The sequence below is a fragment of the Aeromonas ichthyocola genome (assembly GCF_046087985.1).
GTDB classification, from domain to species: Bacteria; Pseudomonadota; Gammaproteobacteria; order Enterobacterales; family Aeromonadaceae; genus Aeromonas; species Aeromonas rivipollensis.
On sequence record NZ_JBJSWH010000004.1, the window covers coordinates 137,387 to 363,905 of the forward strand.

At 61.9% G+C, this 226,519-nt stretch carries 191 protein-coding genes, 10 tRNA genes, 39 pseudogenes and 1 riboswitch (2 of these 241 cut by a window edge); of the genes and pseudogenes, 141 read left to right on the forward strand and 99 right to left on the reverse strand.

Translation table 11 applies throughout. From position 1 onward, the window contains the following. Window positions 1-580: pseudogene (gene lfiI / locus ACF2JD_RS13050) on the forward strand (lateral flagellar FliI-like assembly ATPase LfiI) (it extends 757 nt beyond the left edge of the window). 9 nt (window positions 581-589) lie between these two features. Continuing rightward, window positions 590-1,006, forward strand: a pseudogene (lfiJ, locus tag ACF2JD_RS13055) (lateral flagellar protein LfiJ). Between the two features lie 115 nt (window positions 1,007-1,121). Here lfiJ and ACF2JD_RS13060 read toward each other — a convergent pair. From ACF2JD_RS13060 to ACF2JD_RS13080, 5 genes and pseudogenes are all read right to left on the reverse strand, one after another. Continuing rightward, a pseudogene (locus ACF2JD_RS13060) lies at window positions 1,122-1,292 on the reverse strand (flagellar protein FlgN); the annotation flags it as partial. Window positions 1,293-1,313: 21 nt separating this feature from the next. Continuing rightward, on the reverse strand, window positions 1,314-1,457 hold the full coding sequence (locus ACF2JD_RS13065) for a hypothetical protein (RefSeq protein ID WP_440987573.1): 144 nt from the start codon (window positions 1,455-1,457) through the stop codon (window positions 1,314-1,316). Then, window positions 1,454-1,594: a flagellar biosynthesis anti-sigma factor FlgM gene (gene flgM / locus ACF2JD_RS13070; protein ID WP_440987574.1), complete on the reverse strand. Its 141-nt coding sequence runs from the start codon at window positions 1,592-1,594 to the stop codon at window positions 1,454-1,456. The genes ACF2JD_RS13065 and flgM overlap by 4 nt, the downstream gene beginning before the upstream one ends. Before the next feature lie 212 nt (window positions 1,595-1,806). Beyond that, complete coding sequence (locus ACF2JD_RS13075) at window positions 1,807-1,962, reverse strand: flagella basal body P-ring formation protein FlgA (protein ID WP_440987695.1); 156 nt, start codon at window positions 1,960-1,962, stop codon at window positions 1,807-1,809. Between the two features lie 67 nt (window positions 1,963-2,029). Further along, complete coding sequence (locus tag ACF2JD_RS13080) at window positions 2,030-2,188, reverse strand: SAF domain-containing protein (RefSeq protein ID WP_440987575.1); 159 nt, start codon at window positions 2,186-2,188, stop codon at window positions 2,030-2,032. A 469-nt stretch (window positions 2,189-2,657) separates the two neighbouring features. On the opposite strand from ACF2JD_RS13080, the gene lfgB reads away from it, so the two are divergent. From lfgB to ACF2JD_RS13140, 12 genes and pseudogenes are all read left to right on the forward strand, one after another. Further along, entirely contained in the window at window positions 2,658-3,047 is a 390-nt protein-coding gene (gene lfgB, locus ACF2JD_RS13085) for a lateral flagellar basal body rod protein LfgB (RefSeq protein WP_101529985.1), read from the forward strand. Between the two features lie 2 nt (window positions 3,048-3,049). Then, a pseudogene (gene flgCL / locus ACF2JD_RS13090) lies at window positions 3,050-3,476 on the forward strand (lateral flagellar basal body rod protein FlgCL). 3 nt (window positions 3,477-3,479) lie between these two features. Then, window positions 3,480-4,187 (forward strand): flagellar hook capping FlgD N-terminal domain-containing protein, encoded by a 708-nt coding sequence (locus tag ACF2JD_RS13095; RefSeq protein ID WP_440987576.1) that lies wholly within the window; start codon window positions 3,480-3,482, stop codon window positions 4,185-4,187. An 18-nt stretch (window positions 4,188-4,205) separates the two neighbouring features. Further along, window positions 4,206-5,399 (forward strand): lateral flagellar hook protein FlgEL, encoded by a 1,194-nt coding sequence (flgEL, locus tag ACF2JD_RS13100; protein WP_139745581.1) that lies wholly within the window; start codon window positions 4,206-4,208, stop codon window positions 5,397-5,399. 10 nt (window positions 5,400-5,409) lie between these two features. Continuing rightward, window positions 5,410-6,144: a lateral flagellar basal-body rod protein LfgF gene (gene lfgF, locus ACF2JD_RS13105; RefSeq protein ID WP_025328486.1), complete on the forward strand. Its 735-nt coding sequence runs from the start codon at window positions 5,410-5,412 to the stop codon at window positions 6,142-6,144. A gap of 89 nt (window positions 6,145-6,233) precedes the next feature. Then, window positions 6,234-7,019 carry a lateral flagellar basal-body rod protein LfgG gene (lfgG, locus tag ACF2JD_RS13110; RefSeq protein WP_139745583.1) on the forward strand — a complete coding sequence of 262 codons (786 nt, stop codon included), beginning with the start codon at window positions 6,234-6,236 and terminating at the stop codon, window positions 7,017-7,019. Beyond that, the gene (gene flgH, locus ACF2JD_RS13115; protein WP_303807020.1) at window positions 7,019-7,690 is read left to right on the forward strand and encodes a flagellar basal body L-ring protein FlgH; all 672 of its coding nucleotides are present in this window, start codon (window positions 7,019-7,021) and stop codon (window positions 7,688-7,690) included. Before lfgG ends, flgH begins: the two co-directional genes overlap by 1 nt. Before the next feature lie 8 nt (window positions 7,691-7,698). Further along, the gene (gene fgIL, locus ACF2JD_RS13120; protein WP_440987577.1) at window positions 7,699-8,805 is read left to right on the forward strand and encodes a lateral flagellar basal body P-ring FlgIL; all 1,107 of its coding nucleotides are present in this window, start codon (window positions 7,699-7,701) and stop codon (window positions 8,803-8,805) included. 8 nt (window positions 8,806-8,813) lie between these two features. Continuing rightward, a complete protein-coding gene (locus ACF2JD_RS13125; protein ID WP_025328482.1) occupies window positions 8,814-9,212 on the forward strand; it encodes a rod-binding protein in 399 nt (132 codons plus the stop codon). Beyond that, window positions 9,212-10,531 carry a lateral flagellar hook-associated protein LfgK gene (gene lfgK, locus ACF2JD_RS13130; protein ID WP_163155608.1) on the forward strand — a complete coding sequence of 440 codons (1,320 nt, stop codon included), beginning with the start codon at window positions 9,212-9,214 and terminating at the stop codon, window positions 10,529-10,531. The genes ACF2JD_RS13125 and lfgK overlap by 1 nt, the downstream gene beginning before the upstream one ends. A gap of 10 nt (window positions 10,532-10,541) precedes the next feature. Then, the gene (gene lfgL, locus ACF2JD_RS13135) at window positions 10,542-11,441 is read left to right on the forward strand and encodes a lateral flagellar hook-associated protein LfgL (RefSeq protein WP_440987578.1); all 900 of its coding nucleotides are present in this window, start codon (window positions 10,542-10,544) and stop codon (window positions 11,439-11,441) included. Between the two features lie 19 nt (window positions 11,442-11,460). Next, window positions 11,461-12,462 (forward strand): hypothetical protein, encoded by a 1,002-nt coding sequence (locus tag ACF2JD_RS13140; RefSeq protein WP_440987579.1) that lies wholly within the window; start codon window positions 11,461-11,463, stop codon window positions 12,460-12,462. A 61-nt stretch (window positions 12,463-12,523) separates the two neighbouring features. On the opposite strand, the gene fliB is transcribed toward ACF2JD_RS13140, so the two are convergent. Then, window positions 12,524-13,687, reverse strand: a complete 1,164-nt coding sequence (gene fliB / locus ACF2JD_RS13145; RefSeq protein WP_440987580.1) for a flagellin lysine-N-methylase — start codon at window positions 13,685-13,687, stop codon at window positions 12,524-12,526. 187 nt (window positions 13,688-13,874) lie between these two features. Between fliB and lafA (ACF2JD_RS13150) the strand changes: the two genes are divergently transcribed. From lafA (ACF2JD_RS13150) to ACF2JD_RS13200, 11 genes and pseudogenes are all read left to right on the forward strand, one after another. Then, window positions 13,875-14,738, forward strand: a complete 864-nt coding sequence (gene lafA, locus ACF2JD_RS13150; protein ID WP_440987581.1) for a lateral flagellin LafA — start codon at window positions 13,875-13,877, stop codon at window positions 14,736-14,738. A gap of 170 nt (window positions 14,739-14,908) precedes the next feature. Beyond that, complete coding sequence (gene lafA, locus ACF2JD_RS13155; protein WP_025328476.1) at window positions 14,909-15,775, forward strand: lateral flagellin LafA; 867 nt, start codon at window positions 14,909-14,911, stop codon at window positions 15,773-15,775. Between the two features lie 113 nt (window positions 15,776-15,888). Continuing rightward, window positions 15,889-17,172 carry a lateral flagellar capping protein LafB gene (gene lafB / locus ACF2JD_RS13160; protein ID WP_440987582.1) on the forward strand — a complete coding sequence of 428 codons (1,284 nt, stop codon included), beginning with the start codon at window positions 15,889-15,891 and terminating at the stop codon, window positions 17,170-17,172. Window positions 17,173-17,210: 38 nt separating this feature from the next. After that, window positions 17,211-17,603, forward strand: a complete 393-nt coding sequence (lafC, locus tag ACF2JD_RS13165) for a lateral flagellar export chaperone LafC (RefSeq protein WP_163155614.1) — start codon at window positions 17,211-17,213, stop codon at window positions 17,601-17,603. Window positions 17,604-17,723: 120 nt separating this feature from the next. Then, the gene (locus tag ACF2JD_RS13170) at window positions 17,724-18,062 is read left to right on the forward strand and encodes a LafX (RefSeq protein ID WP_392414857.1); all 339 of its coding nucleotides are present in this window, start codon (window positions 17,724-17,726) and stop codon (window positions 18,060-18,062) included. After that, complete coding sequence (locus tag ACF2JD_RS13175) at window positions 18,053-19,129, forward strand: flagellar hook-length control protein FliK (protein WP_440987583.1); 1,077 nt, start codon at window positions 18,053-18,055, stop codon at window positions 19,127-19,129. Before ACF2JD_RS13170 ends, ACF2JD_RS13175 begins: the two co-directional genes overlap by 10 nt. A 40-nt stretch (window positions 19,130-19,169) precedes the next feature. Further along, window positions 19,170-19,628 (forward strand): lateral flagellar basal body-associated protein LafF, encoded by a 459-nt coding sequence (gene lafF, locus ACF2JD_RS13180; protein ID WP_139745595.1) that lies wholly within the window; start codon window positions 19,170-19,172, stop codon window positions 19,626-19,628. A gap of 5 nt (window positions 19,629-19,633) precedes the next feature. After that, complete coding sequence (gene lafS, locus ACF2JD_RS13185) at window positions 19,634-20,347, forward strand: lateral flagellar system RNA polymerase sigma factor LafS (protein ID WP_025328470.1); 714 nt, start codon at window positions 19,634-19,636, stop codon at window positions 20,345-20,347. A 46-nt stretch (window positions 20,348-20,393) separates the two neighbouring features. Continuing rightward, on the forward strand, window positions 20,394-21,251 hold the full coding sequence (lafT, locus tag ACF2JD_RS13190; RefSeq protein WP_139745597.1) for a lateral flagellar motor stator protein LafT: 858 nt from the start codon (window positions 20,394-20,396) through the stop codon (window positions 21,249-21,251). After that, a pseudogene (lafU, locus tag ACF2JD_RS13195) lies at window positions 21,251-22,200 on the forward strand (lateral flagellar motor protein LafU). Before lafT ends, lafU begins: the two are co-directional and overlap by 1 nt. Next, window positions 22,187-22,717, forward strand: coding sequence for a hypothetical protein (locus tag ACF2JD_RS13200; RefSeq protein WP_440987584.1), 531 nt, complete (start codon window positions 22,187-22,189; stop codon window positions 22,715-22,717). The pseudogene lafU and the gene ACF2JD_RS13200 overlap by 14 nt, the downstream one beginning before the upstream one ends. A 137-nt stretch (window positions 22,718-22,854) precedes the next feature. Here ACF2JD_RS13200 and ACF2JD_RS13205 read toward each other — a convergent pair whose 3' ends face one another. Beyond that, a complete protein-coding gene (locus tag ACF2JD_RS13205) occupies window positions 22,855-23,121 on the reverse strand; it encodes a hypothetical protein (RefSeq protein WP_440987706.1) in 267 nt (88 codons plus the stop codon). Further along, complete coding sequence (locus ACF2JD_RS13210) at window positions 23,051-23,296, reverse strand: transglycosylase SLT domain-containing protein (RefSeq protein ID WP_440987696.1); 246 nt, start codon at window positions 23,294-23,296, stop codon at window positions 23,051-23,053. The genes ACF2JD_RS13205 and ACF2JD_RS13210 overlap by 71 nt, the downstream gene beginning before the upstream one ends. 932 nt (window positions 23,297-24,228) lie before the next feature. Between ACF2JD_RS13210 and mraZ the strand changes: the two genes are divergently transcribed. From mraZ to mutT, 18 genes are all read left to right on the forward strand, one after another. After that, window positions 24,229-24,687: a division/cell wall cluster transcriptional repressor MraZ gene (mraZ, locus tag ACF2JD_RS13215; RefSeq protein ID WP_005332092.1), complete on the forward strand. Its 459-nt coding sequence runs from the start codon at window positions 24,229-24,231 to the stop codon at window positions 24,685-24,687. Beyond that, window positions 24,688-25,626, forward strand: coding sequence for a 16S rRNA (cytosine(1402)-N(4))-methyltransferase RsmH (gene rsmH, locus ACF2JD_RS13220; protein WP_171276954.1), 939 nt, complete (start codon window positions 24,688-24,690; stop codon window positions 25,624-25,626). A 3-nt stretch (window positions 25,627-25,629) separates the two neighbouring features. Then, the gene (gene ftsL, locus ACF2JD_RS13225; protein WP_440987585.1) at window positions 25,630-25,944 is read left to right on the forward strand and encodes a cell division protein FtsL; all 315 of its coding nucleotides are present in this window, start codon (window positions 25,630-25,632) and stop codon (window positions 25,942-25,944) included. Further along, on the forward strand, window positions 25,941-27,707 hold the full coding sequence (locus ACF2JD_RS13230) for a penicillin-binding transpeptidase domain-containing protein (protein ID WP_427253690.1): 1,767 nt from the start codon (window positions 25,941-25,943) through the stop codon (window positions 27,705-27,707). Before ftsL ends, ACF2JD_RS13230 begins: the two co-directional genes overlap by 4 nt. A gap of 101 nt (window positions 27,708-27,808) precedes the next feature. Further along, window positions 27,809-29,296 carry a UDP-N-acetylmuramoyl-L-alanyl-D-glutamate--2,6-diaminopimelate ligase gene (gene murE, locus ACF2JD_RS13235; protein WP_440987586.1) on the forward strand — a complete coding sequence of 496 codons (1,488 nt, stop codon included), beginning with the start codon at window positions 27,809-27,811 and terminating at the stop codon, window positions 29,294-29,296. Further along, window positions 29,293-30,648 carry a UDP-N-acetylmuramoyl-tripeptide--D-alanyl-D-alanine ligase gene (murF, locus tag ACF2JD_RS13240; RefSeq protein ID WP_440987587.1) on the forward strand — a complete coding sequence of 452 codons (1,356 nt, stop codon included), beginning with the start codon at window positions 29,293-29,295 and terminating at the stop codon, window positions 30,646-30,648. The genes murE and murF overlap by 4 nt, the downstream gene beginning before the upstream one ends. After that, window positions 30,642-31,724, forward strand: coding sequence for a phospho-N-acetylmuramoyl-pentapeptide-transferase (mraY, locus tag ACF2JD_RS13245; protein ID WP_005332102.1), 1,083 nt, complete (start codon window positions 30,642-30,644; stop codon window positions 31,722-31,724). The genes murF and mraY overlap by 7 nt, the downstream gene beginning before the upstream one ends. 3 nt (window positions 31,725-31,727) lie before the next feature. Beyond that, window positions 31,728-33,011, forward strand: coding sequence for a UDP-N-acetylmuramoyl-L-alanine--D-glutamate ligase (gene murD / locus ACF2JD_RS13250; RefSeq protein ID WP_440987588.1), 1,284 nt, complete (start codon window positions 31,728-31,730; stop codon window positions 33,009-33,011). Beyond that, window positions 33,008-34,192, forward strand: coding sequence for a cell division protein FtsW (ftsW, locus tag ACF2JD_RS13255; RefSeq protein ID WP_162627267.1), 1,185 nt, complete (start codon window positions 33,008-33,010; stop codon window positions 34,190-34,192). Before murD ends, ftsW begins: the two co-directional genes overlap by 4 nt. Beyond that, complete coding sequence (murG, locus tag ACF2JD_RS13260) at window positions 34,189-35,274, forward strand: undecaprenyldiphospho-muramoylpentapeptide beta-N-acetylglucosaminyltransferase (protein WP_440987589.1); 1,086 nt, start codon at window positions 34,189-34,191, stop codon at window positions 35,272-35,274. Before ftsW ends, murG begins: the two co-directional genes overlap by 4 nt. Window positions 35,275-35,369: 95 nt before the next feature. After that, window positions 35,370-36,824, forward strand: a complete 1,455-nt coding sequence (gene murC / locus ACF2JD_RS13265) for a UDP-N-acetylmuramate--L-alanine ligase (protein WP_171276948.1) — start codon at window positions 35,370-35,372, stop codon at window positions 36,822-36,824. Between the two features lie 97 nt (window positions 36,825-36,921). Then, a complete protein-coding gene (locus ACF2JD_RS13270; RefSeq protein ID WP_025328455.1) occupies window positions 36,922-37,674 on the forward strand; it encodes a cell division protein FtsQ/DivIB in 753 nt (250 codons plus the stop codon). Further along, window positions 37,655-38,914, forward strand: a complete 1,260-nt coding sequence (gene ftsA / locus ACF2JD_RS13275; protein ID WP_025328454.1) for a cell division protein FtsA — start codon at window positions 37,655-37,657, stop codon at window positions 38,912-38,914. The genes ACF2JD_RS13270 and ftsA overlap by 20 nt, the downstream gene beginning before the upstream one ends. 39 nt (window positions 38,915-38,953) lie before the next feature. Continuing rightward, on the forward strand, window positions 38,954-40,105 hold the full coding sequence (gene ftsZ, locus ACF2JD_RS13280) for a cell division protein FtsZ (RefSeq protein WP_005305686.1): 1,152 nt from the start codon (window positions 38,954-38,956) through the stop codon (window positions 40,103-40,105). A 101-nt stretch (window positions 40,106-40,206) separates the two neighbouring features. Further along, complete coding sequence (lpxC, locus tag ACF2JD_RS13285; protein WP_042649033.1) at window positions 40,207-41,130, forward strand: UDP-3-O-acyl-N-acetylglucosamine deacetylase; 924 nt, start codon at window positions 40,207-40,209, stop codon at window positions 41,128-41,130. 140 nt (window positions 41,131-41,270) lie between these two features. Next, window positions 41,271-42,176 (forward strand): peptidoglycan DD-metalloendopeptidase family protein, encoded by a 906-nt coding sequence (locus ACF2JD_RS13290; RefSeq protein WP_440987590.1) that lies wholly within the window; start codon window positions 41,271-41,273, stop codon window positions 42,174-42,176. 57 nt (window positions 42,177-42,233) lie between these two features. Continuing rightward, complete coding sequence (gene secA / locus ACF2JD_RS13295) at window positions 42,234-44,954, forward strand: preprotein translocase subunit SecA (protein ID WP_111911128.1); 2,721 nt, start codon at window positions 42,234-42,236, stop codon at window positions 44,952-44,954. A gap of 155 nt (window positions 44,955-45,109) precedes the next feature. Further along, on the forward strand, window positions 45,110-45,514 hold the full coding sequence (gene mutT, locus ACF2JD_RS13300; protein WP_111911126.1) for an 8-oxo-dGTP diphosphatase MutT: 405 nt from the start codon (window positions 45,110-45,112) through the stop codon (window positions 45,512-45,514). A 74-nt stretch (window positions 45,515-45,588) separates the two neighbouring features. On the opposite strand, the gene yacG is transcribed toward mutT, so the two are convergent. The 9 genes and pseudogenes from yacG to ACF2JD_RS13345 form a co-directional block, all read right to left on the reverse strand. Then, a complete protein-coding gene (yacG, locus tag ACF2JD_RS13305; protein WP_025328449.1) occupies window positions 45,589-45,783 on the reverse strand; it encodes a DNA gyrase inhibitor YacG in 195 nt (64 codons plus the stop codon). Window positions 45,784-45,792: 9 nt separating this feature from the next. Continuing rightward, window positions 45,793-46,515 carry a cell division protein ZapD gene (gene zapD, locus ACF2JD_RS13310; protein ID WP_162520171.1) on the reverse strand — a complete coding sequence of 241 codons (723 nt, stop codon included), beginning with the start codon at window positions 46,513-46,515 and terminating at the stop codon, window positions 45,793-45,795. Between the two features lie 37 nt (window positions 46,516-46,552). Further along, complete coding sequence (gene coaE / locus ACF2JD_RS13315) at window positions 46,553-47,167, reverse strand: dephospho-CoA kinase (protein WP_440987591.1); 615 nt, start codon at window positions 47,165-47,167, stop codon at window positions 46,553-46,555. Window positions 47,168-47,185: 18 nt separating this feature from the next. Beyond that, window positions 47,186-48,058: a prepilin peptidase gene (locus tag ACF2JD_RS13320; RefSeq protein WP_440987592.1), complete on the reverse strand. Its 873-nt coding sequence runs from the start codon at window positions 48,056-48,058 to the stop codon at window positions 47,186-47,188. 80 nt (window positions 48,059-48,138) lie between these two features. Beyond that, on the reverse strand, window positions 48,139-49,380 hold the full coding sequence (locus ACF2JD_RS13325; protein ID WP_440987593.1) for a type II secretion system F family protein: 1,242 nt from the start codon (window positions 49,378-49,380) through the stop codon (window positions 48,139-48,141). Window positions 49,381-49,510: 130 nt separating this feature from the next. Beyond that, window positions 49,511-51,217 (reverse strand): PilB family type IVa pilus assembly ATPase TapB, encoded by a 1,707-nt coding sequence (tapB, locus tag ACF2JD_RS13330; protein ID WP_440987594.1) that lies wholly within the window; start codon window positions 51,215-51,217, stop codon window positions 49,511-49,513. A 110-nt stretch (window positions 51,218-51,327) separates the two neighbouring features. Next, window positions 51,328-51,660, reverse strand: a complete 333-nt coding sequence (locus tag ACF2JD_RS13335) for a prepilin-type N-terminal cleavage/methylation domain-containing protein (protein WP_440987595.1) — start codon at window positions 51,658-51,660, stop codon at window positions 51,328-51,330. Between the two features lie 306 nt (window positions 51,661-51,966). Continuing rightward, window positions 51,967-52,831, reverse strand: a pseudogene (gene nadC / locus ACF2JD_RS13340) (carboxylating nicotinate-nucleotide diphosphorylase). A gap of 3 nt (window positions 52,832-52,834) precedes the next feature. After that, window positions 52,835-53,312 (reverse strand): annotated as a pseudogene (locus ACF2JD_RS13345) (retropepsin-like aspartic protease family protein). Window positions 53,313-53,556: 244 nt separating this feature from the next. On the opposite strand from ACF2JD_RS13345, the pseudogene ACF2JD_RS13350 reads away from it, so the two are divergent. The 6 genes and pseudogenes from ACF2JD_RS13350 to lpdA all read left to right on the forward strand — a co-directional run. Continuing rightward, window positions 53,557-53,847: pseudogene (locus ACF2JD_RS13350) on the forward strand (N-acetylmuramoyl-L-alanine amidase); the annotation flags it as partial. Further along, complete coding sequence (locus ACF2JD_RS13355; RefSeq protein WP_440987697.1) at window positions 53,808-54,038, forward strand: hypothetical protein; 231 nt, start codon at window positions 53,808-53,810, stop codon at window positions 54,036-54,038. The pseudogene ACF2JD_RS13350 and the gene ACF2JD_RS13355, both read left to right, overlap by 40 nt. A 244-nt stretch (window positions 54,039-54,282) precedes the next feature. Continuing rightward, a complete protein-coding gene (gene pdhR, locus ACF2JD_RS13360; RefSeq protein ID WP_106885661.1) occupies window positions 54,283-55,047 on the forward strand; it encodes a pyruvate dehydrogenase complex transcriptional repressor PdhR in 765 nt (254 codons plus the stop codon). Window positions 55,048-55,126: 79 nt separating this feature from the next. Beyond that, on the forward strand, window positions 55,127-57,787 hold the full coding sequence (aceE, locus tag ACF2JD_RS13365; protein ID WP_163138001.1) for a pyruvate dehydrogenase (acetyl-transferring), homodimeric type: 2,661 nt from the start codon (window positions 55,127-55,129) through the stop codon (window positions 57,785-57,787). A 165-nt stretch (window positions 57,788-57,952) separates the two neighbouring features. Next, window positions 57,953-59,839, forward strand: a complete 1,887-nt coding sequence (aceF, locus tag ACF2JD_RS13370) for a pyruvate dehydrogenase complex dihydrolipoyllysine-residue acetyltransferase (protein WP_440987596.1) — start codon at window positions 57,953-57,955, stop codon at window positions 59,837-59,839. Between the two features lie 153 nt (window positions 59,840-59,992). Further along, window positions 59,993-61,420 (forward strand): dihydrolipoyl dehydrogenase, encoded by a 1,428-nt coding sequence (gene lpdA / locus ACF2JD_RS13375; protein WP_106885664.1) that lies wholly within the window; start codon window positions 59,993-59,995, stop codon window positions 61,418-61,420. A gap of 74 nt (window positions 61,421-61,494) precedes the next feature. On the opposite strand, the gene ACF2JD_RS13380 is transcribed toward lpdA, so the two are convergent. Continuing rightward, on the reverse strand, window positions 61,495-61,677 hold the full coding sequence (locus ACF2JD_RS13380; RefSeq protein WP_234691565.1) for a hypothetical protein: 183 nt from the start codon (window positions 61,675-61,677) through the stop codon (window positions 61,495-61,497). Window positions 61,678-61,820: 143 nt separating this feature from the next. Next, window positions 61,821-63,731, reverse strand: a complete 1,911-nt coding sequence (locus ACF2JD_RS13385) for a methyl-accepting chemotaxis protein (protein WP_440987597.1) — start codon at window positions 63,729-63,731, stop codon at window positions 61,821-61,823. Window positions 63,732-64,006: 275 nt separating this feature from the next. On the opposite strand from ACF2JD_RS13385, the gene ACF2JD_RS13390 reads away from it, so the two are divergent. From ACF2JD_RS13390 to ACF2JD_RS13405, 4 genes are all read left to right on the forward strand, one after another. Then, window positions 64,007-66,313, forward strand: a complete 2,307-nt coding sequence (locus ACF2JD_RS13390; protein ID WP_111911098.1) for a patatin-like phospholipase family protein — start codon at window positions 64,007-64,009, stop codon at window positions 66,311-66,313. 229 nt (window positions 66,314-66,542) lie between these two features. Then, the gene (gene acnB / locus ACF2JD_RS13395; protein ID WP_168235901.1) at window positions 66,543-69,140 is read left to right on the forward strand and encodes a bifunctional aconitate hydratase 2/2-methylisocitrate dehydratase; all 2,598 of its coding nucleotides are present in this window, start codon (window positions 66,543-66,545) and stop codon (window positions 69,138-69,140) included. 238 nt (window positions 69,141-69,378) lie between these two features. Further along, a complete protein-coding gene (locus tag ACF2JD_RS13400) occupies window positions 69,379-70,956 on the forward strand; it encodes an EAL domain-containing protein (RefSeq protein WP_440987698.1) in 1,578 nt (525 codons plus the stop codon). 92 nt (window positions 70,957-71,048) lie between these two features. Then, on the forward strand, window positions 71,049-72,632 hold the full coding sequence (locus ACF2JD_RS13405; RefSeq protein WP_440987598.1) for an EAL domain-containing protein: 1,584 nt from the start codon (window positions 71,049-71,051) through the stop codon (window positions 72,630-72,632). A 107-nt stretch (window positions 72,633-72,739) separates the two neighbouring features. Here the strand turns inward: ACF2JD_RS13405 and ACF2JD_RS13410 are convergent, their stop codons facing one another. Then, window positions 72,740-73,489, reverse strand: a complete 750-nt coding sequence (locus ACF2JD_RS13410; protein ID WP_106885670.1) for a 3-oxoacyl-ACP reductase family protein — start codon at window positions 73,487-73,489, stop codon at window positions 72,740-72,742. A 176-nt stretch (window positions 73,490-73,665) separates the two neighbouring features. Here ACF2JD_RS13410 and ACF2JD_RS13415 point away from each other — a divergent pair, with 176 nt between their 5' ends. Continuing rightward, on the forward strand, window positions 73,666-74,589 hold the full coding sequence (locus tag ACF2JD_RS13415) for a LysR family transcriptional regulator (protein WP_163148431.1): 924 nt from the start codon (window positions 73,666-73,668) through the stop codon (window positions 74,587-74,589). Between the two features lie 69 nt (window positions 74,590-74,658). On the opposite strand, the gene ACF2JD_RS13420 is transcribed toward ACF2JD_RS13415, so the two are convergent. After that, window positions 74,659-75,567, reverse strand: a complete 909-nt coding sequence (locus tag ACF2JD_RS13420) for a LysR family transcriptional regulator (protein ID WP_234677358.1) — start codon at window positions 75,565-75,567, stop codon at window positions 74,659-74,661. 76 nt (window positions 75,568-75,643) lie between these two features. Between ACF2JD_RS13420 and ACF2JD_RS13425 the strand changes: the two genes are divergently transcribed. From ACF2JD_RS13425 to mdtD, 4 genes are all read left to right on the forward strand, one after another. Then, on the forward strand, window positions 75,644-76,261 hold the full coding sequence (locus ACF2JD_RS13425; RefSeq protein ID WP_168235896.1) for a LysE family transporter: 618 nt from the start codon (window positions 75,644-75,646) through the stop codon (window positions 76,259-76,261). Window positions 76,262-76,377: 116 nt separating this feature from the next. Beyond that, window positions 76,378-77,784: a D-arabinono-1,4-lactone oxidase gene (locus ACF2JD_RS13430; RefSeq protein ID WP_440987599.1), complete on the forward strand. Its 1,407-nt coding sequence runs from the start codon at window positions 76,378-76,380 to the stop codon at window positions 77,782-77,784. A gap of 123 nt (window positions 77,785-77,907) precedes the next feature. Beyond that, window positions 77,908-79,035 (forward strand): GTP-binding protein, encoded by a 1,128-nt coding sequence (locus ACF2JD_RS13435; RefSeq protein ID WP_440987600.1) that lies wholly within the window; start codon window positions 77,908-77,910, stop codon window positions 79,033-79,035. Window positions 79,036-79,096: 61 nt separating this feature from the next. Then, entirely contained in the window at window positions 79,097-80,515 is a 1,419-nt protein-coding gene (mdtD, locus tag ACF2JD_RS13440; protein ID WP_163137558.1) for a multidrug transporter subunit MdtD, read from the forward strand. 233 nt (window positions 80,516-80,748) lie between these two features. Here mdtD and ACF2JD_RS13445 read toward each other — a convergent pair whose 3' ends face one another. The 3 genes and pseudogenes from ACF2JD_RS13445 to folB all read right to left on the reverse strand — a co-directional run bounded on the left by ACF2JD_RS13445 (window position 80,749) and on the right by folB (window position 83,715). After that, window positions 80,749-82,470: a methyl-accepting chemotaxis protein gene (locus ACF2JD_RS13445; protein ID WP_440987601.1), complete on the reverse strand. Its 1,722-nt coding sequence runs from the start codon at window positions 82,468-82,470 to the stop codon at window positions 80,749-80,751. A 356-nt stretch (window positions 82,471-82,826) separates the two neighbouring features. After that, window positions 82,827-83,344 (reverse strand): annotated as a pseudogene (gene folK / locus ACF2JD_RS13450) (2-amino-4-hydroxy-6-hydroxymethyldihydropteridine diphosphokinase). Continuing rightward, window positions 83,344-83,715, reverse strand: coding sequence for a dihydroneopterin aldolase (gene folB / locus ACF2JD_RS13455; protein WP_106885677.1), 372 nt, complete (start codon window positions 83,713-83,715; stop codon window positions 83,344-83,346). The pseudogene folK and the gene folB overlap by 1 nt, the downstream one beginning before the upstream one ends. A gap of 171 nt (window positions 83,716-83,886) precedes the next feature. Here folB and plsY point away from each other — a divergent pair, with 171 nt between their 5' ends. The 8 genes and pseudogenes from plsY (at window position 83,887) to ACF2JD_RS13495 (ending at window position 88,450) form a co-directional block, all read left to right on the forward strand. Next, a complete protein-coding gene (plsY, locus tag ACF2JD_RS13460) occupies window positions 83,887-84,549 on the forward strand; it encodes a glycerol-3-phosphate 1-O-acyltransferase PlsY (protein WP_159392282.1) in 663 nt (220 codons plus the stop codon). A 47-nt stretch (window positions 84,550-84,596) separates the two neighbouring features. Next, window positions 84,597-84,672 (forward strand) — tRNA-Phe (locus tag ACF2JD_RS13465). 50 nt (window positions 84,673-84,722) lie between these two features. Beyond that, window positions 84,723-84,798: transfer RNA gene (locus ACF2JD_RS13470), tRNA-Thr, on the forward strand. Window positions 84,799-84,801: 3 nt separating this feature from the next. Further along, window positions 84,802-84,877: transfer RNA gene (locus ACF2JD_RS13475), tRNA-Phe, on the forward strand. 8 nt (window positions 84,878-84,885) lie between these two features. Then, a tRNA-Asn gene (locus ACF2JD_RS13480) sits at window positions 84,886-84,961 on the forward strand. Between the two features lie 30 nt (window positions 84,962-84,991). Continuing rightward, window positions 84,992-85,951, forward strand: a pseudogene (locus ACF2JD_RS13485) (OmpA family protein); the annotation flags it as partial. Window positions 85,952-86,278: 327 nt separating this feature from the next. Further along, on the forward strand, window positions 86,279-87,622 hold the full coding sequence (locus ACF2JD_RS13490; protein WP_106885680.1) for a potassium channel family protein: 1,344 nt from the start codon (window positions 86,279-86,281) through the stop codon (window positions 87,620-87,622). Window positions 87,623-87,850: 228 nt separating this feature from the next. Then, window positions 87,851-88,450, forward strand: coding sequence for a Yip1 family protein (locus ACF2JD_RS13495; RefSeq protein ID WP_106885681.1), 600 nt, complete (start codon window positions 87,851-87,853; stop codon window positions 88,448-88,450). A 125-nt stretch (window positions 88,451-88,575) separates the two neighbouring features. Here ACF2JD_RS13495 and ACF2JD_RS13500 read toward each other — a convergent pair whose 3' ends face one another. Then, a complete protein-coding gene (locus ACF2JD_RS13500) occupies window positions 88,576-88,908 on the reverse strand; it encodes a hypothetical protein (RefSeq protein ID WP_111911074.1) in 333 nt (110 codons plus the stop codon). Between the two features lie 357 nt (window positions 88,909-89,265). Beyond that, window positions 89,266-90,132: an EamA family transporter gene (locus ACF2JD_RS13505; protein ID WP_171276923.1), complete on the reverse strand. Its 867-nt coding sequence runs from the start codon at window positions 90,130-90,132 to the stop codon at window positions 89,266-89,268. A 106-nt stretch (window positions 90,133-90,238) separates the two neighbouring features. Here ACF2JD_RS13505 and ACF2JD_RS13510 point away from each other — a divergent pair, with 106 nt between their 5' ends. Continuing rightward, window positions 90,239-90,697, forward strand: coding sequence for an Lrp/AsnC family transcriptional regulator (locus tag ACF2JD_RS13510; RefSeq protein WP_163137562.1), 459 nt, complete (start codon window positions 90,239-90,241; stop codon window positions 90,695-90,697). A gap of 127 nt (window positions 90,698-90,824) precedes the next feature. Here the strand turns inward: ACF2JD_RS13510 and ACF2JD_RS13515 are convergent, their stop codons facing one another. The 4 genes from ACF2JD_RS13515 to treR form a co-directional block, all read right to left on the reverse strand. Then, on the reverse strand, window positions 90,825-91,436 hold the full coding sequence (locus ACF2JD_RS13515; protein WP_139745631.1) for a sugar O-acetyltransferase: 612 nt from the start codon (window positions 91,434-91,436) through the stop codon (window positions 90,825-90,827). Continuing rightward, window positions 91,436-93,100 (reverse strand): alpha,alpha-phosphotrehalase, encoded by a 1,665-nt coding sequence (gene treC / locus ACF2JD_RS13520; RefSeq protein WP_440987602.1) that lies wholly within the window; start codon window positions 93,098-93,100, stop codon window positions 91,436-91,438. Before treC ends, ACF2JD_RS13515 begins: the two co-directional genes overlap by 1 nt. 82 nt (window positions 93,101-93,182) lie before the next feature. Continuing rightward, window positions 93,183-94,613, reverse strand: a complete 1,431-nt coding sequence (gene treB, locus ACF2JD_RS13525; protein ID WP_005323487.1) for a PTS trehalose transporter subunit IIBC — start codon at window positions 94,611-94,613, stop codon at window positions 93,183-93,185. Window positions 94,614-94,800: 187 nt separating this feature from the next. Continuing rightward, window positions 94,801-95,748, reverse strand: coding sequence for a trehalose operon repressor TreR (gene treR / locus ACF2JD_RS13530; protein WP_440987603.1), 948 nt, complete (start codon window positions 95,746-95,748; stop codon window positions 94,801-94,803). Window positions 95,749-95,884: 136 nt separating this feature from the next. Here treR and ACF2JD_RS13535 point away from each other — a divergent pair, with 136 nt between their 5' ends. Then, window positions 95,885-96,835 carry an AEC family transporter gene (locus ACF2JD_RS13535; protein WP_440987604.1) on the forward strand — a complete coding sequence of 317 codons (951 nt, stop codon included), beginning with the start codon at window positions 95,885-95,887 and terminating at the stop codon, window positions 96,833-96,835. Window positions 96,836-96,967: 132 nt separating this feature from the next. Here ACF2JD_RS13535 and ACF2JD_RS13540 read toward each other — a convergent pair whose 3' ends face one another. Both ACF2JD_RS13540 and ACF2JD_RS13545 read right to left on the reverse strand, forming a co-directional pair. After that, entirely contained in the window at window positions 96,968-97,285 is a 318-nt protein-coding gene (locus ACF2JD_RS13540; RefSeq protein WP_440987605.1) for a hypothetical protein, read from the reverse strand. Next, entirely contained in the window at window positions 97,237-98,328 is a 1,092-nt protein-coding gene (locus tag ACF2JD_RS13545; protein ID WP_440987606.1) for a PTS transporter subunit EIIC, read from the reverse strand. The genes ACF2JD_RS13540 and ACF2JD_RS13545 overlap by 49 nt, the downstream gene beginning before the upstream one ends. 203 nt (window positions 98,329-98,531) lie before the next feature. On the opposite strand from ACF2JD_RS13545, the gene ACF2JD_RS13550 reads away from it, so the two are divergent. The 9 genes from ACF2JD_RS13550 to ansB all read left to right on the forward strand — a co-directional run bounded on the left by ACF2JD_RS13550 (window position 98,532) and on the right by ansB (window position 106,866). Continuing rightward, window positions 98,532-98,837 (forward strand): PTS sugar transporter subunit IIB, encoded by a 306-nt coding sequence (locus ACF2JD_RS13550; RefSeq protein WP_041204936.1) that lies wholly within the window; start codon window positions 98,532-98,534, stop codon window positions 98,835-98,837. Between the two features lie 40 nt (window positions 98,838-98,877). Next, window positions 98,878-100,203, forward strand: coding sequence for a PTS sugar transporter subunit IIC (locus tag ACF2JD_RS13555; RefSeq protein ID WP_163137568.1), 1,326 nt, complete (start codon window positions 98,878-98,880; stop codon window positions 100,201-100,203). A gap of 54 nt (window positions 100,204-100,257) precedes the next feature. Next, a complete protein-coding gene (locus ACF2JD_RS13560) occupies window positions 100,258-101,643 on the forward strand; it encodes a family 1 glycosylhydrolase (protein WP_440987607.1) in 1,386 nt (461 codons plus the stop codon). A 69-nt stretch (window positions 101,644-101,712) separates the two neighbouring features. Continuing rightward, window positions 101,713-102,024 (forward strand): PTS N,N'-diacetylchitobiose transporter subunit IIA, encoded by a 312-nt coding sequence (gene chbA, locus ACF2JD_RS13565; protein ID WP_106885692.1) that lies wholly within the window; start codon window positions 101,713-101,715, stop codon window positions 102,022-102,024. 11 nt (window positions 102,025-102,035) lie between these two features. Next, complete coding sequence (locus ACF2JD_RS13570; RefSeq protein WP_440987608.1) at window positions 102,036-102,965, forward strand: ROK family protein; 930 nt, start codon at window positions 102,036-102,038, stop codon at window positions 102,963-102,965. A 226-nt stretch (window positions 102,966-103,191) separates the two neighbouring features. Beyond that, window positions 103,192-104,331, forward strand: coding sequence for a carbohydrate porin (locus ACF2JD_RS13575; protein WP_440987609.1), 1,140 nt, complete (start codon window positions 103,192-103,194; stop codon window positions 104,329-104,331). A 127-nt stretch (window positions 104,332-104,458) separates the two neighbouring features. Then, on the forward strand, window positions 104,459-105,421 hold the full coding sequence (locus ACF2JD_RS13580) for a LacI family DNA-binding transcriptional regulator (RefSeq protein ID WP_106885695.1): 963 nt from the start codon (window positions 104,459-104,461) through the stop codon (window positions 105,419-105,421). A gap of 62 nt (window positions 105,422-105,483) precedes the next feature. Further along, window positions 105,484-105,678, forward strand: coding sequence for a heavy-metal-associated domain-containing protein (locus tag ACF2JD_RS13585; RefSeq protein ID WP_234570078.1), 195 nt, complete (start codon window positions 105,484-105,486; stop codon window positions 105,676-105,678). Window positions 105,679-105,807: 129 nt separating this feature from the next. Beyond that, window positions 105,808-106,866: an L-asparaginase 2 gene (gene ansB, locus ACF2JD_RS13590; RefSeq protein ID WP_025328398.1), complete on the forward strand. Its 1,059-nt coding sequence runs from the start codon at window positions 105,808-105,810 to the stop codon at window positions 106,864-106,866. Between the two features lie 95 nt (window positions 106,867-106,961). Here ansB and ACF2JD_RS13595 read toward each other — a convergent pair whose 3' ends face one another. After that, window positions 106,962-107,948 (reverse strand): sodium:calcium antiporter, encoded by a 987-nt coding sequence (locus tag ACF2JD_RS13595; protein WP_440987610.1) that lies wholly within the window; start codon window positions 107,946-107,948, stop codon window positions 106,962-106,964. Between the two features lie 88 nt (window positions 107,949-108,036). Next, a riboswitch (yybP-ykoY riboswitch) is annotated at window positions 108,037-108,144 on the reverse strand. A gap of 204 nt (window positions 108,145-108,348) precedes the next feature. Here ACF2JD_RS13595 and ACF2JD_RS13600 point away from each other — a divergent pair. Beyond that, window positions 108,349-108,936: a superinfection exclusion B family protein gene (locus ACF2JD_RS13600; protein ID WP_025328396.1), complete on the forward strand. Its 588-nt coding sequence runs from the start codon at window positions 108,349-108,351 to the stop codon at window positions 108,934-108,936. A 63-nt stretch (window positions 108,937-108,999) separates the two neighbouring features. On the opposite strand, the gene ACF2JD_RS13605 is transcribed toward ACF2JD_RS13600, so the two are convergent. From ACF2JD_RS13605 to ACF2JD_RS13615, 3 genes are all read right to left on the reverse strand, one after another. After that, complete coding sequence (locus tag ACF2JD_RS13605) at window positions 109,000-109,458, reverse strand: methylglyoxal synthase (protein WP_162520173.1); 459 nt, start codon at window positions 109,456-109,458, stop codon at window positions 109,000-109,002. Window positions 109,459-109,773: 315 nt separating this feature from the next. Further along, entirely contained in the window at window positions 109,774-110,253 is a 480-nt protein-coding gene (gene bfr, locus ACF2JD_RS13610; RefSeq protein ID WP_205642540.1) for a bacterioferritin, read from the reverse strand. A 140-nt stretch (window positions 110,254-110,393) separates the two neighbouring features. Beyond that, on the reverse strand, window positions 110,394-110,600 hold the full coding sequence (locus tag ACF2JD_RS13615) for a bacterioferritin-associated ferredoxin (RefSeq protein ID WP_440987611.1): 207 nt from the start codon (window positions 110,598-110,600) through the stop codon (window positions 110,394-110,396). 139 nt (window positions 110,601-110,739) lie between these two features. Here ACF2JD_RS13615 and ACF2JD_RS13620 point away from each other — a divergent pair, with 139 nt between their 5' ends. The 6 genes from ACF2JD_RS13620 to ACF2JD_RS13645 all read left to right on the forward strand — a co-directional run bounded on the left by ACF2JD_RS13620 (window position 110,740) and on the right by ACF2JD_RS13645 (window position 117,696). After that, window positions 110,740-111,054, forward strand: a complete 315-nt coding sequence (locus ACF2JD_RS13620; protein ID WP_408837118.1) for an HlyU family transcriptional regulator — start codon at window positions 110,740-110,742, stop codon at window positions 111,052-111,054. Beyond that, window positions 111,051-113,123 carry a tRNA(Met) cytidine acetyltransferase TmcA gene (locus ACF2JD_RS13625; RefSeq protein ID WP_440987612.1) on the forward strand — a complete coding sequence of 691 codons (2,073 nt, stop codon included), beginning with the start codon at window positions 111,051-111,053 and terminating at the stop codon, window positions 113,121-113,123. The genes ACF2JD_RS13620 and ACF2JD_RS13625 overlap by 4 nt, the downstream gene beginning before the upstream one ends. A gap of 368 nt (window positions 113,124-113,491) precedes the next feature. Then, window positions 113,492-114,652, forward strand: a complete 1,161-nt coding sequence (gene coxB, locus ACF2JD_RS13630) for a cytochrome c oxidase subunit II (RefSeq protein ID WP_440987613.1) — start codon at window positions 113,492-113,494, stop codon at window positions 114,650-114,652. 9 nt (window positions 114,653-114,661) lie between these two features. Next, window positions 114,662-116,248, forward strand: a complete 1,587-nt coding sequence (gene ctaD, locus ACF2JD_RS13635) for a cytochrome c oxidase subunit I (protein ID WP_440987614.1) — start codon at window positions 114,662-114,664, stop codon at window positions 116,246-116,248. A gap of 9 nt (window positions 116,249-116,257) precedes the next feature. Beyond that, window positions 116,258-116,812, forward strand: a complete 555-nt coding sequence (locus tag ACF2JD_RS13640; RefSeq protein WP_025328389.1) for a cytochrome c oxidase assembly protein — start codon at window positions 116,258-116,260, stop codon at window positions 116,810-116,812. Between the two features lie 2 nt (window positions 116,813-116,814). Next, on the forward strand, window positions 116,815-117,696 hold the full coding sequence (locus tag ACF2JD_RS13645; protein WP_408863623.1) for a cytochrome c oxidase subunit 3: 882 nt from the start codon (window positions 116,815-116,817) through the stop codon (window positions 117,694-117,696). An 8-nt stretch (window positions 117,697-117,704) separates the two neighbouring features. Here the strand turns inward: ACF2JD_RS13645 and ACF2JD_RS13650 are convergent, their stop codons facing one another. Continuing rightward, complete coding sequence (locus ACF2JD_RS13650; RefSeq protein WP_111911044.1) at window positions 117,705-117,911, reverse strand: DUF2909 family protein; 207 nt, start codon at window positions 117,909-117,911, stop codon at window positions 117,705-117,707. An 81-nt stretch (window positions 117,912-117,992) separates the two neighbouring features. On the opposite strand from ACF2JD_RS13650, the gene ACF2JD_RS13655 reads away from it, so the two are divergent. From ACF2JD_RS13655 to cyoE, 4 genes are all read left to right on the forward strand, one after another. Further along, on the forward strand, window positions 117,993-118,655 hold the full coding sequence (locus ACF2JD_RS13655; protein WP_440987615.1) for an SURF1 family cytochrome oxidase biogenesis protein: 663 nt from the start codon (window positions 117,993-117,995) through the stop codon (window positions 118,653-118,655). Then, on the forward strand, window positions 118,652-119,140 hold the full coding sequence (locus ACF2JD_RS13660) for a hypothetical protein (RefSeq protein WP_393937974.1): 489 nt from the start codon (window positions 118,652-118,654) through the stop codon (window positions 119,138-119,140). The genes ACF2JD_RS13655 and ACF2JD_RS13660 overlap by 4 nt, the downstream gene beginning before the upstream one ends. Before the next feature lie 70 nt (window positions 119,141-119,210). Next, window positions 119,211-120,227, forward strand: coding sequence for a COX15/CtaA family protein (locus ACF2JD_RS13665; protein ID WP_163148454.1), 1,017 nt, complete (start codon window positions 119,211-119,213; stop codon window positions 120,225-120,227). Beyond that, complete coding sequence (cyoE, locus tag ACF2JD_RS13670; protein WP_163148455.1) at window positions 120,224-121,129, forward strand: heme o synthase; 906 nt, start codon at window positions 120,224-120,226, stop codon at window positions 121,127-121,129. The genes ACF2JD_RS13665 and cyoE overlap by 4 nt, the downstream gene beginning before the upstream one ends. A gap of 75 nt (window positions 121,130-121,204) precedes the next feature. On the opposite strand, the gene ACF2JD_RS13675 is transcribed toward cyoE, so the two are convergent. From ACF2JD_RS13675 to nhaC, 7 genes are all read right to left on the reverse strand, one after another. Next, window positions 121,205-122,635: a gamma-aminobutyraldehyde dehydrogenase gene (locus ACF2JD_RS13675; protein WP_163148456.1), complete on the reverse strand. Its 1,431-nt coding sequence runs from the start codon at window positions 122,633-122,635 to the stop codon at window positions 121,205-121,207. A 29-nt stretch (window positions 122,636-122,664) separates the two neighbouring features. Further along, window positions 122,665-123,483, reverse strand: coding sequence for an ABC transporter permease (locus ACF2JD_RS13680; RefSeq protein ID WP_106885710.1), 819 nt, complete (start codon window positions 123,481-123,483; stop codon window positions 122,665-122,667). Then, window positions 123,473-124,441 (reverse strand): ABC transporter permease, encoded by a 969-nt coding sequence (locus ACF2JD_RS13685; RefSeq protein WP_111911032.1) that lies wholly within the window; start codon window positions 124,439-124,441, stop codon window positions 123,473-123,475. The genes ACF2JD_RS13680 and ACF2JD_RS13685 overlap by 11 nt, the downstream gene beginning before the upstream one ends. Further along, entirely contained in the window at window positions 124,438-125,451 is a 1,014-nt protein-coding gene (locus ACF2JD_RS13690; protein WP_440987616.1) for an ATP-binding cassette domain-containing protein, read from the reverse strand. Before ACF2JD_RS13690 ends, ACF2JD_RS13685 begins: the two co-directional genes overlap by 4 nt. Before the next feature lie 80 nt (window positions 125,452-125,531). After that, window positions 125,532-126,677, reverse strand: a complete 1,146-nt coding sequence (locus ACF2JD_RS13695) for an ABC transporter substrate-binding protein (RefSeq protein ID WP_440987617.1) — start codon at window positions 126,675-126,677, stop codon at window positions 125,532-125,534. A gap of 198 nt (window positions 126,678-126,875) precedes the next feature. Next, window positions 126,876-127,799, reverse strand: a complete 924-nt coding sequence (locus ACF2JD_RS13700; RefSeq protein WP_106885714.1) for a LysR family transcriptional regulator — start codon at window positions 127,797-127,799, stop codon at window positions 126,876-126,878. A 105-nt stretch (window positions 127,800-127,904) separates the two neighbouring features. After that, on the reverse strand, window positions 127,905-129,314 hold the full coding sequence (nhaC, locus tag ACF2JD_RS13705) for a Na+/H+ antiporter NhaC (RefSeq protein WP_139745654.1): 1,410 nt from the start codon (window positions 129,312-129,314) through the stop codon (window positions 127,905-127,907). A 302-nt stretch (window positions 129,315-129,616) separates the two neighbouring features. Between nhaC and ACF2JD_RS13710 the strand changes: the two are divergent. Further along, a pseudogene (locus ACF2JD_RS13710) lies at window positions 129,617-129,825 on the forward strand (hypothetical protein). On the opposite strand, the pseudogene ACF2JD_RS13715 reads toward ACF2JD_RS13710, so the two are convergent. From ACF2JD_RS13715 to rsmC, 10 genes and pseudogenes are all read right to left on the reverse strand, one after another. Next, window positions 129,820-130,089, reverse strand: a pseudogene (locus ACF2JD_RS13715) (late competence development ComFB family protein). The pseudogenes ACF2JD_RS13710 and ACF2JD_RS13715 sit on opposite strands and share 6 nt — an antisense overlap. A 106-nt stretch (window positions 130,090-130,195) precedes the next feature. Further along, a tRNA-Leu gene (locus ACF2JD_RS13720) sits at window positions 130,196-130,281 on the reverse strand. A gap of 70 nt (window positions 130,282-130,351) precedes the next feature. Beyond that, a tRNA-Leu gene (locus ACF2JD_RS13725) sits at window positions 130,352-130,437 on the reverse strand. Between the two features lie 46 nt (window positions 130,438-130,483). After that, a tRNA-Leu gene (locus tag ACF2JD_RS13730) sits at window positions 130,484-130,569 on the reverse strand. A 46-nt stretch (window positions 130,570-130,615) separates the two neighbouring features. After that, window positions 130,616-130,701 (reverse strand) — tRNA-Leu (locus ACF2JD_RS13735). Between the two features lie 31 nt (window positions 130,702-130,732). Then, window positions 130,733-130,810, reverse strand: a tRNA-Leu gene (locus ACF2JD_RS13740). Window positions 130,811-130,861: 51 nt separating this feature from the next. After that, window positions 130,862-130,947: transfer RNA gene (locus ACF2JD_RS13745), tRNA-Leu, on the reverse strand. A 128-nt stretch (window positions 130,948-131,075) separates the two neighbouring features. Continuing rightward, window positions 131,076-132,534, reverse strand: a pseudogene (gene glgA / locus ACF2JD_RS13750) (glycogen synthase GlgA). Continuing rightward, window positions 132,524-133,783: a glucose-1-phosphate adenylyltransferase gene (gene glgC, locus ACF2JD_RS13755; protein WP_289985492.1), complete on the reverse strand. Its 1,260-nt coding sequence runs from the start codon at window positions 133,781-133,783 to the stop codon at window positions 132,524-132,526. Before glgC ends, glgA begins: the two are co-directional and overlap by 11 nt. A 106-nt stretch (window positions 133,784-133,889) precedes the next feature. Further along, window positions 133,890-134,919, reverse strand: a pseudogene (gene rsmC, locus ACF2JD_RS13760) (16S rRNA (guanine(1207)-N(2))-methyltransferase RsmC). A 278-nt stretch (window positions 134,920-135,197) separates the two neighbouring features. Here rsmC and dapA point away from each other — a divergent pair. From dapA to ACF2JD_RS13775, 3 genes and pseudogenes are all read left to right on the forward strand, one after another. Further along, complete coding sequence (gene dapA, locus ACF2JD_RS13765; protein ID WP_440987618.1) at window positions 135,198-136,070, forward strand: 4-hydroxy-tetrahydrodipicolinate synthase; 873 nt, start codon at window positions 135,198-135,200, stop codon at window positions 136,068-136,070. Between the two features lie 95 nt (window positions 136,071-136,165). Continuing rightward, window positions 136,166-137,806 (forward strand): diguanylate cyclase domain-containing protein, encoded by a 1,641-nt coding sequence (locus ACF2JD_RS13770; RefSeq protein ID WP_440987619.1) that lies wholly within the window; start codon window positions 136,166-136,168, stop codon window positions 137,804-137,806. A 158-nt stretch (window positions 137,807-137,964) separates the two neighbouring features. Beyond that, a pseudogene (locus tag ACF2JD_RS13775) lies at window positions 137,965-138,553 on the forward strand (HAD family hydrolase). Between the two features lie 135 nt (window positions 138,554-138,688). Here the strand turns inward: ACF2JD_RS13775 and hfq are convergent. Then, window positions 138,689-139,048 carry an RNA chaperone Hfq gene (gene hfq, locus ACF2JD_RS13780; RefSeq protein WP_106885723.1) on the reverse strand — a complete coding sequence of 120 codons (360 nt, stop codon included), beginning with the start codon at window positions 139,046-139,048 and terminating at the stop codon, window positions 138,689-138,691. 323 nt (window positions 139,049-139,371) lie between these two features. On the opposite strand from hfq, the gene ACF2JD_RS13785 reads away from it, so the two are divergent. The 3 genes from ACF2JD_RS13785 to ACF2JD_RS13795 all read left to right on the forward strand — a co-directional run bounded on the left by ACF2JD_RS13785 (window position 139,372) and on the right by ACF2JD_RS13795 (window position 142,952). Beyond that, window positions 139,372-140,643 (forward strand): PqiA/YebS family transporter subunit, encoded by a 1,272-nt coding sequence (locus ACF2JD_RS13785; protein ID WP_440987620.1) that lies wholly within the window; start codon window positions 139,372-139,374, stop codon window positions 140,641-140,643. After that, window positions 140,636-142,282 carry an intermembrane transport protein PqiB gene (gene pqiB, locus ACF2JD_RS13790; protein ID WP_163154617.1) on the forward strand — a complete coding sequence of 549 codons (1,647 nt, stop codon included), beginning with the start codon at window positions 140,636-140,638 and terminating at the stop codon, window positions 142,280-142,282. Before ACF2JD_RS13785 ends, pqiB begins: the two co-directional genes overlap by 8 nt. Window positions 142,283-142,382: 100 nt before the next feature. Next, window positions 142,383-142,952: an ABC-type transport auxiliary lipoprotein family protein gene (locus tag ACF2JD_RS13795; protein ID WP_440987621.1), complete on the forward strand. Its 570-nt coding sequence runs from the start codon at window positions 142,383-142,385 to the stop codon at window positions 142,950-142,952. Window positions 142,953-143,009: 57 nt separating this feature from the next. Here the strand turns inward: ACF2JD_RS13795 and ompA are convergent, their stop codons facing one another. After that, entirely contained in the window at window positions 143,010-144,041 is a 1,032-nt protein-coding gene (gene ompA, locus ACF2JD_RS13800; RefSeq protein ID WP_163137597.1) for a porin OmpA, read from the reverse strand. A gap of 299 nt (window positions 144,042-144,340) precedes the next feature. Next, window positions 144,341-145,348: an SGNH/GDSL hydrolase family protein gene (locus ACF2JD_RS13805; RefSeq protein ID WP_171276895.1), complete on the reverse strand. Its 1,008-nt coding sequence runs from the start codon at window positions 145,346-145,348 to the stop codon at window positions 144,341-144,343. 238 nt (window positions 145,349-145,586) lie between these two features. Between ACF2JD_RS13805 and ACF2JD_RS13810 the strand changes: the two genes are divergently transcribed. Further along, window positions 145,587-145,967 (forward strand): YgiW/YdeI family stress tolerance OB fold protein, encoded by a 381-nt coding sequence (locus tag ACF2JD_RS13810; RefSeq protein WP_440987622.1) that lies wholly within the window; start codon window positions 145,587-145,589, stop codon window positions 145,965-145,967. 64 nt (window positions 145,968-146,031) lie between these two features. Here ACF2JD_RS13810 and mltC read toward each other — a convergent pair. The 5 genes and pseudogenes from mltC to ACF2JD_RS13835 form a co-directional block, all read right to left on the reverse strand. Then, window positions 146,032-147,133: pseudogene (gene mltC, locus ACF2JD_RS13815) on the reverse strand (membrane-bound lytic murein transglycosylase MltC). Between the two features lie 179 nt (window positions 147,134-147,312). Continuing rightward, window positions 147,313-147,585, reverse strand: coding sequence for an oxidative damage protection protein (locus tag ACF2JD_RS13820; protein WP_025328361.1), 273 nt, complete (start codon window positions 147,583-147,585; stop codon window positions 147,313-147,315). Continuing rightward, window positions 147,582-148,655, reverse strand: coding sequence for an A/G-specific adenine glycosylase (gene mutY / locus ACF2JD_RS13825; protein WP_440987623.1), 1,074 nt, complete (start codon window positions 148,653-148,655; stop codon window positions 147,582-147,584). Before mutY ends, ACF2JD_RS13820 begins: the two co-directional genes overlap by 4 nt. A gap of 202 nt (window positions 148,656-148,857) precedes the next feature. Then, window positions 148,858-149,526: pseudogene (gene exeB, locus ACF2JD_RS13830) on the reverse strand (GspB family T2SS assembly factor variant ExeB); the annotation flags it as partial. 7 nt (window positions 149,527-149,533) lie between these two features. Beyond that, window positions 149,534-151,162 (reverse strand): annotated as a pseudogene (locus ACF2JD_RS13835) (ExeA family protein); the annotation flags it as partial. A 250-nt stretch (window positions 151,163-151,412) separates the two neighbouring features. Here ACF2JD_RS13835 and ACF2JD_RS13840 point away from each other — a divergent pair. Then, on the forward strand, window positions 151,413-152,651 hold the full coding sequence (locus tag ACF2JD_RS13840; RefSeq protein ID WP_106885733.1) for a multifunctional CCA addition/repair protein: 1,239 nt from the start codon (window positions 151,413-151,415) through the stop codon (window positions 152,649-152,651). A gap of 106 nt (window positions 152,652-152,757) precedes the next feature. Here ACF2JD_RS13840 and ACF2JD_RS13845 read toward each other — a convergent pair. The 4 genes and pseudogenes from ACF2JD_RS13845 to ACF2JD_RS13860 all read right to left on the reverse strand — a co-directional run bounded on the left by ACF2JD_RS13845 (window position 152,758) and on the right by ACF2JD_RS13860 (window position 155,789). After that, window positions 152,758-153,634: pseudogene (locus tag ACF2JD_RS13845) on the reverse strand (hypothetical protein). Window positions 153,635-153,709: 75 nt separating this feature from the next. Beyond that, window positions 153,710-154,605: pseudogene (locus ACF2JD_RS13850) on the reverse strand (hypothetical protein). Window positions 154,606-154,761: 156 nt separating this feature from the next. Beyond that, the gene (locus ACF2JD_RS13855) at window positions 154,762-155,400 is read right to left on the reverse strand and encodes an LrgB family protein (protein ID WP_440987624.1); all 639 of its coding nucleotides are present in this window, start codon (window positions 155,398-155,400) and stop codon (window positions 154,762-154,764) included. After that, window positions 155,394-155,789: pseudogene (locus ACF2JD_RS13860) on the reverse strand (CidA/LrgA family protein). Before ACF2JD_RS13860 ends, ACF2JD_RS13855 begins: the two are co-directional and overlap by 7 nt. Window positions 155,790-155,915: 126 nt before the next feature. On the opposite strand from ACF2JD_RS13860, the pseudogene ACF2JD_RS13865 reads away from it, so the two are divergent. Then, window positions 155,916-156,777, forward strand: a pseudogene (locus ACF2JD_RS13865) (LysR substrate-binding domain-containing protein); the annotation flags it as partial. 32 nt (window positions 156,778-156,809) lie between these two features. Here the strand turns inward: ACF2JD_RS13865 and pdxR (ACF2JD_RS13870) are convergent. Further along, window positions 156,810-158,220 (reverse strand): annotated as a pseudogene (gene pdxR / locus ACF2JD_RS13870) (MocR-like pyridoxine biosynthesis transcription factor PdxR); the annotation flags it as partial. Between the two features lie 122 nt (window positions 158,221-158,342). Between pdxR (ACF2JD_RS13870) and ACF2JD_RS13875 the strand changes: the two are divergent. The 5 genes and pseudogenes from ACF2JD_RS13875 (at window position 158,343) to ACF2JD_RS13895 (ending at window position 161,150) form a co-directional block, all read left to right on the forward strand. After that, a pseudogene (locus ACF2JD_RS13875) lies at window positions 158,343-158,802 on the forward strand (OsmC family protein). Window positions 158,803-158,819: 17 nt separating this feature from the next. After that, window positions 158,820-159,253: pseudogene (locus tag ACF2JD_RS13880) on the forward strand (rhodanese-like domain-containing protein). Beyond that, a pseudogene (locus tag ACF2JD_RS13885) lies at window positions 159,243-159,915 on the forward strand (GNAT family N-acetyltransferase); the annotation flags it as partial. The pseudogenes ACF2JD_RS13880 and ACF2JD_RS13885, both read left to right, overlap by 11 nt. Window positions 159,916-160,094: 179 nt before the next feature. Then, a complete protein-coding gene (locus tag ACF2JD_RS13890) occupies window positions 160,095-160,694 on the forward strand; it encodes a YbiU family protein (RefSeq protein WP_440987625.1) in 600 nt (199 codons plus the stop codon). 288 nt (window positions 160,695-160,982) lie between these two features. Continuing rightward, entirely contained in the window at window positions 160,983-161,150 is a 168-nt protein-coding gene (locus ACF2JD_RS13895; protein WP_440987626.1) for a hypothetical protein, read from the forward strand. A 382-nt stretch (window positions 161,151-161,532) separates the two neighbouring features. On the opposite strand, the pseudogene ACF2JD_RS13900 reads toward ACF2JD_RS13895, so the two are convergent. From ACF2JD_RS13900 to ACF2JD_RS13910, 3 genes and pseudogenes are all read right to left on the reverse strand, one after another. Further along, window positions 161,533-161,655, reverse strand: a pseudogene (locus ACF2JD_RS13900) (YbaK/EbsC family protein); the annotation flags it as partial. A 113-nt stretch (window positions 161,656-161,768) separates the two neighbouring features. Next, a complete protein-coding gene (locus tag ACF2JD_RS13905) occupies window positions 161,769-163,034 on the reverse strand; it encodes an inorganic phosphate transporter (RefSeq protein WP_106885734.1) in 1,266 nt (421 codons plus the stop codon). A 25-nt stretch (window positions 163,035-163,059) separates the two neighbouring features. Next, on the reverse strand, window positions 163,060-163,740 hold the full coding sequence (locus ACF2JD_RS13910; RefSeq protein WP_025328355.1) for a TIGR00153 family protein: 681 nt from the start codon (window positions 163,738-163,740) through the stop codon (window positions 163,060-163,062). Window positions 163,741-163,909: 169 nt separating this feature from the next. On the opposite strand from ACF2JD_RS13910, the gene ACF2JD_RS13915 reads away from it, so the two are divergent. Beyond that, on the forward strand, window positions 163,910-164,854 hold the full coding sequence (locus ACF2JD_RS13915; RefSeq protein WP_440987627.1) for a CYTH domain-containing protein: 945 nt from the start codon (window positions 163,910-163,912) through the stop codon (window positions 164,852-164,854). 80 nt (window positions 164,855-164,934) lie between these two features. Here ACF2JD_RS13915 and ACF2JD_RS13920 read toward each other — a convergent pair whose 3' ends face one another. The 7 genes from ACF2JD_RS13920 to hslR all read right to left on the reverse strand — a co-directional run bounded on the left by ACF2JD_RS13920 (window position 164,935) and on the right by hslR (window position 172,038). Next, entirely contained in the window at window positions 164,935-165,405 is a 471-nt protein-coding gene (locus tag ACF2JD_RS13920) for an outer membrane lipoprotein (protein WP_106885736.1), read from the reverse strand. A 130-nt stretch (window positions 165,406-165,535) separates the two neighbouring features. Beyond that, window positions 165,536-165,988 carry a GNAT family N-acetyltransferase gene (locus ACF2JD_RS13925; RefSeq protein WP_289985470.1) on the reverse strand — a complete coding sequence of 151 codons (453 nt, stop codon included), beginning with the start codon at window positions 165,986-165,988 and terminating at the stop codon, window positions 165,536-165,538. Window positions 165,989-166,199: 211 nt separating this feature from the next. Beyond that, window positions 166,200-168,002 (reverse strand): M24 family metallopeptidase, encoded by a 1,803-nt coding sequence (locus ACF2JD_RS13930; protein WP_440987628.1) that lies wholly within the window; start codon window positions 168,000-168,002, stop codon window positions 166,200-166,202. 33 nt (window positions 168,003-168,035) lie between these two features. Then, the gene (locus ACF2JD_RS13935) at window positions 168,036-168,701 is read right to left on the reverse strand and encodes a GntR family transcriptional regulator (RefSeq protein ID WP_106885739.1); all 666 of its coding nucleotides are present in this window, start codon (window positions 168,699-168,701) and stop codon (window positions 168,036-168,038) included. Between the two features lie 173 nt (window positions 168,702-168,874). After that, window positions 168,875-170,500 (reverse strand): phosphoenolpyruvate carboxykinase (ATP), encoded by a 1,626-nt coding sequence (gene pckA / locus ACF2JD_RS13940; protein WP_106885740.1) that lies wholly within the window; start codon window positions 170,498-170,500, stop codon window positions 168,875-168,877. A gap of 149 nt (window positions 170,501-170,649) precedes the next feature. Continuing rightward, on the reverse strand, window positions 170,650-171,534 hold the full coding sequence (gene hslO, locus ACF2JD_RS13945; RefSeq protein WP_163147136.1) for an Hsp33 family molecular chaperone HslO: 885 nt from the start codon (window positions 171,532-171,534) through the stop codon (window positions 170,650-170,652). Window positions 171,535-171,639: 105 nt separating this feature from the next. Then, entirely contained in the window at window positions 171,640-172,038 is a 399-nt protein-coding gene (hslR, locus tag ACF2JD_RS13950; protein WP_139745297.1) for a ribosome-associated heat shock protein Hsp15, read from the reverse strand. A gap of 217 nt (window positions 172,039-172,255) precedes the next feature. Between hslR and exeC the strand changes: the two genes are divergently transcribed. From exeC to ACF2JD_RS14020, 14 genes and pseudogenes are all read left to right on the forward strand, one after another. Further along, window positions 172,256-173,107 carry a GspC family type II secretion system variant ExeC gene (gene exeC / locus ACF2JD_RS13955; RefSeq protein WP_440987629.1) on the forward strand — a complete coding sequence of 284 codons (852 nt, stop codon included), beginning with the start codon at window positions 172,256-172,258 and terminating at the stop codon, window positions 173,105-173,107. Window positions 173,108-173,128: 21 nt separating this feature from the next. Then, window positions 173,129-175,141, forward strand: a pseudogene (gene gspD, locus ACF2JD_RS13960) (type II secretion system secretin GspD); the annotation flags it as partial. Window positions 175,142-175,189: 48 nt separating this feature from the next. Next, window positions 175,190-176,695 (forward strand): GspE family T2SS ATPase variant ExeE, encoded by a 1,506-nt coding sequence (exeE, locus tag ACF2JD_RS13965; RefSeq protein ID WP_025328344.1) that lies wholly within the window; start codon window positions 175,190-175,192, stop codon window positions 176,693-176,695. Window position 176,696: 1 nt separating this feature from the next. Then, window positions 176,697-177,917 (forward strand): GspF family T2SS innner membrane protein variant ExeF, encoded by a 1,221-nt coding sequence (gene exeF, locus ACF2JD_RS13970; protein ID WP_106885746.1) that lies wholly within the window; start codon window positions 176,697-176,699, stop codon window positions 177,915-177,917. Window positions 177,918-177,998: 81 nt separating this feature from the next. Beyond that, window positions 177,999-178,430, forward strand: coding sequence for a GspG family T2SS major pseudopilin variant ExeG (gene exeG, locus ACF2JD_RS13975; RefSeq protein WP_106885747.1), 432 nt, complete (start codon window positions 177,999-178,001; stop codon window positions 178,428-178,430). 106 nt (window positions 178,431-178,536) lie between these two features. Beyond that, window positions 178,537-179,079, forward strand: a pseudogene (gspH, locus tag ACF2JD_RS13980) (type II secretion system minor pseudopilin GspH); the annotation flags it as partial. Window positions 179,080-179,148: 69 nt separating this feature from the next. Further along, a pseudogene (gene exeI / locus ACF2JD_RS13985) lies at window positions 179,149-179,507 on the forward strand (GspI family T2SS minor pseudopilin variant ExeI). Then, window positions 179,494-180,168: a GspJ family T2SS minor pseudopilin variant ExeJ gene (gene exeJ, locus ACF2JD_RS13990; protein WP_440987699.1), complete on the forward strand. Its 675-nt coding sequence runs from the start codon at window positions 179,494-179,496 to the stop codon at window positions 180,166-180,168. Before exeI ends, exeJ begins: the two are co-directional and overlap by 14 nt. Window positions 180,169-180,260: 92 nt before the next feature. Then, the gene (locus ACF2JD_RS13995) at window positions 180,261-180,530 is read left to right on the forward strand and encodes a hypothetical protein (protein WP_440987630.1); all 270 of its coding nucleotides are present in this window, start codon (window positions 180,261-180,263) and stop codon (window positions 180,528-180,530) included. Then, window positions 180,527-180,900 (forward strand): annotated as a pseudogene (locus ACF2JD_RS14000) (hypothetical protein). Before ACF2JD_RS13995 ends, ACF2JD_RS14000 begins: the two are co-directional and overlap by 4 nt. Beyond that, window positions 180,869-181,024: a type II secretion system protein GspK gene (locus ACF2JD_RS14005; RefSeq protein WP_440987631.1), complete on the forward strand. Its 156-nt coding sequence runs from the start codon at window positions 180,869-180,871 to the stop codon at window positions 181,022-181,024. Before ACF2JD_RS14000 ends, ACF2JD_RS14005 begins: the two are co-directional and overlap by 32 nt. A 335-nt stretch (window positions 181,025-181,359) precedes the next feature. Next, a complete protein-coding gene (gene exeL / locus ACF2JD_RS14010; RefSeq protein WP_440987632.1) occupies window positions 181,360-182,511 on the forward strand; it encodes a GspL family type II secretion system protein ExeL in 1,152 nt (383 codons plus the stop codon). Further along, window positions 182,508-182,998: pseudogene (gene exeM, locus ACF2JD_RS14015) on the forward strand (GspM family type II secretion system protein ExeM). Before exeL ends, exeM begins: the two are co-directional and overlap by 4 nt. A gap of 134 nt (window positions 182,999-183,132) precedes the next feature. Continuing rightward, a pseudogene (locus tag ACF2JD_RS14020) lies at window positions 183,133-183,761 on the forward strand (type II secretion system protein N). A gap of 72 nt (window positions 183,762-183,833) precedes the next feature. Here the strand turns inward: ACF2JD_RS14020 and ACF2JD_RS14025 are convergent. Then, window positions 183,834-184,642, reverse strand: a pseudogene (locus ACF2JD_RS14025) (helix-turn-helix transcriptional regulator); the annotation flags it as partial. 145 nt (window positions 184,643-184,787) lie between these two features. On the opposite strand from ACF2JD_RS14025, the gene tyrS reads away from it, so the two are divergent. After that, window positions 184,788-186,056 (forward strand): tyrosine--tRNA ligase, encoded by a 1,269-nt coding sequence (gene tyrS / locus ACF2JD_RS14030; protein ID WP_440987633.1) that lies wholly within the window; start codon window positions 184,788-184,790, stop codon window positions 186,054-186,056. Between the two features lie 216 nt (window positions 186,057-186,272). Here tyrS and yrfG read toward each other — a convergent pair. Further along, window positions 186,273-186,940: pseudogene (gene yrfG, locus ACF2JD_RS14035) on the reverse strand (GMP/IMP nucleotidase). Between the two features lie 146 nt (window positions 186,941-187,086). Here yrfG and nudE point away from each other — a divergent pair. From nudE to ACF2JD_RS14050, 3 genes are all read left to right on the forward strand, one after another. Next, a complete protein-coding gene (nudE, locus tag ACF2JD_RS14040; protein WP_162520147.1) occupies window positions 187,087-187,695 on the forward strand; it encodes an ADP compounds hydrolase NudE in 609 nt (202 codons plus the stop codon). Between the two features lie 41 nt (window positions 187,696-187,736). Continuing rightward, entirely contained in the window at window positions 187,737-188,549 is an 813-nt protein-coding gene (cysQ, locus tag ACF2JD_RS14045) for a 3'(2'),5'-bisphosphate nucleotidase CysQ (RefSeq protein ID WP_106885762.1), read from the forward strand. 412 nt (window positions 188,550-188,961) lie between these two features. Beyond that, window positions 188,962-190,230, forward strand: a complete 1,269-nt coding sequence (locus ACF2JD_RS14050) for an aromatic amino acid transport family protein (RefSeq protein ID WP_440987634.1) — start codon at window positions 188,962-188,964, stop codon at window positions 190,228-190,230. A gap of 73 nt (window positions 190,231-190,303) precedes the next feature. Here the strand turns inward: ACF2JD_RS14050 and ACF2JD_RS14055 are convergent, their stop codons facing one another. From ACF2JD_RS14055 to metJ, 3 genes and pseudogenes are all read right to left on the reverse strand, one after another. After that, window positions 190,304-190,642, reverse strand: coding sequence for a tRNA-binding protein (locus tag ACF2JD_RS14055; protein ID WP_440987700.1), 339 nt, complete (start codon window positions 190,640-190,642; stop codon window positions 190,304-190,306). Between the two features lie 87 nt (window positions 190,643-190,729). Then, window positions 190,730-191,454, reverse strand: a pseudogene (locus tag ACF2JD_RS14060) (helix-turn-helix domain-containing protein); the annotation flags it as partial. Window positions 191,455-191,489: 35 nt separating this feature from the next. Continuing rightward, complete coding sequence (gene metJ / locus ACF2JD_RS14065) at window positions 191,490-191,843, reverse strand: met regulon transcriptional regulator MetJ (protein ID WP_440987635.1); 354 nt, start codon at window positions 191,841-191,843, stop codon at window positions 191,490-191,492. A 294-nt stretch (window positions 191,844-192,137) separates the two neighbouring features. Between metJ and metB the strand changes: the two genes are divergently transcribed. After that, the gene (metB, locus tag ACF2JD_RS14070; protein WP_111910522.1) at window positions 192,138-193,316 is read left to right on the forward strand and encodes a cystathionine gamma-synthase; all 1,179 of its coding nucleotides are present in this window, start codon (window positions 192,138-192,140) and stop codon (window positions 193,314-193,316) included. Further along, window positions 193,316-195,781 (forward strand): annotated as a pseudogene (locus ACF2JD_RS14075) (bifunctional aspartate kinase/homoserine dehydrogenase II); the annotation flags it as partial. The gene metB and the pseudogene ACF2JD_RS14075, both read left to right, overlap by 1 nt. Here the strand turns inward: ACF2JD_RS14075 and ACF2JD_RS14080 are convergent. Both ACF2JD_RS14080 and ACF2JD_RS14085 read right to left on the reverse strand, forming a co-directional pair. Beyond that, window positions 195,781-196,281, reverse strand: a pseudogene (locus tag ACF2JD_RS14080) (LrgB family protein); the annotation flags it as partial. The pseudogenes ACF2JD_RS14075 and ACF2JD_RS14080 overlap by 1 nt on opposite strands. 6 nt (window positions 196,282-196,287) lie before the next feature. Continuing rightward, window positions 196,288-196,641: pseudogene (locus tag ACF2JD_RS14085) on the reverse strand (CidA/LrgA family protein); the annotation flags it as partial. Window positions 196,642-196,766: 125 nt separating this feature from the next. On the opposite strand from ACF2JD_RS14085, the gene ACF2JD_RS14090 reads away from it, so the two are divergent. Continuing rightward, window positions 196,767-197,651 carry a LysR family transcriptional regulator gene (locus tag ACF2JD_RS14090; protein ID WP_408865425.1) on the forward strand — a complete coding sequence of 295 codons (885 nt, stop codon included), beginning with the start codon at window positions 196,767-196,769 and terminating at the stop codon, window positions 197,649-197,651. Between the two features lie 3 nt (window positions 197,652-197,654). Here ACF2JD_RS14090 and ACF2JD_RS14095 read toward each other — a convergent pair whose 3' ends face one another. The 5 genes from ACF2JD_RS14095 to ACF2JD_RS14115 form a co-directional block, all read right to left on the reverse strand. After that, window positions 197,655-198,554, reverse strand: coding sequence for a hypothetical protein (locus ACF2JD_RS14095; protein WP_440987636.1), 900 nt, complete (start codon window positions 198,552-198,554; stop codon window positions 197,655-197,657). A 176-nt stretch (window positions 198,555-198,730) separates the two neighbouring features. Then, window positions 198,731-200,116, reverse strand: a complete 1,386-nt coding sequence (gene pdxR, locus ACF2JD_RS14100) for a MocR-like pyridoxine biosynthesis transcription factor PdxR (RefSeq protein ID WP_440987637.1) — start codon at window positions 200,114-200,116, stop codon at window positions 198,731-198,733. Further along, window positions 200,113-200,250, reverse strand: coding sequence for a hypothetical protein (locus tag ACF2JD_RS14105; protein WP_163137619.1), 138 nt, complete (start codon window positions 200,248-200,250; stop codon window positions 200,113-200,115). Before ACF2JD_RS14105 ends, pdxR (ACF2JD_RS14100) begins: the two co-directional genes overlap by 4 nt. Continuing rightward, the gene (locus ACF2JD_RS14110; RefSeq protein WP_163137619.1) at window positions 200,247-200,384 is read right to left on the reverse strand and encodes a hypothetical protein; all 138 of its coding nucleotides are present in this window, start codon (window positions 200,382-200,384) and stop codon (window positions 200,247-200,249) included. The genes ACF2JD_RS14105 and ACF2JD_RS14110 overlap by 4 nt, the downstream gene beginning before the upstream one ends. Beyond that, entirely contained in the window at window positions 200,381-200,518 is a 138-nt protein-coding gene (locus ACF2JD_RS14115; protein ID WP_368170540.1) for a hypothetical protein, read from the reverse strand. Before ACF2JD_RS14115 ends, ACF2JD_RS14110 begins: the two co-directional genes overlap by 4 nt. A gap of 142 nt (window positions 200,519-200,660) precedes the next feature. On the opposite strand from ACF2JD_RS14115, the gene ACF2JD_RS14120 reads away from it, so the two are divergent. Genes ACF2JD_RS14120 through ACF2JD_RS14130 form a run of 3 tightly spaced genes read left to right on the forward strand, consistent with a single transcriptional unit; the run spans window position 200,661 to window position 202,310 of the window. Further along, on the forward strand, window positions 200,661-201,128 hold the full coding sequence (locus ACF2JD_RS14120; RefSeq protein WP_234690730.1) for an OsmC family protein: 468 nt from the start codon (window positions 200,661-200,663) through the stop codon (window positions 201,126-201,128). Window positions 201,129-201,145: 17 nt separating this feature from the next. After that, window positions 201,146-201,595, forward strand: coding sequence for a rhodanese-like domain-containing protein (locus ACF2JD_RS14125; protein WP_440987638.1), 450 nt, complete (start codon window positions 201,146-201,148; stop codon window positions 201,593-201,595). Next, the gene (locus tag ACF2JD_RS14130; RefSeq protein ID WP_234566978.1) at window positions 201,585-202,310 is read left to right on the forward strand and encodes a GNAT family N-acetyltransferase; all 726 of its coding nucleotides are present in this window, start codon (window positions 201,585-201,587) and stop codon (window positions 202,308-202,310) included. The genes ACF2JD_RS14125 and ACF2JD_RS14130 overlap by 11 nt, the downstream gene beginning before the upstream one ends. Before the next feature lie 109 nt (window positions 202,311-202,419). On the opposite strand, the gene ybaK is transcribed toward ACF2JD_RS14130, so the two are convergent. Beyond that, window positions 202,420-202,884, reverse strand: coding sequence for a Cys-tRNA(Pro) deacylase (gene ybaK, locus ACF2JD_RS14135; RefSeq protein WP_163147155.1), 465 nt, complete (start codon window positions 202,882-202,884; stop codon window positions 202,420-202,422). A 200-nt stretch (window positions 202,885-203,084) separates the two neighbouring features. On the opposite strand from ybaK, the gene ACF2JD_RS14140 reads away from it, so the two are divergent. Further along, window positions 203,085-204,566: a diguanylate cyclase gene (locus tag ACF2JD_RS14140; protein ID WP_440987639.1), complete on the forward strand. Its 1,482-nt coding sequence runs from the start codon at window positions 203,085-203,087 to the stop codon at window positions 204,564-204,566. 78 nt (window positions 204,567-204,644) lie between these two features. Here ACF2JD_RS14140 and ppc read toward each other — a convergent pair whose 3' ends face one another. Together ppc and argE are read right to left on the reverse strand one after the other, a co-directional pair. After that, window positions 204,645-207,278 carry a phosphoenolpyruvate carboxylase gene (gene ppc / locus ACF2JD_RS14145; protein WP_408776776.1) on the reverse strand — a complete coding sequence of 878 codons (2,634 nt, stop codon included), beginning with the start codon at window positions 207,276-207,278 and terminating at the stop codon, window positions 204,645-204,647. 216 nt (window positions 207,279-207,494) lie between these two features. Next, window positions 207,495-208,640 (reverse strand): acetylornithine deacetylase, encoded by a 1,146-nt coding sequence (gene argE / locus ACF2JD_RS14150; RefSeq protein WP_234566979.1) that lies wholly within the window; start codon window positions 208,638-208,640, stop codon window positions 207,495-207,497. 261 nt (window positions 208,641-208,901) lie between these two features. Between argE and argC the strand changes: the two genes are divergently transcribed. From argC to argH, 5 genes are all read left to right on the forward strand, one after another. Beyond that, the gene (argC, locus tag ACF2JD_RS14155) at window positions 208,902-209,909 is read left to right on the forward strand and encodes an N-acetyl-gamma-glutamyl-phosphate reductase (protein ID WP_234676745.1); all 1,008 of its coding nucleotides are present in this window, start codon (window positions 208,902-208,904) and stop codon (window positions 209,907-209,909) included. A gap of 23 nt (window positions 209,910-209,932) precedes the next feature. Beyond that, window positions 209,933-210,712, forward strand: coding sequence for an acetylglutamate kinase (gene argB, locus ACF2JD_RS14160; RefSeq protein WP_106885778.1), 780 nt, complete (start codon window positions 209,933-209,935; stop codon window positions 210,710-210,712). A gap of 25 nt (window positions 210,713-210,737) precedes the next feature. Further along, window positions 210,738-211,649, forward strand: coding sequence for an ornithine carbamoyltransferase (locus ACF2JD_RS14165; protein ID WP_171273212.1), 912 nt, complete (start codon window positions 210,738-210,740; stop codon window positions 211,647-211,649). Between the two features lie 54 nt (window positions 211,650-211,703). Further along, on the forward strand, window positions 211,704-212,939 hold the full coding sequence (locus tag ACF2JD_RS14170) for an argininosuccinate synthase (RefSeq protein WP_005324853.1): 1,236 nt from the start codon (window positions 211,704-211,706) through the stop codon (window positions 212,937-212,939). A gap of 591 nt (window positions 212,940-213,530) precedes the next feature. Beyond that, entirely contained in the window at window positions 213,531-214,916 is a 1,386-nt protein-coding gene (gene argH, locus ACF2JD_RS14175) for an argininosuccinate lyase (protein ID WP_440987640.1), read from the forward strand. Between the two features lie 107 nt (window positions 214,917-215,023). Here argH and ACF2JD_RS14180 read toward each other — a convergent pair whose 3' ends face one another. After that, on the reverse strand, window positions 215,024-215,914 hold the full coding sequence (locus ACF2JD_RS14180; protein ID WP_440987641.1) for a LysR substrate-binding domain-containing protein: 891 nt from the start codon (window positions 215,912-215,914) through the stop codon (window positions 215,024-215,026). 96 nt (window positions 215,915-216,010) lie between these two features. Between ACF2JD_RS14180 and ACF2JD_RS14185 the strand changes: the two genes are divergently transcribed. The 4 genes from ACF2JD_RS14185 to ACF2JD_RS14200 all read left to right on the forward strand — a co-directional run bounded on the left by ACF2JD_RS14185 (window position 216,011) and on the right by ACF2JD_RS14200 (window position 218,024). Continuing rightward, window positions 216,011-216,337, forward strand: coding sequence for a carboxymuconolactone decarboxylase family protein (locus ACF2JD_RS14185; RefSeq protein WP_163137629.1), 327 nt, complete (start codon window positions 216,011-216,013; stop codon window positions 216,335-216,337). Beyond that, a complete protein-coding gene (locus tag ACF2JD_RS14190) occupies window positions 216,328-216,720 on the forward strand; it encodes a tautomerase family protein (protein WP_440987642.1) in 393 nt (130 codons plus the stop codon). Before ACF2JD_RS14185 ends, ACF2JD_RS14190 begins: the two co-directional genes overlap by 10 nt. Then, entirely contained in the window at window positions 216,717-217,244 is a 528-nt protein-coding gene (locus ACF2JD_RS14195) for a DUF4865 family protein (protein ID WP_440987643.1), read from the forward strand. The genes ACF2JD_RS14190 and ACF2JD_RS14195 overlap by 4 nt, the downstream gene beginning before the upstream one ends. A gap of 141 nt (window positions 217,245-217,385) precedes the next feature. Further along, a complete protein-coding gene (locus tag ACF2JD_RS14200; protein ID WP_440987644.1) occupies window positions 217,386-218,024 on the forward strand; it encodes an FMN-binding negative transcriptional regulator in 639 nt (212 codons plus the stop codon). Between the two features lie 154 nt (window positions 218,025-218,178). On the opposite strand, the gene ACF2JD_RS14205 is transcribed toward ACF2JD_RS14200, so the two are convergent. The 3 genes from ACF2JD_RS14205 to ACF2JD_RS14215 form a co-directional block, all read right to left on the reverse strand. Next, on the reverse strand, window positions 218,179-218,391 hold the full coding sequence (locus ACF2JD_RS14205) for a hypothetical protein (RefSeq protein WP_111910502.1): 213 nt from the start codon (window positions 218,389-218,391) through the stop codon (window positions 218,179-218,181). Window positions 218,392-218,611: 220 nt separating this feature from the next. Continuing rightward, the gene (locus ACF2JD_RS14210; RefSeq protein WP_234566987.1) at window positions 218,612-219,070 is read right to left on the reverse strand and encodes a hypothetical protein; all 459 of its coding nucleotides are present in this window, start codon (window positions 219,068-219,070) and stop codon (window positions 218,612-218,614) included. 1 nt (window position 219,071) lies between these two features. After that, a complete protein-coding gene (locus ACF2JD_RS14215) occupies window positions 219,072-219,761 on the reverse strand; it encodes a winged helix-turn-helix domain-containing protein (protein ID WP_440987645.1) in 690 nt (229 codons plus the stop codon). Between the two features lie 403 nt (window positions 219,762-220,164). On the opposite strand from ACF2JD_RS14215, the gene ACF2JD_RS14220 reads away from it, so the two are divergent. Genes ACF2JD_RS14220 through ACF2JD_RS14230 form a run of 3 tightly spaced genes read left to right on the forward strand, consistent with a single transcriptional unit; the run spans window position 220,165 to window position 224,753 of the window. Next, window positions 220,165-221,817, forward strand: coding sequence for a response regulator (locus ACF2JD_RS14220; RefSeq protein ID WP_440987646.1), 1,653 nt, complete (start codon window positions 220,165-220,167; stop codon window positions 221,815-221,817). 3 nt (window positions 221,818-221,820) lie between these two features. Then, complete coding sequence (locus ACF2JD_RS14225) at window positions 221,821-223,272, forward strand: EAL domain-containing protein (RefSeq protein WP_440987647.1); 1,452 nt, start codon at window positions 221,821-221,823, stop codon at window positions 223,270-223,272. Beyond that, on the forward strand, window positions 223,269-224,753 hold the full coding sequence (locus ACF2JD_RS14230; protein ID WP_440987648.1) for a diguanylate cyclase: 1,485 nt from the start codon (window positions 223,269-223,271) through the stop codon (window positions 224,751-224,753). The genes ACF2JD_RS14225 and ACF2JD_RS14230 overlap by 4 nt, the downstream gene beginning before the upstream one ends. Before the next feature lie 100 nt (window positions 224,754-224,853). Here ACF2JD_RS14230 and ACF2JD_RS14235 read toward each other — a convergent pair whose 3' ends face one another. The 3 genes from ACF2JD_RS14235 to ACF2JD_RS14245 all read right to left on the reverse strand — a co-directional run. Then, window positions 224,854-225,195, reverse strand: a complete 342-nt coding sequence (locus ACF2JD_RS14235) for a DUF1294 domain-containing protein (RefSeq protein ID WP_440987649.1) — start codon at window positions 225,193-225,195, stop codon at window positions 224,854-224,856. Then, window positions 225,192-225,782: a sugar O-acetyltransferase gene (locus ACF2JD_RS14240; RefSeq protein ID WP_111910500.1), complete on the reverse strand. Its 591-nt coding sequence runs from the start codon at window positions 225,780-225,782 to the stop codon at window positions 225,192-225,194. Before ACF2JD_RS14240 ends, ACF2JD_RS14235 begins: the two co-directional genes overlap by 4 nt. A gap of 79 nt (window positions 225,783-225,861) precedes the next feature. Beyond that, window positions 225,862-226,519, reverse strand: the 3' portion of a protein-coding gene (locus ACF2JD_RS14245) for an MgtC/SapB family protein (RefSeq protein ID WP_139745260.1). Its footprint extends 602 nt past the window's final position; 658 of the gene's 1,260 nt are visible here — the last part of the coding sequence; its start codon lies beyond the right edge, outside the window; its stop codon occupies window positions 225,862-225,864.

Sequence of the window (226,519 nt, forward strand, 5' to 3'; positions counted from 1 at the left end):
GCAGGATGTGTTGCTGCTGATGGATTCACTGACCCGCTATGCCCAGGCACAGCGTGAAATTGCATTGGCTATCGGTGAGCCTCCTGCCACCAGGGGCTATCCACCCTCGGTATTCAGCATGCTGACCCAGCTGGTGGAGCGAGCCGGCAACGGCACACACCCGGATGGTAGTCTGAGTGCTTTCTATACCGTGCTGGCGGAAGGGGATGACCAGCAGGATCCGGTGGTCGACTCGGCCCGCGCCATTCTCGATGGTCATATCGTGCTGACCCGTCGTCTTGCGGAAGAGGGGCACTACCCTGCCATCGATATTGGTGCCTCGGTGAGTCGGGTCATGCCACAAGTCGTGCCTGCCGAATGGCAAAAGCTGGCGGTAACCTTGCGTCAGCTATGGGGGCGCTATCAGCAGGTGCGTGAGCTGCTGCCACTGGGCGGTTATCAACCCGGGGCGGATCCGCAGATGGATGAAGCCGTTCAGCGTTATCCGGGGATTGCGGCATTTCTGCAGCAAGGCCTGCAGGAAGAGATGGCTTTTGAACAGGTGATGGTCGGTCTCAAGCAGGTGCTGGGGCAGGGATAAGGATTCGTTATGCTGAAGTCTTATCTGGGGTTGCAACAGGAAGAGCTGGAAAATCTTGGCGCAAGGAGCGTCAGCGCTTGCGGGAGCTGGCGTTGCGGGAAGAGCAGCGAGCACACAAATTGCAGGAAGTGATCTCCTCGCTGCGGCCAGGTTCCGACAAGTTTCACCCTTTGCTATGGCAAAACAAGCAACAGATGGATAGTCAGTTGCGCCGTTTGCTGGCCCATCAGGTGCAGCAATCTGCGCTGGCCAGACTGGATCTGGAGCGCCACGAAGGGAACTGGTGTCCGGCAGTTCGGGCGGGTCAAGGGGCTGGAGCTATTGCTGGCACGACGTGATGATGTTGCTCGCCAGCAGCAGGAGAGGCTGGGTCAGCTACAGCTGGATGAGCTGGCGAGTTTGCGTCACCTGACTCGCAAAGAGTAAGGAGGAGGGTTAATCCGTGATGCTGTCCTGGGTCGCGATAACCTGGTTCTTGTCCCAACAGCGAATGAATCGTCTCCATCTGGCCTGCCAGCAGGCGGCCGTTGAGATCATTCTGGCGCAGACACTGGTGCAGCAGCTGTTCAAGCTGTTGCCATTGATTGGCTACCGTGGTGCGCAGGGGAAGTGGCAGCTTGGCTATCAGGGTGGCCATCCCCTTCTCATCGGGTTTGAGGCCCAATGTCTGCAGCTGCTGGCAGCGTTTTGCCTGTTGTGTCACCTTGGCCATCAGCGTGTCTGCTGCTGATCGTTATGGCTTGCAGCCATCGACATCATGGCTTGCCAGCAGTGCATGCTGGCGCAGCAACAAGGCTGTAAGCTCGGTGTAGTGGCCGTAATCCTGCTGGATCCCGAGGATCAATGCCTTGACGGTGGCCTTGGTATCCACGCTCATCGGCGATGCATATCCAGAATGGCCTGACCCAGCGCATCCAGATCGATCTCCAGCTTGCCTTCACTGATGGCTTTGCGGATCTCGTTGACCTTGTCCATGTCGACGTCGGATGTGGTGGCCAGCTGGCTGCGGCGCATTGGCTACTGACTGCGCTGTGCTGCTGATCCGGGCATCGGGTGACTGTGCGGATTTGGTTTCCGGCTTGGTCGTGACATCCGGTTTGCGGCCAGGCTGGTTTTGAATATAGAGCGAGTCAGTACGGGTAATTTTCATAACGTAAATTCCTGATGGTCTGTCTATGACAAGCGACCCAAGGCTTGTCGAACTTGAATCAAATTGCGATCTTGGTTCAAAAACGGGTTTCAACTTCCCCTATATCAGTCACCCATGCCTGTATTTCCTTGCCAGAGCTAAGATTTTTCACTCTGATCCCTCGCCTATCCGCCATTTTCGAGGGCCTCCCTCTGGTTGTGGCGGAGAATTCATCCTGTCCTGCGCGGATCAGTACCCCTTCCCCCTGTTTGACCGCCCAACTTTTTGTAAGTCCAGCTCACCGATGAGCTGTCCGCTTCTCAGATGCCGGTTGCTTTTATGGCCCAGCAGAGAGTGATTGCTGGGGTAAACCCGCGTTGTATGCGGCTGACATCCAACTCTTTCTCCACCAGATCGCTGGCGCTGATGGCCTGGCCTTTTGCGATATCCCGTGCCGCACCCAGACCGGCAATCAGCAACGAGACCTCTACCCGTCCGCGCACCTGCCAGGCGGGATCGGTGCATTCGATGAGATAGGGGCGTCGTCCCCAGGGTTGCCGATACTGACCGCCTGCTTGTAGCGAGAGTGAGTGTGAGGGGCAGGGAGGAAGGTGCTCGGCGGAAGGGGGAGAGCCAGACCCGAAACTCCGCCTGAGGTTGCAGGCCATCCCTGCTGGGTGATGTAGGCATGCAGGACCTGGCGGGCATCTTGCTCAAGCAACTGCTCAAGCATGGCGCTTTGCGCCTGCGGGGCGGCCCAGTGAGCCAATGCGCTCAGCAGTAGCCAGCAGGCCGCTCCATTTCCACACGGGAAGTCGCACTTCCTCATTTCTCATCTGCTTGCAGTGGATGGTGCATGGTAACCGCTTGAAACTAAAGGTATCTTCATGGTTGGCATGAGTCTTGATAAGGGTAACCCCGGTCTGAGTGAACGATAAAGGATGAAGCATGAGTATCTCATTTGACAGCGCCCTTGGCGTACACCCTTATGCCCTCGATGTCAGGGCGGAGCGGGCGCGTATTCTGGCGGGAAATCTGGCCAACGTGGATACACCGGGCTATCTGGCTCGGGATGTCGATTATAAGACGATTCTGGGCCGTGTCGCGCAGCAAGTTGCTGCGGGCGAGGAGAGTCAGGCCATCAGCCAGGGCGCCATGCGTGACGATATGCATCACCCCCTCTATCGCATTCCTTATCAGGTCTCCATGGATGGCAATACCGCCGAATTGGGGGTTGAGCAGGGCAAATTTGCCAACAATGCCACCGATTTTCAGACCAGTCTCACTTTCCTCAATATGAAGATTACCGGGATCGCCAAGGCGATCGAGGGCCGTTAACCATGTCGTTCAACAAGATTTATGACATCGCCGGCAGTGCCATGCGCGCCCAGACCGTGCGGCTGGATACTGTCGCCTCCAACCTGGCGAACGTGGATAGCGCGGCCGCCAGTGAAGACGCCGCGTTTCGTGCCATCAAGCCGGTTTTTTCCACTCTCTATCAGAAGATTCAGGATGCCGATGGCCTCGGGGCTGCGTCGGTGCAAGTGGCGGGTATAGTGCAGTCGGACCGTCAGGTCGAGAAACGGCTGGAGCCGACCAACCCGATGGCCGATCAGGATGGCTTTGTTCTACTACTCCAACGTCAACGTGGTGGAAGAGATGGCCGACATGATGAGCGCCTCTCGCGGTTTTGAAACCTCGGTGGAGGTGATCAACCGGATCAACAGTATGCAGCAAGGTTTGCTGCGTCTTGGTCAGGGAGCCTAAGCCATGAGTCTGCCACAGATAAGCAGTCTGGATACGGCGCGTGGTACGGGTCAGGCTGTTGCTGACCCCAAGATCGCCAGCAATGGCGCCGGTGCTGCTCAGGAAACGCAAGCCAACCAGAATAGCGGGATGCAGCTGCGCAACGAATTCCTGCAGATGATGGTGGCCCAGATCCAGAACCAGGATCCGACCAACCCGCTGGACGGGGCCCAGTACGTCACCCAGCTGGCGCAGTTCAGCATGGTGGAGGGGGTGGAAGGGCTCAAGGTGCTGCAACAGAAGTCCATCAACATGATGGATACCCAGCAGGTGCTGCAGAGCACTAACTTGATCGGCCAGGAAGTGATGGTACCGAGCAAGACCCTGAACCAGCAGAAAGAGGGTGTCATCCGCGGTCAGCTTGAGCTGGCCGGTGCGGCCGATACGGTCGAGCTGAAGGTGTATGACAAGCACGGCACCCTGGTCGCGACCAAGGGCTGGGGCGAGAGCAAGGCGGGGGCGCTGGATTATGCGCTGCCGACCCTGCCCGCCGGCGAATACAGCTTCGAGGTGAAGGCCTCCCTCGCCGGGGTTGCCACCACCACCAAGAATTATGTGGCCAGCGAGGTTGAACGGGTCAACCTGCCGGGCACGGGCGAGATCATGTTGCAAGTGGCAGGCGTGGGGGATGTTCCCCTGTTCAGTGCCGTCCAGTTCGGCAAGTCGGCGTAATCAGATAGGAGCGAAACTGTGTCTTTTAGTATCGGACTGAGCGGCCTGCGCGCCGTCAACCAGGAATTGAGTGTCATCAGCAACAACGTGGCCAACGCCAGCACTGCGGGCTTCAAGTCCAGCCGTGCCGAGTTTGCCGCCATCTACGGCGGCGGCCAGGCCGGTGGCGTGGAGATGAACAACGTCTCCCAGAACTTCGATCGCAACGGCGACGTGACCCGGACCGGGCGCGGGCTGGACTTGGCGATCTCCGGCAATGGCTTCTTCGTGCTCAAGGATGGCAACGGCCAGACCTCCTACACCCGGGCTGGCATGTTCCAGCGGGATGCCAGCAATTATCTGACCACCGCCAGCGGCACCCGTCTGCAAGGCTACACCACCAACGAGGCCGGTGAGTTGCAATCTGGCGTGGTGGGGGACATCCAGGTCAAGACCGGCAGCCTGCCCGCCAAGCCGTCCGACAGCCTGGAGTTCGTGGCCAACCTCAAGGCGGACGCCAGCGTCATCGATCAGGCCGTGCATCCCTTCGATCCCGCCAAGTCCGACAGCTTCAGCTACTCCCAGTCCAGCAAGGTCTATGACTCCCTCGGGGTCGAGCACACTGTCACCCAGTATTTCGTGAAGACGGGTGACAACAGCTGGCAGGTCAACTACGCCTTCAACGGCACCCAGACCGGCACCCCGGTGGCCATGGAGTTCAACACCAACGGCACCCTGAAGACGCCGACCACGGCCCCGGTGCTGAACCTGGCCCCCGCCGGCGCCGAGCCCATCAGCCTCACGGCGGATCTGGCCAAGGTCAGCCAGTATGCCTCCGACTTCAACGCCACCCGCAACCAGTCCAACGGTTATACCTCCGGGGATCTGACCGGGGTGCGGGTAGATGCGGATGGCGGTGTCTACGCCACCTTCACCAACGGCCAGAGCCTGCTCCAGGGCCAGGTGGTGATGGCGAACTTCACCAACCCCAACGGCCTGTTGCAGACCAACAACACCACCTGGCAGCAGTCGTTCAGCTCGGGCCAGCCGGTGCTGGGCGCGCCGGGCACCGGGACCCTGGGCGGTCTGACGGCAGGGGCCTATGAGGCATCCAACGTCGATCTGACGGGTGAACTGGTGAGCCTGATGACCTCCCAGCGCAACTATCAGGCCAACGCCAAGACCATCAGCTCGGCTGACAAGATGACTCAGGTACTCTTCAACTCCTTCTAAGGCGTGATGCGTGGAAAAGCTTATCTATACCGCCATGTCGGGGGCGCAACACACCCTGATGGCCCAGCAAATCCGGGCCAACAACCTGGCCAACGTCAATACCGCCGGTTTTCGGGCCGACTTCGAGCGGGCCTCCGCCTATGCCCTGGCCGGCGACGGCTATCAGAGCCGGGTCATGGCCCGGGAAGAGCAGGCGGGGACCGACTTTCGGGCGGGCGCCCTGATGCAGACCGGCCGCAAGCTGGATGTGGCGGTACGAGGTGAAGGCTTCATCACTGTGCAGACGGCTGATGGCAAGGAGGCCTACACCCGTGCCGGCAATCTGGAGGTAGACGGGGAGGGGCTCTTGACCCTCAATGGCCGCCCCGTGCTCGGGGACGGCGGCGAGATGGTGCTGCCGGCCTACCGTGACCTGAGCTTTGGCAAGGATGGCTCCCTCAGCATCACCCCGCCTGGCGGTGGCGCCCGGCTGGATGTGGGTCGCCTCAAGCTGGTCAATCCGGACCCGGCCGATCTGGTCAAGGGGCCGGATGGCCTGTTCCGTCAGCGCCAGGGCGGGGATGCGGAGATCAGTGAACAGGTGGTGCTGGCCTCGGGCTTCCTCGAGGGGGCGAACGTGAACGCGGTGGATGAGCTTATCAGCAGCATGTCCCTGACCCGCAACTTCGAATTGCAGGTCAAGTTGATGAAGACGGCGGACGATCAGGCCAGGCAGGGCGCCCGGCTGATCTCGGGCCAGGGCTGACGGCATTGAAGGCGGTGGCCCCGGCCGACCGTGAACAAGAGTTGATGGGGCGCGTGAGCGCTCCCGAATGAATCGGTGGAGAGACGAAAATGCATGCAGCGCTTTGGGTGAGTAAAACGGGTCTGTCGGCACAAGATGCCAAGATGGCCAGCATTTCCAACAACCTGGCCAACGTCAACACGGTCGGTTTCAAGCGCGATCGGGTGGCGTTCGAAGATCTGTTCTATCAGGTGCAGCGTCAGCCAGGGGCCCAGCAGGATCAGCAGAACCTGTCCCCCATCGGCATCCAGATGGGTAACGGTGTGCGGGTGGTCGGTACCCAGAAGGTGTTCACCCCGGGCCAGTTCCAGAACACCAATCAGGAGCTGGACATGGCGGTGGTCGGTGCCGGCTTCTTCGGGGTCGAGCGCCCGGATGGCGAGACGGCCTACACCCGCAATGGTCAGTGGCACCGCAACGCGGAAGGCTTGCTGGTCAACGCCGATGGCCTGCCCATGCTGCCGCAGATCCAGATCCCGGACAACGCCACCAAGATCGCCATCGGCACCGACGGCACTGTGAGCGCCACCCTGCCAGGCCAGCAGGAGAACGTCGAGCTGGGGCGCATCACCCTGACCAACTTCTCCAACCCGGCCGGTCTGGAAGCCCTGGGTGGCAACCTCTATCGGGCGACCGGCGCCTCCGGTGAGGCCATCGAAGGGGTGCCGGGGGAAGAGGCCATGGGGGCCATCAAGCAGTTCACCCTGGAGAGCTCCAACGTCAACGTGGTGGAGGAGATGGTGGACATGATCACCACCCAGCGCGCCTACGAGATGAATGCCAAGGTGGTCTCTTCCGCGGATCAGATGCTCAAGTTCGTGACCCAGGCGCTGTGATGATGAAGCAGGTGTGGTATTGCATCGTGCTCGCCCTGCTGCTGGGGGGCTGCTCCACCTATGAACTGCAGGCTCCCGAGCCCGGTGACGAGAAGTGGGCACCCTCCCGCTCCCAGATGACGAAGTCAGGGGTGGGGGAGGATGGCAGCCTCTACCGTGGTGACTACATGATGACCCTGTTTCAGGATCGTCGCGCCTATCGCATCGGCGACATCCTGACCGTGATGCTGGAAGAGCGGACCCAGTCCAGCAAGAAAGCCAACACCAGCATGAACAAGAACAGCAGCCTCAATGTACCGGCCCCCTCCATCGGCGGCGTGTCGCGGCCGGACTGGGGCGCCTCTGTCACGGCGGATCGGGACTTCGATGGCGGTGCCACCTCCAGTCAGCAGAACACACTGGCGGGGGCCATCACTGTCACTGTGGCCGAGGTGATGCCCAATGGCGTGCTAGGGATCCGGGGAGAGAAGTGGATCCGCCTCAATCAGGGGGATGAGTACATTCGTCTGGGGGGCATGGTGCGGGTCGAGGACATCGATCAGAGCAACCGCATCTCTTCCCAGCGCATCGCCGATGCCCGCATCACCTATGCGGGACGCGGTGCCCTCGCCGACAGCAACCAGATGGGCTGGCTGTCGCGCTTCTTCAGCTCCGCCTTCGCCCCCTTGTGAGGATTTCGATGAACAGATGGTATATCGCCTTGCTCTGCCTCTCCCTGTCTGGGGTGGCCGAGGCGGCCGCGCCCGCCAAGCGGGCGCTGCTGGACATCGCCGACGTGCAGGGGATGAGAACCAACCAGCTGGTGGGCTATGGCCTGGTGGTCGGCCTCTCCGGCACCGGGGATCGCAGCCAGGTCAAGTTCACCGGTCAGTCCATGGCCAACATGCTCAAGCAGTTTGGCGTGCAACTGCCCGATGACATAGATCCCAAGCTCAAGAACGTGGCCGCGGTCTCGGTGCAGGCGACCCTGCCTGCCCTGGCGGGCAAGGGGCAGCTGGTGGACGTGACTGTGACCTCCATCGGCGATGCCAAGAGCCTGCGGGGCGGCTCCTTGCTGCTGACCCCCATGCGCGGCATCGACGGCGAGGTCTATGCGGTTGCCCAGGGCAACCTGGTGGTGGCCGGGGTCAAGGCGGAGGGCCAGTCCGGCTCCTCCGTCACCATCAATGTGCCGACGGCGGGCATCATCCCCAACGGGGCCATCATAGAGCGGGAGGCGGTCAGCAACTTCTCGGACAAGCCCGAGGTCACCCTCAACCTGCATCAGCCGAATTTCAAGACGGCCCGCAACGTAGAGCGGGAGATCAACCGTCAGCTCGGCCCCGTGGCCAAGGCGGTCAGCGCCGGGCGCATCCAGATTGCGGCGCCCCGCGACGAGAGCCAGCGCATCTCCTTCATGGCCCTGTTGCAGGACATCCAGGTGGACATGGGCAAGGAGCGACCCAGGGTGGTATTCAACAGCCGCACCGGCACTGTGGTGATGGGGCAGGGCGTCAAGGTGCGCAAGGCTGCGGTCAGCCACGGCAGCCTGACGGTGACCATAGGCGAGAGCCAGACGGTCAGTCAGCCCAATGCCTTCTCCAACGGCCGGACCACCACCACGCCCAACTCTCAGGTTCAGGTTGACCGGGAGCGCAACAACATGTTTGTCTGGCCGGATGGCACCTCCCTGGAGGTGATCGTCAAGGCAGTGAATTCCCTGGGGGCGACCCCGGACGATGTCATGGCCATTCTGCAAGCCCTCGACGAGGCGGGAGCCCTCGAAGGCGAGCTGGTGGTCATCTAAGGATCTCTATGACCAGAATTACCTCTGAGCCTGGTTTCTATCAGGATCTCAATGAACTGCAGCAGATAAAGAGCAACCCGGATCAGCGTGCAGCCCTGGAGGCGGCGGCCGGCCAGTTCGAGGTGAGCTTCCTGCAGACGGTGCTCAAGCACATGCGATCGGCCTCCGACGCCATGCAGGATGACGATGACAAGCTCATCAAGGGAGAGGCGCTCTACCGCGACATGTATGACAGCCAGTTGGCGATGAGCATGGTCAAGCGTGGCGGCATGGGGCTCAAGGAGCAGATGGTCAATCAACTGGCCCCCACATTAAAGAATGCCGAGCCGGTGGTCGCTTCAGAACCCCAGACCCTGGCTGCCTTCAGTCAGCCTCTGAATTCGGCAAAAATGAGGAAAGTTGACTGATGTCGCTGCTCAATATCGGTTTTAGCGGACTCAACGCGGCGCAGATCGCGTTAAACGTCACCGCCCAGAATATCGCCAACGTCAACACCGTCGGTTACAGCCGCCAGGAAGCCATGATGGGCAGCCTGTCCGGCTTTGGCCGACTGGATAACGGCATGGGGGTCGAGGTGACCGGGGTCCGCAGGATCACCGATGACTATCTGGTGTCCCAGCACTGGCGCAGCCGCTCTTCGACCGGCTCCTCCTATGCGTTTCATCAGTACATCAACACCACAGAGCAGTTGCTTGGCAGCGAATCGATGAACATCACCAAGGGGCTGGACAGCTTCTTCGCCTCCCTCAGCGCCGCCCTCGACAGCCCGGAGACGCCGGCGCAGCGCAGCCAGATCGTCAGCTCTGCCGGGGCGCTGGCCAACCGCTTCGGCCAGTTGAACGAGAGCCTGCTGACCCAGGAGAAGCAGATCGACGATCAGCTCGGCAGCACCATCACCCAGGTCAACAGCTATCTGAAACAGGTGGCCGAGCTCAACACCCAGATCGGCGAGCAGGCCTCCAAGGGGGTCAACACCTCGGCTCTGGAAGACAGCCGCGAGCAGATAGTACGTGAGCTGTCGACCTTCATGGAGGTGCGGGTCAACCGCCAGAGCGACGGCTCCTTCTCCCTGAGCCTGCCTCAGGGCCAGCCCCTGGTGCTGGCGGGCAGCAGCAGTACCCTCTCCCTCACCGGCGATACCCTGAGTCTGAGCTTCGGGCCGCAATCCTTCGAGGTGCCCAAGCTGCAGGGAGGCACCCTGGCCGGGGTGCTGGAGTATCGCACCACAGTGCTGCGCCCCCTGCGCGACGAACTGAACCAGATAGCGAAGAAGCTGGCGGATGACTTCAACGCCAAGCAGGCGGGGGGCATCGACCTGAACGGTGACCCGGGCAAACCCCTGTTCAGCTACGATCCCCTCAACCCTTCCGGCACCCTCAAGGTGGCCGACGGCTTTACCGGTGACCATCTGGCCTTCGCCAAGGCGGGCGGCGGCAACGGTGACAACCGCAACTTGCAGGAGCTGCTGACCATCAAGGACAGCCAGTATGAGGCCTACAGCGCCCTGCTCGGCAAGATGGCGGTGCAGAGCGGCCAGGCCAAGGCGACCATGGAAGCCGATGCCAACATGGAGAAACAGCTGGCGACCAAGCTCAGCAGCGTCAGCGGGGTCAACACCGACGAGGAGGGGGTCAAGATCATGGCCTATACCAAGGCCTATCAGGCCAATGCCAAGGTGATCAGCACCTCGGATCAACTCTTCAATTCCATTCTGAACATGTTCTGACGGAGTCCGCATGCGCATCAGCACCAACCAGATCCAGCTCAGCATGCTCGACAACCTGCAGCAGGGTTTCGGCGAATATGCCCGCCTCGATCGCCAGATCTCCTCCAACAAGCGGATCCTGCAGCCCTCGGACGATCCCGTGGGCAGCGTGCAACTGCTCGGGCTGAAGAAGGAGCAGGCGGCGATGGCGCAGTACCAGAAGAACATCGCCAACGCCAAGAGCCAGCTCTCCCAGGGGGAGATCCAGCTCGAGACCATGACCAACATGCTGAGCCGTCTGCGGGATCTGACCCAGACTGCCGCCACCGGTTCCCTCTCCGAGGACGATCGCCGGGCCGTCTCCAGCGAGCTGGCGATCATCAAGGACGGCTTGCTGGATCTGGCCAATGCCCGCAACGAGAGTGGATCCAGCCTGTTCAGCGGCAGCCAGGTGGACAAGGCACCCATCGTCAAGGGACCGGGCGGCGACTATCTCTATCAGGGGGATGCCCTGGTGCGTGAGGTCGGCATCGCCAGAGGGGTCACGGTGGAACTCAATCACACCGCGGACAAGCTGTTCATCCAGAACGGGGACTTCTTCAAGCAGCTCGACGACATGGTGGCGGCCTTCGACAGCGGTGCCGTGGATGCGGCCGATCAGGCCAGAGCCATGCTGGATCGCAGTCTGACCCTGCAAGATGACATCAGCCAGATGGTGAGCACCATAGGGGCACGTATCAATCTGCTGGATCAGGTGGACGAAGGGCACGCCGAGAAGAGCACCTATAGCAAGGAAGTGAGCAATCAGATAGAGTCCCTCGATTACGCAGGGGCCGTGACCCAGCAGGCCCATGTGCTGATGGCGCTGCAGGTGCAGCAGCAGGCCTTCGCCAAGGTGAATGGCCTGAGCCTGTTCAACTACATGCCCTAAGTCTGTCTAAGGAGCCAGGATGCAGATTCAACAAACCCGTCCGGGCGGCGTGGCCGAGACGCCAGCCCAGCCCAGGCTGCAAGGACGTTCGACTGCCCAGGCCACTTCCCAGCAGACTCCCCGCAACGAGCGCCAGCCCAACGTCATCCGGCTGGATCGCTGGGCCCTGATCGGCACGGCGCAGCAGCGCATCGCCCATGCCCAGGGGGGCGAACAGGCCCTAAGCCAGGTGTGGGGCGAGCTGAAGCGCCTCGAGCAACAGCTGGGCCAGCATAAGACGGCGAGCGGGGATCTGGTCTCCCGCCTCAAGCTGCTGGAAGAGAAGCTGACCCAGCCGAAGGCCCCCCTGACCTCGGAGCTCAAGCCCCGCCTGCTGGCGTCGGCGACGGATAGCCGGGTGCACTACGGCGCGGAGCGGCTCGATCTGCTGAGCCCCAGGGCGAGCGCCGAGCGGCTGGTCTTCTCCTTCCCGCAGACCAGCAGCGCCGTCGAGGTGCTGCTGCCCGCCGATGCCAGCGAGTCGGAGGCGGCCTCCCGTCTGGACAGGGCGCTGCGCAAGGAGCACATCCAGGCCAGGTTGAACGAGCTGGGCAAGCTGGAGCTGAGCGTGCCGGATCAGCACAGGCGCAAGCTGGACGAACCCGTGTTGCTGAGCGGAGAAGGTATCCGCATTCCTGCAGGTAATCCGGTTCCTGTGCAGTTCAAGCAAAGGGCCGGGCAGCTGACCCAGCTAGGCGAAGGGCTCGACAAGGGGGAGCTCAAGCAGGAGCAGCAGCGCCTGAAGCGGCTGCTCGGCGAGATAGAGCAGTCGGTGCGCGAGTTGAAGCAGTTCCGCCAGAAGATGGTCAAGCAGCTCGATCGGGTGAAGTCACGCAGCCAGAGCATGCCGCAGGAGGAGCTGGCACAGTTGCAAGGCAAGCTCAGCCTGCAACTCAAGGAGGGGGGCTTCATGGGGACAATGTCAGGCCTCTTGGCCCAGGCCAATGTGTCGCGCCAGAACGTGGTGGCACTGCTGACCTAGGGACGGAGCGCCCGACCCGAAAAAGAAACCGCCACGTGACTTCCCTGGCGGTTTCTTGTTTTCAGGGTTTCAGCAGGGCGTAGAGGCTGAGATCCGAGGCAAAGCCTGACTCACTCAGTCCTTGTTCTATGGTCTTGAGAAAACTCGCGTTGTGCTGGCGTATGGTGTGATAGCTGTAGAAGAGGTTGACCACATCCTGCTCTTCCAGCTCCTTGTCCATGGCCAGCAGACACAGATAGTTGCGCAGCAGGAAGTAATCTATCACCAGCAACTGATAGGCCTGGAAGCGGCCGCTCTGCAGTAGCGGGAAGTTGTGGTGATAGACGTAGTAGAGCAGGTAGTTGTCCATGATATGGGGGCGCTCGGCCAGGAAGGGGGCGACCCTGTCATGCCAGGCCTGCTGCAGCCGCGCCAGCTTGCCCTCATCATAGACCCCCTCCAGCACCAGATTGATCTTGTCGAGGCAGTGCTGCATCGTCTGCCGTCCCCGGCGCCCCTGTGAATACGCCAGCAACTGGTGGGTGATGGTCCTCAGTCCCCACCACTGCAACTGCGGCATGGCGGGCAATTGCTCGAACATGGTATTGAGCTCCCCCCGCTCTGCCAGCGCCGCCACCTGATCGAGGAAGGACTCGTGGGACAGGGCCGAGGGATCCCGGTGGATCAGCATGCCGATCAGCCACAGCCGTATCTCGACGGGAACATCGGTGGCCGCCAGCACGTGGATGCTCAGGCTGTGCAGGGTCGCCATGGCGGTGGAGGGGGGCGTGGCGAAGGGCAGGGGCTGGGCGAGTTCGGTCACCTCTGTCTGCATCGCCAGGGGATCCAGCAGCAACTGACGGCACGCCTCGGGGCAGGAGAGCATCAGGGATTTCTTGAGCTGGTTGCCGATGCGGGTCTGGGCTCTGGGGTAGGTCTTGCAGGTGTGGCTCAGCGCCTCAGGCCCCGCCTTGCTGTGGATCTGGCACAGACGGTTCTCATCGAGGAAGGGGCAGGCACCCTGCTCATCGAGCTTGATCTCCCCCCAGCGTTCATTGCTCTCCTTCACCTTGCGAATGTGCAGCTTGCTCAGGGACTTGACCGCGGGATCCGGGTGCCGCTCGTAGTTGCGGAAGGTCTGCTTGTCGATGGTGATGGTCCAGCTATGACAGCAGTTGTCTTCACAGCGATCGCCGATGCACTGGAAATGTTGAACGAAATGAGGAGTGTAGAGCGAGGTTGCCATGTCGCAGTCCGGTAATGAGAGAGGACATTTTAAAAGCAATAAGCATGCCGGATGAGTCAGTGTCAGGATGGTGGTCTCTGACAAAAAATATGCGGGGGCAGGACTACATTTTCGCGGGAAAGGGGTCGCCTATCTCTGATGTCAACCTAACAGGCTGCAACGCAGCGATTACATCGAGGAATACATCATGGGCTTGTCCATTCATACCAACTTCGCCTCCCTGACCACTCAGAACCAGCTGAACTCCACCAACAAGATGCTGGGCACCGCCATGCAGCGTCTGGGCACCGGCCTTCGCATCAACTCCGCCGCCGATGACGCCGCCGGTCTGCAGATGGCTACCCGTCTACAAGCCCAGTCCAACGGCCAGAAAGTGGGCATGCGCAACGCCCAGGATGCCGTCTCCATGATGCAGACCGGCGAAGGCGCCCTGGATGAGATGACCAATATCGTTCAGCGCATGAAGGATCTGGCAACTCAGGGCGCGAACGGCACCACCAGTGCGGAAGACTACACTGCCCTGAACGCCGAGTTCGGCGAACTGGCGAAAGAGCTGACCAACATCACCGACAACACCACCTTCGGCGGCCAGTCTCTGCTGAAGAAAGCTGCCGGCAACTTCGAGAAGGGCGCGGTCAAGTTCCAGATCGGTGGCACCGCTGCCGAGACCCTGAGCGTGGACATATCCACCGACCTGAAGAAGATCACTGGCAGCACCGGTGGCTCCGGTCTGGATGGCGCCGCCCTGAAGGCCGGTATCGGTGATCAGACCAAGGCCTCTGCCGCCATCACCGAGATGGAAACCTTCCTGAAAGACATCGGCAGCGCCCGTTCTTCCTTCGGTGCCAACATCAACCGTCTGGAGCACACCGTCAACAACCTCTCCAACATGAAAGAGAACACCGACATGGCGAACGGTCGCATCATGGATGCCGACTTCGCCCAGGAGAGCACCAACATGACCAAGAACCAGATGCTGATGCAGGCTGGCATGTCAGTGCTGTCCAACTCCAACCAGATGACCGGCATGGTGACTTCCCTGCTGCGTTGATATCTGTGGCACCCATCCGCTGGATGGGTGCCTTTTTTCCCCTCCTAATCTTTTCTTCCTCGCCTTTTTCACCCTCATTTTCATTTGCCACTCAAGTCCTGAGCCTCCCCTGTCGCTTCTCCTTGTCGTAGAGTTCCCCGCTGCCTTGCAGCCTATTTGAGGAGTAGATCATGGGTTTGTCCATTCACACTAATTTCGCCTCTCTGACCACCCAGAACCAGCTGAATTCCACCAACAAGATGCTGGGCACCGCCATGCAGCGCCTGGGTACCGGTCTGCGCATCAACTCCGCCGCCGATGACGCCGCCGGCCTGCAGATGGCCACCCGTCTGCAAGCCCAGTCCAACGGTCAGAAGGTCGGCATGCGCAACGCCCAGGATGCCGTCTCCATGATGCAGACCGCCGAAGGCGCCATGGACGAGATGACCAATATCGTCCAGCGCATGAAGGATCTGGCCACCCAGGGCGCCAACGGTACCGCTAGCGCGGAAGACCGTCTGGCCATGGGTACCGAGATGAAGGAGCTGACCGCCGAGCTGAAGAACATCAGCGACAACACCAAGTTTGGTGGCGAGACGCTGATCAGCGATGCTGGCAAGTTCGGTGCCGGAACCGTGACCTTCCAGATCGGTGGCACCGCCGCCGAGAAGCTGGACGTGAAGGCCGACACCAACGTCCAGGCCGTGAATGCCGCCATCACCACTGCGACCACGGATCTGGCCACCGCCGATGTGGCTGCGACTGCCCTGGCGTCCACTGACTTCAATGCGCAGATCACCAAGATGGAAGATGCCCTGGATCTGATCGGTACCGCCCGCTCCCAGTTCGGTGCCAACATCAACCGTCTGGAGCACACCGTCAACAACCTCTCCAACATGAAAGAGAACACCGACATGGCGAACGGCCGCATCATGGATGCCGACTTCGCCCAGGAGAGCACCAACATGACCAAGAACCAGATGCTGATGCAGGCTGGCATGTCCGTGCTGTCCAACTCCAACCAGATGACCGGCATGGTAACTTCCCTGCTGCGTTGATGGGTTGCATGGCCGCTCCGAAAGGGGCGGCCCTTGTCTGACAATCGCTTGTCGGTTGGAAAGGACCGAGCCGGTGTTTTCCAACAGGCATGCCACTGAATAAGGGGATAAAGATGCAAATAGATCCGGCCAGCACGGCGATGCAACTGGTAGCCATCGAGCGCCAGAACATGGACAAGCTGCTGAAGAAGCAGCTGGACAGCGTCAAGGGACAGCAGAGCGCCATCAGCAGCCTCACCACCAAGCTGTCGAGCTTCCAGACCCTGCTCAAGGACTTGAACAAGGCGACCAGCTTGCAGGCGCAGAAGGCCACCATGTCCCAGGAGGGGATCATGACGGTGACGAGCAATGGCAAAGCCAGCTCGGGCCAGTACAACTTCTTCGTGGAGCAGCTTGCCCAGTCCCATCAGGTCGGCCTGCAGCTCGATAGCGACACTGCGCCGCTGCCCGCCGACGGCGTCTTCTCCCTGACCGTCAAGGGCAAGACCATGAACATCGATCTGGCGACCCTGCCGGCCGGTGCCACCGCCAAGGATCTGGTCTCCCAGATCAACAACGCCAAGGACAACCCGGGTGTGAAGGCGACCCTGGTGCGCACCGACGGCAAGGTCAGCATGGTGCTGACCAGCAAGGATAGCGGGGTGGAGAACGCCATCACCCTGGGCTACAGCGGCGATGCCGCCAATGCCCTCGGCACGGCCGTCACCGGCAAGACGGACATCACCCAGGCGCAGGACGCCAAGTTGCGGATGGGGGGCGACAACCCCCTCACCATCACCTCCGCCAGCAACAAGATAGAGAACGTGGTGGACGGCCTGACCTTCCAGCTGACCAAGGCGCAGAAGGTCGATGATGCGCCGCTGCTGGTGACGGTGGATCAGGACAAGGAGGCGGTCACCGGTTCCCTCAAGAAATTCGTCGACAGCTACAACGAGCTGGTGGATGAGCTGGCCAAGATGACCTCCAGCGATCCCAAGGCGCCGGGGGCACTCTCCTCCGACAGCGGGGTGCGCAGTCTCAAGAGCATGCTGGCCCGCAGCGTGCGGGATCTGCCCGGTGATCTGACCCTGGGCAGCCTGGGGATCAAGACCGACAAGGCTGGCAAGCTCTCCTTCAGCGAGACCGACTTCAACAAGGCGCTGGAGAAGGATCCCGAGCTGCTCGGCAAGGCCTTGATGGGGGATGACGGCCTGCTCAAGCGGATGAGCAACGCACTCGATCCCTACACCAAGCGGGACGGTGCGCTCAAGGGGCGCAAGACAGGTCTGGAGGCGAACGAGAAGCGGGTCAACGAGCGCATGGAGGCACTGGATCGTCGTATGGATTCCGCGTATAAGCGCTACCTCAATCAGTTCACCACCATGAACCAGATGCTGCAAACCATGGGCGCGTTGTGAGTCGGTGATCCCGTATTTCCTGAATAAGTGAGTCTTTCATGTTTGAACCCCAAGAAGGCTACGACGCCTATCAGTTCGCCGCCACCCAGGCCAAGGCGGCGAGCGCCGACCCGCACCAGCTGGTGCTGATGCTGATGGATGGGCTGCTCGACGAGATAGCCAGGGCCGAGGGCCACATCCTGGCCAGGCAGTATGAGCGCAAGGGGCAGTCCATCAACAAGTGTCTGCAGATCCTGGGAGGGCTCGACAGTGCCCTCGACATGGACAAAGGGGGTGAGTTGGCCGCCAACCTGCACCGCCTGTACGACTATTGCGGGCAGCGGTTGTTCGAGATCAGCGTGGGCAACGACGTCGCAGGTTTTGCCGAGGTGCGTCGCATCCTGCAGGAGCTGAAAGAGGGTTGGGAAGCCATGGCCCGCCATCCTCGCTGATGCGGAAGCCCCCCTTCCTCATCCGCCAGATGCCGCGGCTAACGCATTGAAATACCACAACTACATATCTGGCCTGCTCCTTGCTTACTGGCAAGGTCGTCTTATTTTGGGGCCATCATCATGTCCATGACCGGGGCCGTGCCGCCCAGCACGGAACGCGAGACTCGCCAGCGCCAGCTCTTGGGGCTGGGACGTCTGATATTACAGCAGGCCCGTGCCGGGCAGTGGGATGCGGTGCGTCTGGCGGATCATCGCCTGGCCCAGCTCATCGACCATCTGCGCCAGCAACCGGCATTGTGGCAATCCCTGGTACCGGCCCGGGATCAGGTGCGTCACTGGCATCAGGAAGCCTTCGCGCTTTGCCAGCAGGAGACCGCCCAGCGCAAGCAGGAGTGGGACGCCCTCTCCCTCAAGCGGGAAGGGCTGCAAGCCTATGATGAGGCGCAAGCATGGGCATGATCCCCTTCGTCGGCTCAGACCCGGCCCCCAATCTCGATACCACAGGCTTCACGCGCCTCGCTCGTCAACCCGAGGGGCAGGGAGGGCAGTATCAGCCTCTGGAGTTCCAGCAGGAAGCCCCTGTCATCTTGCCGCTCGATGAAGCTCCTTCCCAGGAATCCGAGGTCGAGGAGGCGGACTTGTCCGAGCAGGATGCGACTGAGCAACTGCACGCCTTTACCCATATGCAGCCTGTGTTTGTCCGCCCTGACGAGGGGGGCCGTCTGCCGCCACTGCGTCAGAACCCGGAGATGTCTGCCTCCTCGGCGCAGGATGCCGGAGGCGTTCAGGATGACGCCCCCGCCGTCTCGCCCGCCTTGCGTGCCCTGGTGCGCCACGAGCGGCTGGAAACGGATCGAAGCCTGCCGATGGATCTGGTGTCGGGACGCCGGGAGATGAGCGCCTCGCTCACCGGGGAGTTTGCCCGTCAGCTGATGCAACCGGCCGCTCAGGTCGACTCGTCACTGCTGCACGGCAAATCGATGGCGGGCTTGCCCCCCCTCCCTGGTGCGGATGGCTCGTCAGAGCGGGAGTCCCTTGTCTCGGATCTCAGAGGCATGTCGGCTCTGGCGCCCTCGCCACTGACCAGGACGGCCGACTATCAGTGGGCCCCGGCCCGTCTGAGCGACAACCAGACCCAATGGGGGCAGCAACTGGTGGACGTCTTGAAGGACAAGCTCGAGCTGCAGGTGAATCAGGGCATCAAGCAGGCGCACATTCGCCTCGATCCCCCTGAGCTGGGGCGCCTCGAATTGACGGTCAGGGTCGAGGGGGATCGGCTCAGCGTGCAACTCAACGTGACCAACCCTGCGGTGCGTGAGGCCATGATCCAGTCGATGGAGCGGCTGCGGATGAGCCTGGCCCCTCACCATGCTGGCGGCGTCGAAGTGAACGTCGGCCAGGGGGGTGAGCAGGAGCGGGGCGATCGCTGGCAGCAGGAGAAGATCCTGGCGGGCCGAAGACAGTGGCAGGAAGAACAGGAGACATCGGGCGGTGCTGGCCAGGATTGGCTCAATACCCTGGTGTGACATTTTTACAATCTGGCAATAGCGAGAGTGATTTCAAATTATGCGGCGTGTCATGAAGTGGATGATGTTGATGGTGATGGCACTGTGCCTGCTGGCGGCGCTGGCCTATGGCGCCTATCTCAAGCGAGACACGGTTGCCGTCTGGCTGGGTCTGGCGGAGGCTAAGCCCGAGCTGAGCAAGACGCCGCTGTTCAAGCCGATGGAGCGCTTCGTCATCAGCCTGGAGGGGGACTCTGAGCCTCACTATCTGGTGCTGGAGCTGGCGCTGGTGACCCACAATCCCCAGCAGCTGGAGACGCTCAACGAGCTGACCCCCCTGATCCGCAATGCCATGGTGCAATATTTCAGCCATCGCTCCCACGATGCGGTGAAGCTGGAGCTGCAAAACATCTCCGCCCTGCAGACCTCTCTGCTCGGCAAGCTGGTAGCGACACTGCAAGGGTATGGCTACAAGCCCTATCTGGATGAAGTGCTGGTCACCAAGGTATTGGTGCAGTAGCGGACATGATGGACGCTGGCTGGGACACTCCCTGCGACCTGACCCCCTCGCCCCCCCGTACCGGCGAGCAGGCGATCCTGACCCGCTATCTGCCGCTGGTGAAGCGGGCGGCCACTCACCTGCGCAGCCAGGTCAGCGCCTGTTTCGATCAGGAGGACATGGAGCAGGTGGGCATGATGGGCTTGCTGGAGGCCTGGCGCCGTTATGGCAGCGAGCCGGATGCCCAGTTCGAGAGTTATGCATTCAAGCGGGTCCGTGGCGCCATGCTGGACGAGCTGCGCCGGCTGGACTGGCGTCCCCGTCAGCTGCGCCAGCAGGTACACGGACACAACCAGGTGCAGCGGGAGCTGTTCAACCGGCTGGGTCGCAATCCGACCGAGCAGGAGATGGCGCAGGCGCTGGGCTGCTCAGTGGAAGAGGTGCGCCAACTGGCCTATGCCGGCCAGGCGGAAGCCTTGCAGAGTCTGGAAGAGTGGCTGGAGAACGGCGGCAGGGCACCGGCCTCGGAGTCCGACGATGTGGACCTGGCCATGACCCTCAGCAAGGTGCTCGGCTCCCTGGACAAGCGGGAGCAGCTGCTGCTCTCCCTCTATTACCAGCAGGAGCTGAACATGAAGGAGATAGCGCTGGTACTCGGCCTGACCGAATCGCGGGTGTGCCAGTTGCACAAGCAGTGCGTCCTTCAGCTCAAGCAGCGTTTGGTCGACTCCATATATTAATGCCTCTCCCTGTGGGGGAGTCTTCTTGAATTCTGCGGGAGCATCCATGCAAAAACAGATCGGTCTTGGTGTCATTTTCATTTGTGTGCTTGGCGGCTTCATGATGGCCGGAGGACGGCCCATCGCCCTGTGGCAGCCCGCCGAGCTCATCATCATCATAGGTGCCGCCGCCGGCTCCATGTTCCTTGGCAACTCCAAGGAGGTGATGCATGAGATGTGGCGTCAGGTGAAGCAGTGCTTCAAGTCCAACAAGGATGAGAAAGAGATCTACCGCGAGCTGCTGACCCTGATGCACCAACTGCTGGAAGAGACCCGCAACAAGGGGATGAAAGCGCTGGACGAGCACATCGAGAACCCGCAGCAGAGCTCCGTCTTCCTCATGTATCCCCAGGTGTCGGAAGATCCGCAACTGCTCGGCTTCATCATCGACAACCTGCGCCTGCTGGGCATGGGCAAGATTACCCCCCATGAGCTCGACACCATACTGGAGCAGGAGATCATGGCCATCGAAGAGGACATGCTCAAGCCGTCCCACGCCCTGCACAAGACGGGGGAGGCCTGCCCCGGTTTCGGGATCCTCGCGGCCGTGATGGGGATCATCATCACCATGCAGCAGCTCGACGGCCCCCTCAGCAACATCGGGGTGCATGTGGCAGCTGCCCTGGTGGGCACCTTCATCGGCATCTTCCTCTGCTACTGCCTGCTGGAGCCCATCAGCAATGCCATGGAGGAGATGGTCAAGCGCCGCATCGGCATGCTGATGTGCATCAAGTCGATCCTGATCGCCCAGCTGCGGGGCAAGACGCCGCTGCTCTCGGTCGATTCTGGCCGCAAGATGCTGGAGCCCGATGTGAAACCCAGCTTCCTTGAACTGGAAGACTGGGTGACCAACAGGGCCATGTAATGCGCAATCACGAGCAGATCATCATCAAGCGCCAGCAGCGGCGCAGCAGTGGCCCAAAGGGTGGCGGGGCATGGAAGGTCGCCTTTGCCGATTTCACCTTGGCGATGATGGCTTTCTTCATGGTGCTCTGGATCCTGGCCGTCTCCAGCCAGGAGGAGCGCGAGGCGGTGGCCAGCCGTCTGCGTGACTACAGCATCATGGACAGCGAGGCAAACCCCTTCGATATCCGCAACAGCCCCTATCCGGTGGATCTCGGCGGCAATCCTTCGGTCCTTGAAGAGTTGAGCCCGCAATTTGTGGAAGAGGGGCAGCTGATGCCCAAGCATATGGACCGTAATCAGAGCATTTTTTCTGACGGCTCGGGCGGTGGCTATGAAAAGCTGTTGATAGGCAAACTTGAGGGGGAGATGCCCAGATGAAGCAGCTGGCCAGCTTTATCGACCATCTGGCGGAGCAGATGCAGGCGAAGAATAACCTGGAGCTGCAACTGGTGCCCCAGGGACTTCGCATCCTGATCCGTGATGATGACGAACGCGAGATGTACAGCCGCGGCAGCGCCCGCATCAGCCCCTACTTCCGCCATCTGCTGATGGCGCTTGCCCCTATATTCCAGCGCGTGGAGAACCGGGTCATGATCTCCGGTCACACCGACAGCACGCCCTTTGCCGGTGACAACTACAGCAACTGGGAGCTCTCCTCCGATCGCGCCATGATGGCGAGACGGGTCCTGCTCGCCGGCGGCATGCCCCCCGAGCGGGTGGGGCAGGTGGTCGCCATGTCGGACACCATGCTGGACAACACAGCCGACCCCAGAGGCAGCCAGAACCGTCGCATCGAACTGCTGGTGATGACGACTCAGGCGGAGAAGAGCCTGGAGCAGCTGTTCAGTGCTCAAACCCAAGCAGCCACCCAGCAAGCCAAGGATGCCATTGCCCATGGGAACCCCTGATCTCGAGTTTCCGGAAGTGACCCCGTTCAACGATCCCAGGCGCAAGGTACCCCGCTGGTATCTGCACGATGGTACCACGCCGCTGGAGTCCCAGAGCTGCGGCATCGCGGCCCGGCTCATGGTGTCTGGCCTGCTGTTTGACAAGCGCATAGGTCGAGCGGTGATCAAGGACATAGGGCCGGGTGGCGTCGGCTTCCTGGCCCCGGCCCGCTTCGTGCTGCCCGACACTGTCAGCCTGTCATTGTCACCGCGAATTACGCTGGATTGCAACATCACTCATCGTCGCGTGATTGGCCAGTACCTGCAGTTTCTACGGTGCGCGCTGGGCCATATCCGGAAGAGGTTGATTTGGCTCCGGTACTCAGCCACTGGCGCCACTGCTTCATGGCGCCGCAATCAGGGCGCGTCTGCTGAATCCCAGAGGATCAGGCAACCGCTCAAGACTGATCTCGCCTCGACTCATATCAAGCCCCCTGGCAGCTTTCAGCAACAGGGGATCATGCAGACTGTCCAGTGAGACCGCTTTGACAATGGCGGTCGCCCCTTTCTTCCGGTTGGCGGTGGGGGCTTTGCCCTTGCTATAGACGATAGGGCAATGGGTTATCCCTTGCGCGACAGGGAGTTGCCAGGCCGGATTCCAGCGGCTGGCTTCATTCATTGATACGCCTTTTGCCTGAGCCCACGCGGGCAGCAGCAGCCGTTCGGATGACGGAATATTTGCAAGTCATTGCCGCTGTGCCATGGCGGAAGTTGAAACTGATAGCTGTCAGCCATATCAAGCAGTCTTGCCAGCGCAACAAAGCGCGCGACATAAAAGCGTGTTTCAGTCGGAAGCTCCAGTTCCCATATATTACGTGTCCCCGCTTTTAAAACCGCATTGAGTACCCGCCCTTCTCCTGCGTTGTAGGCGGCCAAAGCCAAGCAGCCAGTCATTGCCAAAGAAGCGATACAGCCATGCCAGATAGGAAAGGGCAGCCTCTGTCGCCAATGGCAGTGAATAGCGCCCATCAAATTCGCTGGTGATGGGAACGGCAAATCGGGTGGCGGTATCTGGCATCAGCTGCCAAGGGCCTGCGGCGCCGGCAGAGGAGACCACATCCAATCGGTAACTGCTTTCCAGTAAAGGAACAAAGGCAAGCAAGGGCGGCAGTTTGCGTGCGCTGACCTGTTCCGCGACCCAGCGAATAACGGGCTGTGACCGCAAGACGTTGTTGGAGATAAGGGCGCTGCTTCAGCAGGAATTGTTGCTGCTGGCTGACCAAGTCTGACCCCCGCGCCCCGATCGGGATTGGGAAACCAGCTTGCCAGTGATAATTGTGATAAGCATGGCAAGATGTTGATATCATTAACATCCCGCTCATTAGCAAAAAAACGAGCCGGGTCATGGGGCAATTGTTGAGCAAGGATCGCGCAATAATAAAAACATGATATATCTCAACAGTTTTTTGAATTTAAGGTCGTCTGATCATGTGTAATCCAGGACGTAGCAAGCATGATAACACGAGTAAAAAAGAGCCCAAATTCGGGTAAAGCGATTCAGAAGTTTTTGCTGTATCTGATACTCGCCAATTTCATTCTGATGGGCTTGTACATTGGTTACGCTCAAGAGTTGACATTTGCCACCAATATTCTGCTGACATCTCTGCTGATTATTTACAATCTGTTGCTTTGTCAGCTGGTGTCTCTGCGTGCTCGCCGTTCGAAAGATGGTTACATCATCTATCCAGTGATATGTGTCAGTATTTTGCTCTGTGCAGTGGTATTGTTCCGTTTCATCATATCGCCCAGATAGTGACCGCTCACCGACTTGCTGCTTATTAATCACTTTCTGTTTTTTCAGCAATAACTCTTGGAAAATCAACTCATTTAATCCTTAGTATCCCCGCGCTGCGTCAATATGTTCCCCATGCCCGAGATCCTTGCTTGAAAAGCCCCCTGCTCGTCCTTAAACTTCATGGTGGAGAAAAGTGGATCAAAGTGGTTTTATTGGGCAATTTGCCTCCATAACTCACCTTCGGGGACTGCAATTTGTTGCGTGGCGCTCACGCCATCAGCCTGGACAGCAAAGGGCGACTGGCGATTCCGACCAAATATCGAGATTGGCTGCGCTCCGAGCGCGACGGCCAGCTGGTCTGCACCATCGACATAGCCCATCCCTGTCTGCTGCTTTACCCCCTGAGTGAATGGGAAGAGATAGAGCGCAAGCTCAAGACCCTTTCCAGTACCAATCCGGCGGAACGCCGCCTGCAGCGCATGCTGCTCGGACATGCAACCGAGTGCGAACTGGACGGCAATGGCCGTCTGCTGCTGAGCCAGCCACTGCGTAGCCACGCCGGGCTGGACAAGAAGATCATGCTGGTGGGCCAGCTCAACAAGTTTGAGTTGTGGGATGAAGCCCGCTGGCAACAACAGATCAATGACGACATCCTGGGCCTGCCCGAGGACGACTGGGCAAGTTCACCACGACTACAGGATTTTTCTTTATAAATGACCCAAGCCGCTGAACACATCACAGTGCTGTTGCACGAAGCCGTCGAAGGGCTGGCCATCAAGCCGGACGGTATCTACGTCGACGGTACCTTTGGCCGGGGTGGTCACTCTCGTCTCATTCTCCAGCAGCTCGGTCCGCAGGGTCGACTGATCGCCATAGACCGGGATCCCCAGGCCATTGCCGAGGCGGCCAAGATCCAGGATCCCCGCTTCGAGATAGTGCACGGTCCCTTCTCAGGCATCACAACTTACCTGAGCGATCGCGGTCTGCTCGGCAAAGTCGACGGCTTCCTGCTGGATCTGGGGGTCTCTTCTCCCCAGCTCGACGACGCCGAGCGCGGTTTCAGTTTCATGAAAGACGGCCCTCTCGACATGCGGATGGACCCGACCACGGGCCAGAGCGCTGCGCAATGGCTGGCCAAGGCCGATGTGGATGACATCGCCTGGGTGCTGAAAACCTTCGGCGAAGAGCGCTTTGCCAAGAAGATTGCCCGTGCCATCGTCCATGACCGCGTCACCGAACCCTATGTGCGCACCCGCCAGTTGGCGGAGATGATTGCCCGGGTCAACCCGAGCAAGGAGAAGGGCAAGCATGCGGCAACCCGCAGCTTCCAGGCCATCCGCATCTATATCAACAGCGAGCTGGACGAGATCGAAACCGCGCTGAACGGTGCCCTGCAGGCGCTGGCGCCCGAGGGTCGCCTCTCCGTCATCAGCTTCCACTCCCTGGAAGACCGTCTGGTCAAGCACTTCATCCGCAAGCACGAGAAGGGGCCGGAAGTGCCCCATGGCATCCCGTTGACCGAGGCGCAACTGGCCGGTGGCCGCAAGTTGAAGTCGGTCGGCAAGGCGCTCAAACCTTCCGAACATGAAGTCACCGAAAACACCCGATCCCGCAGCTCTGTGCTGCGAGTCGCCCAGCGTCTGGCGGATTGAGTCATGAGCGAGGTACGCATTCATCTGTCCAGGGAGATCATCGGTGATCTCTGGCGCCACAAGTTGCAGGTCTTGCTGACCCTGGCCGTGCTGATCACCGCCTTTGCGGTGATCCTGGTGACCAACATGACCCGGGGGCTGACGGCCAAGCAGAATGACCTGATGGCGGAAGAGGACAGGCTCAACATCGAGTGGCGGCACCTGCTGCTGGAGCAGGGCACCCTGGCCGAACACTCCCGTGTCGCGAGTCTGGCCATGGATAAATTGCAGATGGCTCGCCCGCTGGTGACCACCGAGAAGGTAATTACACAACCATGACACGCAAGGCCGTCACCAAGGCTCCGGCAAAGGACAAAGCCAAGGCTAAAGCTCCGTCACTCTACCCGTGGCGCTTTCGCACCCTGGTGTTTTTCATCGGGATTGCGTTTGCCGGCCTGATCCTGCGGCTGGCCTGGATCCAGGTGATAGATCCGGACAGGCTGCGCCAGGAGGGGGACATGCGCTCCCTGCGTACCACCTCCACCCAGGCGGTGCGCGGCATGATCACCGATCGCAACGGCGAGCAGCTGGCAGTGTCCGTGCCGGTCGAGGCGGTCTGGGCCGATCCCAAGACGGTGCACGAGTCCGGCGCTATCCACAACGAGCGCGCCTGGCTGGCGCTCTCCGCCGTGCTCAAGCTCGACATCAACACCCTCAAGCACCGCATCTCCAACCCCAGCAAGCGCTTTGTCTATCTGCAGCGTCAGGTAACGCCTGCCGTGGCGGAATACATCAAGGGCTTGAAGCTGGGGGGCATCTACCTGCGCCCCGAGGCGCGCCGTTTCTACCCGACTGGCGAGATCAGCGCCCACCTGGTGGGGGTGACCAACATAGACGGTAGCGGCATCGAGGGGATAGAGCGCAGCTACAACGAATGGCTGACCGCGACCCCGGGCGAGATGCGGGTGCGCAAGGACAGGCAGGGCAGGGTCATCGAGCGGCTCGGACTGGTCAAGGAGGGCAAGCACGCCAACGATCTGCAACTGAGCATCGATCAGCGGGTGCAGGCGCTGGCCTATCGCGCCCTCAAGCGCGCCACCGACGAGAACAAGGCCACCTCCGGCTCCATGGTGATGCTGGATGTGAAGACCGGCGAAGTGCTCGCCATGGTCAATACCCCCTCCTACAACCCGAACAACCGGGGCCAGTACCAGAGCTTCCGGGTGCGCAACCGGGTGGTGACGGACACCTACGAGCCGGGTTCTACCGTCAAGCCTTTGATTCTGTTGAGCGCCCTGCAGGCAGGCGTCACCAGCTGGAAGGACACCATACCCGGTGGTCCCCTGTTCATCGGGGCCAAGCAGATCCGCGACGTGAGCATTCACAAGGCGACCAACCTGTACGACATACTGCGCTACTCCTCCAACATCGGCATGTCGCGCATCGCGCTGCGGATGCCGGCCCAGGAGATGATCAACACCCTCAGCATGGTCGGCTTCGGCATGGATACCGGCAGTGGCCTGATGGGGGAGAGCGGCGGCATGCTGCCCCAGCGCCGCCGCTGGTCCGACATCGAGCGGGCGACCCTGTCGTTCGGCTATGGCCTGCGGGTCACCCCGCTGCAGCTGGCTTCCGCCTACGCGACCCTGGCCAACAAGGGCAAGCGGGTGCCGCTCTCCATCATCAAGGTGACCACGCCGCCCAAGGGTGAGCAGGTCATCGATCACAACAACGCCACCGCCATGCTGCAGGCGCTGGAGTACGTGGTGAGCAATGCGATTCCCAAGGCGCAGATCCCGGGTTATCGGGTCGGCGGCAAGAGTGGGACCGCCAAGGTCGCCGTCGCCGGTGGCTACGGCAAGGATTACATGGCCTGGTTTGCCGGTTTCGCCCCGGCCAGCAACCCCCGCTTCGTCATGGTGGTGGTGATCAACGAGCCCAAGGGCGATGCCTATTACGGCGGTGCCGTGGCGACCCCGCCCTTCGCCGAGGCCATGGGGGGCGTGCTGCAGCTCTTCAACATTCGTCCCGACGCCATCCCCCCCGAGGTGCCGGCGAAGCTTGCCCGTACGGAGGCCGCCCATGGCGCACCTCGTACCTGATTGGCATCCGTTTCTCTCTGTCGACCCCGCGACTGTCGGGGTGTTTTCCATGGCGCCCTGTCACCTGATCGCCTGCATTCCTGCCCATTCGGAGGCTTCCCATGTTGCCGCCCCGCGCACTTGATCAACTCATGAGCCATTTTGGCATCCATGCTCCGGCGCTCGCGCTCACCGACATCCAGCTCGACAGCCGGCGAGTCGGGCCCGGTTCTCTCTTCGTGGCAATCCGGGGCCACCAGATGGATGGCAGGCGTTTCATCGAACAGGCGGTGGCTCAGGGAGCGACCGCCGTCCTGTTTGAGGAGGATGGGGAATTCGTGGCCCCCGTCACCTCGATCCCCTGTTTCGGGATCAAGGATCTGCCCGCTCGCCTCTCCGAACTGGCCGGCCATTTCTATGACTATCCGGCGCAGAAGCTGCAACTGGTGGGCATCACCGGCACCAACGGCAAGAGCACCACTGCCCTGCTGGTCGCCAACTGGCGCACCCTGCTGGGAGGCAAGGCGGGGGTGATGGGCACCATAGGCAACGGCCTGTTCGGTGAACTGGTGGAAGCGGAAAACACCACAGGCAGCGCCGTCCAGGTGCAGGCCAATCTTGCCGCCCTGCAACAGCAGGGGGCCGATCTGGTGGCGATGGAGGTTTCCAGCCACGGCCTGGTGCAGCACAGGGTGGCGGCCCTGCCGTTTTCTGCGGCCGTGTTCACCAACCTGAGCCGGGATCACCTCGACTATCACGGCACCATGGAGGCCTATGGCGCCGCCAAGGAAGAGTTGCTGAAACTGGTGGACGAGCCCTGCGCCGTCATCAATGCCGACGACCGTCTGGGGCGCCAGTGGCTGGCAGCCTACCCCGGCGCGGTGGCCTTCGGCGTGCATGGCCCGATTGAAAACCATGCCGGGCGACAGTTGACGGCGCAGGATCCCCATTTCCACCAACAAGGATTTGACACGCGCATTAACTCCAGCTGGGGGAATGGTGTATTATCCGCCCCCTTGCTCGGCCGCTTCAACGTCAGCAATGTGCTGGCCGCCATGGGCGCCATGCTGGTACTGGGTTATGACTTCGATGCACTGCTGGCCAGCGCCCCGAAACTGCAACCCGTGACCGGTCGCATGGAGTGCTTCGGCGGTGGCAAGGCGCCGCTGGCGGTGGTCGACTATGCCCATACCCCGGATGCGCTGGAGAAGGCATTGCAGGCCCTGCGGGTGCACTGCGAAGGTCGGCTCTGGTGCCTGGTGGGCTGTGGTGGCGACCGGGATCGCGGCAAGCGGCCCATGATGGCCGCCATGGCGGAGCAACATGCGGATCGCGTGATCCTGACCGACGACAATCCCCGTACCGAGGCGCCGGAACAGATCATGGCGGACATGGTGGCGGGCCTTCGCGATCCTGCTGCCGTGCAGATCGAACACGACAGGGTCAAGGCGATCCGGCTGGCCCTCAGTCAGGCGAGCAAGCAGGACATCATTCTGGTGGCCGGTAAGGGCCACGAGGATTATCAGATCATTGGAACCGACAAGCGGCACTACAGCGACCGGGAAACCGTCGCGGCCGCCTTGCACACATTAATGGAGTCATTCAGATGATGACCCTCAGGCTTGCCGACCTGGCGCAGGTGCTCGATGCCCGTCTGATCGGCGGCGATCACGAGATCACGGCAGTCAGTACCGACACCCGCACCCTGGGCAAGGGGGCGCTGTTCGTCGCCCTGCGTGGCGAGCGTTTCGACGCCCACGATTTCTGCGACCAGGCCCTGGCCGCCGGGGCCTCTGCCCTGCTGGTGGAGCGCGAGCTGCCGCTCGCCATACCGCAACTGGTGGTGGCCGATACCCTCAAGGGACTGGGTCGCCTCGGCAAGCTGGTGCGCGAGCGCATCAACCCGAAAGTGCTGGCCATCACCGGCAGCTGTGGCAAGACCACGGTGAAGGAGATGGCGACCGCCATCCTGCGCGGTGAGGGAGAGGTGCTGGCCACCGCCGGCAACTTCAACAATGAAGTGGGGGTGCCGCTCACCCTGCTGCGCCTCGAGGCGCAGCACCAGTTTGCGGTGATGGAGCTGGGTGCCAACCACCCGGGGGAGATCGCCTGGACCACCTCCCTGGCCCGGCCTGATGCCGCCATCATCAACAACGTGGCCGCCGCCCATCTGGAAGGCTTCGGCTCCCTGGAAGGGGTCTTCCACGCCAAGAGCGAGATTTTCCAGGGCCTGGGCGAGGGTGGCACCGCCATCGTCAATGCCGACAACGAGTTCTGGCCCAAGTGGCAGGCGAAGGGCATTCGGTGCGCCTTCTCCCTCGAAGATCAGAGTCAACCCTTCCATGCCCGCGACATAGCGCTCAACGGGCAGGGCTGCGCCGAATTCGTGATGGTGACCCCGCAGGGAGAGTTGACCCTGACCCTGGCCATTCCGGGCCGCCACAACGTGGCCAATGCCCTGGCTGCCGCCGCCGGCTGTCTGGCGCTGGGCGCCTCCCTCGCTTCCGTCAAGGCGGGGCTGGAGCAGATGGCACCGGTCAAGGGCCGCTTCTGCGTGCAACGCTGGGGTGGCCTCACCCTGGTGGATGACACCTACAACGCCAGCGTGGAGTCCGTGCTGGCGGGCATCGATGCCCTGACCGCCATGGGCGGCTACAAGGTGCTGGTGTTCGGTGACATGAAGGAGTTGGGGGAGGAGTCCGCGGCCCAGCACGCCCGGGTCGGACACCACGCCCGCGAGCAGGGCCTCGACGCCGTGCTGACGGTAGGGGAACAGAGTCGTCACACCGCAGATGCCGCGGCGGGTCGACATTTCGATAACAAGGCGTCGTTGTTTGAAGTGCTTGCGCAAATGATAAATACACATCAAGAAATCTCGATCCTGGTCAAGGGTGCCCGCGGTTCCCGCATGGAAGATATCGTCAAGATGGTCGTTGACCGTCAGGAGTCAGCCACATGCTAGTCTGGCTGGCGGAACTGCTCACCCCGCACTTCACCTTCTTCAACGTCTTCTCCTACCTGACGTTCCGCGCCATCCTGTCGATCATCACTGGTCTGGTGGTGGCGCTCTGGATGGGGCCGCGCCTCATCCGCCGCCTGCAGATCCTGAAATTCGGTCAGGTGATCCGCAACGACGGCCCAGAGTCACACCTCAGCAAGAAGGGCACCCCGACCATGGGGGGCCTGATGATCATTGCGGCCATCTTCATCTCTGTGCTGCTCTGGAGCCGCCTCGACAACCCCTATGTCTGGCTGGTGCTGTTCGTGCTCGGTGCCTACGGCGCCATCGGCTTTGCCGACGACTACCTCAAGGTGGTGCGCAAGAACACCGACGGCCTGATCGCCCGCTGGAAGTACTTCTGGCAGTCGGCAGTCGCCCTGGCCGTGGCGGTATTCCTCTATGCCACCGCGACCCATGACGGCCAGACCCAGCTGGTGGTGCCCTTCCTCAAGGATGTGATGCCGCAGCTCGGTCTGATGTTCATAGTGCTGACCTACTTCGTCATCGTCGGTACCTCCAACGCGGTCAACCTGACCGACGGTCTGGATGGCCTTGCCATCATGCCGACCGTGATGGTGGCGGGGGGCTTCGCCTTTGTCGCCTGGGCCACCGGCAACGTGAACTTCGCCAACTACCTGCACATTCCCTACGTGCCCTACACCTCCGAGCTGGTGATCGTCTGTACCGCCATCGTCGGGGCGGGTCTGGGCTTCCTCTGGTTCAACACCTATCCGGCCCAGGTCTTCATGGGAGACGTCGGTTCCCTGGCCCTCGGCGGGGCACTCGGCACCATAGCCGTGCTGGTGCGCCAGGAGTTCCTGCTGGTGATCATGGGGGGCGTCTTCGTGATGGAGACGGTCTCGGTGATCCTGCAGGTCGGGTCCTACAAGCTGCGCGGCGTGCGCATCTTCCGCATGGCGCCCATCCATCACCACTATGAGAAGAAGGGCTGGCCGGAGCCGCGCGTCATTGTGCGCTTCTGGATCATCACCCTCATGCTGGTGCTGCTCGGCCTCGCCACTCTGAAGGTGAGGTAAGCCATGGTCATCATCATCGGACTCGGTAAAACCGGACTCTCCTGCGTCGACTACTTCCTCGGTCGTGGTGTCACCCCCCTGGTGATGGATACCCGCGCCAATCCTCCGGGCAAGGAGCAACTCCCCCCCGAGGTGGAGCTGATCCACGGGCTGGACGGCGATCTGCTCAAGCAGGCGCACATGATAGTGGCGAGCCCGGGTATCGCCCTGGCAACGCCCGAGCTGCAGGCCGCGGCCGAGTTCGGGGTGCGCATCGTCGGCGACATAGAGCTGTTCGTGCGCGAGACCCAGACCCCAGTCATTGCCATCACAGGCTCCAACGGCAAGAGCACAGTCACCACCCTGGTCGGTGAGATGATCGCCGAGGCGGGCCTCAAGGTGGGGGTGGGTGGCAACATCGGCACCCCGGCGCTGGAGCTGCTCAAGCAGCCCATGGATCTCTGCGTGCTGGAGCTATCCAGCTTCCAGCTGGAGACCACTTACAGCCTGCGTGCCGCTGCGTCCGTGGTGCTAAACCTCAGTGAAGATCATATGGATCGCTATCAGGGCATGGCGGATTACCGCGCCGCCAAGCAGGAGATCCATCAGCACTCCCAGCACATCCTGGTCAACCGGGACGATCCCCAGACCCTGCCCGACGTGGGTCAGGTGTGGCAGAGCTTCGGGCTGGATTGCAACGGCTACGGCCGCTGCGAGCTGGCGGGTCGCCACTGGCTGACCCTGCACGGGGAGCCGCTGCTGGCGGTGGACGAGATGAAGATAGTCGGCGCCCACAATCAGGCCAACGCCCTGGCGGCCATGGCCCTGTGCGATGCGGTCGGCATTCCCCGCGAGCCGCAACTCGCCGTGCTGCGCCGCTTCGAAGGCCTGCCCCACCGTGCCCGCTTCGTGCGGGAGGTAAACGGGGTGCGCTGGATCAACGACTCCAAGGCCACCAACGTGGGGGCCACTCTGGCCGCCGTGGCCGGGGTGCGTGAATCGGTCAGGGGGCGCCTGCTGCTGCTGGCCGGTGGTCAGGGCAAGGGGCAGGATTTCGGCCCTGTGCAGGCGCTGCTCGGCAACCAGATCGATCACATGTACTGCTTCGGTCAGGACGCGGACATACTGCTCGCCCTGGGTGAGCAGACCGAGAAGGTCGCCTCCCTCGACGACGCCGTCGCCAAGGCAGCCGCCGATGCCAGGCCCGGTGACTGGGTGCTGCTGGCACCGGCCTGCGCCAGCCTGGATCAGTTCAAGTCCTTTGAAGCGCGCGGTGATCGTTTCACCGAGCTGGTACAAAAGTTATGAACGCCCTTCGCGCCGTCGCAGGCTTCTTGCAGCGCTGGTTGTTGCCGGCGCGTCCCGCCGGTCTCTACGACAGGCAACTGGTGGTGCTGGCGCTGGCGCTGATGTCGGTGGGTCTGGTGATAGTGGCCTCTGCCTCCATTCCCGAAGGGATTGCCCTGGGCGATGACCCCTTCATGTTCGTGAAGCGGCACGGTCTCTTCCTGGTGATGGCGCTCGGCATCTCCTGGTTCGTGCTGCAGGTGCCCATGGCGCGCTGGCAGCAGTACAACGGCCCCATGCTGCTGCTCGCCATAGTGATGCTGGTGCTGGTGCTGCTGGTGGGGCGCAGCGTCAACGGCTCGGTGCGCTGGTTGCCGCTCGGCCCCTTCAACCTGCAGCCGGCGGAATTCGGCAAGCTGGCGCTGTTCGTCTATCTGGCGGGCTACCTGGTACGCCGCCAGAGCGAGGTGCGCGAGCGCTTCATCGGCTTCATGAAACCCATGGCGGTGCTGTTCGTGGTGGCCACCTTGCTGCTGGCCCAGCCCGACCTGGGATCCGTGGTGGTGATGTTCGTCACCTCCCTCGGGATGCTGTTCCTGGCGGGGGCTCGCATGGTGCAGTTCATCGGTCTCATCCTGGTGGGGGTGAGCGCCGTGGTGACCCTGATCATCGCAGAACCCTACCGGATGCGGCGGGTCACCTCCTTCCTGGATCCCTGGGCCGATCCCTTCGGCAGCGGCTATCAGCTGACCCAGTCCCTGATGGCGTTCGGCCGTGGCAGCTGGTTTGGCGAGGGGCTGGGCAACTCCATCCAGAAGATGGAGTACCTGCCGGAGGCCCACACCGACTTCGTGTTCGCCATCCTGGGCGAGGAGCTGGGTTACGTGGGGGTGCTGGGTGCGCTCTTCCTCATCTTTGCGCTGGCGGTGAAGGCGCTCAAGCTCGGTCATCAGGCGCTGGTGTCCGAACGGCTCTATGAAGGCTATCTGGCCATCGGCATCGGCATCTGGTTCAGTTTCCAGACCTTCGTCAACGTCGGCGCCGCCAGCGGCATGATGCCGACCAAGGGCCTGACCCTGCCGCTGGTCAGCTACGGCGGCTCCAGTCTCATCATCATGATGGTGGCGGTGAGCATGTTGATTCGTATCGATTTCGAGTTGCGCCAGGCCAGTGCCCAGGCGCGTGTGCGGGAGGTTTCGTGAGCAAGACGTTACTGGTGATGGCGGGTGGTACCGGGGGCCATGTGTTCCCCGGGCTGGCCGTGGCCGATCGCCTCAAGGCCCAGGGCTGGACCATTCACTGGCTCGGTACCGCCGACCGGATGGAGGCCGAGCTGGTGCCCGCCCACGGTTACCCCATCTCCTTCATCGACATCCAGGGGGTGCGTGGCAACGGCATCAAGCGGCTGCTGGTCGCCCCCTATCGCATCGTCAAATCCGTGTTGCAGGCGCGTCGCGTGCTGAAAAGCATTCGCCCTGATGTGGTGCTCGGCATGGGGGGCTTCGCCTCAGGCCCGGGCGGCGTGGCGGCCTGGCTCTCCGGTATTCCCTTGCTGCTGCACGAGCAGAACGCGGCGGCCGGCCTCACCAACAAGCTGTTGGCCCGCCTCGCCAAGCGAGTGTTGATGGCCTTCCCCGGCGCCTTTGCGCCGAGTGCCCGCACCGCAGTGGTCGGCAATCCGGTGCGCCCCGAAGTGGTGGCCCTGCCGGATCCCCAGCTGCGCAGCAGCAGCGAGCCGCTGCGCCTGCTGATCGTCGGCGGCAGCCTGGGTGCTCGGGTGCTCAACGAGCAGGTGCCGCCAGCGGTGGCCGCCGCTGGGGTGCCGATTGAAGTGCGTCATCAGTGTGGCAAGGGCAACCGGGAGACTGTCGCCCAGGCCTATGCCGAGCTGGGCGTCGAGGCCGAGGTGAGTGAATTTATCAAGGACATGGCCGACGCCTATGCCTGGGCCGATCTGGTGGTGTGCCGAGCCGGGGCCCTGACGGTCTCCGAGGTGGCTGCCGCCGGTGTGGCCGCCATCTTCGTGCCACTGCCCCATGCGGTGGATGATCACCAGACCCGCAACGCCCTGACCCTGGTCGACGGCGGGGCGGCCGAGTTCCTGCCCCAGTCCGAGCTGACCCCGGCCTCATTGGCCGCGCGTCTCTCCTGGCTCGCCGGGCGCAGGGAGACACTGTTGAACATGGCCCAGGCCGCCCGTCGCGTGGCCATCATAGATGCCGCCGAGCGGGTTGCCGATGAGTGCAAGCGGCTCGCCAGCGGGCGGAGCGAGAAAGCATGTTGAGCAAGATTGCACAGGCCAGGCCGTGCAGTCTTGTCCCTGTATTTATTGATGCCGCCGAGCGCAAACCGCTGAACGGCAGACTTGAAGAGAGAGCTATGACCAAGGTTGAACTGGCAAAACTGCGTACCGTGATCCCCGAAATGCGCCGCGTGCGTCGCATCCACTTCATCGGCATAGGTGGTGCCGGTATGGGCGGGATCGCCGAGGTGCTTGCCAACGAGGGCTACCAGATTTCCGGCTCCGATCTGTCCCGCAATGCGGTGACAGAGCGGCTCGCGTCCCTGGGGGCCCATATCTTCGTGGGGCACAGTGCCGAGCACGTGAACGAGGCGAGCGTGGTGGTGGTCTCCACCGCCATCAAGCAGGACAACCCCGAGTTGCTGGCTGCCCGTGAGCTGCGTATTCCCGTGGTGCGTCGTGCCGAGATGCTGGCCGAGCTGATGCGCTTCCGCCACGGGGTCGCCGTCGCCGGCACCCACGGCAAGACCACCACCACCAGCCTGGTGGCGAGCATCTATGCCGAAGCCGACCGTGACCCGACCTTCGTCATCGGCGGTCTGCTCAACAGCGCCGGCACCAACGCCCGCCTGGGCAGCAGCCGCTACCTGATCGCCGAGGCGGACGAGAGCGACGCCTCCTTCCTGCATCTGCAACCCATGGTCTCCATCGTGACCAACATCGAAGCGGATCACATGGACACCTATGGCGGCGACTTCTCCAAGCTGAAGGCCACCTTCATCGACTTCCTGCACAACCTGCCGTTCTACGGCCTGGCCGTGGTGTGCGTGGATGATCCCGTGATCCGTGGCATGCTGCCGGAGATCGCCCGTCCGACCCTGACCTACGGCCTTGCCGAGGATGCCGATGTGCAGGTGCTGGACTTCGTGCAGACCAGCAACCGCAGCCGCTTCCGGGTGCGCCGCAAGGATGCCGGTGAGCTGACCGTCACCCTGAATCTGCCTGGCATCCACAACGCCCTCAACGCTGCCGCCGCCATCGCGGTCGCGACCGAAGACGGCATTGGCGACGAGGCCATCATCCAGGCGCTCGCCAAGTTTGAAGGTGTTGGCCGCCGCTTCCAGCAATATGGCGAGTTCGAGACCGGTCGTGGCAAGGCCATGCTGGTGGACGACTACGGCCACCACCCGAGCGAAGTCAAGGTGACCATCAATGCCGCCCGCGCCGGCTGGCCCGAGAAGCGACTGGTCATGGTGTTCCAGCCGCACCGTTACAGCCGGACCCGGGATCTCTATGAAGATTTCGCCGACGTGCTCTCCAAGGTGGATGTGCTTGTGATGCTGGAGGTCTATGCCGCCGGTGAAGAGCCGATCCCGGGGGCCGATGGCCGTGCCCTGTGCCGCTCCATCCGCTCTCGCGGTACCCTGGAACCCATCTTTGTCGCAACCCCTGACGATGTGCCGGCCGTGCTGGCCGACCTGATCGGCGAGGGGGATCTGGTGCTGACTCAGGGCGCCGGTAACGTCGGGGCACTGGCCCGCCGTCTCGGTGAGATGAAATTGAGCGTGGATAGCATGAAATCCGGTGCCTGAGGGCCCAATGAGTATTTTGACCGCCAAGCCGAGGCCTATATAATGGCGAACCGGTCTGCAAGTGGCCGGCATGGCGCGTTATACGGGGATAGATCGGGTGGAGGCAAGGGCACAAGGGCGCACCAAGGGGGGCTTCATCGCCGGGGTGGCATTTTTCATCCTGGTCATGTGGGGGCTCTACCAGACTGCGCTGGATGTTAAAGACTGGCTGACAGATGCCAGTCGGTTGCCCATGAGCGAGCTGTTGCTGCAGGGGCAACACGAATATTTGAAAGCCGATGAGTTGCGCGCCGCCGTGCTGGATGGCGCCGAGCTGCGCAACTTCTTCGAGTTGGACGTGAACGAGTTGCAGGGGCGGTTGAACGCCCTGCCCTGGGTGGCCCAGGTATCGGTACGCAAGAAGTGGCCGAACAAGATCAAGGTCTACCTCACCGAACAGGCGGTGGCGGCACGCTGGAACGGCAACCGCTTCGTCAATACCAAGGGTGAGGTGTTCAGTGCACCGGACAGGGTGAAGAAACCCCTGATGCAGTTGTCCGGGCCCGATGATCAGGCCGCCAAGGTGCTGGAAGCCAGCCATCAGTACGAGACGCTGCTGGCGGCCAAGGGATACAAGTTGTTGGGGGTGAATCTGACCCCCCGCCATGCCTGGGAACTGACCCTGGATGGCAACATTCAGCTGTTCGTGGGGCGCTCGGATATAGCGCTTCGCCTGCAGCGGTTTATCGATGCCTTTCCGGTCATCGAACCCCGTGAGCGGGTTGCTTACGTGGATCTTCGATACGACACCGGAATGGCAGTTGGCTGGAAGAAAAGCGAAGAGAAAGTGAATGACCAACACCGCAGATAGAAATTTGATTGTCGGACTGGATATCGGCACGACCAAGGTGGCGGTACTGGTTGGCGAAGTATTGCCCGATGGCGAGCTCAATGTCATCGGCATGGGTAGCCACGCTTCTCGCGGGATGGAGAAAGGCGGGGTCAACGATCTCGACTCCGTGGTCAAGTCCCTGCGCCGCGCGGTGGAAGAGGCCGAGATGATGGCCGACTGCCAGATAAGCTCCGTCTATCTGGGGCTGTCCGGCAAGCACATCGATTGCCGCAACGAAACCGGCATGGTGCCCATCTCCGATGAAGAGGTGACCCAGGAGGACGTGGACAACGTCATCCACACCGCCAAGTCGGTGCGACTGTCGGACGAACTGCGGGTGCTGCACGTGCTGCCCCAGGAGTTCGCCATCGACTATCAGGAAGGGATCAAGAATCCGGTCGGTCTCTCCGGCGTGCGGATGGCGGCCAAGGTGCACCTGATCACCTGCCACAACGACATGGCTCGCAACATCGAGAAATGTGTGGAGAAGGTGGGTCTGCGAGTGGACCAGCTGATCTTTTCGGCCCTGGCTTCCAGCTATGCCGTGCTGACCGAAGACGAGAAGGAGCTGGGTGTCTGCGTGGTGGACATAGGTGGCGGTACCATGGACATGTCGCTGTTTACCGGCGGTGCCCTGCGCCACACCAAGGTGATCCCGTACGCCGGCAGCACTGTGACCAGCGACATCGCCTACGCCTTCGGCACACCGCCGCTGGACGCCGAAGCGATCAAGGTGCGCTACGGTTGCGCCCTCGGCCGCCTGGTCAGCAAAGAAGACAATATTGAAGTCCCCAGTGTCGGCGGTCGCCCGGCGCGTAGCCTGCAACGGCAGACACTGGCTGAAGTGATTGAACCCCGTTACACGGAATTGCTCTCCATGGTGAATGACGAGCTGGTACGGGTGCAGAGCGAATTGAAGGCACAGGGGGTCAAGCATCAGCTGGCGGCCGGTGTGGTATTGACCGGTGGCGCGGCCCAGATCGAAGGCATTGTGGAGTGTGCAGAGCAGATCTTCCAGAGCCAGGTCCGGGTGGGCGAACCCATGAACATTCGGGGATTGAGCGATTACGTGCAGGCACCTGTGTACTCGACCGCGGTCGGGCTGCTGCAGTACGGCCGTACCAATCAATCCACCGGCAGTAGCAAGGAATATGCCGCCAAGGCAAGCGTAGGTGGGCTGGTCAAACGGGTCAGCAACTGGTTGCGTGGCGAGTTCTAAAGATTTTGCGTCAGTCAGCAAATAAAGCGGAGAGACAACATGTTTGAATTTATGGATAGCCACACTGACGAAGCCGTCATCAAGGTGATAGGTGTGGGTGGCGGCGGCGGCAACGCAGTCGAGCACATGGTTCGTCAAAACATCGAGGGTGTTGAGTTCATTACCGTCAACACCGACGCCCAGGCACTGCGCAACTCCAGTGCCAACACGACTCTGCAGATCGGCGGTGGTATCACCAAGGGTCTGGGAGCCGGAGCCAATCCGGAAGTGGGCCGTGATGCCGCCATGGAAGACAGGGAAGCGCTGCGTGAGCTGCTGACCGGTTCAGACATGGTGTTCATCGCCGCCGGCATGGGCGGTGGTACAGGTACGGGTGCCGCACCTATCGTGGCCGAAGTGGCCCGCGAGATGGGTATCCTGACCGTTGCCGTCGTGACCAAGCCGTTCTCCTTCGAAGGGAAGAAGCGGATGGGCTTCGCCGCGCACGGTATCGAGGAGCTGTCCAAGAACGTCGACTCCCTGATCACCATCCCCAACGACAAGTTGCTGAAGGTGCTGGGTCGTGGCATCTCCCTGCTGGACGCCTTCAAGGCGGCCAACGATGTACTGCTGGGTGCGGTACAGGGCATTGCCGAGCTGATCACCCGTCCGGGCCTGATCAACGTCGACTTCGCGGATGTGCGTACAGTGATGCGTGAAATGGGTACCGCCATGATGGGTACCGGCTCCGCCTCCGGTGATGACCGTGCCGAAGAAGCGGCCGAGAAGGCCATCTCCAGCCCGCTGCTGGAAGACGTGGATCTGGCCGGTGCCCGTGGCATCCTGGTCAACATCACCGCCGGCATGGACATGACCATCGAAGAGTTCGAAACCGTGGGTAACGCGGTCAAGGCCTTCGCATCCGAGAACGCCACCGTAGTGGTGGGTACCGTAATCGACCCGGAAATGCACGACGAACTGCGGGTGACCGTGGTGGCCACAGGTATCGGTGCCGAGCGCAAGCCCGACATCACCCTGGTCAAGAACAACATGGTACAAGAGCGTCCGGCCCGTCAGCCCCTGATCAGCGAAGCCCTGCAGTCTCGCGTGATGGAAGAGGCCCCGGCCAAGGTGGTGAACGCCGAGCCGCAAGCTCGTCGCGAACCGGATTATCTCGATATTCCTGCGTTCCTGCGCAAGCAAGCTGACTAAGTCTCGCATGGACCTGGTTTGTTTGTTGCTTAAGGATTGTGCTAAGATGGCCCGGCAACGACCATCTGGTCAGGAATTTGAGCTGTTAAGCGGATACGCCCATGATTAGACAAAGAACCTTGAAAACGAGTGTCCAGGCCACCGGTGTGGGCCTGCATTCGGGCCGGAAAGTCACAATGACGTTCCGTCCGGCGCCTGTGAACACAGGGATCGTTTACTTGCGTACCGATCTGAATCCTGTGGTCGCGCTGCCAGCCAACGCCGATCAGGTGCGTGATACCGTGCTTTGTACCGCTCTGGTAAACGAAGCCGGTGTCCGCGTGTCAACCATCGAACACCTCTCTGCCGCCCTGGCCGGGATGGGGATCGACAACCTCTATGTCGAGGTTGATGCCCCCGAGATCCCGGTGATGGATGGCAGTGCGCACCCGTTCATCTACCTGCTGCAAGAAGTGGGTATACGTGAGCAGAATGCGCCCAAGCAGTTCGTGCGGATCAAGCAGAGCGTGCGGGTTGAAGACGGCGACAAGTGGGCGGAATTCCACCCCTATCGCAACGGCTTCAAAATGGATCTCGAGATCGATTTCCAGCATCCGGTATTTGAAGGCCGCAACCAGCGTTGCGTGCTGGACTTCTCCGGTGCCTCTTTCGTGAAAGAGATCAGCCGTGCCCGTACCTTCGGCTTCATGCGTGACATCGAGTACCTGCGTTCCCAGAACCTGGCCCTGGGCGGAAGCCTGGAAAACGCCGTGGTACTGGATGACTACCGGGTGCTGAACGAAGATGGTCTGCGTTACGAGGACGAGTTCGTCAAGCACAAGATGCTGGATGCTATCGGTGACCTTTATATGTGCAACCGCAGCATCATCGGCGAATTCCGTGCCTACAAGACGGGCCATGCCCTGAACAACAAACTGCTGCGTGCCTTGCTGGCTAAGCAGGAGGCCTGGGAACTGGTGACCTTCGAGGCGGAGGGCGACAAAGCGCCCATCGCTTACTACGATAACGGTCTGGTTCTGGCCTGATAGCTGTGCAACAGGACGTCGGTCATCTCTCCGCACCGACGTCCTGTCATTTGTTTATTCCATCCTTTAATACCGATTATCTCCCGGTTTTATTGCCCGTGCTGGCTCCTGGCCTCACCTGACCGAGAAGACAGATTTCTATGAGCATTACCCTGATCCTCAACGGTAAGCAGCGCCGCAAGTTGCATTTACCCAAACAACGTCTGGCCTGGGTCGGCGGTATCCTCTTCACTGTATTGGCACTGAGTAGTGGTTGGCTCTGGCAGAGCTGGCACCAGAAAATGGAGGCGCTGGAAGTCGCGCTGGCCATGGCCGAACAGCAAAAATCCACGCAAGGGGCCGATGAAGCCCGTGAACAGCTTGCCATGCTGGCCGCCCAGGTGGGCACCATGCAGGGGCAGCTCGGTCGCCTCAACGCGCTCGGCGAGCGTCTGACCGAGAAGGCAGACCTCGATCCCGACGAGTTCAATTTTAAGGAGCTGCCCCCCATGGGTGGCCCTTCCTATGACGAAGAGCTGGAAGTGAACCTGGGCGAGCTGCAAGCCTCCATGAAACACCTCAGCCAGCAGCTCAGCAGCCGTGAAGAACAGCTGTCGGTACTTGAATCTTTCATCATGAATCACCATATCACCGATGCCGGTTTCATCTCGGGTTCACCGGTGAAGCAGGAGCGAGTCTGGATCTCCTCCGGGTTCGGTGGACGGGTTGACCCGTTCAACGGTCGCGCCAAGATGCACAAGGGGGTGGATTTTCGTGGCAAGCCCGGCACTCCCATCCTGGCGACCGGCAAGGGGATCATCAGCTGGGCAGGCCGCCACCCGCAATTTGGCAACATGGTGGAGATAGACCATGGCAATGGTCTGGTGACCCGTTATGCCCACAACTCCAAGTTGTTGGTGGATGTGGGCACCCTGGTCGATGAGGGCCAGAAGATTGCCTTGATGGGGCGTACCGGTCGTGCGACCGGGGTCCATCTGCATTACGAAGTGTTGAAAGATGGTCGTCAGGTCAACCCCGCGCGCTTTCTGAATGCCAGACGGGGTTAGGTTTTTTCTTCAGGTTCCAGTGACGGAACGCTTATATAACCAAAACAGTTGGTACACATGATTAGCACACTGCTCACCAAGATTATCGGCAGCCGGAACGACAGAACGCTCAAGGCTTTGCGAAAAATTGTTAAACAGATCAATGCGATGGAGCCTCAGTTCGAGGCCTTGTCCGATGGCGAGCTGCAGGCGAAGACCGCCGAGTACCGTCAGCGCCTGGAGCAGGGTGAGACCCTGGAGCAGCTGTTGCCGGAAGCGTTCGCCACAGTGCGCGAGGCGTCCCGCCGTGTGTTCGGCATGCGTCACTTCGACGTACAGCTGATCGGCGGCATGGTGCTGAACTCCAACCGCATCGCCGAGATGAAGACGGGTGAAGGCAAGACGCTGACTGCTACTCTGCCGGCCTATCTGAACGCGTTGACCGGTCGCGGTGTGCACGTGGTGACGGTGAACGACTATCTGGCCAAGCGTGATGCGGAGGCGAACCGCCCGCTGTTCACCTTCCTCGGCATGACGGTCGACTGCAACGTGCCCGGCATGGATGCGTCCCAGAAGCGCGACGCCTACGCCGCCGACATCACTTACGGTACCAACAACGAATTCGGTTTCGACTACCTGCGCGACAACATGGCGTTCTCGCCGGAGCAGCGCGTGCAGCGTCCGCTCAACTACGCGCTGGTGGATGAGGTGGATTCGGTGCTCATCGATGAAGCCCGTACCCCGCTGATCATCTCGGGTCCGGCGGAAGACAGCTCCGCCATGTATACCCAGATCAACAAGCTGATCCCGCTGTTGGTCAAGCAGGACAAGGAAGACTCGGAAGAGTATACCGGCGACGGCCACTACACTGTGGACGAGAAGAACCGCCAGGCGCTGCTGACCGAAAACGGCCAGATCTTCGTGGAAGAGCTGCTCAAGAAAGAGGGGCTGCTGGCGGAAGAGGACTCCCTGTTCTCCGCCACCAACATCAGCCTGCTGCACCACGTCAACGCCGGCCTGCGTGCCCATACCCTGTTTGAACGCAACGTCGACTACATAGTCCAGAAGGACGAGATCGTCATCGTCGATGAGCACACCGGCCGTACCATGCCGGGTCGTCGCTGGTCCGACGGCCTGCACCAGGCGGTCGAGGCGAAGGAAGGGGTCAAGATCCAGAACGAGAACCAGACCCTGGCCTCCATCACCTTCCAGAACTACTTCCGTCTCTATGACAAGCTGGCGGGGATGACAGGGACTGCGGATACCGAAGCCTTTGAATTCCAGCAGATTTATGGTCTGGATACCGTGGTCATTCCGACCAACAAGCCGATGGTGCGCAAGGACATGGGCGATCTGGTCTACCTGACCGCCCAAGAAAAATACGCCGCCATCGTCGAAGACATCCGTGGTTGTGTCGAGCGTGGTCAGCCGGTGCTGGTCGGTACCGTCTCCATCGAGAACTCCGAACTGCTGTCCGGCATCCTGACCAAGGAGAACATCCCGCACAAGGTGCTGAACGCCAAGTTCCACGCCATGGAAGCGGAAATCGTTGCCCAAGCCGGTCAGACCGGCGCCGTCACCATAGCCACCAACATGGCCGGTCGTGGTACCGACATAGTGCTGGGGGGCAACTGGCAGGCCGAGATCGCCGCGCTGGAGAACCCGACCAGCGAGCAGATTGCCGAGCTGAAAGCGGCCTGGCAGGTGCGTCACGACGCCGTGCTGGCCTCTGGCGGCCTGCACATTATCGGTACCGAGCGCCACGAATCCCGCCGTATCGACAACCAGCTGCGCGGCCGTTCCGGTCGTCAGGGTGACCCGGGCTCCTCCCGCTTCTATCTCTCCATGGAAGATACCCTGATGCGGATCTTCGCCTCCGATCGCGTAACTGGCATGATGAAGAAGCTGGGCATGGAAGAGGGCGAGGCCATCGAGCATCCCTGGGTGACCAAGGCCATCGAGAATGCTCAGCGCAAGGTGGAAGGTCGCAACTTCGACATCCGTAAAAACCTGCTCGAATTCGATGACGTGGCGAACGACCAGCGCAAGGTGGTCTATGAGCAGCGCAACGAGCTGCTGGACACCAACGACATCTCCGATACCATCCACGTCATCCGCGATGACGTCTATGGCAGCGTGATCGACGAGTACATTCCGCCCCAGTCCCTGGAAGAGATGTGGGACGTGCCGGGTCTGGAAGCGCGCCTGAAGTCCGATTTCGCGCTGGATCTGCCGCTGCAGCAGTGGCTAGCGGAAGATGACAAGCTGTATGAAGAGAAGCTGCGCGAACGCATCCTGGAAGAGGCCACCAAGCTCTATGCCCACAAGCAGGAACTGGTCGGCGTCGATGTGCTGCGCAACTTCGAGAAGGCGGTGATGCTGCAGACCCTGGATGGCCTCTGGAAGGAACATCTGGCGGCCATGGATCACCTGCGCCAGGGCATTCATCTGCGCGGCTACGCCCAGAAGAACCCCAAGCAGGAGTACAAGCGCGAGTCCTTCGATCTGTTCACCCAGATGCTGGAAACCCTCAAGCGCGACGTGGTCAGCATCCTGAGCCGGGTTCAGGTACAGGAGCGCGACGTGGAGGCGATGGAAGAGCAGCAGCGCCAGCAGGCGGAAGCGGCTCCCCGCACCTATACCCATGCCGCCGCCGAGAATCAGCTGGCCGACGAAGAGACCCAGGCCGACGCGGCACCGGTGACCTTCGTGCGCGACGAGCAGAAGGTCGGTCGTAACGATCCCTGCCCTTGCGGATCCGGCAAGAAGTACAAGCATTGTCACGGTCAGTTGACCTGATTGACGTGATGCCATGACAAGGCGGGCCCGGTGCCCGCCTTGTTTTTGTCAGATGGCGACGTGAAATCGGATGTTAGGCATCATCGGCAGCTCACCCAGCCGGGTGTTGGGGTCATAGAGCAACCCGATCAGGCATTGAGTGCAAAGGTAACAAGATGGAACAGAAAAAGCGGATCTGGGTGGCGGTCGGCGTCATCGAGAATGAACGGGGCGATATCTTCATCGCCAAGCGCTCCTCCGATCGCCATCAGGGTGATCGCTGGGAGTTTCCCGGGGGCAAGGTGGAGTCGGGGGAAGACCTGCTCACCGCGCTGGATCGGGAGCTGTGGGAGGAGATAGGCATCCGGGTGCAGGATTGCGCCCCCTTCATGGAGCTGCACCACGACTATCCGGACAAGCAGGTGCTGCTGGATATCTGGAAGGTGACCCGCTTCCTGGGCGAGCCCTTTGGCAAGGAAGGGCAGGAGTGCCGCTGGGTGCCGCTGGCAGAGCTGCACAACTACCAGTTCCCCGATGCCAATGGCCCCATAGTGGCGCGGCTGCAGGCCGCGCTGGCGTGAGCCGGTCGCAAGAGAAAATGAAACAAGGGCCAATCGGCCCTTTTTTCATTTTGCAGAGGCGAAACCGCCAGGGCTTATAGCCACTGGTCGCCCTCTTCCGGATCCGGCAGCAGATCCGGATTGATCTCCCCCGGGATCCGCTTCTCTTCATCGGCCCACTCGCCGAGATCGATCAGCTGGCAGCGCTTGCTGCAGAAGGGACGAAACGGGCTCTGGGGACCCCACTCCAGTTCAGTCTGGCAGGTCGGACATTTTACCTTGGTTACCATGGGCGCTCCTTAGCAGCAGGCGAGCTGGAAAGGCACATCGCCAATCGGTTGTTCTGCGGTGGGCAGAAAACGCAGGGCGAAGCGGTTCTTGTGGCCGCTCAGGGTCGGGTAGCAGGACTGGGAGCCGATCAGACGGATGCGGATCAACTCGGCCCCCTCGGCGGTATCCTGGAAGAAGCCGTTGGTAGCAACCTGATCGCTGAAGTGGCCCGATTCACGCCACAGCCGCAGCAGCAGGGAGATGGCGTTCATCAGCAGGTTGATGTCGCTGAGCCATTGCTGCATCTGTTGATGGCGAGCCACGGCCGGTGTCACCAGCCAGTGGTGCAGTTGTGGCACGTCGAAGGCGCACAGGCCACCTGGAATGGAGAAGCGCTGGCGGATGGAGCCGAGCAGACGATCCTCTTTCAGGCGGGCGCCCGGGCGAGGGGAGTTGAGCAGGCTGCGGGAAAGCTGGGTGCTCTCCTGCTGCATCCGCTGGATCTGCTCGAGGTCAACGTCCGGCAGGCTGGCCCAATGGCTCAGACGCTGGCCGAGACGCTCCAGATCCTTGATCAGATCGGCGCGCAGATCACCGCGCTCCAGCAACTCCTGCAAATCGAACAACCCCTTGAAGAAGGCGATGTGTGCCCAGGACTGGTCACTCTCCAGATTGTCGCGGATCTGGGAAAACAGGGACTCCAGACGAAGATAGGTCCGGCTTTTTTCGTTGAGGGGAAAATCGTAAATCATGCCTAATCCTGGCCAGCCATAAACCGGCCTAGTGTACTCACACTTGGGGGGCTTGTTGAGAGGCAAATGCCAGATATGTCTCGTGCAGCGCTAAAATTCGCTCCCGTATGGTCTCAGTCGTGCCACTCTGGTTGTCCAGCACGTCATCGGCCATCGCCAGACGCTCGCTGCGGCTCGCCTGGGATGCCAGTATGGCCTGGGCCTGCTCTAGGCTGACCCCGTCCCGGCGACAGGTTCGCTCGATCTGGGTCGCCTCATCCACGTCGATGACCAGCACTCTATCGGCCAGCTCGGTGAGCCGGTTTTCCACCAGCAAGGGCACCACCAGCAGGCAGTAGGGGGAGCTGGCTGCTGCGCATTGACGCAGCATTTCGCTGCGGATGATCGGGTGGAGCAGGGCATTGAGCCAGGACTTGGCCGCCGGATCGCTGAAGATCCGCTCGCGCAGGGCCCGCCTGTCCAGTCGCTCCTGTTCATCCAGGATGCCGGGACCAAAATGGCTGGCGATGGCGGTCAGTGCTGGGGTGCCGGGCTCCACCACTTCGCGGGCAATCAGGTCGGCATCGACCACATCTATCCCCAGGGCCGCAAACTGGTTGGCGACGGTCGTCTTGCCGCTGCCTATACCGCCGGTGATGGCTACCACATACATAGATTTGTGATCCCCTTGCTAGAGAACGATGTCCAGATACCAGCGGGTGATGTTATCCCCCCACAGCAGCGCTATCCAGCCCGCGATGGCGAGATAGGGGCCAAAGGGGATGGGTTTGCCCTGATGATGGTTGCGCAGCAGTATGAGCCCTATGCCGATGATGGCGCCGACCAGTGACGAGAGCAGCAGCACTATGGGCAGCGCCTGCCAGCCCAGCCAGGCACCGAGCGCCGCCAGCAGCTTGAAGTCGCCATAGCCCATCCCCTCCTTGCCGGTCAGCAGCTTGAACGCCCAGTAGAGGCTCCAGAGCACCAGATAGCCGGCCATGGCACCGATCACCGCATCGGCCAGCGGCACTAAGCCCCCCGCCAGATTGAACAGCAGACCGCCCCACAGCAGCGGCAGTGTGAGTTGGTCCGGCAGCAACATCTTGTCCAGATCGATGAAGGTGAGGGCCACCAGTACCCAGGTCAGCAGGAGCGCGGCCAGGGCGCCCCATCCCGGAGCCAGGGTCGCGGCGACGGCGACCGACAACAGGGCTGTCAGCAGCTCGACCAGGGGATAGCGGGCCGAGATAGGCGCCTTGCATTGCCGGCAGCGCCCCTTGAGCCAGAGCCAGCTTAGCAAGGGTATGTTCTCCAGCGCGCCTATGGGGTGATCGCAGTGCGGGCAGCGGGAGCGCGGCACCATCAGGTTGTAGGGTTCGGCGGGGGAGGTGGCCACTTCGCTGCCGAAGTAGTCACTGTATTCGGCCTGCCACTCCCGCTCCAGCATGATGGGCAGGCGATGGATCACCACGTTGAGGAAGCTGCCAACCATCAGGGAAAAGAGAAAAACTAGGGAGAGATAGAGCCAGGGCAGGCCCTGGGCCAGTTCGATCAGAGGCACCATAAATCAACCGCTTGCGTTGAGAATCAGGATGGCAGAGGACCAGAACGAGCCATGCTTGCTGGTCGCTCTGCCGAAGGGGCTCAGTGTATCACAGAGCCCAGCTTGAAGATGGGGAGGTACATGGCGACGACCATGCCGCCGACCAGCACCCCCAGCACCACCATTATGATGGGCTCGAGCAGGCTGGTGAGACCATCGACCATGTCGTCCACCTCCTGCTCGAAGATGGCGGCGACCTTGGAGAGCATGTCGTCGATGGCGCCGGACTCTTCACCTATCATCACCATCTGGATCACCATGTCGGGGAACAGATCCACGGTGCGCATGGCGACGTTGATCTGCATGCCAGCCACGACTTCGTTGCGAATGGCCAGGGTAGCCGTGCGATAGACATAGTTGCCCGAGGCCCCGGCAGCGGAGACCAGGGCATCCACCAGGGGAATACCGGCGGAGAAGGTGGTGGAGAGGGTGCGGGCGAAACGGGCCATGGCCGCCTTGTGCAGTATGTTGCCAACGACCGGAATGGAGAGGATGAACTTGTCGGTGTTGTCACGTACCTTCTGGGAGCTGCGCCAGGCGCGCACATAGAGGAACACTGTCAGGGCTATGCCGCCGAAGATGGCGTACCACCAATCCTGCATGAAACGGGAGATGGCAATGATGAATCGGGTGAAGACAGGCAGCTCGGCCCCGAAGCTCTTGAAGATCTCTTCGAACTGGGGGATGACGAACAGCAACAGTATGGAGGTCACTATGATGGCGACCAGGATGACCATGGCGGGATAGAACATGGCCTTCTTGATCTTGGATTTGAGCGCCTCGCTCTTCTCGCGATAGATGGCGATCCGGTCGTAGATGGTTTCCAGCGCGCCTGACTGCTCCCCCGCCTCCACCAGATCACAGTAGAGGGCATCAAAGTGGCGGGGATGGCGGCGCAGCGCATCCGACAGGGGAGTACCTGTCTCCACATCGGCGGCGATCTGGCCGATAAGCTCGCGTACCGCCGCCTTCTCGTGGCCGCGGGCGATGATCTGCAGGCTCTGCACCAGCGGCACACCGGCGGAGAGCATGGTGGTGATCTGGCGGGAGATGACGGCGATGTCCATCGGCTTGATCCTGGCGCCGCCCTTGGAAAACATCCCCTGACCCTGCTTGCTGACCCTGGTGACATTGACGCCCTGCTTGCGCAGCTCCGCCTTGACGGTCGTGATGCTGTCGGCCTGCAGCTCACCGGAAACCTTTTGTCCCTTGCGATTGACGCCGTGCCAGCGGAAGGAGAAGACCTTTTTTGGTGCATTCTGTTTTTGAGCTAATGTTGCCATCACTGCATCCTGCAATTGGGCGACGGTGGCCGGATGAGGGTGTTGCCTGTCCGGCTCATCTTGGCTTGAAGAACATCAAAAGGGTGACTGCATGGGCCTCACCCGGCTTGATGACTCGAACACTGCGTATTCAGTTCGTGGTGATCCTGTTGATCTCGGCCAGGCTGCTGACCCCCAGGCGGGCCTTCTCCAGGCCGGAGGTGCGCAGGGTGCGCATGCCCTCCTTCTGGGCTATGGCTGCGATTTGCAGCGAGTTCGCTCCCTGCATGATCAGCTTGGCGATGTTGTCCGACATCAGCATGATTTCATAGATGCCGACCCGTCCTCTGTAGCCTCCCGAACACTCCTTGCAGCCGACCGGCTTGAACAGTCGCAGTCCGGCGGCCAGCTGCTGCTGGGTAAAGCCCAGCTCCTGCAGTTCTGCGTCGGGCACCACCTCAGGGGCCTTGCAGTGATCGCACAGCTTGCGGGCGAGACGCTGGGCCATGATAAGGGTCACCGAGGAGGCGATGTTGAAGGCGGGGACCCCCATGTTCATCATCCGGGTCAGGGTCTCGGCCGCCGAGTTGGTGTGCAGGGTCGACAGCACAAGGTGACCGGTCTGGGCGGCTTTGATGGCAATCTCGGCGGTTTCCAGATCCCGGATCTCCCCCACCATGACGATGTCGGGATCCTGGCGCAGGAAGGAGCGCAGGGCGCTGGCGAAGGTGAGCCCCGCCTTGGGATTGATCTGCACCTGGTTGACGCCGGGCAGGTTGATCTCCACCGGATCCTCGGCGGTGGAGATGTTGACCTCGCTGGTATTGAGGATGTTGAGACCTGTATAGAGCGACACCGTCTTGCCCGACCCCGTGGGGCCCGTGACCAGTATCATGCCCTGTGGCTTGGAGAGCGCATGCAGATATTGCGCCTTCTGGCGATCGTCGAAGCCGAGCTGATCGATATTGAGGCGTGCCGCCGAGGAGTCGAGCAGACGGATAACGATCTTCTCCCCCCACATGGTGGGCAGGGTGTTGACCCGCATATCCATCGACTTGTTGCGCGACAGCTTCAACTTGATGCGGCCATCCTGCGGCAGCCGCCGCTCGGCGATATCGAGCCGCGCCATCACCTTGAGGCGGGCGGAGAAGCGGTTGGAGAGGTTGACCGGCGGGGTGGCGATTTCATGCAGAATGCCATCGATGCGAAAGCGCACCCGATACTTGAACTCGTAGGGCTCGAAGTGCAGGTCGGAGGCGCCGCGCTTGATGGCATCCATCAGGATCTTGTTGATGTACTTGACGATGGGGGCATCGTCATCGGCGGTATTGACGCTTTCGTCGAGCCGGCTGTTCTCGTCAGAGACCTCGAGTTCGGAGATCTCGGCCTCGTCGATATCCTCCATGCCGAGGGTGTCCTGCTCGGTGTCCATCAGCTTGCCGAGGGCGGCGGTGAGCTTGCTCTCCTCGACCAGCAAGGCTTCCGTGTGCAGGCCGAAGCTGAAGCCGAAATCCTCCAGGGCCGACACATTGGTCGGGTCCGACATGGCGATATAGAGAGTGTGGCCCTGGGTGTAGATGGGCAGCACATGATGTTTCTCGATAAGCTTCTGATTGAGGTACTTCTGCGGGATCTCGGAGAGATCGAAGGCTGCAAGATCCAGTAGAGGTACCCCATATTCCAGCTCGCAAAAATCCGCCAGCGCCTTGCTGTCGAGTATGTCGTTCTCGATCAGGAAGGTGACAAAGGGCTTGCGCTGCGCCCTGGCCTGGCTCAGATATCGCTGTGAGTCCGGCTCGCTGAGGAGAGAAGAGGCGGCCAGGCTGTTCGCCAGGCCGCTATTGGGGCTAGAGGTCATTGATTAGCAGAGGCAGTGTTTCGCAGTTCCAGTATTACGAGCCCATGTTTTTGCGCCAGTTTCAACAGTGCCGGTGAGAACGAAGGTTATGTAACGGGTGAAGCACTTGTTTAAACCAGCTTCTGTACCGGTTGCGGTAATACAGCAACAGTGGCTGGTTGCTGTTGCACCCATTTGCTGGAGTGTGCCAGATTGAAATGTGTACCTGCTGTAGCAATTGGCAGCACACCATTGACCGTGGCATCAAATGTACTCCCGGCTGCACCTGTTGTCTGTACGCAAATTTCTAGGCTGTTTTTACTCCACCAGCCGCTGTTACACTTCAGTAAATTTAGCTTTTTGGTGTAGTTCTGATAAGCCGGCAGTGCTATGGCCGCCAGAATGGCCACGATCGCGACCACGATCATCAGTTCGATAAGGGTAAACCCTGATTGTTTCTTCATTCATCAAATATCCTTTTATCCTTGGTTCCTGGGAAGTGCCGGTGGAAATCGTCCGCACGTCAGTATCTTATCCGAGCTGTCAGGGGTGGCAACAGAGATTGCGGGGCCTTTGTTAACCACTTTCTGTCATTTACCGAAAATTGATATAAATCATAAAATAAGTGGCTTCTATGACTCTTTTTTACTGGCGGGCCCATCATCACACTCCTTTGCTGAGGGATCCTGCATAAAGAAAAGGCGCCGATGGCGCCTTTTGCAAGTGTTTATCCGGTTATAGTATTTGCTCAGGCCTGCGGGGTGAATCGCTCACTGCTGGATAAAGCGCATGGAGAGATCCAGCGCCCGCACATGCTTGGTCAGTGCCCCGACCGAGATAAAATCGACGCCGGTGGCGGCAAATTCAGCCAGAGGTATCCAGAGTGACGTTGCCGGAGACCTCCAGCCTGGCGCGCCCCTGATTCAGACGCACGGCTTCCTTCATCATGGGCACATCGAAGTTGTCCAGCATCACGATGTCAGCCTGGGCGGTCAGCGCCTGCTCCAATTCGGCCAGGGACTCCACCTCCACTTCCACCGGTTTGCCCGGGTTGAGGCGGCGCGCTTCTGTGATGGCTTCGCTTATGCCGCCGCAGGCGAGGATGTGGTTCTCCTTGATGAGGTAGGCATCAAACAGGCCGATGCGGTGATTCTTGCCGCCGCCGCAGGTGACGGCATATTTCTGGGCGCTACGCAGGCCGGGCAGGGTCTTGCGGGTGTCGAGCAGGCGACACTCTGTCCCCTCCAGCTCGGCCACGTAACGGGCGGTCAGGGTGGCGACCCCGGATAGGGTCTGCACGAAGTTCAGGGCATTACGCTCGCCGGTCAGCAGCGCCCGGGCCGGGCCGTGGAGGCGGAACAGCTCCTGATTGGGGGAGAGGCGCTCGCCATCCTGAACCTTCCATTCCACCTTGACCTCGCCGCCGAGCTGGGCAAACACCTCGTCGACCCAGGGCTGACCGCAGAATACGCCGGCCTCGCGGGTGATGACGCGCGCCGTCGAGATGCGATCGGCCGGGATCAACTGGGCTGTGATATCGGCGCTGGCATCCGGTTGATCCAGTGCGGTGAGGGCATCGCCCAAGTCTTCGAGTAGTGCGGCGCGCACGGCGCGGCTGATGTCCTGTTGTAACATGCCTTATTCCTGCAAGGGTCTGAGAAGCAACTGCCTGTCTTTCTGACGTAATTCCAGCCGACCCAGGGCATTCATGCCCACCAGGATCTCCTCCCCGTCGGCAGCCGGATTGATAAAGACGGACAAATCGTACAGGGTCAATGGCCCCATCGCCAGCGTTTCGATGGTGCCGTTGCCGACCCGGATCTGCCCGCGGCGGTATTGACCTGGCTGCTGCCGCGGGCGGTCAGGCCGAGCCGCTCGGCAACCTGCTGCGGGATGGTGATGCGGGTGGCGCCGGTATCGAGCAGCAGTTGCACCGGCTGACCGTTGATGGCACCCTCCAGACGATAGTGGCCGCTGGCATCGGCCTTGAGCAGCAGCTCGCCGCTGGCGGTCACGCGGTTGAGCGGGAGTGAAAATAGAGGGTCAGCAGGCCCATCAAAGAGAGCCAGGCCAGCAACCAGAAGCGGCGTGCCGTCGTGCTGCATATCCCATCCATATCGAGCGGAAGATGGCTCAGCCTAACCACAATTTCCCGTTGATTCAGCCTGAGTTGGTGTCGCTTTGTTGCCCATCACAAATCAGATGCGCCATCGCCATTTATCAGATCGAGTAGACAATGACTCAACTCGCTTCGCAACCATTATTTTCCATCGATCCGCTGGCTGGTGCCAGCAGGCGCGTCGGGTGCCTCACCCCATCACAACGAACGGGCCGCGCCGGACGATATCTCCCTGCTGGTGGTGCACGGCATCAGCCTGCCGCCGGGGGAGTTTGGTGGCCCCTTTATCGACGATCTCTTTCTGGGGCGGCTCGACCCCGACGCTCACCCCTATTTTGCCGGTATCCATCAGCTGCGGGTCTCGGCCCACTGCCTGATCCGCCGCGATGGTGAGCTGGTGCAATATGTGCCGTTTGGTGCGCGAGCCTGGCATGCGGGGTATCGAGCTGGCAGGGGAGGGAGGCGTGCAACGACTTCTCCATCGGCATCGAGCTGGAAGGGACCGACGAGCACCCCCTACACCGAGGCACAATACGAGGCGCTGGCTGGGCTCGCTCGAGCCATATCAGGTCATTATCCGGCCATTACGGCCACGAAAAAATTGTCGGCCATTGCGACATAGCGCCGGGGCGCAAGACGGATCCCGGTGCCAGTTTTCAATGGAGCGCTATCCGCCAGTTACTCAACTTGAAAGTAAATATTAAAATTAGTTTGTGTTTTTAAAATCAATGGCTTGCCTTCTGGCAGGCCATTTTTGTCTGCTGTTGCTCAAATGTTATCTGTGAGCGCCATCAAAAATATTGGTCAGACCAATTTCTATGAGCTAAATCATGTTTCCCCTTTTACCCCTTAAGTGGTGGGGTTGATTCTTGATGCAGATCATATTTTGGGTGGACTTTTTCCAAGCCCTCTGCTAATTTTCGCCCCAATCATAGAATTGGTAATACCAATTTAACAAAGTAGCCTCATGCCCTATATCAAGATAACTCAGCCCAAGCTGGCCGACGCCATCGTCGCCGAGCTGGAAAGCATGATTCTGGAAGGCAGCTTGCAGCCGGGGCAGAAGCTGCCCCCCGAGCGGGAACTTGCCATCCAGTTTCAGGTGTCGCGGCCTTCCCTGCGCGAAGCCATCCAGCGCCTGGAAGCGAGGGGACTCTTGTATCGCCGTCAGGGCGGCGGCACCTATGTGCAGAATGCCTTGAGCAAGGGGATCGCCGATCCCCTGTTCGAACTACTCAGTACCCACCCGGAAGCCCAGTATGACCTGCTGGAGTTTCGTCACGCGCTGGAAGGCATCTGTGCCTACTATGCCGCGCTGCGGGGGACTGAGGCCGACTTCGAGCGGATCCGCCTGGCGCAGTCCGCCATCGAAGAGGCGGGTCAGCAGGGGTCGCTGGTGGTCGAGTCGACCGCCGTCACCCAGTTCTATCTGGCAGTGGCTGAGGCGTCCCACAACGTGGTGCTGCTGCACTTGCTGCGGGCCATGGGCCCCATGCTCGAACAGAACATTTTACGAAATAACGAAATTTTGAATCGCCGTCCGGGAGTGGTAGCCAAGATCCGTCGCCATCGTGCGAGCCTGATCGAGGCTATCCTGTCGGGGGCTCCGGAGCGGGCCAGGGCTGCTTGTCATGAGCACCTGGCCTTTATCGAGGACACCTTGTTGGATATGCAGAGGGAAGACAGCCGGATCCAGCGATCCATGCGTCGGATCCGTCAGCAGGATAACTAATCCCACAAGGCTCTATTGTCGAATGCTTGCGCCCTTCGCCGTGCAATGCCGTGCAATCACAACAAAATAGGAACCAGCCATGTCTGATATCCTGAAGAACGATGTGGACCCGATAGAAACGCTGGAGTGGCTTGCCTCTCTGGAATCCCTGCTGCGTGAAGAGGGTCCGCAACGCGCTCAGTTCATCCTTGAACAGCTTACTGAGAAGGCACGCGTTAGCGGTGTTGACGTGGCTGAGAAGGCGAATCGCGACTACATCAACACCATTCCTGCCAGCGACGAACCGGCTTACCCGGGTGACCTGGAAATGGAACGTCGCATCCGCGCCATCATCCGCTGGAATGCCATGATGATAGTGCTGCGCGCCTCCAAGAAAGACCTGGACCTCGGTGGTCACATGTCTTCCTTCGCCTCTTCCGCGACCATCTACGAAGTCTGCTACAACCACTTCTTCCGCGCTCGCAGCGAGAAGGACGGTGGCGATCTGGTCTACTTCCAGGGTCACATCTCCCCGGGCATCTACGCCCGTGCATTCGCCGAAGGTCGTCTGACCGAAGAGCAGCTGGACAACTTCCGTCAGGAAGTGGATGGCAAGGGCATTCCTTCCTACCCGCACCCGAAACTGATGCCGGACTTCTGGCAGTTCCCGACCGTTTCCATGGGTCTGGGCCCCATCGCCGCCATCTATCAGGCTCGCTTCCTGAAGTACCTGACCGACCGTGGTATCAAGGATTGCTCCGAGCAGACCGTGTACGCCTTCCTGGGTGACGGCGAGATGGACGAGCCGGAAGCCAAGGGCGCCCTGACCGTTGCCGTGCGTGAAAAGCTCGACAACCTGGTGTTCGTGGTCAACTGCAACCTGCAGCGTCTGGACGGTCCTGTTGTCGGCAACGGCAAGGTCATCAACGAGCTGGAAGGTCTGTTCGCAGGCGCCGGCTGGGATGTCACCAAGGTCATCTGGGGTCGCAAGTGGGATGAGCTGCTGAAGAAAGACACGTCCGGCAAGCTGATCCAGTTGATGAACGAAACCGTGGATGGTGACTATCAGACCATGAAGTCCCGTGACGGCGCTTACGTCCGTGAGCAGTTCTTCAACCGTTATCCGGAAACTGCCGCCCTGGTCAAAGACATGACTGACGAGGAGATCTTCGCCCTGAACCGCGGTGGTCACGACCCCCGTAAACTGTTCGCCGCCTTCTCCAAGGCCGCAGCGACCAAGGGCAAGCCGACCGTCATCCTGGCCAAGACCATCAAGGGTTATGGCATGGGCGAAGCGGCCGAAGGCAAGAACATCGCTCACCAGGTCAAGAAGATGGATCTGGGCTCTGTTCGTCACCTGCGCGATCGTTTCAGCCTGCCGGTCACCGACGAGCAGCTGGAAGAGTTGCCGTACCTGAAGATCGAAGAAGGTACCGAAGAGCACAAGTACCTGCACGCTCGCCGTGCCGCGCTGAAGGGCTATGTACCGACCCGTCTGCGCGAGAGCACCACCAAGCTGGAAATCCCGGCGCTGGATGCCTTCGGCCCGCTGCTGGGTGAGCAGGCGCGCGAGATCTCCACCACAATGGCGTTCGTGCGTTCCCTGAACGTGCTGCTGAAAGACAAGTCCATCGGCAAGCGCATAGTTCCGATCCTGGCCGACGAAGCCCGTACCTTCGGTATGGAAGGTCTGTTCCGTCAGATCGGCATCTACAGCCCGCACGGTCAGCAGTACACCCCGCAAGACCGCGACATCGTCTCCTATTACAAGGAAGACAAGCAGGGTCAGGTTCTGCAAGACGGCATCAACGAGCTGGGCGCCATGTCCTCCTGGCTGGCTGCTGCGACCTCTTACAGCACCAACGATTGCCCGATGATCCCGTTCTACATCTACTACTCCATGTTCGGCTTCCAGCGGATCGGCGACATGGCGTGGGCAGCCGGTGACCAGCAAGCCCGTGGCTTCCTGCTGGGCGCGACCTCAGGTCGTACCACCCTCAACGGTGAAGGTCTGCAGCACGAAGATGGTCACAGCCACATCCTGGCCGGCACCATCCCGAACTGCATCTCCTACGATCCGTCCTACGCCTATGAAGTAGCTGTGATCGTGCAGGACGGTCTGCGTCGCATGTACGGTGAGAAGCCGGAGAACGTCTTCTACTACATCACCACTCTCAATGAAAATTATGCGATGCCGGCCATGCCGGAAGGCGCCGAGGAAGGTATCCGCAAGGGTATCTACAAGCTGGAGTCCGTGGCCGGTAGCAAGGCCAAGGTACAACTGCTGGGTTGTGGCTCCATCCTGGGCCACGTCCGTACCGCCGCCCAGATCCTGGCCAGCGAATACGGCGTGGGTTCCGACGTGTTCAGCGTGACCTCCTTCAACGAGCTGGCTCGTGATGGTCAGGACGCCGATCGCTGGAACATGCTGCACCCGACCGCGGCCGCCCGTGTGCCCTACATCACCTCGGTACTGGGTTCCGAAGCCACTATCGCCGCGACTGACTACATGAAGTCCTTCGCCGAGCAGGTGCGTGCCTTCGTGCCGACCGAGAACTACCGTGTACTGGGTACCGATGGTTATGGCCGTTCCGACAGCCGTGCCAACCTGCGTCGTCACTTCGAAGTGAACGAGTTCTATGTCGTTGTCGCTGCCCTGACCGAACTGGCCAAGCGCGGCGAGATTGACAAGCAGGTTGTGGCCGACGCCATCGCCAAGTACGGCATCGATGCCGACAAGGTTAACCCGCTGTACGCGTAAGAGGATTGAGCGCCCTGTCCGGACTTGCGTGCCGGACAGGGCCTTGCCCAGGTTAATGCGACATAAGGGTAAGAGGACACACAGGGTCCGGACGGAAACAACGAGCCGGAACCTGCTCTTGCCAAGGTTAACGCGATAAACGTACGCGTAAGAGGATAAAGCACAATGTCCAAACAGATTATGGTGCCGGATATCGGTGCCGATGAAGTTGAAGTGACCGAGATCATGGTCGCCGTGGGTGACAAGGTCGAGCTCGACCAGTCCCTGATTGCCGTGGAAGGTGACAAGGCCTCCATGGAAGTCCCGGCTCCGGCCGCGGGTATCGTCAAAGAGATCCTGATCAAGGTGGGCGACAAGGTTGCCACCGGTTCCCAGATCATGATCTTCGAAGCGGAAGGCGCTGCCGCCGCCGCTCCGGCTCAGGCTGCCGCTCCGGTTGCCGCCGCACCGGCTGCCCCTGTTGCTGCCGCTGCCAAAGACGTGCACGTACCTGACATAGGTGACGACGAAGTCGAAGTGACCGAAATCATGGTTGCCGTGGGCGACATGGTTGAAGCCGACCAGTCCATCATCGCCGTGGAAGGTGACAAGGCCTCCATGGAAGTGCCGGCGCCGTTCGCGGGCCGCGTGGTCGAGATCAAGGTCGCCGCCGGCGCCAAGGTCTCTACCGGTTCCCTGGTGATGGTATTCGAAGTAGCTGGCGCTGCGCCTGCTGCTGTGGCTGCTCCGGCTCAAGCCGCCGCTCCCGTGGCTGCTGCCCCGGTTGCCGCCGCTGCCAAAGAGGTCAACGTACCTGACATCGGCGGCGACGAAGTGGAAGTGACCGAGATCATGGTCGCCGTGGGTGACAAGGTCGAAGCCGACCAGTCCCTGATCGCCGTGGAAGGTGACAAGGCTTCCATGGAAGTCCCTGCACCGTTCGCCGGTGTGGTCAAGGAGATCAAGGTGAAGGCCGGTGACAAGGTCTCCACCGGTTCCCTGATCATGGTGTTTGAAGTCGCTGGTGCTGCCCCTGCCGCCGCCCCGGTTGCCCAGGCTGCTGCACCCGTTGCTGCTGCACCTGCCGCCCCGGTTGCTCAGGCCGCTGCCCCAGCTGCCGCTGCCTCCGACTTCGTTGCCAACGATGCCTATGTTCACGCCTCCCCGGCGGTTCGCCGTCTGGCTCGCGAGTTCGGCGTCAACCTGGCCAAGGTGAAGGCCTCCGGTCGCAAGGGCCGCATCGTCAAAGAAGACGTGCAGGCTTACGTGAAGGATGCGGTCAAGCGCGCCGAGTCCGCTCCTGCTGCCGGTACCGGTAATGGCAACGGCATGAACGTGCTGCCATGGCCGAAGGTAGACTTCAGCAAGTTCGGTCCGGTCGAAGAGCTGGAACTGACCCGGATCCAGAAGATCTCCGGTCCTGCCCTGCACCGCAACTGGGCCATGATCCCTCATGTCACCCAGTTCGACGAAGCCGATACCACGGATCTGGAAGCCTTCCGCAAAGAGCAGAACATGCTGGCCGAGAAGCAGAAGCTGGATGTGAAGATCACCCCGCTGGTGTTCATCCTGAAAGCCGCCGCCAAGGCCCTGGAAGCGCACCCGCGCTTCTGCAGCGCCCTGTCCGAAGACGGCAGCAAGCTGATCATGAAGAAGTACATCCACATCGGTGTGGCGGTTGACACTCCGGGGGGCCTGGTCGTACCGGTCGTTCGCGACGTCAACAAGAAGGGCATCTATGAGCTGTCCCGCGATCTGGCCGAGATCTCCAAGAAGGCCCGTGCCGGCAAGCTGACCGCTGCCGACATGCAGGGCGGTTGCTTCACCATCTCCAGCCTGGGTGGCATCGGCGGTACCAGCTTTACCCCGATCGTCAACGCGCCGGAAGTGGCCATCCTGGGCGTTTCCAAGTCCGAGATGAAGCCGAAGTGGAACGGCAAGGAGTTCGTGCCGCGTCTGATGCTGCCGCTGGCACTGAGCTATGACCACCGCGTCATCGACGGCGCCGACGGTGCTCGCTTCGTCACCACCCTGAGTGGTGTGCTGTCCGACATTCGTCGACTGGTTCTGTAAATGTAAATGAGAGGGCGAGCACAGAGCTCGCCCTTTTCACTTCTCATTTCATTAACAAAATTATAAACTTGCCCCGTTTTTTTCACGGCTGCAGCCGCCTTCTTTGGCATAAGACTGTGCTGTCCGGGGATATAGAACGACAAAGAGGTCATGATGAGTAAAGAAATCAAAACTCAGGTCGTAGTACTGGGTGCTGGCCCTGCCGGTTATTCCGCTGCTTTCCGTGCCGCCGATCTGGGTCTGGATACCGTTATCGTCGAGCGCTACTCCACCCTGGGTGGCGTCTGCCTGAACGTGGGCTGCATCCCCTCCAAGGCGCTGCTGCACGTTGCCAAAGTGATCGAAGAAGCCAAGGCGCTGGCCGAGCACGGCATCGTCTTCGGTGCCCCGCAGACCGACATCGACAAGGTGCGTCTGTGGAAAGAGAAGGTCATCAACCAGCTGACTGGCGGTCTGGCCGGCATGGCCAAGATGCGTAAAGTCCAGGTTGTGAACGGCTTCGGCAAGTTCACCGGCCCGAACACCCTCGAAGTGGAAGGCGCCGACGGCAAGACCACAGTGACCTTCGACAACGCCATCATCGCGGCCGGTTCCCGTCCGGTGAAGCTGCCCTTCATCCCCCACGATGACCCCCGCGTCTGGGATTCAACCGATGCGCTGGAACTGACCACAGTACCGGGCAAGCTGCTGGTTATCGGCGGCGGCATCATCGGCCTGGAGATGGGTACCGTTTACTCCTCCCTGGGTTCCGAGATCGACGTAGTGGAATTTGCCGATCAGCTGGTACCGGCTGCGGACAAAGACATCGTCAAGATCTACACCAAGCGCGTTGCCAAGAAATTCAACATCATGCTGGAGACCAAGGTCACCGCAGTTGAAGCCCGTGAAGACGGCCTGTACGTCTCCTACGAAGGCAAGCACGCCCCGGCCGAGCCGGTTCGCTACGACAACGTGCTGGTCGCTGTCGGTCGTGTGCCGAACGGCAAGCTGATGGACGCCGAGAAAGCCGGTGTTGCCGTCAACGAGCGCGGTTTCATCGAAGTGGACAAGCAGCTGCGTACCAACGTGGCTCACATCCACGCCATCGGTGACATCGTCGGTCAGCCGATGCTGGCTCACAAGGGTGTGCACGAAGGCCACGTGGCGGCCGAAGTCATCGCCGGCAAGAAGCACTACTTCGACCCGAAAGTGATCCCGTCCATCGCCTACACAGAGCCAGAGATGGCTTGGGTCGGTCTGACTGAGAAGGAAGCCAAGCAACAGGGCCTGAACTTCGAAGTCGCCACCTTCCCCTGGGCTGCTTCCGGCCGCGCCATTGCCTCCGATTGCGCCGACGGCATGACCAAGCTGATCTTCGACAAGGACAGCAACCGCGTCATCGGTGGTGCCATCGTCGGTACCAACGGTGGTGAGCTGCTGGGCGAGATCGGTCTGGCCATAGAGATGGGTGCCGACGCCGAAGATCTGGCGCTGACCATCCACGCTCACCCGACTCTGCACGAGTCCGTGGGCCTGGCAGCCGAAGTGTTCGAAGGTTCCATCACCGACCTGCCGAACGCCAAGGCCAAGAAGAAGAAGTAAGTATCTTCTCTCCGCCAAGATGAAAAAGCCGCTCGAATGAGCGGCTTTTTGTTTTTCCAGGATCAGGTGGCCGTTCAGCAGCGCCCCTTCTTGGCCTGTCCCGGTGGACAGAAGGTGCCGTAGCCCCCGCGATCCCCGTCGCTGACCCGGATCCGGGTATCGTCCACGCTCACATCGGCGCCGTGCACTCGCACCGGCCCGCTGCTGCAGGCAGCGAGCAGCCCGCCCAGCACTATCATCACTACCAGCTTGCCCATAACACCTCCTCTCGTTTTCCTGATTATGAGGTATGTGGCAGGGCGGTTGGATACGGCGCAAAGCCCGTGCGTCATGGCTTGCCGTGGTTATGACGAAGGGCGCCGCAGCGCCCTTGTATGGGTCAGAAAGAGGCGCTGGAAGATTACAGGCGGAAGTTGCCGACCAGCTTGTCGAGCTCGCCGGAGAGCTGCTGCAGACTGCGGCTGGACGCGGTCAGCTGGTGGGCTATGTCGGCTGTCTCCATGGTGAGCTGGTTGATGTCCTCCACGTTGCGGTTGATCTCGCCCACCACGCTGGATTGCTCCTCGGTGGCGGTGGCGACCTGGATGTTCATGTCGCTGATCTGGGTGATGTGGGCGGTGATCTGACCGAGCGCCCCGTTGGCGGCATCCGCCTGGGTGACCACCTCCAGACTCTGGTTGCGGCCTTGGGCCATGGCGCTGACGGCGCGGGCGCTCTGCTCCTGGAGGCGGTTGATCATGCCCTGGATCTCGGCGGTGGAGGCGGCGGAGCGGCTGGCGAGGTTGCGCACCTCGTCGGCCACCACGGCGAAGCCGCGGCCCTGTTCACCGGCGCGGGCTGCCTCGATGGCGGCGTTGAGCGCCAGCAGGTTGGTCTGCTCCGAGATGCTGCGGATGGTGTCGAGTATGCTGCCGATGGAGTCGGTCTGGCTCGCCAGGGATTCGATGACCCCGGCCACCTGCTCGATTTCACCGGAGAGGCCGACGATGCCGTGGCGGGCCTGCGCCACCACGACCGCACCCGCATCGGCCTGATCGTTGGCCTGCCTGGCCACGTCGGCGGCTAGCGACGCATTGCCGGCGATCTCGCTGACGGTGGCGCCCATCTCGTGGATGGCGGTGGCGACCTGGACGGTGCGATCCCGCTGGGCGGTACAGTTGTGCTGGGTCAGCTGGGCCTTGGCGGCCACCTCGTTGGCGGTGGCGGCGAGCTGGCGGGAGTTGCTCGCCACCTGCTCGATGGAGCCGTGGATCTTGGCGACGAAGTTGTTGAAGCCGGTGGCGACCTGGCTCAGTTCGTCCCGTCCTTCCACCTTGAGGCGTTGGGTCAGATCCCCGTCGCCACTGCCCAGTTCCCGGAACAGGCGAGCCAGTTCGTTGAGGGGGCGACTGACGGAGCCAGCCAGCAGGACGCCAAGCAGCCCCATGCCGACGGCGATGAGCAGGCTCACCAGCACTATGTGCAGCCGCGCCTTGTCCAGCTCGGCATAGATCTCGGCTTCCGGCACCTGGGCCACCAGATACCAGTCGAGCAGGGGAATATAGCTGGTGGCGAGCACCACGGGCTGGCCATCTATTTCGGCGTGGGTGGCGGCAAAGGGCTGCTTGGTCATCAGCGCGCCGGCGCCCGGGCCTGCCAGCTGACTCAGGCTGTCTCTGTCGATGCGGGCGGCGTCCGGGTGCAGCTTCACCTTGCCGCTGCCATCTGTCATGAAGACGAAGCCGCTGTCGCCGATGCGGAAGTTGGCGAGCATGCTGACCATGCTGTCGAGAGACTTGGCAAGCCCGGCCAGGCCGCGCCCGTCGAGCTGCTGGAAGTTGACGAACAGCTTCACCTCGCCATTGCTCTCGCGAAAGATGCTGAGCATCAGGTCCTGGCCGCTCTTGGTGTAGTCGTAGAACCAGTTGTCCTGCTCATGGTTCAGGATGCGCAGGAAGCCCTCCTGGTTGTAGTAGGCGGCGCTCTGGCGATCGGCGAAGGAGGCGGTGACCAGGCCATACTGGCTCGTCATGTCCTTGAGCTGGTCGATGAGGATGGACTCCTGCTCCTTGGGCATGCCGCGGGCCACCCAGTCCAGCACGAAGCGGTCATTGGCCAGCTGTCTGGCGGCGCTCGCGACCGAGGTGAGATCCTTCTCGATCTCCTTGCCGATGCGCTGGGTCAGGTTGGGCAGCTCCTGCTCGAACATGCGGGTCTCGATCAGCTGCTGGGCCGAGCGCTGGCTGAAGTAGCCCACCAGCAGGCAGGAGAGAGCCACGGCGAGGATGACGGTGGCCAGAATTTTCTGTTTGAGTGTCAGGCTTGCGAACATAAGGGTGACTCGGGGTGTGGGCCTAAGGTTGAGTACATATTAACGGCTGATCTGGCGCGCTCTTGAGGTGGTGGCGGCGATTATTGCCGATTAACGTTTGCGCTCACATCAGGCCGGGACTGGATTGGCGCCAGTTATCCCTGGCTCTGGGGCCCCGGGGGGTGATGACATCTCGCCAGCAGGGGCGCTTGCAGTTAAAGTTCTGGAACTTATAGTTGGCAGCACTCATGTCGGCGGGCTGCTCGCTCGACTCGCACGGATCAATGGACACTCATATGCGCATCTTTCATCGGGGATGGACCCATTTGCTAATGCTTCTGCTGGCAACCCTGCCATTGGCGGGGATAGCCCAGGCCAGTGACACCGGGCCCAAGGCCAGGGTGCACGGCGGCGAAGGCAAGGCGGAGAGACCCAGGATAGCCTTGGTGCTGAGCGGCGGCGGCGCCAAGGGGGCGGCCCACATAGGGGTGCTCAAGGTGCTGGAAGAGAAGCGGATCCCGGTCGACATCGTCGTCGGCACCAGCATGGGATCCTATGTGGCGGGCATGTACGCCATGGGGCTCAGTGCCGAGGAGGTGGAGCGCATGACCCTCGCCATCGACTGGAACAAGGGTTATCAGGACAAGGTCGGTCGTGACGAGCTCTCCCTGCGCAAGAAGCAGCAGAGCGAGAAGTACCAGCTGCGCACCGACATCGGGGTCAACGGGGATTCCACCCAGTTGCCTGACGGCTTCTTCCAGGGCCAATCCATGGCCAGCCTGCTGCGCCATGCCACCTCCAACCTGCCGGCGCAGAAGAGCTTCGACGATCTGCCCATTCCCTACCGCGCCGTGGCCACCGACATGGAGACGGTGACCCCCTTCGTGCTGGACAGTGGCAGCCTGGCCAAGGCGATGCAGGCCTCCATGTCCATCCCAGGTGCCCTCAAGCCCGTGGAGTGGGAGGGGCACATCCTGGCCGACGGTGGCACAGTCAACAACATGCCGGTGGACGTGGCTAAAGCCATGGGGGCCGACGTGGTGATAGCGGTGGACATAGGTGCCAAGCTGCGCACCCGGGAGTCGCTCAAATCCGGGCTGGCCATGATAGACCAGCTCACCACCTACATGACCCAGGTCGGCACCGAGAAGCAGAAGGCGCTGCTGGGGCCAAAGGATGTGCTGCTCAGTCCTGAGTTCGGTGACATGGGGATCGCCGACTTTGCCCGCATGCCGGAGGGGATCAAGCAGGGGGAGGCGGTGGCCGACCGCGCTTCTGCCCAGCTTGATGCCCTGTCGCTCTCCCCCGACGCTTACGCGGATTACCGCAACAAGAAGCTGAGCCGCCGCGCCGAGCGCAGCGGGCAGCCGGCCTACTACATCGACAAGGTGGAGATCCTCAACAAGTCGCGCCTCTCCGACGAGACGGTGCGGGCCATGCTCAAGGTGCGCCCGGACAAGGTGCAGACCTATGAGAGCCTGGAGGCCGGGATCCGTCGCCTCTACGCCCTGGAGTCGTTCGACCGCATCACCTACGAGGTGGAGGAGCGGGACGGCGAGAACGTGCTGGTGGTGGATGCCAGCGAGAAGAACTGGGGCCCGGGCTATCTCAACTTCCAGCTCGGCTTCTCCGATGACTTCGAGAGCAGCTCCAACTACAACGTCGGCATGTCCTATACCCTGACCAACGTCAACGACTGGGGCGCCGAGTGGCTCACCGAGGCGTCGCTCGGCACGGCCAAGCACCTCAAGACCGACTTCTACACGCCGCTCGAGCCTTCCCAGACCTTCTATGGGGAGGCGAGCCTGGCCTATGACAAGACCCAGCGTCGGGTCTTCTTCCCGGAGGAGGATGTCAAATCGTCCGGGGTCCGTTATCTGGACTCCGAGTACAGCTTCACCAGCATGGATCTCGCCGTCGGCTGGAACCGCCAGCCCTGGAGCAGATTGTCCCTGGGGCTGGAAGGCCAGGTGGGCGGCGTCGATGTCCAGAACCTGTCCGACGCGAACGCAGATGCCACCGCCTGGGGGCCCTACATTCGCTTCGAACACGACACCCTCGACAGTCGTTACTTCCCCTACGCGGGGGTCTACTGGGACATCAAGGGGGGCTACTCCCACATCAAGATAGAGCCGACCGGCGAGCCGACGGAGAACACCGAGGGGCTCAACTACCACATGGCGATGATCAAGCCCTGGTCATGGGGGCGGCACAGCCTCAACCTGATGCTGGAAGGGGGCGGTTCCTCCTCGGAGGAGGAGGTGCCGCTGTTCGTGCAGGATCTCGGCGGCCTGTTCCGGCTCTCCGGCTTCCAGCACTACCAGCTGAGCGGCCGCTACAGCCTGTTCAGCGGTCTGCGCTACATCTATCGGGTGGCGGACAACGACTTCGGGGCCATCAAGGCACCCCTGTTCCTCGGGGGCTCCCTCGAGCAGGGCGGGGTCTGGAACAAGGGGGCCGACATCAGCCTGGAATCTTCCTATACCTCGGGCTCCGTCTATGTGGGGGTGGAGAGCTTCCTCGGCCCCATCTTCCTCGGCTATGGCATGGCGGAGGGGGGACACGACATGTTCTATCTGCAATTGGGCACTACGTTCCAATAAGGGTGAAATGCTGACTTTTTGTTAACTTGTTTGTGCTGTGTCTCTTGTCAGTTTAAAAAAACCTAACCGGCTTATATGGTTATGCTGGTTTGGTGAATAACTGCACAGGGTTTGGATTTTAATTACTCGTTAAAACTTATATAGTGGGGGGCACCCTACGGGTGTCCCGCAAGGACGATCGCCGCGAGCTTGGGCGAACCCCAAAAAAAAGACCAAAGAGGAATTAGTCGTGCTTGAAACATACCGTAAACACGTCGCAGAACGTGCCGCCGAGGGCGTGGTTGCCAAACCTCTGGATGCAGAGCAGGTCGCCGCCCTGGTTGAACTGCTCAAGAACCCGCCCGCCGGTGAACATGATTTTCTGAAAGAACTGTTGTCCTCCCGCGTTCCCCCGGGTGTTGATGAAGCGGCCTATGTCAAAGCCGGCTTCCTCACCGCCGTCGCCAAGGGCGAGGCCCACTCACCCATACTGACCGCCGCCGAAGCGGTCGAGCTGCTCGGCACCATGCAGGGTGGCTACAACATCCAGCCGCTGATCGATCTGCTGGACGACGCCTCCCTGGCTCCTCTTGCTGCCAAGGGCCTGTCCCACACTCTGCTGATGTTCGACTCCTTCCACGACGTGGAAGAGAAGGCGAAGGCGGGCAATGCCCACGCCCAGCGGGTGCTGCAGTCCTGGGCCGATGCCGAGTGGTTCCAAAGCCGCCCCGCCCTGGCCGAGAAGATCACCGTCACCGTGTTCAAGGTGACCGGCGAAACCAACACCGACGACCTGTCCCCGGCACCGGATGCCTGGTCCCGTCCTGATATCCCGCTCCATGCCCTGGCCATGCTGAAGAACGCCCGCCCCGGCATCACCCCGGACAAGGACGGCGTCATAGGCCCGGTCAAGGCCATCGAAGAGCTCAAGCAGACCGGCTTCCCGCTGGCCTACGTCGGTGACGTGGTCGGTACCGGCTCCTCCCGCAAGTCCGCCACCAACTCAGTGCTCTGGTTCATGGGCGACGACATTCCCTTCGTGCCAAACAAGCGCGCTGGCGGCGTCTGCCTCGGCGGCAAGATTGCCCCGATCTTCTTCAACACCATGGAAGATGCCGGTGCCCTGCCCATCGAAGTGGATGTCTCCAAGCTGGAAATGGGCGACGTGATCGACATCTTCCCTTATGAGGGCAAGATCACCCGTCACGGCACCGATGAGGTGCTGGCCCGCTTTGAACTGAAAACCGACGTGCTGATCGACGAAGTGCGCGCCGGTGGCCGTATTCCGCTGATCATAGGCCGCGGCCTGACCGACAAGGCCCGCGAGGCCTTAGGGTTGCCGTTCTCCACAGTGTTCCGTCGCCCGCAGCCTGTGGCCGACACCGGCAAGGGTTACACCCTGGCCCAGAAGATGGTGGGCAAGGCGTGCGGCGTGCAGGGCATACGCCCGGGCACCTACTGCGAGCCGCGCATGACCACGGTCGGCTCCCAGGACACCACTGGCCCCATGACCCGTGACGAGCTGAAAGACTTGGCCTGCCTCGGCTTCTCCGCCGATCTGACCATGCAGTCCTTCTGCCACACCGCGGCCTATCCCAAGCCTATCGACGTGCAGACCCACCACACCCTGCCGGACTTCATCATGAACCGCGGCGGTGTAAGCTTGCGTCCGGGTGACGGCGTCATCCACTCCTGGCTGAACCGCATGCTGCTGCCGGACACCGTGGGTACAGGTGGTGACTCCCACACCCGTTTCCCCATCGGCATCTCCTTCCCGGCGGGCTCTGGCCTGGTGGCCTTTGCCGCCGCCACCGGTGTGATGCCGCTGGACATGCCGGAATCCGTGCTGGTGCGCTTCAAGGGCGAGCTGCAACCTGGCATCACCTTGCGTGATCTGGTCCATGCCATCCCCTACGCCGCCATCCAGAAGGGGCTGCTGACCGTCGAGAAAGCGGGCAAGAAGAACATCTTCTCCGGCCGCATCCTCGAGATCGAAGGGTTGCCGACCCTGAAGGTAGAGCAAGCCTTCGAGCTGGCGGACGCCAGCGCCGAGCGCTCCGCCGCCGGTTGCACCATCAAGCTGGATCAGGCCCCGATCATCGAGTACCTGAAGTCCAACATCGTGATGCTGAAATGGATGCTGTCCGAAGGCTACGGCGACGTGCGCACCATCACCCGCCGTATCAGGGGGATGGAGGAGTGGCTGGCCAATCCGGTGCTGATGGAAGCGGACAAGGACGCCGAGTACGCCGAAATCATCGAGATCGATCTGGCCACTATCAAGGAGCCCATCCTCTGTGCGCCGAACGATCCGGACGACGCCCGCCTGCTGAGCGATGTGGCCGGCAGCCAGATCGACGAGGTGTTCATCGGTTCCTGCATGACCAACATCGGCCACTTCCGTGCCGCCGGCAAACTGCTCGAGAAGTACCAGGGCGAGCTGCCGACCCGCATGTGGATTGCCCCGCCCACCAAGATGGACAAGGATCAGCTGACCGAAGAGGGCTACTACGGCATCTTTGGTCGCGTCGGTGCCCGCATCGAGATCCCGGGCTGTTCCCTGTGCATGGGCAACCAGGCGCGCGTGGCGGAAGGGGCCTCGGTGGTCTCCACCTCCACCCGCAACTTCCCGAACCGTCTGGGCAAGGGGGCCAACGTCTACCTGGCCTCTGCCGAACTGGCTGCTGTTGCCGCCATCATCGGCAAGATCCCGACAGTGGCGGAGTACCTGCAGTACGCCAAGACCCTGGATGCCACGGCGGCCGACACTTACCGCTACCTCAACTTCAACGAAATCGCCTCCTACACCAAGAAGGCCGATGCGGTGATTTTGCAACAGGCGGTCTAAGCCTGGTCGGTCTGACCACTGGAAATAACAATGCCGCGTCCTGACGCGGCATTTTCCATTTGTGGGGGTTGCGCGATAATGGGCCGCCAATCTCCCGCCACTGCGTCGTCGATTCCTTTTACCAGCGCGCTGCGTTAGGTTGTCTGGCCTGAATGGTCCCATTGTCTTCTGTGCGAGATGGGCGTTATTTCACTGCGGCGCTTGCCAGGGCAAGCCTGCGAATTGCGGCGTGGTTTCTATGTTCCTGTTCCGGATTGATCTTGCCCGTACGAGATGGCGCCTTGGCTGTGCCCTGCTGGTCTTGACCCTGCCACTGCTGGCGGGAGGCTGGATGGTGCACCGCAGCTATGAGCAGGAGTTGAAGAGCGACGCCAGCGCCTCCGCCTACAAGGCGAGAACCTTGCTTGAGCGCATGCTGGATCAGGCCGAGCAGGCCAACCTGGAGGCATTGCCGCTGGTGAACCGGCCCTGTACCGGCAACCTGCTGCAACTGCGCAAGAGAGTGGCCCTCGAGCCTTTCCTGCGCTCGGTCAATCTGGTGCGCGACGGGGTGATCAACTGCACCTCGTTGTTTGGACCTGTCCATGAGCTGGATGACAGGTCGGTCTATACGCAGGACAAGTTGCTGCTGATGCGCGGCAACAAGGTGCGTCAAAATCATCCGCTGCTGGTGGTGCGCCATGATCGCGGGCGCGATGCGGTGCTGAGCGCCATCGACAGCACCCAGCTCGGCTTCATGCTCGCCATGAGCAGCGACGCCAGCGAGCTCTATCTGCAGGTCGGGTCGGCCTGGATCGATGAGTCCGGTCATCACCAGAACCAGCCCCCCAGGCTGCACAGCAAGACTCGTCTTGAACTCTCCTCCCACCGCTACCCCTTCGCCATCCATGCGGGCTATGCCATGCCGCTCTACTGGCACTCCCTGTGGGAGGCTCGCCATCTGGCCCTGTTGTGGCTGGCCGGCACCTCTGTGCTGCTCGGGCTGCTGGTGTGGTGGGTGCTCGGTCGCCCGGGCTCCCCGACAGACGAGCTGAGGCGCGGGTTGCTGGCGGGGGAATTCGTTCCCTACCTGCAACCCCTGATGGCCAGCAAGGACGACCGCATGGTGGGGGCCGAGGTGCTGATGCGCTGGCAGCACCCGAGCTCAGGCCTGATCCGCCCGGATCTCTTCATCCCCCAGGCGGAAGAGTCCGGGCTGATAGTGCCCATGACCACCCATCTCATGAAGGTGGTGGCCCATCGCCTTAAGCAGGTGCAGAGCCAGCTGCCCGAGGGGTTTCACATCAGCTTCAACATCAGCGCCGCCCACTGCCGGGATCTCTCCCTGCTGGCGGAGTGCCGCGCCTTCCTCGCCCACTTCCAGCCGGGGCGGGTGGCGCTGGTGCTGGAGCTGACCGAGCGGGAGCTGCTGGTGGCCAACCCCCATACCCTCTCCCTGTTCGCACAGCTGGACGAGATGGGGGTCAAGCTCGCCATCGATGACTTTGGCACCGGCCACTCCAGCCTGATCTACCTGCAGCAGTTCCATGTGGACTATCTCAAGATCGACCGCTCCTTCATCGGGCGGATCGGCACCGAGTCCCTCTCCGAACACATAGTCGACAACGTGATCGATCTCGGTCGCAGGCTGGGCCTGGCCCTGGTCGCCGAAGGGGTCGAGACCGAGCATCAGGCCGCCTACCTCAGGGGCAAGGGGGTCCACTATCTGCAGGGATTCCTGTTCGCGCGCCCCCAGCCGCTACGTCAGTTCTGCCAGGGGTTGACGGCAGGGGAGGCGGATAGCCAGCCGGTTGCCGGTCGCGCCGCCTCCGCCTGAGTCCCGCAGTGTGGTTGCTCGTTATTTGACCGGTTAGGCCTGGGTTCAGCTTGGGTTGCTAAGATGGCGACCCTTTACGAACGGGATCCGCCATGCGTTATTGCTCCGCGGCCGACACGGCCAGACCCAGGCCAAGACTGCTGATCACCTTGCTGATGTTCGCGCTGCCCATGCTGCTCGGCAACTGGGCCATGCTCGTTCGCTATCGGGTCGATCTGCAGTGGGAGTCCCATCAGGCGGCGAGCCATACCCTGGCGCTGATGGAGACCATGCTGTCTCATGCCCAGGCGGCCAATCGCCAGGCCTTGCCATTTCTGGGCAAGCCCTGCGCCACTGCGCTGCCGACCCTCAGATCCCTGGTCGCCATGGTGCCCTTCGTGCGTTCGGTCAACCTGAGCCAGGGGGACAGCGTCTACTGTACCTCCCAGTTTGGCCGGCGCCGGATCCCCTATACCGCCGAGCAGTACAGCCAAGGCCAGCTGCGCCTGATGGAGGGGAACGAGGTGCGGCGGCATCATCCCGTCCTCTCGGTGCGCACCGGCACTGTGCAAGGGGCCGTGATGACCCTGATCGATGGGGATTACCTCAACTTCATGCTGAGCCTCAACCAGGGAGCCATGCCCCTGATGCTCAGGGTGGGCGATGGCTGGCTCGACGAGGAGGGCCACTTCTTCGCCGCCACGCCTTCCCTGGCGAGTCAGGAGCATGTCGAGCTCCAGGCTGCTGGCTATCCTCTCTCCATCTATGCGGGCTACTCCTCTGCTCCCACCCTGATGGGGCTGTGGCGGCATCATGGCTTCGGGATCTGGCTGCTGTTTGCCTTCAGTGCCGGTGTTGCCGTGCTCATGTGGTGGCTGCTGGGGCGCCCCCGCTCCCCGACCAGCGAGCTGGCCCGGGCCCTGCGGGCCAAAGAGTTCGTCCCCTACCTGCAACCCCTGGTGGAGAGCGGCAGCGAGCGCATCATGGGGGTCGAGGTGCTGATGCGCTGGCAGCATCCTGACGTGGGCCTGATCCGGCCGGATCTCTTCATTCCCCAGGCGGAGGCTTGCGGCCTGATAGTGCCCATGACCAGCCTCATCATGGGGAGGGTGGGGCAGCAGCTGGTCGCGAACCAGGCGCAGTTGCCCGATGGCTTCCACATCAGCTTCAACATCAGCGCGGCCCATTGCCGCGACGACAGTCTGCTGGAGGAGTGCCGCAGCTTCCTCGCCCGCTTCGCACCGGGCAGGGTGACGCTGGTGCTGGAGCTGACCGAGCGGGAGCTCTTGGTGGCGGATCCCCATACCCTCTCGCTGTTCCAGGCGTTGAACGAGATGGGGGTCAAGCTGGCCATGGATGATTTTGGCACCGGCCACTCCAGCCTGGTCTATCTGCAGCAGTTCCATGTGGACTACCTCAAGATCGATCAGTCCTTCATTCGTCGTATCGGTACCGAGTCCCTCTCCGAGCACATAGTCGACAACGTGATCGATCTGGGACACCGCCTCGGCCTGGCGCTGGTGGCCGAAGGGGTCGAGACCCGCGAGCAGGCGGAGTATCTCAAGGGCAAGGTGACCTATCTGCAGGGCTACCTGTTCGGCCGCCCCGTGCCCGTCCGGCAATTCTGCGACGAGCAGTTGGTGCAGGCGGCCTCGCCAGCGATTGAGGCCAAAGAGGAACAGCTTGAACCAGCCTGAAGCGGAGCTGCCACGCAAGCCGCATCACGAGTGTGTGGCAGTGGTGCCCGCTGATGAGCAAGCCCCGGCGAGTGCCGGGGCTTTTGTATCTGAGGTCAAAGGGAAAGTCAGGCGGAGAAGCCGCCATCTATGGTCAGGCTGGCGCCTGTTATGTATCCCGCTTCGGGCCCCGCCAGGTAGGCGACGAAGCTGGCGATCTCCTCATCCTTGCCGTAGCGGGCCAGCGCCATCATCCCCTTGAGCTGCTCCGCCGATTCCCCGTCAGCCGGGTTCATGTCGGTATCGACCGGGCCTGGCTGCACGTTGTTGACCGTGATGCCCCGCGGGCCCAGATCCCGTGCAATGCCTTTGGTCAGGCCGACCAGGGCCGATTTGCTCATGGCGTAGACGGAGCCGCCCGCCATGGGGATGCGATCGGCATTGGTGCTGCCGATGTTGATGATGCGCCCCCCCTTGCCCATGTGATGAGCCGCCTCCTGACAGGCCACGAAGACGCTGCGGATGTTGACCGCCAGGGTGCGATCCAGGTCATCCAGAGTCAGCTCCTCAAGGTGGCCCCATACCAGTACCCCGGCATTGTTGACGAGAATGTCCAGCCGCCCGAAGCGGGTGACGCTCTGGCGTATGGCGTGCTGTACGGCCACGGCATCCGCGCTGTCGGCACGGATGGCCAGGGCCTTGCCGCCCGCCGCCGTGATGGTCGCGACAAGCTCTTCTGCCTTGCTGGCGGAAGATACATAGGTAAAGGCCACGGCGGCACCGTCGCGAGCGAGGCGCTTCACAATGGCGGCACCTATGCCGCGGGAACCACCTTGTACGAAGGCAACTTGTCCACTGAGGGGTTTGACGGTCAACATCTGATCTCTCCTGTCTGGTGATGAAGCAAGGTCTGAGCGAGTTGGGAACTCAAGGCTCTCCAGGCCACCCCAAGCAAGGAGTGGTGTTGAATGAACCTGTTTACAGTGTGATTGATTCCTCGAGGTTGATTAAGTAGCTATCATTCCAATCTCTAATTCCTTCAAGGACCGAGTCGATGACAGTACAGGACCCCTTTCTGAGCGTCAGACACTTTGTCGCCGTGGCTCGGACAGGCAGTTTTACCGCAGCGGCGCTGGGGCTGGGGCTGACCGGCTCGGCGTTGAGCAAGAGCATAGTGCGCCTGGAGGCGCGACTGGGGGTCAAGCTGCTGCACAGAACAACCCGTCGGGTGAGCCTGACCCCGGAGGGAGAGGCGTATCTGGCCAGCTGTCTTCAGGCTATCCGGGTGCTGGAGGAGGCGGAGCAGAGCCTTGCATCGGGAAAGCAGAGCCCGTCGGGTCGCGTGCGCATCGATCTTCCCGCGGCGTTTGGCCGCAGGCACGTGCTGCCTATCCTGCTGGAACTGGCTGGCCAGCATCCACAGCTGGATCTGTCGGTGACCTTCAACGAGCGCAAAGTCGATCTCATCGAGGCCAACATCGATCTGGTGGTACGCATAGGGGCGCTGGAGGACCAGGCGGATCTCGTTGCGCGCCGTCTGGGGGAGCAGAGGCTCGTCATCTGCGGGGCGCCCTCCTATCTGGCCAGGCGCGGGGTGCCCTTGACCCCGGATGAGCTGTCACGGCACGACTGCATCATCGACTGGCGAGCCGGCCATCGTCATGGCTGGCTGCTCAGCAATGGGGCGGGCAAGACGGAAGCCCGTGACATCCCGGTACGCTACGAGATGGGGGATGGGGAAGCCGTGCGGGCAGCGGCCCTGGCCGGCCTTGGGCTGGTGCAGGTGCCGACCTGGCTGGTAAACGAGCAGTTGGGATCGGGCGCCCTCGTCTCGGTGCTCGATGATCACTCCGGCGGCGAGATGCCGATCAATCTCCTCTGGGCCAGGAGCCAGCACATGCCGCTCAAGGTGCGCGTCCTGGTGGATGCCTTGCTGCTGGCGGCGCAACAGAGTGGCAGTGCCTTTCGGGCCACTTGAGCCAGGTCACGGCTGGCTGCCGTGAGTCCCCGAGGTCAACACCGCCGTGCGGGGAGGTGCAGTGAGCGCTCAGCTCAGGCTGTGCAACCAGTTCGCCAGTTTCTCGTGGGCGCTGCCGGGCTCGGGTCTGGCGGGGGCGAGCAGGTGGTAGCCGGTACCATCCGGAACGAAGCCGAGCGGGGCCACCAGTAGCCCAGCCTCCAGGTCGTCACACACCAGCCGGCAGGGGCCTATGGCGACGCCAAGGCCCGCCACCGCCGCCTGCAGGCTGAAGTAGAAGTGTTCGAAGGTCTGGGTCGGCGCCTCGTCATTCAGGGGTTGCCCTGCATTCTCCTGCCAGCGTGACCAGGCATCCGGGCGCGTCTTGGTGTGCAGGCGGGGGGCCGAGGGACGCAGGGCGGATTCTTCCCCTCGCGGCTCGAAAAACTGCGCCACCTTGCCCGGCTGGCAGACAGGCCCGGTCAGCTCCTCGAACAGCAGCTGGCTGTGCAGATCCTCGGGCCAGTCGAAGTCATTGCGCCGGATGGCGAGATCGATGCCGCTGCCAAAGCTGAGGGCGCCGCCCCCCGCCATCAGGTGAACGTCCAGCTCGGGGTGCAGGGCCTGAAAGGCGGGCCAGCGCGGGATCAGCCAGCGCATCAGCAGGGTTGGCTCGCAGGAGAGGACCAGCGACTGGGGGCGGCTCTGCTGGCGCAGGGCCTGGGCCGTCTCCCGGATCTGGCCCAGCCCCTCCCTGACCGCCAGATAGAGCCGGTCGCCCGCCTCGGTCAGGAAGACCCGGCGCTGGCGCCGCTCGAACAACCTGACGCCCAGATCTTCCTCCAGCAGGCGCACCGCCCGGCTGATGGCGCCATGGGTGAGGTGCAGCTCGTCGGCGGCGCGACCGAAGTGCTCGGTGCGGGCAGCCACCTCGAAGCAGCGCAGGGCCGTCAGGGAGGGCAGCGACAGGATTTTCTGTGAATTTTTCTCACCGTTCATGTCAGAAGTTATCGTTCGTCATTGGGATTAATGCGAAATAAAATAGCCGATATCCCATGTGATCAGGACTATTTTCATGACCGAACTGTTAGCCGTAGTCGCCATTACCTTCTTTGCCGTCATCAGCCCGGGCCCCGATTTCGCCATGGTGTCGCGCAACAGCCTGCTGCTCTCCCGTCGTACCGGCGTGCTGACGGCGCTCGGCATAGCGGCCGGGGTCTGCATCCACGTGAGCTACACCCTGCTGGGGGTGGGCCTCTTGATCCAACAGTCCCTCTGGCTGTTCAACCTCATCAAGCTGGCGGGGGCGGCCTACCTCATCTTCCTCGGCATCAAGATGCTGCGGGCCCAGCCCGCGACCGGTGAGGCGCTGGCCCGCCAGCCAGCCCTCTCCAGCCTGGGGGCGCTGCGCACCGGGTTTCTGACCAATGTGCTCAACCCCAAGACCACCATCTTCATCGTCAGCCTCTTCATGCAGGTGGTGCAGCCGCAGACGCCGCTGGCGGTCCAGCTCGGCTACGGCGCCTTCATAGTGCTGGCCCATGCCCTCTGGTTCAGCGCGGTGGCGCTCTTCTTCTCCAGCGAGTCGGTACGGGCTCGTCTGCTGGCGGTGCGCCACTGGATAGATCGGGTGTTTGGCGGTCTGCTGGTGGGATTCGGCATGCTGCTGGCACTGACCCAGCAATCACGCTGAGGGGAAGGGGGCTGGTCCCCCTTATCTACCCTCGACTGTAGGGGCTTGTTTTTCATGCCTTGGCGCTCGCTTTTCGGTAGAATTGCCGCTCATTTTGAAGTCAGATGAGGCGCGGTATGACGGTCAGGTTCCAGGCATTTCACAGCATCAAGGCGATTGGCAATCGGGAGGTGCTGTTCAACTGGTCCAGGACCAACCCCCTCGGCGCCCTGGATCAGGTGTGGCGTCCGAAGAATCGCGACGAGCTGCAGCAACTGCTGCGGGAATACCCGGCGCGCAAGCTGCGGCTCATCGGCTCAGGCCTCTCCTTCGAACCCATTCACAGCGTCTATGCCGAGGGCAGTCAGGCGCTGCTGGTGGACTTGCACCATCTGCGCGGCCAGCTGGCGAAAACCGCCGATACCGTCACCTACCAGGCGGGCACGCCCCTCGATACCGTCTATGGGGATCTTATCGCCATGGATAGGATGCTGCCCGCGTCCCCCGGCGTCATCGGCATCCAGACCCTGGGGGGCGCGCTCAGCACAGGCACCCACGGTCAGGGGCTGCACCAGTCCTCCCTGTGCGATGCGGTGGAGGCCCTGACGGTGATGCTGGCCAATGGGGACATCCTGCGAGTGGATCGCACCGATCCGCGCTTCGGCGCCTTCGTGATGGGCATGGGCATGCTCGGTGTGCTGCTCGACGTGCGCCTTCGCACTGTGCCAAACCGCATCATGCGCTGCACCAAGTTCACCACCGACTACCCCTTCCTGCTGGAACACAACGAGCGGCTCAACCGCGAACACGGCTTCGTGAAGAGCTGGTGGTTTGCCTGGACCGGCGAGAGCCACATCTGGCTGGTGGATCCCGCCTCCGAGGAGGAGGTGGCCCGTTACCGCGCCGGGGGCAGCGAGCCCCTGCTGCTGGAGGGGGACGTTGACGGTGCCATGAATGCCGCCCTCAATGACACCATAGATGCCACCCTGCAGAAGATGGCGCGGGACACCAAGGACGAGGCGCGGGCCGGGGAGCATTTCGAGACGGTGCGCCGCTTCAAGGATGCCTCTGACCTGGTGGGCAACGTCTACCAGATCCTCTGCAAGGGGATACCGGCGCCCCAGATCAACTGCGAGGTGGCGGTGCCCCTCGAGCGGATGCAGGAGGCGCTCGAGATCCTGCAGCACTGGCAGGAGCGCAACCCGGGAGCGCTGCATTACCCCTTCATATTGCGCTGCACCGGCCCCTCCGAGGCCTGGCTTAGCGCCGCCTATGGCAAGTCGGTGTGCTGGATAGGGTTCCTGGTCTATCTGGCGGCGGACGGCACCTTCGTGGGCGGCTCCATGGAGCAGATGCGCGAGCTGCAGCAACTGCTGGTGCCGCTCGGCGGTACGCCGCATTTTGGCAAGCACCTGGCGATGGATCTCTACGACTTCCCGGCCCTGCTGCCGCGCTGGCACGACTTCCTGGCCTTGAAGCGCGAACTCGATCCCCATGGCCGCTTCGAGAACCGCTGGCTCGGCGAGCTGTTCGCCAACCGGTGAGGATGGCCTCTTGGAAAGGGGCGATATTTTTTGCTCCCTTCTCCCCTGGTGGGAGAAGGGTTGGGGATGAGGGGAAGAGATAGCCTCTTCAAGCCCCATGACGACAGGCGCTAAGGATGTGACATGACAGACCCACAAGACACCAGAATTCCCGTGACCCTGCTGACCGGCTTCCTCGGCAGCGGCAAGACCACCTTGCTCAACCATTGGGTCAAGCAGCCGGAGCTCGGCGAGTGCGCTGTGCTCATCAACGAGTTCGGCTCTGTGGGGCTGGATCATCATCTGGTGCAGCAGGTGGACGAGCAGGTGGTGCTGCTCGATTCCGGCTGCATCTGCTGCTCGGTGCAGGGCTCCCTGGTGGAGGCGTTGCAGGGGCTCTTTATGAAGGCGATTCAGCGCAAGATAAAGCCGTTCAAGCGGCTGATTATCGAAACCACTGGCCTGGCGGATCCCGCTCCCGTGCTCTTTACCCTGAAGGAAGAGGGCTTCATCGCCCAGCGCTACCGCTTCGATGGCACAGTGACAGTGGTGGATGCCGGTCATATAGAGCAGCAGCTCGGCCAGCAATACGAGGCGGTCAAGCAGGTGGCGCTGGCGGATCTGCTGGTGGTGAGCAAGGGGGATCTGGTGGAGGAAGAGACCCTGATGCGGGTCGAAAGCCAGTTGGCATCCCTCAACCCGGCGGCCCCCATCCAGCGGGTCAGCAATGGCGTGCTCTCACCTGCGGTGCTGGAGAAGCTCGGCGCCTACAACGAGGCGGCGGGGCGCGACCTGCGCCAACTGCTGGCCTGGCTGCGCACCGAGTCACCCCGACAGGGGCTGGCATCTCCCATGCAGCCGAAGATGCAGCCGTTCGCCGCCAAGGTAGGCACGGCCGCGCCGACTCATTTCGAGCATGGCAACATAGAGAGCTTCTCCCTGCGCATCGGCGAGCCGCTCAAACCGTCCCGCCTGCTGGCCGCCATCGATGCGGTGCAGGGGCAGTATGGGGATGCCCTGCTGCGCCTCAAGGGGATCTTGCAGCTGGAGGGCGAGAGCCAGCCCGTGGTGATCCACGGGGTGCACGGCCAGCTCTATCCGTTGCAGGCCCTGGGGGAGTGGCCCGAGGGCAAGGCCCAGTCCCGGCTGGTGTTTATCGTGAAGAGCCAGGACAAGGCGGGGATAGAGCGGTTGTTCCTTGATACGCTCAAGGCCCCGGAGCCCAGTCTGGAAGAGCAGCTCAGAGCCATGCTCGGCCAGCCGGATGCCTGATATGCTGATATGACCCGCGCCCGTGCGGGTCTTTTCTTATCTGTTGAGGAGACAAAGACTCATGCCTGACAGCACACACATGGTGACCCCCGCCCAACGCAAGTGGCTACCCTGGCTGACCGCGGTCGGCTTCTTCATGCAGACGCTGGATGGCACCATACTCAACACCGCCCTGCCCAGCATGGCAGAGGCCCTGGGGGAGAGCCCGCTGCAGATGCAGTCGGTGATCATCGCCTACATGCTGACGGTGGCCCTGCTCATTCCCGCCTCCGGCTGGCTGGCGGACAGGTTCGGCACCCGCCGCGTCTACCTGGCCGCCATACTGCTGTTTACCCTGGGCTCCCTGGCCTGTGCGGCCGCCAATACCCTGCCCATGCTGGTCGCCGCCCGGGTGCTGCAAGGGGTGGGCGGTGCCCTGCTGATGCCCATAGGGCGGCTCGCTGTGCTGCGGGTCTACAGCAAGCACGAGCTGCTGCGGGTGATGTCCTTCGTCACCATCCCTGGTCTGCTGGGGCCCCTCATGGGCCCGGCGCTCGGGGGCTGGCTGGTGGAGGTGGCGAGCTGGCACTGGGTCTTCCTCATCAACCTGCCGGTGGGCGTGCTCGGCTTCATCGCCAGCTGGTACTTCATGCCCGATCTGCGTCAGCACACCGCCAGGTTTGACTGGCAGGGGTTCGTGCTGTTCAGCGTCGGCATGGTGCTGGTGTCGGTGGGCCTGCAGGGGCTGGGGGAGCACAGCATCTCTACCGGCTGGGCCCTGTTTGCGTTGCTGTTCGGTCTGGCCGCCATGGCGAGCTACTGGCTCTATGCCGCCACAGTGGCGCAGCCGCTCTTCAGCCTGGCGCTGTTCAAGACCACCACCTTCGCCATCGGCATCTGGGGCAACCTGTTCGCCCGCCTCGGCAGCGGCGCCATGCCCTTCCTCACGCCGCTCTTCCTGCAACTGGGGCTGGGCTTCTCGCCGAGCAAGGCGGGCATGACAATGATCCCCACAGTGATCGGCGCCATGCTGACCAAGACGCTGGTGAACAAGCTGATCCCGCGCATCGGCTATCGCCGCATCCTGATCGGCAATACCCTGGCGCTGGGGGTGATGATCGCCAGCTTCTACTTCATCGACAACCAGGTGCCGCACTGGGTACTGCTGGTCTGGCTGGCGGTCTTCGGTGCCATCAACTCACTGCAGTTCTCCGCCATGAATACGCTGACCCTGCAAGATTTGAGTGCCGAGCACGCCAGCAGCGGCAACGGCCTGCTGTCGGTGGTGATGCAGCTCTCCATGAGCCTGGGGGTAGCCATCGCCGCCAGCCTGCTCGGGCTCTTCTCCGCCGGCCAGCCGGCACAGGCGAGCGAACGCTGGCTCGGCGGCTTCCACCTCACCTATCTGTGCATAGGTTTGATGTCCATGCTGGCGGCGCTGATCTTCGCCCAGCTTGCCAGAGATAATGTGAAGGAGGGACGGCGCCAAGGTCCGGTCTGATGGCCGCGCGGGTGGAGCAGGTCTTCGCCCAGCTTGCCAGAGATAATGTGAAGGAAGGACGGCGCCAAGGTCCGGTCTGATGGCCACGCGGGTGGAGCAGGCCTTCGCCCAGCTTGCCAGAGATAATGTGAGATAATGTGAAGGAGGGTCGGCGCCAAGGTCCGGTCTGATGGCCACGCGGGTGGAGCGGTAAAAAGAGAGGGCGGCCCTGGCCGCCCTCTCTCATTGGGGGATCAGACCCTGAACTGATCGACCGCCCGGTGGAGCAGGCTCGCCTGCTCGGCCACGTTCTGGCTGGCGCGGCTGTTCTGCTCGGCCTGGGTCAGGGCGTCGTTGGCGATGTCGCGGATCACCACGGCATTGCGATTGATTTCGCTCGCCACCGAGCTCTGTTCTTCGACCGCCGTGGCTATCTGGGTGCTCATGTCCATCATCTGGTCCATCTGACGGGTGATGTTGGCGAGCTGGGTGCTGGCCTCTCCGGCGGCCTCGACGCTGCGTTCCCCCTGGGTGCGACACTCGCCGATCAGGGTGACCACGCTCTGGGTTCGGGCCTGCAAGCCGGAGACTATGGCGGCAATCTCGCTGGTGCTCTGCTGGGTGCGCATGGCCAGGTTGCGCACCTCGTCGGCGACCACGGCGAAGCCTCGTCCCTGCTCGCCGGCTCTGGCGGCCTCGATGGCTGCGTTGAGGGCCAGCAGGTTGGTCTGCTCGGCGATGGCCTGGATCACCTCCAGCACATTGCCCACCTGACGGCTCTCCTCGGCCAGGGCGATCACCTCCTTGCCCGAGGCCTCCAGCTTGGCGGAGAGGGAGTGGATCACCGCCATCGTGGTCTCCACGCTCTCCCGGCCCTGCTGGGCGCTCAGGTTGGTGGTACGGGCGCTCTCGGCGGCGCTCTCCGTGTTACTGGCGATCTCCTGCACAGTGCTCTCCATCTCTGTGGCTGCGGTGGCAACCAGATCGCTCTCCTGCAGCTGCTGCTGGGTACCCTCCTGAGCGGCGTTGGCGTTGCGCTGCAATTGGGCTGTGAGGCGTTCCAGATCCGTGACCGAGGAGACGACCTGGCCTATGACCTGGTTGAAGTGCTCCAGCATGGTGTCGAAGTCGCGGCCCATGGCGCCAAATTCGTCCCTGGAGCCGATGCGGGCGCGCAGGGTCAGATCGCTGCTGGCGGTGACCCGACGCATGGTGTCCGCCAGCCGTTGCAGGCCAGTCATGACGTCGCGGCCGATCAGCAGGTTGAGGCCGAGGGCGGCCAGTATGCCGAGGAGGCAGAGCAGTACCATGACCCTGAGGGTGTGTTCATGGGTAGCGTCGGCTTCCCGGGTCAGGGCCTGGGTCAGGGTCATGCCCGCCTGGCGCATCTGCTCAGCGCTGCGATTGAGCTCGCCCCTCAGCCCCTCGCCGGCACTCAGACCCAGGCGTTGCTCCTCAGTGACCAGGGCGAGGAAGTTCTGGCGGTAGCGTTCCAGCAGGGCGGCGAGGGCCGGTTCACCGGCGAGCGCCTCGGCCAGGGGGGCTAGGTTCTGTTCGAACTTGGCACGATAGCTGATGTCTCGGCGCAGCATGAAGTCCTTCTCGTCCCGGCGCAGTTGCAGCATCAGCAGGCTCTCCTGCTGCTGGCCCCGGGCCTTGAGCTCCTGCTCCAGTGCGTGGATGGCCTGACGCAGGGCGCCGTAATGGCCGCTGGTCGGGGTGAGCCCTATCTTCTCCTGCTGGGCGCGCAGGGTCTCGAACTGGCGGCTGTACTCCTTGAGCTGGCTGGCAAAGCCCAGTATGTCGGCCTGCTGCGTGCCCCCATGGTCTCTTGCCATCTCGGCGAGCAGGCGGCTGGCCTGGTCACTCTGGGTGGTGAAGGCGGTGGCGGCGGCGGGGTCCCGGCTCAACAGAAACTCTCTCTCCTGCAGGGTGAGGGCGACGAGGTCGGCCTCCACCTGCTTGGCCTGCAGCATCTCGGCGTTGCTGCGCGACTCCTGCCCGGAGAAGTAAAACAGTAAAACATGACCCCCATGACGACGGCCTGGATCCCGGCCACCAGGATGGCGGATAACACAAGTTTCTGTTTGACGTTCACGACGACCTCAAGGGGCAAAGGAGTTGGCTAGCGTATCGGCGCTGAAGATATATTCTGAAGGTGGCTTTAGCATTTTATTCCGCCGGTTTCGCGTTTGGGATTCGATGGGTTCTGTCATCCCACTGTCATGTAGCGAAATAGTCTGGCGTCGCCCCTGACCTGAGGCGGAGCTAGTGAGGGAGGGCGAGGGCGCCCGGCCGGAGGAAACCGCCCGGGCGCCCATGTTGGCGTGGATCAGGCCTGGATATCGGCCAGGATGCCGCTCGGCGTCCAGTGGAAGGGGATGGGGTCGAGGCGCTGGGAGGCCTTGTCATAGCCTTGCCACAGCTCGCCCAGGGGGCGGCCATCGGTGGGATGGCGCAGGCCGGGGGCCAGCTCCGCCAGCGGCCAGAGCACGAAGGCGTTGGTGAGGATCTCGCCACGGGGCAGTACCAGAGGCTCGTCGCAGACCAGATCCCCATAGAGCAGCAGATCGAGATCCAGGGTGCGGGGGGCAAACTTCTTGGCATCCGGCTCGCGGCCGTGGGCGAACTCCATGGCCCGCAGCCGCTGGCACAGGGTTGCGAGGGGCAAGTCGGTGTCGGCGCCGACTACCAGGTTATAGAAGGGGCGGCCGTTGAAGCCTACCGCCTCGCTCTCGAACACCCGGGAAACCTGCAACTCGCCAAACTCGGCATGCAGGGCATCGAGGCCGGCCCGGATGTGGTGCTCCCGCTCGATATTGGACCCAGGCTGATATAGATGCGGGTCATCAGCAGGCGCTCGCGGCCGGGGTCCGGTGGCGCAGGATCTCGACCCCGACGCCGGCGGCATTGGGCACGGCACCCGGCTTGGTCAGGGTGACCTTGACCCACTGCACCCGCTCGTCGGCCAGCACCAGGGCGGCCACCTGCTCGGCCATGGTTTCGACCAGCTCGACGACCTTGCTCTGGGCGTGATCACAGATCTTGCGGGAGAGGGTGGCGTAATCCAGTGCCAGATTGATATCGTCGGTTGCGGCGGCGGGTCGGTTGTCGAATCCCATCTCGAGATCGAAACAGAGCTTCTGGCGGATGCCTTTCTCCCACTCATATACCCCTATGGTGGTCAAAACCTCGAGTCCGCGAATAAACACCTTGTCCATGACAGTACTTCTTCTTTACTCTTGATGGGCTGTGAAAACAGCGCAGGGATGCAGGCCTGGCAAGCCGATTGCCGCTGGCGGCCGGTTTGGGCGACAGGCTTTCGGGCAAGCCCAGACCAGAGAATGTGGCCCGCATCATACCCCATTCATATCGTGGTAAAAACGACCAAGATGACGGCCCTGACGATTTTGATGATTATTCTGGCCTATCTGGGCGGCTCGCTGTCCAGCGCCGTGCTGGTTTCCCGCCTCACGGGTCTGCCGGATCCCCGCGACCATGGTTCCCACAACCCGGGGGCGACCAATGTGCTGCGCCTCGGTGGCCGGATGGCCGCGCTCATCGTCCTGTTGCTCGACGTGCTCAAGGGCATGGCTCCCGTCTACCTCGCCTGGTATCTGCAGATCAAGCCCGTCTACCTGGGGTTCATCGGCGTCGCTGCCTGTCTGGGTCACATGTACCCCATCTTCTTCCACTTTCGGGGGGGCAAGGGGGTCGCCACTGCGCTCGGCACCATGCTGCCCATCGGCTTTGCCATGGGGGGCGCCGCGATCGCCACCTGGCTGCTGGTGCTGCTGGTGAGCGGCTACTCGTCGCTGGCTTCCATCATTACAGTGCTGCTGACCCCGCTCTTCACCTACCTGCTCAAACCGGAATATACCCTGCCGGTCTCCTTGCTCTCCTGTCTCATCCTGGTGCGCCATCACGAGAACATCACCCGCCTGCTCAGGGGTGAGGAATCTCGACTCTGGGGCCGCCGAGGCGCGGCTTCTCCCACAGAAGTGATTAAAACGAGTGATGCTGCGCAAAAAAGAGACGAACGAGACGAAAAGTGAAATTTCCCGTTGACCACCCGCCTTAAAATCCGTTTAATAGCGCCCACGCCCAGATAGCTCAGTCGGTAGAGCAGGGGATTGAAAATCCCCGTGTCGGCGGTTCGATTCCGTCTCTGGGCACCAATTTTGGTGCCATGAAAGAAAAATTTGTTCATGCACAATAGTTTAAGTGTGCCGGCTTAGCTCAGTAGGTAGAGCAACTGACTTGTAATCAGTAGGTCACCAGTTCGATTCCGGTAGCCGGCACCATTTGCCCAGATAGCTCAGTCGGTAGAGCAGGGGATTGAAAATCCCCGTGTCGGCGGTTCGATTCCGTCTCTGGGCACCACTTACAATTCCTCCTTAGTTCAGTCGGTAGAACGGCGGACTGTTAATCCGTATGTCACTGGTTCAAGTCCAGTAGGAGGAGCCATTTCAAAAAGACCCTTGTCGCAAGACAAGGGCTTTAGCTGCTCACGCTACCGACGACATCTACTTTGGTGCCGGTGTCGGTGCCGCTCACTTCAACGGCCTGAACAACGCTGCCGTCGAAACCGGCACTGAAGATGCCGCCGCGACCAACCTCTTCATGGGTTACAACTTCAACGAGACCTTCGGTGCCGAACTGGGTTACCAGTACGCTGGTCGTGGTAGTGCCGATGGTGAGCGTTACGAGAACCAGGGTGCGACCCTGTCCGGTATCGCCCGTCTGCCCCTTGGCGAAGATTTCTCCCTGTTCGGTGAGGCGGGTGCCTACTGGGCCCATACCGACGGCCTGGACAACAGCGACACCCGTGTCTCTCCGCTGGCTGGCGTCGGTCTGACCTACAAGCTGAACGATGCCCTGGATCTGCAGGCGCGCTACCGCTACATGTGGGACGTGGCAGACCTGACCACCTCCACCGGTGAGCAGTACAAGTCCAACCAGAGCGTAGCGACGCTGGAAGCCGTATATCACCCGTTCCGCACCTCCTACGTTGAGCCTGTTGCTGCTCCTGTCGTGGCAGAAGCGGCCCCTGTGGTTGTCGAGAAGAACTTTGCCCTGAACTCCGACGTGCTGTTTGCCTTTGGCAAGGCAGATCTGAAGCCGGAAGGGGTGGAAGCCCTGAGCGGTCTGTACCAGCAGATCGTTGAATTCCAGCCGAAAGATGGCAGCGCCATCGTCGTTGGCTACACAGATCGCATCGGTTCCGATGCCCAGAACCAGCAGCTCTCCGAAGCCCGTGCCCGTACCGTGGCCGACTTCCTGGTGAGCCAGGGCCTGGCCACCAGCAAGATCGCCATCGAGGGCCGCGGTGAAGCCGACCCTGTCACCGGCACCCAGTGTGACGGCGTCAAGGGCAAGAACGAGCTGATCTCCTGCCTGGCACCGGATCGCCGCGTCGAAGTCCGCGTCTCCGGCGTGCAGGAAGTACAGCAATAAGCTGACGTCAGCTCAGCTGATGTGAAGAGGGGATGCCATGGCATCCCCTTTTGCTTGTCTGGGCCTCCCGCTTCCCGGACGGGCGAGGCCGCCTGGCACGGCGATCCTGGCGCCTGATTCCTCTTCAGTCCCGCGACAACTTGTCGCTCCCCGCCCCTTATACCTTCCCTGTCAGTGAGTTACAGCCATCCTCTCGGCTAGTATGATGGCGTGACCGGCCTGTGATCCCCCGTTTTCTACGAACTGGTATCTCTCTTTGGGCGTGCAGGCTCCTGATCCTCTCCCTCGGCACTCCTGGGAGGGACAAATCCATGATCGAGGTAATCTATGAATGCGACCGAGCTGTGGCAGCTTTCTCCCGAACAATTCAACGAGTGGCGACGGGAGAATGACTATCCATTGATCTGGGAGTTGCTGGTGGCCTCGCTGCCCCATTTCGACGACTGGATGACAGAGCAGAAAATAGAGAAAAGCGTCATCTTCCAGATCGGCATAGCCCGCTTCATCAGCTCGCGATCCGTGCTCAGCCTCTGCGTCTACATGAGCGACGACAAGATAAGGCTCTATGAGACCGCCTCAAGCGCGCTGGAGTCCCTGCGCAAGAGCGGCCTTATCCGCTCCGAGACGCGCTTCGAGCCCTATGCCATGTGGCTGGCCGCCAGGCACGGCAAAGCAGAGGTGAAGCGGGTGCAGAGCCTGCTCTCCGTCTCCGAGAACAACAAGGGGGAGGCCCAGGTGCTGGGCAAGCATCGGCTGCTCAACATTGGCGGCGTCGAGCTCAAGAGCCCCATCATCTCAGGCCGTCTGCTGGACTTCACCTGCCTCGACGAGCTCTCGCTGGATGGCGCCGTCAACAACTCCAAGGTCTATCTGTGGCACTGCTCGGCCAAGGGGGTGAGGGTCAATGGCGGGGTGATCGGGCTCGATCTGTTCGATTCCCTGCTGTGGGATCACAGGGCCTGGGCCAAGAAGCGGGAGCTGGCGCTGGAGGACGGGGTGTTTCAGGACTTCACCATAGAGTGCGAGGAGATCCGCTTTCACTCCTCCCGGGCCGTGCTGAAAAACTTCAACGTCAGTGCCAAGAACTTCGATGCCACCATGGAGCACACCAATCTGGACAAGGTGCAGGTGGTCTACAACGAGAATGGCCGGATCGATCACAACGAGGCCAGCAAGCTGTACCGCAATGCCAAACGCATCTTCTCCAGCGTGGGGGACACCGTCGATGCCGGTGAATGCTATTACAAGGAGAAGCTGCACGAGATGAAATCCCTGGCAAGCCCGAGGGAGCTGTTCAGAGAGCGCTGGTTGCGCAGCGGCTTGATGACGAAGGGGTGGCTCTCCCTGCTGTGCTACCTCAAGTGCGCCAGCAAGTTTGTCAGCTTCATTACCTGGGGATTTGGCGAGCGGCCGATAAGAAGCCTGCTGATGTCGATGGGGGTCATATTGCTGGCGACCCTGACCTACTTCCTGGCGCCGGAGTCCGTGACCCATGGCCACCTGGGGCGCTCCCTCTACTTCAGCATAGTGACCTTCGTGACCCTGGGTTACGGCGATATCTCCCAGACCTCCTCTCCCCTCCAGTTGTTGTCGGCCATAGAGGCGTTCTGCGGCATGTTTCTGACCGGCCTCTTCCTCGCCGGCTTTGCTTCAAAGACCAAGCAGTATTGACGATAGCGCTGGCGGCGGTGCACCACTTGCCCCGCCGCCAGGGACTGGCCAACCGCCAGCACTGCGGGGATGGTGCTCTTCCTTGACGCACCGGCAGTGGAGCGACTTTATTTAGAGTCATGGGTCGCGCTTGCGATGGATGGCGCACCGAATGTTGCACGAGAAAAAAACAAGGGAGCGAGAGCGGTATCGACCAGTCCACAATCGAAGCAGAGAAGGAATAACGCTATGATATTGAATCACTTATGGGGATTGTATGCGCATCCTCACACCGAATGGCATACCATAGACGAGAGACATGACAGTTTCCGAAACAGTCTGACTCATATCCTGATCGTGGCCCTTATCCCGCCCATCTGTGCCTATTATTCCGCCGTGCACATAGGTTGGAGCATTGGCGTCGGTGAGCCCATCACCCTGACCGCGAACAGCGCCCTCATGCTGTCGATCGCCATGTACGTGACGCTCATCATCGGCGTTCTCGCGCTCTCCTATCTGGTGCACTGGATGGGCCATACCTTCGGTTCGGATCCCAGCTACACGACGTCGCTAGAGCTCGCGGCCTACACCTCCACGCCGCTCTTCATGGTCGGTTTCTCCGCGTTCTTCCCGCACCTCTGGTTCATGATGATCATCGGTCTCATCGGGCTCAGCTACTCGGTGTACCTGCTCTATGTGGGGGTGCCTATTCTGATGCACATCCCCAAGGAGCAGGGGTTCATCTATGCCAGCTCTGTGGTCACCGTCGGTCTGGTGCTGCTGGTCTGCGTGCTGGCAGCCACGGCCATTCTGTGGGGATCCGGCTTTGGCCCCGTGTTTACCCATTAGCCGCTGACGAGCCGGCAGAAACGACAAGGGCGCCTCTATGGCGCCTTTGTCATGGGGCTCATTCACGCTTTCTGGCCGGGTTGTGGCAACCGGGCGGAGTGAAAGCGTTGGTCGCGAGGCCGGGATCAGCGCGGGTTGCCGCTGCCGATGCCAAAGGGGATGCGGTAGTCGCTGCTCTGGTCCCCCAGGCTCACTGTCAGGTTGCCCTGGGCGCGGCTCGGGATCTGCACCTGCTGGGTGCCCATCAGGTTGGCGTGGACTGAGGCCACCAGATCACCAGACTCGTCGCGTACCTCCAGCATGGGGTTGGCCTTGCCAGCCATGGTCGCGCTGGCGTGCCAGTTCACGAACAATACGCCAGGGGCGGCATTGAAATCGGCAGGAACGGAAGCCTGGGCAACACCGGCAGTCATCAGGCCTGCGACGGCCAGCATCTTGATTAGGTTTTTCATGTTCATTCACTCTCTTGATTTTTATGTCATTGGCAAGGCCGGAGAGGCCCGCATCAATGCATCCTTGCAAGAGGTTATTCAAATACTATGTAGTTCTTTTACTGACGTCAGACACCCTATTTTTGGTATCCCAGCCTGGAACAACTTGTTATTTGGCCACTTGGCGATCCTGCCTAAGCGATGAATGCATGGTAAACAGGTCATCGCTCGGTTGTTAGCGAGATAAACTGGTCTAGATGTTCAAAAAACATGAACAAGATGTGAGGGGTCTCCATCCCGGACCGCCAGCGTCGGAACTGCACCCGCCAGCGGCCAGCAGAACTGTTGCCGCAATGAGGCCGGCCGCCGTCTAAGTTGAGGGGATCACGCCGGGTCGGCGCGCCGTCGTCCCCCATGCCAGGTGGTGCCCATCGAAGCGGTTATGATGGCGGCTATTCCCAGCCACTGGGACGGGGGCAGTTGCTCTCCCAGCAACAGCAACCCCATCAGGGCGCCCATGGCGGGTTCACCGCTGGTCAGTATGCCGTAGCTCTTGAGCGGCAACCGGCGCAGGGCAAACATCTCGAGGGAGTAGGGGATGGCACTCGAAAGCAGCCCCACCCCCGCTATGGTCAGCACCAGGGGGAGGGTGAAGCTGGCCTCGCTCGCCCCGCCGAGGCCGAAGGGCAGTACCAGCAGGGTTCCCACCCACATGCCAAGGGCCGGGGCCTGCGCCCCCAGCAAGGCACCGGCCCGCTTGCCGGTCAGCATATAGAGCCCCCAGAACACGCCGGCACCGAGGGCCAATGCGGCCCCCAGGGGATCTATGGCCTGCTCGGCGGCCCGCAGCGGCAGCAGCAACAGCAGACCGACGATGGCCAACGCCAGCCAGATGAAGTCTTCCCGGTGGCGGGAACTGATCAGCGCCACCGTCAGTGGACCTATGAACTCGATGGCCAGCGCCACGCCGAGGGGAATGCGCTCTATGGCCAGATAGAAGAGCAGGTTCATGGCTCCCAGCGAGAGTCCATAAGGGATGGCCCCCAGCAGGGTGCGTCTGTCGAGTGGCGCTCGCCAGACTCTAAACACCAGGGAGAGGAGCAGGGCGGCACACCCCAGCCGGAACAAGGTGGTGCCGGCGGCCCCGATCAAGGGAAACAGCGACTTGGCCAGGGAGGCGCCCAGGGTGATCGACAGCATGGCGAGCATGACCGCCAGCAGGGAGGAGAGGGCTGTGGTGGTCGGTGGCATCTTGTTCAAACCTGAGCAGGGAAGGGGAAGTAAAATATATCTGGCGATAGCCGTAATTTCGGTCTAAAACTGGCCCCACTCGATAATTTTTATCTCTTTATCCCACATGACCGACAAGTTCGATCTGCTCATCCTCGCCGAGCTGCAGCAGGATGCCCGTCTGCCCATTCCAGAGCTGGCCCACAGGGTCGGCCTCTCCGCTCCCGCCTGTTACCGCCGTGTCCGGGCGCTGCGGGAGGCGGGACTTATAGAGCGGGAGGTGGCGCTGGTGGCACCGGCGACCATGGGCTGGCCCATCACCATGCTGGTGCTCGTCACCCTGGAGCGGGATCATGGCCGTATCGTCGATGAGATGATCGCCTGCCTGAAGGGGGAGCCTGAGGTCATGGACCTCTGGTATGTGACGGGTGAGCAGGACTTCGTGCTGCAGGTGGCCGCGCGGGACATGCAGAGCTACGAGCAGTTCACCCGGCGGGTGCTGCATGCCAGGGAGCAGGTGCGCAGCTTCAAGACGTTGGTTGTCATGGGGCAGCACAAGCGCTGCGGGGCCTTGTTGCCAGCCTGAGGTGGGGGAATTCGCTGCGGGATAGTGCCTGCACGCCATTGGCTGGCTGTCGTGAACAAGAGGGGTTTGCAGGTCTTGGCCACAGGGCCGAGTACAAGCCGGGGCAGTATTAGCTGCCCCGGTCGTGTCAGATCTCCGCCAGCTCCTGCGCCGTCATGGGGCGCAACACCCGACAAGGGTTGCCGACCGCGACCACCCCCGCCGGAATATCCCTGGTGACCACGGATCCCGCCCCTATCACGCTGTTGTCCCCTATGGTGACACCCGGGCAGATGACGACGCTGCCCCCTATCCAGACGTTGTTGCCGATGCGCACCGGCTTGCCGAACTCGACCCCGGCCACCCGAGGCGCCACCGCCACCGGATGGGCGGCGGTGTAGATCTGCACCCCGGGGGCCAGCAGCACGTTGTCACCTATGTGCACCTCGCACACATCGAGGATGGTGCAGTTGACGTTGGCGTAGAAGTTCTCGCCTACGAAGATGTTGGCGCCATAGTCGCAGAAGAAGGGCGGGTTGATGGCGCACAGATCGCCTCGGCCACCGAGCAGATCATGGAGCAGGGCATCCCGCTCCGGCTTCTCCTGCCAGCAGGTGTTGAAGCTGTGATAGAGGCTGCGGCAGCGCTCGCGGGCCGCTTTGAGCTCGGGGTGGCCCGCATCATAGGGCTCTCCCGCCACCATCTTCTGCCATTCGGGGCAGCGCTCGGCTGCCCGCGGCGCTGTGATTGTCTCAGTCATCATTGCTCCATCAGCCAGATCAGGGATTCATAAGGACGCAGCTCGCAGGATTGCGGCCGGGCCGGGCTGTCGGGGTAGTTGCCAAGCAGCAAGCGACCCTTGCCACCGGCCAGCTCGGCGGGCAGCTCGAAAGTCACAGGCCTGCCGTAGAAGTTGCTCACCACCAGCAGGGTCTGACCGCCGGCGCTGCGGCTATAGGCCCAGATCTGCGGGTGCCCCGCCAGCAGCTCCTGATAATCCCCCTGGGTGAAGATGGGATGATCCTTGCGCAGCCGGATCAGATCCCGGTAGTGCCAGAACACCGAGTTCTGGTCGGCCAGCGCCGCCTCGGCGTTGATCTCGGGGTAGTTGGTGGCGGGCTTCAGCCAGGGCGTGCCGCTGGTGAAGCCGGCGTTGGGGGCGGCGCTCCACTGCATGGGGGTGCGGGAGTTGTCCCGGGACTTGGCCCCCAGAATGGCGAGGATCTCGGCCTCCGCCATCCCTTCGGCCTGCTTGATGGCGAAGATGTTGCGGCTCTCCACATCCTGATAGTCATCGATGCGTTGATAACCCGGGTTGGTCATGCCGATCTCCTCCCCCTGATAGATGTAGGGGGTGCCCTGCAACCCGTGCAAGGTGCTGGCCAGCATCTTGGCGGCCACCACCCTATGTTCGCCCTCGTCGCCGAAGCGGGAGACGATGCGCGGCTGATCGTGGTTGCACCAGAACAGCGCCGACCACCCCTTGCCGTGCATGCCGCTCTGCCAGTGGTTGAAGATGCGCTTGAGCTCGAGGAAATCGAACGGCGCCTTGGTCCACTTGTCGCCATTGGGGTAATCCACCTTGAGGTGGTGGAAGTTGAACACCATGGAGAGCTCGGAGCCGTCCAGTGCGCCATAGCGCTGGCAGTGCTCGAGACTGGTGGAGGACATCTCCCCCACCGTCATGGCTCCGACCGGGGCGAAGACGTCGCGGCTCACATCCTGCAGAAATTCGTGGATACGCGGCCCGTCGGTGTAGAAGCGGCGGCCATCCCCCACCTCGTCGCTCGTGAAGCGCTGATCCTTGGAGATAAGGTTGATGACGTCGAGACGGAAACCGTCGACCCCCTTCTTCGCCCAGAAGTGGATGATCTTTTTGACCTCGGCGCGAACCGCCGGGTTTTCCCAGTTGAGATCCGCCTGCTCGCGGGCGAACAGGTGCAGATAGTACTGGCCGGTGGCCGGGTCCAGCTCCCAGGCGCTGCCGCCAAATTTGGACTGCCAGTTGTTGGGCACGTCGCCTTCCACCGGATCTTTCCAGATGTAGTAGTCGCGGTAGGGGCTGTTCTTGTCCCCCAGCGCCGCCTTGAACCAGGCGTGCTCGGTGGAGGTGTGGTTGACCACTATGTCCATCACTATGCGGATGTCGTGCCCGTGGGCGGCGGCCAGCAGGGCTTCGAAGTCGGCCATGGTGCCGTAGGCCGGGTCTATGGCCAGGTAGTCGGCGATGTCGTAGCCGTTGTCCACCTGGGGGGAGACGTAGACCGGGGTCAGCCAGAGGGCATCGACGCCTAGGGTTTTGAGGTAGTCGAGGCGGGCCATGATCCCCTTGAGATCGCCGGTGCCGCGAGCGGCGGAATCCTGAAAGCTCTTGGGGTAGATCTGGTAAATCACGGCGCTTTGCCACCAGGGTGTCTGTGTCATGGTTGGATCGCTCATTGGTTGAAACTGGGTTGAACAGGCCAATAAAAAGGGCGGAGCCTGGGCTCCGCCGATGTCTTGGGGATCAGGCGGTGGCCAGATCCAGCTTGCCGGCCGCCTGCTGGCGCTTGTAGACCAGCAGGGTCAGCACCACGGGCACCACTATGGCCACCAGCATGGCGACGGCATAGATGGCCCAGTACTGGGGCTGGATGGAGAGGATGCCCGGCAGGCCGCCCACCCCGATGCCGTTGGCCATCACGCCGCTGAAGCCGCAGATGAGGGCCGCGAGGCTGGAGCCCACCATGGCGCACAGCATGGGGAACTTGTACTTGAGGTTGATGCCGTACATGGCCGGCTCGGTCACCCCCAGGTAGGCGGAGATGGCGGCCGGGACCGAGATCTCCCGTTCGTTCTCCTTGCGGCTGATCAGGATGATACCGACGACCGCCGAGGCCTGGGCGATATTGGAGAGCGCGATCAGCGGCCAGATGGGGGTGCCTCCCATGCTCTGCATCAGCTGCAGATCCACCGCGTTGGTGGTGTGGTGGATGCCGGTGATGACCAGGGGCGCATAGAGGAAGCCGAACAGGGCGGCGCCTATGGGGGCAAAGGACCCCGTCATGGCGGCCTTGGCGGCAAAGCCGACCCCCTCACCAATCCAGCGACCGAAGGGGCCGATGAAGGCGTGGGCCACTATCACCGCCAGCAGCAGGGAGATGAAGGGCACTATCACCAGGTAGAGGTAGGCCGGAATGATGCGCTTGAGGCTGGTTTCCACCCAGGCGAGGAAGACACCCGCCAGCAGGGCCGGAATGACCTGGGCCTGATAGCCGACCTTCTGGATGACGAAGAGGCCAAAGTCCCACACTTCCGGGGTTTGCTGACCTATGCCGTAGGCGTTCATCAGCTGCGGCGAGACGAGGGTGATACCCAGCACTATGCCGAGGATCTCGGATCCCCCCATCTTCTTCACCGCAGACCAGCAGACGCCCACCGGCAGGAAGTGGAAGATGGCCTCACCCAGCAACCAGAGGAAGGCGTGCACCTGGGCCCAGAACTGGCTGATCTCCACCAGGGTATGGGTCCCGTCGTCGAACATCTTGATGTCGCCGATGACGTTGCGAAATCCCAGGATCAGGCCGCCGGTGATGATGGCGGGCAGCAGGGGTACGAAGATCTCCGCCAGGTGGGAGATGCCGCGCTCCAGCGGATTCATGTTGTGGCGGGCCGCCTGCTTGGCGGCATCCTTGCTGGCGCCGCTCACCCCTATCTCCTCGGTGAGCGCCTTGTACCACTGATCCACCTCGTTGCCGATCACCACCTGGAACTGACCGCCCTGGGTGAAGCTGCCCTTCACCGCCGGTATGGTCTCGATAGCCTTGGGATCGGCCTTGGCCGGATCGGCCAGCACGAACCTGAGCCGGGTCAGGCAGTGGCTGACGGTGGTGATGTTGTCCTTGCCGCCGATCCGTTCGATCAGCTGTGCCAGATGCTGTGTGTTGACTTTTGACATGAGCCTTCCCTCTGTGACTCGATGAATAATGGTCGTTTCTTTGCCGGCTGGCCAATGACCGCCCGCTTATTGGTATCGTTCCCAATCAGCATGAAGCCAGCGGCCTACATCAGCAATGGGAACGTTCCCAATTCGTGGCGGTGGTCACAAAAAGTGCAAAACGCCGGTAATGAGAGGAAAAGATAGACTACAGGGGCTGACAGGGGGCTATGGTGGCTCTGGGGGCCTGGCCCTCTTCAATCTGGTCGAGCAACTGTCTGGCGGCCAGAATGCCGGCATCCTTGTAGCCGAAATCCAGATTGAGGGCGTTGGCAAACAGGAAGGTAAGCATGGGGTTGCTGCCGAGGCCGCTCACCAGGATGTCGGTGCGCCCCTGCTCCTGCAGGTATTTGGCGGCGCCTATGGCCAGGGTGTCGCTGGCGCAGACCAGCGCCTGGGTGCTGGGGGTGACCAGCTCGGCAGCCAGCCGGTAGCCGCTGTGCAGGCTGAGATCCCCGAGGGCGCTGTGGGGCGTGCGACCCAGCGCCTCGCAGTAGTCGAGATAAGCCTGGTGACGGCGCAGGCCAGTGGTGAGATCGCTGCGCTCGACCCCCAGATAGGCCACCTGGTCTATACCCCGCCCCCTGAGGTGCTCGAGCACGGCCCGCACCGCCCCCTCGTCATCGTAACAAACGGAAGAGAACCCGGGGTGTTCGCGCACCATCAGCACCAGCTTCTCCTTGAGCGGCGCCATGGCGGCGTAGTCCAGATCGTTGAAGGCAAACAGTATTATGCCGTCCACTCCGCGCCGCTCCAGCACGGCCAGGTGTTCGCTCACCTTGGCGGGGGAGAACTTGCTCTCCATCAGCACGGCGTCGTAGCCGCGGGCGTAGAGGGTCTCCAGCATGCCGCGTACCGCCTGGTTCTCCGAGCTGGAGTCGAGGCGTGACACCACTATGCCGATCACCTGCTGGCTCTGGCTGCGCATGGCCCGGGCCGACTTGCTCGGCACGAAGTCGTGCTGGGCGATCACCGCCTCGACCCTGGCTCGGGTCTGGGCGTTGACCCTGGGATCCTGATTGAGCACCCGGGAGACGGTCGACTTGCCGACCCCGCTGAGGCGGGCGATATCGAGGATGGTCAGTTTCTTTTCCATGGGGGATCCGTGACAGGGGAGGGCGACAACCGGGATGCAGACATTGTTGTGATTAAGTCCTGTGAATACAAGCCCATGGCGTTAGAATGCCAATTTGCCCAGGCGACTCCCCCCGCCATTGCACAGGACGCGCATCATGGATCTGTTGGCAAGTCTGCACTTCTCCCTCTCCATCACTGGCCCCATCTGCCTGGTACTGGTGCTCGGGATCTGGCTCAAGCGGCTCGGTCTCTTGCCCGACAGTTTCGTCGAGTCCGCCTCCCGGCTGGTGTTTCAGGTCACCTTGCCTGCCTTGCTGTTCCTCAGCATGGTGCGCACCGACTTTTCCACCATGCCGAGCCCCTGGCTCATCCTCTACGGCCTGTTAGGCACTTTGGCCGGTTTCCTGGTGCTCGAGCTGCTGGCGGCTCGCTTCATCCCGGCGCGCGCCCAGCGCGGCATCTTCGTGCAGGGCAGCTTTCGCGGCAACATGGGGATCATGGGGCTGGCCTATGTGCAGAACGCCTACGGCCCCGAGGGCATAGGCGCCGCCGCCCTGCAGGTGGGCTCCATCACTGTGCTCTACAACATACTCGCGGTGATCACCCTGACCCGCAGCCTGGGGGGCGGAAAAGGGCTCAAGCCCATCCTCAAGGGGATCGTCAGAAACCCCCTCATCATCGCCATACTGGCGGCCCTGCCGTTCGGCCTGCTCGGCATAGAGCTGCCCCAGCTGGTGATCACCACGGGCAACTACTTCGCCAGCATGACACTGCCGCTGGCGCTGCTCTGCACCGGCGCCAGCCTCAACCTCAAGGCCCTGCGCGGCGGCGCCATGCTGACCGGTTGGGCCACCGCCAACCGCCTGTTCTGCATTCCCGTGCTGCTGGTGCTGGGGGCCTGGGCGCTTGGTTTCAGTCCCCAGGCCCTCGGCATCCTCTTCCTCATCAGCTCCACCCCGACCGCGGCCGCCAGCTATGTGATGACCCGCGCCATGGGGGGCGACAGCGCCTTGGCGGCGAACATCATCGCCACCACCACCCTGGGTTCCCTGGTGACCACCAGCCTGGGGGCGGCCCTGATGAACTATCTGGGGTTGATGGGGTAAGGGGTTATCGGGATGTGTTGGCCCCAGCCATGGGGCGCGCATTGGCGGTGAACATCATGGCCGCTATCCCCCTGGGTTCGCTCGTCACCACTGACCTGGGGGTTGGACAGCTTATCGTTCGAGCCCCGGCTCTCAGCTGCGTTCACGCTCCTGCTCCAGCACCATTTTTTCATGGGCCAGGAAGAAGGGGCGGTAGAGCACATAGCTGTTGAGGATGCAGACCAGGCTCATCAGGCCATTGCTCCAACTGCCGTTGGCCGCCCAGGCGGCACCGAGCGGTGAGGGCATTGACCAGGGCAGCAGGGCGATGAACTTGTCGAGAAACCCCCACTGGGTCAGCTGCCAGGCGAGCACGGCGTTGATCAGGGGGACGCCGATGAAGGGCAGGAAGAACAGCGGATTCATGATGATGGGAAAACCGAACAGCAGCGGCTCATTGATGTTGAACATCGAGGGTATGAAACCCAGCTGTTGAGGATGCCCACCGACTGAATCGAGTGAGAGCGACTGCGCATGGCCATGAACACCAGTGGCAAGGTAGTCCCAATCCCCCCGATCAACAGGTAGTAGTCCCAGAACCCTTGCAGGAAAATATGGGGCAGGGGCTCTCCCGCCATCAGCGCGGCCTGGTTGGCGCTCACCCCGGCCATCCAGAAGGGTGACAGCAATCCGGTCACTATCAGGGCGCCGTGGATCCCCATGAACCAGAGCAGATGGGCGATCAGCAGGGTGATCAGCAGGGCGGGCAGGGTGTCGGCCCCCACGATCAGGGGCCGGAACAGGGCGGCCATGAAGTCCGGCAGACTGATCCCGAACTGCTGCTTCAACCAGAGCCGCAGCAGGCTCAGCGACAGCATGATGAACAGCAGCGGCACTATCAGCTGAAAGCCCCGCCTCGTCATCACCGGCACCTCGTCCGGCATCTGGATGTACCAGCCCCGGCGATAGAAGAACCGGGTCACCTCCACCGAGTAGAACGCCATCAGCAAGGCCGTGAAGATCCCGGCCCCCCCCAGATAGCCAAACACCCCGGGTTGCAGCGAGCGAAAGTCGATCAGCATCAGGAAGGCCATGCAGCCCCCCAGGCCGCACAGGCGCTCCGGCATTTCGTATGCCTTGGCGAGGCTGGACGCCGCACCGAAGGCGATGATCAGCGCCACCAACCCCAGGGTGTGGGAGTAGACGGGAAACAGGAAAGGATGCAGTGCCCGCGCCAGCCAGTGCAGCCACTGTCCGAAGGCGTGCGGCGTGTCGGGGGCGATGGGAGGATAGAGGATGGGGACCAGCAGGCTGCCGACGATGACGAAGGGCATGGCCAGCTGAAAACCATCGCGCAAGGAGAGCACATGGCGACTGCGGGTAAGCCAGTTGGCAAACGGTACCATGCGCTGCTCTATCATGCCGACCAGCATTGCCATCCATTGCAGATTCATCACGTTATTCGGTTCCTTGTCATCCTGATACCCCTTGTCATCACGGGGCTTGGGCGCCATTTTGACGGCTTTGTGGTTTTGTTTCCGTAATATCCTCGACCATTTTGCCATTTCATTACCTCGCTCACACTTCCCGACCTCTTGAACCGGAAAAAGCCGATCCTTCTCACACATCAATGGATTTGCTTTGGAAACCGGTTTCCAAAGCAAATCCATTCGATCCAGAATGCGCCATCCGTTATGAACGTCTGGAGAATCGGGAAATGAAAAAAATCATGTTGTGCTGCTCTTCCGGCATGTCCACCAGCCTGCTGGTCAAGAAGATGAAAGAGGAGGCGGACAAGCGGGGATTGGACGCCGAGATACAGGCCTTCGGTGCGGCAGAGTTCGATCTGCAGATGCCCCACTACCAGGTGGTGCTGCTGGGGCCCCAGGTCAAATACATGCAGGCCGAGCTGCAGCAGCGAGCGGCGGCTCATGGCGTGCCTGTCGACACCATCAACATGATGGATTACGGCATGCAACGGGGTGACAAGGTCCTCGACCACGCCCTCACCCTGATCGGCTGATGTGCAGACCCCAATCAGTGAATGTCACAAGGAAACCTTCATGAACACCCTTTACGAGCGCTTTGTCAGTACCATAGAGAACCGGGTCAGCCCGCTGGCCGGCCGGATCGGCCAGCAGAAATACGTGCAGGCGATCCGTGACGGCTTCATCGCCGCCTTGCCCTTCATGATCGTCGGCAGCTTCATGCTGGTGTTCATCTTTCCCCCCTTCTCACCCCAGACCCAATGGGGATTTGCCCGTGCCTGGCTCGACTTCTCGTCGACCTATCAGTCCCAGTTGCTGCTGCCCTTCCAGTTGAGCATGGGGCTGATGACCCTGTTCATCTCGGTGGGAATAGGCGCCAGCCTGGCGCGGCAGAACGGTCTGGACCCCGTCACCACAGGCCTGCTCTGCCTGATGTCCTTCATGCTGGTGGCCGCCCCCGTCAAGGATGGTGCCATCTCCATGCAGTATTTCTCCGGTCAGGGGATCTTCACGGCCCTGATCACCGCCATCTATGCGGCCGAGGTCTATGCCTTCCTCAAGCGCAACAACATCACCATCAAGTTGCCGCCCCAGGTCCCGACGGGGGTCGCCCGCTCCTTCGAGGTGCTGGTTCCGGTGCTGGTGATCATCCTGACCCTGCACCCGCTCAACCTGATCCTGGAGAGCACCACCGGCATGATTTTGCCGGAGGCCATCATGTCTCTGGTCAAGCCGCTGGTGGCGGCCTCCGATTCCCTGCCTGCCATGTTGCTGGCGGTGCTGGTATGCCAGGTGCTCTGGTTCGCGGGGATCCACGGTGCCCTGATTGTCACCGGCATCATGAACCCGTTCTGGATGGCCAATCTGGCCAACAACCAGGCCGCCATGGCGGCGGGTGAGGCGCTGCCCCACATCTTCCTGCAGGGCTTCTGGGATCACTACCTGTTGATCGGTGGCGTCGGCTCCACCCTGCCGCTGGCCTTCCTGCTGCTGCGCAGCAAGGCCGCCCACCTGAGATCCATCGGCAAGATGGGCGTGGTGCCTGGCCTGTTCAACATCAACGAACCCATCCTGTTCGGTGCGCCCATAGTGATGAATCCGGTGTTCTTCCTGCCTTTCATCCTGGTACCCATGATCAACGCCACTCTGGCCTGGTTTGCCCTGGATATAGGTCTGGTGGAGCGGGTTGTCTCTCTCACTCCCTGGACCACCCCTGGCCCCATCGGCGCCTCCTGGGCGGCCAACTGGGCCATCAGCCCCATGGTGCTGAGCCTGCTCTGCATGTGCTCCGCCGCTGCCATGTATTACCCCTTCCTGAAAGCCTATGAGCGCACCCTGCTCAAACAGGAAGAGCAGGAAGAGAGTCCTAAAACGCCGGAGCTGGCCGCCGCCACCCGTTGATTGCCTGCCGGGGCCGCCTGGCGGCCTCTTTTTTCAAGCTTGGAGTAACACGAGATGCAATACCGTTTTCCTGAACAGTTCTGGTGGGGCAGCGCCTCCTCCGCCGCCCAGGCCGAAGGCGCCAGCCTCCAGGGCGGCAAGGCCCCAACCATCTGGGATCACTGGTTCGAGCAGTCCCCCAACCGTTTCCATCAGCAGATAGGGCCGGCGCAGACCTCAGGTTTTTATGAGCATTTTCGCGATGACATCCGTCTGCTGAAGCAGCTTGGTCACAACAGCTTCCGCACCTCCATCGCCTGGTCCAGGCTGATCCCGGCTGGCCGGGGAGAGCCCAACCCACAGGCCGTCGCCTTCTACGACGCCATGCTCGACGAGCTCAAGGCCGAGGGGATAGAGCCCTTCATCTGCCTGTTCCACTTCGACATGCCCATGAGCATGCAGGCGCTGGGGGGCTGGGAAAGCCGGGAAGTGATTGAGGCTTACGCCGAGTTTGCCGAGACCTGCTTCAGGCTGTTCGGGAGCAAGGTCAGACACTGGTTCACCTTCAACGAACCCATAGTGCCGGTGGAGGGGGGTTACCTCTACGACTTCCACTATCCGAACGTGGTGGACTTTCGCCGCGCCGCCACCGTGGCCTATCACACCATGCTGGCTCACGCCATGGCGGTGCAGCGTTACCGGGAGCTCGGTCAGGATGGTCAGATCGGCATCATCCTGAATCTGACCCCTTCCTATCCGCGCTCGCAACACCCGGCGGATCTGAAGGCGGCCAACATTGCGGATCTGATGTTCAACCGCAGCTTCCTGGATCCGGCGGTCAAGGGGGAATACCCCGCCGAGCTGGTCGAGCTGCTGCGGGAATACGATCAGCTGCCGGCCTGCGAGCCGGGCGATGCCGCCCTGCTGGCGGCCGGCAAGATCGACCTGCTGGGGGTCAACTACTACCAGCCGCGCCGGGTCAAGGCGCGCAGCCACGCGGTCAATCCCGCCAGCCCCTTCATGCCGGAGTGGTTCTTCGACTACTACGAGATGCCGGGCCGCAAGATGAACCCGCACCGGGGCTGGGAGATCTACGAGCAGGGGATCTACGACATCCTGGTCAACCTGCGCGACCACTACGGCAACATCCCGAGCTACATCTCCGAGAACGGCATGGGGGTGGAGGGGGAGGCCAGGTTCAAGGGAGAGGATGGCCAGATCCAGGATGACTACCGCATCGGCTTCATCCGGGATCACCTCATCTGGCTGCACAAGGGGCTGTCGGAGGGCTGTCAGTGCCGGGGCTATCACCTCTGGACCTTCATCGACAACTGGTCGTGGAGCAATGCCTACAAGAACCGTTATGGCTTCATCGAGCTGGAGCTGGAGAGCCAGACCCGGCGCATCAAGAAGAGCGGCCAGTGGTTTGCCACCGCCGCCCGTGAGAATGGCTTCGACTGATTATTCCGTCACTTGACCCCTATAAAGAGCGCCAGCCCCAGGGCCGGCGCCCATCACCAAGGAGTGTGTATGTTCGATCTGGAAGAGACCGTCATGGGTCTTATCATCAATGCCGGCATGAGCCGTAGCCTCTGTTTCGAGGCGCTGCGCCAGGCCAGGGCCGGCCAGTTTGCGGAAGCTGACGATCTGCTTCGTCAGGCCGCCGAGGCAGCCAATGCGGCCCACGGGGTGCAGACCAGGCTGATCGAGGCGGATGAAGGGGAGGGCAAGATCCCGGTCACGCTGATCCTGGTCCACGCCCAGGATCACCTGATGACCGCCATGTTGGCCCGGGAGCTGGTCACCGAGCTCATCGAGCTGCATCGCAAGCTGGCTGCCTGAGGAAGACGATCATGTTGCGACTCGGACTCGACATCGGGGGAACCAAGATCGAGGCTCAACTGCTCGATGGCCAGGGCGTCAGCCTGCTGCGCAGACGGATCGCGACCCCGACCACGGGGTACGGCGATTTCCTGGCGGCCATCACAGATCTGGTGAGGGAAATACGGCAGGCGATGGACAGCGCCTTCACCATCGGCATCGGGCTGCCCGGGGCAATCGACCCGCTGACGGGTCGCATCAAGAATGCCAACTGTCTGTTTCTCAACAGACAGGACCTCAAGCAAGACTTGACCCGGGCCCTGGGCCAGCCGGTCTGGCTCGCCAATGACGCCGACTGTTTCGCCCTGTCGGAGGCCGTCGACGGGGCGGGAGAGGCGGGCAGGGTGGTGTTTGGCATCATCCTCGGCACCGGCTGTGGTGGCGGCTTGGTGGTCAATCGCCAGCTCATCGTCGGTCCCAACGCCATCACCGGGGAGTGGGGACACAACCCCTTGCCCGGCTACGATCCGGCGCTTGATGGCCCAACCCAGCCCTGTTACTGCGGGCGCAGCAACTGCATCGAGCGGTTCGTCTCCGGGACTGGGTTTGCCGGCCGTTTCGTGGAGCGCCATGGCCGCGGGCTGTCGCCGCTTGGGATCATCACGGCCGCCGCCGAGGGGGATCTGGAGGCCGAGGTCCACTATGACCACTTCATCCAGGCCCTGGCCCGCAGCGTCGCCAGCCTGATCAATGTGCTGGACCCGGATGTCATCGTACTGGGGGGCGGCCTCTCCAACATCGCCTCCCTCTATCGTGATCTGCCCGCGGCAGTGATTCCCTACCTGTTCTCGGCGCAGTGCCTCACCCCCATAGTGCCTGCCCGCTACGGGGACAGCAGCGGGGTACGCGGCGCCGCCTGGCTGCCGAGCTGCGTCGAAGGAGCCACCACATGGGCCATCTGAGCCTTGGCCGAGGAGAGAGCGCCGACTCGCCTGCCCCGGCGGGCTATGCCTGTAAGAGGCTGAGACACTGCCTCGGGCCCTAGTCCCCCACCTGATTTGATCCATGCCCCTTGCCCCACATTGCGTCGCGATGGGGGAAAGGCATGCCCGAATTTGTCCTCCTTTCGGGGAGACAGATAAATAAGTGCTTGTATATCAAAAACATAAAACTCAAGGAATGATAATAATGAAACTGACAAACCTGTCCGCCCAGCTCCTTGCCATCCTGGCCCTGAGCACCCCTTTCATGGCCAGCGCCGTGGTGGAGACCAACACTGACTTCGGGCGCCTGAGCCTGGGGGGCGATGCGGAGATCAACCTGAACGCGTCCAATACCACCCGTGGCAACGTGCTGGGTCAAACCAGCGAGACCCGCACCGATCGCTGGGACGAGGATGGTCGCCTGCTGCTGAACTTCCTCGGGGTACGGGAGCTGGAAGATGGTCGCTATGGCCAGATCCAGATCCAGCCCACCATAGGCACCAATGGTGGTGCTGGTGCCGATGATGCGTATCTGGGTTTCGGCCAGCGCAGCAACTGGGGGATGAAGGTCGGCCGTTTCGAGGCCTACGACATGTTCCCGCTGGGTCAGGACATCTTTGTCGAGCATTCCGGTGACAGCGCCAACGACCTCTACTCAGATGGCAATGGCTATGTCTACATGCTCAAGGAGGGTCGTGGCCGGGCAGGCAAGGGGGGTCAGCTGCTGCTCAACAAGGAGGCGGGCAACTGGTATCTGGAGCTCTCCACCCTGATCGGAGATCGCACCAATCTGTTTGCAGGCCAGCAATACCACGGCTATGCGCTGACCAAGGCCAAAGACTCCATCATCGTGCGTCCCGTCATCGCCTGGAAGGGGGAGAACCTCAAGGTCGCCCTGGGGGCCGAGGGCAACGTGATCAGCGACGCCATCGTCACCAGCGACAACGTCTCGGTGTCCGATCGCATGGGTTATGGCCTCACCACCAGCTGGACCCAGGATGCCCTGGTCATCAATGCCAACCTGGCCCGCATGGATGCCGAGGCTGAAACCGATACCACCCTGGGCGCCAACCTGCTCTGGCACAATGCCGGCCTGGGCTATGTCTACGCCATCAACGACATCAGCAGCGCCAATCTGAACAACACCAGCGCCGACTTCAGCAAGATGGTCGGCAAGCACAGCATCAACACCGTCTACGCCTCCTACAAAATCCCGAGCGTGCTGGACCTCAGCAACTTCGATATCTATCTGGGAGCTTATTGGTCCCAGCTGAATGTCGACAGCGGCGAGGTGGACAACATGGATCGCTACGGTGGCCGGGTGCGTTTCAAATATTTCTTCTGATGGAAGCCAGGTTGGTAGAGGGGGGCAAGGGCCCCCCTTTTCCATTGGTCAGGCTGCCGGCCCTTACCGGAGGTCGCTGGCCTGTGCTAGGATGGAGGCCTGTTAACCGGTTACCGTTGATGAAGCCATGGCCAATATTACCGATGTGTCGCGCCTCGCGAATGTGTCTAAAGCCACCGTTTCCCGCGTCCTGAGCGGCTCGCGCGGCGTGCGTGAAGAGAGTCGGTTGGCCGTGCTGCAAGCCGCCGAACAGCTGAATTTCCGACCCAATGCCACGGCCCGCTCCCTGGCGACCCAGGCGACGGATTGTGTGGGCATCATCCTCTCCCCCCAGCTTGGCAATCGTCTGGCCAGCATGCTGCCGCTGCTGGAAGGGGCGTTGGCCAAGACGGGCAAGAGCATGCTGGTGCGCTTTGCCGACGAGGCGCAGCAACAGCAGCTGGCGGTCGATGAACTGCTGGGAGGGCGTTGTGATGGCGTCCTGGTGCTCGGTACCAAACAGCCTCTGAATCCGGACCCGCGCCTCATTCAGCTCGATGGGGTGAGCGACACCGGCAACCTCAATCTCAGCTATGACCTGACCTTTGCCACCGAGAGCGCCTGTCGCTTCCTGCTCGGCAAGGGTCATCGCCAGCTGGTGCTGATGCTGGATGACAAACTGTCCCCAGCCGGAAAGAGCGCCATCCAGGGTTATCAGCAGGCACTTCAGCAGCAATCCCTGCCCTATAACAGCCAGCTGGTGATCGACGGTACCGACAACCAGCAGGCGCTGCTCGGCTTGCTCAATCGCTACCTGCCCTTCACCGCGCTGGTGGTGCAGCAAGATGCCCAGGCTGCCGACGCCATGCGGCTGTTGCGCGAGTTCAACCTCCATATCCCTCAGGATGTCTCCGTCATCAGCCTGGAAGGCTCCTCCCTGGCGAGCCAGTTGACCCCACCGCTGACCTGCATCGAATACCCGAGTGAGCGGCTGGCCCAGGAGAGTGTGCGGGTGTTGCAAGCACAGCTGGCGCAGAGTCTGCGACCGGCCGATGAGCAGCAGAAATTCCAGGGACGCCTGGTGGTGCGTGAATCCGTGGTGGCCCGCTAGGGCTTGACCTTGCCGCGGGCGTCAGCTTTAGGCTGGGAACACATCCACAGAGGAGAGATCCCATGACCATAGAACTCACCGTCTCCGGCATGTCCTGCGGTGGCTGCGCCGCCAGCCTGCAGAAGGCGCTGCTGGCCCAGAGCGCTGTCAGCCAGGCCCGGGTCGATTTTGGCAGCCGCAAGGCCGTTATCGAGAGCGAACTGAGCAAGGGCGAGTTGATCGCGCTGATCGAAGCCCAGGGATTCAGTGCGGAGTGATTTATCCCTATATGGGTAAAATTCAGACCAATATTCTGTTTGCTTGTTTTTATTGTTGAGAGTGATCACTTAAAAACGATTTAAAGTGGATGAAAATGCTGCAGTCAACTAACCCAAAAGGATTGCAGCATGACTCACCCTATCCGCAAGACCCTGCTCGCCGTCGTCCTCGGCATGACCCTCTCCCCCCTGGCCATGGCCCTGCCGCAGGTTCATATTCTGGCGACCGGTGGCACCATAGCCGGTGCGGGGCAGTCCGCCACCCAATCCAACTACGAGGCAGGCAAGGTGGCCATCGAGACCCTGATCGCCGCCGTGCCCGAGATGAAGAACGTGGCCGAGGTGCAGGGGGAGCAGGTGGTCAAGATCGGCTCCCAGGACATGAACGACGAGGTGTGGCTCAAGCTGGCCAAGCGGGTCAACGAGCTGCTGGCCAAGGATGACGTGGATGGCATCGTCATCACCCACGGCACCGACACCATGGAAGAGACCGCCTACTTCCTCAACCTCACCGTCAAGAGTGACAAGCCAGTGGTGCTGGTGGGTGCCATGCGTCCCTCCACCGCCATGAGTGCCGACGGCCCGCTGAATCTGTACAACGCCGTGGTCACCGCCTCGGACCCCAGCTCCAAGGGACGCGGCGTCATGGTCGCCATGAACGACACTGTGCTGGACGCCCGGGACGTCACCAAGACCAACACCACAGGGGTGCAGACCTTCGCCGCCCCCAACTTCGGCCCGCTCGGCTACATCCACAACGGCAAGATCGACTACCAGCGCAGCCCGGCCCGCCTGCACACCAGCAAGACGCCGTTCGACGTGAGCAAGCTCGACAAGCTGCCGCAGGTGGGCATCGTCTACAACTATGCCAATGCCACCGATCTGCCGGCCAAGGCCATGGTGGATGCCAAGTTTGACGGCATCGTCAGCGCCGGGGTGGGTAACGGCAACCTCTACCACAGCCTGTTCGACACTCTGGCCAAGGCGAGCGAGGATGGCATCCGGGTGGTGCGCTCCGCCCGCGTGCCAACCGGCGCCACCACCCTGGATGCCGAGATCGATGACGCCAAGTACGGCTTCGTGGCCGCCGGCACCCTGAACCCGCAGAAGGCACGCATCCTCTTGATGCTCTCCCTGACCCAGAGCAAGGATCCGGCCCAGATCCAGCGCTGGTTCCAGCAGTTCTGATCCCGGGGTTCAACCCGCGAACCTAACCCCATGAACAAAGGGCAGGATCCGATCCTGCCCTTTCTTATGGCGCCATCTTCACATAGAGCGCGCCCTCAGCTCACCATCAGCCAGCCGCAGAAACCCAGGTACACCACACCTATGCAGGCCAGTCTGCCCGCCGTCATCCGCCCACGGCTGAAGCCCCACCACAGCAACATCACCGCCAGCAGGGTCACCAGGGAGGAGACCATCATGGTGCTGTCGAGCAACCAGGGGGTGAACAGCAGGCAGAACGCCTTGGGAATGGTGCCCTGGATCATCATGGCACCGGAGATGTTGGCCAGCGCCAGCCGGTTCTTGCCCTGACGCACCCAGATCAGCACGTTCATCAGCTCCGGCATCTCGGTCGCCACCGGGCTCAGCAACAGGGCCGCCAGCACGGGGGAGAGGCCAAACAGCTCGCCCATGCTCTCCAGCTGATGGACGAACAGCTGGGCCGCCAGCGCCACCACCACCAGGGCTCCCAGGGTCTGCAGCAGCACCTTGCGAAGGGGCGGGATCCCGGCCTTGGGATCCAGCTTGAGGGGCTCTGGCAACGGGGTCTCGTGGCTGTCGGTCTGTTTCAGCTCGCGCCGCACATAGACCAGATACACCAGCACGAACAGCGGGGCCAGCCAGGTTTTGCCGGTGAAGGCCACCATGCCGAGGGCCACCGCCACCAGGAAGATAGCGACAAACCAGGCCTGATCCCGACCAGTCTCTCGCTGCACCTCGCCATCTATGGCCCTGTGTTCAGGGCCCATGCACAGCAGCAGGGTCAGGCCGACGGCGGCATAGCCTATGGTGGAGAGCACCAGGGGACCACCGAGGGCGGCGCCTATCCCAATCTGCTGCTGGGCAGGGGCATCCCCCATCAGCAGGGCGGTCAGGGTAACTATGCATTCGGGCAAGGCAGTGCCGAGGGCCGCCAGCAGGGAGCCGGTGGCGCTTTGGGAGAACTTGAGGTGATGGCCGGTCCATTCGATACCGTTGACGAAATATTCGCAGGCCAGGTAGATGGTGACGGCAGAGAGCAGAAATAACAGCAGGGTGATCAGCATAATAGGCAACCGCCAGGCGAGCAGAACAACCGATGGACCCGATACGGCTCGCCCGGCTGGCTTGCGTATCGAGGCCAAAGGTCTTGCAGAGCGATAGATGCTATCGCCGCCCATGCCATGGATCTGATGATCCAAGAATGTTGACATGAGCCCTGCCCGGATCTCGGGCGGGTTGCTACTCCCCAATGACAGTGCGGGATTTTTACCAAGAGATGGGCCGCCCCACAAGGAAAATGGCGGCTCGTCCCCCCGGCAACTTGTAAGGGGATGTAACCTGGCCACAGACCCATCCCATCAGTTCTGCTCTCCTGGATCCAGATCCCGCCCACAGGATCCTCGCCTTGGCACAGGGATTGCTATGAGTTGACTACTGTCCACATTGACTTGGGAAGGGTGAACGATGAAACGGTGGATCCAACATTTTTACCAGCTGAATCGCCTCAACTGGCTGATGGTCTGGCTGCTGCTCTGCTGCAGCATCATATTGCTGTTCCCGGCCGGGCTGATGAAAGGCGCCGTCAGCCAGTGGGCCACGGCTCACGCCGCCTGGCTGGGGGTCGGCATGCTGATTGCCATCTCCTACTTCTGCAGCCAGGGTTTCCTGATCGCCTGGGAATGGGCCTGTGACGAGTGGCAATCCCGCCGTCAACAGGATCAGCTGGCCCAGATGATAGGCTTCCTCGACTTCAACGAGAAGGCGGTGCTGCGCGAGTTCGTGCTGCAACGGAAAAGCGTCATAAACCTGCCGATCACCGAGCCTGCCGTCAAAAACCTGATGGATGCTGGGGTGCTGACCTATGCCTATGGCAAGCCGGTGCGAGAGAAAGAAGATGAAAACCAGATCCGCGCCCTGATGATTGCGCTGCCGGCACGGCCGCTGCTGACCTACAAGGTGCTGGGGCTGTCACGCGGCAAGATGAGCGACGAGCAGGTGGAGCAGATCATGAACGCCAGACCCAAGTTCGCTCAGAAGAGTTTCCAGCGCTGAGCCGTCGTCATCCTTCAGACAAAAGAGCCGGACTGTGTCCGGCTCTTTGCTATCTGGTTGGGGTTACTCGGTTCTTGCCTTGAGATAACCGGCGTAGTCGGGTACCTGTACGCTGAATGCCTGCTGCATGTGCGGGCTGTCCATGATGAAGTCCGCCGTCGCTTCGTTGGTGGCGACCGGGATATTCCAGACAGCCGCGAGGCGCAGCAGCGCCTTTACATCCGGATCGTGCGCCGCGGCATTGAGGGGATCCCAGAAGAAGATCATCACGTCGATCCTGCCCTCGGCAATCAGGGCGCCGAGCTGCTGATCGCCGCCCATGGGGCCGGAGAAGAGGCAGGTGATGGGCAGCTGTGCCTTCTTGCCGAGCAGGGTACCCGTGGTGCCGGTCGCATAGAGGTGGTGGAGCTTGAGCTCCTCCTTGCGGCGCAGCACCCAGTTCAGCAATGGGGTCTTCATGTTGTCGTGAGCAACCAGGGCCACCCGCTTGTGGGGGGCCATCTCACGTGCAATCAGTTCCATGGAAATCATCCGTAGCAAAGTGATGGGAATAGGGCCGTATCCTAATCGAAAGCGGCGTGCGCTGCTTTGCCCTGCATCGTAACTGTGATCACTGCAATGGTTCAATCCGGCTTGGGCTGTGCCTCGTTCACCGGATCCGGCGGTGCGCCCCGTGCCGTGAAGGGGGTTGGCGGACTCAGGGAAACACCCCGGTTGGCCAGCTATCTGGCAGAGAGTAATGCCCGTATGTTTCAATTGCATGCCTGGGCTTCAAGGTGGTGGTCCAGAAAAAACCCGCCTTGGCGGGTTGGGGGCAGCTCTTAATGACATCCGCACTCAGGATGATGCGGAATGAAGCTGGGATTGCTGATAGTTTTCCAGGCCGATGCGAGCGATGAGGTCCAGCTGGGTTTCCAGCCAGTCGACGTGCTCCTCCTCGTCTTCCAGGATATCCTGGAACAGGTCACGGCTGACATAATCATGGACGGACTCGGCATAGGTGATGGCCGTTTTCAGGTCGGGAATGGCATCCATTTCCAGTGACAGATCGCAGCGCAGCATCTCTTCGACTGTCTCACCGATACGCAGCTTGCCCAGATCCTGCAAGTTGGGCAGTCCTTCCAGAAACAGCACCCGCTTGACCAGCTCGTCGGCATGTTTCATCTCATCGATGGACTCATGATATTCCTTGTGCCCAAGCCCCTTGAGGCCCCAGTCATCGTAGATGCGGGCATGCAGGAAATATTGGTTGATGGCAACCAGCTCATTGGCCAGCACCTTGTTGAGGTGGGCAATGATTTTGGGATCTCCTTTCATCGACATTACTCCTCGTGTTCGAGCCTAGGGCACCGATCACTAGAGCGTAGTCGAGAAAAATGACCATAAGAAGAAGGCGAATCGGCTCTCCTGACAGGGGGAGCATCCGCTCGATGAGGTGAGGGCCGGGAAGAGGTGCTTCATGCCACTTCGTAATAAAGGGGCGCCTGCTCCGACTCCATCTTGTCGATCTCGGTGGCGATGATCTCCATCGCCATGCGCACGCACTTGCCACATTGGGCACCGACTTCCAGCGACTGTTTCAGCTGTCTGAACTCGGTCTTGCCTGCCTGTGCCGCCTTGCGGATCTGGTTATCTGTGATGCCGCGGCACAAACACACGTACATAATAGTGGACCTCATGCTGGAATGAGATGAAATCTAAATGAGAATGGTTCGTAGTGCAAAGAACGAATGGTAATAAGATCCCCTGCTTGCCAGTGATTCCCCCCTTGAGGAGAATGCAACCATCAGAGAGGAGACGAACATGCTCAAGAAACTATTCAGTGCCCTGTTCAAGGGGCAAGCTGCCCAGATAGCCGATGTCACGCCCACCGAATACGCCGGCTATCTCATTTATCCCGAACCCATGGCGGAAGGGGGGCAGTTCCGGCTTGCAGGGCGCATCACCAAGGATGTGGATGGTGTGCTGCAGACTCACCGCTTCATCCGCTCCGATCTGTTCGCCAACCCGGCCGACGCCGAGCGTTTCATGGTGCAAAAAGCCCATACCTTCATCGATCAGATGGGGGAGCGCATGTTTGAGCCGCGGGTGAAGCCGGACGACAGTTCAGCCTCATGAGCCCAGCCGAGGTGGATCTCCTGCGCCAGGCCCTCGCTCGCACCGGTGAGCGTCGCCTGATCTGGCTGGAAGGGCTCGAAGCCGATTGCATCACCCGCGCCGAACCCTTGCTGGGGGAGGCGGTCTTCTGGCTGGGGGACGGCCCCGCATGCCATGGCCCGCTGCCCGCCGCCAAGGCGCTGCAACGGCTGGGTCAGGAGTGCGATACCCTGGTGTTCAACGCCTTCAGCGGCTTTCATCCCGATGCTTTCGGCGCCTTGGCGGGCACGTTGCGCGCCGGTGGTCTGCTGCTGCTGCTGACGCCCCCCAGAGAGACGTGGCCAGCCTACCCGGATCCGGACAGGCTGCGACTGGTCGCCCAGCCTGAGGATGCCAAGCTGGCGGGTCATGGTTTTATCGCCCGCTTGGTGCGGTTGCTGGCAGGGGATCCAGCCCTCTCCTTGAACCCTCCCGTCGGCGGCGAACCCTGGTGTCCTCTTGACGCAAGCCGGCCACTCAGCACCGATCAAGCCCGTGCGCTGCCAGCCATTCACAAGGTGTTGCATGGTCATCGTCGTCGTCCGCTGGTGCTGAGTGCGGATCGTGGCCGTGGCAAGAGTGCGCTGCTGGGTCTGGCCAGCGCCGATCTGCTGCGCCAGGATCCCGGCCTGCAGATAGTGGTGACGGCACCCGCCCAGGCGACTGTGGCCACGCTCTTTGCCCATGCCTCGGCCGCGCTTGCAGACACGCCAGAGCGGCTGGCGGGCCTGACCTATGTGTCGCCAGACCGAGCGGCTCAAGGGGATGTGCAAGCGGATCTGCTGTTGGTGGATGAGGCCGCCGCCATTCCGACCCCGCTGCTGGAAGCCATCCTGGCCCATCACAGCCGCATCGTATTCGCCACCACTGAGCACGGCTATGAGGGGACGGGGCGTGGTTTTCATCTGCGCTTCAAGCGGGTGCTCGATAGGCAGACCCCGGATTGGCAGGAGCTGCATCTGGCGGAACCCATCCGCTGGAGCCGGCATGATCCGCTGGAGCCGCTGATCTTCCGGCTGCTCGGCCTCAATGCCGACATAGTGGCACCGGCTCCCCCGAAAGCACCGAGCTGGCGACGGCTGGAACAGGAGACGCTGGCCGGGGATGAGGCTCTGCTCAATCGGGTGTTCGGTCTGCTCGTCCTGGCCCATTATCAGACCAGTCCGAGTGATCTGCGGTATTTGCTGGAGAGCCCGGATCTCGACATCCACCTGCTGGAGCAGGATAAAGAGTTGCTCGGTGTTGCCCTGGTGGCCCGGGAGGGAAACATAGCGCCGGCGCTGGCTCATGACATCTGGGGCGGGCGAAGACGCCCCCGCGGTCATCTCTTGCCCCAGTCGCTGCTGGCACACGCCGGCTTCATCACGGCAGGGGAGCGCACCTATGCCAGGGTGATGCGCATCGCCATTCATCCAGCTTTGCATCGCCTGGGACTGGGTTCTCTGTTGCTGGCGCAGCTGGAAACACACTACCGCACGCAGGGATACGACTATCTGGGGTCAGCCTTTTCTGCCAGTCCCGATCTGCTGCCATTCTGGCTCAAGGGGGGCTTGACGGTATTGCGCATCGGCCTGCAGCGGGATGCAGCCAGTGGCAGCCATGCGGCCTTGTTGCTCAAACCGCTGAAAGCAGAGCTCGATTCGGAGCTGGCCCAATGGCGACGGCGCTTCGTGAGCCAGCTGCCGACCCTGCTGGCAGGAGAGCTCAAGGGGCTGGATCCCGAACTGGTCTGGCTATGCCTGAGAGGAAACGCGGCCGCAGAAGCGCCCGATCTGGATGAGTTCCAGTATCAGGAGCTGATGTGCTTTGCCCATCATCACAAACCGTTCGAGCTGTGCCAAGCCTGCCTGCAACGCTGGCTGGCCAGTCGGTTGACTGTGCTGGATGAACTGCTTCCCGACGAGCGTCGGCTGCTGATCGCCTCCATCTGGCAGTATGTGCCCTGGGCCGAGTTGGCAAAGACGTTGGGTGTTGCTGGCAAGCCTGCGCTGATCAAGCAGCTGCGCAGCCTGCTGGCCCGGCTGTTGGACAAACCGGCGCCCATGGCCTGACGACGAACGACATGGCCGCGGCGGCGCGAGAAGGCACGGCTGGTCACCACAGATGAACAAGGGGCCCGGGTGGCCCCTTCACTTTTGTCGAGCGCTTTGGCTGCTCGCTACCGGAGGGATCCTGTGATTGAGCCGTTCTGGGTTATGCCATGGGGCAATGGCTGCCGCCAGCACACCCCTCGTTTACCCCGGATAGGATGCCAACTGCTCTGACGAGTCCCTCGTCGGCGGGCATCACTTTGGTTTTTTCAGAATATCGACTAATACTTGAGTGTGACTGAACGTTTAATAAATGCATTATTTTCAGATGGTTAGCCTTTAAGCTGTCAATGCTTGCCATCTTTTCTAACGTGCACAGGGAGTGCAATGTGGGAAAAAATGCAATCAACCATGGCGCATGGATGGTGTGGCTCGCCAGTAGCAGTGTTTCCGCCAACGACATCACATTCAACATGACGCGCGGGGCGACCGCCATCAGCCAGCAGGTGTATGACCTGCATATGACGATCTTCTATATTTGCTGCGCCATTGGCCTGATCGTCTTCGGGGCCATGCTCTGGTCCATAGTCCACCACCGAAAGTCTCGCGGCGCCAAGGCCGCCCAATTCCACGAGAGCACCCGCATCGAGCTGTTATGGACCGCCATCCCTGTGCTGATCCTGGTCGCCATGGCGGCCCCGGCGACCTCGACGCTGCTGAAGATGGAGGACACCTCCAAAGCCGACCTGACCGTGCTCATCACGGGCTCGCAATGGAAATGGCATTACAAATACCTCGAGCATCCGGTGGCGTTTTACTCCTTGCTGGCGACCAGCAAGAAGCAGATCTCGGGGGACGAACCCAAAAGCGGCACCTATTTGCTGGAAGTGGATCAGCCTCTGGTGTTGCCCGTCGGCAAGAAGATCCGATTCCTGATGACCTCGGACGACGTCATTCACTCCTGGTGGGTTCCGGCCTTTGCCGTGAAGAAAGATGCCAATCCCGGTTACATCAACGAATCCTGGACCCGGATCGAAAAGGCTGGCACCTACCGGGGGCAGTGTGCCGAGCTGTGCGGCAAAGACCACGGCTTCATGCCCATAGTGGTGGTGGCCAAGCCGGCCGGGGAGTTCGATGGCTGGATCGCCAAGACAGCGGCAGATCAGGCGGCAGCCAAGGCCCGGCAGCAAGACCTGGCCAGTCAGACCATGACGCTGCCGCAGGCCATGGAGCTGGGGGAGAAGGTCTATCTGGGCTATTGCGCCGCCTGCCATCAGCCTGCGGGTACGGGCTTGCCCGGCATCTTCCCGGCCCTCAAGGGCAGCAAGGTGGCGACGCTGCCAGAACATAGGGCCCAGCACCTGGACATAGTCCTGCATGGCAAGAGCGGGACGGCGATGCAGCCCTTCGGCAAGCAGCTGACGGCCCAGGAACTCGCCGCCGTCGTGACATACGAGCGCAATGCCTGGGACAACAAGACCGGTGATGTCATTCAGGCTGCAGAGGTGCAGTCCCTTCTGAACCCAGTCGATCCAAACAAGGACAAGTGAGGCGCCAGCATGAGTGATGGAATCACGGATACCCTGCACAGCGAGCACGCCCACCAACCTGCATCGGGCCTGAGGCGCTGGCTATACACCACGAATCACAAAGATATCGGCACCCTCTATCTGCTGTTCGCCCTGACCATGTTCTTCATCGGTGGCGCCATGGCCATGGTCATTCGGGCCGAGCTGTTCCAACCCGGGCTGCAACTGGTCGAGCCCCTGTTCTTCAACCAGATGACCACAGTGCATGGCCTCATCATGGTCTTTGGCGCCGTGATGCCCGCCTTCACCGGCCTCGCCAACTGGCTGATCCCCATCATGATCGGGGCCCCGGACATGGCGCTGCCCCGGATGAACAACTGGAGCTTCTGGATCCTGCCGTTTGCGTTTCTGATCCTGCTGTCGAGCCTGTTCATGGAGGGCGGTGGCCCCAGCTCGGGCTGGACCTTCTATGCCCCCCTGTCCACCAAATACAGCGGCAACAGCACGGCGCTATTCGTCTTTGCCATCCACATCATGGGTATCTCCTCCATCATGGGGGCCATCAACGTCATCGTCACCATCTTCAACCTGCGGGCGCCGGGCATGGGCTGGATGAAGATGCCGTTGTTTGTCTGGACCTGGCTCATCACGGCTTTCCTGCTCATCGCTGTCATGCCGGTCCTGGCGGCGGCGGTGACCATGGTGCTGACAGACAAATATTTCGGTACCAGCTTCTTCGATGCGGCCGGGGGCGGGGATCCTGTGCTGTTCCAGCATATCTTCTGGTTCTTTGGCCATCCGGAGGTGTACATCATGATACTGCCGGCCTTTGGCATCGTCTCCAGCATCATTCCCACCTTCTCTCGCAAGCAGCTGTTTGGCTATCGCTCCATGGTTTATGCCACCAGCAGCATCGCCTTGCTGTCATTCATGGTCTGGGCTCACCACATGTTTACGACTGGGCTGCCCGTGGTCGCCGAGCTGTTCTTCATGTACGCCACCATGCTGATAGCGGTGCCGACCGGGGTGAAGGTATTCAACTGGGTTGCCACCATGTGGCGGGGATCACTGACGTTCGAGACCCCCATGTTGTTTGCCATCGCCTTCATCACCCTGTTCACCATAGGCGGCTTCTCGGGGTTGATGCTGGCCATGATCCCGGCCGATTTCCAATATCACGATACCTATTTTGTCGTGGCCCATTTCCATTATGTGCTGGTCACCGGCGCCGTCTTCTCTATCCTGGCCGCCGCTTATTACTGGTTGCCCAAATGGACGGGGCACATGTATGACGAGCGACTCGGGCAGTGGCATTTCTGGTGCTCGCTCATTTCGGTCAATGTGCTCTTCTTCCCCATGCACTTCGTCGGTCTGGCGGGCATGCCCCGTCGCATTCCGGATTACGCGCTGCAGTTTGCCGACTTCAACATGCTGATCAGTCTCGGCGGTTTCGCCTTCGGGCTGTCGCAGTTGCTGTTCGTCTGGGGGGTGATCAAGTGCATCAGGGGAGGACGGCAGGCGAGCAATCAGGTGTGGGAAGGGGCGGAGGGGCTGGAGTGGACGCTCTCATCCCCCCCTCCCTACCACAGCTTCAAGACTCCGCCAGAGGTGCGGTAAGGAGATCATATGGCTCAGGTCAATCACGGTCCCCTGCTCAGAAAGCTGGCCCTGGTGGTGCTTGTCATGTTCGGGTTCGCCTTTGCACTGGTGCCGCTGTATGACGTCTTCTGCAGGATCACCGGCCTCAACGGCAAGACTGCAGTACAGCCGGCCACGGCTGAGCGGGCGGTGATCGACAGTAAACGGACCATCCAGATCGAGTTTCTGGCCCATGCGGACACCCAGATGCCGTGGCAGTTCAGCGGCGAAACGGCGCGGTTGTCGGTGCGGCCGGGTGAAATGAAGCTGGTCAATTATCGGGTGTTCAATCCCACCGATCGCACCATGATTGGTCAGGCGGTGCCGTCAGTCTCGCCCGGTCCCGCCGCCGCCTATTTGAAGAAAGTGGAGTGCTTTTGCTTCAACCGTCAGGAGTTGCAGGCGGGGGAGAGCAAGCTGATGCCTCTCAAGTTTTATGTCGACCCCGATTTGCCCGACAACATAAACACCATAACGCTCTCCTATTCACTCTATGACATCACTCAGTCCACCCCAGCCCCGACGCTGGCGCAGAGGAAATAATCATGGCCAAAGTGAACCAGACGTATTATGTCCCGGACCAGAGCCGCTGGCCCATCATAGGGGCGGTGGCCTTGTTTTTCCTGGCTTTCGGGGCGGGGCATCTGGTCAATGAAGTGGCGAGCAAGCAGGACGGGGTCGGCCGGTATTTGGTGATGGCTGGCGTTGCCTTGCTGGTCTTCATGCTGTTTGGCTGGTTTCGCCACATCATCCAGGAGTCCATGACCGGGCTCTACAGCGCACAGATGGATCGTTCTTTCCGGCAAGGCATGGTCTGGTTCATCTTCTCCGAGGTGATGTTCTTCCTGGCCTTCTTCGGGGTGCTGTTTTATGCCCGCCAGCTTGCCATGCCCTGGCTGGATGGCGCGGGCAACAAGGCGATGACGGCCCAGTTGCTGTGGCCGGATTTCTCCGCGCACTGGCCCATGGTCAAGACTCCGGGAGGGACCACGACCCAGGCCATGCCCTGGCACGGTATCCCCCTCATCAATACCCTGATCCTGCTCGCATCCTCCGTCACCCTGCTGTTTGCACATACCGGCCTGGAAAATGGAAAACGCAGTCGTCTCAAGGGAATGCTGCTTGTGACCGTAGTGCTCGGGTTGGCGTTCCTCTGGCTGCAAGGCTATGAATACCTGCATGCGTACCGGGATCTGGGGCTGCGACTGGACTCCGGCATCTACGGCAATACCTTCTTCATCCTGACCGGATTCCATGGCTTGCATGTCACCCTGGGGACTGTATTCCTGCTGATCATATGGCTGCGGATAGTGCTGAAGGATCACTTCTCCGCCGAGCGCCACTTCGCCTTCCAGGCCGCGGCCTGGTACTGGCACTTCGTCGATGTGGTCTGGCTCTGCCTCTTCGTGTTCGTCTACCTGCTCTGAAGTCGGGATCAGTAAGGGCGCGGGTTGGGCTCCAGCCAGCCCATCATCAAGGAGAGCAGCAGGATGACGACCACCAGCAGTGAAAAGAGCACCCGGCGCCCCAGCGGGGCCGACATCTTCTGGGGGTGACCCGTGGTCATCATCAACCAGAGGGCATGAAACAGCTGTCCTATGATGAGCAGCAGCATCAGTACCAGCACTATCTTGATCAACATGTTGGAGCCCTCCGTTATATGCGTGACATGGCAACATGGGATAAGCAGAGACCATGGCATCACAGGCGCTGGATCGTACTGATGTTCACTCTGGTTGTTACGGCCGGTTTGTGCAAGCTGTCGCTCTGGCAGTGGCAGCGCGGGATGGAGAAAGAGGCCTGGCTGGGACGGATGGCGGTGGCGCAGCAGGTGGCGCCACTGACGCTTGCCCGGATCGACTGGCGCAATCTTCAATCACTGGATGGCTTGTCACTGGGAGGGGAGGTCGAATGGGTGTCCCCTCATGTCTGGCTGCTGGACAACCAGGCGGTGGCGGGCGAGATCGGCTATGACGTCATCATACCGGTTCGCGCCGGTGATGCCCGTCCCTTGCTGCTGGTCAATCTGGGCTGGGTGCCTGCGCCCGCCAGCAGGCAGCAACTGCCAAGGCCCGTCATTCCGGCCACTCTGGCACTCGATGGCTTGCTGCGCACGGCCCCCGGCGGCATCCTGCTGGGTCAGAACATCGAATCCGGCCCCTATCCTAACCGGCTGCAGTCCATCAGGGTGGATGCCCTGAGCGAGATCATCGGCTCGCCCCTCGCCGATGCCGTGTTTTATCAAAAACACACTCCCTTCCTCCATCACTACCAGCCGAATGTCATGCCGCCCGAGAAGCACAGGGCATATGCAGCTCAATGGCTTGGGCTGGCGCTGGTGATGCTGGTGGGGGGCCTGGTGCTGACAAGGAGGTTATCCCCATGAATTCATGGTCAAGATGTAAGGTACCTGTCCTCTTTGCGCTGGTGATACTGCTGCCTGTGGTTTTGGCTGCGCTGACCCTGAGGCAGGGCTGGTATGAACCCGGTACCCGCAACAAGGGGGCCTGGTTGGATCAGGAGGTCTATCTGTTGCAGCCGCTCCCGCCCCATCAGAGCAAATGGCGGCTGGTCTATCTGGCCGCCCGGCGCTGTGAGGCGCAATGTCAACAGGTGCCCGAGTTGATGTCGCGGATCCAAAGCGCCCTAGGCCGCAACCTGGACAAGCTGGATCTGGTGCAACTGACTGATACGCCGCCGCGCGGGGTGAACGGAGCTGTGCGTGCGGGCGATATGATGTTGGTGGACTCGCAAGGGCTGGCCATCCTGCGCTACGAGGTACCGGCCAGCACGGCGGCGTGGCCGTTGCTTGGCAAGGCAGTGCTGTCGGATCTGCAGCAACTGCTCAAGTATCAGCGAGGTGTGCAATGAAAGCGCACCTGAGGACTGTATCGTGCGTCCTGTTGCCATCATCCGGAGACAAGCGTCAGCGAGGTGCCGTATGAAGATACAGAAGCGGCTGGCATCGATCGCCATCGCGCTGGCGGTGCTGGTCATCGTGCTCGGGGCCTATACCCGACTGACGGATGCCGGGCTGGCCTGCCCCGATTGGCCCGGCTGTTACGGCTCCCTGGCCGTCCCTCAGTCCGCACATATGGAGCGGGCGGCCCAGCTCTACCCGGACACGCCGCTGGAGCCCCACAAGGCGCGCAGCGAGATGGTGCACCGCTACTTCGCCGGTGTGCTGGGTGGTGTAATTGCGCTGCTGTTCGTGCTGAGCTGGCGTGCTGGCGGCCGTCTGCGTCGCCTCTCGGGGGCCTTGCTGGTGCTGGTAGTTGGGCAGGCTGCCCTGGGCATGTGGACTGTGACGCTGGCGCTGCACCCTCTGGTGGTGACCACCCACCTGCTGGGTGGGTTCGCCATCCTGACCCTGCTCTGGCTCTATCGGACCGAGCTTGAGCGCTCCCCCGCGAACGCGCCCGTCTGCCGCGGTCAGGGCTTGCCCTGGCTCGGCAATGCGGCCTGTGGCGTGCTGCTGCTGCAGATAGCGCTGGGTGGCTGGACGTCGGCGAACTATGCGGCCATGGCCTGCGTCGAGCTGCCTCTCTGCCAGGGGAGCTGGCAGGCGCAATTGAACTGGGAGGAGGCCTTTCATCTGCCACTCGGCCACGCCAGCTATGAGTTCGGGGTGCTGAGCAAGGAGGCGCGCCAGACCATACATATCGCCCATCGTCTGGGGGCCCTTGCCACCGCCCTGCTGGTGGGGGGCTTTGCCCTCGCCCTGATCCGTCAGGGAGCCCCGTTGCGTCTACTGGGGGGGCTCTTGCTGACCCTGCTGCTGGTGCAAATTGCCTTGGGGCTGGCGAACGTCCACCTGGCCCTGCCGTTGGCGAATGCACTCGCGCACAACCTGGTGGCGGCGCACCTGCTGGTGTGTTGTGTGCTGGCCCGTGGGCGGCTCTCTCCTCCTCGGCCTTCCCCCTTGCTGTCGCCCGAGGCGATCAGGAGTCAGACATGAACAGTAAGCCCTTGGCACGCGTCATCGACCCCCGGCTGCTGCGGGATTATTACCAGCTGACCAAACCCAAGGTGGTGGCCTTGCTGTTGCTGACCGCCTGGGTCGGCATGCTGCTGGCCGAGCCGACCCAGGCCTCCCTGGACGAGATGGTGCTGGGGCTGGCGGGGATAGGGCTGCTGGCGGCCGGGGCCGCGGCCATGAATCATTCTCTGGATCATGGCATCGATGCCCAGATGCGCAGAACGCGCTGGCGACCGGTCGCCATGGGGCGGATCGGGCCCAAGTCTGCGATGGCGTTTGCACTCTGGCTGGCGTTGATGGGCTTCGTCCTGCTCTATTGGGGCGTGAATCCCCTGACCGCCTGGCTGACCCTGGCCAGCCTGTTTGGCTATGCGGTCGTCTATACCCTGCTGCTCAAGCGAGCCACGCCCCAGAACATAGTCATCGGCGGGCTGGCGGGGGCCATGCCGCCTCTGCTGGGCTGGACCAGCATCACGGGAGGGCTCTCGGCCGAACCCTGGTTGCTGGTGATGATCATCTTCACTTGGACGCCGCCCCACTTCTGGTCTCTGGCGATCCATCGCCGCGATGAGTATGCCGGTGCGAACATTCCCATGCTGCCGGTCACCCACGGCATAGCGTTCACCAAGACGGCCATACTGCTCTATCTGCTGATCCTGACACTGGTCTGCCTGCTGCCCTACCTGATCGGCATGTCGGGGCTGCTCTATCTGATCGGCAGCCTGGCGCTGAACCTCGGGTTCTGCTGGCATGGCTGGTTGCTGAAGTATTCGGATCGACCCGGTCAGGCGATGCGCACCTTCCGCTTCTCCATCTATCACCTGATGTTGCTGTTTGGTCTGCTTATTCTGGATCACCACTGGCTGTGGCGGCTGTCGTAGGGGGAGGCATCTGGCAGGGGATTTGGGTCGTTGTTTGCGCATTCAGGCTGGCCCCGGGGCCAGCCTGAATCATGTTCAGAGCTTGACCATGATGTGGCGCGGCACTGTGTAATCCTCCAGGGCGTAGAGGGAGAGATCCTTGCCGTAACCGGACATCTTCATGCCGCCGTGGGGCATCTCCGAGGTGAGCATGAAGTGGGTGTTGATCCAGGTGCAGCCATATTGCAGGTGGCTGGCTACCTTGCTGGCCAGACTCAGATCCCGGGTCCAGACCGAGGAGGCGAGGCCGTAGTCCGAGTCGTTGGCCCACTGCACCACCTGTTCGGCGTCGCCAAAGCGGGTCACCGACACCACGGGGCCGAACACCTCCCGGCGCACTATTTCATCCTCCTGACGGGCGTGGGCTATCAGGGTCGGCTCGAAGAAGAAGCCGTTGCCGGCGCGGATCTTGCCGCCGGTCGTCACCTCAACGTGGCCGCTGCTCTGGGCCCGCTCCACGAAGCTGGCGACCCGGTTGCGCTGGCGGTCGGAGATAAGCGGCCCCATCTCCACCCCCTCCTCGCGCTGGCCCCCCACCTTGATAGAGGCCACGGCCTCCGTCATGGCGGCGACGAACTTGTCGTAGATCTTGCCCTGGGCATAGATGCGGCAGGCGGCGGTGCAGTCTTGCCCGGCATTGTAGAAACCGAAGGTGCGAATGCCCGCCACCACCGCCTCCAGATCCGCATCGTCGAAGATGATGACGGGCGCCTTGCCACCCAGCTCAAGGTGGGTGCGCTTCATGGTGCGGGCGGCGCTCTGCAGTATCTTCTGCCCGGTGGCGATGTCACCGGTGAGCGATACCATGCGCACCAGCGGGTGTTCCACCAGCGGTGCCCCCACGCTCTCGCCCCGGCCGCAGACGATGTTGATGACGCCGCGGGGGAAGATCTCGCTGGCGAGCTCGGCGAGGCGCAGGGCGGTGAGCGGGGTCTGCTCCGAGGGTTTGAGCACCACCGTATTGCCTGCCGCCAGTACCGGCGCCATCTTCCAGGCCGCCATCATCAGCGGGTAGTTCCAGGGGGCTATGCTGCCCACCACCCCTATGGGGTCGCGACGGATCATGCTGGTGTGCCCCTCTATGTATTCCCCCGCCAACGGTCCCTGCAGGCAGCGGGCCGCTCCGGCGAAGAAGCGGAAGCAGTCCACCACCGCGGGCAGCTCGTCATTGAGCACCGCCAGATAGGGCTTGCCGCAGTTGAGGGATTCGAGCGCCGCAAGCTCCTCGGCGTGGCGTTCGATGGCATCCGCCAGGCGCAGCAGCAGGATGCTGCGACTTGCCGGGGTGGTGCGGCTCCACTGGGCGAAGGCGCGCTGGGCGCCGTTCACCGCCCGGTTCACCTGCTCGAACGACGCCTCTGGCACAGAGGCGATCAGCTCCCCGGTGGCGGGATTGAGGATGGGCTCGGCCTGGCCGTCACCGGTCACGAACTGGCCGTCGATCAAGAGTTGGGTAGAGAATTTCATGGTTGCATCCTTGCGCAGGCGTTGAGTCATTATTTGCCACTGCCGGCGACGTCCTGGCCGTCGCGGGTGAGGTAGTAGGCAAGCAGAATGGGAATGGTGGTCACGGCCACTATGATGAGGGCCACCACGTTGGTGACGGGTCTGTCACGGGGACGGATCAGCTCCTGATACATCCAGATGGGCAGCGTGGTCTGCTGGCCCGCGGTGAAGGTGGTGACTATCACCTCGTCAAAGCTCAGGGCAAAGGCCAGCATGCCCCCCGCCAGCAGCGCCGTGGCGAGGTTGGGCAGGATGACATAGCGCAGGGTCTGGAAGCCGTCGGCCCCGAGATCCATGGACGCCTCGATCAGCGACTGGTTGGTGCGGCGAAAACGGGCCAGGGCATTGTTGTAGACCACCACCACGCAGAAGGTGGCGTGGCCTATGACTATGGTCCAGAAGCTGAACGGGATCTCCATCAGACCGTAGGCGGAGCGCAGCGCTATGCCTGTGACTATGCCGGGCAGGGCGATGGGCAGCACCAGCAAGAGCGACACCACCTCCTGGCCGAAGAAACGGCTGCGGGCTATGGCTCCCGCCGCCAGGGTGCCGAGCACCATGGCCGCCAGGGTCGCGAGTCCCGCCACCTCCAGCGACAGCTGGATGGCGCGCCACACGTCGGGGCGGTTCAGGGTCACCTCGAACCACTTGAGGGTGAGCCCGGGGGGCGGGAACTGGTAGCTCTTGCTCTCGCTGGTGAAGGCGTAGAGGAAGATGAAGAGGATCGGGAAGTGCAGGAACAGCAGACCGCCGATGGCCGCGTACTTGAGCAGGCCGGAGGCCTGGTTCATGGGTGGATTAGAGCGCATCGAAGGCCCCCAGACGTTTGGCAATGGTCAGGTAGATGGCGATGATGAGGATGGGCACCAGTGAGAAGGCGGCGGCGAAGGGCAGGTTGCCCGCCGTGCCCTGCTGCATGTAGACCACCTGGCCTATATACATGGTCGAGTTGCCTATGATGCCGGGAATGATGTAGTCACCAAGGGTCAGGGAAAAAGTGAAGATGGAGCCCGCCACCACGCCGGGCAGTGCCAGCGGCAGTATCAGGGTGCGGAAGGTCTGGGCCGGAGTCGCCCCCAGATCGCTGCTCGCCTCCAGCAGGGAGCGCGGGATCCGCTCCACCGCCGCCTGAATGGGCAGGATCATGAAGGGCAGCCAGACGTAGACGAAGACGATGAAAGTGCCGAGCCGCGAAAACGACAGCGAAGGGCCGCCAATCATCGGCAGGGAGAGGATGCCGTCCAGCAGCCACTCCAGCCCCAGGCTGTCCGCCAGCCAGCTGATCACCCCCTCCTTGGCCAGGATCAGCTTCCAGGCATAGACCCGCACCAGATAGCTGGACCAGAGCGGCAGCATGATGCCCACGTAGAACAGCGCCCGGGTCTTGCCGCTGGTGTAGCGCGCCATGTAGTAGGCGATGGGGAAGCCGAGCAGGGCGCAGGCCAGGGTCACCAGCAGCGACATGCCGACGGTACGGCCGATGACGTCCAGGTTTTCCGGCCGCAGCAGGGCGATGAAATTTTGCAGCCCCAGCTCGTGACGCACCTGACCGCTGAACTCGTCCAGCCCGAAGAAGGCGTTGGAGAGCAGCATCAGCAATGAGCCCACATAGATGATACCGAGCCAGAGCAGGGGCGGCCCGAGCAGGATGGCCAGCAGCAGACCTGGCCGGCCGTAGAGCAGGGTGGAGAGGCGCCGCAGCGGCCGCAAGCGTGCAGGTTCGGTGGCGTGGCTCATGGCTAGACTCGCACTGTGGGGGAGGCTCATGGCTGAGCCCCCGATCCTGAGACACTCAGGCGGTGGATGGCCTGCTCAGGCCAGCTGAGGCTGACCCGGGCACCACGGGCCAGACGGGCCTGCCCCTCGTTGGGGTGGTTGACGATGATCTCGAGCTGCTCTCCCAGACTCACCCGGTAGCGCACGAAGGGGCCCAGATACTCCACCTCGCGGATCTCGCCGGCCCAGCCGGGCATGCCGGCCTCGCCGAGCCGGATCCGTTCCGGGCGCACCATCATCTGGCGCTCATCACCGCACAGCCGTTTGGCCTGCTCCCCCTCGAACAGGTTGACTGTGCCGACAAAGCGGGCCACAAACGGCGTCGCCGGAGCATCGTAGATGGTATCCGGGGCTGCTATCTGCTCTATCTTGCCCTGACTGAAGATGCAGATGCGGTCGCTCATGGAGAGCGCCTCCTGCTGATCGTGGGTGACGAAGATGAAGGTGATGCCGAGCTGGCGCTGCAAGGCTTTCAGCTCGAGCTGCATCTGCTCGCGCAGCTTGAGGTCCAGCGCCCCCAGAGGCTCGTCCAGCAGCAGGATGCGCGGCTGGTTGATGAGGGCCCGGGCGATGGCGATGCGCTGGCGCTGGCCGCCGGAGAGCTGCCCTGGCTTGCGGCTGCCGACGCCAGGCAGGCGCACCAACTCCAGCATCACGTCCACCTTGCGATAACGCTCCGCCTTGGGCACTCCCCTGATCATCAGCCCATAGCCGATGTTGTCCCGCACATCCATGTTGGGGAAGAGGGCGTAGTCCTGGAACACGGTATTGAGGTTGCGATCATAGGGTGGCACCCGGGAGCAGGGCTCGCCAAACAGCCGGATCTCCCCCTCGCTCGGGTACTCGAAGCCCGCGATCATCCGCAGGCAGGTGGTCTTGCCGGAACCGCTTGGGCCCAGCAGGGTGAAGAATTCTCCGGACGGGATCTGGAAGGAGATGTCGTCGACCGCCTTCACCTCGCCATAGTGGCGGCTGACCCGGTCAAATTGTACGGCTGTCATGGTACGTCCTTGTCATCGAACAGGGCCGGGTCTCCCCCCGGCCCGTGGTGGGGCGATTTGCTGGTGTGGGCTGCCTGGACTCAGCGGCCACCCAGGATGGCGATATAGTCGGACACCCAGCGGTAATAGGGCACGCATGTCCCCTGGCTCTTGCACTGGGAGACAGGGGTACGCCAGAAGTGCACCTTGTCGAAGTTCTCTATGCCATTGGTCTTGCAGCCCTCTTTGCCCAGCAGGGCATTGCCCTCGCAGGCGGCTGGTACCACGGGCACAGAGCCGAACCAGGAGGCGAGATCCCCCTGCAGCTTGTTGTTCAGGGAGTGCTCCAGCCACTGGTAGGCACAGGTCAGGTTCTTGGCCTCGCTGTGCACCATGCTGGTGTCGGCCCAGCCGGTTACCCCTTCCTTGGGCACTGTGGTGGCGATGGGCTGCTTGTCGGCGATCAGGGCATTGGCCTGGAAGGGCCAGGAGCCGGAGGCCACCACCCCCTCGTTCTTGAAGTCATCTATCTGGACGAAGGCGTCGTGCCAGTAGCGCCCCACCAGCTGGCGTTGCTTGCGCAGCAGATCGAGGGAGGCCTTGTACTGCTCCTCGTTCAGCTCGTAAGGATCCTTGATGCCGAGTGCCGGCTGGTGGGTCATCAGATAGAGGGCGGCATCGGCGATGTGGATGGGGCCGTCGAACGCCTGGACCCGCCCCTTGTTGGACTTGCCGTCCGGCAGGGTCTGCTCCTCGAACACCACGGACCAGGAGTCGGGCGCCTTGGGGAATACCTTGGTGTTGTACATCAGGATGTTGCCGCCCCACTGGTAGGGGACGCCGTAGTGCTTGCCCTCCACTGTGTGCCAGGGAGCGCTCTGCAGGCGGGGATCTATCTTGCCGTAACTCGGGATGAGCGCCAGGTTGAGCGGCTGCACCTTGCCCCCCGCGATGAGGCGCAGGCTGGCGTCGCCGGAGGCGGTCACCAGATCGAAGCCCCCCTCGTTCATCAGGGCCACCATCTCGTCCGAGGTCGCGGCCGTCTTGACGCTGACCTTGCAGCCTGTCTCCTTCTCGAAGCCGGTCACCCAGTCGTAGTTCTTGTCGGTTTCGCCTCGCTCCACGTAGCCTGCCCAGGCCACGATATTGAGCTGGCCTTCACCCTTGCCGAGCTCGGTCGGGGCGGCCTGGGTCTGGCCTGCCAGCAGGGCGGGGATCAGGGCCAGGGTCAGGGGGGTCAGTTTCATCTTGCTCTCCTTGCATGATCTGGAGCCATGCGATACCGCAATGGCAATTAACATCCTGTTAACCAGTCATGAGCGTAGGAGAAGGCAGTGGTAATGAGAATTTCAATTTTTAACGCCAGAGGTATCTGCCAAATCTATATCGAGTGCAGATGAATCTTGTTTTTGATGGCAGCGTGGCGATCACCCTGAGGGTGCTGGCTAGCGAGAGACCGGCTGGCGGGCCCGCAGCCGGCTCTGATCCCGCGCTATGTCGATGAACTCGCGGGCGGTCCAGTCGAGCCGCGAGCCGCGGCGCCACACCAGACCGATGTCGATGGCGGGGATGGGCTCCTTGATGGGGCGGGCCTCCACCCGCTCCTGCTCCAGAGACCAGGGGCGATAGGCAAAGTCCGGCAGCAGGGCGACCCCGAGCTGGCTCGCCACCAGGCTGCGCACCGCTTCCACCGAGGCGGTGCGCAGCACAGTGCGAGGGGAGATGCCGTAGCGGCGCAGGCCGGCCCCTATGATCTGATCCAGCTGATCGGCGGTGAGCGAGATCATGGGCTCATCCCCCAACGCCTTGAGGGAGAGGGTCGATTCCGCGCAGAGGGGGTGGTTGGCGGCGAGCCAAAGCCGCAGGGGGGAGCGGGTCAGCAGCTCGGTATCGAACGCCTCCTGGCGTATGGTGCGGTTGGTCATCAGTATCCCCACGTCCACTTCGCCGTTGACAATCTGATGCTCCAGAAACGGCTGCTCATCCTCCTTTACCTCGATGCGCACCGCCGGAAAGGCACGGCGAAAGCGGCCGATCGCCTCCGACAGGTAGTAGCCGGCCACCAGCGTCGTCACCCCTATGGTGAGCTGCCCCTGATCCTGCTGGGCTACCGCCTTGAGGGACTGGCCGGCTTCGGTCATGGCGCCGAGAATGCGCCTGGCATGGAGCAGGAACTGGTGGCCCTGGGCCGTCAGGGTGACGCCGCGCGGGTTGCGCTCGAACAGGGCGGCGCCGAGCTCTGTCTCCAGCTCGCGGATGGCGCTGGTGACCGCCGACTGGGAGATGTGCAGTTCGGCGGCGGCGCGGCTCACGGAGAAGCTGTCGGCCACGGCCACGAAGTAACGGATCTGGCGAAAGGTAAAATTCATCTGGGCATCCTGCCACGGGCGACGAGGTTGGCTGCCAGCTTAACCCCGAACTTCCCCCAAGCAAAAGGCGCCGTGATGGCGCCTTTATCATTATTTTTCCTGCTGTTAGCGGGAGCTGGCCGCCTCGATCACCGGCACCCGGTTCACCGCCTTGCCCAGATAGGCGAGGGTGATGGTCACTATGATGCAGGTGAAGCTGAGCCACATGTAGGGCAGGTAGTCGAGGGTGGCCACCCCCAGCACCCCGGCCATGAAGATGCCGTTGTCGCTCCAGGGCACCATGCCGCAGGTGAGGGTGCCGCCGAACTCGGCATTGCGGGAGAGGTTCTTGCGCGCCAGCCCCAGCCGGTCGTAGTTCTTGGCCATGATCTTGGGGGTCAGGATCAGAGACACATACATGGCGGAGCCGAACACGTTGGCCAGGAAGGCGGTGCCTATGGTGTGGCTGGTCAGGCTGCCGACGCTGTTGATGCGCTTCTCGAAGGCGCTGGCGATCACCGCCAGTATGCCGACCTTCTCCAGCAGGCCGCCAAAGCCCAAACCGAAGATGATGACGGCCACCGAGCCCAGCATGGACTCCATGCCGCCGCGACCCAGGATGTTGTCGATGAAGTCGACCCCTGAGGTGATGGCGAACGGGCTGTAGGCGGAGTGCATCGCCTTGACCGGGTCCATGTCCTGGAACAGGATGGCCCACACCAGACCCAGCAGGGCGCCGAAGCTGATCACCGGGAAGGCGGGTTTGCGGTTCGCCAGCAGGCCCAGCACCAGGATCACCGGCACTATGGCCAGCGGCGTGATGTTGAACTGCTTGTCGAGGGCCTCCATCACCAGATTGACCTGCTCCAGGCTGACGTTGCCGGAGTACTGCATGCCGACCACGGTGAACAGGGCCGCCGTGATGACGTAGGAGAAGAGGCTGATGGGCAGCATCCCCTTGATGTGCTCCACCACGTCGACGTTGGACATGGTCGACGCCAGCACCACTGAGTCGGAGAGGGGGGAGAGCTTGTCACCGAAGTAGACGCCGGAGAGCACGGCTCCGGCCACCAGGGGCGCAGGCACCCCCAGGCTGTGGCCTATCCCCATCATGGCGATACCCGCCGTGGCGGCAGAGCCCCAGGAGGTGCCGGTGGCCAGCGAGGTGAGGGAGCAGATGATCAGGGTCGCCAGCAGGAAGATGGACGGGTGTATCACCTTGAGGCCGAAGTAGATGATGCTGGGGACTATGCCGCCGGCAATCCAGGTGCCCACTAGGGCACCGACGGAGACCAGTATCAATATGGCGCCCATCCCCTTGGCGACACCGTCGACGGCGGCCTGCTCCAGGGACTTGTAATCATGGCCTAGCCGGATGCCGAGCCCCATGATGACGAACCAGGCGATGAACAGCGCCAGCTGGATCGGCAAGTCGAGCACGCTGGTGAACGAAAAGGCCAGGGCCAGGAAAATGGCCAGGCAGGCAAACACCTGCGTCATGCCAGGCAATCGGATGTGGTTTTGTTGGTTTTGCATAGATACTTCCTAAACTCTTGCTCGCCAAGGTCGGTCCCTCTCGTCCTGTGGATACACGTATCCCGAGGGGCCGACCCAAAAAGAGGCCGCAATCTACCACAAACCTGGTGGGTTAAAGCCCCATCAAATTGGCAAAAATGCACATTTGATTGAAAAAATCACAAATTAGTTGATCTCATAACCCGTTTTTGAGCGCCTGTTGACACAAGGGGTCACATACGACAGCTTGCCTGTGACGCCGACTTGCATCCCCAATAGATGCAGATGATAATTATTATCAATTGTTGGTTGGGGAGAAAACAATGCGCTGGATATTGCGGGGGATGATGTTGCTGGTGGCGGTGGCGTACTTGCATGGGGTCAGGATAAAGAGTACGGCACCTGGAGTGTAGGTTTTCTGCTGGCTGCCTGGGTGATGCTGGAGCCCGGATTGCGGCCCGCCTTGATCTTGCTGCCAGTGGCCGGGTTGACCGGTATCGTCACCCTGCTCTGGCAGCAGCCCTGGTTATGAGCTCTTGACGGGAGCCTGCTTGATCTTCTGCTGTGCCAGCTTGAGCGTCGACCACCAGTTTCTCCATTTCGGTGCGTTTGGCATCGGTCAGGAAGTAGATCATGTCGACATTGTGGCGAATATAGTGGAGGGGAGCTGATTGAGGGTCAGGCAGCAGAGGTCGGCCATCTGATCGCTGGTGAGCTTCTGCTGCAGGTTTTGTTTTTCAATCTCCTTGAGCACCAGATGCTCATAGAAGTTGTGAATGTCGGTATCCAGTATCATATGCATTCCTTGGCATGACATGGCGGGGAGTTGTCAACAGCATAGCCATGGCAGGGGCAAAAACAAAAGGCCCGTCACTTTCGTGATGGGCCTTTTGCAGAATGAATGGTGCGAAGAGAGGGACTCGAACCCTCACATCCGTGGGACACTAACACCTGAAGCTAGCGCGTCTACCAATTCCGCCACCTTCGCACACTGATTTTCTCCAGCTGGTTTTAAATGCGGTTGGAGCGCATTGCTCTGTGTTTACATGTCAGAATCATGGTGCGAAGAGAGGGACTCGAACCCTCACACCCGGGGGGCACTAACACCTGAAGCTAGCGCGTCTACCAATTCCGCCACCTTCGCACATTCGGGTTATCAGTCTGGATTTACATGCTGTCTGATAAAAGCATGGTGCGAAGAGAGGGACTCGAACCCTCACATCCGTGGGACACTAACACCTGAAGCTAGCGCGTCTACCAATTCCGCCACCTTCGCACATTCGTGTTATCAGTCTTGATTTACATGCTGTCTGATAAAAGCATGGTGCGAAGAGAGGGACTCGAACCCTCACACCCGGGGGGCACTAACACCTGAAGCTAGCGCGTCTACCAATTCCGCCACCTTCGCACATTCGGGTTTTCTAGTTGGATTTACATGCTGCGAGGGACTCGAACCCTCACATCCGGGGGGCACTAACACCTGAAGCTAGCGCGTCTACCAATTCCGCCACCTTCGCACATTGTTATCAATCTGGATTTACATGCTTTCGATGAAGCATGTTGCAGTATGGTGCGAAGAGAGGGACTCGAACCCTCACATCCGTGGGACACTAACACCTGAAGCTAGCGCGTCTACCAATTCCGCCACCTTCGCATCACTGCGGTGGGGGATTCTATAGAGTTTTGGGGGGCCGTCAACAGCCAAAGGGGACTTTTTTCGCTGTTGACGGATAAAGTGAAGCCAAGGGTACAAAACTTCAGCAATTAGCTGACGTTTGGCATTCAGTAACGGCCCAATGCGCTCTGATACATCTGCTCGTACTGGGTGACCGAGTCAGGCCAGTTGAAGCGGGTGTTCATGGCATTGCGCTGTACCTTGGCAAACGCTCTTGTCCTGCAGGAAATAGAGCAGGCTGCGGCGCATGGTATCGAGCAGGATGGCGGCGGTCGGATCGTTGAAGCAGAAGCCGGTGGCATGCTCGGGATCGGCATCCCAATCCACCACGGTATCTTTCAGTCCGCCGACGGCTCTCACCAGCGGCAGGGTGCCATAGGCCAGGCTGTACATCTGGTTGAGGCCGCAGGGCTCGAACAGGGAGGGCATCAGGAAGAAATCGGCGCCCGCTTCCACCAGGTGGGCCAGGCGGTCGTCATAGGCGTTGATGAAGGCGAACCTGTCGGGATGCTGCTGGGCTATGGTCTGCAACTGGGCGGCGAGGGAGGGATCGCCGGAACCTATGATCACCACCAGCACCTGATGCTGCAAAAACTTGTCCAGCGCCGGGATCAGCAGGTGCACCCCTTTCTGCTCGGTCAGTCGGCACACCATGCCATAGATGGGCAGGTTGCCGACGGGCAGCCCCGTCTCCTGCTGCAGGGCCCGTTTGCAGGCGTGTTTGCCGGCCAGGTGGTCGGCGTCATAGGTGGCGGGCAGCAGGGGATCGAAGGCGGGATCCCAATCCTGATAGTCACAGCCGTTGAGGATGCCGCGCAAGTCGCTCGCCCGTTGCTGGAACACGCTGGCCATGCCGTGAGCACCCAGGTGCGTCAGCAGCTCGGTGGCGTAGTTGGGGCTGACCGCATTGATCTTGTCGGCATAGAGCACACCGCACTTGAGCAGGTTGATGTGGCCGTAGTCGTAGTTGATGCGCTGCTCGTAGTCCTGGATCTCCGGCACGGCCCAGAACTGCTGGCGATCGAACACCCCCTGGAAGGCCGCATTGTGGATGCTGATGACCGACCGGGTGCGTTGGAAGAAGGGATTGTGAGCGTGGCGCGTCTTGAGCAGCAGCGGCAGCAGGCCGGTGTGCCAGTCGTTGCAGTGAACTATGTCAGGGGCGAAGTTCAGCTGCTCGCAGGCGTGCAGGGCCGCCGCCGCCAGGAAGGCGAAACGCTCGCCGTTGTCGGGGTAGGCCTGATTGTTCTCGGCATAGAGCTGGGGCCGTTCGAAATAGGGCGGGCAATCGAGCAGATAGACGCAGATCCCGTCCAGTTCCAGCTGATAGATGCGATAGCTGATGTCGTCCCGCCCCTGAGGGGTGGGCAACCAGCGCGAGGCGAGAAGAACGGCCTCGTCCCGGCGCTTGAGCGTCTTGTAGAAGGGCAGGATGATGCGAACGTCGTGGCCCCCCCGGGCGAGATGCTGCGGCAGGGCCTTGGCCACATCCGCCAGGCCCCCGGTCTTCACCAACCCCTCAACCTCAGAGGCTACAAACAGGACTTTCAGTGGGTTAATAGCCAACTCTTGCTCCCTTAGGTACCACGACGATTCCGCCTTCGGATACGGTAAATCGCTCTCTGTCATGGTCCAGATTCTCACCGATCACGGTGCCGGGTGCAATTTCAACGTTTTTGTCGATGATGGCGCGTCGAATTGAGCAGCCTTCACCTATCTTCACATCCCCGAGCAGCACGGATTCGCTGATGTGGCTGCAGGGGCCTATGTTGCAGCGAAAACCCAGGATGGAGCGCTGGATCTGGCTGCCCTGAATGAAGCAACCGCCGGAGATCAAGGAGTTGGCAATCTTGACCTTGCACTCATCGGTGTCGATGAAGGTGGCGGGGGGCAGAGGCGGGTAGTGGGTGTGCAGCGGCCATTTGCGATTGTAGAGGGAGAAGGGGGCGTCGTCGGCCACCAGATCCATGTGCGCCTGCCAATACGAATCCAGGGTCCCCACATCGCGCCAGTAGACGTTGGGCTTCTCACCGGGGATGACGTTGGTGCTGTAGTCGTAGACATAGACGGGGGCGCGGGGGAACAGGCTGGGGATGATGTCCTTGCCGAAATCGTGGCTGGAGTTTTCCTCGGCGGCATCGCGCTTGAGCTCGCGGTAGAGCGCCTCGGTCTCGAAGATGTAGTTGCCCATGGAGACCAGGGCCTGGGTGGGATCCCCGGGGATGGGTTTCGGATGCCTGGGTTTCTCTTCAAAACCTATCATGCGACCCTCCTGATCCACCTCGATCACCCCGAAGGCGCTCGCCTCCTCTATGGGCATGCGCAGGGCCGCGACCGTGAGGGCGGCGGCCTTCTGCTTGTGGAAGCTCACCATCTGGCTCACATCCATCTTGTAGATATGGTCGGAGCCGAAGATGCAGACGTGCTCGGGGTCGGAGATCTCGATGAAGCGCAGGTTCTGATAGATGGCGTCGGCGGTGCCGTCATACCAGCGTTTGCCCATCCGCATCTGGGCCGGAATGGGATCGATGAAGCGATCCGTGATGCCGACTATGTTCCAGCCCTTCTTCATATGCAGGTAGAGGGACTGGGACTTGAACTGGGTGAGCACATAGATGCGCAGGAAGTCGGCGTTGACGAAGTTGTTGAGCACGAAGTCGATCAAGCGGTAGCTGCCGCCAAAGGGGACAGAGGGCTTGCTGCGGGTGGTGGTCAGTGGCTGGAGTCGGGTTCCTTCGCCGCCAGCCAATATCATGGTGAGTATGCCTGCCATCGTATTTCTCTCCCTGAATTCATACTTTGAAAAGGTTTTCATGCTGCCGCGAAAAAACACCCCTAAAGGGGTGGTAAACGTTTTCTTGGTACCTTAGCAGATCCCGTCTGGCACTCTCTACTTGTTTTATTACAACCGTTGCACTTATTTAGGCTTTGCTCAGATACACCTTGAATTTGCCATCGCTGGCTATCACTTCGGTCCGTTTGAAGTGCGTATCCAGTATAGGTTGGTAACGCAGGAAGGCATTGGCGACTATGGTCAGGGCGCCATCGGCGGTCAAAAACTCGGGGGCCCTTGCCAGGAAGGTTTCGGTGGCGGCATAGAAGGTCTTGAGCCCGGCATGGAAGGGGGGATTCGAGACGATATGTTGGAATCTTTCGGCAATATCGGAATAGACATCAGAGGCATAGACTCGTCCCTGCAAGCCGTTGACCGCCAGGGTGCGGCGGCTGGACTCGAGCGCCAGGGCGCTGATGTCTACCATGTTCACCGTCAGTGCCGGGTTGCGTTTGGCCAAGATGGAGCCGATGACCCCGGCGCCACAGCCAAAGTCGAGCAGCTTGCCCTGCATGGGGGGCAGGCTCGCCAGCAGCATCTGGCTGCCGAGATCCAGCCCGTCGGCGCTGAACACCCCCGGCAGTGCCATGACGGTCAGCTCGGTATCAGCGGCCTTGCACTCATAGCGGCTGAACCAGGCATCCAGCTCGAAGGGGGCGACCGGCTTGCCGAGCTCGCCATGATAGAGGGAGCAGCGGCGCGCCGAGTCGCGTTTTATCGGCTTCTCGCCATAGGGGGCCAGCAGCTTGTCGGCCCCGTTGATGCCGCCCCGGTTCTCGCCGGCGAGGAACAGGTCTGCACCGCTTTCGAGCAGCGGCGCCATCATGGCCAGCAGATATTGCGCCTCGGCCTTGGCCTTGGGCATCAGCAGCAGCAGGGCATCGAAACGAGGGGCGCCGCCGAGCTGGTGATCGAACAGGATGCGCTCACCCAGGGCCGCCTGCTGGCTGAGGAAATAGCAGTAGTCTGTGGTGAAGACCGTCAGGGTGTCGGCCAGCTCGGGCAAGCTGACGAGGGTAATCATCTTCCATGGCGCCACACACCAACAGCCGTTTGCCGACAAAGAGGGCTTGATTACGTTCCAGCATCTGGCTGACGGCACTGACAGGACGGCTCATTGGGACTCTCCACGCTTTTTTGGGCGGCCATTATACATGGCCGCTTTCGCCTTGACATTTATGCTGTGTTCCCGAAATATGCCCAGACACCTTATTTATCCAGAGATGATGCAATGCGGTCATGCGTATCGAAACGAAAGCATAAACACAGCCTGACATTCGGGCCTGCTGGCGTGCGCGCGTAACCTCTCATCCCTGAGACGATTCAAGCCCCGGTAGCGACCCCCGTACCGGGGCTTTTTATTGACCAATCCATCTGTTTAGGAGAAGGAAATCCCATGTTTCAAGGTTCGATAGTTGCCCTGATCACTCCATTTCGACAGGGCCAGCTGGACGAGGCCGCACTGGCTCGCCTGGTGGAGTGGCACATAGAGCAGGGGACCCATGGCATAGTGCCGGTCGGTACCACGGGGGAGAGCCCGACCCTGACCCACGACGAGCATTGCCGGGTGGTGGAGCTGGTGGTCAAGCAGGTGGCGGGACGGATCCCTGTCATCGCCGGTGCGGGGTCCAACAACCCGGTCGAAGCCATCGAATACACCCGTTTCGCCGAGCAGATGGGGGCGGATGCCACCCTGCATGTGGCCGGTTACTACAACCGCCCGAATCAGGAAGGCTTGTTCCACCACTTCAAGGCGGTCCATGATGCCACCACCAAACCCATCATCGTCTACAACATTCCGCCCCGCGCCATCGTCGATGTGCAGCCGGCGACCCTGGCCCGCCTGGCCGAGTTGCCGCGCATCGCCGGCGTGAAGGACGCCACCGGCGATCTGGCCCGCCCCTGGACCGAACGCCAGCTCATCAAGAAGCCCTTTGCCTGGCTCTCCGGTGAAGATGCCACCGCCGTCGCCTACAACATCGGCGGTGGTCAGGGTTGCATCTCGGTGACGGCCAACGTGGCCCCCAAGCTGGTGGCCGAGGTCCAGAACCTGACCCTGGCCGGCGAGTGGCAAGCCGCCCGCGAGCTGCAGGACAAGCTGATCCCGCTGCATCAGGCCATGTTCGCCGAGCCGAGCCCGGCGGGTGCCAAGTACGCGGTCTCCCTGCTGGGCCTGTGCAACGAGGAGTGCCGTCTGCCGGTGATGCCGCTGTCTGACGCTACCCGCGAGCGGATCCGCGCCGCCATGCAGGCGTTGAATCTGTTGTAAAAACTGGGCTCTGGATCTCGCTTTTGACTGCCAGGTCAATTAATGGCCAGGCTTTGCCGATATACTCGCTTGGATACAACCAAGGATGAATTGGCATGCAAGAATGGGATCCGGAGCACTTCACCAGTTTTGAACATCTCTGTGAAGTGACCTTGGCCGCGGTCAGAGAAAAGACCGAGGCCGAGCAGATCTATCTGTGGCTGCGGGCGCCGACGCCCCAGCTCTATCACTACAGGCCCGAGCAGGGCTTGCTCTGCCTGAGCGCCGATCTGCTCAGCTCCCTCGACCTGCCTCTCCTCTTCATAGAGCGCTCCCTCGATCTCGGCCAGTTGCTGGTGGAGCCCATCGCGCCGACCAGCGCCATCTGGGAGAGCGTCGAGCCTGAGGTCCCGCGCCTGCGTGCCTGCTTCCCGCTCAAACGCCACAAGGGGCTGGAGGCCGTGGTCTATCTGGAAACCCGGCGCCGCCTCGATCGCCTGCCAAGGCGCCAGCAGCAGAGCATACAACTGCTGATGCACTACCTCGCCGCCGAGCTGGAGAGCCGGCGGCTGGCCGGTCAGGTCGATCTGGAGCGGGATCAGCGGATCAACACCCAGGCTGACCTCGTCCGCAGCCAGGCCCTGCAGGACTCCTTCCTCAGCATGCTGCAGGCGCTGCACCAGGTGGGGGTCAAGCTGTCGCGCTGTGACAGCGAGGATCGCCTGCTGCACGATGCCGTGGTGCTGGCGCGCCAGGAGTTGCAGTTCGATCGCATCGCCATCTTCCTGACGGACAGCGAATTCAAGACCATGCACGGGACCTGGGGCACCAACGAGGCGGGCGAGCTCATCGACGAGCGCCATTTCATCAGCCCCATTCCGGAGCACCCTACTGTGCAGGAGGCGCTGCGCCGCAAGGACTATGTGCTGGTGCTGGAAGACACTCCGCTCTATTACGAGAAGCAGGAGGTGGGACGCGGCTGGAATGCCATGGTGTCGCTCTGGGACGGGGGCACCCCCATCGGCTGGATCGCCGCCGACAACCTGCTCTGGCGGCGCCCGCTCAAGGCGTATCAAAGCGAGATCTTCAAGCAGTATGCCGCCGTGCTCTCCCAGTTGCTGATCCGCCAGCGCACCCAGGCGGCGCTCGAGCGTTTCAACCGTGACCTGGAGCTGCGGGTGCAGGAGCGGACCCGGCAGCTGGCCGACACCAACCGGGCGCTGGAGGAGGCTAACCGGCGTCTTTCCTTATTGTCGCTGGAGGATCCCCTGACCGGTATCGCCAACCGCCGTCAATGGGACATCACCATGGAGCGGGAGTGGGAGCGGGCCCGTCGCCATCAGGGGGTATTGGCGGTGCTGATGATAGACGTGGATGAGTTCAAGTCCTACAACGACCACTTCGGCCATGGCAAGGGGGATCAGTGCCTGCAACGGGTCGCGGCCCTGCTGCAGGAGACGGAGCGGCGGCGCACCAATCTGGTGGCCCGCTATGGCGGCGAGGAGTTCGTGATACTGCTGTGCGCCCCGCAACCCGGGGAGGCGGAGCGACTGGCGGAGCAGATCCACCAGGGACTGGAAACCCTGCAGATCCCCCATCCGGCCTCCCGAGTGGCGGCGACGCTCACCGTCAGCATCGGTTTCAGCTATCTGATCCCCTCCTCGGACAAGGGGTGGCAGACCCTGACCGAGCAGGCGGATCAGGCGCTCTATCACGCCAAATCGCAGGGGCGGGCCTGTACCCTGGCCTATCGCTGACTCGGGCCCACCCTCCCTCCTTTGTCACGGCATCAGGGCGGCGGCCCTCTTCCTCGGCATAAATGTGGTCGCAAGCGTTTCTCGCCCCTTGATGCGTGGCGATGATCCCCGGGTCTGGCTAGAATGGGGGCCCATTTTTCACAGACAGATCCTGCACCATGACCCTCTCCGGATTTCAAGGCCTGGTCTTCGACCTCGACGGCACCCTGGTGGACTCCATGCCCCTGCACCTGGCCGCCTGGGAGCATACCGCCCGCGAGTTTGGCTTTCAGTTCGATGCCGACTGGTTTTATGAGCTGGGTGGCATGCCCAGTCGCAAGATAGCCTTGCTGGTGGCCGAGGTGCAGCAGATAGCGCTGGATCCGCTGGTGGTGACGCGTTGCAAGACGGAGCACTATGTGGCCAACTTGCACAAGGCGACCCCTCCCGGCCATGCTGGATCTGGTCAGGCGCTATCACGGCCTCATCCCCATGGGCATAGGCACGGGTTCACCCCGCATCAATGCCGAGGCCGTGCTGCGCAATACCGGGCTGGATCGCTACTTCCCCGTGGTGGTGACCGCCGACGATGTGGAGCTGCACAAACCCCACCCGGATACCTTCCTGCTGGTGGCACAGCGACTCGGAGTCGAGCCTGAGGGCTGTCTGGTGTTCGAGGACACTGGCATAGGGGCGCAGGCCGGTGAGGCCGCGGGCATGCAGGTGTGCATGGTCAAGGAAGGGAAGCCGGTCGGATTGACCTACTGAGCAAACTGGTTGGCCATCGAGGCCGCCTGGGGGAGAAGACCCACTCTCATACGGGACAGGCATGACATGAGAGTGGGGATGCGCGTCGTCACCGATTGACGCAGCGGCAAGCTCAGAGCGAGGAGGAGGCGAGCATCACTGCTCGCTGCTACCGCCCTGATTGTCGTCATAACGGCTCGGGCCGCCGTGGGGGCGCGGGGCCATGGAGACCCGTGGCTTGCGGGCGCGCTGGATGCTGACCGCCGGGCGACCTGAGTGCATGGCGATGGTGGAGATCTTGGCCTTGTAGACCAGTTGCTGATTGCCATGGGCATCGGTCAACAGCACGCTGTACTGGTCGAAGCCGCTGATGGTCCCCTCCAGCTTGATGCCGCTCACCAGGAAGATGGCGACCTGACTGCGGTTCTTGCGCAACCAGTTGAGGGCAGAATCTTGCCCGTTCCCAAGAGAGAAGGCCTGCTCGATGGTGGAGTAGCTTGGGGATTCAGTTGTCATAAATTATTGTCCCGCGGAAAAAAAGTGGCGTTTGATTGTGCTAAATGGTCACAGGCTTGTCAAAGTCATTCTCACCCCGCCGCCAAAGCATCGGTGAACAGGGGCTGATGTGCATGGGCTTGAGCAAATATGCAGATAAATATGCCCCTCTTCCCTGGATGCAGAGTCGATCGATGCGACAAGACCCCCTTTCCAGGCCGCGCCTATGCCCATGTATCTCGCGTCCCTTAAGGCCCTGTACATGAACAGGGCTGGTGGTTAGCTGCGGTGGCTGCAATAATTGGCGCCTCTGGCCGTTCGCGGCCTCATGCTGGGGTCTTATCTTGCATCCGGTTTCACACCAACACCCAATTACCTATACCCATGACGCGACCGCGTGCGAAGAGTGTGACTTGCTGGTGCCGGCCACCGCGTTGGCCGTGGGGGAGACGAGCAGCTGTCCCCGTTGCGGTCACACCCTGAGTGCACACCTGCCGCAGCAGGAGCGCAGGCCCATCGCCTATGGCTTTGCGGCGCTCATCATGTTCGTACTCTCCAACGCCTTCACCTTCATGTCCTTCTCGGCCAAGGGGGTGGGGCAGGAGATGACCTTCCTGCAATGCATCACCACCCTGGTGGATCAGGGCTATCTGTTTCTGGGGGCCGTGCTGAGCCTGACCCTGATCGGCCTGCCGCTGGTCTATATCGGTTCCATCATGCTGGTGCTCTGGCGGCTCGACAAGGATCTGCACAGCAATGCCCTGCGCTCCCTCGGCCGACTGCTGTGCCGGATCAAACCCTGGCTGATGGTGGATGTCTTCCTCATCGGGGTGCTCATCTCCCTGGTCAAGCTGATGGGCATGGCGGATGTCAAGATGGGGCTCTCGTTCTGGGCCTTCGTAGGCTACACCGTGCTGCTGATCAAGATGATCTCGTCCCTGGACAGGATGTGGCTGTGGCAGCGGCTGTTCGGCCCGACCGAAGCGAGGGAACTGGATCCCGAAGCCAGTGCCCTGGCGTGCGGGCTGGTGGGTTGCCACATCTGCGGCGCGCTCAATGACGGCGATGCCCATAGCTGTTCGCGCTGCGGAGATCATCTCCATCACCGCAAGCCGGGCGGCCTGAACCGCACCTGGGCACTGCTCATCACCTCGGTGATCCTCTATATCCCTGCCAACCTTTATCCCATCATGGACACCGTCTTTTTGGGGGACGACACCCCCTCGACCATCATGGGTGGTGTGGTGTTGCTCTGGGCCATGGGCTCCTACCCCATAGCCGCGGTGATCTTCTTCGCCAGCGTGGTGGTGCCCCTGGTGAAGATACTGGCACTGCTGTGGCTCTGCTACATGGTGCAGCGTGGCCGGATCGGTTCTCCCCTTGGCAAGCTCAAGCTCTATCGCATGACCGAATTTGTGGGACGTTGGTCGATGATCGACGTCTTCGTGGTGGCCATATTGGCTGGCCTCATCCGGCTCGATAATCTGATGACCATCTACCCGGGCCCCGCGGCCATTGCTTTTGCCGGGGTCGTTTTGATCACCATGGTGGCCGCCATGAGTTTCGATTCCCGCCTGATCTGGGATTTACAACAAGGAGAGCGCGAACGTGAGTGAGCGTAAGACGAGGTGGAAACCGGGCTCTGACTTTATGAGCTCGGCCGCCGCTATCTGGATGGTGCCACTGCTGGCGCTGTTCATCGGAGCCTGGATGCTGTTCCAGCACTGGTATTCACAGGGCCCCAGTTTCACCCTGACGGTCGCCACCGCCGAGGGCATAGTGGCGGGCAAGACGGTGATCCGCTCCCGCGAGGTGGAAGTGGGTCGCATCGAGGCGGTGGAGCTTAGCGATGACTACAGCCATGCGGTGCTCAAGGCCCGTCTGACCAATGCCGCCGCCGGCATGCTCAAGAAGGACAGCCAGTTCTGGGTGGTCAAACCCAGGGTCGGACGGGAAGGGGTATCGGGTCTTGGCACCCTGCTCTCCGGGGCCTACATCGAACTCGCCCCGGGCAAGAAGGGCAAGGCGCGCGGTGAATACGCCATGCTGGACAAGCCCCCGCTCGCCTCGGTGGACGCCAAGGGGCTGAGGCTCTCCCTCAGCAGCCGCGATGCGCGTGCCCTGGGGGTCGGCTCCCCTATCAGCTATCAGGGCTTCACCATAGGCCAGATAGAAGAGGCCAAGTTCCTGCCAGAGAAGAGCGAGATGCAGTACCAGCTCTTTATCAATGCCCCCTACGACATCCTGGTGAGCAGCAACTCCCGCTTCTGGCTGACGCCGGGCTTCGAGGTCTCCATGAGCAGTGAGGGGATGAAGGTGAAGATGGACTCGCTGGAGAGCCTGCTGGACGGCGGCATCACCATGGGGCTGCCGCCAGGCTGGACACCCGGTGAGCCGGTCAAGCAGATGGACAGCTTCACCCTGTTCCAGGACGAGGCGAGCGTGCTGGCCGGTAGCCTGGATCAGTTCATCGACTACGTCTTCCTGTTCGAGGACAACGTGGGTGGCCTGCACCCCGGGGCGGCGGTGCAGTACCGCGGCATTCGGGTCGGCACCGTCATCTCTGCCCCCTACCTCATCGACGACAAGGGAGTGCAGATCTTCAAGAGCCGGCAGATCCCCGTGCTGGCCCGCATCGAGGTACAGCGCCTCTCCCATCGCTACGCCAACGCGGAGCGGGAGCAGTGGCGGGCCCTGTTTAGCAAGCAGTTCAAGGAGGGATTGCGGGCCAGCCTCAAGACGTCCAGTCTACTGACCGGCGGCAAGGTAGTGGATCTCAACTTCTATCCGGATGCCCCCGCCTATGAGCCCATCAAGCTGGCAGGCTATCAGGTGTTCCCGACGGTGCAGGCCGGGCTGGATCAGATAGAGCGCAAGGTGAACCTCATCCTCGACAAGTTCGTCGACATGGACATGGCCACCACGCTGACGCAGGTGAATACCACCCTGGCTACCCTGGACAAGACCCTCAAGCACATCAAGGCCGTGAGTGCCAATCTGGAGCAGTTCACCGGTCAGCGTTCGACCCAGCAGTTGCCCGAGTCGCTCAACCAGAGTCTCAAGCAGTTGCAGGAGACCCTGCAGACCTATGATGCCGGCTCCCAGACCAACCAGGAGCTGCGTCAGTCGGTGCAGTCTCTCAATCAGCTGATGGGGGAGTTGCAACCCCTGGTCCATTCACTGAACGAGCAGCCCAGTTCGCTGATCTTCGACCGCTCCCGTCCCCAGGACCCTGAGCCCAAGCGAGGAAAATGATGATGTCTCTGACTTTGCCAACCCTTAATCGAGAGGCCAAATTCGTAGATCTTCGACCGCATCCATTCCCCCAGGATCCTGAGCCTAAGCGAGGAAAATGATGAAAAAACGGATGATGACCCTGGCCTTGCTGGGCCTGCTGGCGGGATGCAGCGCAGCCCCTACGGCACTGCACTACTACTCGCTGGATGCGGAGATCCCGCAGTCGAACGGCGTCACGGCGCAGCCCCGGCACCAGCTGGTGCTGCGTCCCGTCGCCCTCTCTGGCCAGCTGGATCGGATGAGTCTGGTCTATCAGTTGGAGGGCAAGGAGCTGCACTTTGCCGAGTACCATCGCTGGGCGGGTTCGCTGGATGCCCAGCTGAACCAGCTTACCCTCAATGGCCTCTCCAGCAGGCTGCCGGGCTGGGTGATACGGCAGGATGGGGCCCGCAAGGGACCCGTGCTGACCATCTCGGTTGAACGCTTCCAGGGACGGCACGATGGCCGCGCCCTGCTGAGCGGTCGCTGGCGCTTGCTGACGGAGGAGGGAGTGGTGCTGCGGGACGTACCCTTCCAGCAGGAGCGGGTCTTGCCGGCCGATGGGTATGGTGCCCTGGTCGACGAGCTGGGGCAGGGCTGGCAGCAACTGCTCGATCAGATAGCGGCGGATGTGCGCACCCGTGGCTGAACGGGACAATGAAAAACGGGAGGCCTGGGCCTCCCGTTTTGTTATCTGACGCTGGGGTTATTGCTGAACTTCCGATACCCCTTGTACCTTGACCTCTACCCGGCGATCCGGGGCCAGGCAGACGATCAGGTCACGCCTGGACTGGTTGGTGCAGCTCTCGCCGGTGACAGGAGAGCTCTCGCCGTGCCCTTCCACGTTGACCTTGCCGGCAGGCAGCCCCTTGCCAACCAGATAGTCGGCGACTGTCTGTGCGCGCTGCTCGGACAGCTTCTGGTTATAGGCATCGGAGCCGAGACGGTCGGTATAGCCGATGACGGTGGCAGAGCCATCCTTGGGTCTGGCTTCCTCAATCTGGGTGTAGAGGGTATCCAGTGCCTGGCCGGCTTCCGGCTTGAGGGTGGCCTTGTTGAAGTCAAACAGCACATCCGAACTCAGGGTGAACTGCTTGTCGACCACCACGGGCTCGGGTGCCGGGGCCGGGGCTGCAACCGGCATGGCCGGCGGGACCTGGCCGAAGCGATAGACGGCGGCCAGCGAGAGCAGGCCGTTGTCCATGCGCAGGCCTGTGTCTTCACGACTGCCGTAAGGGGTGCTGTATTGGTACTCGAGGCGAGCTGCCCAGTCCAGGTTGAAGGCGTACTCGGCGCCAAGTGCACCGACGAAGGTGAAGTCGTTGTCGTTGTCCAGCTTGTCACTGCTGGTCCAGCCGTAACCACCACCGACGCGACCATAGAGATCAAGGTTTTCAGCTACCGGGAAGCCGAGCTTCAGGGTCAGCTGCGCCAGCTGCGCCTCGACATCGTCGTTGAAGACGGCCGCATTCCGGGTGCCGTTGTATTTGAGCTTGCCAAGGTAGTCGTAACCGAGTTCGATCCCCAGGTTCTGGTTGATCTGGTAACCGGCGAAGACACCGGCGCCCACTTCGTCGTCATCCTTGTCTTCGGTGGAGATGCTGTTGCTCTCGTCGACGCCGTAGAAGTTGGACCAACCCAGTTTGGCACCGCCATACCAGGTATTGTCTTGTCCGGCTGCCTGAGCGTTGGCCGCAAGCAAGCCTGAAACCAGCAAGGTAATCAGTGTTTTGTTCATATGAAGCCTCTGCAATTTGTCTGTGGGAGAGATCGAATGGATATCGCCTCGCCTCATGGGTTGGGCCTTTTTCGAGCCGCAACTCGCTTAAAAGTAGCTCGCTTTTTTAAAATCACAAGCAACTGATATAAAACATATTGTGATAACAATGTGCATCATAGAGGAGTCGGCTGATGACCGTGGGGGTATGACCCGATTCTGTGATGAGTGTCATACGAGTTTTATTGGTTCGTGTTGGGAAACAACTGACACCATTAAAGAGGCCGACGTGAAGTCGGCTTCTTGCATCAGTTTGCCTATCACTGGGGGATGAATTCGTATTCCCGTTCGATGAAGGTGGCGGCGCGCTCGCTCAGGGCGGCGTGCACGGCCGTGGTCGGGTGGACCTGATCCCAGAACATCTTGCCTTCACAGTTGAGCTCGCTGGCGCTGCGGCGAGCCATCGGACTGGCAACGGCCTGAGCCAGCAAGGGGTTGCCGGCGATGGCGAGGCGCTCCTGCGCATTGAAGGGGGCAAGCTGGCTGTCGGTGGCGGCGCTGCGGGACGAGAACGGCTTCCACACATAGCCCCCGCCGTAGCAGGCGTTCTCGGTGTCGCTCAGGCCGAAATTCTGCGGATCCCGCAGCATCTCGGCGAACTGCTTGTCGATCTCGAACAGCTTCACCATGCCGGTGGGGGCAAGCTGGCGTGCCAGGTTCAGCAGCAGCTCGTTGTGATAGCGGGAGACATGGCTGGCCGCCTCCACCACCTTCTGGCTGCGGGCCGAGGGGTTCTGGCCCAGATCCGGCAGGTTGAACAGCAGGATCTGCTTTGCCCCATGGAGCACCATGCGGTTGGCCGAGTCACTGATGACGTCGCGCACCCGCTTGGCGTCCAGCTCGGTATTCCAGCCATAGGCCAGATAGTCGTTGGCTCCGACCCAGAGGATCACCAGATCGTCCTCCTTGAAGCTGTCCTTCTCCAGGAATTGGGTGATCTCATAGTCCAGATTGTTGATGACCTGATACTTGGGATTCCAGGAGATCTTGTTGTAGGCCACGGCGGTGGCACCGCCTTCCGCTTCATTGACTATTTTCAGCCCCGGGAACGGCTGGGTCAGCCGCTCCAGCCAGACGGGGCCGTTGGAGAAGCGGCCCTGGTAGTAGGGCGGGCTGGAGGGAAGATAGCCGCGCATCTTGCCGTACATCTTGCCGGTGTCGGAGAGGCTGTCGCCGAACATCACTATGCGGGAGAAGGGGGGACGCGTCTCGGCGGCATGGGCCGTCAGGGCGAAGAGCCCCAGTAAACACAGAAGCCATTTGTTCATCTTGCTGTTCTCATTGAGTGGATGCAGGCGCTGCCCGCGGGCTGTTCCTCGAAGGCAAGGGGCTGGGGACCCCTGTTGCCAGGCTGCACGGTATCCACTCGAATACAATCTTGCAGCAAGCCATGGGCATTAAATCGATTGCGGTCACACTGGTCTCCCCTGGATGGGGGAGGCTTCACGTTTGTTTCACGCCAGCCCGGGCAAGATGCCTGCATACCCCAATGACAGGAGCGTGAAAATGAACAAAGCAAAGGTAATCGGCCTGGTGGCCCTGATGTCCGTCTCTTCTTTCGCCATGGCGGCCTATACCGGCCCCCAGGAGCAGAACAAGGTCTCGGTCGCGCAGTTGAAAGACGTGGCAGATGATCAGTGGGTGACCCTGGAAGGCAAGCTGGTCAAGCACCTTGGCGGCGAGAACTACACTTTCCGCGATGAGAGCGGCGAAGTGGAAGTGGAAGTGGACGGGGACGTGTGGCGCGGCGTCGAAGTGGGCCCGAACGATCTGATCCGCATCCGCGGCGAGGTTGACCACAGCTGGAACAAGACAGAGGTTGAGGTCGAGCACCTGGAGAAGATAGGTGCCGCTCCCCAGAGCAAGGGCGGCTTCATCGCCAAGTAAGTTCGCAGACCATGCTGACAGCAAGGGCGCTACATAAGCGCCCTTGCTGTTTTTGTGGCTGCCGTCAGCCCGCCCGGACGGCGACGGTACGCTTGAACCCCTTCTCTGCCTGATTGACCTTGTAGAGGTAGCGACGGGCCTCCGCCTTGGGGTGCTGCTCGGTCAGCACCTGATAGACAGCCTCGGGAGAGAGGCGGTTGATCATGTCAGGGGCCGCCTTGCGGTTGCTGGAGAAGGTGTTGAGCACCCCGCCCGCCCCGCCGTTGTAGGCGGAGATCACCGCATAGCGACGGGATTGGGGATCCTGGATATCCGCCAGATAGACGGTCTGCAGCAGGTGCAGATAGGCAGTCCCCATGTCTATGTTGTAGGCCGGATTGAACAGATCCTCCCGGGTCGGCTGGCCGTTCTTGCCCTTGACCCGCACATAGACGTCCCGTCCGGCGGTGGCCGGGATCACCTGCATCAGGCCATAGGCATTGGCATGGCTGACCGCATAGGGGTTGAAGCTGCTCTCTGTCTTGATCACCGCATAGATCAGGCTCTCGGCGGACGCCGTATTTGCGGGAGGCCTCGCGGATGATGCTGGCGTACTTGTAGCCGCGCTTGTCCTCATGGTTGGCCACCATGGGGATGTCGACGAAGAAGATGGTGCGGATGCCGAGGGTGCGTTTCTTCATCGCGCTGGCCAGCAGGTAGTCGGCATAGCGCTCCGCGCGCCAGCCGGAACGGATGGCCTGACCCTGGGTGTCCAGCACCTGGCCATAGAGGAAGGGCTCGCCACCGGGCATGATCTCTCTATCCGAATAGAGATCCACTTCCGCCGGATCGTCCGGGGTCAGCAGCGTCTCTATGATGGCGCGGCGCAGGTGGGCGCGGGGATCTATGCCCGAGACAGTCTCCACCATGATGTGGCCGCTGGAGAAGTCGACGTGGGCCCGGCTCTTGTATTGATCCGTGTATTTGACGTAGTCAAACTTGCCCGCAAACAGTGCCTCGCGTCCCCATATCTCGTTCACGTTATGGGAGAGCGCACTGATCATGTGTTCGAAGCCGCGGATGTCCTTGCCGTTGACCAGATCCTCGTCTTCTGCCCCGGGTTTGGGAGAAGAGGAGCAGGCAGAGAGAAACAGCAGGGCGCACAGCAGCCAAAAAATTCGACCCATAAGATCCTCAAACTGGGCGGTGGGGCCGCCCGTCACTCATTTGCCTTGAACCAGAAGAGGGCCAGCCGTCGATGGGCACTCAACCTGGATCACGGGGACAACTCATTGGCACAGTGCCGGGAGCCCCATGGCCGCAGATGCCGGGCTTCGGCACTCTGCGCCCTGCTCGCCGGCTCGGTTTACTGGCTGGGAGGGGTGTAACCGTCGATGGCCACTTCACCCGCTTCAAACAGGTAGTTCACCATCTCTTTTTCCAGCAGCTGGCGATGCTCGAGATTCATCATGTTCAGCTTCTTCTCGTTGATCAGCATCACCTGTTTCTTCTGCCATTCGGTCCAGGCTTCCTTGCTGATGTTGTCGAAGATCCGCTTGCCGAGTTCGCCGGGATAGAGTTGGAAATCCAGGCCAGGACCCTCTTTTTTCAGACGCTGGCAAAATACGGTACGGCTCATGTTGACCTCTGTGGTTGTAAGTCCGGGTAGGCGAGCAGGCGGGCCGTGGCGGCCGCCAATCCCACCTCGGCAGGATGGCGTAAGTTATACCAGAGTCGGGAATCCGCTTCCATGAGCAAGGGGGGCGGCGGGGCAGCCATTTCGATCAGCAAGGGCCGAATATCGAGGTGGAAGTGACTGAAAGTGTGGCGAAATCCAGCGAGCTCCCGGTAGTCGGTCTCATCGAGTCCCAGCCCCTGCAGGCGCCCTTCGATCTCGGCCAGGGACTCCACCTGGGGGAAGCAGTAGAGGCCGCCCCAGATCCCCTGGGGGGGACGCTTCTCCAATAGCAGCTGGTCGCCGTGGCGAATGATCAGCATGATGCCGTTGCGGGCCGGAATGCTCTTCTTCGGTTTGCTGTTGGGGTAGGCGGTGGGGTTGCCCTGCGACAGCCCCTGGCAATCGGCCTGCACCGGGCAGCGATCACAGGCGGGCTTGCTGCGGGTGCAGACGGTGGCGCCCATGTCCATCATGGCCTGGTTGTAGTGGGCCACGCCGAGCCGCGGGGTGAGGCGGGTCGCCAGCTCCCAGAGATCGTTCTCCACCTGCTTCTGGCCTGGCCAGCCCGGCAGCGCCAGCCAGCGGGTGAGCACCCGCTTGACGTTGCCGTCCAGAATGGCGTGGGGCTGGCCGAGAGAGAGGGAGAGCACGGCCCCTGCGGTGGAGCGACCTATCCCGGGCAGGGCCATCACCTCGTCCCGTTGCTCCGGAAACAGGCCGCCGTGCAGATCGCGGATCTGCTGGGCCGCCTTGTGCAGGTTGCGGGCACGGGCGTAGTAACCGAGCCCGGTCCAGTGGTGTAGCACCTCGTCGATGGGGGCGTCGGCCAGCGCCAGCACATCGGGGAAGCGGGCCATAAAGCGTTCGTAATAGGGGATCACAGTAGCGACCTGGGTCTGCTGCAGCATGATCTCGGAGACCCAGACCCGGTAGGGGGTCTTGTCCTCCTGCCAGGGCAGGGTCTTGCGGCCGTGGATCTGGTACCAATCCAGGATCCGGGTGGCGAAAGTGCTGTTATCTGAATTGTTCACATTATGCTCATGTTATTGATTTAAAACTAAATTGACTAACGTGTAGCGGTCTTGGCGCTGATACCAGTGCAACGCCCGGTTGGCGAAGGTGGTGTTGTTCGGATTGCTCACGTTGTTCTCATGTTATTGATTAAAAAGGGGAGCTCTCAGGCTCCCTCTTGAAATTGGTGGCCAGCTGCCTCGGGCTGGTAACGCGCGCTTCAGCGTGCCAGTCCTGCAGCGCCTTGAGGCTGACGTTCTGGCCGCCCACCTGCAGGATGATGTAATCCTGGGCGATGGCGAGCAGGGTGACGCCGGGGGCGACCTCGCTGCCTTCCCGGTAGGTGCGCCCGTTCAGGGTCACGGCCCGGTTGGCCGGGTTGGAGGAGAAGACGTGGGCGCCGTAGGCCAGCGGCGGCACCTGCTGGCGGAGTGCCGGCGGCAGGGCGCTGATCGGCATGGCCTGACTCTTCCGGCCTGGGGCGCGTCTCTTCCACCAGCGGGGTGTTGTTGAGGGCATTCATGATGCGCTCGGCCAGCCCCTGGCTGCTGTCGGCGGGTGCCGGTGCGGAGCTGGGCACGGCTTTGGGGATGCACCACGGGTTCTGGCAGGGGCGGAGGCAGCGGACGGGTGATCATGGGCCTGGGCTCGACCCGCACGAAGGGGGGCGTCACCACCTCCTTCACCTCCACTGTCTTCTCGATGGGGCGGTTGTTGAGCAGGTGCCAGCCATAGTTGGCGGCAGCCCCCATCACCAGGGCCAGCGGGGCCAGCAGCCACCGATCCAGCGCCGGTCTGCTCCTCTTCCTGGCTGACGGGCAGCCCCATCGCCGGAATATGCGGGGTGAACTGGGGCTGGTTCTGCCGCAGCGCCTTGAGCAGGGTGGACATCAGGAAGCGACAGTGTGTTGATAGCCTCATCGTTCATGGTATCCAGCGTGGCCGGTGTGCTGGCGCGCTGGGATTCATCCTCCAGCCTCGGCATGGGTTCACCGGCCACGGCATTCAGGCGCAGCAGGGTATTGCTGCCGGCGATGCCGTCCGGGGTCAGTCCCTGCTCGCGCTGGAACTGCTGCAGCTTGTTCTTGAGGGTGGCATCGAAGCGGCTCACCTTGCGATCCGGTTGCTGCATGGCGCGGCTCAGCGCATTGTCCAGCCACTGCACCTGGGTCGCACCGGCATTGCTGCCGATCAGGGTCACCCCGCCCTTGGGCATGCGCCACAGCAGGGTATAACTGCCCCCCCAGGCGTCGGAGAGCCACTGTCTGTCCACCTGCCAGCTCTGATTGCCGATGAGCAAGTAGGCCTTGTCCGGCCCCAGGCTGACCAGGGTGGCATAGTAGAGGCCGCCGGTCTCGTCGGTCAGGCTGATGAGGGCCGGGTGTTGCAGGGCCTGCAGTTGTGCCAGGCTGGCTTCCCCCTCCTGGCAGCGCAGCCCGGCGCGGGGGGCGTCGTCACAGGTCGACTCCTCCAGCTCGGTCTGGTAGCCCCACACCCTGTAGAGATTCTGCATGGCCACACCGGGGTCCAGTGCCTGATTGATGGCGCGGGTCAGCTGCTCCTGCTGCTCAGGGGTGTCATCCACCTTGACCGGCACTTCCACCTTGACCAGGGGGCGGGTCGGGAAGACCCCGAACCACTGCCAGCCCCACCAGCCGGTGGCGACCAGCAGGGCGCCGGCCAGCGCGACCAGCAGACCTGACTGCCAGGTGCCCTCGTCGCGGATGCCGCTCACCTCATAGGCCGACTGGCTGATGTCGCCGTGCACTATCTTGTGGCTGCCGCGGGCGAAGGCGGCGATCAGGGCGCGATCGCAGATGAGGTTGATGAGGCGCGGGATGCCGCCGGAGAGGCGATGCAGAGTCTGGATCGCCTTGGGGGTGAAGATGGGCTGGACGCAGCCTGCCACCTGCAGCCGGAAGCGCACATAGGCATCCACGTCCTGGCGGGAGAGCGGCAGCAGGTGATAGCGGGCCGTGATGCGCTGGGCCAGCTGGCGCAGCAGGGGCTGGCGCAACATCTGTTGCAGCTCCGGCTGGCCGATGAGCACCACCTGCAGCAGCTTCTTCTCGTCTGTCTCCAGATTGGTGAGCAGTCGCAACTGCTCCAGCACGCCGGGGAGCAGATGCTGGGCTTCATCCACCAGCACCACGCTGCGCTTGCCCGCCGCCAGATTGGCCAGCAGGTGATCGCGAATGAGATCGAACAGCTGCTTGAGGCTGGCCTCCTGGGCATAGGGCAACTGGAACTCGTCACAGATGGCCGCCAGCAGATCCCGCTCGGTCAGGGAAGGATTGAGGATGTAGGCGATCTCGGTCTCGGCGGGCAACTGCTGGAGCAGGCAGCGGGAGACTGTGGTCTTGCCCGTACCCACTTCCCCCGTCAGCAGCACGAAGCCGCCACCGTCCTGCAACCCGTAGTTGAGGTGGGCGAGGGCCTCCCCGTGACGTTCGCTCATATAGAGGTATTTGGGGTTGGGCGAGATGGAGAACGGGGGCTCCGACAGACCGAAGAACTGTGTGTACATAAGGATCCATTCCATTGTTATGGGCGGCAGGTTAAAGCCTCCCCAGAGGGATGTCAAAGACCCGGACGCCATAAGAGGGGCATCATAGCCGGTGCCCCAAATGCCTGGGGTGATCGCGCCCGGATTATGGCAATAAGCGGCCATCTTCCGGTGCTTTCTCCCGGGGTGGCGGGCGGGCCTCTTGCGGGCACATCGTCTATGACGGCCAAAAGCGGTATCATCGAGGCAGGTTTATCGAGGGAGAGTGCGCGTGCAGATTTATCTGGTTGGGGGGGCGGTCCGTGATCGCCTGTTGGGATTGCCCCAGGGGGACAGGGACCATCTGGTGGTCGGTGCCACTGTGGAACAGATGCTGAGCCTGGGGTTCACCCAGGTCGGCCGCGACTTTCCGGTGTTTCTCCACCCCAGCACCCAGCAGGAGTACGCCCTGGCGCGCACCGAGCGCAAGCAGGGGCAGGGCTATACCGGCTTCGTCTGCCACGCCGCCCCCGAGGTGACGCTCGAACAAGATCTGCTGCGCCGGGATCTCACCATCAACGCCATCGCCGAAGACGAGAGCGGGCAACTGCACGATCCCTATGGCGGCCTCCGGGATCTGGAGGCGCGGCTGCTGCGCCACGTCTCCCCGGCCTTCGCCGAGGATCCCCTGCGCATCCTGCGGGTGGCGCGCTTCGCCGCCCGTTTCCATGAGCAGGGCTTCGTGGTGGCCCCCGAGACCCTGGCCCTGATGCGGGAGATGACCGACGCCGGCGAGCTCGCCCACCTGACCCCGGAGCGGGTCTGGAAGGAGCTGGAGAAGGTGCTGCTGGGGCAGACCCCCAGGGTCTTCTTCGAGGTATTGCGCGACTGCGGCGCCCTCAAGGCGCTCTTCCCCGAGCTGGACGCCCTGTTCGGGGTGCCGGCCCCCGCCAAGTGGCACCCTGAGATAGACACCGGCATTCACACCCTGATGGTGCTGGATCAGGCCTGCCAGCGCTCCCCGGATCTGCCGGTCCGCTTCGCCGCCCTCTGCCACGACTTTGGCAAGGGCCTGACCCCGCCCGCGTTCTGGCCTAGCCATCACGGCCACGGCCAGAAAGGGTTGCCGCTTATCCGGGATTTCTGCGAGCGGTTCAGGGTGCCGAACGACTGCCGCGATCTGGCCCTGCTGGTGAGCGATCTGCACACCCACATCCACATCGCCTTCGATCTCAAGCCGCCGACCCTGCTGAAGGTGTTCGACAAGGCGGATGCCTGGCGCAGGCCGGAGCGCTTCGCCCAGCTGCTCGATGCCTGCCGCGCCGACTTCCACGGTCGTACCGGTTTCGAAGAGAAGGTCTACAGCCAGCCGGACTATGTGGCCCAGGCCCTGGCGGCGGCCCAGGCTGTGCCGGTCAAGGAGATAGTGGCGGCGGGCTTCAAGGGGGAGGGGATCCGCGAGCAACTCGCCAAGCGCCGGCTCGATGCCATCAGCCGGGTGCGCGACGAGTGGACCTTTATCGAGGAATAAGCGCCTCTGCAGGGTCGATGAGCTAAGCGTCAGCGACCGCGAGGCATGGACAAAAAAAGCCCGGGTCACTGACCCGGGCTTTTTCGTGCGCCTGCACGGCAAGCGGCTATTCACCGAGGCCGAAGCGCCCCTGTACGGGGTCGTAGTCGTAGGCCTCATAGTTGAAGTCGATCCCCTCGATGTAGGGATTCTCCAGCCGAAACAGCCGGCGGGTATGGAGGTGAGCGAAGCTCAGGGAGGGTTTGAAGGTCTTCAGCCAGAGCGCCTGCGGGAGCCGTCGCGCCAGGCGGCCTTGAGCCCCTGTTGCACCCGTTCGATGGCCTGTTGGTTGCTGTTGTGGGTGAAGAAGACCCTGGGCAGCGGATAGTAGAGCGCCACGTTCTCATCCATCACCAGCCCGGGGACATCCCTGTGATTCAGTTTCTCCTGGGGCAACTCGTTGATCCCGCGGCAGAAGAGTGCGAAGCGGCCGCGCGCCACCATCTTGAACAACTGCTCGTAGCCCTCCACCTCCTGCACCTTGAAACCGGCCCGCTGCAGGATCTGCACGTCGAGCCAGCCCTTGCCCTGACCGATGTCGAAGCGCTTGAGCCCCGCCAGACTGGTCACTCCGGCGACGGCGCTCTGCTGCTCGGGGCTGACGAAGCAGATGCGGTAGCTGACGATGCCGAGGTGGATGGGAAAGCGCACGTAGTCGATGCCGCTCATGTCCCGGTCGGAGCGGTAGCTGTCCATGGCGAACAGGTTGGGGTAGTCATTGAAGCGCAGGCTGACCCACATCCGGGCCAGGGTCATGGGGGGCGCGGCCTGCATCTTGTAGTCGCCATGGCTGGCGCGGGTCTTCTCCAGCGCCAGGCGCAGCAGCTCGCGTCATAGGTGCTTCTGGGATCATGCTCGCTCTCCGGACTCATGTAGGTGAACAGGGTCGGGCTGGCCAGCACGGGCAGGGCCAGCAGCAGGGCGAGCAGCGGGGTCCAGTGCATCATGAGCTCCTGTGAAAGGCTGAGACTCCTCTGAGTGTAGTGGCTCTCCCCGGCGGCGGCGGGGAGCAGCCGGAGTCACTGCTTGCCGCTGGCCGGCTCGCCGGGCCCGAAGTGCTGGGGTGAGGGGATTGTAGAGGTAGGGCTGGTAATCGAAGTCGAGCCCTTGCAGCAAGGGGTTGTCCAGCCTGAACAGCAGACGCTGGTCCAGCCTGGCAAAATCCAGCGCCGGCTTGAAGGTCTTGAGCCAGAGCGCCTGCAGGGAGCCGTCCTGCCAGGCCAGTTGCAGGCCGGCCCGAACCCGGCGCAGGGCGTGCTGGTTGTCCTTGTGGCTGTAGAAGAGGTGGATGAAGGGGTAGTAGAGCGCGAGATGCTGGTCGACCGTCAATTGCCCCAGATCCCGGTGCGTATCCAGTTCGGTCAGCAGCTCGTTGGCCCCCCGGCAGAACGAATCCACCCGGCCGCGCACCACCAGCTTGAACAGCCGCTCGTAACCCTCCACCTCCTGCACCTTGAAGCCGGCCCTGCGCAGTATGTCGGCATCCTGCCAGCCGCGGCCCTGGCCATGGCTGAACTGCTGCAGCTCGTGCAGGGTGCGTACTTGGGCCACGGCCTGCTGCTGCTTGGGGCTGACGAAGCAGATGCGATAGCCGAGGATGCCGAGATCCACCGGAAAGCGGACATAGTCGAGGTCGTGGCTCCCCTCCGGGCGCGGGAAGCTGTCGATGGCCAGCAGGTTGGGGTAGAGGTTGTACTGCAGCACCTGACGCAGCCGGGTTCGGCTCATGGGCGGGGCCGGACGCAGCTCGTAGTCGCCGAAGCTGTCGCGGGTCTTCTCCAGCGCCAGTTGCAGCAGCTGCTGGCCGTAGAGGGTGCGCAGGTCCCGCTCACTCTCGGGGCTGACGTGGGTCCTATGTCCAGGGCCGGCAGAAGGGGGAGAAGAACAGGCTGCCGGCCAGCAGCCCGAGGATCATCACTCTGTGGTTCATCATACCGCTCACTGCTGTCACATTGAGTTGAGTGTAGCGGCTGTGGCGCCAAGGCTGGGTCCTGGTCTGGCAAAATCGGCTCTACCTTCATGAATCTTCCAACTGCTGCTTCAACAGCCGGTTCAGCAGGGGGCCAGCAGGTCACCAGCCCAGCGCCTTCGCGATCATCATCACCATGCTGGAGACCACCCCCTCCTCGTTGCCCATCTGATACGCCTCGCGCGCCGGCGCCGGCGCCGAGCACCAAACCCCGCCCCCTTGCCGAGTCGGCTGCGAATGGCCAGCAGGGTAAGCACGCTCTCGCCGACCGCCATGCCGATGACGCCGGTCAGCACCACGAGGGGTGGCGAGATTGGTCTGGCCGCCGATGGCGCGGGTCGCCTCCACCGCAAAGGGGGTGGTGATGAGCGCATCGCCAGACTGCGCTGCAGCATGTCGGAGATCGAGCCAGCGGGCCAGCAGCACGGTACCGCCCACCGCCATCACCACCGAGGCGACCACCCCCACCGACAGCGACAACCAGTGGCGGCGAATGAGCTGGCGGTTCTCGTAGACCGGCACCGCGAAGGCGACGGTGCGCTCGAGCAGCCACAACAGCCAGTGGGATTCGGCCATGCAACCCATAGGGATGTGGAACAGCATCACCACCGCCACCAGCAGGCGGGCCAGCAGCAGCGGCATCAGGGGCAGGATGCGCTTCTTGCCGTAGAGCCACTTGCTCGGCGTAGTAGAACAGCAGGGTGAGGGCGAAGCAGAGCAGGCCGAGCAGGGTATCAACATGACCTACGACTCCGGCGGCGAGGTTCATCAGCGCGATAAACCCGGTCCACCACCAGCGCCGTGGCGCCGAGCACCAGCACTGGTGCTGAGCAGCAGCACCACCATGATGCGCCACCTCCTGCAGCAGCAGATCCGACAGTTGACCACCGCCACCACCGCCGGCACCAAGAACAGCAGCATCTCGGCCAGCAACCAGCGGGCGCCGGCGCTGAACCAGTGGGTCTTGACCACGCCGAGCAGGATCAGGGCCAGCAGGGCCAGCATGCCGGTGAGGTTGGCGGGCAGCGGCAGATGGAGGTACGTACCGCCAGATCCGCCAGCAGCCAGATGGCGGCCAGCAGGGCGATCTGGAAGGGGGTCTGGAACCAGCGAATGCAGAGGGCTTTGATCTCAGGTCTTTCTGTGAACTTGCTCACAGTATAGAGAGAGGCCAGACCTGCAAAAAATGAATTTAAATTATCAAAAATCATGCGAAGAGGCAGGACGGCGTTTTGCCGCTCCGCCAGGAGAGAGCCATGGACATCCGCGCCCTGCGTTACTTTGTCGAACTGGTGCGGACAAGCTTCACCCGCGCCTCCAGAAACTGTTCGTCACCCAGCCCACCATCAGCAAGATGATCCGCAACATGGAGGAGGAGCTGGGTCAGCCCCGCTGAGCCGCGCGGTGCGCCGCTTCACCCTGACCGACAGCGGCCGGGTGCTGATCAACCGGCTGAATACGATCCTGGCCGAGATGCAGCAGCTGGAGGCGGAGCTCGCCGATCTGCAGAGTCCTGCAATTTGGCCGGCTGGCGCTCGGCATTCCGCCCATGGCGGGGGTCACGTCTATGCCGATCTGATCCGCGCGACCGCAGCCGCTACCCAGGGTCGAGCTCTCCATCGTCGAGTACGGCGGCAGGCGCATCGAGCAGGCGGTGCTGGAAGGGGAGCTGGATTCCGCCATCACCAGCGCCGCCGACCAGGGAGGGGGCGCCTCAGTGCGCTGGAGCTGGACCAGTACCCATTGAGGTAGTGCTGCCCGACCTGCCGCACTGGCGGGATTGCCCTGAAATCCGGCTGGAGGCGCTCTACGAGCCCTTCTTGCTCTACACCCAGGCCTTCACCCTGAGCGAGCGGCTGGAGCAGGCGTGCCGAGTGGCCGGCTTCGAGCCCCAGGTGGCGGCGCGCAGCAGCCAGTGGGACTTTCTACCGCCATGGTGCGCAGCGGCATGGGGGTCGCCTTCTGCCCGAGCCCATCTGCCGGCGGCTGGCGCCGGATGGCCTGGGATCGGCGACCGCTGGTACCCGAGCTGAGCTGGCGGCTCGGGGTGATTTCTCGGCGAAGCGCGACCCCTCCCGTACCGCCGAGGCCTGGCTGGCGCTCTGCCGCGAGCAGGGAACCCTCGGCTCCCGAAGGCTGAGTGGACGGGCCGCCTTCAGCGGGGCGGCCAGCAGGCTGTCCAGCGGGCGGCGCAGAGACGGCGCAGAGCCTGGTTGTCGAGGGAGGCAAAACCGAGCAGCCACCCCTCCTGCGTCGGCGGGCCCAGGTAGAACTGGCCGAGGGGGCGCAGCCCCAGCCCCTGTGCGTTGGCGGTCTCGTCCAGCGCGCCTCGCCGCCGGGGAACAGCACGGCGCACTGCAGGCCAGCCCCGCTGTGGATGGGGCGTAGGGCGGGGCAGTGGCTGGCCAGCTCTGCCAGCAGCAGGTCGCGGCGGCTCTGGTAGACCAGCCGGCTCGCGCAGGTGGGTGGCGAAGTGGCCGGCGCGGACGAAGTCGGCGGTCACCGCCTGCAGCAGCTGGTTGCTGTGGCCGTCGACCGCGGCCCGGGCCCGACAGTAGGCACTCGATCAGCGGCCTGGGCAGTACCGAGGAGGCGAGGCGCAGCGAGCCGAACAACACCTTGCTGAGGTGCTGACGTAGAGCACCCGTCCCTGACCATCCAGCCCCTGCAGGCGGGAGTGGCCGTCGATCAACTGTACTCGCCGTCGTAGTCGTCTTCCAGGATCCAGGCGCCGTGCCGCTCGGCCTCGGCCAGCAGCGCCATCCGCCGCGGCAGGCTCATGGGCACGCCGAGTGGATACTGGTGGGCGGGCGTGGTGTAGATGAGCCGTGGCGCCTGGCGCTCCCCCGTGGTTTCGAGCCCTTCATTCACCGGCACCGGGTGCACCCGGCGCCGGCACTCTCCATGGCGGTGCGGGCCCCGGGGTAGCCGGGATCTCGACCCAGACGGTATCGCCGGCATCGATCAGCAGCTGGGTTGCCAGCAGGATCCCCTGCTGGGAGCTGGTGAGGATCAGGGATTGGTCCGGCTCGCATACCACGCCGCGCGACTGCACCAGATAGCTGCTGATGGCGCCGCGCAGCGCCTCCAGCCCCTGCGGCTCCCCGGCGTTCATCCAGTCACCGCGTGCCGGCGCCACTGCTGCTGCATGAACCCGCCCCACAGGGCCTGGAAGAGGCGGGGATCCGGCTGGTGAGGCAGGAGCGGCCCACCTCGGGCACGTCGTGACAGGCGCCGCTGTCGGCCATCTCCTGACCTCGGCGCGACAAGCCGGCCGCCGACTGGGGCGGGCGCGGAGTCGGGGAGACCGCAGCCAGAGCAACGAAGCCGCCGGGCCCCACCTTGCGCACCAGATAGCCCTCCGCCTCCAGCCGGCCATAGGCCAGCTCCACCGTACTGCGGGAGACCCCCTCGACATTGGCGGCCAGCATGCGGCTGGCGGGCAGCCTGCTGTGCTGGGACAGGTGGCGGCGAGCATGGCCGAGCGCAGGGTGCGGACCAGCTGTTCGTGCAGCGGACATTGGCTTGCTGGGTGGCAAACAGGGTGGGCAGGGCAGGCATGGGGATCTCCCTGGCTCAGAATTGGTCTGCCCAGATCGGGATTGGTCGGCGTGGCAAGGCCATTATGCGCCATTCAGGCCCAAGGTTCGGGATTCACGAGTCCGCAAATGAAAGGAGTCTGCATGTCGCAATACGGCGCCACCATCAGCTGGCAGCGCGGGGCCAGCGAGCCCTTCGTCATTAAGGTTACAGCCGGGCCCACTGGTGGGGAGTTCGACGGCGGCGTCAGGGTGCCCGCCTCCTCGTCTCCCCACGTGGTGCCGCTGCCCTGGTCGGTGGCCGAGACGCTTCACCCGGAAGAGGCCTTCGTCGCGGCGATCGCCTCCACACGTCGACCTTCCTCTGGCTGGCGGCCAGGGCGGGGGTGATCGGTGGAGAGCTACCGGGACGAGGCGGTGGGCATCATGGAAGCCAATGCCCGTGGTCGTCAGGCCATCACCCGGGTCACCCTGCAGCCGCTGGTGCAGTTCGGCGGGGTCAGCCGGAGCTGGCTGCGCTGGAGCAGTTGCACCATCAGGTACATGACCAGCCAGCGATCGATCACCGGTCACCACCGACATCACCACCCGGACCCGGGTTTGAGTACAAGGAGCGTCATGATCAGTCATGCATTGAGCAGCGGGTTGGCCAGTGCCAACAAGCCCGCCTCTTCGAGGCCCAGCTGGCCTTGCGCACCGATCCGGCGGATCTGGCCGCCGATCTGCCGGCCAGCGAAGAGCGGATTGTGGTCATCGACACCCGCTCTGCCGGTCACTACGCCGAGGGACACATTCCCGGCGCCATCAGCTTTCCCCACGCTACCATGAACCCGGCCACCACGGCCGCGCTGGTGCGGAACAAGGTCTATGTCTGCTATTGCGACGGCATTGGCTGCAACGGCTCGACCCAGGCGCTGAGCTTCGTCGGCGCTGGGGTTTCAGGTCAAGGAGCCGATCGGTGGGCTGCAACTGGGCGGCGGCAGGACGGCTTTGCCGTCGCCACCGGTAGCGAAGCGGGCGTGCTGCAAACGGGAGGGATTGCCGGTGGCTGCTGATGTCCATCGACGAGTTCGGCCAGCCGGTCGGCGCGCCGCTGCCCGACTGGCGGGGCGCCGAGTTCCCGCCCCGTCGTCCCCTCAACGGCTGGGCTGCCGCTGGCGCCGCTGGATCCTGAGCGTCACGGTCCCGGCCTGTGGCAGGCCTTCAGCGCCGACAGCGGGGCCATGTGGACCTACCTGACCACGGGCCCTTACGCAACAGAGGCGGACATGCTGGTCTGGCTGCGAGAGTGCGGCGCCAAGCGACCCCCAGTTCTACACCATCTTCGACGAGGACGGCGAACAGCCGCTGGGGCTGGCCAGCTATTCGCGCATCGACCCTCTGCTGGCAGCATCGAGGTGGGCTGGGCTCAGCTGTTCGCCTCGCAGCGTCCTCGCCGGCGACGGCTCTGCCCATGGCGCTGATGATGGCCAATGCTTTTGCCCTCGGCTATCGGCGTTACGAATGGAAGTGCAATGCCTTCGACCAGCCCTCCTGCAGGCGCGCTGCGCCTTGGTTTCAGCTACGAGGGAGCTTTCGCCAGAGCCGGGTGGACAAGGGACGCACGCGCGATACCGCCTGGTCTTGGTGATCGACAGCCAGGTGGTGCTGCAAGGCCGCTCGCGCTGGTCTTCGCGCCGACAACTTCGATGCACAGGGGCACCAGCACCAGCGCCTGCTGACCTTCATGGCCGCTCGCGCGCTTCAGCGCCGCCATGGCCGCCGTTCGCTTTCGCCCGCTCGCTTCGCTCGCCCGCCCATCTCCTCTTCGCTTCTCTCTGCACTGCATCTTCGCTGCGTCTTCACTGCCCGGGTGCGGCGAGGATCGTATTAACATTTTTTTAATGTATCTTGTTTTTGAAATTACATAATATTTCGAACGAAATCTGGTTGCTGGCTTTCGTCCATTATCCAGGAGGCAAGATGAGCGTCACCCATACCCAGTTGCCCGCCTATTACAAGGCGGCCATCCGTCAGATGAAACAAGCCCTGCGCGCACAACTCGGCGACGTGGAGGCGGTCTTTGCCGAGGTCAGCCGCCGCATCGAGGCACGGGTGGCCGAGGTGGAAGCGTTGCGAGCCCGTGGCGAGCCGGTGTGGCCAGAACTGGATTACCAGGCGCTGGTGGCGGGCCAGGTCGGCGAGGTCAAGCGTGCAGCCATACGGCGGCGCGGCTGCCTGGTGATCCTGCGGCACTTTGCACGGGAACGGGCGCTGGCCTGGATCGCGATAATGCCCACTACCCGGATCTCAACCGTTTCGATGAGCTGTATCGTGGTCCCGGCGACAGTTTCGGCTCCCTTGCCGCGTCGCGCCCCAGATTTATCCCGATCTACTGGTCGATGCCGAGATGGAGGCACGCCAGAGCGACGAGATGGCGACGGTACAGTCGTTCCTGCGGGTCGCCTGTGGCAGTTCGAGCGACCGTATGGGTCACTGCTTCGACCTTGCACGTGAGCATCTATCCCATTGGCATCCACGCGCTTGCCCGGAACCGTTCCCGCGGGCTGGTGTCCATACCACGGAAGCTTTACGCAGTGCACGTGTCGCTGTAGTCAGGTCCCGAGCAGGTGTTCTCGCGCCCATCTTCCGGGGAGACAGCCGCCGACCATCCCGGGATGCGGCCCATCGCACCGAGGTTGAGGAGAACAGCGTGGAGAACACCACCAAGTGCTCGGTATTTCGTACCTTCCAGGCGGTGGACGGCGCTCTCCTGACATGTTGCCGGGGCAGGGATTGTTGCACGTGGTGCCGATCCCCGAGGCGATGGCCTATGCGTCGTCGTGGCGGCTGCTGCAGCCGCAGCGCCTTCGTCAGCAATGGTCGCGCGGTGTCGCGCCGGCAATGCGCTCCGCCGAGTTCAAGTACCTGGAACTGCTGCTTCCCGGCCAGCGCCTCCCATTCCGGCGGTGACCGCAGGGGATTCGGGGCCGTTGGTGGCACTGCTACTGATTGACGGCGTGGCGCCGGTGGTAGCAGCAGAAGGGTGGGGCAACGCCGACGGTACATCGGTGGCGCCCCGTTGCGAGAAGAACATGGCCTATGCCCGCCTGGTGCGGCAGGCACTGGAGCAGGGGGCCTCGCCATTTTCCCGCGAAGATTACGAGGCCGACTGGCAGGAGCGTTTCACCTTGGCCGATTCGAACGACCATGGCCACCCCATGGCGTCAGCACCCCCCGTAAAGGAGAGTGGCCGGGCGGGCCTGCGCAGTGGCAGGCCCGCTCCGACTTCATTCCCCGATGGGGGCGCGATTCACTGCATCAGGCGCAGCATGTCAGCGCGCTACCTCCACCAGAGGCCGCGCTTGCCACCGCTCACCAGGCATCCGTCGAACTGCATGGCCGAGTCGTCGAGCACGGTGGGCAAGAGCTTCTTCTGGGCCAGCGGGCTGATGCCGCCGACCTTGTAGCCGGTCAGTGACTATCCCACATTGCTTGCATGAGGCGCTGGGGCACCCCATGCAACACGTAATTGGGACATAGCCATAAAAAAGCCCGGGTCAGTGACCCGGGCTTTTTGCTGTGAGGTGCTTAAGAGAAGCAGGCCTGCAGCACATAGAAGATGGCGATGGCCAGGATGGCGCCGGCGGGCAGGGTGATGACCCAGGAGACCACTATGTTGCGCAGCACGCCCAGGTTCAAGGCGGCTATGCCACGGGCCAGACCCACCCCCATCACTGCACCGACCAGAGTCTGGGTGGTGGAGATGGGCAGACCTGTACCCGAGGCGATCACCACAGTGGCGGCGGTAGCCAGCTGGGCGGCGAAGCCACGGCTCGGGGTCAGGTGGGTGATGCCGGTGCCGACGGTGGCCATCACCTTCTCACCCATGGTGGCCAGGCCTATGACGATACCTATGCCGCCAAGGGGCAGGATCCACCAGGCGATGTGAGAATTGCCGGTGATCTGGCCGGCACTCTCGACTGTGGATACCACGGCGGAGAGCGGGCCTATGGCGTTGGCCACGTCGTTGGAGCCGTGGGCGAAGGCCATGGCACAGGCGGTGATCACCATCAGGATGCCGAACACCTTCTCCACGTTGGCGAAGTGCATCTTGTTGTCATCCTGCGGGTTGTACTGCTGACCGCGAATGTAGAACCAGCCACCGATGGAGAGGGTCACCGAGATGGCGATGGAGAGCAGTATGCCCTCGCCGTCGCTCAGGTGCAGACCGACGTGGGTCAGCCCCTTCTTGATGGTCACCAGACAGATGACCAGCGCGGTCAGGAACATGTAGAAGGGGACATAGCGCTTGGCGTTGGCCAGCGGGTTGTCGGTGTTGAAGATGAGCTTCTGCACGCTGATGAACATGAAGTAGGCGATGATGCCCGAGATGGCCGGTGTGACCACCCAGGAGCCGACTATGCCGCCAAACTTGCTCCACTGCACCGCTTCCGGGCCGACACTTACCACGGCGAAGCCGACGATGGCCCCTATGATGGAGTGGGTGGTGGAGACGGGCCAGCCGAAGTAGGAGGCCAGGATCAGCCAGAGGCCGGCTGCCAGCAGGGAGGCTATCATGCCGAGCACCAGCAGATCCGGGGTATCGGTGAAGGCATTGGTATCTATGATGCCGTTGCGGATGGTCGCCGTGACTTCGCCACCGGCCAGATAGGCACCGGCGAACTCGAAGATCATGGCGATGATGATCGCCTGACGTATGGTCAGAGACTTGGTGCCGACCGATGTGCCCATGGCGTTGGCGACGTCGTTCGCACCTATGCCCCAGGCCATCAAAAAGCCGAACAAGGCCGCCACGAGCACCAGGGTGGTGCCGTAATTTGCGATAATGTCCATTAGTAGTGTTTACCCAGTCAGTCGATTACGAACGAGCCAGCATCAGTTCCAGACGGGCGCCAACGCGCTCGGCCTGATCAGCCAGGTCACCTACCCATTCGAGGATCTTGTAGAGGAACATAACGTCGATCGGATTGTATTTGTGCTCAACGGCTTGCAGCTGTTGGCGCAGCCCGATCTGCATGGTGTCAGTATCGTCCTCGATGAGATCCAGCTGGTGGATCATCTCGGCAACCATTTCAACTTCACGTCCTTTAAAGCCGGTTTCGAGCAGCTCATCGAGTTCTCCGATGGCTTTTTCGGCTTGGGCGGTCGCATCGATACAACGTTTGAGATAGGCCATGAAATCGGCACGCATCTCGGTGGGGAATTCCATTTTGCGGCCAAGCATGCGGCCGGAAATATCCTTGGCACGGTTGGCAATCTTGTCCTGTTGCGTCAGCAGTTCCAGCAGATCGGTACGGGCGACCGGCAGAAACAGACCGCGAGGCAGTTTGAGGCGAATTTCGCGTTTGAGAATGTCCGCTTCTTTTTCCAGCTGGGCTATCTGTTGCCGGATTTTCTCGGCATCTTCCCAACGGTCTTCGGCAACGGCATCAAAGAAGGGAACCAATTGCTGGGAGCACTGGTGAACCTTGACGATATGCTTCTGCAGCGGCTTGATGGGGGACTTGGCAAAAAGACCCAAAATAGTATTTACTGGCATGGCCAAACCTGTGTCGGTGAAAAAACACTCGATACGATTTTATGAGGGGCGCAGGATAACCGAACTGTGCCATCAATAAAACCGTGAATTAATCCTTATCTATCGCTGGCATTATATCCTCGCGACCCGGATCATGCCCCCCAAAGTTGCCTGCCTGCCCGGAATGACTATGCAAACTGAGATCGAGATAAAGTTTTTCGTCACCAGCAATATTCAAGAATCTCTCTCCAACTTTCTGAATTCACTTGAAATTATCTCCTCTGAGCAGGTCAGGCTCGGCAATGTCTATTTCGATACGCCCAAGCTGGATTTGCGTCGGCTCGACATGGGATTGCGGATCCGCCGCAGCGACCATTTTTCCGAGCAGACGATTAAATGCCGTGGCCAGGTGGTTGGCGGGCTGCACGCCAGACCCGAATACAATGCCCCGGTGAGCGGGGATCTGCCGACCCTGTCCGCCTTCCCTGATGCCATCTGGCCGAGTCTGGCCGTGCGCGACGAGATCCAGTCCAGTCTGGTGGCCCAGTTCAGCACCGACTTCCTGCGCCGTCACTGGCTCATCGCCTTCGAGGGGGCCCAGATAGAGCTGGCCTGGGATCGGGGGGAGATTGTCGGTGTCCTGGGGCGCAGCGAGATCGACGAGCTTGAGCTGGAGCTCAAGTCAGGCGACGCCCGCGCCCTGTTCGGGCTGGCGGCGCGGCTGGCGGAGCTGGGTGGCGTCCGGTTGGGGGCCCAATCCAAGGCGCAGCGCGGCTATCGGCTGGCGGGGCTCGGCAAGCCCCTGGCGGCGCAACCCTTGCCGGATGTCGGCGGGCTAGATGGCAAGGCCTGCATCACGCTCGGCCTGCAGCTCTGGCAGCATCACGAGCAGCTCTGGCTGGAGTGCGAGGATGAGGAACGGCCGCTGGCACTGCAAGGGATGCTGCAGGGTTGTGACCTGGTGGCCGAGGCCGCCGAGAACCTGGCGCAGTCCCCTGCCTGGTTGCCCGCACTCAGGGTGCAGCAGCGCTTGCTGGCAGAGGCGGGGGAAGAACGGCTTTCGGCCCTGCTGCACGGCGCCGATCTCGTGGGCCTGCAACTGGCCATAGCGGCCTGGTTGCACCTGGATTCTTGAGGGTTCAGGTTTGCACTGAATGCAAAAAAGGTGAGCCCAGGCTCACCTTTTTGTTGGCTGATGGAAAGCGCCCGCCGGGCTCAGTTCACCACGGCCACGTTGATGCTGCCATTGCCCTGGGTCATGCGGACTCGGGCGCCGGGCACGAAGGTGGGGCTGGCCTTCTGCACCACGACGATGGACTCGCCGCTCTCTTTCTTGATCTCGAGCTCGACGCCATCGACCTGGTTGAGCTTGTCACCGGCAGCCTTGCCCGCGGCGGCACCTGCTATGGCACCCCCGGCGGCGGCGATGTCGCTGCCGCGACCGCCCCCTATGGTGCTGCCGAGCAGGCCACCGACCACGGCGCCGCCTATGGTGCCGATCAGGGAGTTCTCATCGGCCTGGATCTTCACCGGACGGGTGGAGATGATGGTGCCGTAGCTGACGGTCTGAACCTGCTTGGCGCGATCCTTGGTGTAGACATCGCCGGAGTAGACGTCGCTGTTGGCACAGCCGGTGATGGCGGTAGTGGCGGCCAGCAGGGTAACGAGAGCGATACGTTTCAACATGATGGGCCTCCTGGGCGGGCATCGGGTTAATCGGTTTGATGCAATCCACTCTACGCCAACCGGATTGTGCATTAAACCCGCAAAGTGTAACCAATTATGTGACCTGAACGGCGGTCAGCCCCGAAACGGGTCAGGTCAGGGCTTTTTCCAGCAGCAGGCGATCCTCCCCGGGGCCGAAATAGCCGGACTCCTCGGCCAGCAGGGCGTAGCCGAGGCGCAAGTAGAGGCGCTGGGCCGGATTGGCCGGATCCACGGTCAGCCTGACTCGCGCCACCTGCAGCTCTGCCAGTGCCTGCTCCACTCGCAGCATCATGCGCTCGGCCAGGCCAAAGCCGCGGGCCTCGGGCCGCACCGCCAGAGAGAGCAGCCAGCCCTGCGACCGATCCTGACCCAGGCCCCCCAGGGCATAACCCAGCAGCCTGCCCTCCAGTTCCGCCACGACCAGCAGGGCGGGCCACAGATCCATGGCCTGACGGAAGAAGAAGGCGGGGTAGACATCCTCCCCGAAGACGTCGGCGTCTATCTGCCAGATGGCGTGCATGTCGGCGTGGGTGGCAATGCGCAAAACGGGGGACGGCTGCATCTGGGCTCCTGTGATGGCGGCTGCCGGGGGGCAGTCAAAAAGAGGGCACAGGGTAGTGGGCCCGTCAGGCCGATGCAAGCGGGTCTGGTTCGGAGGGCGGACAGGGGAGATGAACAGATCGCGGCGCCCGGTAAGGGATATCGGCTGCTCTTAGGGCAAAAAAACAGGGCCCGCAGGCCCTGTTTCACCGGACAAACTCGGTTGTCTGCGATCAGATGAGGCGGGTCGCCTGCTCCAGCCAGGCGAGATCCTCGCCGTCCAGCAGCGGGCTCAGGCGGCGGTAGACCTCGGCATGGTAGTCGTTGATCCAGCGGAACTCGGCCTGGCTCAGCAGGCTGCGATCGATGAGGCGGGTATCGAACGGCACATAGGTCAGCCGTTCGAAGCCCAGCATCGCCAGCTCGCCCACCTGCTCCAGCTCGGTCACCACCACCAGGTTCTCGCAGCGGATGCCGAAGGCATCTTCGCGGTAGTAACCCGGCTCGTTGGAGAGCACCATGCCCGGTTGCAGGGCCACCAGGCTGCCCTTGGGGGCGATGCGCTGGGGGCCTTCGTGCACGCTCAGGAAGTGGCCGACCCCGTGGCCTGTGCCATGGTCGTAGTTGTAACCGGCCTGCCACAGGGGCATGCGGGCCAGCACGTCGAGCTGGATGCCGGCGGTGCCGCGGGGGAAGCGGGCCTGATCCAGGGCGATATGGCCCTGCAGCACCCGGGTGAACATGGCCTTGTGCTCGTCGGTGACTTCACCGACCTTGACGGTACGGGTGATGTCGGTGGTGCCGTCCAGATACTGGGCGCCGGAGTCCACCAGGTAGATGCTGTCCTGACCGAAGGGGCGCGGGGTGCCGTTGGTGTGACGGTAGTGGCACATGGCGGCGTTGGGGCCGAGCGCCGATATGGTGTCAAAGCTCGGCTCGACGTAGTGATCCTGCTCGCGGCGGAAGGCTTCCAGGCGATCGGCCAGGGTGCCCTCATCCATCTCCTGATAGTCGCCGGATGCGATAAGGCGATCCAGCCAGGCGAGGAAGCGGGTGACGGCGACGCCATCGCGCAGATGGGCGCGCTGCATGCCGGCCAGCTCCACGGCGTTCTTGCACGCCTTGGGCAGCATGGTCGGATCCTGCCCTGCCACCAGGATGGCGCCCGCCTCTTCCATGGTGAGCTGGGTCCAGGCGTTGGCAGTGTTGGGGTCGGCCAGCACCTTCTGCTGATCCTCGCCGATGCGCTGCAGCACGTCACCCAGCTTGTCGATGGGGTAGACGGAGACATCCTGCCCCACGTGGCGGGTGAAGGCGATGCAGTCGATCTTGTCGGTGTCGACGAAGAAATCCATGCTGGTGTTGGCGTAGAGCACCGCAAAGCCCAGCACCACCGGCAGCCGCTCCACATCGCGGCCACGCAGGTTGAGCAGCCAGTTGATGGGCTCTGCCTGGGTCAGCAGCACGGCATCCAGCCCGCGCTTGCGCAGATCTGCCGCCAGCAGCTCGCGCTTGGCCTGGCTGGACTGGCCCGCCAGCTCCTCGCTGTAGAGGATGACAGGAGTCTTGGTCGGGGCGGGGCGATCGCTCCAGTGCAGATCGATGGGGTTCTCATCGACCCGAACCAGCGCTATGCCGCGCTCGGCCAGGATTGGCTTGGCGCTCTGGTACCAGGCGAGGCTGTGCAGGCGGGGATCGAAGCCGACCCGGGCGCCGGACGGCAGTTGTTCTGCCAGCCACTGGACGTGGGGATCTTCGTTCAAGTGAAGAAACTCAAACAGCTCGGCCGGTGCCTGCATGCGGGCCTGCACCGTATAACGACCGTCGACGAACAGGGCCGCCCGCTGCGCCAGTATGATGGCGAGGCCGGCGGAGCCGTTGAAACCCGTGATCCAGTCCAGACGTTCGGCATAGGCGGGAATGTACTCCCCCAGGTGCTCGTCGTCGTGGGGAACGATGAAGGCGTCCAGTTCCAACGTGGCCAGAGTGGCCCTGACCTGGGCGACGCGGGTTTCAATAATCTCGAAATGATTCATGTCGTTATTGCCAGATTGTGATGATGTGAGTGTTCACTGATTGTGGCCGCTTGCCAGGATCTGTCGGATCGACTGGCCTGCCGCCTCGATATGTTGCTTGAGCAGGACCACTGCCTCGTGCTTGCGGCGGGCGCGGCACAGCTCCAGCAGGTGGGCGTGTTCGCGCTCGGCCTTGTCCACGCCGCCCTGGGCGAACAGCAGTTCGAAGCGCACATAGCGATCGCAGCTCAGATTGATCTGGGCGATGAGATCCAGTGCCTGGGGACGATTGGCGGCCTGATAGAGGGTGGCGTGAAAACTGTGGTTCAACTCGGCCCAGTGCTCGATCTGGGTGCCGGACTCCAGCGCCAGATCAAACTGGGCCAGGATGGCTTGCGCCTTGGCGAAGGTCTCCTCCGTCATCAGGTCGACGGCGTGGAACAGGGTATCGGCTTCCAGCAGTGCCCGCAAATAAAAGAGCTCCTCGATGGCCGAGGCGTCCAGCATGGTGACCACGGCGCCGCGATGGGCCTCGAACTTCACCAGCCCCTGGGCCTCCAGCTGCATCAGCGCCTCCCGCACCGGAATGCGGCTCACCGCCAGCTCCTTGGCGATGGCGTCCTGGCGCAAGGGGGCGCCGGCGGGAAACTCCCCACGCAATATCCGGCCGCGGAGGTTCTCCATCACCATCTGGGTTCGGGTCTTGTAGGGTAGGGTCATGCTTGAGTCACGGGCAGGTTGCAAAATTGTATATTGTATAAAGTTTGGCTGAATCTAACGCGCAACCGCCTGCAAGGCAAGGTTTGGCGGGATCCATATGCCGCGTATTGGCCAAAAAAATACCGGCCAGCTGGGCTGACCGGTATGGGGTTGTCACCTGGACGGGACGCAGCTTACAGCTGCGGGCCCGCAGCGACCAGGCGTTTGCCTTCGTCGTTGTCGGTGAAGCGCTCGAAGTTCTTGATGAAGCGCTGGGCCAGATCCTGGGCCTTGGCGTCCCACTCCGCCTGGTCGGCATAAGTGTCGCGCGGGTCGAGGATGGCCGGGTTCACATCGTGCAGCTCGGTCGGCACTTCCAGGTTGAAGATAGGCAGCACCTTGGTCGGCGCCTGCTCGATGGAACCATCCAGGATGGCATCTATGATGGCGCGGGTGTCCTTGATGGAGATGCGCTTGCCGGTGCCGTTCCAGCCGGTGTTGACCAGATAGGCTTCGGCTCCTGAGGCTTCCATCCGCTTCACTAGCTCCTGACCGTACTTGGTCGGGTGCAGGCTGAGGAAGGCGGCGCCGAAGCAGGAGGAGAAGGTCGGCGTCGGCTCTGTGATGCCGCGCTCGGTACCGGCCAGCTTGGCGGTGAAGCCTGACAGGAAGTGGTACTTGGTCTGCTCCTTGGTCAGCTTGGCGACCGGAGGCAGCACCCCGAAGGCGTCGGCGGTCAGGAAGATCACCTTGTTGGCGTGACCCGCCTTGGAGACCGGCTTGACGATGTTCTCGATGTGATAGATGGGGTAGGAGACGCGGGTGTTCTCGGTCTTGGAGCCATCATCGAAGTCTATGGTGCCGTCGGCTGCGACCGTCACGTTCTCCAGCAGGGCGTCGCGACGGATGGCGTTGTAGATATCCGGCTCGGCCTCTTTGGAGAGCTTGATGGTCTTGGCGTAGCAGCCCCCTTCGAAGTTGAACACGCCGTGGTCGTCCCAGCCGTGCTCGTCGTCACCGATGAGCTGGCGCTTGGGATCGGTGGAGAGGGTAGTCTTGCCGGTACCGGAGAGGCCGAAGAAGATGGCCACGTCCCCATCCTTGCCCACGTTGGCGGAGCAGTGCATGGAGGCGATGCCGCGCAGGGGCAGGAAGTAGTTCATCATGGAGAACATGCCCTTCTTCATCTCGCCACCGTACCAGGTGCCACCGATGAGCTGCATCTTCTCTGTCATGTTGAAGGCGACGAAGTTCTCGGAGTTGAGACCCTGCTCCTTCCAGTTCGGGTTGGTGCACTTGGCACCGTTCATCACCACGAAGTCCGGCTTGAAGGTCTTGAGCTCTTCCTCGCTCGGGCGGATGAACATGTTCTTCACGAAGTGCGCCTGCCAGGCCACCTCTGTGATGATGCGCACCGCCAGGCGGGTGTCCGGGTTGGCGCCGCAGTAGCCATCCACCACGAACAGGCGCTTGCCGGAGAGCTGTTTGGTCACCAGGGATTTCAGATCTGACCACACTTCCGGGGTGATTGCCTTGTTATCGTTCTTGCCCTGGTCAGACCACCACACAGTATCCTGGGTGGTGCCGTCCTTGACGATATATTTATCTTTCGGGGAACGACCGGTGAAGATGCCGGTGTTGACATTGACGGCGCCGAGTTCGGTAACGACGCCACGTTCGAATCCTTCCAGGTCTGGGCGGGTCTCTTCTGCGAAAAGCTGCTCATAGGAGGGGTTGCGAACGATTTCCTGGCTGTTTTTGATACCGTACTGGTCCAGTTTCAGTTGTTGTGCCAGGGCGGGTTCTACCACGATAGTCATTATGTTCTCCTGGGTTCAGAGGTGTGTAGGGTTCTATCTGGCGTCCATACTACTACCTAGGTGGTAGTTTTTAGCGATCGCCATCAAACTTTATAAAATAGGGTATTTTTTTGTTATTTAAGTTAAAGGCGGGTTTTGCCCGCCTTTATTTAGTGTAACTTGTTTGCATCATTACCGGGAGCCCCGCTGAACAGGGTTTCGATGTCTATTCCATCAAATTGGTAGTGAGCGCCGCAGTAATCGCAGTGCATGTCGATCTTGCCGAGCTCCTGCACCATGGCCACCGCTTCCTCCTTCTCTATCTGCAGCAGAGCCCCTTCGCAGCGAGCGCGGGAGCAGGTGCAACGGAACTCGATCGCCTGGGGATCGAACACCCGTACCTTGTCCTGATGGTAGAGGCGGTAGAGGATCTCTTCGGCCTCCAGACCGAACAGCTCTTCATCCTTGATGGTGCTGGTGAGCTGGATCAGGTGGTCGAAGTCGGCGCCGTGATCCTCGCTCCGGGCGGGCAGCTCCTGCAGCAGTATGCCGGCAGCGCGGGGCTGGCCCTCGTGGTGGCCGGTGCGGATCCAGAGCCGGGTGGCGAGTTGCTCGGACTGGGCGAAGTACTGCTCGAGGCAGGTCGCCAGGGTGTCGGCCTCGAGGGCTATGATGCCCTGATAGCGCTCGCCCTCTTCAGGGGTGATGGTGATCACCAGCTGGCCGTTGCCTACCAGGCTCTGCAGCTTGTCGTCGGTCGGCAGCTCCCCTTCATAGCGGGCCACGCCGCGCAGTTGCTGGTTGTGATCGCCGTTGATCACCGCCAGACGCACCGGGCCGTCCCCTTGCAGCTGCACTGTGATGGAGCCTTCGAACTTGAGGGTGGCTGTCAGCAGGCTGGTGGCGACCAGCAGTTCACCCAGCAGTTTCTGTACCTGGACCGGGTAGTTCTGGGCATCGACGATGTGACGATAGGTACTATCCAGCTGGACCAGCTCCCCCCGGACTTCGTACTCTTCGAACAGATAGCGATACAGGAGATCTTGGTTACTCATCATGCTTTCCTAGGGTTTTCTGGGGGAAAAGATAAATACATTGTTAAACAGGTGGTTAGGAACTAATTCCCGCTCCTGTCGTCATAAAGGGGCCACAAGGGCGAGTCAGTATTGCTTGACCTTGATCAGCTGGCGTCGCTCCTGCTTGTCGGGGCGGCGCTCCGGGCTTGGGGCGAACTGGCTGTTGAAGCGTCTCGCCTCGCTGTTCTGGGCCCGCTTCTTCAGACTTTCCTCGGTCTCTTCATAGAGCAGCTGGGCCAGGGGGGCGGCCTTGCGCTGCTCGCTCACCTCGAGCACCCGCACCTCCCGTTCGTCCTGGCCCTGCCAGAAACGGACGAGGGCGCCGACCTCGACGGCCTTGCCCGGTTTGCTGCGCTGGCCGTTGTAGTGCACCTTGCCGCCGTCGATCTGATCCCGCGCCAGGCTGCGGGTCTTGTAGAAGCGTGCCGCCCACAGCCACTTGTCGAGGCGGACCTGAGTGCTGCTTTGTGCTGGATTCGACATGGATCGGCTCCGGGATGGCTGAAAAGGGAGCCTGATTATACCAGAGGCAGGGCCCGGGATAGAAACAGGGGGAAGCGGGGTGTGACGGAATCTGAATTTTCACAGCTTCATCCCATCCGGTCGGTTGTCTCTGGGTCCATTGCCGTACACAATAGCCAACCGATTTGGATGCCAGAATATTTTGATAAAGATGACGCTACCGTTCAGGGATGACTTGTTGAGCTCCCTTCTGGCTCGTTGCAAGTCAGTGCCACTCTCCCGTTTCAGCCAGCCTCTGTTCTGGCTGCTGCTGCTGTTGCTGGCCCAGCAGTGCGCCGTGCTCACCTGGCGTCTGTTCGATCTCACCCAATCCCCCCGGCCGCTGCCCTGGCAGCCAGCGGTCACTCCGGGCCAGGGCGCCGGACCTGCCCGCCTCGATCTTGGCAACCTCAGCCGTCTCTCCCTGTTTGGCAAGGCGCCGCAGCCGCAGGCCGACAAGGTGGCCCAGGCGGCCCTGATCGATGCCCCCAAGACCCAGCTCAATGCCCAGCTCAACGGGGTGCTGGCCAGTACAGAACCCAGCAAGTCCATCGCCATCATCGCCCACAACGGCCTGCAGAACTCCTATGGCATAGGGGACTACATCGACGGCACCCAGGCCAGGATCCGTCAGGTGTTTGCCGACAGGGTCATCATAACCCGGGACGGCCGTGACGAGACCCTGATGCTGGATGGGGAAGAGTACGGCAAGCCGCTGCCCAAGGTGACGCGACAGGGGGCCGAGCTCTCCTCCGTTCGCAGCGAATTGATGAGCAATCCTGGCAAGATCACCGATTATCTCAATATTTCTCCGGTCCGGGTGGATGGTCGCATGGTCGGCTATCGCCTCAATCCGGGCAGCAATCCTGAAGTGTTCAATCAACTCGGACTGGTCGCCAACGATCTGGCGGTCAGCATCAATGGTCTGGATCTGCGGGACAACGCACAGGCCATGCAGGCGATGCAGCAAGTGGCGGGCGCCACGGAAATGACCGTCACCGTCGAGCGGCAAGGACAGCTCTACGACGTCTATGTCGGCTTGTCAGAATAATGAATTGGAGTAGCACCAAGAATGATAAATAAAGGGAAGGGCTGGCGTCTGGCCACTGTGGCGGCAGCCTTGATGATGGCTGGCTCTGCCTGGGCCACCGAGTATTCCGCCAGTTTCAAGAATGCCGACATCGAAGAGTTCATCAACACGGTCGGCAAGAACCTGAACAAGACCATCATCATAGAGCCCTCGGTGCGCGGCAAGATCAACGTCCGCAGTTACGATCTGCTCAATGAGGATCAGTACTACCAGTTCTTCCTGAGCGTGCTCGACGTCTATGGCTTCGCCGTGGTGCCCATGAACAACGGCGTGCTCAAGGTGGTGCGCTCCAAGGATGCCAAGACCTCGGCCATCCCTGTGGTGGATGACAGCAACCCCGGCGTGGGTGACGAGATGGTGACCCGGGTGGTGCCGGTGCGCAACGTCTCGGTACGGGAACTCGCGCCTCTGCTGCGCCAGCTCAACGACAATGCCGGTGGCGGCAACGTGGTGCATTATGAGCCCTCCAACGTGCTGCTCATTACAGGCCGCGCGGCCGTGGTGAATCGTCTGGTCGAGGTGGTGCGCCGAGTCGACAAGGCGGGTGATCAGGATATGGACGTCATCAAGCTGAAGTTCGCCTCCGCCGGCGAGATGGTGCGACTGGTGACCAACCTCAACAAGGATGGCAGCAATCAGGGGGCCAACGCCTCCCTGCTGCTCTCCCCCAAGGTGGTCGCCGACGAACGCACCAATTCCGTGGTGATCAGCGGTGAACCCCAGGCCCGTGCCCGCATCATTCAGATGGTGCGCCAGCTCGACCGGGATCTGCAGAGCCAGGGCAACACCCGGGTCTTCTACCTCAAATATGGCAAGGCCAAGGATCTGGTGGACGTGCTCAAGGGCGTCAGCACCAGCATAGCGGCCGACAAGAAGGGTGGTACCGGCACCGCGGCCACCGGCGGTGGTGCCAGCATAGGGGGTGGCCAGCTCGCCATCTCCGCCGACGAGACCACCAATGCCCTGGTGATCACCGCCCAGCCTGACGTCATGGCCGAGCTGGAGCAGGTCATCGCCAAGCTCGACATCCGCCGCGCCCAGGTACTGGTGGAGGCGATCATCGTCGAGATCCAGGATGGCGACGGCCTCAACCTCGGGGTGCAGTGGGGCAATGCCAACGGCGGCGGCACCCAGTTTACCGATACCGGTCTGCCGATCGGGCCGGCCATCATCGCGGGCAAGGATTACAAGGACAACGGCAACACCGAGGGGCTCGAGAACCTGCTGGGCAGCTTCAGCGGCATGGCGGCCGGTTTCTACAAGGGGGACTGGGCCATGCTGGTGACGGCGCTCTCCACCAACACCAAGAAGAACGACATCCTCTCGACCCCGAGCATAGTCACCATGGACAACAAGGAAGCCTCCTTCAACGTCGGCCAGGAAGTGCCGGTGCAGAGTGGCTCCCAGAGCTCCACCACCAGCGATCAGGTGTTCAACACCATAGAGCGCAAGACGGTGGGTACCAAGCTGGTGGTGACGCCCCAGATCAACGAAGGGGACTCTGTGCTGCTCAACATAGAGCAGGAAGTCTCCAGCGTGGCCCAGACCCAGGCGGCCGGTACTGCCAACCTGGGCCCCACCTTCGACACCCGTACCGTCAAGAACGCCGTGCTGGTCAAGAGTGGCGAGACAGTGGTGCTGGGCGGCCTGATGGACGAGCAGACCAAGGAGAAGGTCTCCAAGGTGCCGCTGCTCGGCGACATCCCGGTACTGGGCTACCTGTTCCGCTCCACCTCCAACACTACGGCCAAGCGCAACCTGATGGTCTTTATCCGGCCGACCATATTGCGCGATGCCAACGTCTATTCCGGGGTCTCCAGCAACAAGTACACCCTGTTCCGTGCCGAGCAGCTGGATCGGGCCGCCGAGGAGGGTTATGCCACCTCGCCCCCCCGCCAGGTGCTGCCAGCCTATGGTCAGGACGTGATGCTCTCCCCCGAGGTGCAAAAGCAGATTGACCTGATGAGGGCCCAGCAGCAGTCCACCGCCACCGGGGCCAGAACCCAGGTGCAGGGGCAACCCTTCCGTGCAGGGTCAACCCTGATGGCAAGCTACTCACTGGACGGGGTCGCGCAACCGGCGGCACTGCCCGAGCTGCCATTTGCCTTCGCCCGCAACTTCGGGGTGATCCTGACCGAACGTCAGGGCGCTCCCGTGCTGCTCTGCCGTCAGGGGGTGACACCGCAGACCCTGCTGGAGGTGCGTCGGGTGGCGGGCTGCGCCTTCGCGGTGGAGCAGCTGGGTCATGACGAGTTCGAGACGCTCTTGATGGCCCACTATCAGCGCGACTCCTCCGAGGCGCGCCAGCTGATGGAGGATCTCGGCAACGAGATGGACTTCTTCGCCCTGGCCGAAGAGCTGCCCCAGAGCGAGGATCTGCTGGACGCCGACGACGATGCCCCCATCATCCGCCTCATCAACGCCATGCTGAGCGAGGCGATCAAGGAAGAGGCCTCCGACATCCACATCGAGACCTTCGAGCGGGCCCTGGTCATCCGCTTCCGTATCGATGGGGTGCTGCGGGAGATACTGCGCCCCCATCGCAAGCTCGCCTCTTTGCTGGTGTCGCGCATCAAGGTCATGTCCCGCATGGACATCGCCGAGAAGCGGGTGCCCCAGGATGGCCGCATCTCATTGCGCATCGGCGGCCGCGCCGTCGACGTGCGGGTCTCCACCATGCCGTCCAGCTACGGCGAGCGGGTGGTGCTGCGTCTGCTCGACAAGAACAACGTGCGCCTCGAGCTCAAGCAGCTCGGCATGACGCTGGCCAATCGCAACATCATCAGCGAGCTCATCCGCAAGCCCCACGGCATCATACTGGTGACGGGCCCGACCGGTTCGGGCAAGTCCACCACCCTCTATGCGGCGCTCTCCGAGATCAACTCCCGGGATCGCAACATCCTCACGGTGGAAGACCCCATCGAATATGACCTGGAAGGGGTCGGCCAGACCCAGGTCAACACCAAGGTCGACATGACCTTCGCCCGGGGCCTGCGCGCCATACTGCGTCAGGATCCGGATGTGGTGATGGTGGGTGAAATCCGTGACCTCGAAACCGCCCAGATCGCGGTGCAGGCGTCCCTCACCGGTCACCTGGTGATGTCGACCCTGCACACCAACACCGCCATCGGCGCCATCACCCGGATGCGGGACATGGGGATAGAGCCCTTCCTGCTCTCCTCATCCTTGCTGGCAGTGCTGGCCCAGCGGCTGGTGCGCACCCTCTGCCCGGATTGCCGTGCCCCGCATCCCATCTCGGAGCAGGAGCGGATCGCCATGGGCATAGAGCTGGCGCCGGATCAGCAGATGTGGCGCCCGGTAGGCTGCGAGCAGTGCAACCACACCGGCTATCGCGGCCGGACCGGCATCCACGAGCTGGTGGTGATCGACGAGGCGGTGCGCGAGGCGATTCACAGTGCCAGCGGCGAACTCGCCATCGAGCGCCTGATCCGGGGCCATACCCCCAGCATACGCCGCGACGGCATCGACAAGGTGCTCCAGGGGCAGACCAGCCTCGAAGAGGTGCTGCGCGTGACCCGGGAAGACTAAGATGGCTGCGTTCGAATACAAGGCCCTCGACCCCAGAGGCAGACAGAAGTCCGGGGTGATGGAGGGGGATTCCGCCCGTCAGGTGCGCCAGCTACTGCGCGAGCAGGGGCTGACCCCCCTCGAGGTGAACGAGACCACCGAGAAGGCGAAGCGGGAGGCCAATCGCTTCGTGCTGTTTCGCCGTGGCGCCTCCACCTCGGAGCTGGCCCTCATCACCCGTCAGCTGGCGACCCTGGTGGGCGCAGGGCTGACCATAGAAGAAGCGCTGCGGGCAGTGGCCGAGCAGTGCGAGAAGGCCCACCTGCGCAGCCTGGTGGCCACGGTGCGCAGCAAAGTCGTAGAAGGTTACTCGTTGGCCGATTCGCTGGGGGCCTTCCCCCATGTGTTCGATCAGCTGTTTCGCTCCATGGTGGCGGCCGGTGAGAAGTCCGGTCACCTGGAGAAAGTGCTCAACCGCCTCGCCGACTACACCGAGCAGCGCCAGCACATGCGCACCAAGCTGCTGCAGGCGATGATCTACCCCATAGTCCTCACCCTGGTGGCCGTGGGCGTCATCTCCATACTGCTCACCGCAGTGGTGCCCAAGGTGGTTGCCCAGTTCGAACACATGGGCCAGCAACTGCCCGCCACCACCCGCTTCCTCATCGGTACCAGCGAGCTGATGCAGCACTACGGCCTCTGGTTCCTGGTGCTGCTTGGCATCGGTGGCCTGGTCTGGCGCTGGTGGCTCACGGACGCCGGACGGCGCCGCCACTGGCATCAGGTGGTGCTGCGCCTGCCGGTCATCGGCCGGGTCAGCCGCGGCCTCAACACCGCCCGTTTCGCCCGCACCTTAAGCATCCTCAACGCCAGCGCAGTGCCGCTGCTGGAGGGGATGAAGATCTCGGGGGAGGTGCTCTCCAACGACTTTGCCCGCCACCGCATCGGCGAGGCGACCGAGCGGGTGCGGGAGGGGACCAGCCTGCGCAAGGCGCTGGATGAAACCAAGATTTTCCCGCCCATGATGCTGCACATGATCGCCTCCGGCGAGCAGAGCGGCGAGCTCGACAGCATGCTGGAGCGGGCGGCGGACAACCAGGACAGGGAGTTCGAAACCCAGGTGAATATCGCCCTCGGGGTGTTCGAGCCCATGCTGGTGGTCTCCATGGCCGGGGTGGTGCTCTTTATCGTGATGTCGATCCTGCAGCCGATCCTCGAACTCAACAATATGGTCAATCTCTGATGTCCGGCGTTCGACAGGGAACCTGATGGCCTGGTCAATCTCTGATGGCCTGCGCCATCTCATTTCGTTAGGGAGTAAGTCATGCAAAAGCGTCGTCAATCCGGTTTCACCCTGCTGGAAGTCATGGTGGTCATCGTGATCCTGGGGATCCTGGCCAGCCTGGTGGTGCCCAATCTGATGGGCAACAAGGAGAAGGCGGATCAGCAGAAAGCCGTCTCCGACATAGTGGCGCTGGAAAACGCCCTCGACATGTACAAGCTGGACAACAACCGCTACCCGACCACCGAGCAGGGGCTGGATGCCCTGGTCAACAAGCCGACCGCGTCGCCTGAGCCGCGCAGCTACCGGGAAGGGGGCTACATCAAGCGCCTGCCGCAGGATCCCTGGGGCAACCAGTACCAGCTGCTGAGCCCGGGCCAGTTCGGCAAGCTCGACATCTTCAGCATGGGGTTGGACGGCGAAGCCGGGACGGATGACGACATAGGCAACTGGAATCTGAAGGATTTCCAATAAGTGTCTGAGCGCCCGCTGAACCCGCTGAGCCGGCTGCTTTACCCTGCCGGAGGTACTGTTGCTGTGCCGCCATGCTGACGGGGGGCCATGCAGTTGAGGCCAGGGGCTGCGCCATCGTCAGGCGGGTTTCACCCTGCTGGAGGTCTTGCTGGTCGCCATGTTGATGGGGCTGGTGGCCACCGCCGTCGTCCTCAGCATGGGGGGGGCCCGGGGGGACAGGGAGCTCGACAAGCAGGCGCGTCGTCTCATGGCGACCCTGCAACAGGCGCAGGAGTATTCGGTGATGGATGGTCGGTTGCTGGGATTGAGAGTCGAGCAGAGCGGCTGGCAGTTTATGTCCCGCAACCCCAAGGATCGCAAGTGGCAGGCACTGACCGGCGACAAGCAGCTGGGGCCGGTGCAACTGCCGAGAACATGTGCTGGCCGCTGGAGCTGGAAGGCTTTGGCTGGCAACCGATTCCGACGAGAAAACCGAACAGAAGCGCGACGAGAAGGAGCGCACGCCCGCAACTGCTCATCTTCCCGGGCGGCGAGCTGACCCCCTTCGTGCTGACCCTGACCCAGCAGGACGACGACGTGCGCTACACTGCGCATCGTCAAGGGGGACGAGTTCGGTCGCCTGACCCTGCTGCAAGACGATGAGGAGAAGAGTGACGGGCACCAGCGCAGGCGGCGAGGTGATGGTGGCGCAGCATCGCTCCGCGCAGCAGGCGGCGCTATGAACGCCCGTGGCATGACGCTGCTCGAGGTGATGGTGGCGCTGGCGGTATTTGCCATCGCCGGTCTTGCGGTGATGAAAACCGCCAGCGAGCACCTCTCCGGCCTCAACTACCTGGAGCAGAAGACTCTGGCGACCTGGGTGGTGGAAAACCAGCTGGTGCAGCAGAAGCTCGAGGGCAAGTGGCCGGGAGACAGCTGGGTGGAAGGGGACGAGGAGATGGCGGGCACTACCTGGTACTGGCGCTATCGTGGCGTGGCCACCAATGACACAATTTTCGTGCCCTCGATATGGAAGTGCGCACCGAGGCCAAGGCCGACAGCCCGGTGGCCATGATGCGGACCTATATCAGCCGATGATTCAACACCCTATCCGCACGACGCACCACGCCCGGCCCGCTCTGTCCGCCAGGCCGGCTTTACCCTGCTTGAGATGCTGGTGGCCATCGCCATCTTCGCCAGCCTCAGCATGGGTGCCTATCAGGTGCTGCAGGGGGTGCTCACCAGCGACGAGGTGGCCAAGCGCAAGGAGGTTCGCCTCTCCGAGCTGCAGCTCGCCTTCAGCCTGCTGGAGCGGGACATCACCCAGATGGTGCCGCGCAGCGGCCGTATCGACGGCGAGAACAACAAGGTGCTGCTGGCGGCCTCCCGCTTCGGCCAGCAGAGCGATGACTGGGGCATGGCCTTCATCCGTGGCGGCTGGCTCAATCCGGACGGCATGCTGCCGCGCTCCGGCTTGCAGCGGGTGGGCTGGCGACTCAAGGAGCAGACCCTGGAGCGGCTCAGCTACCTCTATCCGGATCCCGCGATCGGCACAGAGCCGCGTATTCAGCCGGTGCTGACCGGGGTGACGGCCCTGCGGCTCTATTTCTACGACAAGGGCATGTGGAAGGAGGAGTGGACCCAGCGCGACCTGCTGCCCTATGGGCTGGCGGTGGAGCTGGATCTGGCGGATTACGGCACCATACGTCGCCAGTTCCTGATCGGAGCCGGCGGTCAGAGGGCGGACAATGGCAATTAAGCGTCATTTTTCTCCGGCCATCATGGCAGATCGTCCGAGTTCCCGAGGCCGGCGGCCAGAGGGCCGACACCAGGCCGCCCGGGCAAGGGGGCATGGCCCTGCTGGTGGTGCTGCTTATTCTGTCGGTGATGGTGATCATCGCCAGCAACATGAGCGGCCGGTTGCAGCTGGAGCTGCGCCGGACCAGCAACCTCACGGCTGGCAAGCAGGCCTGGTGGTATGCCATGTCGGCGGAGGCACTGGTGATCAAGGTGCTCAACCAGGACTTCAAGGATGACCCCGATGTGGTCAACCTCAGTCAGAACTGGGCCCGCAAGATGCCGTCTTCCCGGTGGATGATGGCCAGCTGCGGGGCGAGGTGACCGACCTGCAATCCTGCTTCAACCTCAACAGCCTGAGCTGGCCCAAGGAGGGGGAGAGCGGCGATGAGCTGGAGCAACAGCCCTATCGGTTCAAGGTGTTCCGGGCGCTGCTCAAGCAGCTGGCGATGGATGAGTACGAGGCGGTGCAGCTCACCGATGCCATCCGCGACTGGACCGACAAGGATACCGCGCTGGTCTCGAGCAACGGCGCCGAGATGCCTACTACGAGGGGCTCAACCCCCCCTATCTGACCGCCAACCAGTGGATGCTGGGCAAGGACGAGCTGCGGGCGGTGCGCGGGGTGACGGCCAGGGTCTATGCCGGCTGGCCCCCTATGTGTGCGCCCTGCCCAACGACAAGCTGGTGGTGAATATCAATACCATCCCCGGAGCGCGGCCCTGCTGGTCGCCCTCTATCTGGGCAAGATGGGGCTGGATGATGCCAAGCGGGTGCTGACCGAGCGCCCCAGAAGGGGTGGAAAGAGAAGAAGCTGATGACGGACAGCTCGCCTACAACCGGGCAGTCAAAGGGCTGGAGGCGCGCTGGTCAAGAGCGACTTCTTCGAAGCCCGTCTGGTGGCTGAGGTGGGCGACAACCGGGCCCGGCTGGAGACCCTGTCTTCCAGCGCGGCAAGGACAACAAGCTGGTGATGCTGCGCCGCCTCAACGGTGGCGCCGAATAAACAGCGAGATCTGCGGGCCTCGGTCGCGGGTACGAGAGATTTTGGCTGCAGCCTGCGGGCTGCGCCCCGCCCATCGCACGAGGCTTTGAACGGGTATCGCAGGAGAGAGATGCGTGAGCGAGAGTCTGGTCATCCGTCTGGGGACCAATGCGCAGCAGCCGGTGCCTGGCTGGTGTGGTCGGTCAGGAGCAGGAGATCATCGCCTCCGGCACCCTGCCCTCGGCCCATGCCCTGGGCGAGCTGCAGGAGCGGGCCGGTGGCCGCCCCGTGGTCACGCTGGTGCCGGGCAGCGATCTGGTGATCTTCCGGCGGGTCACCCTGCCGGGCCGCTACAACCGCCAGTCGGCAGCGGCCCTCCCCTACCTGCTGGAGGAGCAGATCGCCTCCGACGTGGATGAGCTGCATCTGGTGGTGCTGGGTCATGAGGGCCAGCAGGTGGATCTGATGGCGGTGGATCAAGGCAGAAGATGCCGAGTGGCTCGGCTGGCTCGAGGCGCAGGCCTCAAGAGCCTGCAACTGCTGCCCGATGTGCTGGCGCTGCCACAGGCCGCTGATGGGTGGTCTGCCCTGCAACTCGGCGCCGAGTGGCTGATCCGCCAGGGCCCCGTCCAGGGGATAGTCGCCGACGAGCCGCTGCTGGCCATGCTGCTGGCGGCCCAGGCCGAACCCGTCACCATCCATAGCCATACCCCGGCTCCCGCCATCGCGGCCGCCAACTGGCAGGCGGCGGATCCCGAACTGCCCATGCTGCTGCTGGCGAAAGGGGCGATCGCTTGCCAGGCGAACCTGTTGCAGGGGCCCTATCGACCCCAGACCGAATACGGCCGTTACTGGCTGCAGTGGCGCAAGGTGGCGGTGCTGGCGGGGATACTGCTGCTGGTGGCTCTGGCCCAGCGCGGGGTGCAGCTCTATCAACTGGCGAAGCAGGACAAGGCCCTCAAGGCCGAGATCCGGCAGGTCTATACCCGGATCTTCCCGGGGGAGACCCGGATCGTCAACGTTCGCAGCCAGATGAACCAGCACCTCAAGTCCCTGGGGCAGTCCCCGCAGGGTGGGGTCCTGCTGCTGCTGACCGAGCTGGCGCCTGTGTTTGCCGAGGTGCCCGGTCTCAAGCCCGAAGTGATGCGTTTCGACGCGGCCAGGGGCGAGCTCAGGTTGCAGGTCACTGCCCCCGGTTTCACCGAGATCGAGCGTTTTCGCGAGCTGGCGGGCAAGCGCTTCGAGGTGCAGCAGGGTGAGGTGCGAAGCCATGAGGGCAAGGTGGAAGGGGCGCTGGTGCTGAAGGGGAAATCATCATGATGGACAAACTGCAAGGCTGGTGGCGTGGCATCAGTCCCCGCGAACAGCGGCTGGTGGCGGTGGGGGGTTGCGCCCTGCTGATCGGGCTCTGCTACTGGGTCATCTGGCAGCCCGTCGCCAATCGCATCGACGAGCGGCAGCGGCAGGTGGCCAACCAGCAGCAGACGCTCGCCTGGTTGAAAGAGAAGGGGCAGGAGGTGCTGGCGATGCAGGGGGGCCAAGGCCGCCAGATCGACACCAGCGGTACCCTGGACGGGGTGGTGAACCGCACCGCCTTCAACCAGAAGATCAAGATAGCCCGGCTGCAACCACAAGGGCAGGAGCTGCAGGTGTGGATAGACACAGTCCCGTTCGAGGACTTGCTGCTCTGGCTCGCGACGCTGGTGGAGCAGCACGGCATTCAGGTTCAAATCATCGAGATCGCCCGCGAGGGGCTGGCCCCGGTCTGGTCAAGGTCAGACGTTTGCAGTTGAGTCGTCCACAATGAAAAAACGCATCCTGATTGCCAGCCTGTTTCTGGCGGCCTATCTGGTCTTCCTGCTGGCCACCCTGCCCGCGGCGCTGGTGGCGCGCCATCTGCCGCTGCCTGCCAACGTTGCCAACCTGCTGAAACTGGAAGGGGTGAGCGGCACCCTCTGGAGTGGCCAGGATTGCCCGACTGCAATATGCCAGCGAATCGGTGAACCAGCTGCGCTGGGATCTCAACGGCTGGTCGCTGCTGCGCCTCGCCCCCGAAGTGCCCTACGCTTTGGCGATCGCAGCGGCCTCAACGGTCAGGGCGTGGTCGGCTGGAATGGCGCCGCCTTCGGCCGTGACATCACCCTCAACGCCCCCGCCCCCTGGTTGCTGAGCCGGGTGCCGATGCAGCTGCCGATCCCGATCACCGTCACCGGCCAGCTGCAGCTCAAAGTGGAGCAATTTGCCCAGGGCAACCCCTGGTGTGACAACCTCTACGGCAACCTCGACTGGTACAACGCCAGCGCCGATACCCCGGCGGGCAAGCTGGTGCTGGCCGACCCCGAGGTGAAACTCACCTGCCTCGACTCCAAACTGGTGGCCGAACTCAAGCAGGGCTCCGATGCGGTGCAGACCAGGGTCGCCTCGAGCTGCAACCCAATGGCCAGTACCTGTTCCAGGGCACCCTGAAACCGGGCCCAGAACTGCCGGAGCAGATGCAGCAAGGGCTCCCCTTCCTCGGCCAGCCCGACAGTCAGGGCCGCTTCCCCCTGCGCTATCAGGGCCGCATCTGACGGCCTTGCTGGTCCTATTTGGCATGCATCGACACCACCCCGCCCCGGCGGGGCGGCGTTGGTCGACGGGGCCGCGGCGGCAGCTGGCGCCGTGATGAGGTGGTTCAGAAAGAGATTGAACAGCTCGGCCCGCGAGCGAGCCGCAGCTTGCCATAGAGGTGCTTGCGGTGATTCTTCACCGTGCCGCTGCCAATCCCGAGTTCGGCGGCAATCGCCTCGGTATCCAGCCCCTGCAGCAGCAACTCCGCCACCTGCCGCTCACGCCGGGTGAGCCGGATCCCCCCGACACTCGCCATCGCCTGCTCCACCGCGCTCTTGAGGCTGGCGCTGTCCGGCAGTGCCGTGCTCTGGGCCAGCAGCGGCTGGCTCTGCCGCCACTGCTGACGGCACAGCGAATGCACCAGCGGGAACAAGGCTTCCAGCCTGGCGCGCTCCTCCGGACGAGGGTTCTGGCGCTTGTCGAGGCGGCCCAGAAACAGCATCAAGGTGAGACCGCCGCGCACCGGCAGGATCAGCCCCACCTCCTCTTGCCAGCCGGTGGCCTGATAGAAGTGGTGGCGGTATTCGGGATCCAGCCGCCCCTTTGACACCTGCGCCAGGGTCCAGACTCCGGCGGGGAGGCCGTCCTTGAGCGCCTGCATAAAGGGATCCTGACTGAAGTGGCTGGTGAGGTAGCTGTCAAACAGCAGGGCTCGCTGATGGTTGAGGTTGTCGTAGAGGTAGACGGGCCGCTGCCCCACCCCGAGCAGCAGGGCGCAGTCGAACGCTACCTGCTGCTGGATGAGGCGCACCAGGGCCGCCGCAAAGGCCGGGCTGTGCAGGGCATCGACGACGGTGGTCAGGCTCTGGGTCAGCGAATCTGTGGCGAGGGGCTGGCTCATGGCGACGGGCTCCGGGTGGCGGGGACAGGCTCCCCGATATGGGCGGGATGCTAGCATGAGAGTGGCAAAACTGTCCCCTGGGGGACATATCTGCCACGGGCCAGAACGGCGAGTATGGCGACTTTCCCCTGCTGTTGGAGACCCCATGATCGACCCCCATTTGCTCACCGACCTGACCGAGCGTGGCCTGGTGGCCCAGATGTCCGACCCGGCGGCCCTGGCCTCCCACCTCGCCACGGCGCGCACCCTCTACTGCGGCTTCGATCCCACCGCCGGCAGCCTGCACATAGGCCACCTGGTGCCGCTCCTGATGTTGCGCCGCTTCCAGCTGGCGGGCCACACCCCTGTGGCCCTGGTGGGCGGTGCCACCGGCCTCATCGGCGATCCCAGCTTCAAGGCGACCGAGCGCAGCCTCAACAGCGCCGAAACCGTGCAGGGCTGGGTGGCCAGCCTGTCGGCCCAGATCAAGGCACTGCTGCCCGCGAGCGAGGGGCTGGCGGCACCTGTGCTGGTCAACAACGCCGACTGGATGGGGCAGATGTCCGCCCTCGATTTTCTGCGGGATATCGGTAAGCACTTCTCGGTCAACGCCATGCTGGCGCGGGAATCGGTGCGCCAGCGGCTGGCCCGCCCGGATCAGGGCATCTCGTTCACCGAATTCTCCTACGCCCTGCTGCAATCCCAGGATTTTGCCGTGCTCAACCAGCGTCTCGGCTGCACCCTGCAGATCGGCGGCAACGATCAGTGGGGCAATATCACCAGCGGCATGGATCTCACCCGCCGGCTGCATCAGGCCCAGGTCCATGGCATGACGCTGCCCCTCATCACCAAGGCGGACGGCACCAAGTTCGGCAAGACAGAGGGGGGCGCCATCTGGCTGGATCCGGCGCTCACCTCGCCCTACGCCTTCCATCAGTTCTGGCTCGGTACCGCAGACGAGGATGTCTACCGCTTCCTGCGCTACTACAGCTTTATGTCGCTGGCCGAGATTGCGGCGCTGGAGGCGGAAGATGCCAAGCGGCAGGGGCGCAAGCAGGCCCAGCAGGTGCTGGCGGACGAGCTGACCGAACTGGTGCACGGCAAGGGGGCGCTGGCGGCGGCGCGGCGCATCGGCGAGCTGCTGTTTTGCGGCGACGTGGCCCGGCTCGGGGAGGGGGATCTCGCCCAGTTGGCGCAGGATGGCATGCCGAGCTGCCGTATCGAGGAGCAAAGGGATCTGGTGACCCTGCTGGTGGAGAGCGGCCTGGCGAGCTCGAAGCGGGTGGCCCGCGAGCTGCTGGGGGCGGGCGCCATCAGCCTCAACGGCGAGATAAGACAGGATGAGCAGCTGAGTGCAGAGGATCGGTTGTTTGAGCGCTACCTGCTGCTGCGCCGGGGCAAGAAACAGTACCGGCTGGTGGAGTGGGTGGACTAGCTCGCCCGACATCAATGAGAAAGGGCTGCCCAGGCAGCCCTTTTGTTTGTCCGCTGCCCGGTGGGTCAGCGGGCAGCCACCCGGCATCATCGTGGAAGGAATGGGAGCTGTGCCAGGTTGCCTGTATCTCCTTCGGATCACACGGCCAGCGGCAATAACTCGGCGTAGTCACGGAATACATCGGGGAGGGCGGTGAATCCTGTCCCCGTATCGGTATCAAGTAGTCAGCGGCAGCAGTTCGGCATAGTCGCGGATCGCCGGGAAGGCGGTAATCTGCTGTTCTGGCTGGCGACTGTCCGGGTTCTGGATGGCGAGCTGATAACCGATGCCGTAGTCGGCGGCGGCGCGCAGGATACGCTCGCTGTCATCGACAAACAGGGTGCGGGCCGGATCGAATGCCAGTCGCTCGGCCAGCGCCTGCCAGCAGTGCTGGCTCTCCTTCGACCAGCCGAGCTCATGGGTGCTCACCATGAGATCCAGATGGTCGGCGAGGCCGAGCCGGGCATCCTTGACTGACAGGCTGGCGGGGTGGGCATTGGTGAAGAGCACCAGCTGCTTGCCCGCCGCCCGCAGGGCGGCCAGGAAGGGGATGACATGGGGCCGCCACTGGATCTTGTCCAGGATCTCCTGCTTGAGGGCGCGGATGTCGAGCCCGAGGGTCTGGCTCCAGTAATCGACGCAGTACCAGTCGAGGGTGCCGCTGACGGCCTGATAGTGGGCCTCGATCTGCGCCTTGGCATCGGCCAGCGGCAGGCCGAGGCGCGCGGCGTAGCGCTCGGGCACCAGCTGCTGCCAGAGGTGGCTGTCAAAATGAAGGTCGATCAGGGTGCCATCCATGTCGAGCGAACTGTGTCTATCTGGTGCCAGGGCAGTGGGGTGGGCATGGGGCCTCTTTGTGTCGGACTGGGTGGGGAAAACGGGGCGCATTATAACGGATTTTTCAGGCACCTTTCCGGCCCTTGCCCCGTGGTGTTCCCTCGGGGAGTCGTTTACTCTTGAAGCACTCTTTTTTAACGAGCAGTCAGCCCCGATGAGTGACCCCCACAAGTGCAAACCCGAACACGTCCGCGTCGAGGCCATGGCCCACGACAAGCGCAAGCCGGAGATCATCAAGGCCGAGCTGGTGGCCGAGAGTCGGCTGTTCAAGGTGGAATCCCTGCATCTGAAATTCAGCAATGGGGAGGAGCGGGTCTACGAGCGGATGCGCGGCGGCAACAGAGGCGCCGTCATGGTGGTGCCCCTGTTCGATGCCCACACCCTGCTGCTGGTGCGCGAATACGCGGCGGGCACTCACTCCTACGAGCTGGGCTTTCCCAAGGGGCTGATCGATCCCGGCGAAGATGCCTTCGAGGCGGGCAACCGGGAGCTGATGGAGGAGGCGGGCTTCGGGGCCCGTGACCTCATTCCCCTCAAGCAGGTCTCCCTGGCCCCCGGCTATTTTTCCAGCCGGATGGACATACTGCTGGCGCGGGATCTCTACCCCGAGCAGCGGATCGGCGATGAGCCCGAGCCCCTCGAGGTGATCCCCTGGCCCCTCAATCGCATCGACGAATTGCTGGCGCGACCCGACTTCACCGAGTCGCGCAGCATCAGTGCCCTGCTGCTGGCCAGCAAATGGCTGGCGGAGCAGGAAAGCTAGCCCAAGCCTGGGCAAAGGTAATAAAAACAGAGGATAACAAGATGCAGGAGTTGTTGGCCTGGATACCTGGGGTCAAGGAGATAGCCCGCGAGGCGGGACGCATCCTTCACGAAATCTATCACGGCGGTCAGTTCGAGCGTCAGCTGAAGGAGGATGCGACCCCGGTCACCAGTGCCGATCTTGCTGCCGATGCCTACCTCAAGCAGGCGCTGTCGGCGCTCACCCCCCATGTGCCCGTGCTGACAGAAGAGGCGGCCGATGTGCCCTTCAGCCAGCGTGCCAACTGGCGGCAATACTGGTTGGTGGATCCCCTGGACGGCACCGGCGAGTTCATCGCCGGCAGCGGTGACTTCGCCACCCTGATCGCCCTGGTGCGGGACAATGTCCCCGTGCTTGGTGTCATCTATGCCCCCGAGGCCGACGTGCTCTACTGGGCGGTGCGCGGCCACGGCGCCTTCAAGGAGGTGAACGGCGAGGTGCATCCCATCAGCGCCATGCACCACGAGCACGACCAGCCCGACTCCCTGGTGGTGGCCATCAGCCGCCGCCAGAAGCTGGAGAACCTGACCCGCCGCCTCAACCCGGCCATCAACTACGAGCTGATCCCGCTTGGCTCCAGCTCCCTCAAGTCCTGCCTGGTGGCGGAAGGGGCGGCAGACTGTTATGTGCGGCTCGGCCCCACCGGCGAGTGGGACACCGCCGCCGCCCAGTGCATCGTCGAGGCGGCGGGGGGGCGCATCCTCAGCCTGGCATTGCAGCCGCTCAGCTACAACGAAACCGAGTCGCTGGAGAACCCTGACTTCATCGTAATGGGGGACCCGGATCTCGCCTGGGGCAAGATCCTGACTCACTGAGCCGGTTGAAATGTAGCCGAATCATCCAATCAGGCGGCCTCGTGGCCGCCTGATTGCTTGGTGTGATCCGCTGGCTTGTCACGACATATTCAGGTGTATTCGCTACTTTAATGGATTGCTGTAGTGGATCATCACAGCCAAACCCAAAGTGCTGGCATCTCTTTTCATGTAATTCTGAAAACTCAGAAATGGTCGAAATAAAAAATCGACCAATAGTGATATTTTGGTTTTATATTTCGTAAAGTTGCCTATTTAAAGGTTTATCAGAACGAGGCGGGCTGGAAATTCCGCCCAATCTCACTGGCTGAACCGAGCTTTGCCAGTGAGATCTGCCAATGCCGATTTTTGAGAATTAAATGCTAAAGGAGCACAATATTCTTAGATTTTAATACTATATATAAGTGGTTTATCAATGAGTTCATCTGTAGAGGTCTCCCGGGAGTTATCCGGTTCCCACTCCACCACTGCCAGCACCGGCTGGCGTCGTCACGATACCCACTGGGTCATCAGCCTGTTTGGCACCGCCGTTGGCGCGGGCATACTCTTCCTGCCCATCAACCTGGGTTTGGGGGGCATCTGGCCCCTGGTCATAGTCGCCGTGCTGGCCGGCCCCATGACCTTCCTGGCTCACCGCGGGCTGGCGCGCTTCGTGCTCTCCTCCTCCCGCCCCCACGCCGACTTCACCGAGGTGGCTGAGGAGCACTTCGGCAAGATGGCCGGTCGCCTCATCTCGGCGCTCTACTTCCTCTCCATCTTCCCTATCCTGCTCATCTATGGCGTCGGGCTGACCAACACGGTGGAGAGCTTCATGGTCAACCAGCTCGGCATGGCTACCCCGAACCGGGTGATGCTCTCCGGCCTGCTGGTGTTCGCCATGATCGCCGTGATGATGGCGGGGGAGAAGGCGATGCTGCGGGCTTTTGCCTTCATGGTCTACCCCCTGGCGGCCATTCTGGCGGCGCTCTCCTGCTATTTGATCCCCCAGTGGCAGTGGCCACAAATGACCGCCTTCGAGGGTGGCAGCTTCCTCAACACCGTCTGGCTGGCGCTGCCGGTGACAGTGTTCGCCTTCAGCCACGCCGCCGCCATCTCCGGCTTTGCCAACGTGCAGCGCCGTGAATATGGCGAGCAGGCCGAAGCCAAGAGCGGCCTGATCTTGCGCAACACCACAGTCATGCTGGTGGGCTTCGTGCTCTTCTTCGTCTTCTCCTGCGTGCTGAGCCTCTCCCCGGCCCAGCTGGCCGAGGCCAAGGCCCAGAACGTCTCCGTGCTCTCCTATCTCGCCAACATCACCGACAACCCTGTGATAGTGACCCTGGGGCCGCTGATCGCCTTTATCGCCATCAGCTCCTCCTTCCTCGGCCACTTCCTCGGTGCACGGGAGAGCCTGAAAAGCCTGATCGCCAAGCCAACCGGCCTGCCGCTGGCCAAGGCGGACAAGCTCGGCATAGCCCTGATGTTCTTCGCCATCTGGGGGGCTGCTGTCATCAACCCTGGCATCCTGGGTCTGATGGAGACCCTCTCCGGCCCCGTCATCGCCATGATCCTCTTCATCATGCCGGTGATTGCGATCTACAAGGTCGAGGCGCTGGCCCGCTTCCGTCAGGGCTGGGTGAACGGCTTTATCCTGCTGACCGGCTCGCTGGCTGTCTCGGCCCTGGTCTTCAGCCTGCTGAAGTAACAGCGGCGCTGCGGCCAGAAAAAGAAGAGGCGACCCCCGGGGTCGCCTCTTCTCATTTCATGGGGCCAGGGCATCAGCCCAGCTTGGCGCCGTTCTCCACCGCCTGCTCCGGGATGGTCATCACCACGGCGCCATCGGCCCGGTAGAAGCCGGTCAGCAGAAACTCCGACTGTATGGGGCCTATCTGCTTGGCCGGGAAGTTCACCACGGCGACGATTTGGCGCCCCACCAGATCTTCCGGCTGATAGAGATCCGTTATCTGGGCGCTGCTCTTGCGCACCCCGAGCTCGGGACCGAAATCCGCCCACACCTTGTAGGCAGGCTTGCGCGCCTCGGGGAAGGGCTCGACCCGCACCAGGGTGCCCACTCTCAGCTCCACCATCTCGAACTCTTGCCAGCTTATGGTCTGCATCTTGGCTCCTCCTTTCACACACCTCGCATTGGCGCCAGCATGCCTCGAAACGGCAGCTCCTGTCTTCGGCAAGGGGCCGTTTCGTTGCGGCAGGTGGCCGTTTTGCTGGCGCCAGAGGGACGGAGTGAGCCCGGTCTCGGCCAGGAAGCGCTCGCTGAAGGCCCCCTGATTCTGGTAACCGCAGCGGCTGGCAATCTCGCCAATGGGCAGTTGCGTACCGGCAAGCAGAGTACGCGCCAGCGCCATGCGCCGACTGCGAATGTAGTGGGAGACGCTCGTCCCCAGCTGCTGGCGAAAGGCGAGCTTGAACTGGCTCTGGCCAAGGCAGGCGATGGCGGCGAGTTGCTGATTGGCCAAGCGGGGCGGCGAGGTTGGCCTCGATATGGCGCTGCACCTTGAGGATGCGGGCGGCAAGGCGAGGAGGTGGCTGCGAGTGCATTCCCTGCCCTTCAGCCAGCAGGGAGAGCCACACCTGCTCCATGCCCACCACCTGCCGCCCCCGCTGCCACCATGCGGTGCAGGAAGGCGAGGTAGTGGCGCTGGGGCTCATCCAGCTCGATAAAGGGGCGGGCCGCCAGATAGCCGGGGAGCCAGTCGCTCTCCTGCACCAGAAACGAAAGCGCGGGATCGGCGGCGTAGTCGTGCCGCTCGCCGGGGGCGATGACGCAAGCGCAAAACCGGGGGCAAGGCCTGTGCCCCCGGCCCTGCACCTCGATCTCGAGGGGGCCGTCGAGGGGGATCACCAGTTGGGCAAAGTCGTGGCTATGACTGCAGATGTGGTGGTGATAGTGGCGCAGGCTGAAGCGGGACATGGCTGATAGCGATGACGCGGCCAGGGCCGCGTCATTCAAAGGGGGTTATTGGCATAGGTCGCCGTATTACTCGCGTCGAAATCTTCGATCTCTTTGCCGAGCGCCTCCATGATGGCGCGCGCCTCGGCGGGGACGCTGTCCGGATGATCCTTGCGCAGATCGTCGTCGCAGGGCAGCGGTTGACCGGTGAATGCGTGCAGGAAGGCCTCACAGAGCAGCTCGCTGTTGGTCGCATGACGCAGGTTGTTCACCTGGCGACGGGTGCGCTCATCGGTCAACACCTTCAGCACCTTGAGCGGGATCGAGACGGTAATCTTCTTGACCTGTTCGCTCTTCTTGCCGTGCTCCGCATAGGGGCTGACGTAGTCGCCGTTCCACTCTGTACCCATGTTCCACCTGTTCTCGTTTGGCCGTGAGCGCGGATTTTAACCCTTAAGGAATTCAATGGCAATCCAACAGCAAAGCCATTTAGACGTCTAGAAGTGTTGACGGCTTTTTTGAGGTGGCGTAAGGTGGTTCACCATAGGCCAGCAATGGCAGGATAGCCGTGGCAGAGGCACAGCGGCCATCGTCCAGAGACACTTCAAGGAGAGCGGAAATGACCCACAAGGCCACCCTGGCGGTACGTTGTATCGGACATAGAGACAGATCAACTGCACAGTCACAGCGCCAAGGAGAGCATCATGAGTCATAAGGCCACCCTGGCGGTACGCACCGGGATTGAGACAGACACACAGCACGGTGCCGTGGTGCCCCCCATCTACCTCTCCAGCAACTACACCTTTGCCGACTTTGGCGAGCCCCGTCAATACGATTATGCCCGCTCAGGCAACCCGACCCGCACCAATCTGGCGGACGCGCTGGCGGCACTGGAAGGGGGCGCCGGCGCCGTGGTGACCGGCACCGGCATGGGAGCCGTCCATCTGGTGACCACGGCCCTGCTCAAGGCGGGGGATCTGCTGATCGCCCCCCACGACTGCTACGGCGGCACCTGGCGCCTGTTCGAGTATCTGGCGGCCAAGGGCCACTACAGGGTGCAGTTCGTCGATCAGGGGGATGAGGCCGCGCTCGCCGAGGCCCTGGCGCAGCAACCGGCCCTGGTGTGGGTAGAGACCCCCTCCAACCCCCTGCTGAGGGTGGTGGACGTGGCCGCCATCGCCGCCGCCTCCCATGAGGTGGGTGCCAAGGTGGTGGTGGACAACACCTTCCTCTCCCCGCTGTTGCAACAGCCGCTCTCGCTGGGTGCCGATGTGGTGGTGCACTCCACCACCAAGTACATCAACGGCCACTCCGACGTGGTGGGCGGGGTGGCGATCGCCAAGGATCAGACGCTGGCCGAGTCCCTGGTGTGGTGGGCCAACTGTCTGGGGCTCACCTCCGGCGCCTTCGACTCCTACCTCACCCTGCGTGGCCTGCGCACCCTGGCGCCGCGCCTGCGTGCCCATCAGGAGAACACGGATCGCATTCTCGCTTTCCTGCAGCAGCAGCCGCTGGTCAAAAAAATCTATCACCCCAGCCTGCCAAGCCACCCGGGCCACGAGATTGCGCGCCGTCAACAGTCCGGCTTCGGCGCCATGCTAAGTTTTGAACTCGATTGCAACGAGACGGGGCTGCGTGCCTTCCTCGCGGCGCTGCGGCTGTTCTCGGTGGCGGAGTCCCTCGGCGGGGTGGAGAGTCTGGTGGCCCATCCGGCCAGCATGACCCACAGGGCCATGACGCCGGCGGCCCAGCAGGCTGCGGGCATCAGCGCCCAGTTGCTGCGCCTCTCTGTGGGCATAGAACACGGTGAAGACCTGGTGGCCGATCTGGCTCAAGGCTTTGAACAGGCGCAGTTGGCACAACAGGCAGAACAGGTGAAGTAATGGAACAGCAACAACAAGGAGAGAGTGCGGTGGCGGCAGAGAGAGCCTTGAAGCGGCGTCATGTGCACAAGTTTGGCGGCAGCAGTCTGGCGGATCCTGTCTGCTATCGCCGGGTCGCCAGCATTCTCGAACAGCAGGCCGAGCAGCAGGGCGGGGGCAGAGAGCTGGTGGTGGTCTCCGCCGCCGGCAAGACCACCAACCGGTTGATCCAGCTGGTGGAGCTGGCCGAGGCGGGTGACGAGGCCGCGGGCGAAGCCATCACTGCCCTGCACGCCTACCAGCAGAGCCTGATCGACGGCCTGCTGGAGGGGGAGTTGCTGCTCGACTTGAGCCAGCAGCTAACCGACGACATGCAGCAGATCGCCAAGACCCTGGAAGGGCAGTTTGATCGCTTCGAGCGCAATGGCCTGTTGGCCTTTGGCGAGGTGTGGTCGGCGCGCCTGCTGGCCGCCCTGCTCACCAGCCGTGGCGACAAGGCCATCTGGCTCGACGCCCGCAGCTTCCTGCGCGCCGAGGATGGCGCCCTGGTCAAGGTGGATGCCGCCATCTCCGGCGAGCTGCTCAAGGCGCGTCTGGCGGAGCACCCCGGCCGCATAGTGGTGACCGGCTTCATCGCCGCCGACATGGAAGGAAGATCTTTGCTGCTCGGCCGCAACGGCTCCGACTACAGCGCCAGCCTCTTGGCCGCCCTGGCGGACGGGGAGTCCACCACCATCTGGAGCGACGTGGCCGGTGTCTACAGCGCCGATCCTCGCCGGGTGAAGGAGGCGCGCCTGCTGGAGCGCCTGAGTCTGGCGGAGGCCAACGAGCTGGCCCGCCTCGGCTCCTCCGTGCTCCATTCCCGTACTCTGCAACCCGTGGCCGACAGCCGCCAGCGCCTCACCCTGCGCTGCAGCTACAACCCGGATGAGGGCTGCACCCACATACTGCGCCGGGCACCGCGCTCCGGCGGGGCGCGCATCGTCTCCTCGGTGGATCAGATTGCCCTCATCGAACTCAAGGTGCTGCCCCAGACAGGTTATGAGCAGACGGTGGCCGCCATCGAGGCCCATCTGGCCCGTCATCGCCTCAACCCGCTCACCCTGCAGCGTCAGCCGGATCGGCGGGTGCTGCGCCTGGCCTACACCCTGGAAGTGGCGGAAGGGGCCTTCGAGATACTGCGCGACTTCCAGCTGCAGGGCAGCTTCACCGGTCTCATCCAGAAGGAGGGATTCAGCCTGGTGGCCCTGGTGGGGGCTGGCGTGACCGACAACGCCGAGCAGTGTCACCGCTTCTATCAGCTGTTGGCGGATCAGCCCCTGGAGTTCGTCCAGGTGGCCAGAGACGGCCTGAGTCTGGTGGCCGTGGTGCGCCAGGTGGTGCTGGAGCCCCTGCTCATCGCCCTGCACAGCGCCCTGTTCAGCCGCCCGACCCGGGTCGGTCTGGTGGTGTTCGGCAAGGGCAATATCGGCGGTCACTGGCTGGCGCTCTACGCCCGCGAGAAGGCCCGGCTCGAGCACGAGCTCAATATGGCGCTCACCCTCTACGGGGTGTTCAGCTCGGAAGGGGGCCTGCTGGATGAGGAGGGGCTGGATCCCCTCAAAGTGCGCGACAACTTCAATCCCAAGCCGCTGATCTGGCCGGAGCTGCTGGGTCAGCTGGAGCAGCACGGCTTCGATGCGCTGATTGCGCTGGACATGACCGCCAGCGAGACGGTGAGCCGTTACTACCCGGACTTCGCCCAGCTCGGCATCCACATCATAGCGGCCAACAAGTTTGCCGGTGCCGCCGACAGCGAGTTCTACCAGCGCATCAAGCAGACTTGTCGCGATCACCAGGTGCAGTGGCGCTACAACGCCACCGTCGGTGCCGGGCTGCCCATCCAGTCCAGCATCCAGATGCTGCGCCAGAGTGGCGATCGCATCCAGGGGGTCTCCGGCATCTTCTCCGGCACCCTCTCCTGGCTGTTCCAGCAGTATGACGGCACGCGCCCCTTCTCCGAGCTGGTGGACGAGGCCTGGCAGCACGGCCTGACCGAGCCGGATCCTCGCGAGGATCTCTCCGGCCAGGACGTGCGCAGGAAGCTGCTCATTCTGGCGCGGGAGGCGGGCTTCGAGCTCGACTCCGCCGACATCGAGCTGGAGAACCTGGTGCCCGTCTCCCTGCGCAAGGTGAGCACGGATCAGTTCATGGACAGGCTGAAAGATCTGGATGATCCCATCCAGACCGCCTTCGAGGGGGCCCGTCGGGTCGGCAAGGTGCTGCGCTACGTCGCCCGCTTCGAGCACGATGGCAAGGCGCGGGTCGGTCTTGAGACCCTGGAGCCCCACCACCCGTTCGCCAACTTGCTGCCCTGCGACAACGTGTTCGCCATCGAGAGCGACAGCTATCGCACCAATCCCCTGGTCATTCAGGGGCCGGGGGCGGGCCGGGAAGTGACCGCCGCCGCCATTCAGTACGATCTGTGGCAGATCTGCGCCAGCCTCACGCTCTCGCCGACCGCCATGCCGATCACCCCGGTCAGCACCACGAACAGGGCGGTGAGATCGGCGTTGCCACCCACAGAGCGGGTCGCCTCCACCGCGAAGGGTGTGGTGATGGATCTCATGGCCATGCTGCGTTGCAGCAGCACTGAGAGGTTCAGCCAGCGCGCCAGCAGCACAGTGCTGCCTACCGCCATGAGCACTGAGGCAACCACCCCCACCGACAGGGAGAGCCAGTGGCGGCGCATCAGCGCGCGGTTCTCGTAGACGGGCACCGCGAAGGCGACGGTGGCCGGGCCCAGCAGCCAGAGCAGCCAGTGGGATTCGGCCATGTAGTCCTGATAGGGGATGTGGAACAACACCACCACCGCCACCAGCAGGGCGGGGGCCAGCAGCAGCGGCATCAGGGGCAGGATGCGCTTCTTGCCATAGAGCCACTTGCTGGCGTAGTAGAACAGCAGGGTGAGGGCGAAGCAGAGCAGACCGAGCAGGGTGTCAGACATGGCGGCGACCCTGTCCACCACCAGGGCCGTGGTGCCGAGCACCAGCACTGTGCTTGTCACCAGCACCACCATGATGCGCCACCCCTCCTGCAGCAGCAGATCCTGATAGTTGACCACGGCCACCACGGCGGGCACGAAGAACAGCAGCATCTCCGCCAGCAGCCAGCGGGCCCCGGCGCTGAACCACTGGGCCTTGACCACCCCGAGAAGGATGCAGATGAGCAGCAGCAACATGCCGGTAAGGTTGGCGGGCAGGGGCAGGTGGAAGGTGCGTACCGCTGTGTCGGCCAGCAGCCAGATGGCGGCCAGCAGGGCGATTTGGAAGGGGGTTTGCAACCAGCGAAGGCAGAAGGCTTTCATGATGGGCATCTTTCTGTGAACCTGGTCACAGTATAAGTGGGGGCAAAACCTGCAAAAAATGAATTTAAATTATGAAAAATATGCCAAATTGGCATTATTTGGCGATCACCCCAGACGAGCGTCCCATGGATATCCGAGCCCTGCGTTACTTTGTCGAACTGGTGCGGGAGAAGAGCTTCACCCGCGCCTCCGAGAAGCTGTTCGTCACCCAGCCCACCATCAGCAAGATGATCCGCAGCATGGAGGAGGAGCTGGGCCAGCCCCTGCTCAATCGGGAGGGGCACAGCTTCACCCTGACCGACAGCGGCCAGGTGTTGTTTGCCCGTGGCCAGCTGATCCTGGCCCAGATGCAGCAGCTGGAGGCTGAGCTCGCGGATCTGCAGAGCCTGCAGCACGGGCGCCTGGCGCTGGGCATCCCGCCCATGGTGGGTCACGTCTATGCGGATCTCATCCGCGCCTACCGCAGCCGCTACCCCAAGGTGGAGCTCTCCATAGTGGAGTACGGCGGGCGCCGCATCGAGCAGGCGGTGCTGGAGGGGGAGCTGGATCTTGCCATCACCATGTTGCCGACCAAGGAAGAGGGGGTACTGAGCGCCCTGGAGCTGGACTGCTACCCCATTCAGGTGGTGCTGCCGGACCTGCCCCGCTGGCGGGCGTGTGCCGAGATCCGGTTGGGGGACTTGAAAGAGGAGCCCTTCCTGCTCTACACCCAGGCCTTCACCCTGAGCGAGCGGCTGGAGCAGGCCTGCCAGCAGGCGGGCTTCGTGCCCCAGGTGGCGGCGCGCAGCAGCCAGTGGGACTTTCTCACCGCCATGGTGCGCAGCGGCATGGGGGTCGCCTTCCTGCCCGAGCCCATCTGCCGGCGGCTGACCCCGGACGGCCTGGTGCTGCGCCCCCTGCTGCCGGAGCTGAGCTGGCGTCTCGGAGTGATCTGGCCGAGTCGGCGCTACCTCTCCCGCACTGCCGAGGCCTGGCTCGCCCTGTGTCGCGAGCAGGGGGCGCGGGGCTAGGCGCTACTTGCCGACCCTGTCCGCCTTGTCGTGGGGAGGCATGCCGAAGGCATCCCGGGCCGGATCATAGAGATAGGAGCTGTAGTCGCTCCCTCCGCCGGGTAGCTGGGGGTTGCTCAGCCTGAACAGCTGGCGCGAGGCCAGTTGGGTGAACGCCAGGGAGGGTTGGAAGTGCTGGCGCCAGAGCCGCTTGAGGGAGCCGTCCTGCCAGGCCAGCCGCAGGCCGAGCTGGATGCGCTCGCGCTCCTTGTGGTAGGTGGCATGGCTGTAGAAGGCGTGGATCAGCGGGTAGAAGAGGGCCACATGGGGATCGACGGTGAGCGTCGGCAACCTGGGGTGGTGGGTCTCCCACTCCGCCAGTATCTCGTTGGCGCCGCGACAGAAGAGATCGACCCTGCCACGGGCCACCATGCGAAACAGCGACTCGTAGTTGTCCACCTCCTGCACCTGGAAGCCGTTGTGGCGCAGGATGTCGGCCTTGCCACTCCCCTGACTGAACGCCTGAAGCTGGGCCAGGGTACGGACCCCGGCCAGGGCATCCGCACGGTCGGCACCGACAAAGCAGACCCGGTAACCGAGAATGCCGAGATCGATGGGGAAGGGGATCAGACTGACCTCGGGGTGAGGCGTCTTCTGGGGCCAGCTGTCGACGATGAAGAGGGCACTCTTGCCCGGTTTTTGCACCTCGAGCCGCATCCGCGCCTTGTTCATCTTGAGGGAGTCACGCAGCTCGTAGTCGCCATATTGCTGGCGGGTCTTCTCCAGCGCCAGCCGCATCGCCTCCCGGTAGTAGTCCATGCGGGCATCCTGTTCGTTTTCCGGGCTGAGCAGGGTAAATCGGGTGGCCGCCATCGGGCAGGAGGAGAGGGAGAGCGTGAGGAGCAGGAGCGGGAGTCGATACATCTTGGCCGGGTTCTACAACGGGATTGTGCCCATTATAGTTCGGTGCCCCACCGGCGACACAGCGCTAATGGCCCCCGGCTCCTCTGACCTCTGGGTCTGGTCTCAGACGGTTTTCATCAGCGACCCCAACAGGCAGCAGAGTGTGATGATGGGACCCGGGCTCTGCTGGCTTGGCCTCAGGCCGATTCCATCAGGGCGCCCAGCTGGCGACACAGCTGGCGCAGGGTCTGGTTGTCGAGGCAGCCGAAGCCGAGCAGCCAGCCCTCCCGGGTAGGAGGGGCGAGGTGATACTGGTGCAGGGGGCGCAGCCCCAGCCCCCGGGCGTTGGCCGCCTCGGTCCAGCGGGCCTCGCCCCCGGCGGGAAGCAGCACGGCGCACTGCAACCCGGCGCCGCTGTGGATGGGGGTGAGCTGGGGGCAGTGCTCGGCCAGCTCGGCCAGCAGCAGATCCCGCCGGCTCTGGTAGACGAGGCGGCTCTGGCGCAGGTGGGTGGCGAAGTGCCCGGCGCGGATGAAGTCCGCGGTGACCGCCTGCTGCAACTGGTTGCTGTGGCCGTCGACGGCGGCGCGGGCCCGGCTGAAGGCCTCCATCAGGGGGCGTGGCAACACCAGGTAGGCGAGACGCAAGGAACCAAACAGCACCTTGCTGAAGGTCCCCACATAGAGGACGCGCCCCTGGCTATCCAGCCCCTGCAGGGCGGGGAGCGGCCGCTGATCGTACTGGTACTCCCCGTCGTAGTCGTCCTCCAGGATCCAGGCCCCGCGCCGCTCGGCCTCCGCCAGCAGTGCCATGCGGCGCGGCAGGCTCATGGGTACGCCCAGGGGGTACTGGTGGGCCGGGGTGCAGTAGATGAGCCTGGGACTGGGGTGTTCACCGGCAGGATTGAGCCCCTCCTCGTCCACCGGCACCGGGTGGATGCGGGCGCCGGCGCTCTCCATGGCTGTACGGGCGCCGGGATAGCCCGGATCCTCCACCCAGACGGTGTCACCGGCATCGATGAGCAGCTGGGTCGCCAGCAATATGCCCTGCTGGGAGCTGGTGAGGATCAGGATCTGCTCCGGTTCGCACACCACGCCCCGCGACTGCACCAGGTAGCTGCTGATGGCGGCGCGAAGCTCCCCCAACCCCTGGGGATCCCCGTAATTCATCCAGTCGCTGGCACCCTGGCGCCACTGCTGCTGCATCAGGCGACCCCAGAGCGCCTGGGGAAAGAGGCGGGGATCCGGCTGGCTGGATGCAAAGGAGCTGCCCACCTCGGGCACCTCGTGGCAGGCCCCCCCTTGCGCCATCTCCTGACCACGGCGAGAGAGCCCCGCAGCCGACTGGGGCGGGCGAGGCGCGGGGCGCACCGCCGCCAGGGCGACGAAGCTGCCGGCCCCCACCTTGCGCACCGTGCTGCGGGAGACACCGAGATCCCGGGCCAGCATGCGGCTGGCCGGCAGCCTGCCGTGCAGCGGCAGATGGCCCGCCAGTATCGCCTCCCGCAGGGTGCGCACCAGCTGTTCGTGTAGGGGAAGATCGTTTTGCTGCTGGTCGGCAAAGAGGGTCGGCAGGACAGTCATGACTGGCCTCCGCTGGGCTGGGGCAGATGGCCCCCCCATCCGGACATGGCTTCACGCAGGGTACGCACCAGCTGTTCGTGCAGGGGAAGATCGTTTTGTTGCTGGTCGGCAAAGAGGGTCGGCAGGACAGTCATGACTGGCCTCCGCTGGGCTGGGGCAGATGGCCCCCCCATCCGGACATGGCCTCCCGCAGGGTGCGCACCAGCTGTTCGTGTAGGGGAAGATCGTTTTGCTGCTGGTCGGCAAAGAGGGTCGGCAGGACTGTCATGACTGGCCTCCGCGGGGCCGGGGCAGGTGGCCCCCCCATCCGGACATGGCCTCCCGCAGGGTGCGCACCAGCTGTTCGTGGAGCGGCAGCTCGCCGTGTTGCTGATTGGCAAAGAGGGTCGGCAGGACTGTCATGGCACTTCCCGTTGCGGATAAATTGGTCTGCCCATATTGGCAAAATTGGTCGGCGTGGCAAGGCCATTTTGTCGCTACATTGGTGGACAAGGAAGTGAAGCAATCCCATTGGCAACACACATTGGTCACAGAAGGAGTCTGCATGTCGGAATACAGCGCCACCATCAGCTGGCAGCGAGGGGCCAGCGAGCCCTTTGTCGATCAGCGCTACAGCCGGGCCCATGAGTGGGCGTTTGACGGCGGAGTCAGGGTGCCCGCCTCCTCCTCCCACCATGTGGTGCCCTTGCCCTTTTCGGTGGCGGAGAATGTCGATCCGGAGGAGGCTTTCGTCGCGGCCCTCTCCAGCTGCCACATGCTGACCTTCCTCTGGCTGGTCGCCAGGGCGGGTTATCTGGTGGAGAGCTACCGGGATGAGGCCGTCGGCATCATGGAGAAGAATGAGCGGGGCCGCCAGTCCATCACCCGGGTCACCCTGCGCCCCAGGGTGCGGTTTGGCGGCGAGCGCCAGCCCGATCTCGCCGCGCTGGAGCGGCTGCACCACCAGGCCCACGAGGAGTGCTTCATCGCCAACTCGGTCAACACAGTCGTCACCACAGAAATAACGCTGTAATCACAAGGAGGTTCAGGATGAGTCATGTATTGAGTACTGGTGTCGCGAGCCCGCTGGAGGCCAGCGCCTTCTTCGAGGCCCAGTTGAAGTTTCGTACCGATCCGGCGGATCTCGCCGCCGATCTGCTGGCCGGGGAGGCGGCTGAGGGGGGCAGCATAGTGGTCATCGACACCCGCTCCCCCGCGCACTACGCCGAGGGTCATATTCCCGGTGCCATCTCCTTCCCCCATAGCACCATGAGCCCGACGACCACGCAGGGGCTGTCGCAGGACAAGGTCTATGTCTGCTACTGCGATGGCATCGGCTGCAACGGCTCGACCCAGGGGGCCTACAAGCTGGCGGCCCTGGGCTTCAGGGTCAAGGAGCTGATGGGCGGTCTGCACTGGTGGCGCCAGGACGGCTTCGCCGTCGCCACCGGCAGTGAGGCCGGCGTGCTGCTGGAAGGGGGGATCGCCTGTGCCTGCTGACCCCGTCTTCAACGGCCATGGCCAGCCCCTGGGCGAGTCTCTGCCCGACTGGCGTGGCGCCGAGTTTCCCCCCCATCGGGTGCTGAGGGGCTGGGGCTGTCGTCTGGAACCGCTCGATCCCGAGCACCACGGCGGCAGCCTGTGGCAGGCCTTCAGTGCCGACAGTGGGGCCATGTGGACCTATCTCACCAGCGGCCCCTTCGAGGATGAGGCGGCCATGCTGGGCTGGCTGCGAGGAGTCGCCGCCAGGGTCGATCCCCAGTTCTATGCCATTGTCGATGAGGGGAGTGGCCGGGCGCTCGGGCTTGCCAGCTACCTGCGCATCGACCCCGCCGCGGGCTGCGTGGAGGTGGGCTGGCTGCACTTTTCGCCAGCCCTGCAGCAGTCGCGGCTTGCGACGGCGGCCATGGCGCTGATGATGGCCAATGCCTTCGCCCTGGGCTATCGCCGCTACGAGTGGAAGTGCAATGCCCTGAATCGGCCCTCCTGGCAGGCGGCGCTGCGCCTTGGTTTCAGCTACGAGGGGACCTTCCGCCAGGCCCGGGTGGACAAGGGGCACAGCCGGGATACCGCCTGGTTCTCTGTGATAGACGGCGAGTGGCCCGCCCTCAAGGGCTGTTTCGAGCGCTGGCTGGCGGATGCCAACTTCGACGAACAGGGGCGCCAGCGGCTGCGGCTCTCCGAGCTGACCGCCACCTGCCGGATGACGCCATAAGCCTGTGGTCCCTTGGGCCCCACTGGCAAAACGAGAGAGGCCCCGATTGCGGGGCCTCTCTCATGCTGGACCTTGCTTAACAAGTGGCCTTACTCATGGTGCTCGTCCCTTAGTGTTCACCGATGGGCGCGGCGATCCACTTCAGAAGGCGAAGCATGTCCTGCGGCGCCACCCCGACCGAGAGGCCGCGTTTGCCGCCGCTCACCAGTATCTCGTCAAACGCCATGGCGGAGTCGTCCAGCACTGTCGGCAGCAGCTTCTTCTGGGCCAGCGGGCTTATGCCCCCCACCTTGTAGCCGGTCAGCTTCTCGGCCTCGGCCGGTTTCATCATCTCCACCTTCTTGAGCCCGGTGGCCTTGGCGAGCTGCTTGAGGCTGCACATGCCGGAGGAGGGGACTATGGCGACCACCGCCTGCTTGTCGTGGTGGGCCAGCAGGGTCTTGAACACCTGAGCCTGGGGCAGGCCGAGCTGGGTCGCGGCATGCTTGCCAAAATCGTCGTGGGCCTCGCACTCGTAGGGGTAGAGCTTGTGGGGGATCTTGAGCTTCTTCAGCAGGTTGATGGCAGGTGTCATGGGGTCTCCTCGGGCCTAAACAAGGCCAGACAGTCTGCGCCCGGGCGGCGGGCATGGCAAGTGGCCGTCCTCGATGGTGCTCATCTTGGGGGTGGCCCATATTCGCGAAACGGCCGCCTCACACCTATGATCTGGGGCTGTCTCTCCCCCTGCCTATACTGGCTGTGAGCAGGTGTTGGCGATCGAAAGGAATCCTGGCCATGAATACCCCGGTAAACAGCTTCATCGACATGGGCACCCTGGGGCGTTATGACGCCCTTGCCCGGCTGACCGCCCTGGACCGAGCCTATGGCATAGCCGAGTTCGATCTCGATGGCCGCATGGTGTCGGTCAATGGGTTGTTCTGCGACCTCCTCGGTTATGGGTCCGAGGAGCTGATAGGTCAGTCTCACCTGTTGCTGCTTCCCCCCGAGCAGCAGGAGGAGCACGATAGCTTCTGGCAGGGGGTACTCAGCGGCGAGATCCGCTCGGGGTCGTTTCGCCGCATCATGCGCGGGGGCGGCAGTGTCTGGATCCACGCCACCTATATGCCCATCACCAACGAGGCGGGGACCCTGCTCGGGGTGATCAAGCTGGCCCATGACATCACCCCCGAAGTGCTGGCGGAGCAGCGCGTCGAGCAGCAGAGCCAGTTGTTCGACATAGTGGTGGCCGCCCACCAGAGCTTTCTGCTCGATCGCAATCTCGGCTCCGCCTGCGACACCGTCTTCGAGCGGCTGCTGAGCGTGAGCCAGAGCGCCTATGGCTTCATCGGCATCATCCAGTACGAAGACGAGCGTCCCAGCCTCTACATCCCCTCCATCTCCAATATCTCCTGGGACCAGGCCACCCACGCCTGGTATGAGCAGCAACGCCAGAGCAGAGGGGGGCTCATCTTCAACAAGCTCGACAACCTGTTCGGCCACGTGGTCACTCACAACACCCTGGTGTGCTGCAACGATCTGCCGAGTCATCCGGCGAGTCGCGGCGTCTCTCCCCGGGGTCATCCCCATCTGGACAGCTTTCTCGGCATTCCTATACGCCACAAGGGGGAAGCCATCGGCATGATAGCCCTGGCCAACCGCCCGGGCGGCTTCGACGAAACCCTGGTGAGCTTGCTGGAGCCGCTCACCACTGCCCTGGGCACCCTGATCCACGCCCGCAATCTGGAGGACGAACGCAGCCACATGGAGCGGGTGCTGCGCTTCAACGCCGAACACGACTTTCTCACCAAGCTGCCCAACCGCAGCAGCTTCTTCAGTCAGGCCAATGTGCTGCTCGATCACATCCAGCGCCATCCGGCCGAGGGGGAAGCCTGTTGCCTGGCCCTGATCGACATCGATTTCTTCAAGCAGATCAACGATGAGCATGGCCACCTTGCCGGTGATGCGGTGCTCGAGGAGCTGGCCCGTCTGCTGATGCAGGCGGTGCGCAGCCAGGATCTGGTGGCGAGGTTCGGCGGGGAGGAGTTCATCATGCTGCTGCGCGGCACCACTCAGGAGGAGGCCCGCGCCATCATGGATCGCACCCGCCAGCAGATAGAGCAGCACCCCTTCTTGCATCAGCACCAGCCAATAGCCGTCACCATCAGCGTGGGCCTCACCCCCTATCAGATGGGCTACCGCTGCATGGATGACTGGCTGCTGTGCGTGGATCAGCGCCTCTACGAGGCCAAGCGCCAGGGACGCAACTGTATTGCCTAGGGGCTGGATAGCCAAAATAGAAAGGGCGCCATATAGGCGCCCTTTTATGTCAGGAAGTGAAGCTGGATAGCCCGGCCATCAACCCGTGTTGCGCATGCCGGCTGCTATGCCGGCTATGGTGACCATCAGCGCCTGATCCAGCTCGGGGTGCAGGGTCTCAGGGTTCTTGCGCGAGCGACCAAGCAGCTCGACCTGCAGCACGTTGAGCGGGTCTGTGTAGGGGTTGCGTAGCTTGATGGACTCCTTGATCCAGGGCTGGTCGTCCAGCAGGTCACCCTGCGGGCGCAGCTCTAGCACCACCTGGATGGAGTCGGCAAGCTCCTGACGCAGCTGCTTGCCGAGGGCCCACAGCTCTTGCGGCACCAGACGGGTGTCGTAGTACTCCGCCAGCCAGAGGTCGGCCTTGAGGAACACCATCTCCAGCATCTCGAGGCGGGTGCGGAAGAAGGGCCACTGGCGGCTCATCTCGTCCAGCACGCTCTTCTGGCCGTCATCTATGGCCTGCTGCAGGCCCTTGTGGGCACCGAGCCAGGCTGGCAGCATCAGCCGGTTCTGGGTCCAGGCGAAGATCCAGGGGATGGCGCGCAGGCTCTCGACGCCGCCGTTGGGCTTGCGCTTGGCGGGACGGGAACCTAGCGGCAGCTTGCCGAGCTCCATCTCAGGGGTGGCGGCGCGGAAGTAGGGCACGAAGTCCGGGTGGCCGCGCACTATGCTGCGGTAGTGATCGCAGGAGACGGTGGCCAGCTGCTCCATCACGGCGCGCCAGCACTCCTTGGGCTTGGGCGGCGGCAGCAGGTTCCCCTCCAGCACGGCGCTGGTGTAGAGGTTCAGGCTGTGGATGGCGACCTTGGGCAGACCGAACTTGAAGCGGATCATCTCCCCCTGTTCGGTGACTCGCAGGCCACCGCGCAGGGATCCCGGGGGTTGGGACAGGATCGCCTGATGGGCGGGGGCGCCGCCGCGACCGACGGTGCCGCCACGGCCATGGAACAGGGTGAGGCGGATGTTGTTGGCTTCAGCCAGCCCCACCAGGGATTCCATGGCGGCGTACTGGGCCCAGCCGGCGGCCATCATGCCCGCATCCTTGGCGGAATCCGAGTAGCCGATCATCACGTACTGGCGACCCTGGATGTAACCGCGATACCAGTCCACCGACAGCAGGCGATCCATCACGGCGGTGCCCGCCATCAGATCTTCCTGGGTCTCGAACAGCGGTGCGACCGGCATGCGGAACTTGCAGCCGGCTTCCTTCAGCAACAGCTGCACCGCCAGTACGTCCGAGGGGGCGCCCGCCATGGAGATGATGTAGATGCCGAACGCATCGGGGTCGTGACCGGCGATCACCCGGCAGGTATCTATGGTCTCGCGGGTCTCGTCGCTCGGTGCCCAGTCGGTGGGGATCAGCGGGCGGCGGGAGTTCAGTTCGTTGAGCAGGAAGGCCTGCTTGTCGTCCTCGCTCCACTCGGCGTAGTCCCCCATGCCGAGGTAGCGGGTCAGCTCGGAGAAGACCTGACCGTGACGCTCGCCATCCTGGCGGATGTCTAGCTTGACCAGGTGGATGCCGAAGCAGGCCAGCTTGCGCAGCACATCCAGCAGCATGCCGTCGGCTATGTTGCCCATGCCGCAGGCATGCAGGGAGTGGTAGCAGAGCTCCAGCGGCTCGCGCAGCTGGGCCGTGGTCTTGACCAGATCGCGGCTCTCGCTCGCCTGACCCTGCACCTTGGCGGTGAGGAACTCCTGGGTCTCGCGCAACTGCTCGCGCAGCTCGCGCACCAGGGCGCGGTAGGGCTCGGGGTTGTCACCGACCCGGGCGCGCACGGCCTCGGTACAGTCGGCCATGGAGAGCTCAGAGGTGAGCTCCTTGATGTCCTTGTAGAAGAGGTTGACCGCCATCCAGCGGCCCAGCTCCAGCACCTCGGCGGTCACCTTGGCGGTGACGAAGGGGTTGCCATCGCGGTCACCGCCCATCCAGGAGGTGAACTTGACCGGCGCGGCATCCAGGGGCAGGCGCACACCCAGGTGGTGTTGCAGACGCTCGTCCAGGTTGCGCATGAATTCGGGAATGGCCGGCCACAGGCTGTTCTCCACCACGGCGAAGCCCCACTTGGCCTCGTCCACCGGGGTCGGGCGCTGTTCGCGGATCTCGTTGGTGTGCCAGGCCTGATTGACCAGCTGTTCGATGCGATTGAGGATCTTGTCCCGCTCGCGGGGCAGCAGATCGGAGAGCTCCAGCGCTTCCAGGCAGTCGTTGAGCTGGACGTGCTTGTGGATCAGGGTGCGACGGGTCACCTCTGTGGGGTGGGCGGTCAGCACCAGATCGATGTCCAGCTCGCGCACCGCCTGGATGATGGCCTCCTGGGAGAGGTTGGATGCCTTGAGCTTGGCGAACATCTGCTCAAGCGGGTCCGGCGTGCACTCCTGCTCTTCGCAGCGACGGGAGATGGTGTGGAACTGCTCCGCCACGTTGGCCAGATTGAGGAACTGGCTGAAGGCGCGGGCCACCGGCAGCAGCTCGTCATCGGAGAGGGTACGCAGGGTCTCTAGCAGGCGTTCCCGGTCAGTCTCGTTGCCCTTGCGGGAGGACTTGGCCAGTTGACGAATGGTCTCAATCTTGTCGAGGAAGGCTTGACCCTGATGATCCTTGATGGATTTACCCAGCAGTTGGCCCAACATGCCTACGTTGGCCCGTAGTGCGGCGTACTTTTCGTTCATTCCACATCCTTATTTTTGTTGGTGCCCCTTGACCTTCCGGGGGGAGAGGCAGCCTCACTTATTGTTGTGCGATTACAACATATGCTCCGTCATCTTAGGGGGACAATCTACCCAGATTGTCTGCGCAAGGTCAAATAACAAGCCGATTCAGAACATGTATTTCCCTCACCTGTCCCGAGGCAGCATGTCATGTAACTTACTTACATTCCCGTCGAGCTAGATGCAGAAATGCCGGATCAGGTGCTGCAGCACCGCCGTGGTCGGTTTGACGAACGACAGATCCAGGTACTCGTCCGGCTGATGGGCCTGGGTGATATGGCCCGGGCCCATCACTATTGTCTGGCATCCCAACTGCTGGATAAAGGGGGCCTCGGTGCAATAGTTCACGGACTCGGCGGCGCGGCCGCTCGCCTTCTCGGCTTCCCTTACCAGATCTGAGCCCTCCTCGCAGGCATAGGCCGGAATGGGCTCGTGCAGGTGCTGCAGGTGCAGGCAACCCGGCTGGTGGATCTCGATGGGGGAGAGCGCTTCTTTGAGCATGCCCATCAGCTCATCCGGCCCAACTTGCGGGGTGGGGCGCATGTCGATGTGCAACTCGCAGCAGCCGCAGATGCGGTTAGGGCTGTCGCCCCCCTGGATGTAGCCGAGGTTCAGGGTGGGTTGCGGCACCGCGAACCTGTGGTCGGCGTAGCGCTCCTTGAGATCCCGCTGCAGCTTGAGCACCTGGCCCATGGCTTTGTGCATGATCTCCATGGCGTTGACCCCGTTGGCGGGATCCGAGCTGTGGCCGCTCTTGCCCGTGATGCGAATGGCCTCGGACATGTGGCCCTTGTGAGCCACCACGGGCACCAGGCCGGTGGGCTCGCCTATCACCGCATAGTCAGGTTTGATCTCGGCGGCCGCGGCGATGGCACGGGCGCCCGCCATTGTGGTCTCCTCATCGGCGGTGGCCAGGATGCGCAGCGGCTTGCTGAGCTTGCTGAGATCGACCTCCTTGAGCGCCTCCACGATGAAGGCGAAGAAGCCCTTCATATCGATGGTGCCGAGCCCGTACAGGCGGTTGCCCTCCTCGGTCACCTTGAAGGGATCCTTGCTCCAGCCCCCCTCGTCGAAGGGCACAGTATCGGTATGGCCCGCCAGCAGCAGGCCCCCTTCCCCCTGGCCATAGGTCGCCACCAGGTTGAACTTGCCCGGCAGGTCGGGCAGCGCCGTCACCTCGCACTGGAAACCCAGCTGGCCGAACCAATCGGCCAGCAGCCGGATCACCGCCTCATTGCTCTGATCCCAGCGGGGATCCGTGCTGCTGATAGAGGGAATCGCAATAATATTCTTATAAAGTGAAAAAAAATCCAGATTGGCCATCAGCTGCTCCTTGCGTCCCCGGAGTGTTTCTGTTAGAAAATACAAATGCAAAGTGAGTGCATGAATATTCTGTTCGAGCGCTCATCAACAAGGCTTCTAGTTGTAAGGGAAAGTTAATGTTCTGTCACCTGATCTGTAACCGACGACGCATATCCGCCTGAATTGCCCCTCCGCACTCGTTGCATCTAAGGGGCGATAGCCGACCCCTTGCACCGCAGCACCACGCTGTGAATTTCGAACCCAGACTTGGAATACTCAAACATGCTCAATACCGTTATCGTCGGTGCCAGTGGCTACGCGGGGGCCGAACTGGCCGCACTGGTCCAGAACCATCCAGAGCTCAAGCTGTTCGGCCTCTATGTCTCCGCCGGCAGCCAGGACGCACACAAGCGCTTCTCTTCCCTGCATCCCCAGTGGGTCGGTGAGCTGGATCAGCCGCTGCTGCCGCTGGACGAGGACGGCATGACCCGGATCCTGACCCAGGCCGATCTGGTGCTGCTGGCCACCGCCCACGAGGTGAGCGCCGAGCTTGCCCCCAAGTTCCTGTCCAAGGGACTGCCGGTGTTCGATCTCTCCGGTGCCTTCCGGGTCAAGGATCAGGGGTTCTACTCCTCCTTCTACGGCTTCACCCACGACAGCGAGCAGTGGCTGGAACAGGCCGTCTACGGTCTGGCCGAGTGGAATGCCGATGCCATTGCCGCCGCCCAGCTGATTGCGGTGCCCGGCTGCTACCCGACCGCCTCTCTCTGCGCCCTCAAGCCGCTGCAGCAGGCCGGTCTGATTGCCGAGGGATGGCAGCCCATCATCAACGCTGTGTCCGGTGTATCCGGGGCCGGTCGCAAGGCCGCTATCAACACCAGCTTCTGCGAAGTGAGCCTGAGCCCCTACGGCACCTTCAATCACAGACACCAGCCGGAGATCAGCCACCACCTGGGCAAGGGGGTGCTGTTCCAGCCCCACCTCGGCAACTATGTGCGGGGCATACTGGCCACCATCTATGTGCAACTGGCGGATGGCGTGACGCAGACCCAGGTGGATCAAGCCTATCTCAAGGCCTATGAGGGCAAGCCCCTGGTGCGCCTCACCGGCCAGATGCCCTCCATCCGTGGCGTGGCCAATACCCCTTACTGTGACCTCGCCTGGCAGCAGCAGGGCAACATGCTGGTGGTGGTCTCCGCCATCGACAACCTGCTCAAGGGTGCCGCCTCCCAGGCGATGCAGTGCATAAATATCAAGTTTGGTTTTGAACCGGCCACCGGCCTGATTTAACGCTTTAAGGAAGGATCGAGAAGATGGACAAGCAGACGCTGGTAATCAAGTTGGGCGGTGCCCTGATCGAGAACGACGAGGCGCTAACCGCCCTGTTCGCTACCCTGAAAACCTTCCTGGACGATCAGCACCGTCCCCTGGTGCTGGTGCACGGTGGTGGCTGCCTGGTGGATGACCTGCTCAAGGGACTGGGGATGACCTCCACCAAGAAGAACGGCCTGCGGGTCACCCCGTTCGAGCAGATCCCCTTCATCGCCGGGGCCCTGGCGGGCACGGCGAACAAGATGATGATGGCCAAGGCCATCGCCACCGGCATCCCGGCGGTGGGTCTCTGCCTCGCCGACGGCGGCCTCTGCCAGGTGACCCAGCTCGACCCGGATCTCGGCGCCGTAGGTGACTGCCAGCCGGGCAACCCGGCGCTGGTGGCCGGCATCCTGGGGCAGGGCTTCCTGCCGGTGGTGAGCTCCATCGGCATCACCGCTGACGGTCAGCTGATGAACGTCAACGCGGATCAGGCGGCCACCGCCATTGCCGAGGCGCTCGGTGCCGATCTGGTGATGCTGTCGGACGTGAGTGGCATCCTGGATGGCAAGGGCAAGCTGGTTGCCAAGCTGGACAAGCAGAGCGCGCTGGACCTGATGGAGAAGGGGGTTATTACGGACGGCATGGCGGTCAAGGTGAAGGCAGCCCTGCACGCCGCAGAGACCCTGGGCAAACCTGTCTGTGTCGCCAGCTGGCGCTACCCGGATCAACTGCTCAAGCTGCTGGCGGGCGGTGCCGTCGGCACCCAAGTCACCCTCTAACCCTGGCCGGAAAAAGGAACATCCGATGCAACATCTTCTGAAAGACAGCGACTTGAGCAAGGCCCAGATCGAGGCGCTGATAGCTCTGGGCAAATCGGTCAAGGCCGACCCCAAGAAGTACGGCCAGGCGCTGGCGGGCAAGAGCGTGGTCACCCTGTTCGAGAAGCCTTCCCTGCGCACCCGGGTCACCTTCGACATCGGCATCGCCCGGCTCGGCGGTCACAGCGTCTACCTGGATCAGCAGAACGGCGCGCTCGGCAAGCGGGAATCGGTGAAGGATTTCGCCGCCAACCTGTCCCGCTGGTGTGACGCCATAGTCGCGCGGGTGTTCGATCACCAGACCCTGGTCGAGCTGGCGGAGCATGGCTCTGTGCCCGTGGTGAACAGCCTGTGCAACCTCTACCACCCCTGTCAGGGGCTGGCGGACTTCATGACCATCAGCGAGCATTACAGCGATCTCTCCAAGGTGAAGCTGGCCTACCTCGGCGATGGCAACAACGTCAGCCACTCCCTGCTGCTGCTGGGGGCGACACTCGGCACCGATGTGACTCTGGTCTGCCCGAAAGGCCACGGCCCGGACACCCAGATCTTCCTGCAGGCCCAGGCGCTGGCGGCGCAATCTGGTGCACACATCAACATCAGCGATGACGTGGGCGCCATCGAAGGCTTCGACGTGGTTTATACCGACACCTGGGTTTCCATGGGTGACAACACACCAATGGAGCAGGTAAAAGATATCTTCATGCCTTATCAGATCAACCAGGCTCTGCTCGATCGCACCGGCATCCAGCATGTGCTGCATTGCCAGCCGGCGCACCGGGAGCTGGAGATCACCTCGGAGGTCATGGACGGACCAGCCTCCCTCATCATGGATGAGGCAGAAAACCGGATGCATATCCAGAATGCCGTGCTGCTGACGCTTTTGGGTCATAAATAAGCCGGCAACCGACCCTGAATCACAACCTTATCGAATCATCACGGAGAGAAGTAAATGAGCGGAATCAACAAGATCGTACTGGCTTACTCGGGCGGACTGGATACCTCGGCCATCATTCCCTGGCTGAAGGAGAACTACGATGCGGAGATCATCGCCTTCGTCGCCGACGTCGGTCAGGAGCGTGACGATCTGGAAGGGATCGAGCAAAAAGCCATCGCCTCCGGCGCCACCAAGTGCATCGTCAAGGATCTGCGGGAAGAGTTCGTCAAGGAGTACGTCTATCCGACCCTGAAGACAGGCGCCGTCTACGAAGGCACCTACCTGTTGGGCACCTCCATGGCCCGTCCCATCATCGCCAAGGCGATGGTGGAAGCGGCCCTGGCGGAAGGCGCAGACGCCATCTCCCACGGTTGTACCGGCAAGGGCAACGATCAGGTGCGTTTCGAAGGCGCCGTGGCCGCCCTGGCGCCCCAGCTGAAAGTGATCGCCCCCTGGCGTCTGTGGGACATGCGCTCTCGGGAAGATCTGCTGGCCTATCTGGAAGCCCGCGACATCCCCTGTAAGGCAACCCTGAAGAAGATCTACAGCCGCGACGCCAACGCCTGGCACATCTCCACCGAGGGTGGTGAGCTGGAGAGCACCTGGAACGAGCCGTCCGAAGCTGTCTGGCAGTGGACTGTCTCCGCCGAGCAGGCACCGAACGAGCCGGAATACGTCAAGCTGACCGTGGCCCAGGGCGAAGTGGTGGCCGTTGACGACCAGCCCCTGACCCCGCACCAGATCCTGATGACCCTGAACGAGCGTGCCGGCAAGCACGGCGTGGGCCGCATCGACATCACCGAGAACCGCATGGTGGGTATGAAGTCCCGTGGCTGCTACGAGACCCCGGGTGGCACCGTCATGGTGGCGGCACTGCGCGCAGTGGAAGAGCTGGTACTGGACAGACCGACCCGCGCCTGGCGCGAGAAGCTGGGTGCCGAGTTCTCCCACCTGGTCTATGACGGTCGCTGGTTCACCCCGCTGTGCAAGGCCATTGTCGCCTCCGCCAACGCCATCGCCGAGGATCTCGACGGTGAAGTGGTGCTGAAGATGTACAAGGGCCAGGTCACTGCGGTGCAGAAGAAGTCGCCGAACAGCCTCTACTCCGAAGACTTCGCCACCTTCGGCGCCGACGAGGTGTACGACCAGAGCCACGCAGAAGGCTTCATCCGTCTCTACACCCTGGCGAGCCGGATCCGCGCCATGAAGGAGCAGCATCAGGCCATCGGCGGTGACCACACCCACGGCTAAGCCGCAGGATTAAATCCGCTGGTACCGGTGAGGGGGCATGGCCCCCTCACTTATAAGCGGCGACCTGGTTCCCTCGTCTGTAGGAGGGGGAAGGATAACCGATGAGCTGTGACAAGAGCGGCAGCACCCTGGCCGCTTCTGTGAGATAACAGGGGCAGTGTGAATATGGTGCTGAAGCATTTTCTCCCTTCTCCCGCTTACTTGAAAAAGAATGAGGGAAGGGGCGGGGATGAGGGATTGCCCTCACCCTAGCCCTCTCCCAGAGGGAGAGGGAACCGATCGAGGTTAGGTGTGGTGGCAGCTCATTTTTTGTTGGCAGATTAACCACGATTTACCCGTAGATCACCGTCTTGCTCCCTTCTCCCCTTGCGGGAGAAGGGTTGGGGATGAGGGGGAAATTGCCCTCACCCTAGCCCTCTCCCAAAGGGAGAGGGCACTGGTTCGCAGTTACTTGATGTGACAGCAGCAACATCGCTCGCTACCGCACTGTTATGCAGAAAAATACAGGGCAAGATTTCAGCGCGCAGGCCAAGGGGCCGCGCGAGTAGGGCAGGCGCAGGCGCTGCCGACAACGAATTCAAGGAGAGCAGTATGGCACTTTGGGGTGGACGCTTCAGTCAGGGAGCCGATAGCAGGTTCAAGCAGTTCAACGATTCGCTGCGGTTCGATTACCGCCTGGCGGAGCAGGATATCCAGGGCTCCATGGCCTGGGCCAAGGCGCTGGTCAAGGTGGGCGTATTGACCAGCGATGAGCAAGGCAAACTGCAGCAGGCGATGGAAGTGCTGCTGGCCTCGGTGCAGCAGGATCCCCAGCAGATCCTGAGCTCGGATGCCGAAGACATCCACTCCTGGGTCGAGGGCAAGCTCATCGATGCCGTCGGCACCCTGGGCAAGAAGCTGCACACCGGCCGCTCGCGCAACGATCAGGTCGCCACCGATCTCAAGCTCTGGTGCAAGGCCCAGGGTGAGCTGCTGCTCGGCTCCATCACGGCGCTGCAACAGGGGCTGGTCGCTTCCGCCCGTGCCAACCAGGCCGCGGTGCTGCCCGGTTACACCCACCTGCAGCGTGCCCAACCGGTCACCTTCGCCCACTGGGCGCTGGCCTATGTGGAGATGCTGGAGCGGGATCACTCCCGTCTGCAGGATGCCCTCAAGCGCCTCGACACCAGCCCGCTCGGCTGCGGCGCCCTGGCGGGTACGGCGTACGCCATCGACCGGGAAGCGCTGGCGCTCGATATGGGCTTTAGCGGCGCCACCCGCAACAGTCTGGATTCGGTCTCCGATCGGGATCACGTGGTGGAGCTGATGCACGTGGCGTCCCTCTCCATGACCCACCTGTCGCGTTTTGCGGAAGATCTTATCTTCTACAACACCGGCGAGGCGGGCTTCGTGGAGCTCTCCGATGCGGTCACCTCCGGCTCTTCCTTGATGCCCCAGAAGAAGAACCCGGATGCGCTCGAGCTTATTCGTGGCAAGACAGGCCGGGTGGTGGGCGCCCAGATGGGCATGCTGATGAGCCTGAAGGCGCTGCCGCTGGCCTACAACAAGGACATGCAGGAAGACAAGGAAGGGCTGTTCGACGCCCTCGACACCTGGCACGACTGCCTCGACATGGCGGCCCTGGTGCTGATCGATCTCAAGGTGAATGGCGAGCGCACCAAGGCGGCGGCCCAGGGCGGCTATGCCAATGCCACCGAGCTGGCGGACTATCTGGTGGCCAAGGGGATCCCCTTCCGTGAGGCGCACCACATAGTCGGCGAGACTGTGGTCTACGCGATCCAGGTGAAGAAGCCGCTGGAGGAGCTCTCTTTGTCTGAGTTCCAGCGCTTCAGCCCTGTGGTGGGGGAGGATGTCTATCCGAACCTGGAGCTGGAAGCCACCCTGGCCAAGCGGGTCGCCAAGGGCGGCGTCGCCCGCGAGCAGATAGAAGCTGCCCTCACCGCCGCCGAACAGTGGCTGGCCAAGCGCGCTGGCTGAATTGCAGCGGCCAGGGTCCCATGAGCAGAAAACGGCAACCTCGGGGTTGCCGTTTTTTTATGTGCTCTATTGTGCGGGCAAGTCTGCGGCTATGTCAGCAAGTGTCCTCAGCCCTTGCTGGCACTGGCCTGATGCACGGCATCGGTGAGCAGGGTCTGCAACTGGTGCTCGGCCTCATTGGGTTCATTGCCGGCCCTCAGCAGGGCGATCCCCAGGGTGCCCGGCGATGGCAGCACATCGGTCAAGGGGGATAGGGTGGCCGGCATGCCTAGGGTGGAGCGCACAGTGAGCCCGAGCCCTGCCTGCAAGGCCGCCCAGATGCCCGCCAGACTCTGGCTGGTGAAGGCGATGCGCCAGGGGATCCCGGCCTCGTCGAGGGCCCGGGTGGCCCGTGATCGCATCAGGCAGGGGGCATCGAAGACCACCAGGGGCAGAGGCTCCCCCCGTGCCAGCAGAGGGGCAAGCTCCCAGTCCGGGTGCGCTATCCATTGCAGTGGCACCAGGTCGATAAGCTTGGCATCCATCCCCTCATCTTGTGGCTGCCAGGTCAGGGCCATGTCGAGGCTGCCCTCCCTGATCCCTTTCGTCAGCGGCCCATTGCGATCGATGCGGGTCGTCATGCGCAGCCCAGGGTGCAGGCGACAGAAAGGCCCCAGCACAGCCGGCAGCAAAGACTCGCCAAAGTCCTCCTGTACTCCCAGCCTGATCTCTCCTTGCAGCAACTCCCCCTTCAGGGCGCGCATGGCCTCGTCATTGAGATCCAGCAGCCGTTTCCCATACCCCAGCAGCAGTTCGCCCTGGGGGGTCGGGACCAGGTGGCGCCCGCTGCGAGCGACCAGCGCCGTGCCGCATTGCTGCTCGAGTTTTTTCAACTGGGCGCTGACTGCCGAGGTGGAACGGCATAGCCGCTGCGCCGCCAGCGCAAAGTTGCCGCACTCCATGCCGACGACATAGCTGCGCAGGGCATCGAGATCCAGGTTCAGGGAAAGGGGTGTCATAATTGTCCTGATAATCGGGATTATTGGTCTTTGATATTTCGATTTTCTAAATTGTAGCAGTGGGGGAGAGTGGCTTCACCAACCAAGGAGATTGCCATGACCCATCCTGTTCTTGATCGTGACGACCTGGCGCTGACAGCGCCGAGACTGTCCCAGCTAGCGGAAGAGACGCTGTTTGGCGATATCTGGCAGCGGCCCGCCCTGTCAGCCCGCGAACGCAGTCTGATCACCCTGGCTATACTGGCGTCCCTGGGCCGGGTGCAACAGTTGCCCTGGCACATAGCGTTCGCCCAGCAAAACGGCCTGACACGGGATCAGCTGGAGGAGCTGTTCACCCATCTCGCCTTCTACGCCGGCTTGCCCGCCGCCGTCACCGCCGTGAGCCTGCTGCCCGCCCGCGAGGAGGCCAACCCATGCCGCTGACCCGCATCACGGTGCGCGAGGGGATGAGTGACGCGCGCCTGCAACAGCTCTCCGATCTCTATCACCAGACCCTGGTGGAGGTGTTTGATGTGCCGCCGGAGGACAAGTTCCAGATCCTGGAGGCCTTGCCGGCCAGGGCCCTCGTCTATCACCCTCACTACCAGACCGGCCGCCGGGACGGCGACTTCATCCTGTTCCAGATCCTGGCGGGGAAGCCCCGCAGCACTGCGGTCAAGCAGCGGCTCTATGAGCGGCTCGCCGAGCGCCTGCATGCGGATTTGGGCATCCATCCCGACAACCTTATGGTGGTGATCCAGATGAACGGCAGCGAGGAGTGGAGCTTCGGACGGGGTCTAATGTTTCGGCAGGAGGTGAGCTTATGATCGCCATGCACTACAGATTCACCCTGCCGGCGGACTACGACATGGGGCTCATCGAAGAGCGGATCGCCAGCAATGGCGCCAGACTCGACGGCTTCCCCGGCTTGCTGTTCAAGACCTATCTCTATGGCCGCCATGACGAGGCCGCACTGCCATGCCGGGAGAATCGCTATGCCCCCTTCTATGTGTGGCAAAGCGCCGAGGCGATGCGCAGCTTCATTGTCAGCGAGGGCTTCGCGGCACTCACCAGGCAGTTTGGCTGGCCCCATATCGAGACCTGGCATCTGCTGTCAGCCCCGCAGGTGGAGGAGCTCGAGCATGCCAGGGTGGCCATCTTGCGGCGCACTCCCATTGCGCCCCATTCCAGCCTGGCCGAGCTGCACACTGGGGCCATGGTGAGCGGATGGGACCTTTCCCGCTGGCAGTGGCTGGAGGTGGATCTGTTGGCGTCGCTCCCACAGGCGATACCGGCAGGGGCCGATGCCTATCACATAGGCTATCTGGCCCAAGGGAGCCCTTTACCCTGAACGGGTGACAGCGGCTATCCGCTGGCGGCCAAGGCTTTCTTCGGTGGCGCTCGGCAGGCAAACTCGAGATGATGCTTTCCCGCCATGGGATCATCTCGACGGGTTTAGTACGGACACACCACCACGGATAAAGGAGCCTGCATGTACCTGCCACCCCATTTCGAAGCCACAGATCCCGCCTCTTTGCATCGGCTGATGCGCGCTTATCCCCTGGGGGCCCTGGTCACCCAGGGCCCCCAGGGGCTGGATGCCAATCACCTGCCGTTCGAGTTCGATGCCGATGAGGGGGAGCATGGGATCTTGCGGGCCCATGTGGCGCGCAACAACCCGCTCTGGCAGGAGGTGAAGGAAGGGCAGGAGGTGCTGGTGATCTTCAGGGCCGTCGAGGGCTACATCTCCCCCAACTGGTATCCGAGCAAGCAGGCGCACCACAAACAGGTTCCCACCTGGAACTATGCCGTGGTGCACGCCCACGGTCGCATCCGAGTGCGGGACGATGCCCGCTTCGTGCGTCGCCTGCTCGCCACCCTGACCCGCACCCAGGAGGCTGCCGAGCCCGCTCCCTGGAAGATGGCGGACGCGCCCAGAGACTATATCGAGGCCATGGTGCAGGCTGTGGTGGGCATAGAGATCGAGATCGACCAGCTGGTCGGCAAGTTCAAGCTGAGTCAGAACAAGGAGAAAGAAGACAGGGAGGGCGCCATCCAGGGGGCCCGTGAGCGGGACGGGGAGGCGCTGGCCAATGCCATGCAAGAGGCCATGCCGCCTGCAGCAGACTAGCCGTGCCGCCCCAGAGTCTGGGGTTTGAGTGAATAAAAGCAACGGCAACCTTGGTTGCCGTTGCTTTTATTCCCGCTCCCGCCCCTGCTGCCTTGGCTTTTCGTCAGGGGGCTGTGCGGGGCGCTGCTCTTCTGCTAGTTGCCCGGCGGCATCCCTATAGCTCGTCGAAGGGGCGGCGCTTCTCCTGCTCCAGCACTATGGCCTCCAGGTTGGCAACCCGCTCCTGCAACTCCTTGATGATGAGATCCTGCTTGCCGAGGCGATCCGTGATGCGGGCATCCCCCAGCTGGTAGCGGGCGCGTTTGCCAAGATAACCGAACAGCACGCTGATAAAGACGATCAGGACTATGCCTGTCCACAGACTCATGAATGACTCCCTGTTGTTTCAAGCCCTATGCTCCATGGGCATTATCGGCACCGGATGCCGTCATATCAACGGAATACACTGGATGTGAAAATATCGTCCATTGAGAGTGCTGGATTTGAGAGCCGCCATGCCGGCTAATATGCAGCAAAGAAACATGTATGTTCTCAAGGGCTCTATGCCTGCCGTCAATGGGGGCTAGGATATTCCCTTGAAAGTATGGTCAGGCTATATGGAGCCGGTCTGAGAAGCTGAGATAGCCATTGATTTTAACCTTGAGCAGTTTTCTTTCCGGGAAGGACGAGGTAAATACCATGACTCGTTTCCCATTCATCATTACGTGCAGATCAGATACGCGGAATTTTTGCAGTATATTGGTACTTGGCATCGACAGGTAGCGATGCTTGTCCATCAGCGGTGTCGTGTCCTGATAGAATTTAAAGATGACGATGTTATTGAGGAAGCTGATCTGGAGTCCTTTCGTCAGGCGGCGTTCATATTTGTCCAATGCATAATATGTCAAAATTCCTTGTTGGCAAGTTCCTTTGTATGCTCGCCCATTTTGTTCATCAATGCCCTCCACTTTGTAATTACAGCCTGCCCCATTTGCAATACCGAATAGCAGCAATGAAATGGACATCATGGCCAGCGTGGAGAAAACCTTGGTTAGTTTTACTCTCAATTTAGGACTCCTCGAGTACATGGCGTATGAATGATTCGATATCGAACTCTATGGGCATGCTGGAAAAGTGGAAGTCGGGATCGTCACTGGTACAAATAATGACATCTTGCTTTGGTACACAGACGGTTGGCGAGGCTTCATATAAATAAACCATCAAGGTTGATATGATGAATGCGGCTGCGGCAGAAAAAATGAAAAACCACATCAGGTTTTTTATTATCGGCTTGAACTGCCATGTCCAGACGCGAGAGGAGACGCAAGGCACCATACCCGCATTTGCAACATGTTGTTCACCATGATGCTCTTCACCTAACATAGGGTCATCGCCTGTGTTACTACTCTCTTGTTTCTCTTCCTGAGTTGCCTCTTCTCGCACTGCATGAGCGTCGGCAAGGTTCATGACATAGCCGAGCCTGGGGATATTTTTTATTTCAATGCCAGCACTTTTCAACGCACTCCTGATATTGCTGATTGCCACTGTCAGTGCGCTCGAGCTGACCGGTTTGCCAGACCAGCCTATCGATATAAGTTGTTCCTTCTCAATGACGGTGCCTTTTTTTGCGAAGAGTGCAGAAACGATTCTTACTTCCGCGATGGACAGCGTTACATCAAAAAGCAAATCACCAGCAGGGCCGATAACCATGACGTTGTTGCCGTTCGCATCCAACGCAAGTTCAGTTGATGGGTTCATGTCATTACACCAAATTATAGATACATTGCGTTATCTATAGACGCTTACATTTAACATCGTGATCACCGCCAATTAACCACGGTCAGCAGAACACTCACAATATGAATGGCTTAGTATATATGGTTTCCACCTTTACCACAGGAGGTGGGCATGACTATTAGTCATGGATATAGGGGGTTTTAGTAACAAATAGTGACAGGCGAAATGCCAAGTTGCTAGTAATTCCTATTTATCCCTACTTGCCTACAGGGCAGAAGGGTCCTGATGTTAGCATCACCTATGTCGGCAATCCATGGTGTGGAGAAAATTTATCCATATGCTTATTTGTTATGTAGATAATCGCTATAGATTCATTTTATATAAATGAAACAGGCATGCATGATTTGATACTCGGGGCTTTGATATGGGCGCATACACTTTAACATTCTCTCAGCGTAATGTGCTTATTATTGATGATGCACAGGCTGTTATCTCGGTAGTGAGAACCATGTTGAGATCCATGGGTTTTTCGGATAACTGCATTGATTATGCAAAAGAGGGTAAGTCTGCGCTCAATTGTATCAAATTGAAAAAATATGATGTCATCATATGTGATTACAACTTGGGTGATGGCCTAAACGGCAAACAGCTTCTGGAAGAGATAAGGCATGGTCGATTGTTGGGGCCTGATAATGTCTTTATCATGATCACCGGAGAATCATCCAAGACTATTGTCAGTTCGATAATAGAGCTGAGACCGGATGACTATATTTTGAAACCATTCAATCAACAGCAATTACAAAGCAGATTGAGGGGGGCGCTGAGTAAAAGAAGCCAGTATCGTGCACTTTATGAGCTGGACCATCAGAATGATGCTGCTGCCGGTATTGCCTTGTGCGATGAGTTGCTCAGTAATGACAATGTCGATCAACTGCTGGTGAATCAATTTAAAGGTCAGTTTTTGCAGTCATTACGGCAATATAATGAAGCGCAAGAGCTATACAGGGATCTCTATAATAAACACGCCGATGCCTGGATCAAGATTGAGCTTTGCAACGTTCTTGTCGAGTTGGGTGATTATGATGAAGTGGAATCCATCATGACACATACGAACAATGACAATACAGTATCAGCGTTGCCAGAATTGAGTGTGATGAGCAAACTTGAAATATATAAAAACAATATTCCAGAAGCAATTTCTCATCTCTCGCTGGCATCCACTCTCGCTCCAGGAAACCCTGACAGAGAGCTGGTGATTGCAAACTTGTGCCTTTCCGAAAGTGATTATATCAATGCGGAGCGGCGATACACCGTCTATCGAGCATGCTGCAAAGGTACTTTCAGAGATGATCTAATATCCTCTCTTAATGTCATCAGAGCCATGCTTTTTTCAATCGAGGAAGAAGATTATAGTTCTGCACGGCACAATAATCTTAGAAAGATAGAGTCTTTTATTTTCACGCTATACGGTTCTACTTCCTCGCCAGATGAAAAAATGAGCGTAGAAGTATTATATATTCATGCCAGCATCCTGAGTGGCGAGCTGGGCAAAGCCATGTTGTTATTTTATAAAGTGATGAAGGCCGATGTGAATATCGACTTTTACACTCGTTATCACCTATGCAAAATATGCAGTCTGTTGATGTTTGATGCTCTATATAAAGAGAACTTTCAAATAGCATCCGAGGCGTCTTTGAATATAGGTGGCCTGTTGGTATCGAAAAGTTGCATGATCATGCTGCATTCACTGGATATGAGGCATGCCAGCCAGAAGAGGCTTTATCAGAAAAAATACGATGCGTCTCTGTTACATCGTGCGCGGCAACCCCAGAAAGAACTTGCGACCTTGATACAGCTTCATCAAATGAACCCATACTTGCAGCAGGTTGCTCTCAGAATAATTGAACTGCTTGGGATGATATGGCCAAGAATGCTGAACAAGATGGAAGTGTTAAGTCTTATTGAATCCTGTGACAACACAGTATCTACCATAATGTCGTTGCCGCAGCAGCAACATAAAAACTATCAAAATATACTTTTGGTCGCCAAGCAGCATACAGAGCACAAAAGGGCTTAGGGTATGAAACTCTCTATCGAAAACAGAAAAAACATACTGTCCATCACGTTGTTGCTGATGTTGATCACATATATATTCGCCGCGAATAAGCCTCACTCAATGCCTGTCCTTACGGAAGGCGACTATGAGGCCATGTTGAGTGAGCAGATGCTGCTGATGACGGAGATGTTCAGTGTTTTCGGTAGTAAAGTGGATGGAAACTGTGATCCATCAGTGAAGTCAGAACTGCTCTCTATGGTGATGAAGCATCCTCTATTGTATAGCCTGACATTCCTCAAGAACAATCAACCCTATTGTTCATCACATCATCATGACGAATCGCATTCAGCGGGCACCCCCACCAGCATATCTGACCGCAATGTCGATATGGTGCTGAACTATATCAATATTGATAAGGAGTTCACTATTCAAGTCGAGATGAAGCCCCTCGCTCATCAGGCTTGGACGCATCAATATTTGTTGGCATTCATGGTCATGCGGGGGGATGGTAATGAGCATCTTCATCATTATATCAACGTCAATCAAGCCAATGGCCATACCGATCTGGTTGGTCCATATATCGCCCTTCAGCTCGGCAATAGATCCCCCCATGCGAGCTTCTCTGCAGGCTCAATGATGGGCTTGGTGATTGTCTCTATGATGGCGGGCATCTATTTTTTCATGCATGGCGGCCAGCATCAGATAGCCTATGCCTTCAAGAAGTACTTGCTGAAGCAAGCTATCATCCATCATGAACTGAAGCCGTATATGCAACCGGTTGTCTCATCAACAGATGGTCGAGTGATCGGTGGAGAGATTTTGCTGCGATGGCTTCATCCCAAGAAAGGCATTGTTTATCCAGTTGATTTTATCTGTGTTGCTGAACGCTCAGGATTGATAGTTACCATCACCAAACAATTATTTGTACGGGTGAAAAATGAACTGCTTGAGATTGCACCGCATCTGCCAGAAGGCTTCAAGGTTGGCTTCAATATAAGTGCTACCCATCTCGGTGCTAACGACCTGGTGCAGGATTGTGTCGATTTTATCGGTTCATTCAAGCCGGGCAATATAGTGATGATGCTGGAGATCACGGAGCGGGAAGCCATTGTCTATACCGATACTGTATATTCCAATATTGCTGCGCTGCGCCAGGCTGGCATCAAACTGGCGATAGATGACTATGGCACTGGTAATTCCACGTTGCGCAATATTCAAAAAATCCCTTTTGATTACATAAAGATAGATAAGTCATTCATTGATCTTGCTGCCACCGACAAGATGAGTATGAATATATTGAAAAATATCATCTCTCTGGCGGTTAGCATTAATGCAAAGACAGTTGCAGAAGGTGTCGAGACGGCTGAGCAAGCCAGCTTGCTTGCTTTGTCTGGTGTACATTTTCAGCAAGGCTGGCTGTGGAGCAAAGCTATACCCATATCTGACATAATATCTTTGCCGAGGCTGCAGTCATGAATGCTGATTTTAAAAGGAACTATATTGTCGCCAGTTTTTCAATCGCGGTGATTATATCTTCATGGTTGTCTTATTTATATATAAAAACCATATTCAATGCTCATGCAAAATTCGATTTTGATATTGTCGAGCAGTTGTATTTTGATATGTCGGCATTTGACCTCGACTCCTTGTTACATGGCGACAATATAAAAGATGTTGATGCATATAAAGACCAGAATGTTTTTTTTAAAAGCTATGCCAATGAAAAAGGTAACTATCAATATTTTGTCTATAACAATTACAGTGGCGAACTGGAGTCAAACCGGGTTCTGCATACAAGGGAGGCACAATGGCTTGCACCATACGGCATGTTGTTGAATAGCAGCCTTGTCAGCAGTATTTACTTGATTACCAATGACTACAAGATCATTGGATTGACAGAGCAGCAAGTACCAGTTCCGGTCCATCTCCATCCATTGGATAAGGATTTCAAAAAAACTGACTATTGGACACGTTTTAATGCATGTTTTGATTCAGACTCTGGTTCAGTGTGCAGCACCAACCCCTATGTGACAAACCAGTATACTGATCTGTTATCAAATGACGATATCATTTCTTTGCTGTTCCCCTATCAATTAAACAGCCAGTATTTCGGGGTTATTGGCTTTGACCTGAGGACAAGGGTTCTTTTCGAAAAGTTTTTTGATACTGAAGATGTGCTCAAACCGACAAACTTCAAAATCACGGATATGAATGGTGCCTGTAGTGAATATCTACTTTGTTTCAATAAAGAGATTTTATTGCTCGATTCCAGACGTTTTAATCTGTTATGGGAGTATGGTTATTTTGATTTCATGCAGGCCATCGTATCAACCCACCGATTTATTTACACATTTCAGGTCATATTAATCCTGATGTCGGTCATTTATATTCTGATAATGTTTTGGGGAGACAGGCAATCCAGAGATGGATTGACGGGGGCCTATAGCCGGAAAGCCATTTATAATGCGAAACACCATGGCAGATATTCATATGTTCTGATGATGGATATAGATAACTTCAAGGCAGTCAATGATACCTATGGCCATGATATGGGCGACAGAGTACTGGTTGCATTCGTGAATCATCTCAGGAAACACACCAGAAGTGATGATTTTCTGTGCCGCTGGGGAGGGGAAGAGTTCGTGGTGTTGTATCGTACCGGTGTCGATGAGAACAGCATGCTGGATATTGTCAGGCGGTTGTGGTCTTCCCCCGTGGTCATCCAGGACGCCGGCCTGAATGTTACCTTTTCCGGCGGCCTGGTCAGAATGGGCAGAGATATTTCCAGCAGCGTCAATGCCGCAGACAAGTTGCTTTATCAGGTCAAGCGAAACGGCAAAAACAACGTCATGCTGGAGGCCAACGGGGAACATTCGTTATTGATGGCCAAACCCCTCTACGGGTCACCGGTTTGCACTGACATCAACACGGCGTGCAGCGCAGCCCTCTCTACGTAATGTTTGCGGCCAGAGCGGGCGGCTTAGATCCCGAATACATGCTGGCCCAGGGGGATGGCCCAGAACCTCAACCTGTGGCCCCTTCCGGCTTTCTGTTTGTTCAGATCCCCTGCCAGAGCGGCCGGCTGACCCAGAGCCCCCACAGGCTGAGGTGCAGCAGCACGATAAACCAGAACACCAGGCGGTAGCTCCCCTTCTGGGTCTTGTGGCGTAACCAGTGGCGGGCCACCAGGGCGCCGGGCCAGCCGCCGAGCAGCTCCAGCAGGTGCAGGCGGGATTCCGGGACGCGCCAGCCGCCGCGAATGGCCTGGCGCTTGTCGTGGGCGTAGGCCAGCACTGTGAGCAGGCTCATGGTGGTGACCAAGGCCAGCGGCCACCAGTTGGCCCCCTCAATGCCGAGCCAGGCGGTCCAGATCAGGGGCAGCAGGGCCAGGGCCATCATGACAGCAGTGCCGGATCCCGGGGCTCGTCCGGGCTGAGGGTGCGGATCACCCGGGCCGGGTTGCCCACGGCCAATGAGTCCGCCGGTATGTCCCGAGTCACTACGGCGCCTGCCCCTATGATGGAGCGCGGCCCTATGGTGACGCCGGGGCAGATGATGGCGCCGCCGCCAATCCAGCAGTCATCGCCGATGCGCACCGGCTTGTTGTAGGCGGTCCAGTTGCGGCGCTCCAGATAGTCCATGGTGTGGGTGGCTGTGTAGATCTGCACGTTGGGGGCCAGCAGCACATGGCTGCCGATGTGAACCTCGCCCACGTCCAGTATGGTGACGTTGAAGTTGAAGAAGGTCTTCTCCCCCAGATGGATGTTGCGGCCAAATTCGCAGATGAAGGGGGAGCTTATCCAGCAGGAGTCGGGGCAGTGGCCGAACAGCTCGGCGCACAGGCTCTGGCGCCCCTGGTGATCCCCCGCCGGTGTGGCGTTGAGTCTCGCCAGCAGCGCCTGGCCGCGAATGCGGTCGTTCGCTATCTCCTCGCTCTGGCTGTTCAGGGCGCCTCCCGCCAGTACCTTGTCCCAGTCGCTTGCCATGCTCACCTCCTCTCATGTGCCAAGAGGCGCCAGTATACGTGACGGGCAGGGCGGCGTCAGGGGATCCCTGATGACCAGGTCAGCCCAGCCAGAGGAGGGGCAGGATCAGCAGTACGGAGAGGAGGTAGGGCAGCATGACCCTCAGCCCCAGACGGCGGCCGCCGATCACCAGGGCCAGCAGCCCCTTCACCAGGGAGTTGACCAGCCCGGCCAGCAGAATGGCCCGGGCCGCCACCTCCAGGGCCAACTCCTTGTGGGAGAGCTGGGAGAGAGACAAGGTGATGGCGTCCACATCCGTGATGCCGGAGACCAGCGCCAGCAGATAGACCCCGGAGTTGCCCACCTTGCTCTGCAGCAGTGTGGCCATGAAGCCGATGAGGGCCAGCAGCAGGCCGAACTTGATGGCGGTGGCGAGATCCAGCGGATTGCGGGTTTCGGGCTGTACCGGGTTGTCGGTCATTTCCTCGCGCTGGCGCCAGAACCAGAAGGCGAAGCCGTAGACGATGGCCGCCAGCAGCAGCAGGGGAAGGGCCAGACGCATGGCCAGTTCGTTGTGAATGAGCAGCACCAGCACCAGCAGTCGCAACCACATGGTGGCGCCCGCCAGCAGTATGCCGGTGGCCAGCAGCCGCTCCAGCCCCGGCTGCTCCTTGTTGAGGCGGGCAAACTGCAGGGTGAGGGCGGTGGAGGAGGCGAGCCCCGCCAGCATGCTGGTGAGCACCAGGCCGGCGCGGGTG

Bases quoted from the DNA above. Each gene is read 5' to 3' on its own strand.
- glgC (WP_289985492.1), bottom strand. From the start codon at position 133,783: ATGAAAACCTTTTCAAAGTATGAATTCAGGGAGAGAAATACGATGGCA.
- lafA (WP_440987581.1), top strand. From the start codon at position 13,875: ATGGGCTTGTCCATTCATACCAACTTCGCCTCCCTGACCACTCAGAAC.
- secA (WP_111911128.1), top strand. From the start codon at position 42,234: ATGATTAGCACACTGCTCACCAAGATTATCGGCAGCCGGAACGACAGA.
- lafF (WP_139745595.1), top strand. From the start codon at position 19,170: ATGCGGCGTGTCATGAAGTGGATGATGTTGATGGTGATGGCACTGTGC.
- ACF2JD_RS14215 (WP_440987645.1), bottom strand. From the start codon at position 219,761: ATGAACCCATCAACTGAACTTGCGTTGGATGCGAACGGCAACAACGTC.
- pdhR (WP_106885661.1), top strand. From the start codon at position 54,283: ATGCCCTATATCAAGATAACTCAGCCCAAGCTGGCCGACGCCATCGTC.
- ACF2JD_RS14165 (WP_171273212.1), top strand. From the start codon at position 210,738: ATGCAACATCTTCTGAAAGACAGCGACTTGAGCAAGGCCCAGATCGAG.
- ACF2JD_RS13655 (WP_440987615.1), top strand. From the start codon at position 117,993: ATGTTCACTCTGGTTGTTACGGCCGGTTTGTGCAAGCTGTCGCTCTGG.
- ACF2JD_RS13915 (WP_440987627.1), top strand. From the start codon at position 163,910: ATGCAAACTGAGATCGAGATAAAGTTTTTCGTCACCAGCAATATTCAA.
- ACF2JD_RS13995 (WP_440987630.1), top strand. From the start codon at position 180,261: ATGGCCCTGCTGGTGGTGCTGCTTATTCTGTCGGTGATGGTGATCATC.
- tapB (WP_440987594.1), bottom strand. From the start codon at position 51,217: ATGACCTCTAGCCCCAATAGCGGCCTGGCGAACAGCCTGGCCGCCTCT.
- ACF2JD_RS13545 (WP_440987606.1), bottom strand. From the start codon at position 98,328: ATGGCGCCCAAGCCCCGTGATGACAAGGGGTATCAGGATGACAAGGAA.
- ACF2JD_RS13095 (WP_440987576.1), top strand. From the start codon at position 3,480: ATGAGTCTGCCACAGATAAGCAGTCTGGATACGGCGCGTGGTACGGGT.
- ACF2JD_RS13910 (WP_025328355.1), bottom strand. From the start codon at position 163,740: ATGCCAGTAAATACTATTTTGGGTCTTTTTGCCAAGTCCCCCATCAAG.
- exeG (WP_106885747.1), top strand. From the start codon at position 177,999: ATGCAAAAGCGTCGTCAATCCGGTTTCACCCTGCTGGAAGTCATGGTG.
- argE (WP_234566979.1), bottom strand. From the start codon at position 208,640: ATGGCCAATCTGGATTTTTTTTCACTTTATAAGAATATTATTGCGATT.
- ACF2JD_RS13230 (WP_427253690.1), top strand. From the start codon at position 25,941: ATGACACGCAAGGCCGTCACCAAGGCTCCGGCAAAGGACAAAGCCAAG.
- ACF2JD_RS14230 (WP_440987648.1), top strand. From the start codon at position 223,269: ATGAATGCTGATTTTAAAAGGAACTATATTGTCGCCAGTTTTTCAATC.
- ACF2JD_RS13400 (WP_440987698.1), top strand. From the start codon at position 69,379: ATGTTCCTGTTCCGGATTGATCTTGCCCGTACGAGATGGCGCCTTGGC.
- nhaC (WP_139745654.1), bottom strand. From the start codon at position 129,314: ATGCAAAACCAACAAAACCACATCCGATTGCCTGGCATGACGCAGGTG.
- ACF2JD_RS13290 (WP_440987590.1), top strand. From the start codon at position 41,271: ATGAGCATTACCCTGATCCTCAACGGTAAGCAGCGCCGCAAGTTGCAT.
- flgM (WP_440987574.1), bottom strand. From the start codon at position 1,594: ATGCGCCGCAGCCAGCTGGCCACCACATCCGACGTCGACATGGACAAG.
- ACF2JD_RS14105 (WP_163137619.1), bottom strand. From the start codon at position 200,250: ATGACTGTCCTGCCGACCCTCTTTGCCGACCAGCAACAAAACGATCTT.
- zapD (WP_162520171.1), bottom strand. From the start codon at position 46,515: ATGATTTACGATTTTCCCCTCAACGAAAAAAGCCGGACCTATCTTCGT.
- lafC (WP_163155614.1), top strand. From the start codon at position 17,211: ATGTTTGAACCCCAAGAAGGCTACGACGCCTATCAGTTCGCCGCCACC.
- lpxC (WP_042649033.1), top strand. From the start codon at position 40,207: ATGATTAGACAAAGAACCTTGAAAACGAGTGTCCAGGCCACCGGTGTG.
- ACF2JD_RS13065 (WP_440987573.1), bottom strand. From the start codon at position 1,457: ATGAGCGTGGATACCAAGGCCACCGTCAAGGCATTGATCCTCGGGATC.
- lafA (WP_025328476.1), top strand. From the start codon at position 14,909: ATGGGTTTGTCCATTCACACTAATTTCGCCTCTCTGACCACCCAGAAC.
- ACF2JD_RS14235 (WP_440987649.1), bottom strand. From the start codon at position 225,195: ATGATGGCCCTGGCCCTGCTGCCCCTGATCTGGACCGCCTGGCTCGGC.
- aceF (WP_440987596.1), top strand. From the start codon at position 57,953: ATGTCCAAACAGATTATGGTGCCGGATATCGGTGCCGATGAAGTTGAA.
- ACF2JD_RS14240 (WP_111910500.1), bottom strand. From the start codon at position 225,782: ATGGCAAGCGACTGGGACAAGGTACTGGCGGGAGGCGCCCTGAACAGC.
- ACF2JD_RS13410 (WP_106885670.1), bottom strand. From the start codon at position 73,489: ATGTTGACCGTCAAACCCCTCAGTGGACAAGTTGCCTTCGTACAAGGT.
- ACF2JD_RS14170 (WP_005324853.1), top strand. From the start codon at position 211,704: ATGAGCGGAATCAACAAGATCGTACTGGCTTACTCGGGCGGACTGGAT.
- ACF2JD_RS13585 (WP_234570078.1), top strand. From the start codon at position 105,484: ATGACCATAGAACTCACCGTCTCCGGCATGTCCTGCGGTGGCTGCGCC.
- ACF2JD_RS13560 (WP_440987607.1), top strand. From the start codon at position 100,258: ATGCAATACCGTTTTCCTGAACAGTTCTGGTGGGGCAGCGCCTCCTCC.
- ACF2JD_RS13925 (WP_289985470.1), bottom strand. From the start codon at position 165,988: ATGCAGCCGTCCCCCGTTTTGCGCATTGCCACCCACGCCGACATGCAC.
- ACF2JD_RS13500 (WP_111911074.1), bottom strand. From the start codon at position 88,908: ATGAACATGAAAAACCTAATCAAGATGCTGGCCGTCGCAGGCCTGATG.
- ACF2JD_RS13515 (WP_139745631.1), bottom strand. From the start codon at position 91,436: ATGACTGAGACAATCACAGCGCCGCGGGCAGCCGAGCGCTGCCCCGAA.
- ACF2JD_RS14140 (WP_440987639.1), top strand. From the start codon at position 203,085: ATGAATACCCCGGTAAACAGCTTCATCGACATGGGCACCCTGGGGCGT.
- ACF2JD_RS13540 (WP_440987605.1), bottom strand. From the start codon at position 97,285: ATGTTCAACATCAATGAGCCGCTGCTGTTCGGTTTTCCCATCATCATG.
- ACF2JD_RS13795 (WP_440987621.1), top strand. From the start codon at position 142,383: ATGAAAAAACGGATGATGACCCTGGCCTTGCTGGGCCTGCTGGCGGGA.
- ACF2JD_RS13495 (WP_106885681.1), top strand. From the start codon at position 87,851: ATGATATTGAATCACTTATGGGGATTGTATGCGCATCCTCACACCGAA.
- chbA (WP_106885692.1), top strand. From the start codon at position 101,713: ATGTTCGATCTGGAAGAGACCGTCATGGGTCTTATCATCAATGCCGGC.
- lfgB (WP_101529985.1), top strand. From the start codon at position 2,658: ATGAGTATCTCATTTGACAGCGCCCTTGGCGTACACCCTTATGCCCTC.
- ACF2JD_RS13490 (WP_106885680.1), top strand. From the start codon at position 86,279: ATGAATGCGACCGAGCTGTGGCAGCTTTCTCCCGAACAATTCAACGAG.
- ACF2JD_RS13435 (WP_440987600.1), top strand. From the start codon at position 77,908: ATGACAGACCCACAAGACACCAGAATTCCCGTGACCCTGCTGACCGGC.
- ACF2JD_RS13810 (WP_440987622.1), top strand. From the start codon at position 145,587: ATGAACAAAGCAAAGGTAATCGGCCTGGTGGCCCTGATGTCCGTCTCT.
- ACF2JD_RS13620 (WP_408837118.1), top strand. From the start codon at position 110,740: ATGCTCAAGAAACTATTCAGTGCCCTGTTCAAGGGGCAAGCTGCCCAG.
- mdtD (WP_163137558.1), top strand. From the start codon at position 79,097: ATGCCTGACAGCACACACATGGTGACCCCCGCCCAACGCAAGTGGCTA.
- ACF2JD_RS13855 (WP_440987624.1), bottom strand. From the start codon at position 155,400: ATGTTGATACCCTGCTCGGCCTGCTCTGCTTCGCCCTCACCCTGCTGT.
- ACF2JD_RS14050 (WP_440987634.1), top strand. From the start codon at position 188,962: ATGAGTTCATCTGTAGAGGTCTCCCGGGAGTTATCCGGTTCCCACTCC.
- bfr (WP_205642540.1), bottom strand. From the start codon at position 110,253: ATGAAAGGAGATCCCAAAATCATTGCCCACCTCAACAAGGTGCTGGCC.
- ACF2JD_RS13665 (WP_163148454.1), top strand. From the start codon at position 119,211: ATGAAGATACAGAAGCGGCTGGCATCGATCGCCATCGCGCTGGCGGTG.
- murF (WP_440987587.1), top strand. From the start codon at position 29,293: ATGATGACCCTCAGGCTTGCCGACCTGGCGCAGGTGCTCGATGCCCGT.
- cysQ (WP_106885762.1), top strand. From the start codon at position 187,737: ATGCAGGAGTTGTTGGCCTGGATACCTGGGGTCAAGGAGATAGCCCGC.
- ACF2JD_RS13605 (WP_162520173.1), bottom strand. From the start codon at position 109,458: ATGGAACTGATTGCACGTGAGATGGCCCCCCACAAGCGGGTGGCCCTG.
- metJ (WP_440987635.1), bottom strand. From the start codon at position 191,843: ATGGGTACAGAGTGGAACGGCGACTACGTCAGCCCCTATGCGGAGCAC.
- ACF2JD_RS13425 (WP_168235896.1), top strand. From the start codon at position 75,644: ATGACCGAACTGTTAGCCGTAGTCGCCATTACCTTCTTTGCCGTCATC.
- ACF2JD_RS13645 (WP_408863623.1), top strand. From the start codon at position 116,815: ATGGCCAAAGTGAACCAGACGTATTATGTCCCGGACCAGAGCCGCTGG.
- ACF2JD_RS14095 (WP_440987636.1), bottom strand. From the start codon at position 198,554: ATGTATCGACTCCCGCTCCTGCTCCTCACGCTCTCCCTCTCCTCCTGC.
- nudE (WP_162520147.1), top strand. From the start codon at position 187,087: ATGAGTGACCCCCACAAGTGCAAACCCGAACACGTCCGCGTCGAGGCC.
- ACF2JD_RS13390 (WP_111911098.1), top strand. From the start codon at position 64,007: ATGCGCATCTTTCATCGGGGATGGACCCATTTGCTAATGCTTCTGCTG.
- ACF2JD_RS13575 (WP_440987609.1), top strand. From the start codon at position 103,192: ATGAAACTGACAAACCTGTCCGCCCAGCTCCTTGCCATCCTGGCCCTG.
- ACF2JD_RS13175 (WP_440987583.1), top strand. From the start codon at position 18,053: ATGGGCATGATCCCCTTCGTCGGCTCAGACCCGGCCCCCAATCTCGAT.
- ACF2JD_RS13430 (WP_440987599.1), top strand. From the start codon at position 76,378: ATGACGGTCAGGTTCCAGGCATTTCACAGCATCAAGGCGATTGGCAAT.
- ACF2JD_RS14055 (WP_440987700.1), bottom strand. From the start codon at position 190,642: ATGCAGACCATAAGCTGGCAAGAGTTCGAGATGGTGGAGCTGAGAGTG.
- ACF2JD_RS14185 (WP_163137629.1), top strand. From the start codon at position 216,011: ATGACCCATCCTGTTCTTGATCGTGACGACCTGGCGCTGACAGCGCCG.
- ACF2JD_RS13770 (WP_440987619.1), top strand. From the start codon at position 136,166: ATGCAAGAATGGGATCCGGAGCACTTCACCAGTTTTGAACATCTCTGT.
- ACF2JD_RS14090 (WP_408865425.1), top strand. From the start codon at position 196,767: ATGGATATCCGAGCCCTGCGTTACTTTGTCGAACTGGTGCGGGAGAAG.
- ACF2JD_RS13930 (WP_440987628.1), bottom strand. From the start codon at position 168,002: ATGAATCATTTCGAGATTATTGAAACCCGCGTCGCCCAGGTCAGGGCC.
- ACF2JD_RS14225 (WP_440987647.1), top strand. From the start codon at position 221,821: ATGAAACTCTCTATCGAAAACAGAAAAAACATACTGTCCATCACGTTG.
- hslR (WP_139745297.1), bottom strand. From the start codon at position 172,038: ATGTCGAATCCAGCACAAAGCAGCACTCAGGTCCGCCTCGACAAGTGG.
- folB (WP_106885677.1), bottom strand. From the start codon at position 83,715: ATGGACAAGGTGTTTATTCGCGGACTCGAGGTTTTGACCACCATAGGG.
- plsY (WP_159392282.1), top strand. From the start codon at position 83,887: ATGACGGCCCTGACGATTTTGATGATTATTCTGGCCTATCTGGGCGGC.
- ACF2JD_RS13690 (WP_440987616.1), bottom strand. From the start codon at position 125,451: ATGACAGCCGTACAATTTGACCGGGTCAGCCGCCACTATGGCGAGGTG.
- ACF2JD_RS13905 (WP_106885734.1), bottom strand. From the start codon at position 163,034: ATGGACATTATCGCAAATTACGGCACCACCCTGGTGCTCGTGGCGGCC.
- pdxR (WP_440987637.1), bottom strand. From the start codon at position 200,116: ATGACTGTCCTGCCGACCCTCTTTGCCGACCAGCAGCAAAACGATCTT.
- ACF2JD_RS13660 (WP_393937974.1), top strand. From the start codon at position 118,652: ATGAATTCATGGTCAAGATGTAAGGTACCTGTCCTCTTTGCGCTGGTG.
- murE (WP_440987586.1), top strand. From the start codon at position 27,809: ATGTTGCCGCCCCGCGCACTTGATCAACTCATGAGCCATTTTGGCATC.
- ftsL (WP_440987585.1), top strand. From the start codon at position 25,630: ATGAGCGAGGTACGCATTCATCTGTCCAGGGAGATCATCGGTGATCTC.
- argH (WP_440987640.1), top strand. From the start codon at position 213,531: ATGGCACTTTGGGGTGGACGCTTCAGTCAGGGAGCCGATAGCAGGTTC.
- fgIL (WP_440987577.1), top strand. From the start codon at position 7,699: ATGAACAGATGGTATATCGCCTTGCTCTGCCTCTCCCTGTCTGGGGTG.
- ACF2JD_RS13805 (WP_171276895.1), bottom strand. From the start codon at position 145,348: ATGAACAAATGGCTTCTGTGTTTACTGGGGCTCTTCGCCCTGACGGCC.
- argC (WP_234676745.1), top strand. From the start codon at position 208,902: ATGCTCAATACCGTTATCGTCGGTGCCAGTGGCTACGCGGGGGCCGAA.
- ACF2JD_RS13680 (WP_106885710.1), bottom strand. From the start codon at position 123,483: ATGCGCTCTAATCCACCCATGAACCAGGCCTCCGGCCTGCTCAAGTAC.
- flgH (WP_303807020.1), top strand. From the start codon at position 7,019: ATGATGAAGCAGGTGTGGTATTGCATCGTGCTCGCCCTGCTGCTGGGG.
- mraY (WP_005332102.1), top strand. From the start codon at position 30,642: ATGCTAGTCTGGCTGGCGGAACTGCTCACCCCGCACTTCACCTTCTTC.
- ACF2JD_RS13420 (WP_234677358.1), bottom strand. From the start codon at position 75,567: ATGAACGGTGAGAAAAATTCACAGAAAATCCTGTCGCTGCCCTCCCTG.
- lpdA (WP_106885664.1), top strand. From the start codon at position 59,993: ATGAGTAAAGAAATCAAAACTCAGGTCGTAGTACTGGGTGCTGGCCCT.
- ACF2JD_RS13570 (WP_440987608.1), top strand. From the start codon at position 102,036: ATGTTGCGACTCGGACTCGACATCGGGGGAACCAAGATCGAGGCTCAA.
- ACF2JD_RS13595 (WP_440987610.1), bottom strand. From the start codon at position 107,948: ATGCTGATCACCCTGCTGTTATTTCTGCTCTCTGCCGTCACCATCTAC.
- ftsW (WP_162627267.1), top strand. From the start codon at position 33,008: ATGAACGCCCTTCGCGCCGTCGCAGGCTTCTTGCAGCGCTGGTTGTTG.
- ACF2JD_RS14195 (WP_440987643.1), top strand. From the start codon at position 216,717: ATGATCGCCATGCACTACAGATTCACCCTGCCGGCGGACTACGACATG.
- ACF2JD_RS13170 (WP_392414857.1), top strand. From the start codon at position 17,724: ATGTCCATGACCGGGGCCGTGCCGCCCAGCACGGAACGCGAGACTCGC.
- murD (WP_440987588.1), top strand. From the start codon at position 31,728: ATGGTCATCATCATCGGACTCGGTAAAACCGGACTCTCCTGCGTCGAC.
- ftsZ (WP_005305686.1), top strand. From the start codon at position 38,954: ATGTTTGAATTTATGGATAGCCACACTGACGAAGCCGTCATCAAGGTG.
- ACF2JD_RS13505 (WP_171276923.1), bottom strand. From the start codon at position 90,132: ATGCCACCGACCACCACAGCCCTCTCCTCCCTGCTGGCGGTCATGCTC.
- ACF2JD_RS13625 (WP_440987612.1), top strand. From the start codon at position 111,051: ATGAGCCCAGCCGAGGTGGATCTCCTGCGCCAGGCCCTCGCTCGCACC.
- ACF2JD_RS13695 (WP_440987617.1), bottom strand. From the start codon at position 126,677: ATGAAACTGACCCCCCTGACCCTGGCCCTGATCCCCGCCCTGCTGGCA.
- lafB (WP_440987582.1), top strand. From the start codon at position 15,889: ATGCAAATAGATCCGGCCAGCACGGCGATGCAACTGGTAGCCATCGAG.
- exeE (WP_025328344.1), top strand. From the start codon at position 175,190: ATGGCAAGCTACTCACTGGACGGGGTCGCGCAACCGGCGGCACTGCCC.
- ACF2JD_RS13685 (WP_111911032.1), bottom strand. From the start codon at position 124,441: ATGAGCCTCCCCCACAGTGCGAGTCTAGCCATGAGCCACGCCACCGAA.
- rsmH (WP_171276954.1), top strand. From the start codon at position 24,688: ATGACCCAAGCCGCTGAACACATCACAGTGCTGTTGCACGAAGCCGTC.
- exeL (WP_440987632.1), top strand. From the start codon at position 181,360: ATGCGCAGCAGCCGGTGCCTGGCTGGTGTGGTCGGTCAGGAGCAGGAG.
- lafT (WP_139745597.1), top strand. From the start codon at position 20,394: ATGCAAAAACAGATCGGTCTTGGTGTCATTTTCATTTGTGTGCTTGGC.
- ACF2JD_RS14190 (WP_440987642.1), top strand. From the start codon at position 216,328: ATGCCGCTGACCCGCATCACGGTGCGCGAGGGGATGAGTGACGCGCGC.
- lfgG (WP_139745583.1), top strand. From the start codon at position 6,234: ATGCATGCAGCGCTTTGGGTGAGTAAAACGGGTCTGTCGGCACAAGAT.
- ACF2JD_RS13415 (WP_163148431.1), top strand. From the start codon at position 73,666: ATGACAGTACAGGACCCCTTTCTGAGCGTCAGACACTTTGTCGCCGTG.
- ACF2JD_RS14110 (WP_163137619.1), bottom strand. From the start codon at position 200,384: ATGACAGTCCTGCCGACCCTCTTTGCCGACCAGCAGCAAAACGATCTT.
- ppc (WP_408776776.1), bottom strand. From the start codon at position 207,278: ATGAACGAAAAGTACGCCGCACTACGGGCCAACGTAGGCATGTTGGGC.
- lfgL (WP_440987578.1), top strand. From the start codon at position 10,542: ATGCGCATCAGCACCAACCAGATCCAGCTCAGCATGCTCGACAACCTG.
- ACF2JD_RS13920 (WP_106885736.1), bottom strand. From the start codon at position 165,405: ATGTTGAAACGTATCGCTCTCGTTACCCTGCTGGCCGCCACTACCGCC.
- ACF2JD_RS13675 (WP_163148456.1), bottom strand. From the start codon at position 122,635: ATGAAATTCTCTACCCAACTCTTGATCGACGGCCAGTTCGTGACCGGT.
- ACF2JD_RS13650 (WP_111911044.1), bottom strand. From the start codon at position 117,911: ATGTTGATCAAGATAGTGCTGGTACTGATGCTGCTGCTCATCATAGGA.
- aceE (WP_163138001.1), top strand. From the start codon at position 55,127: ATGTCTGATATCCTGAAGAACGATGTGGACCCGATAGAAACGCTGGAG.
- ompA (WP_163137597.1), bottom strand. From the start codon at position 144,041: ATGAACAAAACACTGATTACCTTGCTGGTTTCAGGCTTGCTTGCGGCC.
- fliB (WP_440987580.1), bottom strand. From the start codon at position 13,687: ATGGCAACCTCGCTCTACACTCCTCATTTCGTTCAACATTTCCAGTGC.
- hfq (WP_106885723.1), bottom strand. From the start codon at position 139,048: ATGACAACTGAATCCCCAAGCTACTCCACCATCGAGCAGGCCTTCTCT.
- ACF2JD_RS14180 (WP_440987641.1), bottom strand. From the start codon at position 215,914: ATGACACCCCTTTCCCTGAACCTGGATCTCGATGCCCTGCGCAGCTAT.
- ACF2JD_RS14200 (WP_440987644.1), top strand. From the start codon at position 217,386: ATGTACCTGCCACCCCATTTCGAAGCCACAGATCCCGCCTCTTTGCAT.
- ACF2JD_RS14205 (WP_111910502.1), bottom strand. From the start codon at position 218,391: ATGAGTCTGTGGACAGGCATAGTCCTGATCGTCTTTATCAGCGTGCTG.
- ACF2JD_RS13335 (WP_440987595.1), bottom strand. From the start codon at position 51,660: ATGAAGAAACAATCAGGGTTTACCCTTATCGAACTGATGATCGTGGTC.
- treB (WP_005323487.1), bottom strand. From the start codon at position 94,613: ATGTCAAAAGTCAACACACAGCATCTGGCACAGCTGATCGAACGGATC.
- ctaD (WP_440987614.1), top strand. From the start codon at position 114,662: ATGAGTGATGGAATCACGGATACCCTGCACAGCGAGCACGCCCACCAA.
- ACF2JD_RS13510 (WP_163137562.1), top strand. From the start codon at position 90,239: ATGACCGACAAGTTCGATCTGCTCATCCTCGCCGAGCTGCAGCAGGAT.
- lafS (WP_025328470.1), top strand. From the start codon at position 19,634: ATGATGGACGCTGGCTGGGACACTCCCTGCGACCTGACCCCCTCGCCC.
- ACF2JD_RS13405 (WP_440987598.1), top strand. From the start codon at position 71,049: ATGCGTTATTGCTCCGCGGCCGACACGGCCAGACCCAGGCCAAGACTG.
- ACF2JD_RS13385 (WP_440987597.1), bottom strand. From the start codon at position 63,731: ATGTTCGCAAGCCTGACACTCAAACAGAAAATTCTGGCCACCGTCATC.
- cyoE (WP_163148455.1), top strand. From the start codon at position 120,224: ATGAACAGTAAGCCCTTGGCACGCGTCATCGACCCCCGGCTGCTGCGG.
- coaE (WP_440987591.1), bottom strand. From the start codon at position 47,167: ATGTATGTGGTAGCCATCACCGGCGGTATAGGCAGCGGCAAGACGACC.
- ACF2JD_RS13600 (WP_025328396.1), top strand. From the start codon at position 108,349: ATGAAACGGTGGATCCAACATTTTTACCAGCTGAATCGCCTCAACTGG.
- ACF2JD_RS13820 (WP_025328361.1), bottom strand. From the start codon at position 147,585: ATGAGCCGTACCGTATTTTGCCAGCGTCTGAAAAAAGAGGGTCCTGGC.
- argB (WP_106885778.1), top strand. From the start codon at position 209,933: ATGGACAAGCAGACGCTGGTAATCAAGTTGGGCGGTGCCCTGATCGAG.
- ACF2JD_RS13325 (WP_440987593.1), bottom strand. From the start codon at position 49,380: ATGGCAACATTAGCTCAAAAACAGAATGCACCAAAAAAGGTCTTCTCC.
- ACF2JD_RS14125 (WP_440987638.1), top strand. From the start codon at position 201,146: ATGAGTCATGTATTGAGTACTGGTGTCGCGAGCCCGCTGGAGGCCAGC.
- ACF2JD_RS13445 (WP_440987601.1), bottom strand. From the start codon at position 82,470: ATGCTGCAGGCCAAGCAGGTGGAGGCCGACCTCGTCGCCCTCACCCTG.
- ACF2JD_RS13640 (WP_025328389.1), top strand. From the start codon at position 116,258: ATGGCTCAGGTCAATCACGGTCCCCTGCTCAGAAAGCTGGCCCTGGTG.
- exeF (WP_106885746.1), top strand. From the start codon at position 176,697: ATGGCTGCGTTCGAATACAAGGCCCTCGACCCCAGAGGCAGACAGAAG.
- ACF2JD_RS14115 (WP_368170540.1), bottom strand. From the start codon at position 200,518: ATGACAGTCCTGCCGACCCTCTTTGCCAATCAGCAACACGGCGAGCTG.
- ACF2JD_RS13615 (WP_440987611.1), bottom strand. From the start codon at position 110,600: ATGTACGTGTGTTTGTGCCGCGGCATCACAGATAACCAGATCCGCAAG.
- dapA (WP_440987618.1), top strand. From the start codon at position 135,198: ATGTTTCAAGGTTCGATAGTTGCCCTGATCACTCCATTTCGACAGGGC.
- ACF2JD_RS13580 (WP_106885695.1), top strand. From the start codon at position 104,459: ATGGCCAATATTACCGATGTGTCGCGCCTCGCGAATGTGTCTAAAGCC.
- ACF2JD_RS13535 (WP_440987604.1), top strand. From the start codon at position 95,885: ATGGATCTGTTGGCAAGTCTGCACTTCTCCCTCTCCATCACTGGCCCC.
- hslO (WP_163147136.1), bottom strand. From the start codon at position 171,534: ATGAGTAACCAAGATCTCCTGTATCGCTATCTGTTCGAAGAGTACGAA.
- treC (WP_440987602.1), bottom strand. From the start codon at position 93,100: ATGACACAGACACCCTGGTGGCAAAGCGCCGTGATTTACCAGATCTAC.
- ACF2JD_RS13320 (WP_440987592.1), bottom strand. From the start codon at position 48,058: ATGGTGCCTCTGATCGAACTGGCCCAGGGCCTGCCCTGGCTCTATCTC.
- metB (WP_111910522.1), top strand. From the start codon at position 192,138: ATGAGTCATAAGGCCACCCTGGCGGTACGCACCGGGATTGAGACAGAC.
- lfgK (WP_163155608.1), top strand. From the start codon at position 9,212: ATGTCGCTGCTCAATATCGGTTTTAGCGGACTCAACGCGGCGCAGATC.
- mutT (WP_111911126.1), top strand. From the start codon at position 45,110: ATGGAACAGAAAAAGCGGATCTGGGTGGCGGTCGGCGTCATCGAGAAT.
- ACF2JD_RS14220 (WP_440987646.1), top strand. From the start codon at position 220,165: ATGGGCGCATACACTTTAACATTCTCTCAGCGTAATGTGCTTATTATT.
- ACF2JD_RS13555 (WP_163137568.1), top strand. From the start codon at position 98,878: ATGAACACCCTTTACGAGCGCTTTGTCAGTACCATAGAGAACCGGGTC.
- tyrS (WP_440987633.1), top strand. From the start codon at position 184,788: ATGATCGACCCCCATTTGCTCACCGACCTGACCGAGCGTGGCCTGGTG.
- ACF2JD_RS13700 (WP_106885714.1), bottom strand. From the start codon at position 127,799: ATGAATTTTACCTTTCGCCAGATCCGTTACTTCGTGGCCGTGGCCGAC.
- ansB (WP_025328398.1), top strand. From the start codon at position 105,808: ATGACTCACCCTATCCGCAAGACCCTGCTCGCCGTCGTCCTCGGCATG.
- pckA (WP_106885740.1), bottom strand. From the start codon at position 170,500: ATGACTATCGTGGTAGAACCCGCCCTGGCACAACAACTGAAACTGGAC.
- ACF2JD_RS13550 (WP_041204936.1), top strand. From the start codon at position 98,532: ATGAAAAAAATCATGTTGTGCTGCTCTTCCGGCATGTCCACCAGCCTG.
- treR (WP_440987603.1), bottom strand. From the start codon at position 95,748: ATGGAAAAGAAACTGACCATCCTCGATATCGCCCGCCTCAGCGGGGTC.
- ACF2JD_RS14120 (WP_234690730.1), top strand. From the start codon at position 200,661: ATGTCGGAATACAGCGCCACCATCAGCTGGCAGCGAGGGGCCAGCGAG.
- ACF2JD_RS13200 (WP_440987584.1), top strand. From the start codon at position 22,187: ATGGGAACCCCTGATCTCGAGTTTCCGGAAGTGACCCCGTTCAACGAT.
- ACF2JD_RS13380 (WP_234691565.1), bottom strand. From the start codon at position 61,677: ATGGGCAAGCTGGTAGTGATGATAGTGCTGGGCGGGCTGCTCGCTGCC.
- yacG (WP_025328449.1), bottom strand. From the start codon at position 45,783: ATGGTAACCAAGGTAAAATGTCCGACCTGCCAGACTGAACTGGAGTGG.
- ACF2JD_RS13935 (WP_106885739.1), bottom strand. From the start codon at position 168,701: ATGACCCTACCCTACAAGACCCGAACCCAGATGGTGATGGAGAACCTC.
- ACF2JD_RS13140 (WP_440987579.1), top strand. From the start codon at position 11,461: ATGCAGATTCAACAAACCCGTCCGGGCGGCGTGGCCGAGACGCCAGCC.
- ACF2JD_RS13125 (WP_025328482.1), top strand. From the start codon at position 8,814: ATGACCAGAATTACCTCTGAGCCTGGTTTCTATCAGGATCTCAATGAA.
- ftsA (WP_025328454.1), top strand. From the start codon at position 37,655: ATGACCAACACCGCAGATAGAAATTTGATTGTCGGACTGGATATCGGC.
- murC (WP_171276948.1), top strand. From the start codon at position 35,370: ATGACCAAGGTTGAACTGGCAAAACTGCGTACCGTGATCCCCGAAATG.
- ybaK (WP_163147155.1), bottom strand. From the start codon at position 202,884: ATGACACCTGCCATCAACCTGCTGAAGAAGCTCAAGATCCCCCACAAG.